184 protein-coding genes, 5 tRNA genes and 1 pseudogene (2 of these 190 only partly in view) are annotated in these 230,686 nt (G+C 72.5%); 117 read left to right on the top strand and 73 right to left on the bottom strand.

What is annotated here, in order from left to right; translation table 11 throughout:
* A protein-coding gene (locus OHS17_RS11510; protein WP_330312090.1) for a phosphatase crosses the window boundary here: on the top strand, window positions 1-518 show its 3' portion. Its footprint begins 265 nt before the window's first position; 518 of the gene's 783 nt are visible here — the last part of the coding sequence; its start codon lies beyond the left edge, outside the window; the stop codon is at window positions 516-518.
* A gap of 24 nt (window positions 519-542) precedes the next feature.
* Here the strand turns inward: OHS17_RS11510 and OHS17_RS11505 are convergent, their stop codons facing one another.
* Genes OHS17_RS11505 through OHS17_RS11495 form a run of 3 tightly spaced genes read right to left on the bottom strand, consistent with a single transcriptional unit; the run spans window position 543 to window position 3,618 of the window.
* Window positions 543-1,514: a cation diffusion facilitator family transporter gene (locus tag OHS17_RS11505; protein WP_330312089.1), complete on the bottom strand. Its 972-nt coding sequence runs from the start codon at window positions 1,512-1,514 to the stop codon at window positions 543-545.
* A 57-nt stretch (window positions 1,515-1,571) separates the two neighbouring features.
* The gene (locus OHS17_RS11500; protein ID WP_330312088.1) at window positions 1,572-2,444 is read right to left on the bottom strand and encodes an acyl-CoA thioesterase; all 873 of its coding nucleotides are present in this window, start codon (window positions 2,442-2,444) and stop codon (window positions 1,572-1,574) included.
* A 16-nt stretch (window positions 2,445-2,460) separates the two neighbouring features.
* On the bottom strand, window positions 2,461-3,618 hold the full coding sequence (locus OHS17_RS11495) for an acyl-CoA dehydrogenase family protein (RefSeq protein ID WP_330312087.1): 1,158 nt from the start codon (window positions 3,616-3,618) through the stop codon (window positions 2,461-2,463).
* A 209-nt stretch (window positions 3,619-3,827) separates the two neighbouring features.
* On the opposite strand from OHS17_RS11495, the gene OHS17_RS11490 reads away from it, so the two are divergent.
* Entirely contained in the window at window positions 3,828-4,781 is a 954-nt protein-coding gene (locus OHS17_RS11490; RefSeq protein ID WP_330312086.1) for an Imm49 family immunity protein, read from the top strand.
* An 11-nt stretch (window positions 4,782-4,792) separates the two neighbouring features.
* Here OHS17_RS11490 and OHS17_RS11485 read toward each other — a convergent pair whose 3' ends face one another.
* The 9 genes from OHS17_RS11485 to OHS17_RS11445 all read right to left on the bottom strand — a co-directional run bounded on the left by OHS17_RS11485 (window position 4,793) and on the right by OHS17_RS11445 (window position 16,617).
* Entirely contained in the window at window positions 4,793-5,656 is an 864-nt protein-coding gene (locus OHS17_RS11485) for an immunity 49 family protein (protein WP_330312085.1), read from the bottom strand.
* Complete coding sequence (locus OHS17_RS11480; RefSeq protein WP_330312084.1) at window positions 5,653-8,340, bottom strand: hypothetical protein; 2,688 nt, start codon at window positions 8,338-8,340, stop codon at window positions 5,653-5,655. Before OHS17_RS11480 ends, OHS17_RS11485 begins: the two co-directional genes overlap by 4 nt.
* A complete protein-coding gene (locus OHS17_RS11475; protein WP_161212596.1) occupies window positions 8,337-8,762 on the bottom strand; it encodes a DUF6507 family protein in 426 nt (141 codons plus the stop codon). The genes OHS17_RS11480 and OHS17_RS11475 overlap by 4 nt, the downstream gene beginning before the upstream one ends.
* A 27-nt stretch (window positions 8,763-8,789) precedes the next feature.
* Window positions 8,790-9,110, bottom strand: coding sequence for a pore-forming ESAT-6 family protein (locus OHS17_RS11470; protein WP_018105964.1), 321 nt, complete (start codon window positions 9,108-9,110; stop codon window positions 8,790-8,792).
* 60 nt (window positions 9,111-9,170) lie between these two features.
* Complete coding sequence (locus tag OHS17_RS11465) at window positions 9,171-9,503, bottom strand: hypothetical protein (protein WP_330312083.1); 333 nt, start codon at window positions 9,501-9,503, stop codon at window positions 9,171-9,173.
* 160 nt (window positions 9,504-9,663) lie between these two features.
* The gene (gene eccCa, locus OHS17_RS11460) at window positions 9,664-13,674 is read right to left on the bottom strand and encodes a type VII secretion protein EccCa (RefSeq protein WP_330312082.1); all 4,011 of its coding nucleotides are present in this window, start codon (window positions 13,672-13,674) and stop codon (window positions 9,664-9,666) included.
* Between the two features lie 52 nt (window positions 13,675-13,726).
* Window positions 13,727-14,869 carry a MinD/ParA family ATP-binding protein gene (locus OHS17_RS11455; protein ID WP_330312081.1) on the bottom strand — a complete coding sequence of 381 codons (1,143 nt, stop codon included), beginning with the start codon at window positions 14,867-14,869 and terminating at the stop codon, window positions 13,727-13,729.
* A gap of 64 nt (window positions 14,870-14,933) precedes the next feature.
* Window positions 14,934-16,274 carry a type VII secretion integral membrane protein EccD gene (gene eccD / locus OHS17_RS11450; RefSeq protein WP_330312080.1) on the bottom strand — a complete coding sequence of 447 codons (1,341 nt, stop codon included), beginning with the start codon at window positions 16,272-16,274 and terminating at the stop codon, window positions 14,934-14,936.
* 85 nt (window positions 16,275-16,359) lie between these two features.
* Window positions 16,360-16,617, bottom strand: coding sequence for a hypothetical protein (locus tag OHS17_RS11445; protein ID WP_330312079.1), 258 nt, complete (start codon window positions 16,615-16,617; stop codon window positions 16,360-16,362).
* 204 nt (window positions 16,618-16,821) lie between these two features.
* On the opposite strand from OHS17_RS11445, the gene speB reads away from it, so the two are divergent.
* From speB to OHS17_RS11420, 5 genes are all read left to right on the top strand, one after another.
* On the top strand, window positions 16,822-17,790 hold the full coding sequence (gene speB / locus OHS17_RS11440) for an agmatinase (protein ID WP_330312078.1): 969 nt from the start codon (window positions 16,822-16,824) through the stop codon (window positions 17,788-17,790).
* Window positions 17,787-19,472, top strand: a complete 1,686-nt coding sequence (locus tag OHS17_RS11435) for a thiamine pyrophosphate-binding protein (protein WP_330312077.1) — start codon at window positions 17,787-17,789, stop codon at window positions 19,470-19,472. Before speB ends, OHS17_RS11435 begins: the two co-directional genes overlap by 4 nt.
* A 170-nt stretch (window positions 19,473-19,642) precedes the next feature.
* Window positions 19,643-20,602, top strand: a complete 960-nt coding sequence (locus tag OHS17_RS11430; protein ID WP_330312076.1) for a serine hydrolase — start codon at window positions 19,643-19,645, stop codon at window positions 20,600-20,602.
* A 191-nt stretch (window positions 20,603-20,793) separates the two neighbouring features.
* On the top strand, window positions 20,794-22,245 hold the full coding sequence (locus OHS17_RS11425) for a serine/threonine-protein kinase (RefSeq protein WP_330312075.1): 1,452 nt from the start codon (window positions 20,794-20,796) through the stop codon (window positions 22,243-22,245).
* A gap of 121 nt (window positions 22,246-22,366) precedes the next feature.
* The gene (locus OHS17_RS11420) at window positions 22,367-26,107 is read left to right on the top strand and encodes an ABC transporter ATP-binding protein (RefSeq protein ID WP_330312074.1); all 3,741 of its coding nucleotides are present in this window, start codon (window positions 22,367-22,369) and stop codon (window positions 26,105-26,107) included.
* Between the two features lie 9 nt (window positions 26,108-26,116).
* Here OHS17_RS11420 and OHS17_RS11415 read toward each other — a convergent pair whose 3' ends face one another.
* Window positions 26,117-26,611, bottom strand: a complete 495-nt coding sequence (locus tag OHS17_RS11415) for a hypothetical protein (RefSeq protein ID WP_330312073.1) — start codon at window positions 26,609-26,611, stop codon at window positions 26,117-26,119.
* A gap of 185 nt (window positions 26,612-26,796) precedes the next feature.
* Between OHS17_RS11415 and OHS17_RS11410 the strand changes: the two genes are divergently transcribed.
* Window positions 26,797-27,213 carry a hypothetical protein gene (locus tag OHS17_RS11410; protein WP_330312072.1) on the top strand — a complete coding sequence of 139 codons (417 nt, stop codon included), beginning with the start codon at window positions 26,797-26,799 and terminating at the stop codon, window positions 27,211-27,213.
* Window positions 27,214-27,344: 131 nt separating this feature from the next.
* Entirely contained in the window at window positions 27,345-28,820 is a 1,476-nt protein-coding gene (locus OHS17_RS11405; RefSeq protein WP_330312071.1) for a S28 family serine protease, read from the top strand.
* Between the two features lie 44 nt (window positions 28,821-28,864).
* Here OHS17_RS11405 and OHS17_RS11400 read toward each other — a convergent pair whose 3' ends face one another.
* Window positions 28,865-30,721, bottom strand: coding sequence for a glycoside hydrolase family 3 protein (locus OHS17_RS11400; RefSeq protein ID WP_330312070.1), 1,857 nt, complete (start codon window positions 30,719-30,721; stop codon window positions 28,865-28,867).
* Window positions 30,722-30,847: 126 nt separating this feature from the next.
* Entirely contained in the window at window positions 30,848-31,756 is a 909-nt protein-coding gene (locus tag OHS17_RS11395) for a LysR family transcriptional regulator (RefSeq protein ID WP_330312069.1), read from the bottom strand.
* A gap of 101 nt (window positions 31,757-31,857) precedes the next feature.
* Between OHS17_RS11395 and OHS17_RS11390 the strand changes: the two genes are divergently transcribed.
* On the top strand, window positions 31,858-32,745 hold the full coding sequence (locus tag OHS17_RS11390; protein WP_330312068.1) for an EamA family transporter: 888 nt from the start codon (window positions 31,858-31,860) through the stop codon (window positions 32,743-32,745).
* A gap of 6 nt (window positions 32,746-32,751) precedes the next feature.
* On the opposite strand, the gene OHS17_RS11385 is transcribed toward OHS17_RS11390, so the two are convergent.
* Window positions 32,752-33,540 (bottom strand): sugar phosphate isomerase/epimerase family protein, encoded by a 789-nt coding sequence (locus tag OHS17_RS11385; protein WP_330312067.1) that lies wholly within the window; start codon window positions 33,538-33,540, stop codon window positions 32,752-32,754.
* An 83-nt stretch (window positions 33,541-33,623) separates the two neighbouring features.
* Window positions 33,624-34,688 (bottom strand): LacI family DNA-binding transcriptional regulator, encoded by a 1,065-nt coding sequence (locus OHS17_RS11380; RefSeq protein WP_330312066.1) that lies wholly within the window; start codon window positions 34,686-34,688, stop codon window positions 33,624-33,626.
* Between the two features lie 118 nt (window positions 34,689-34,806).
* Between OHS17_RS11380 and OHS17_RS11375 the strand changes: the two genes are divergently transcribed.
* From OHS17_RS11375 to OHS17_RS11365, 3 genes are read left to right on the top strand one after another with little or no spacing between them, the layout of a single operon-like run.
* Entirely contained in the window at window positions 34,807-35,958 is a 1,152-nt protein-coding gene (locus OHS17_RS11375; RefSeq protein WP_330312065.1) for a Gfo/Idh/MocA family protein, read from the top strand.
* Between the two features lie 37 nt (window positions 35,959-35,995).
* The gene (locus OHS17_RS11370) at window positions 35,996-37,141 is read left to right on the top strand and encodes a dihydrodipicolinate synthase family protein (RefSeq protein WP_330312064.1); all 1,146 of its coding nucleotides are present in this window, start codon (window positions 35,996-35,998) and stop codon (window positions 37,139-37,141) included.
* Window positions 37,138-37,965, top strand: a complete 828-nt coding sequence (locus OHS17_RS11365) for a sugar phosphate isomerase/epimerase family protein (protein WP_330312063.1) — start codon at window positions 37,138-37,140, stop codon at window positions 37,963-37,965. The genes OHS17_RS11370 and OHS17_RS11365 overlap by 4 nt, the downstream gene beginning before the upstream one ends.
* Window positions 37,966-38,046: 81 nt before the next feature.
* Here the strand turns inward: OHS17_RS11365 and OHS17_RS11360 are convergent, their stop codons facing one another.
* Both OHS17_RS11360 and OHS17_RS11355 read right to left on the bottom strand, forming a co-directional pair.
* Complete coding sequence (locus OHS17_RS11360) at window positions 38,047-38,517, bottom strand: hypothetical protein (protein ID WP_330312062.1); 471 nt, start codon at window positions 38,515-38,517, stop codon at window positions 38,047-38,049.
* A complete protein-coding gene (locus OHS17_RS11355) occupies window positions 38,514-38,813 on the bottom strand; it encodes a hypothetical protein (protein ID WP_330312061.1) in 300 nt (99 codons plus the stop codon). Before OHS17_RS11355 ends, OHS17_RS11360 begins: the two co-directional genes overlap by 4 nt.
* Window positions 38,814-38,890: 77 nt before the next feature.
* Between OHS17_RS11355 and recD2 the strand changes: the two genes are divergently transcribed.
* Window positions 38,891-41,209 (top strand): SF1B family DNA helicase RecD2, encoded by a 2,319-nt coding sequence (recD2, locus tag OHS17_RS11350; protein ID WP_330312060.1) that lies wholly within the window; start codon window positions 38,891-38,893, stop codon window positions 41,207-41,209.
* 129 nt (window positions 41,210-41,338) lie between these two features.
* Window positions 41,339-42,637 carry a citrate synthase gene (locus tag OHS17_RS11345; protein WP_018518088.1) on the top strand — a complete coding sequence of 433 codons (1,299 nt, stop codon included), beginning with the start codon at window positions 41,339-41,341 and terminating at the stop codon, window positions 42,635-42,637.
* A gap of 561 nt (window positions 42,638-43,198) precedes the next feature.
* Here OHS17_RS11345 and OHS17_RS11340 read toward each other — a convergent pair.
* From OHS17_RS11340 to OHS17_RS11330, 3 genes are all read right to left on the bottom strand, one after another.
* Window positions 43,199-45,658, bottom strand: a complete 2,460-nt coding sequence (locus tag OHS17_RS11340; RefSeq protein ID WP_330312059.1) for a heavy metal translocating P-type ATPase — start codon at window positions 45,656-45,658, stop codon at window positions 43,199-43,201.
* A gap of 103 nt (window positions 45,659-45,761) precedes the next feature.
* Window positions 45,762-46,070 (bottom strand): heavy-metal-associated domain-containing protein, encoded by a 309-nt coding sequence (locus OHS17_RS11335; RefSeq protein ID WP_330312058.1) that lies wholly within the window; start codon window positions 46,068-46,070, stop codon window positions 45,762-45,764.
* Window positions 46,071-46,148: 78 nt separating this feature from the next.
* Window positions 46,149-46,868, bottom strand: a complete 720-nt coding sequence (locus OHS17_RS11330) for a TetR/AcrR family transcriptional regulator (RefSeq protein WP_330312057.1) — start codon at window positions 46,866-46,868, stop codon at window positions 46,149-46,151.
* Window positions 46,869-47,051: 183 nt separating this feature from the next.
* Here OHS17_RS11330 and OHS17_RS11325 point away from each other — a divergent pair, with 183 nt between their 5' ends.
* Window positions 47,052-49,274, top strand: coding sequence for an MMPL family transporter (locus tag OHS17_RS11325; protein ID WP_330312056.1), 2,223 nt, complete (start codon window positions 47,052-47,054; stop codon window positions 49,272-49,274).
* A 91-nt stretch (window positions 49,275-49,365) separates the two neighbouring features.
* Here OHS17_RS11325 and OHS17_RS11320 read toward each other — a convergent pair whose 3' ends face one another.
* Together OHS17_RS11320 and OHS17_RS11315 are read right to left on the bottom strand one after the other, a co-directional pair.
* The gene (locus OHS17_RS11320) at window positions 49,366-49,776 is read right to left on the bottom strand and encodes a peptidoglycan-binding domain-containing protein (protein ID WP_330312055.1); all 411 of its coding nucleotides are present in this window, start codon (window positions 49,774-49,776) and stop codon (window positions 49,366-49,368) included.
* 144 nt (window positions 49,777-49,920) lie between these two features.
* Window positions 49,921-50,850 carry a sugar phosphate isomerase/epimerase family protein gene (locus tag OHS17_RS11315; RefSeq protein WP_164626851.1) on the bottom strand — a complete coding sequence of 310 codons (930 nt, stop codon included), beginning with the start codon at window positions 50,848-50,850 and terminating at the stop codon, window positions 49,921-49,923.
* Window positions 50,851-50,973: 123 nt separating this feature from the next.
* Here OHS17_RS11315 and iolC point away from each other — a divergent pair, with 123 nt between their 5' ends.
* The 4 genes from iolC to OHS17_RS11295 are packed head-to-tail and all read left to right on the top strand — an operon-like array spanning window position 50,974 to window position 56,260.
* A complete protein-coding gene (iolC, locus tag OHS17_RS11310) occupies window positions 50,974-51,963 on the top strand; it encodes a 5-dehydro-2-deoxygluconokinase (protein WP_330312054.1) in 990 nt (329 codons plus the stop codon).
* Window positions 51,960-52,841, top strand: a complete 882-nt coding sequence (iolB, locus tag OHS17_RS11305; protein ID WP_330312053.1) for a 5-deoxy-glucuronate isomerase — start codon at window positions 51,960-51,962, stop codon at window positions 52,839-52,841. The genes iolC and iolB overlap by 4 nt, the downstream gene beginning before the upstream one ends.
* Entirely contained in the window at window positions 52,838-54,748 is a 1,911-nt protein-coding gene (iolD, locus tag OHS17_RS11300; RefSeq protein ID WP_330312052.1) for a 3D-(3,5/4)-trihydroxycyclohexane-1,2-dione acylhydrolase (decyclizing), read from the top strand. Before iolB ends, iolD begins: the two co-directional genes overlap by 4 nt.
* A 12-nt stretch (window positions 54,749-54,760) precedes the next feature.
* On the top strand, window positions 54,761-56,260 hold the full coding sequence (locus OHS17_RS11295; RefSeq protein WP_330312051.1) for a CoA-acylating methylmalonate-semialdehyde dehydrogenase: 1,500 nt from the start codon (window positions 54,761-54,763) through the stop codon (window positions 56,258-56,260).
* Between the two features lie 48 nt (window positions 56,261-56,308).
* Here OHS17_RS11295 and OHS17_RS11290 read toward each other — a convergent pair whose 3' ends face one another.
* Together OHS17_RS11290 and OHS17_RS11285 are read right to left on the bottom strand one after the other, a co-directional pair.
* Window positions 56,309-56,779, bottom strand: a complete 471-nt coding sequence (locus OHS17_RS11290) for a GNAT family N-acetyltransferase (protein ID WP_330312050.1) — start codon at window positions 56,777-56,779, stop codon at window positions 56,309-56,311.
* 96 nt (window positions 56,780-56,875) lie between these two features.
* Window positions 56,876-57,592, bottom strand: a complete 717-nt coding sequence (locus OHS17_RS11285) for a VC0807 family protein (RefSeq protein ID WP_330312049.1) — start codon at window positions 57,590-57,592, stop codon at window positions 56,876-56,878.
* Between the two features lie 326 nt (window positions 57,593-57,918).
* On the opposite strand from OHS17_RS11285, the pseudogene OHS17_RS11280 reads away from it, so the two are divergent.
* A pseudogene (locus OHS17_RS11280) lies at window positions 57,919-58,122 on the top strand (hypothetical protein); the annotation flags it as partial.
* Between the two features lie 59 nt (window positions 58,123-58,181).
* Window positions 58,182-58,799, top strand: coding sequence for a DUF4291 domain-containing protein (locus OHS17_RS11275; RefSeq protein WP_330312048.1), 618 nt, complete (start codon window positions 58,182-58,184; stop codon window positions 58,797-58,799).
* Here OHS17_RS11275 and OHS17_RS11270 read toward each other — a convergent pair.
* Both OHS17_RS11270 and OHS17_RS11265 read right to left on the bottom strand, forming a co-directional pair.
* On the bottom strand, window positions 58,754-59,230 hold the full coding sequence (locus tag OHS17_RS11270; RefSeq protein WP_330312047.1) for a hypothetical protein: 477 nt from the start codon (window positions 59,228-59,230) through the stop codon (window positions 58,754-58,756). The genes OHS17_RS11275 and OHS17_RS11270 overlap by 46 nt on opposite strands.
* 41 nt (window positions 59,231-59,271) lie before the next feature.
* Window positions 59,272-59,856, bottom strand: coding sequence for an AAA family ATPase (locus tag OHS17_RS11265; protein WP_330312046.1), 585 nt, complete (start codon window positions 59,854-59,856; stop codon window positions 59,272-59,274).
* A gap of 176 nt (window positions 59,857-60,032) precedes the next feature.
* Between OHS17_RS11265 and OHS17_RS11260 the strand changes: the two genes are divergently transcribed.
* The 3 genes from OHS17_RS11260 to OHS17_RS11250 all read left to right on the top strand — a co-directional run bounded on the left by OHS17_RS11260 (window position 60,033) and on the right by OHS17_RS11250 (window position 65,272).
* Window positions 60,033-62,696 (top strand): alpha/beta fold hydrolase, encoded by a 2,664-nt coding sequence (locus OHS17_RS11260; protein ID WP_330312045.1) that lies wholly within the window; start codon window positions 60,033-60,035, stop codon window positions 62,694-62,696.
* Window positions 62,693-63,571, top strand: a complete 879-nt coding sequence (locus tag OHS17_RS11255) for an ABC transporter permease (protein ID WP_330312044.1) — start codon at window positions 62,693-62,695, stop codon at window positions 63,569-63,571. Before OHS17_RS11260 ends, OHS17_RS11255 begins: the two co-directional genes overlap by 4 nt.
* 132 nt (window positions 63,572-63,703) lie before the next feature.
* Window positions 63,704-65,272, top strand: a complete 1,569-nt coding sequence (locus tag OHS17_RS11250) for a vWA domain-containing protein (RefSeq protein ID WP_330312043.1) — start codon at window positions 63,704-63,706, stop codon at window positions 65,270-65,272.
* A 145-nt stretch (window positions 65,273-65,417) separates the two neighbouring features.
* Here the strand turns inward: OHS17_RS11250 and OHS17_RS11245 are convergent.
* Window positions 65,418-65,490: transfer RNA gene (locus tag OHS17_RS11245), tRNA-Arg, on the bottom strand.
* A gap of 317 nt (window positions 65,491-65,807) precedes the next feature.
* Here OHS17_RS11245 and OHS17_RS11240 point away from each other — a divergent pair.
* From OHS17_RS11240 to OHS17_RS11210, 7 genes are all read left to right on the top strand, one after another.
* On the top strand, window positions 65,808-67,460 hold the full coding sequence (locus OHS17_RS11240) for a dynamin family protein (RefSeq protein WP_330315223.1): 1,653 nt from the start codon (window positions 65,808-65,810) through the stop codon (window positions 67,458-67,460).
* On the top strand, window positions 67,457-69,388 hold the full coding sequence (locus OHS17_RS11235; protein ID WP_330312042.1) for a YfjP family GTPase: 1,932 nt from the start codon (window positions 67,457-67,459) through the stop codon (window positions 69,386-69,388). Before OHS17_RS11240 ends, OHS17_RS11235 begins: the two co-directional genes overlap by 4 nt.
* A 100-nt stretch (window positions 69,389-69,488) precedes the next feature.
* Window positions 69,489-70,103 (top strand): single-stranded DNA-binding protein, encoded by a 615-nt coding sequence (locus OHS17_RS11230; protein WP_330312041.1) that lies wholly within the window; start codon window positions 69,489-69,491, stop codon window positions 70,101-70,103.
* Window positions 70,104-70,314: 211 nt separating this feature from the next.
* Window positions 70,315-71,772 (top strand): LAETG motif-containing sortase-dependent surface protein, encoded by a 1,458-nt coding sequence (locus OHS17_RS11225; RefSeq protein WP_330312040.1) that lies wholly within the window; start codon window positions 70,315-70,317, stop codon window positions 71,770-71,772.
* 216 nt (window positions 71,773-71,988) lie between these two features.
* A complete protein-coding gene (gene ettA, locus OHS17_RS11220) occupies window positions 71,989-73,653 on the top strand; it encodes an energy-dependent translational throttle protein EttA (RefSeq protein ID WP_073863553.1) in 1,665 nt (554 codons plus the stop codon).
* Window positions 73,654-73,658: 5 nt separating this feature from the next.
* Window positions 73,659-74,081, top strand: coding sequence for an acyl-CoA thioesterase (locus tag OHS17_RS11215; RefSeq protein WP_330312039.1), 423 nt, complete (start codon window positions 73,659-73,661; stop codon window positions 74,079-74,081).
* Complete coding sequence (locus OHS17_RS11210) at window positions 74,078-74,764, top strand: hypothetical protein (RefSeq protein WP_330312038.1); 687 nt, start codon at window positions 74,078-74,080, stop codon at window positions 74,762-74,764. Before OHS17_RS11215 ends, OHS17_RS11210 begins: the two co-directional genes overlap by 4 nt.
* A gap of 29 nt (window positions 74,765-74,793) precedes the next feature.
* On the opposite strand, the gene OHS17_RS11205 is transcribed toward OHS17_RS11210, so the two are convergent.
* From OHS17_RS11205 to OHS17_RS11185, 5 genes are all read right to left on the bottom strand, one after another.
* A complete protein-coding gene (locus tag OHS17_RS11205) occupies window positions 74,794-75,843 on the bottom strand; it encodes a DUF2804 domain-containing protein (RefSeq protein WP_330312037.1) in 1,050 nt (349 codons plus the stop codon).
* A gap of 42 nt (window positions 75,844-75,885) precedes the next feature.
* The gene (locus tag OHS17_RS11200) at window positions 75,886-76,848 is read right to left on the bottom strand and encodes an ABC transporter ATP-binding protein (protein WP_161208317.1); all 963 of its coding nucleotides are present in this window, start codon (window positions 76,846-76,848) and stop codon (window positions 75,886-75,888) included.
* On the bottom strand, window positions 76,845-79,643 hold the full coding sequence (locus OHS17_RS11195; protein WP_330312036.1) for an FtsX-like permease family protein: 2,799 nt from the start codon (window positions 79,641-79,643) through the stop codon (window positions 76,845-76,847). The genes OHS17_RS11200 and OHS17_RS11195 overlap by 4 nt, the downstream gene beginning before the upstream one ends.
* 1 nt (window position 79,644) lies before the next feature.
* On the bottom strand, window positions 79,645-82,968 hold the full coding sequence (locus tag OHS17_RS11190) for an FtsX-like permease family protein (protein ID WP_330312035.1): 3,324 nt from the start codon (window positions 82,966-82,968) through the stop codon (window positions 79,645-79,647).
* A 172-nt stretch (window positions 82,969-83,140) separates the two neighbouring features.
* Window positions 83,141-83,545: a globin gene (locus OHS17_RS11185; protein ID WP_020207350.1), complete on the bottom strand. Its 405-nt coding sequence runs from the start codon at window positions 83,543-83,545 to the stop codon at window positions 83,141-83,143.
* A 150-nt stretch (window positions 83,546-83,695) separates the two neighbouring features.
* Here OHS17_RS11185 and OHS17_RS11180 point away from each other — a divergent pair, with 150 nt between their 5' ends.
* Window positions 83,696-84,805 carry an NAD(P)/FAD-dependent oxidoreductase gene (locus OHS17_RS11180; protein ID WP_330312034.1) on the top strand — a complete coding sequence of 370 codons (1,110 nt, stop codon included), beginning with the start codon at window positions 83,696-83,698 and terminating at the stop codon, window positions 84,803-84,805.
* A gap of 22 nt (window positions 84,806-84,827) precedes the next feature.
* Here OHS17_RS11180 and OHS17_RS11175 read toward each other — a convergent pair whose 3' ends face one another.
* From OHS17_RS11175 to OHS17_RS11155, 5 genes are all read right to left on the bottom strand, one after another.
* Window positions 84,828-85,289, bottom strand: coding sequence for a MarR family winged helix-turn-helix transcriptional regulator (locus OHS17_RS11175; RefSeq protein ID WP_018106023.1), 462 nt, complete (start codon window positions 85,287-85,289; stop codon window positions 84,828-84,830).
* Window positions 85,290-85,449: 160 nt separating this feature from the next.
* Window positions 85,450-86,874, bottom strand: a complete 1,425-nt coding sequence (locus OHS17_RS11170; RefSeq protein WP_330312033.1) for an FHA domain-containing protein — start codon at window positions 86,872-86,874, stop codon at window positions 85,450-85,452.
* A gap of 106 nt (window positions 86,875-86,980) precedes the next feature.
* Window positions 86,981-88,309 (bottom strand): vWA domain-containing protein, encoded by a 1,329-nt coding sequence (locus OHS17_RS11165; RefSeq protein WP_018106025.1) that lies wholly within the window; start codon window positions 88,307-88,309, stop codon window positions 86,981-86,983.
* 250 nt (window positions 88,310-88,559) lie between these two features.
* Entirely contained in the window at window positions 88,560-89,777 is a 1,218-nt protein-coding gene (locus OHS17_RS11160; protein WP_330312032.1) for a PP2C family protein-serine/threonine phosphatase, read from the bottom strand.
* A 2-nt stretch (window positions 89,778-89,779) separates the two neighbouring features.
* Window positions 89,780-92,209 (bottom strand): tetratricopeptide repeat protein, encoded by a 2,430-nt coding sequence (locus OHS17_RS11155; RefSeq protein ID WP_443053244.1) that lies wholly within the window; start codon window positions 92,207-92,209, stop codon window positions 89,780-89,782.
* Here OHS17_RS11155 and OHS17_RS33880 point away from each other — a divergent pair.
* On the top strand, window positions 92,193-92,489 hold the full coding sequence (locus OHS17_RS33880; protein WP_020207348.1) for a hypothetical protein: 297 nt from the start codon (window positions 92,193-92,195) through the stop codon (window positions 92,487-92,489). The two genes, OHS17_RS11155 and OHS17_RS33880, sit on opposite strands and share 17 nt — an antisense overlap.
* A 34-nt stretch (window positions 92,490-92,523) precedes the next feature.
* Here OHS17_RS33880 and OHS17_RS11150 read toward each other — a convergent pair whose 3' ends face one another.
* The 10 genes from OHS17_RS11150 to OHS17_RS11105 form a co-directional block, all read right to left on the bottom strand.
* The gene (locus OHS17_RS11150) at window positions 92,524-93,864 is read right to left on the bottom strand and encodes a hypothetical protein (RefSeq protein ID WP_330312030.1); all 1,341 of its coding nucleotides are present in this window, start codon (window positions 93,862-93,864) and stop codon (window positions 92,524-92,526) included.
* A gap of 75 nt (window positions 93,865-93,939) precedes the next feature.
* Window positions 93,940-94,911, bottom strand: a complete 972-nt coding sequence (locus OHS17_RS11145; RefSeq protein ID WP_330315222.1) for a glutamate ABC transporter substrate-binding protein — start codon at window positions 94,909-94,911, stop codon at window positions 93,940-93,942.
* A gap of 95 nt (window positions 94,912-95,006) precedes the next feature.
* The gene (locus tag OHS17_RS11140) at window positions 95,007-96,431 is read right to left on the bottom strand and encodes a hypothetical protein (RefSeq protein ID WP_383168134.1); all 1,425 of its coding nucleotides are present in this window, start codon (window positions 96,429-96,431) and stop codon (window positions 95,007-95,009) included.
* A 321-nt stretch (window positions 96,432-96,752) separates the two neighbouring features.
* Window positions 96,753-97,727 (bottom strand): N-acetylglucosamine kinase, encoded by a 975-nt coding sequence (locus OHS17_RS11135; RefSeq protein WP_330312029.1) that lies wholly within the window; start codon window positions 97,725-97,727, stop codon window positions 96,753-96,755.
* Window positions 97,718-98,983: a 6-phospho-beta-glucosidase gene (locus OHS17_RS11130; protein ID WP_330312028.1), complete on the bottom strand. Its 1,266-nt coding sequence runs from the start codon at window positions 98,981-98,983 to the stop codon at window positions 97,718-97,720. The genes OHS17_RS11135 and OHS17_RS11130 overlap by 10 nt, the downstream gene beginning before the upstream one ends.
* A gap of 3 nt (window positions 98,984-98,986) precedes the next feature.
* A complete protein-coding gene (locus OHS17_RS11125) occupies window positions 98,987-99,889 on the bottom strand; it encodes a carbohydrate ABC transporter permease (protein WP_073863541.1) in 903 nt (300 codons plus the stop codon).
* A gap of 1 nt (window position 99,890) precedes the next feature.
* Window positions 99,891-100,832, bottom strand: a complete 942-nt coding sequence (locus OHS17_RS11120) for a carbohydrate ABC transporter permease (RefSeq protein ID WP_330312027.1) — start codon at window positions 100,830-100,832, stop codon at window positions 99,891-99,893.
* A 10-nt stretch (window positions 100,833-100,842) separates the two neighbouring features.
* Window positions 100,843-102,180, bottom strand: a complete 1,338-nt coding sequence (locus OHS17_RS11115; RefSeq protein WP_330312026.1) for an ABC transporter substrate-binding protein — start codon at window positions 102,178-102,180, stop codon at window positions 100,843-100,845.
* A gap of 61 nt (window positions 102,181-102,241) precedes the next feature.
* On the bottom strand, window positions 102,242-103,459 hold the full coding sequence (locus OHS17_RS11110; protein WP_330312025.1) for an ROK family transcriptional regulator: 1,218 nt from the start codon (window positions 103,457-103,459) through the stop codon (window positions 102,242-102,244).
* 126 nt (window positions 103,460-103,585) lie between these two features.
* Window positions 103,586-104,641, bottom strand: a complete 1,056-nt coding sequence (locus OHS17_RS11105; protein WP_330312024.1) for a mechanosensitive ion channel family protein — start codon at window positions 104,639-104,641, stop codon at window positions 103,586-103,588.
* Window positions 104,642-104,834: 193 nt separating this feature from the next.
* On the opposite strand from OHS17_RS11105, the gene OHS17_RS11100 reads away from it, so the two are divergent.
* Window positions 104,835-105,371, top strand: coding sequence for an HNH endonuclease (locus tag OHS17_RS11100; protein WP_330312023.1), 537 nt, complete (start codon window positions 104,835-104,837; stop codon window positions 105,369-105,371).
* 66 nt (window positions 105,372-105,437) lie between these two features.
* On the opposite strand, the gene OHS17_RS11095 is transcribed toward OHS17_RS11100, so the two are convergent.
* The gene (locus OHS17_RS11095) at window positions 105,438-108,440 is read right to left on the bottom strand and encodes a beta-N-acetylglucosaminidase domain-containing protein (RefSeq protein WP_330312022.1); all 3,003 of its coding nucleotides are present in this window, start codon (window positions 108,438-108,440) and stop codon (window positions 105,438-105,440) included.
* Window positions 108,441-108,754: 314 nt separating this feature from the next.
* On the opposite strand from OHS17_RS11095, the gene OHS17_RS11090 reads away from it, so the two are divergent.
* The 11 genes from OHS17_RS11090 (at window position 108,755) to OHS17_RS11040 (ending at window position 120,266) form a co-directional block, all read left to right on the top strand.
* Window positions 108,755-109,021, top strand: coding sequence for a hypothetical protein (locus OHS17_RS11090; RefSeq protein ID WP_018106041.1), 267 nt, complete (start codon window positions 108,755-108,757; stop codon window positions 109,019-109,021).
* Entirely contained in the window at window positions 109,022-111,175 is a 2,154-nt protein-coding gene (gene malQ / locus OHS17_RS11085) for a 4-alpha-glucanotransferase (protein WP_330312021.1), read from the top strand. It begins immediately after the preceding gene.
* Between the two features lie 62 nt (window positions 111,176-111,237).
* Window positions 111,238-111,468 carry a hypothetical protein gene (locus tag OHS17_RS11080; RefSeq protein ID WP_026171913.1) on the top strand — a complete coding sequence of 77 codons (231 nt, stop codon included), beginning with the start codon at window positions 111,238-111,240 and terminating at the stop codon, window positions 111,466-111,468.
* 127 nt (window positions 111,469-111,595) lie between these two features.
* Window positions 111,596-112,534: a LysR family transcriptional regulator gene (locus OHS17_RS11075; RefSeq protein WP_330312020.1), complete on the top strand. Its 939-nt coding sequence runs from the start codon at window positions 111,596-111,598 to the stop codon at window positions 112,532-112,534.
* Window positions 112,535-112,593: 59 nt separating this feature from the next.
* Entirely contained in the window at window positions 112,594-113,733 is a 1,140-nt protein-coding gene (gene alc / locus OHS17_RS11070) for an allantoicase (RefSeq protein ID WP_330312019.1), read from the top strand.
* A 295-nt stretch (window positions 113,734-114,028) separates the two neighbouring features.
* Window positions 114,029-114,874: an STAS domain-containing protein gene (locus OHS17_RS11065; protein WP_330312018.1), complete on the top strand. Its 846-nt coding sequence runs from the start codon at window positions 114,029-114,031 to the stop codon at window positions 114,872-114,874.
* Window positions 114,871-115,248, top strand: coding sequence for an STAS domain-containing protein (locus OHS17_RS11060; protein WP_330312017.1), 378 nt, complete (start codon window positions 114,871-114,873; stop codon window positions 115,246-115,248). Before OHS17_RS11065 ends, OHS17_RS11060 begins: the two co-directional genes overlap by 4 nt.
* Window positions 115,245-115,670: an anti-sigma regulatory factor gene (locus OHS17_RS11055; RefSeq protein WP_330312016.1), complete on the top strand. Its 426-nt coding sequence runs from the start codon at window positions 115,245-115,247 to the stop codon at window positions 115,668-115,670. Before OHS17_RS11060 ends, OHS17_RS11055 begins: the two co-directional genes overlap by 4 nt.
* Window positions 115,658-116,857 (top strand): ATP-binding SpoIIE family protein phosphatase, encoded by a 1,200-nt coding sequence (locus OHS17_RS11050; protein ID WP_330312015.1) that lies wholly within the window; start codon window positions 115,658-115,660, stop codon window positions 116,855-116,857. The genes OHS17_RS11055 and OHS17_RS11050 overlap by 13 nt, the downstream gene beginning before the upstream one ends.
* On the top strand, window positions 116,854-118,638 hold the full coding sequence (locus OHS17_RS11045) for a sensor histidine kinase (RefSeq protein ID WP_330312014.1): 1,785 nt from the start codon (window positions 116,854-116,856) through the stop codon (window positions 118,636-118,638). Before OHS17_RS11050 ends, OHS17_RS11045 begins: the two co-directional genes overlap by 4 nt.
* Entirely contained in the window at window positions 118,635-120,266 is a 1,632-nt protein-coding gene (locus OHS17_RS11040; RefSeq protein ID WP_330312013.1) for a fused response regulator/phosphatase, read from the top strand. The genes OHS17_RS11045 and OHS17_RS11040 overlap by 4 nt, the downstream gene beginning before the upstream one ends.
* A 65-nt stretch (window positions 120,267-120,331) precedes the next feature.
* Here the strand turns inward: OHS17_RS11040 and pepN (OHS17_RS11035) are convergent, their stop codons facing one another.
* Window positions 120,332-122,908, bottom strand: a complete 2,577-nt coding sequence (gene pepN / locus OHS17_RS11035; RefSeq protein WP_330312012.1) for an aminopeptidase N — start codon at window positions 122,906-122,908, stop codon at window positions 120,332-120,334.
* Between the two features lie 114 nt (window positions 122,909-123,022).
* Here pepN (OHS17_RS11035) and OHS17_RS11030 point away from each other — a divergent pair, with 114 nt between their 5' ends.
* Window positions 123,023-123,538 carry a DUF1203 domain-containing protein gene (locus OHS17_RS11030; protein WP_330312011.1) on the top strand — a complete coding sequence of 172 codons (516 nt, stop codon included), beginning with the start codon at window positions 123,023-123,025 and terminating at the stop codon, window positions 123,536-123,538.
* A gap of 49 nt (window positions 123,539-123,587) precedes the next feature.
* Here the strand turns inward: OHS17_RS11030 and OHS17_RS11025 are convergent, their stop codons facing one another.
* The 4 genes from OHS17_RS11025 to pepN (OHS17_RS11010) all read right to left on the bottom strand — a co-directional run bounded on the left by OHS17_RS11025 (window position 123,588) and on the right by pepN (OHS17_RS11010) (window position 132,063).
* Window positions 123,588-124,616, bottom strand: coding sequence for an aspartate-semialdehyde dehydrogenase (locus OHS17_RS11025; RefSeq protein WP_330312010.1), 1,029 nt, complete (start codon window positions 124,614-124,616; stop codon window positions 123,588-123,590).
* Window positions 124,617-124,794: 178 nt separating this feature from the next.
* Complete coding sequence (locus OHS17_RS11020; protein ID WP_330312009.1) at window positions 124,795-128,103, bottom strand: S8 family serine peptidase; 3,309 nt, start codon at window positions 128,101-128,103, stop codon at window positions 124,795-124,797.
* 220 nt (window positions 128,104-128,323) lie between these two features.
* Window positions 128,324-129,367 carry a hypothetical protein gene (locus OHS17_RS11015; protein ID WP_330312008.1) on the bottom strand — a complete coding sequence of 348 codons (1,044 nt, stop codon included), beginning with the start codon at window positions 129,365-129,367 and terminating at the stop codon, window positions 128,324-128,326.
* Between the two features lie 104 nt (window positions 129,368-129,471).
* Window positions 129,472-132,063: an aminopeptidase N gene (gene pepN, locus OHS17_RS11010; protein ID WP_330312007.1), complete on the bottom strand. Its 2,592-nt coding sequence runs from the start codon at window positions 132,061-132,063 to the stop codon at window positions 129,472-129,474.
* Between the two features lie 144 nt (window positions 132,064-132,207).
* Between pepN (OHS17_RS11010) and OHS17_RS11005 the strand changes: the two genes are divergently transcribed.
* Together OHS17_RS11005 and OHS17_RS11000 are read left to right on the top strand one after the other, a co-directional pair.
* Window positions 132,208-132,858 carry a mycothiol-dependent nitroreductase Rv2466c family protein gene (locus OHS17_RS11005; protein WP_330312006.1) on the top strand — a complete coding sequence of 217 codons (651 nt, stop codon included), beginning with the start codon at window positions 132,208-132,210 and terminating at the stop codon, window positions 132,856-132,858.
* A 110-nt stretch (window positions 132,859-132,968) separates the two neighbouring features.
* Window positions 132,969-133,868, top strand: a complete 900-nt coding sequence (locus OHS17_RS11000) for a DUF4232 domain-containing protein (RefSeq protein WP_330312005.1) — start codon at window positions 132,969-132,971, stop codon at window positions 133,866-133,868.
* On the opposite strand, the gene OHS17_RS10995 is transcribed toward OHS17_RS11000, so the two are convergent.
* The 4 genes from OHS17_RS10995 to OHS17_RS10980 all read right to left on the bottom strand — a co-directional run bounded on the left by OHS17_RS10995 (window position 133,859) and on the right by OHS17_RS10980 (window position 138,117).
* On the bottom strand, window positions 133,859-134,824 hold the full coding sequence (locus OHS17_RS10995; protein ID WP_330315220.1) for an aldo/keto reductase: 966 nt from the start codon (window positions 134,822-134,824) through the stop codon (window positions 133,859-133,861). The two genes, OHS17_RS11000 and OHS17_RS10995, sit on opposite strands and share 10 nt — an antisense overlap.
* Before the next feature lie 92 nt (window positions 134,825-134,916).
* Window positions 134,917-135,756 carry an MOSC domain-containing protein gene (locus OHS17_RS10990; RefSeq protein WP_330312004.1) on the bottom strand — a complete coding sequence of 280 codons (840 nt, stop codon included), beginning with the start codon at window positions 135,754-135,756 and terminating at the stop codon, window positions 134,917-134,919.
* A gap of 167 nt (window positions 135,757-135,923) precedes the next feature.
* Complete coding sequence (locus OHS17_RS10985) at window positions 135,924-136,565, bottom strand: superoxide dismutase (RefSeq protein ID WP_018103172.1); 642 nt, start codon at window positions 136,563-136,565, stop codon at window positions 135,924-135,926.
* 139 nt (window positions 136,566-136,704) lie between these two features.
* On the bottom strand, window positions 136,705-138,117 hold the full coding sequence (locus OHS17_RS10980) for an amino acid permease (RefSeq protein ID WP_330312003.1): 1,413 nt from the start codon (window positions 138,115-138,117) through the stop codon (window positions 136,705-136,707).
* A 388-nt stretch (window positions 138,118-138,505) separates the two neighbouring features.
* Here OHS17_RS10980 and OHS17_RS10975 point away from each other — a divergent pair, with 388 nt between their 5' ends.
* The 4 genes from OHS17_RS10975 to OHS17_RS10960 all read left to right on the top strand — a co-directional run bounded on the left by OHS17_RS10975 (window position 138,506) and on the right by OHS17_RS10960 (window position 141,853).
* Window positions 138,506-139,099: a biotin transporter BioY gene (locus tag OHS17_RS10975; RefSeq protein ID WP_330312002.1), complete on the top strand. Its 594-nt coding sequence runs from the start codon at window positions 138,506-138,508 to the stop codon at window positions 139,097-139,099.
* A gap of 129 nt (window positions 139,100-139,228) precedes the next feature.
* The gene (locus tag OHS17_RS10970; RefSeq protein WP_018103175.1) at window positions 139,229-139,717 is read left to right on the top strand and encodes a ribose-5-phosphate isomerase; all 489 of its coding nucleotides are present in this window, start codon (window positions 139,229-139,231) and stop codon (window positions 139,715-139,717) included.
* Between the two features lie 75 nt (window positions 139,718-139,792).
* The gene (locus OHS17_RS10965) at window positions 139,793-140,602 is read left to right on the top strand and encodes an Fpg/Nei family DNA glycosylase (RefSeq protein WP_330312001.1); all 810 of its coding nucleotides are present in this window, start codon (window positions 139,793-139,795) and stop codon (window positions 140,600-140,602) included.
* Window positions 140,603-140,707: 105 nt separating this feature from the next.
* Window positions 140,708-141,853, top strand: coding sequence for a PP2C family protein-serine/threonine phosphatase (locus OHS17_RS10960; RefSeq protein ID WP_330312000.1), 1,146 nt, complete (start codon window positions 140,708-140,710; stop codon window positions 141,851-141,853).
* 28 nt (window positions 141,854-141,881) lie between these two features.
* On the opposite strand, the gene OHS17_RS10955 is transcribed toward OHS17_RS10960, so the two are convergent.
* Complete coding sequence (locus OHS17_RS10955) at window positions 141,882-143,063, bottom strand: cation:proton antiporter (RefSeq protein ID WP_330311999.1); 1,182 nt, start codon at window positions 143,061-143,063, stop codon at window positions 141,882-141,884.
* Window positions 143,064-143,208: 145 nt separating this feature from the next.
* Here OHS17_RS10955 and OHS17_RS10950 point away from each other — a divergent pair, with 145 nt between their 5' ends.
* On the top strand, window positions 143,209-143,694 hold the full coding sequence (locus OHS17_RS10950; RefSeq protein ID WP_330311998.1) for an HD domain-containing protein: 486 nt from the start codon (window positions 143,209-143,211) through the stop codon (window positions 143,692-143,694).
* A 107-nt stretch (window positions 143,695-143,801) separates the two neighbouring features.
* Here the strand turns inward: OHS17_RS10950 and OHS17_RS10945 are convergent, their stop codons facing one another.
* The gene (locus tag OHS17_RS10945; RefSeq protein WP_330311997.1) at window positions 143,802-144,953 is read right to left on the bottom strand and encodes an acyltransferase family protein; all 1,152 of its coding nucleotides are present in this window, start codon (window positions 144,951-144,953) and stop codon (window positions 143,802-143,804) included.
* 444 nt (window positions 144,954-145,397) lie between these two features.
* On the opposite strand from OHS17_RS10945, the gene OHS17_RS10940 reads away from it, so the two are divergent.
* Window positions 145,398-145,592 carry a hypothetical protein gene (locus OHS17_RS10940; RefSeq protein ID WP_018103181.1) on the top strand — a complete coding sequence of 65 codons (195 nt, stop codon included), beginning with the start codon at window positions 145,398-145,400 and terminating at the stop codon, window positions 145,590-145,592.
* A gap of 56 nt (window positions 145,593-145,648) precedes the next feature.
* On the opposite strand, the gene OHS17_RS10935 is transcribed toward OHS17_RS10940, so the two are convergent.
* Window positions 145,649-145,722 (bottom strand) — tRNA-Gly (locus tag OHS17_RS10935).
* Window positions 145,723-145,865: 143 nt separating this feature from the next.
* Here OHS17_RS10935 and OHS17_RS10930 point away from each other — a divergent pair.
* The 5 genes from OHS17_RS10930 to clpX all read left to right on the top strand — a co-directional run bounded on the left by OHS17_RS10930 (window position 145,866) and on the right by clpX (window position 150,582).
* Window positions 145,866-145,942, top strand: a tRNA-Pro gene (locus tag OHS17_RS10930).
* Between the two features lie 165 nt (window positions 145,943-146,107).
* Window positions 146,108-147,493, top strand: coding sequence for a trigger factor (gene tig / locus OHS17_RS10925; RefSeq protein WP_330311996.1), 1,386 nt, complete (start codon window positions 146,108-146,110; stop codon window positions 147,491-147,493).
* Between the two features lie 266 nt (window positions 147,494-147,759).
* A complete protein-coding gene (locus tag OHS17_RS10920) occupies window positions 147,760-148,365 on the top strand; it encodes an ATP-dependent Clp protease proteolytic subunit (RefSeq protein ID WP_018103183.1) in 606 nt (201 codons plus the stop codon).
* A gap of 78 nt (window positions 148,366-148,443) precedes the next feature.
* Window positions 148,444-149,127, top strand: a complete 684-nt coding sequence (locus tag OHS17_RS10915; RefSeq protein ID WP_018518168.1) for an ATP-dependent Clp protease proteolytic subunit — start codon at window positions 148,444-148,446, stop codon at window positions 149,125-149,127.
* A gap of 156 nt (window positions 149,128-149,283) precedes the next feature.
* Window positions 149,284-150,582: an ATP-dependent Clp protease ATP-binding subunit ClpX gene (gene clpX, locus OHS17_RS10910; RefSeq protein WP_018103185.1), complete on the top strand. Its 1,299-nt coding sequence runs from the start codon at window positions 149,284-149,286 to the stop codon at window positions 150,580-150,582.
* A 79-nt stretch (window positions 150,583-150,661) separates the two neighbouring features.
* Here the strand turns inward: clpX and OHS17_RS10905 are convergent, their stop codons facing one another.
* Window positions 150,662-151,657, bottom strand: coding sequence for a hypothetical protein (locus OHS17_RS10905; RefSeq protein WP_330311995.1), 996 nt, complete (start codon window positions 151,655-151,657; stop codon window positions 150,662-150,664).
* Between the two features lie 139 nt (window positions 151,658-151,796).
* On the opposite strand from OHS17_RS10905, the gene OHS17_RS10900 reads away from it, so the two are divergent.
* The 20 genes from OHS17_RS10900 to obgE all read left to right on the top strand — a co-directional run bounded on the left by OHS17_RS10900 (window position 151,797) and on the right by obgE (window position 178,840).
* Window positions 151,797-154,418 (top strand): valine--tRNA ligase, encoded by a 2,622-nt coding sequence (locus tag OHS17_RS10900; protein ID WP_330311994.1) that lies wholly within the window; start codon window positions 151,797-151,799, stop codon window positions 154,416-154,418.
* A gap of 121 nt (window positions 154,419-154,539) precedes the next feature.
* A complete protein-coding gene (gene folC, locus OHS17_RS10895; protein WP_330311993.1) occupies window positions 154,540-156,060 on the top strand; it encodes a bifunctional tetrahydrofolate synthase/dihydrofolate synthase in 1,521 nt (506 codons plus the stop codon).
* A gap of 2 nt (window positions 156,061-156,062) precedes the next feature.
* A complete protein-coding gene (locus OHS17_RS10890; RefSeq protein ID WP_018103189.1) occupies window positions 156,063-156,419 on the top strand; it encodes a DUF4233 domain-containing protein in 357 nt (118 codons plus the stop codon).
* A gap of 93 nt (window positions 156,420-156,512) precedes the next feature.
* Window positions 156,513-156,926, top strand: a complete 414-nt coding sequence (gene ndk, locus OHS17_RS10885; protein WP_330311992.1) for a nucleoside-diphosphate kinase — start codon at window positions 156,513-156,515, stop codon at window positions 156,924-156,926.
* Between the two features lie 292 nt (window positions 156,927-157,218).
* Complete coding sequence (locus tag OHS17_RS10880) at window positions 157,219-158,238, top strand: rod shape-determining protein (protein ID WP_018518174.1); 1,020 nt, start codon at window positions 157,219-157,221, stop codon at window positions 158,236-158,238.
* Window positions 158,239-158,337: 99 nt separating this feature from the next.
* Window positions 158,338-159,372 (top strand): rod shape-determining protein MreC, encoded by a 1,035-nt coding sequence (gene mreC / locus OHS17_RS10875; RefSeq protein ID WP_330311991.1) that lies wholly within the window; start codon window positions 158,338-158,340, stop codon window positions 159,370-159,372.
* Window positions 159,373-159,383: 11 nt separating this feature from the next.
* A complete protein-coding gene (mreD, locus tag OHS17_RS10870) occupies window positions 159,384-160,049 on the top strand; it encodes a rod shape-determining protein MreD (protein ID WP_018103193.1) in 666 nt (221 codons plus the stop codon).
* A 49-nt stretch (window positions 160,050-160,098) separates the two neighbouring features.
* On the top strand, window positions 160,099-162,264 hold the full coding sequence (gene mrdA / locus OHS17_RS10865; protein WP_330311990.1) for a penicillin-binding protein 2: 2,166 nt from the start codon (window positions 160,099-160,101) through the stop codon (window positions 162,262-162,264).
* Window positions 162,264-163,454 carry a rod shape-determining protein RodA gene (gene rodA, locus OHS17_RS10860; protein ID WP_161210155.1) on the top strand — a complete coding sequence of 397 codons (1,191 nt, stop codon included), beginning with the start codon at window positions 162,264-162,266 and terminating at the stop codon, window positions 163,452-163,454. The genes mrdA and rodA overlap by 1 nt, the downstream gene beginning before the upstream one ends.
* Window positions 163,455-163,486: 32 nt before the next feature.
* Window positions 163,487-165,001, top strand: coding sequence for a CYTH and CHAD domain-containing protein (locus tag OHS17_RS10855; RefSeq protein ID WP_330311989.1), 1,515 nt, complete (start codon window positions 163,487-163,489; stop codon window positions 164,999-165,001).
* A gap of 50 nt (window positions 165,002-165,051) precedes the next feature.
* Window positions 165,052-166,977, top strand: a complete 1,926-nt coding sequence (locus OHS17_RS10850) for a TIGR03960 family B12-binding radical SAM protein (RefSeq protein ID WP_330311988.1) — start codon at window positions 165,052-165,054, stop codon at window positions 166,975-166,977.
* An 87-nt stretch (window positions 166,978-167,064) separates the two neighbouring features.
* A complete protein-coding gene (locus OHS17_RS10845) occupies window positions 167,065-168,282 on the top strand; it encodes a hypothetical protein (RefSeq protein ID WP_330311987.1) in 1,218 nt (405 codons plus the stop codon).
* 121 nt (window positions 168,283-168,403) lie between these two features.
* On the top strand, window positions 168,404-169,186 hold the full coding sequence (locus OHS17_RS10840; RefSeq protein WP_161211647.1) for a TIGR03936 family radical SAM-associated protein: 783 nt from the start codon (window positions 168,404-168,406) through the stop codon (window positions 169,184-169,186).
* A 230-nt stretch (window positions 169,187-169,416) separates the two neighbouring features.
* A complete protein-coding gene (locus OHS17_RS10835; protein ID WP_330311986.1) occupies window positions 169,417-173,604 on the top strand; it encodes an Rne/Rng family ribonuclease in 4,188 nt (1,395 codons plus the stop codon).
* Window positions 173,605-173,703: 99 nt separating this feature from the next.
* On the top strand, window positions 173,704-174,594 hold the full coding sequence (galU, locus tag OHS17_RS10830; protein ID WP_330311985.1) for a UTP--glucose-1-phosphate uridylyltransferase GalU: 891 nt from the start codon (window positions 173,704-173,706) through the stop codon (window positions 174,592-174,594).
* A gap of 77 nt (window positions 174,595-174,671) precedes the next feature.
* Entirely contained in the window at window positions 174,672-175,424 is a 753-nt protein-coding gene (locus tag OHS17_RS10825) for a phosphocholine cytidylyltransferase family protein (protein ID WP_147972512.1), read from the top strand.
* Window positions 175,412-176,473, top strand: coding sequence for an iron-containing alcohol dehydrogenase family protein (locus OHS17_RS10820; protein ID WP_330311984.1), 1,062 nt, complete (start codon window positions 175,412-175,414; stop codon window positions 176,471-176,473). Before OHS17_RS10825 ends, OHS17_RS10820 begins: the two co-directional genes overlap by 13 nt.
* A 196-nt stretch (window positions 176,474-176,669) precedes the next feature.
* The gene (gene rplU, locus OHS17_RS10815) at window positions 176,670-176,990 is read left to right on the top strand and encodes a 50S ribosomal protein L21 (protein WP_014045903.1); all 321 of its coding nucleotides are present in this window, start codon (window positions 176,670-176,672) and stop codon (window positions 176,988-176,990) included.
* Window positions 176,991-177,004: 14 nt separating this feature from the next.
* Window positions 177,005-177,262, top strand: a complete 258-nt coding sequence (gene rpmA, locus OHS17_RS10810; RefSeq protein ID WP_018103204.1) for a 50S ribosomal protein L27 — start codon at window positions 177,005-177,007, stop codon at window positions 177,260-177,262.
* A gap of 138 nt (window positions 177,263-177,400) precedes the next feature.
* Entirely contained in the window at window positions 177,401-178,840 is a 1,440-nt protein-coding gene (obgE, locus tag OHS17_RS10805; RefSeq protein ID WP_330311983.1) for a GTPase ObgE, read from the top strand.
* Window positions 178,841-178,916: 76 nt separating this feature from the next.
* On the opposite strand, the gene OHS17_RS10800 is transcribed toward obgE, so the two are convergent.
* Complete coding sequence (locus OHS17_RS10800; RefSeq protein ID WP_330311982.1) at window positions 178,917-181,139, bottom strand: bifunctional glycosyltransferase/CDP-glycerol:glycerophosphate glycerophosphotransferase; 2,223 nt, start codon at window positions 181,137-181,139, stop codon at window positions 178,917-178,919.
* 191 nt (window positions 181,140-181,330) lie between these two features.
* Between OHS17_RS10800 and galE the strand changes: the two genes are divergently transcribed.
* The 4 genes from galE to rfbD all read left to right on the top strand — a co-directional run bounded on the left by galE (window position 181,331) and on the right by rfbD (window position 185,537).
* A complete protein-coding gene (gene galE / locus OHS17_RS10795; protein WP_161206799.1) occupies window positions 181,331-182,302 on the top strand; it encodes a UDP-glucose 4-epimerase GalE in 972 nt (323 codons plus the stop codon).
* Between the two features lie 216 nt (window positions 182,303-182,518).
* Window positions 182,519-183,589: a glucose-1-phosphate thymidylyltransferase gene (locus tag OHS17_RS10790; protein ID WP_018103209.1), complete on the top strand. Its 1,071-nt coding sequence runs from the start codon at window positions 182,519-182,521 to the stop codon at window positions 183,587-183,589.
* Window positions 183,586-184,575, top strand: coding sequence for a dTDP-glucose 4,6-dehydratase (rfbB, locus tag OHS17_RS10785; RefSeq protein WP_330311981.1), 990 nt, complete (start codon window positions 183,586-183,588; stop codon window positions 184,573-184,575). Before OHS17_RS10790 ends, rfbB begins: the two co-directional genes overlap by 4 nt.
* Entirely contained in the window at window positions 184,572-185,537 is a 966-nt protein-coding gene (rfbD, locus tag OHS17_RS10780; RefSeq protein ID WP_330311980.1) for a dTDP-4-dehydrorhamnose reductase, read from the top strand. Before rfbB ends, rfbD begins: the two co-directional genes overlap by 4 nt.
* On the opposite strand, the gene rfbC is transcribed toward rfbD, so the two are convergent.
* Window positions 185,456-186,109 (bottom strand): dTDP-4-dehydrorhamnose 3,5-epimerase, encoded by a 654-nt coding sequence (gene rfbC, locus OHS17_RS10775; RefSeq protein WP_330311979.1) that lies wholly within the window; start codon window positions 186,107-186,109, stop codon window positions 185,456-185,458. The genes rfbD and rfbC overlap by 82 nt on opposite strands.
* A gap of 224 nt (window positions 186,110-186,333) precedes the next feature.
* Between rfbC and proB the strand changes: the two genes are divergently transcribed.
* The 5 genes from proB to OHS17_RS10750 all read left to right on the top strand — a co-directional run bounded on the left by proB (window position 186,334) and on the right by OHS17_RS10750 (window position 191,376).
* On the top strand, window positions 186,334-187,440 hold the full coding sequence (gene proB / locus OHS17_RS10770) for a glutamate 5-kinase (RefSeq protein WP_026171529.1): 1,107 nt from the start codon (window positions 186,334-186,336) through the stop codon (window positions 187,438-187,440).
* Between the two features lie 141 nt (window positions 187,441-187,581).
* On the top strand, window positions 187,582-188,082 hold the full coding sequence (locus OHS17_RS10765; protein WP_073863506.1) for a hypothetical protein: 501 nt from the start codon (window positions 187,582-187,584) through the stop codon (window positions 188,080-188,082).
* A 71-nt stretch (window positions 188,083-188,153) separates the two neighbouring features.
* Window positions 188,154-189,437, top strand: a complete 1,284-nt coding sequence (locus OHS17_RS10760; protein ID WP_018103215.1) for a glutamate-5-semialdehyde dehydrogenase — start codon at window positions 188,154-188,156, stop codon at window positions 189,435-189,437.
* A 64-nt stretch (window positions 189,438-189,501) separates the two neighbouring features.
* On the top strand, window positions 189,502-190,095 hold the full coding sequence (locus tag OHS17_RS10755) for an SCO2584 family spore wall biosynthesis protein (RefSeq protein ID WP_330311978.1): 594 nt from the start codon (window positions 189,502-189,504) through the stop codon (window positions 190,093-190,095).
* A gap of 177 nt (window positions 190,096-190,272) precedes the next feature.
* A complete protein-coding gene (locus OHS17_RS10750) occupies window positions 190,273-191,376 on the top strand; it encodes an SCO2583 family membrane protein (RefSeq protein ID WP_330311977.1) in 1,104 nt (367 codons plus the stop codon).
* Here OHS17_RS10750 and OHS17_RS10745 read toward each other — a convergent pair.
* Entirely contained in the window at window positions 191,327-192,421 is a 1,095-nt protein-coding gene (locus tag OHS17_RS10745) for a M48 family metallopeptidase (RefSeq protein WP_330311976.1), read from the bottom strand. The genes OHS17_RS10750 and OHS17_RS10745 overlap by 50 nt on opposite strands.
* Before the next feature lie 113 nt (window positions 192,422-192,534).
* Between OHS17_RS10745 and OHS17_RS10740 the strand changes: the two genes are divergently transcribed.
* The 7 genes from OHS17_RS10740 (at window position 192,535) to OHS17_RS10710 (ending at window position 196,779) form a co-directional block, all read left to right on the top strand.
* Complete coding sequence (locus OHS17_RS10740) at window positions 192,535-192,687, top strand: hypothetical protein (protein WP_330311975.1); 153 nt, start codon at window positions 192,535-192,537, stop codon at window positions 192,685-192,687.
* An 83-nt stretch (window positions 192,688-192,770) separates the two neighbouring features.
* Window positions 192,771-192,935, top strand: a complete 165-nt coding sequence (locus tag OHS17_RS10735; protein ID WP_202540898.1) for a hypothetical protein — start codon at window positions 192,771-192,773, stop codon at window positions 192,933-192,935.
* Between the two features lie 38 nt (window positions 192,936-192,973).
* A complete protein-coding gene (gene nadD, locus OHS17_RS10730) occupies window positions 192,974-193,591 on the top strand; it encodes a nicotinate-nucleotide adenylyltransferase (protein ID WP_026171531.1) in 618 nt (205 codons plus the stop codon).
* Between the two features lie 19 nt (window positions 193,592-193,610).
* Window positions 193,611-195,359: an LCP family protein gene (locus tag OHS17_RS10725; protein ID WP_330311974.1), complete on the top strand. Its 1,749-nt coding sequence runs from the start codon at window positions 193,611-193,613 to the stop codon at window positions 195,357-195,359.
* A gap of 146 nt (window positions 195,360-195,505) precedes the next feature.
* Window positions 195,506-195,937 carry a ribosome silencing factor gene (gene rsfS / locus OHS17_RS10720; RefSeq protein ID WP_018103223.1) on the top strand — a complete coding sequence of 144 codons (432 nt, stop codon included), beginning with the start codon at window positions 195,506-195,508 and terminating at the stop codon, window positions 195,935-195,937.
* On the top strand, window positions 195,934-196,587 hold the full coding sequence (locus tag OHS17_RS10715) for a histidine phosphatase family protein (protein ID WP_026171532.1): 654 nt from the start codon (window positions 195,934-195,936) through the stop codon (window positions 196,585-196,587). Before rsfS ends, OHS17_RS10715 begins: the two co-directional genes overlap by 4 nt.
* 119 nt (window positions 196,588-196,706) lie before the next feature.
* A tRNA-Ala gene (locus tag OHS17_RS10710) sits at window positions 196,707-196,779 on the top strand.
* 50 nt (window positions 196,780-196,829) lie between these two features.
* On the opposite strand, the gene OHS17_RS10705 is transcribed toward OHS17_RS10710, so the two are convergent.
* Window positions 196,830-197,735, bottom strand: a complete 906-nt coding sequence (locus tag OHS17_RS10705) for a helix-turn-helix transcriptional regulator (protein ID WP_330311973.1) — start codon at window positions 197,733-197,735, stop codon at window positions 196,830-196,832.
* 189 nt (window positions 197,736-197,924) lie between these two features.
* On the opposite strand from OHS17_RS10705, the gene OHS17_RS10700 reads away from it, so the two are divergent.
* From OHS17_RS10700 to OHS17_RS10665, 8 genes are all read left to right on the top strand, one after another.
* Window positions 197,925-199,316: an MFS transporter gene (locus OHS17_RS10700; protein ID WP_330315219.1), complete on the top strand. Its 1,392-nt coding sequence runs from the start codon at window positions 197,925-197,927 to the stop codon at window positions 199,314-199,316.
* Window positions 199,317-199,449: 133 nt separating this feature from the next.
* Window positions 199,450-199,683, top strand: coding sequence for a hypothetical protein (locus OHS17_RS10695; protein WP_018103228.1), 234 nt, complete (start codon window positions 199,450-199,452; stop codon window positions 199,681-199,683).
* Between the two features lie 114 nt (window positions 199,684-199,797).
* Window positions 199,798-199,870, top strand: a tRNA-Ala gene (locus tag OHS17_RS10690).
* Window positions 199,871-200,161: 291 nt separating this feature from the next.
* Complete coding sequence (gene leuS, locus OHS17_RS10685) at window positions 200,162-203,035, top strand: leucine--tRNA ligase (protein ID WP_330311972.1); 2,874 nt, start codon at window positions 200,162-200,164, stop codon at window positions 203,033-203,035.
* A gap of 137 nt (window positions 203,036-203,172) precedes the next feature.
* Window positions 203,173-203,886: a hypothetical protein gene (locus tag OHS17_RS10680; protein ID WP_330311971.1), complete on the top strand. Its 714-nt coding sequence runs from the start codon at window positions 203,173-203,175 to the stop codon at window positions 203,884-203,886.
* Window positions 203,887-204,045: 159 nt separating this feature from the next.
* Window positions 204,046-204,891, top strand: coding sequence for a DegV family protein (locus tag OHS17_RS10675; RefSeq protein WP_018103231.1), 846 nt, complete (start codon window positions 204,046-204,048; stop codon window positions 204,889-204,891).
* Window positions 204,892-205,303: 412 nt separating this feature from the next.
* The gene (locus OHS17_RS10670) at window positions 205,304-206,071 is read left to right on the top strand and encodes a helix-hairpin-helix domain-containing protein (protein WP_443066129.1); all 768 of its coding nucleotides are present in this window, start codon (window positions 205,304-205,306) and stop codon (window positions 206,069-206,071) included.
* Window positions 206,068-208,923 (top strand): ComEC/Rec2 family competence protein, encoded by a 2,856-nt coding sequence (locus tag OHS17_RS10665; protein WP_443066128.1) that lies wholly within the window; start codon window positions 206,068-206,070, stop codon window positions 208,921-208,923. Before OHS17_RS10670 ends, OHS17_RS10665 begins: the two co-directional genes overlap by 4 nt.
* Window positions 208,924-209,075: 152 nt before the next feature.
* Here OHS17_RS10665 and OHS17_RS10660 read toward each other — a convergent pair whose 3' ends face one another.
* Entirely contained in the window at window positions 209,076-209,531 is a 456-nt protein-coding gene (locus tag OHS17_RS10660; RefSeq protein ID WP_330311969.1) for a pyridoxamine 5'-phosphate oxidase family protein, read from the bottom strand.
* Between the two features lie 101 nt (window positions 209,532-209,632).
* On the opposite strand from OHS17_RS10660, the gene OHS17_RS10655 reads away from it, so the two are divergent.
* Together OHS17_RS10655 and OHS17_RS10650 are read left to right on the top strand one after the other, a co-directional pair.
* Complete coding sequence (locus OHS17_RS10655; RefSeq protein ID WP_330311968.1) at window positions 209,633-210,442, top strand: arylamine N-acetyltransferase family protein; 810 nt, start codon at window positions 209,633-209,635, stop codon at window positions 210,440-210,442.
* A gap of 146 nt (window positions 210,443-210,588) precedes the next feature.
* Window positions 210,589-211,473, top strand: coding sequence for a YceI family protein (locus tag OHS17_RS10650; RefSeq protein WP_330311967.1), 885 nt, complete (start codon window positions 210,589-210,591; stop codon window positions 211,471-211,473).
* Between the two features lie 38 nt (window positions 211,474-211,511).
* On the opposite strand, the gene OHS17_RS10645 is transcribed toward OHS17_RS10650, so the two are convergent.
* Window positions 211,512-211,757: a hypothetical protein gene (locus OHS17_RS10645; protein WP_330311966.1), complete on the bottom strand. Its 246-nt coding sequence runs from the start codon at window positions 211,755-211,757 to the stop codon at window positions 211,512-211,514.
* A gap of 83 nt (window positions 211,758-211,840) precedes the next feature.
* Between OHS17_RS10645 and holA the strand changes: the two genes are divergently transcribed.
* Entirely contained in the window at window positions 211,841-212,836 is a 996-nt protein-coding gene (gene holA / locus OHS17_RS10640; RefSeq protein ID WP_330311965.1) for a DNA polymerase III subunit delta, read from the top strand.
* A 371-nt stretch (window positions 212,837-213,207) separates the two neighbouring features.
* On the opposite strand, the gene rpsT is transcribed toward holA, so the two are convergent.
* A complete protein-coding gene (gene rpsT, locus OHS17_RS10635; RefSeq protein ID WP_018103239.1) occupies window positions 213,208-213,474 on the bottom strand; it encodes a 30S ribosomal protein S20 in 267 nt (88 codons plus the stop codon).
* Window positions 213,475-213,688: 214 nt separating this feature from the next.
* Here rpsT and lepA point away from each other — a divergent pair, with 214 nt between their 5' ends.
* From lepA to hemW, 4 genes are all read left to right on the top strand, one after another.
* Window positions 213,689-215,563 (top strand): translation elongation factor 4, encoded by a 1,875-nt coding sequence (lepA, locus tag OHS17_RS10630; RefSeq protein ID WP_026242679.1) that lies wholly within the window; start codon window positions 213,689-213,691, stop codon window positions 215,561-215,563.
* 216 nt (window positions 215,564-215,779) lie between these two features.
* Window positions 215,780-217,669: an AMP-dependent synthetase/ligase gene (locus OHS17_RS10625; RefSeq protein WP_330311964.1), complete on the top strand. Its 1,890-nt coding sequence runs from the start codon at window positions 215,780-215,782 to the stop codon at window positions 217,667-217,669.
* Between the two features lie 221 nt (window positions 217,670-217,890).
* Window positions 217,891-219,783 (top strand): ATP-binding SpoIIE family protein phosphatase, encoded by a 1,893-nt coding sequence (locus tag OHS17_RS10620; protein WP_330315217.1) that lies wholly within the window; start codon window positions 217,891-217,893, stop codon window positions 219,781-219,783.
* Window positions 219,784-219,828: 45 nt separating this feature from the next.
* Window positions 219,829-221,070: a radical SAM family heme chaperone HemW gene (hemW, locus tag OHS17_RS10615; protein WP_330311963.1), complete on the top strand. Its 1,242-nt coding sequence runs from the start codon at window positions 219,829-219,831 to the stop codon at window positions 221,068-221,070.
* An 18-nt stretch (window positions 221,071-221,088) separates the two neighbouring features.
* Here the strand turns inward: hemW and OHS17_RS10610 are convergent, their stop codons facing one another.
* The 3 genes from OHS17_RS10610 to OHS17_RS10600 all read right to left on the bottom strand — a co-directional run bounded on the left by OHS17_RS10610 (window position 221,089) and on the right by OHS17_RS10600 (window position 225,646).
* The gene (locus tag OHS17_RS10610; protein WP_330311962.1) at window positions 221,089-223,962 is read right to left on the bottom strand and encodes a hypothetical protein; all 2,874 of its coding nucleotides are present in this window, start codon (window positions 223,960-223,962) and stop codon (window positions 221,089-221,091) included.
* A gap of 117 nt (window positions 223,963-224,079) precedes the next feature.
* Window positions 224,080-224,898, bottom strand: coding sequence for a DUF3097 domain-containing protein (locus tag OHS17_RS10605; RefSeq protein ID WP_330311961.1), 819 nt, complete (start codon window positions 224,896-224,898; stop codon window positions 224,080-224,082).
* A 25-nt stretch (window positions 224,899-224,923) separates the two neighbouring features.
* On the bottom strand, window positions 224,924-225,646 hold the full coding sequence (locus OHS17_RS10600) for an MBL fold metallo-hydrolase (RefSeq protein WP_330311960.1): 723 nt from the start codon (window positions 225,644-225,646) through the stop codon (window positions 224,924-224,926).
* A 185-nt stretch (window positions 225,647-225,831) separates the two neighbouring features.
* Between OHS17_RS10600 and hrcA the strand changes: the two genes are divergently transcribed.
* The 6 genes from hrcA to OHS17_RS10570 all read left to right on the top strand — a co-directional run.
* The gene (gene hrcA, locus OHS17_RS10595; RefSeq protein ID WP_018103247.1) at window positions 225,832-226,848 is read left to right on the top strand and encodes a heat-inducible transcriptional repressor HrcA; all 1,017 of its coding nucleotides are present in this window, start codon (window positions 225,832-225,834) and stop codon (window positions 226,846-226,848) included.
* A complete protein-coding gene (gene dnaJ, locus OHS17_RS10590) occupies window positions 226,849-227,985 on the top strand; it encodes a molecular chaperone DnaJ (protein ID WP_018103248.1) in 1,137 nt (378 codons plus the stop codon).
* 120 nt (window positions 227,986-228,105) lie between these two features.
* Window positions 228,106-229,179 (top strand): nitronate monooxygenase, encoded by a 1,074-nt coding sequence (locus tag OHS17_RS10585; protein ID WP_330311959.1) that lies wholly within the window; start codon window positions 228,106-228,108, stop codon window positions 229,177-229,179.
* Entirely contained in the window at window positions 229,176-229,922 is a 747-nt protein-coding gene (locus OHS17_RS10580; protein WP_330311958.1) for a 16S rRNA (uracil(1498)-N(3))-methyltransferase, read from the top strand. Before OHS17_RS10585 ends, OHS17_RS10580 begins: the two co-directional genes overlap by 4 nt.
* Window positions 229,923-230,114: 192 nt before the next feature.
* Window positions 230,115-230,522: a hypothetical protein gene (locus OHS17_RS10575; RefSeq protein ID WP_330315216.1), complete on the top strand. Its 408-nt coding sequence runs from the start codon at window positions 230,115-230,117 to the stop codon at window positions 230,520-230,522.
* Between the two features lie 123 nt (window positions 230,523-230,645).
* Window positions 230,646-230,686, top strand: partial view of a S41 family peptidase gene (locus OHS17_RS10570; protein WP_330311957.1) — the 5' portion only. It continues 3,178 nt past the right edge of the window; only the first 41 of its 3,219 coding nucleotides appear in the window; it begins with the start codon at window positions 230,646-230,648; its stop codon lies off the right edge, out of view.

Genomic DNA, 230,686 nt, shown 5'->3' with positions numbered 1-230,686 from the left:
ACGCCCTGGAACGGGCCGCCGCCCGGCTCCGCAAGGCCGTCGAGAGCGCCGAGCGGGTCCTCTTCGCCACCGGCCACCCCGGCGGCCTGCTCGACGTCCACCGCCAGACCGCGCAGGCGCTGCGGGCGGCCGGCTGCGAGATCGTCCGCATCCCGGGCGGGCTGATGGCCGACGAGGGCATGGTCTTCCAGTTCGCGGACGTCGCCGTCCAGGAGCGCGGCGCGACGCTCTGGCACACCCACTCCCCGGCCCCGATGGCCGCCATCCTCGACGGCCTGGAACGCGAGGGCCGCCCGCTGCCCGACCTCGTCGTCGCCGACCACGGCTGGGCCGGATGCGCCGCGCAGCGCGGCCTGGACGCCATCGGCTACGCGGACTGCAACGACCCCGCGCTGTTCCTCGGCGAGTCCGAGGGCACCCTCCAGGTCGCGATCCCGCTGGACGACCACGTCCTGGACCCGCGCTTCTACGACCCGATGACGGACTACCTGCTGGACGCGGCCGGGCTGCTCCGATGACCGGGCCTCAGGAGCCGCCGGGCTTCAGGAGCCCTCCCCCTCGGCCGCGCGGGCCCGGCGGCGCGCCTCGCGGCCCGACGTGGGGTCCAGGTAGACCCGCTTGATGGACGCGTACCGCTGCCGCAGCCGGCGCTCGGCCTCCTCGCAGGCCGTCTCGACCTGTTCGGCGGTGACGGTGTCCCGGAAGTCCACCTTCGCGGCGACCAGGATCTCGTCCGGCCCCTGGATGAGCGTGGTCAGCTCCAGTACGGAGATGAGGTGGTCGACGCCGAGCAGCTCCTCCCGGATGCCGTCGCGCATCGGCGCCGACACCGGCCGCCCGATCAGGAGCTGGATGTTGGACTTGCCGAGCACCCACGCCACGTACACCAGCAGCACACCGATCAGCAGTGAGGCGATGCCGTCCCAGACCCCGGACCCGGTCAGCTGGCCGCCGAGCAGGCCGCCCGCCGCGAGCAGCAGGCCGAGCAGGGCCGCCGAGTCCTCCATCACGACGGCCTTGACCGCGGTGTCCGGGGTGCGCCGGAAGTAGTGCCGGGCGGGCGCGCCCAGCTCCTCGGCCTCCTGGCGGACCTGCCTGAGCCCCGTTCGCAGCGAGAAGCCCTCAAGCAGGAAGGCGACGACGAGCACGAGGTACGAGATCAGCGGCGAACCCAGGTCCTCGCCCGCGAGCAGCGTGTGCACCCCGTCGTAGATCGAGAAGACCGCGCCGCCGACGAATGTCGCGACGGACGCCAGCAGCGCCCAGATGTACCGCTCGGGGCCGTACCCCAGCGGATGGTCCTCGTCGGCCGGCTTCTCGCTGCGCTTGAGCGCGGTGAGAAGCAGGACCTCGGTCACGGTGTCGGCGACGGAGTGGGCCGCCTCGGAGAGCATCGCGCTCGACCCGCTGATCAGCCCGGCGACCGCCTTCGCCACGGCGATGCCGAGATTGGCCAGCGCCGCGACGACGACGGTGAACGTGGACCCCCCGCCACTGCTTTTCGCGTCAGTCATGCCGGTGAGTATGTCCGCGCCCGGCCCGCTCATGTCCGACGCGCGGCCGGGGGCCGGTCACCGGGGGACCCGGACCACACCCTCCTGGATGACGGTGATCGCCAGGCGGCCGTCCTGGGTGTAGATGCGGGCCTGGCCGAGGCCGCGCCCGCCGGACGCGGACGGCGACTCCTGGTCGTACAGCAGCCACTCGTCGGCCCGGAACGGCCGGTGGAACCACATCGCGTGGTCGAGGCTGGCCCCGACGACGTCCCCGACCGCCCAGCCGCCGCGCCCGTGGGCGAGCAGCACGGAGTCGAGCAGCGTCATGTCGGAGACGTACGTGGCCATGCAGACGTGCAGCAGCGGGTCGTCGGCCAGCTTGCCGTTGGTACGGAACCACACCTGCGACCTGGGCTCGCGGGGTTCGCCCACCGTGCCGAACGGCGGCGCGTCCACGTACCGCAGGTCGACGGCTGCCCGCGCCTCGACCAGCCGGTCCACCATGCCCGGGTCGCTGAACCGGTCGGCGTGGCGCGGCAGCATCTCGGCGGCGGTGGGCAGCGTCTCCGGGTCGGGGGCGGGCGGCATGGCCGCCTGGTGCTCCAGCCCGTCCTCGTACGTCTGGAAGGACGCGGAGAGGTGGAAGATCGGCTGTCCGTGCTGGACGGCGACGACCCGGCGGGTGGCGAAGGAGCGGCCGTCGCGGATGCGGTCCACGGTGTAGACGATCGGCGCGCCCGGGTCGCCCATGCGCAGGAAGTACGCGTGCAGCGAGTGGGCGGACCGGTCGGCGGGGACGGTGCGGCCCGCGGCGACGAGCGCCTGGGCCGCGACCTGTCCGCCGAAGACCCGGGGCACGACCGCCGAGCGGCTGGTGCCCCGGAAGATGTCCTGCTCGATCCGCTCCAGGTCGAGCAGATCGAGCAGGGAATCGAGTGCGGTACTCATGGGAGTCGGGCGGTCCCTACAGGCCCATGGACTTGGCGATGATCGACTTCATGACCTCGCTGGTGCCGCCGTAGATGCGGTTGACGCGGTTGTCCGCGTACAGGCGGGCGATCGGGTACTCGTTCATGAAGCCGTAGCCGCCGTGCAGCTGGAGGCAGCGGTCGATCACGCGGTGCGCGACCTCGGTGCAGAACAGCTTCGCGGAGGCGGCCTCGGCGGCGGTCAGCTCACCGGCGTCCAGCGCCTCCAGCGCGCGGTCGGCGACGGCCTGGGCCGCGTCCACCTCGGCCTGGCAGGCGGCCAGCTCGAACTTGGTGTTCTGGAACGAGGCGACGGTCTTGCCGAAGACGGTGCGCTCCTGGACGTACTCCTTGGCGAACCGCACGGCGGCGGCGGCCTGGGCGTACGCGCCGAAGGCGATGCCCCAGCGCTCGGAGGCCAGGTTGGTGCCGAGGTAGCCGAAGCCCTTGTTCTCCTCGCCGAGCAGGTCCTCGGCGGGCACCTTGACGTCCACGAACGCCAGCTCGGCGGTGTCGGAGACCTTCAGGCCCAGCTTGTCGAGCTTGCGGCCGACGGAGTAGCCCTCGGACTTGGTGTCCACGGCGAACAGCGAGATGCCGAAGCGGCGGTCGTCCTCGCGCGGGGCGGAGGTGCGGGCGCAGACGATGACGCGGTCGGCGTGCACGCCACCGGTGATGAACGTCTTGGCGCCGTTGAGGACGTAGTGCGTGCCGTCCTCGGAGAGCTTCGCGGTGGTCTTCATGCCCGCGACGTCCGACCCGGTGCCCGGCTCGGTCATCGCGAGGGCCCACATCTGCTCGCCGGTGACGAACTTCGGCAGCCAGCGCTTCTTCTGCTCGTCGGTGGCGAGCATCTTGATGTACGGCAGGCCGAGCAGCGTGTGCACGCCGGAGCCGCCGAAGGAGACGCCGGCCCGGGCGGTCTCCTCGTAGATGATCGCCTCGTACTTGTGCGAGTCGATGCCCGCCCCGTCGTACTCCTCGTCCACGTTGATCCCGAAGACGCCCAGCTCGCCGAGCTGCTGGTAGAACTCCCGCGGCGCCTGCCCGGCGGCGAACCACTCGTCGTACACGGGCACGACCTCGGCCGCGATGAAGGCCCGGATGGTCTCCCGGAACGCCTCGTGGTCCTCGTTGAATACCGTACGGCGCACGGGGTGCCTCCCTGGTCGGCTACGTCTGCTGCGACTTCTGGTGCTACGTCTTCCGGAGCATGGCTAAGCGCTTGCTCAGTCATGGTTAAAAGTTACCCGGCGGTCACGGGGCTGTCCAGGGTGATGCTGAGCACGCGGGGACGGCCGGTCGGTAGGGTGATGCGCGACCTGCGCCCGGCCGGACACGAGCGAGACGAAACGGTGGAGCTGTGCACATCGAGCGGCATGTGATCGACGAGGCACGCGTCTCGGCTGCTCGGGACGGATTCGAGGGGCAGATCGGCGGGCTGGTGCGGACCATGTCCTCGGAGCGGATGACCGCCAACGACTGGTCCCTGCTGGCGGGGGAGTTCCTCGACCATCTGGGCGCGCTGTCCGTACGCCACCCCGCCCTCGACACCCCGCAGGCGGAAGCCGTCCTCCGCGCCGCGGAACAGGCGGCGACCGGCGCCGTAGCCTTCGCCGCGTACTTCCCGGGCCACCCCTTCACGGTCTCCCTGGACTACGTGAACTTCGGGGTGTCCTACGACGCGGGCGCGGACGGAAGCCCTGTTTCCCTTGGCGCGTCCGACTGGCTCGACGCCTTCTGCCTGGCGGTGCTCACGGATACGGTCGAGCGCCACCGCGAGGCGTTCTACCACGCGCGGCACCCTCGGGAGGAGGCCCGCTTCCCCGTGGACGCGCTCGCCGACGGCCTCATGGCGTACGTACTGGGGGACCTGGGCGACGACGAAGACGCGGACTACCCGCCCACGGAGGCGCAGGTGCTCGCGGCGATCGACGGCGGGCTCGCCCGGATCCGCGCGTTCGTCGCCGAACTGGGGAGCGATGTCGGGGGCCGCCCCGATTACCTCGCCCTTCTCGCGCTGCGCGGCCTCGCGGCCGGGGACGGGGAGGCATTCGACGCGGCGTTGGGCCGGCTACTGCTGACGTACAGGTCGTTCGGCGAGGTCAGCACCCACCCCCGCTCCCTCCTGCCGCTCACACCCCTGGCGCTCGCCGCCCTGGCCCACCGTCGCCGGGACTGGGCGCCCGCCGTGGACAGCGACTACCTTCCCCGCACCGTGATCACGGGCCGCAAGGCGAGCGGCCCCGCGAACCGGGCGGACATGGTCGCCGCGCTGCGTTCGGGAGCGGAACTCTTCGGACGCCCCGCCGAGTAGCGCGGTTGCCGTCAGGTGGGGAATTCCCCGATCCAGGTGCGCTGGAGGAGGTGGTGGGGGAGGTAGTCGGATTCGATGTCGAGGGGGAAGTCGGCGTCGTGGGCGAGGCAGGCGATGGCGAGGGGGCCGAGGGCGATGCTGCCGTTGATGTCTGTGGTCCGGTCCTCGGTGAGGGTCCAGTAGGCCTTGTGGAGTTTCAGCGCGTCGGCGAGGGCGGGAGAGAAGCCGTCTCGGTCTTGGCGGACGTAGTGGTAGAAGAGGTTGATGGGTGGGTAGAGGGTGCCATCCATCAGATCTCGGGGGGCGATCTGTGCGACGGCCGGGTCGGATGCCTCGATGGTGGCGATGAGCTTGTCGGCGAGGCCGGGGCCGCGGAGCCACCAGGTCTGGAGGGTGTCGACCCAGTGGTAGATGTATTCGTCGTACTGCCCCTGAGGTGACCGCAGCCGCTCCAGAGGAATCTCGCTGAGCTGCGTCATCCGTTCCTGGTCACGGCAGATGACGGCCAGCCAGAAGCCGGACAGCCAGTTGCCCGCGTCGGCCGTGGACAGTGGCCCGGCGGCGGGGATGGTGCGTAGCTTCCGGTTGATCCGGCACTCGACGGTTCCCTCGTTCACCGCGCTCGCGGCGAACAGGGCCGAAGTGACCTGCATGGCGTTGACCGTGGCTTCCCACGTCTCCACCTTGGAAGCTCGCGGATCGATGGCACAGCGGGCACGGAAGGCCAGAAGGGAGGACCTGCACGTGAGGTCGATCAGGGCTGTCGACGCCTCCAGTTTGTCGATGTCCCGGACCAGGCGCTCGCTCAGCCGGTTGGCCAGTGTCTCCGCTTCGGCTCCTCTCTGGAGGTCGTGGCGGGTAATAGCTACCGTCATGAAAGGGTCCCCTTGCTGATGTCGAACCGCCGATACCGGTAACCAGTGTACCGGCCCGAATTTTTCTCCCCCTTGACTACAACGTATTCTAGGTCGCCGCTCTCCAGCGCCCTTCTTATGGCGTCGGACGCTGCTGTTTCATTTCGCATGTCCATTTTCTCAAGGATGTCAAAGAAGTACTCCTTGCTTCCTTGGGAAACCTTCTTACCGTCCGGAAGGGTTCGCTGGCCGAGCTCTGTGCCGGTACTGCTCTTCGCCTCGATGACGACCACGCGGCCGTCCTCGTGTATCCACACCTGGTCGAACTGGTCGTTCCCATTCTTGGGGCCGCGCAGTTCCTGCCGTTCGAAGTCGGGATAGCGTTCCGCTATGAAGTGATGCTCGGCTGCCGCCTCCCCGAACGCTTCGGCTGCATCGCCCATGTCCGTGTGGGTTTGCTTGTAGGCGTCGGTCGTCTCTTTTAGGAGCTGGCCGGACTCGAAGTCGTCGTGGGTTTTGTGGAGGCTGCCGGCCTCCGCTTTCCACTTCTCCATGAGGTTGTCGAGCTGGATGGCGGCGAATCGTTTTTGGGCCGCGACATCAAGAATTCTGAGCCTGACGCGACTGGTGACCGTGTCCGCCCGCACGCGGATGTAGTCGGGGTCGAGGAAATGGGGTTTGGGCGGCGCGGGGGCGTCCTTGGCGCGGACCCACGGGCCGTTGTCCACCAGCTGTGTGAGCTGCGGAGGCGCGTATCCACTCGCGTCCAGGACATCGGTGTCCCTGCGGGTGCCATCCTTTCTGTAATAGTGCTCGCGGTACCCCGACTCCTCGTTCGCCCGATAGACCTGGATCTCCTCGATCTGCTCCCGGGTCAGCGAACCCCGTTTGCCGTACGGGTTCGGGCCGTCGGCCATGAATGCGGGACGGGGCACCCGGGGATGCGTCGGTCCCGAGGGCCCGCCGGAGCCGGAGCCCGAGCCGCCGCCCCCGTGGCCCGAGGGGAGCGCGCCGCCGGAACCCGGACCGGACGGATGGCGGGTCGGTCCGGGGACGCCGCTGTCGCCGGTATGTCCTCCCCCGCCGCCCGCATGGTGGGCCGCCTGGTCCGACGACCTTCCCGCCCCGGCCAGCGCCTCCTCCGGCGTGGCCGAAGCCCGTACCCCCGTCCCCTCCTGCCGGGCCGCCGAGTGGTGCTGGAGCAGGGTGCCGTCCTCCGCGAGGACGTTGCCCGGGCGGTCCAGGTAGACCGTGTTGCCGGCCTCGTCCGTGCCCTTGAGCACGTTCTCGGGCAGGGCCGTCGTGCCCTCGGGGAGTTTGAGGGATCCCTCGGGGATGCGGAGGGCGCCCTCAGGGGGGTGTACGCCCTCCGGGAGGCGGACCACGCCGTCGCCCAGGTCCAGGGCTCCCGGGGGGATCTCCGCGCCGGCCGGGAGCTTGAAGGAGTTGGCCGGGATCTCGAATGCGGCCTCCGGGACCGCCGCGCCCTCCGGCAGGTGCAGGGTGCCGTCCTGGAGCTTGAACGCGCCCTCCGGGAGGGTGATCGTGCCCTCGGGGAAGGTGGGTATCTCGAGCTGCCCCAGGCCCTTGAGCGCCGCCAGGCCGTCGCCGATCTTCGTCAGGCCCATGCCCGCGCCCTTGAAGACGTACGTCATCGGGTCCACGACCCGGCCCACCTTGCCCACTGTGGACAGGGCCTTCGCCGCGACGGCCGCCTTTCCGGCGCCGGAGGCCGCGCCGCCCGTGCCGCCGGTGAAGATCGTCGTGACGACGTTGAACGCCACCGCGCCCGTGGCCCGGGACGGGTTCTCGCTCCACTGGTCCCAGGCCAGCAGCGCCTTGCCGGTCTCCTTCATCGCGGTGCGGGACTCACGCAGGTAGGAGGGGAGTTTGTCGTCCGGCAGGGTCCAGTACAGGCCGGCCAGCGGCGTGCCGGAGATCGCCAGGCCCGTGGCGAGCTTCCCCAGGCCCGACCACGCCTGCTTGGCGGAGTCCCACCCGTCGGTGCCGACCAGGGTGCCCAGGCCCTTGATCGTGCCCCAGACGCCGTCGACGAAGAAGCCCTTGGCGAAGTCCCAGGCGTGTTCGTGGAGTTGCCACCAGGGCTTGGACTCCTGGACCGGGTCGCCCCAGGGCAGGCCCTCGGCGTGCTTGAGGGTCTCGGCGTCGTAGCCGTACGTGCCCTTCTTGCCGGAGCCGTCGTCGGTCTTCAGCGCGGGCCCGCCGACCAGGGCGACGATCTTGTCGTGGCAGGTCCGCTCCACGGCCTGGAACGCCGCCCACGTCTCGGCGATCTCGTCGTGGCGACGGTTGTTCTCCTCGACCAGGTCCCCGTCCTCGCGCCACTTGTCGTCGTCCTTGATCTGGACGACGAACGCCTCGGCCTCGCGCTTGAGCTCCTTCAGCTTCTCGACCAGCGGGTAGGCGTCGGACGCGTACGTGGACAGCGCGGCCGTGATCGTCTCCAGCTCCGACTTCAGGGAGGTCCCCCGGTCCGCGACCGGTTTCGTGGTCGCGAAGAGCTGGTCGGCCTCCGGCGCCTTGTAGAACGCCTGGAGGCCGCCGAAGGTGCTGTGGACGTCACCGGCGGCCGTGGCGGTCGACGCCGCGCTCTTCGTCAGCGTGGTCACGCTGGTGTCCAGCAGGGCGAGGTTGCCGGTGAAGACCGGTATGCCGGACGGGGTGACCGCCTCGTTCTTGCTCACTTGCCCGCCCGTATGTCCTTGAGCACGTCCAGGCGGACGGACTTGGCGGCGTCCTGGGCCCGCTTGGCCGTGTCGAGGTCGCCCTCCACGTACTCGCTCGTCGCCGTCGCGGCGCCCAGCACGGCGGCCTGGATGCGCTCCGCCATCGACTTCAGCTGCGGCTTGCGCTCCGTGATGTACGTGCCCAGCGCCGCGGCCACCGGCCCGAGGGTGGGGTGGGACAGGGGCTCCGCCCCCACCGCCACCGGCCCGGCGACCGGCAGCGACGCCGCCGAGCCCGGTACCGCCGTGCCCGCGTGCGTCGCCGCCTCCGACATCGCGGTGACCATGGAGTTCAGCGCCTTCTCCAGGTCACCGGCGTGCGTGCCGACCTTCTTCAGCTGCCCCTGTACGCCCTGCGGTTTGATGTCCCAAGCCGTCACCGGCCGCCCCCCCCGGAGTCGTGAACGTCAGCCGATGTTGTCGACGGCCGCCTTGGCGCGGGCCAGGGTCTGGTGCGCCGTGCCGTCGTTCTTCTCCAGCGTGGAGCGGAGGAGGTGGATGATGTTCTTGACCTCCTGCGAGGTCGCCTGCCAGCGGAGTTCCTTGCCGTGGTAGTCGTCCGCCACGCCGTCCGCCGTGAAGTCGGCCATCGCGGCCTTGACCTGGCCGTCCCGGGCCGTGATGACCAGTTCGAGCTGGGCGATCACCGTCTGGAGGCTGCCCTGCACCTCGGTCGATGCGCCGGTGTCGTACGACCGCCGGTCCGTGTTGCCGCCGTGTCCTGCCATGACTCTTGTCTCCCCGTCAGGAATGTGTACGGATGCGTCGAAGGTGCCGGTGGTGCCGGCTCAGCGGCCGCCGAAGCGGGCCGCGTCGAAGTTGGCCGAAGCCATCTGCGTACGGGCGTTCTCGCCCTGCTCCTGCTCGCCCGAGCCGAACGCCGCGTCCATGCCCTGCTGGCCGCCCAGGATGCCGGAGAGCGAGGCGTTCAGCGCCGCGGTGATCTCGTCGGAGCGGTTCTTGAAGTCGTCGAACGCGGCCTTGCCCGCGCCGTTGAACTTGCCCTCCAGCGGCTCCGCCGCGGCGATCAACTGCCGGATCAGCGTGGTCAGATCGGTGCTGGAGCCCTGCGAGTGCTTGAGCAGCGTCGTCAGGACCGTGGACCCCATGTCGAACTTCATCGGCTTCCCCCATGCGTCGGACCTCGAACGGATGTATCCGTCCCAGCGTCATGTCTATCAATCCGCGCGTCGCTACTGCAATCTGCAATCGGCCATATCGTCACGGTGACAGGGCGAGCCGACCGGTGACCCCGTCGGCCGCGCTTTGCGAAGTGGTACGTCAGTGCGGCACGTACACCGTCTGCGTCAGCCGGTTCGGGCGCCCCCGCTGGATGAACACCCCACGTCCCGCCGCCTGTTGGGTCGCGTACACGCCGGGGAAGAGCTGGCCCTCGCTGCGGTCGCCGGACATCACGAGCGCCGAGGCCCCCGACTCCCGCAGGCTCTGCACCACCGGCTCGTACATCCCGCGCGCCGCCCCCGCCACGCGCCGCGACAGCACGAAGTGCAGACCGATGTCCACGGCGGACGGGATGTACGGGAGGAACGCGGCCAGCGGCGACTGGCCCGCGGTCGTCAGCACGTCGTAGTCGTCCACCAGGACCACGATGCGCGGGCCCTGGCCCCAGCTGCCCGGCTCCAGGTCCTCCAGGCGGGCGTTCTCGTCCGGCAGCCGCTTCTCCAGCTCGGCGGAGATCGCGGCCGAAAGGCCCATGCAGAGCTTGGAGTTGTACGCGTAACCGCCGTTCAGCTCCTCCGGGACCACCCCGCGCAGCGAGCGCCGGGGGTCCATCACCGCGAAGACGAGGTCGTCCTCGCCGTAGCGGTCGGCGAGCCCCTGCGCGACCGCCCGCAGCAGGTTCGTCTTGCCGCACTCGCTGTCCCCGAGCACCAGCAGGTGCTGGTCGTGGCCGAACAGGTCGAGCAGCACGGGCGCCAGGGCCGACTGGTCGAGGCCCAGCGGCACCCGCTCCGGCTCCGCCGCCCGGCCGGGCAGCAGGTGCGGTTCGAGCAGGTGCGGCAGCACCCGTACCGGCTGGGCGACCTCGCCGTGCCAGGTGGCCCGGACCGTGCGCGTGGCGCGTTCCAGGACCGCGCCCAGCTCCGTCGTCTCCGCGACCCCGTCCGTGCGGGGCAGGGCGACCTGGGCGAAGAGCTTGCCGTCGGTGAGGACGCGGCCCGGCTCGTCGGGGGAGAGGGTCTCGGCCAGCTTGCGGTCGATGCTCGACTCGCCCGGGTCGTTGAGCCGCAGCTCCACGCGGGTGCCGAAGTTGGACTGGATCGCGATGCGCACGTCGTTCCAGCGGAGCATCCCGGCGACGACGTGGATGCCGTAGCCGCCGCCCCGCTTGAGGATGTCCGCGACCGCGTCGTCCAGCTCCTCGAAGTCGTCGCGCAGCGCGCCGAACCCGTCGATGACGAGGACGATCTCGGCGGACGCCAGCTCCGGCAGACGGCCCGCCGCGTGCAGGGTGCGCAGCTGCTCGACGGAGTCGATGCCGTGCTCGCGGAACAGCTCCTCGCGCAGCGCGAGCATCGCCCGCACCTCCTCGACCGTGCGCGCCGCCCGCTCCCGGTCGGCGCGGCCGGCGACGCCGCCGACGTGCGGCAGCTCGGCGAGGGCCTGGAGGCCGCCGCCGACGAGGTCGAGGCCGTAGACGCCGACCTCCTGCGGGGTGTGCGTGAGGGCCAGGGAGAGGACCAGGGTGCGCAGCAGCGTCGTCTTGCCGGACTGCGGGCCGCCGATGACGGCGGCGTGCCCGCCGGCCACCGTGAGGTCGAGCAGCCACTGCCCCTGCCACTGCTTGGCCGGGTCGTCCAGCAGCCCGAGCGGCACCAGGAGCGGGCCGCGCTGCCGGGTGCCCGGCCGCCCCGCGTCCGGGCGCACCCCGGCCAGCCGCATCCCGCGCGGCCCGGCGTCCAGCGGTCCGGCGACGGCGTCCAGGGTGATCGCCGGGGGCAGCGGGGGCAGCCAGATGCTGCGTACCCCGGGCGCCGCACCGGTCAGCTGGTCCACCATGACCGCGAGTTCGGTCGGCCCGGTCTCGCGGCGGCGGGCCGACGGCTCACGGTCCTGCGGGCCGCTCTCCGGCCCGGCGAGGGTGTTGTACGCGTCGTACGGGAGGGCGAGCGGCCCGGTCTCCTCCTCGTCGGCGCTCCGCACGGGCCCCCGGTACGCGCCGGAGACGTAACCCGCCTTGAAGCGGGTGTAGTGGCTGGTGTCCACCTTGAGGAAGCCGAAGCCGGGCAGCGGCGGCAGGTGGAAGGCGTCCGTGGTGTCCAGGACCATCCGCGACTCGTCGGCGGAAAAGGTGCGCAGGCCGAGGCGGTACGAGAGGTAGGTCTCCAGGCCCTTGAGCTTGCCGCTCTCGATGCGCTGGCTGGACAGCAGCAGATGCACCCCGATGGAGCGGCCGATCCGGCCGATGGACAGGAACAGGTCGATGAAGTCCGGCTTGGCGGTGAGGAGTTCGCCGAACTCGTCGATCACCACGAACAGGTGCGGCAGCGGTTCCAGGTCCGGCCGCTTCTGCGCGCGCAGCGCCGTGTAGTCCCCGATGTCCGCGACGTTGCCCGCGTCCTTCAGGGCCTGCTGGCGGCGCTTGACCTCACCGGCGAGCGAGGAGTGCACGCGCTCGACCAGGCCCGCCTGGTTCTCCAGGTTGGTGATGACCCCTGCCACGTGCGGCAGGTCCGCGAACGGGGCGAAGGTGGCGCCGCCCTTGTAGTCGACCAGGACGAGCGCCAGGTCCTCCGGCGGATGGGTGGCCGCCAGGCCGAGGACCAGGGTGCGCAGCAGCTCCGACTTGCCGGAGCCCGTCGCGCCCACGCACAGCCCGTGCGGGCCCATGCCCAGCTCGGAGGACTCCTTGAGGTCCAGGAGCACCGGCTCGTGCGCGTCGCTGATCCCGATCGGCACCCGCAGGAAGGCCCGTTCGCCGCGCGGCGCCCACAGCCGGTCCAGGTCCAGCGCCGCCACGTCCTGGATGCCGAGCATCGCGGCGAACTCGACGGGCCCGGCCAGCGGCGCGTCGGCCAGGGACTCGGCGGACAGCCGCAGCGGGGCGATCATCCGGGCCAGGCCCTCCGCGAAGGGCACCCCGACCTCGTCCACCGTGCCGTGCGACTCGACGGTCTCCGTCGCGCGCAGGTCCTCCACCACGACGTCGGTGCCGTCCACGGTGAGGCGGACATTGACGTGGTCCGGCTCCTGGACCCGCCGGTCGAGCAGGTGCACCACGGTCACGCCCATCTCGCGCAGCCCCACCGCGTCGTCGGGGCGCGGCAGGTCCACGGCGTCCTCGCCGTGCCCGTCGACCACCACGAGCAGCCGGGAGTTCATCGCGAGCGCGTCCCGCCCGGCCAGGCCCCGGCGCACCTCGGCCGCGTACGAGGCGCGGCGGCGCAGCTCGGGCCCGAGGAGCCGGGCCAGCTGTGCGGCGGAGGGGGCGATGCGGCGGGCGGCGACCGGGCCGTCGGACTGCTCGGGGTCGAGCAGGTGCGGCAGCCACTTGGCCCACTCCCAGTCGGCCATCCGCTCACCGGACGCGGCGACCGCGATCGCCACGTCGTCCGGCGCGTGCAGGGCGGCCGCCTGGACGAGCAGGGCGCGCACGACCCGCAGGCCGTCCTCGCGGGGGCCGATGACGCTGACGTTCCCGGCCCGGTCCAGCGGGACGGTCAGGGGGAGTTCGGTGCCGTTGCGGAACCGCTGCACCACGGCCGACGCCTCGTTGAGCATGAAGAGGTCGGGCGGGGTGAGGACGGACGAGCCCTGCTCGCCGATCCGGAGGTCCCGCAGCGGCATCTCGCCCGTGCCGCCGCGTATCCGCAGGAAGTCGTCGTCGCCCCTGCGCCGCTCCCAGAGCCGGGCCGGGTCGCGCACGATGTCGTACAGGGCGTACGGGGACGGGTTGAGGACGTCCGCCTGCTCGCGCCGGACCCGCTCCTCGGCCGACAGCTCCTCGCGCAGGTCCTCCACATAGGCGAGGTACGCCTCGCGCTGGGTGCGGCGGGTGCGCTGCGCCTTGCCGCGCTGGGAGAGCAGCAGCACCGCCGAGCCGATGACCGTGACGACGAGGATGATCGCGCCGAGCCCGGCGAACTGGCTGTTGCGGACCACCGTCATCATCACCACGGACGACATGACCCCGGCGACCGGGAGCAGCGACATCGCGATGTTCCCGGACTTGCCCTCGGGCAGGTTGGGCGGCGCCTCGATGGTGCGCGGCTCGGAGGGGGCCGCCGGGCGCGTGGTGCGGGCGGGGCGGTGGATCAGGCGGGTGCTCATCGGTTCCGTCCGGGGATCTCGGCCGGGTGGGCGTACGGGCTCGGCACCGGGATCACCGGCGCTTCTGGGACAGCTCGAAGACCTCGGCGGCGAGGCGGGTGGCGGCAAGCCGGGCCGGGCGGGCGAGCAGTTCGGTGCGCAGCGGTCCGCCGGCCGCGAGGTGCCGGTCGTACGGCAGAACGTGGACGCGGGCGCCGGCCGAGGCGAGGCGTTCGGCCGCCGCGTCGACGTCGATGCCGGGGCGCGGGGTCGTCACGGAGAGCGCGACGACGGTGCCCTCGATGACGTGCGCGGGGAGCGCCCGCAGCCACTGGAGCACGGAGTACGTGCTGGTCACGCCGTCGAGCGTGGCGGGCGCGGCGATCACCCGGGCCTGCGCGGCGGACAGGGCGACCCGGGCGACCTCGGCGGGCAGCGTCTCGCAGTCCACCACGGTCACCCCGAAGTAGCGGCGCAGGGCGACCATCACCCGTTCGTACGTGACGGTGTCGACCATGGCCCCGATCCGGCCCTGGCTGCCGGGCAGCAGCCAGGCGTTGTCCGGGAGCTGGACGAGATAGCCGGTGACGTCGAGCAGCGACATCTGCGGCACCGCGATGTCCGCCAGGTCGGCGGTGGTCCACCGCAGTGCCTCGGCGCCCAGCCGCAGCGGCAGCGAGCCCAGCGCCGGGTCGGCCTCCACGAGGAGGACGGGGTCCTGCCGGTAGTGCGCGTACGTGGTGCCGAGCAGCGCGGTCACCGTGGTCTTGCCGGCGCCGCCCCGGATGGACGTGACCGCGATCTGCCGCCCCGTCGTCACCGGCTGCTGGAGCACCTCGGCGGTACGGGTGAGCGCGGCGACCTCCCGGGCGGCGGACCCGGAGACGATACGGCGCACGGCGCGCGCGGCCCGTAGGGCGACGGCCTCACCGCGCACCGGCCGCCGCGCCACGGCGGCCATCGCCTTGTCGATCACCGGGAGCGAGTCGGGGGTGGGGGGAGGCGCGGGCGTCCCGGGCCAGGCGCGGGCTGCGGGGGCCTGGGCGTGGGCATGGGCGTGGGCCGCCTCGTGCGCGGCGGGGCCCTGCGCGGTGGGCTCGGGGCGCGCGGGCGGCACCGAGGGGCGCGGGTCCGCCGGGGTCCCGGCCCCGGCCGGCCCCGTGCTCTTCAGGTCGCGCAGGAGGTCGCCCTGCCAGTTGTGGTCCGCGTTCGGCATGTCTGCCCTTCTTCGCCGCTTCGATGCCCCGCCGGGAGCGCCCGCGTGTGTGGTCTCGGAGTCGTCAGAACTTGTTCAGCAGTTGCCCGTAGACGCCGAACACCCCGACGGCGAGCGGGAAGAGCCCCACGACGCCGATGGACTCGATCAGGTCCGCCGTCCGCCGCAGCCGCACCCGTACGTGCTCCGGCGGCTCCGCCACCAGCGCGAGCAGGGGCAGCAGCGCGGCCGCGCACAGGACCGCGACGGGCCCCCCGCCCCCGGAGTGGTCCAGCCACAGCATCACCAGCCGCACCCCGGTGAACGCGGCGGCGGCGAACAGCGCCACCACCTCCGCGACCAGCGGGAACGCCCGGGCCCGGGACAGCAGCACCACCGCGACCAGGCACGGCAGCAGCACCGTCCACACCGTCGGCCGGTCCGCCGTGGTGAGGAGGTGGCCCCCGGCGGCGGCCGACACCGCCGTGACGAGCGTCGCCAGGGCGAGGCCCCGGTGCGTGGCGGCCAGCGCGTTGCCCACGTCGTGGCGGCTGACCGAGGCGCCGCCCGAGCGGCGGTCGTCCAGCCCCGTGAGGCCCGACGCCATCAGCGCCAGCCGGGGGAGCAGGCCGAGCAGCACCACGGAGAACACGGCCATCACGGCGCCGAGCCGGGCCGGGTCCGACGTGACGGCCGCGACGACCTCCCAGACCCCCGTCATCACGGCCGTGGCCAGCCCGCCGATCAGCCCGCCCCGGCCCAGCGGCGAGAGCAGCCCGAGCAGCACCAGCGACAGGGCGACCGCCCCGGCCACGGCCGCCAGCCGCAGCGCACCGGACCAGTCGTGCGCGTCGGCGGCCGTCCACGCCGTGAGGACGCCGAGCCCGGCCGAGACGAGGAGCAGCGCGGTCGCCAGCGAGCGGTTGCCCCGGCCGAGCCGGGCGACCAGCGCACCGGCCACCACCAGCAGGACCGTGACGCCCGCCAGCGTCCCGGCCAGCGCGCCCAGCGGGAACTCGCGGCGGGCGAGCAGCGCGGCGATCACCGCGAAGACCACGGTCGCCGCGCCCGCGCCGACGCGGCGCGCGGCCGGACGCCAGCGCCAGGTCTGCAGGTCCAGGCTGTCCGCCACCTGGTCCGTGACGTCGTGGACCACCGGGGCCGGCGGGGCCGCGTGGATGCGGACCAGCCGGAGCACGGCACCGTCGCCGATGCCCGCCGAGGCCAGGGTGGCGTCGTGCGGCAGCGCCGAGCCGTCGGCGGTCAGCAGCTGCCGGGTCAGCGGGCGGGACGCGGCCCGGTCGTCCAGCAGCTGGAGTATGTCCGGAAGGAGCTGTCCGACCGGGGTGTCGGACGGCAGGACGAGATCCGCGCGGCGCCGCTCACCGACCAGGGTCACCCGGCTCATCTCCGCGCGGGAAGCCATTGCCGTACTCACTGACGAGAACCAATCATCGCGACGTCCAGGAATGTCGGGGGCAGCAGAGACAACAGGGCGTTCGGGCAGTCGTTCAGTGCGTGGACTGCTGGTACTGCCGCTGCTGCTTCTCCTGCTCGGCCTTCTGCTTGTCCAGGGTGTGCTGGAGGAAGGACCAGCCGACGCAGCCCGCGCACAGCACCGCGGTGATGGCGATGCCCGCGAACACCTTGCCCAGGCGCTCGTCGGCCGTCCGCCGCGCACGGCCGGTGCCGAACAGGAGCGCGTCGCGCATCCGCCGGCGGCGTACTCCCACCGACTCCAGCAGCTGACTGTCGTAATCCCGTGCCATGCGACCCCCCTTTGCCACTGCAACATAAGGCATGGGGTGACGACGGGGACACCTCGGGTGGCCGGATCAGGGGCGCGTGGGGCCGGGGCGTGGCGGTTTCATCCGTTCCGGTGGGTGAGTGGACGAAACGTACACTTCAGTCCGCCCCCGCGGCCGCCTAGCGTCGCCTCGGCACACGCATCCCAGGAAAGGGCACCCCCCGTCATGACCAGCAACGAGACGCCCCGCGGCCCCGTCGACTCCTCGCGCATCCCCCGGTACGCGGGCCCCGCGACGTTCGCCCGGCTGCCCCGCCTGGACGAGGTCGGCACGGCGGACGTGGCCGTCGTCGGGGTGCCGTTCGACTCGGGTGTCTCCTACCGGCCCGGCGCCCGCTTCGGCGGCAACGCGATCCGTGAGGCGTCGCGCCTGCTGCGCCCCTACAACCCGGCGCAGGACGCCTCGCCGTTCGCCCTGGCGCAGGTCGCCGACGCGGGGGACATCGCGGCCAACCCGTTCAACATCGAGGAGGCCGTGGAGACCGTCGAGGCGGCGGCCGACGAGCTGCTGTCCACGGGCGCCCGGCTGATGACGCTCGGCGGCGACCACACCATCGCGCTGCCGCTGCTGCGGTCCGTCGCCAAGAAGCACGGCCCGGTCGCGCTGCTCCACTTCGACGCCCACCTCGACACCTGGGACACCTACTTCGGCGCCGCCTACACCCACGGCACCCCGTTCCGCCGGGCCGTCGAGGAGGGCATCCTCGACACCTCGGCGCTCTCCCACGTCGGCACCCGCGGCCCGCTCTACGGCAAGCAGGACCTCACCGATGACGCCAAGATGGGCTTCGGGATCGTCACCTCCGCCGACGTGATGCGGCGCGGTGTGGACGAGATCGCGGACCAGCTGCGCCGGCGCATCGGCGACCGGCCGCTGTACATCTCCATCGACATCGACGTGCTGGACCCGGCGCACGCCCCCGGCACCGGCACCCCCGAGGCCGGCGGCCTCACCTCCCGCGAGCTCCTGGAGATCGTGCGCGGCCTGTCCTCCTGCCACCTGGTCTCCGCCGACCTGGTCGAGGTCGCCCCCGCGTACGATCACGCGGAGATCACCTCCGTCGCCGCCTCGCACACCGCGTACGAGCTGACGACGATCATGACCCGCCAGATCGCGGAGGCCCGCCAGCAGTGAGTCACGACCACCACGACGAGCGGCCCGAGCTCACCCCGGCGCAGATCGAGGCCGCGCTGAACCCCCCGCCCGGACGCACCGGCGGCGACCTCGTCGTCGAGACGCTGCGCGGGCTCGGCGCGACGACGGTCTTCGGGCTGCCCGGACAGCACGCGCTGGCGCTGTTCGACGCGCTGCGCCGCTCGTCGCTCCAGTATGTGGGGCTGCGCGTCGAGAACAACGCGGGCTTCGCGGCCGACGCCTACGGGCGGATCACCGGCGAGGTCGCCCCGCTGTTCCTGTCCACCGGGCCCGGCGCGCTGACCTCGCTCGCCGCGCTCCAGGAGGCGGCGGCCGCCTCCGCGCCGGTGCTCGCGGTCTCCAGCCAGATCCCGGTGCGCGGTCTGGGCGGCGGGCGCCACGGCCACCTCCACGAGCTGCGCGACCAGCAGGCGTCGTTCCGGGACGTGGTGAAGTCCGTCCACACCGTGCGCGCCGCCTCGCAGATCCCGTCGGCCATCGCCGCCGCCTGGGAGTCCGCGCTGACGGCCCCGCACGGCCCCGTCTGGGTCGAGATCCCGCAGGACGTCCTGGACGCGGCGACCGGGCTGCCCGTCGTCCTCGCCCCGGACGCCACCCCGCGCGAGCTCCACGCCCGCCCGGAGCTCATCGCGGTCGCCGCGCACCTGCTCGCGAACGCCGAGCGCCCGGCGATCGTCGCGGGCGGCGGGGTCGTACGGTCGGACGCGTCCGGGAAGCTGCGGGCGCTGGCCGAGAAGATCAAGGCCCCGGTGGTCACCACGTACGGCGGGAAGGGCGCCTTCCCCTGGCAGCACCCGCTCTCGCTCCAGTCCTGGGTGGAGGACCGGCACGTCACCGACTTCCTGGAGGACGCCGACGTCCTGCTCGTCGTCGGCTCCGGACTCGGCGAACTCTCCTCGAACTACTACACGTTCGCCCCGCGCGGCCGGGTGATCCAGATCGAGGCGGACGCCGGGAAGCTGGAGGCCAACCTTCCGGCGCTCGGCATCCACGCGGACGCCCGCGACGCGCTCGCCGACCTCATCGACGCGGTCGCCCCGCGCGAGGACCCGGCAGCGGCCGACCGGGCCGCCGGGGTGCTCGCCCGGGTCCGGGACCGGATCGTCGGCCAGGGCCGCGACCTGGAACAGGACCTGCTGACCGCGATCCGGACCGCCCTGCCCGACGCCTCGCCCAGCTTCTGGGACATGACGATCCTCGGCTACTGGGCCTGGGCCGCGTTCGACGCCCGCCGCCCGAACACCATGCACTCCGCCCAGGGCGCGGGCGGCCTCGGCTACGCCTTCCCGGCGGCGCTCGGCGCGGCGGTGGCCGACCCCACCCGGCCGGTCCTCGCGGTCTCCGGCGACGGCGGCGCGATGTACTCCGTCGCGGAACTGGCCACCGCCCGGCAGTACGACCTGCCGGTGACCTGGCTCATCGTGGACGACGGCGGCTACGGCATCCTGCGCGAGTACCTCACCGGTGCCTTCGGCGAGACCACCGGTACGGAGCTGGCCCGCCCGGACTTCGCCGCCCTCGCCGCGTCCTTCGGCGTCCCGGCCGTCCGCACGAGCCCCGAAACGCTCGCCGCGGACCTGGCGGAGGCGTTCGGACGGCGGGGCCCCTCGGTCGTCGTACTCCCGGCCCACCTGACGATGTTCGAGCCGACACACCTGTAAGCCGCGCACCCGCAAGCCACACCCGTAAGCCCGCACACCCGCAATTCGACGTACCTGTAACAGGCCCCCGACGGGACCTGTGGCGCGTACAACCTTCCCGCCGCCCGCGAGTCATCTCTTGCGGGCGTGCCGGGGGGCCGCCCGCAGGAATCGTTCAGGGGGAACACACCATGACCACGTCCCGTACCACCGGGCGCCGCCGCGCCGCGCTCTGTGCCGCCGTCGCCGCCGGGGTCCTCGCGCCCGTCGCGCTCGCCGCAGCGCCCGCGTCCGCCGCGACCACCTCGGTGAGCTGCACCTCCGGGCGGGCCGGGCTCGCCGCCCAGCTGACCAAGGACATCACCGCCGCGCTCAAGGGCCGCAAGTCCACCGTCGCGCTCGCGCTCTACGACCGGTCCACCAGCACCACGTGCACGCTGCGCGCGACGACCACGTACGACTCCGCGAGCGTCGTGAAGGCGACCGTGCTGGCCACGCTCCTGTGGGACAACTCCCAGCACAACCGCTACCTCACCCAGCGCGAGATCGACCTCAGCACCAAGATGATCACCAAGTCCGACAACGACGCGACCACCGCCCTGTGGAAGCAGCTCGGCACCACCAAGGTCAACGCCTTCCTCAAGGCGGCCGGGATGACCCACACCGTGCCCGGCTCCGGCGGCTACTGGGGCCTGACCCAGATAACCGCCCAGGACGAGCAGCGGCTGCTCACCCTGCTCACCTCGAAGAACTCCGTGCTCACCGACAGCGCCCGCTCCTACGAGCTGGGGCTGATGAAGAAGGTCGTCTCCTCGCAGCGCTGGGGCACCCCGGCCGGTGCCGTCACCGGGACCACCGTCCAGCTGAAGAACGGCTGGCTGCAGCGCTCCACCCACGGCTGGCGGGTCCACAGCATCGGCGCCTTCACGGGCAACGGCCACGACTACGGGCTGACCGTGCTCACCCAGGACAACAAAACGATGAACGACGGCATCAACACCATCCAGGCCGTCGCCCGGGTCGTCCACAAGGACCTCAACCCGCGCATCATGCACCGCAGGGTCTTCACCGCCCCCGTCGCCCCGCAGGAAGCCGTACCGCCGGTCCCGGAGGCGCCCGCCGGCCGCATGCTCACCGCCAACCCGCGGTAGGCGGCCCGGGGCCTCTCGCCCCGGCTCGGGCCCGTCTCCTACCGGGCCCGAGCCGGGGCGGAGGAGGGGCCGAGGCCGACGGACCGCGATCGGCAGGGCTGCGCGCCGCTCTTCCGGGTAGGCGGCGTCTCAAGGAGCGTCGGTTCCGCATCACCGACTGGCGTAAGCCCCCCAACGCAGTAGGAGAGGGAATGAGGCTTCGCGAATCTGCTCAGGCCACGGCTTCCCGGCTTCACGCCGAGGTGCTCAGCGGTCGGTACCGTCTTGACGAGACTCTCGGTTCGGGCGGTGCGGCGGACGTCTACCGGGGCTTCGACCTGACGATGAGACGACCGGTGGCCGTCAAGGTCTTCCGGCCCGACACCTCCCTCGACACCGAGGAGAGCTGGCGTGGCGAAGCACAGATCCTGGCCCGGCTGCACCACCCCGGACTGGTCACCGCCTTCGACGCCGGACACCACGACGGACGCGCCTTCCTGGTCATGCAGCTGGTCGAGGGCACCACGCTGAAGAACCGCATCGCCGAGAGGCCACTGTCCCTCGACGCCACCGCGGAACTCGGAGCGGACCTCGCCCACGCGCTGGCGCACGCCCACGAGGAGGGCATCGTCCACCGCGACGTCAAGCCGTCCAACATCCTCCTGGACTCCGCACACCGTCCGTACCTGGCCGACTTCGGCATATCCAGGCCCCTGGACGCAACGACCCGGACATCGACCGACACACTCGTGGGCACCGCGTCCTACCTGGCCCCCGAGCAGGTACTCGGCCGGTCCGTGGGACGACCCGCCGACGTCTACGCCCTCGGCCTGGTGCTCATCGAATGCCTCACCGGCAGGCTGGAGTACGGCGGTGGCCCCGTCGAAGCCGCGATCGCCCGCCTGCACCGCCCGCCCGCCGTGCCGCCCGACGTACCCGAGCAGTTCCGCGCCCTGCTCGGCCGGATGACGGCCCAGGACGCCGAGGCCCGCCCGACGGCCCGCGATTGCGCCCACGCCCTGACGGCGCCGGCCGGCACGGCGCACACGCTCCCCCTCCCTTCGCCCGGCGCCGTGCCCGGGCCGGCCGGGGCGGCAGAGCCCGGACACGCCGGTCCGCCGCGCGCCGGGGCCGACCACACCCGCCGCACCCGCGGACGCACCGCCATGGCCGGCGGAGGCGTCGCCCTCGCCGCCGTCGCAGCGGTCGTACTCGCCGTCACGGGAAGCTCCGCCCCGTCCGACGCCGGCCCGGACACGACCCGGGCCTCCACCGCCCCCACGGGAGGCGCTCACGCCCGTAACGACGGAGGCGAGCACGGGACGACGAGCACCCCGCCACCGGCCGCACGGTCCACCCGTCCGCACGCCGCGGTCGGCACCCGTACCGCGGAGACGCCATCACCCCGTACCTCCTCCGCCTCGTCCGTCACCTCCACTCCCGCCCCCGGCTCGGACACATCGACACCCCCGGCCACGCCCACGAGGAGCACGACGCCCGCCCCCTCGAAGACGTCTCCCACCGCGCCGGCCACACCAGGCGAGGGAACCCCGTCAGCGCCGGCGACACCGAGCGCCACGGAGACCGCGTCGCCTCGGCAGCCGCCCGGCCACCCGGAGAAGACAGCACCGGCCCGGGACGGGGAGGACGACCGAGACGGCTGAACGCGGCCCACTGGAACGCAGGGACCTACGTCTCAGGTCCCGTATTTGTTGCGGAGGGATGAAATCCGCGACGCCCCGCGTTGGTGCCTTCCGTCGGATCAGGTCGGACGGGAGGCACCGGGTGGCGGACGCACGGGAGACGGAACGCGGGCAGCGGGGCGGCTGGGCGCGGAGACTGAGCGGCTACGCCTGGCGCTACCGCCGCAACGTCCTGCTGGCGCTCGGCTCCTCGCTGGCCGGCATGGCCGTGATGGCCCTCGTCCCCCTGATCACCAAGGTGATCATCGATGACGTGGTCGTCGGCCACACCCGCCCCCTCGCCGTCTGGACCGGCCTGCTGATCGTGGCGGCCGCCCTCGTCTACGCCTCCACCTACATCCGCCGCTATTACGGCGGCCGGCTCGCCCTGGACGTCCAGCACGACCTGCGGACCGGCATGTACGGGACGATCACCCGGCTCGACGGCAAGCGCCAGGACGAGCTGTCCACCGGGCAGGTCGTCGGACGCGCGACCAGCGACCTCCAGCTCATCCAGAGCCTGCTCTTCATGCTCCCGATGACCATCGGCAACGTGCTGCTGTTCCTGATCTCCCTGGTCATCATGGCGTGGCTGTCGCCGCTGCTGACCCTCGTCGCCGTCGCCGTCGCCCCCGCCCTCTGGTACATCGCCCGCCGCTCCCGCGCCCGCCTCTTCCCCGCCACCTGGTACGCCCAGTCGCAGGCGGCCGCCGTCGCCGGAGTCGTGGACGGGGCCGTCTCCGGCGTCCGCGTCGTCAAGGGCTTCGGGCAGGAGGAGCAGGAGACCGGCAAGCTGCGCGAGGTCGGCCGCAAGCTGTTCGCGGGCCGGCTGCGCACCATCCGGCTGAACTCCCGCTACACCCCCGCCCTCCAGTCCGTGCCCGCCCTCGGCCAGGTCGCGATGCTGGCCCTCGGCGGCTGGCTGGCCACCCGGGGCGAGATCACCCTCGGCACGTTCGTCGCGTTCTCCACGTACCTCGCGCAGCTCGTCGGCCCGGTCCGGATGCTCGCCATGGTCCTCACCGTCGGCCAGCAGGCCCGCGCCGGAGTGGAACGCGTCCTGGAGCTCATCGACACCGAGCCCACCATGAAGGACGGCACCAAGGAGCTCCCCGCCGATGCCCCCGCCAGCGTCGAGTTCGAGGACGTGCGGTTCGGCTACGACGACAAGCGCCGCCCGGTCCTCGACGGCTTCTCGCTGACCATCGAGCCCGGCGAGACCGTCGCCGTCGTCGGCGCCTCCGGCAGCGGCAAGTCCACCGTCTCGCTGCTGCTGCCGCGCTTCTACGACGTGACGCACGGCGCGGTCCTCGTCGGCGGCCACGACGTGCGGGAGCTCACCCTCGACTCGCTGCGCGCCGCGATCGGCCTCGTCCCCGAGGACAGCTTCCTGTTCTCCGACACCGTCCGCGCCAACATCGCGTACGGCCTGCCCGGCGCCACCGACGAGCAGATCGAACAGGCCGCCCGCTCCGCCCAGGCCCACCGCTTCATCGCCGAGCTGCCGAACGGCTACGACACCAAAGTCGGCGAGCACGGCCTCACCCTCTCCGGCGGCCAGCGCCAGCGCATCGCCCTCGCCCGGGCCATCCTCACCGACCCCCGCCTGCTGCTCCTGGACGACGCCACCTCCGCCGTGGACGCCCGCGTCGAGCACGAGATCCACGAGGCCCTGCGCCAGGTGATGGCCGGCCGTACGACGCTGCTCATCGCCCACCGCCGCTCCACCCTGAACCTCGCGGACCGCATCGCCGTCCTCGACGACGGCCGCCTCGCCGACCTCGGCACCCACGAGGAGCTGGAGCGCCGCTGCGCCCTCTACCGGCGCCTGCTCACCGACCCCGACGAGCTCGGCAGCCCCTCACCCGGCCACCGCCAGGCCGCGGCCCCCGAGGACCCGGAGGGGGACCGCGCGCTCCAGGAGGAGATCGACGCCGCGTTCGACGCCGAGCGCGGCATCACGCCCGCGCTGTGGGTGCGCCGGGAGCAGGACCGGGGCGGCGACACGGCGGGTACGCCCGCCACGCCCGAACTGCTCGCCCAGGTGGACGCCCTGCCTCCGGCGACCGACACCCCGGACGTGGACGAGGCCCGCGCCGTGCGCCCCGAGGACTCCTACGGGCTGCGCAGACTGCTGCGCGGCTTCGGGCTGCCGCTCCTCGTGAGCCTCGGCCTGGTCGCGGTGGACGCCGGGGCCGGGCTGCTGCTCCCGGTCCTGATCCGCAACGGCATCGACGACGGGGTCACCCAGCTCGCGCTGGGCGCGGTCTGGACGGCGTCCGCCTTCGCCCTGGTCGTCGTCCTCGTGCAGTGGGCGGCCCAGATCGGCGAGACCCGGATGACCGGCCGTACCGGCGAGCGGGTGCTGTACGCGCTGCGGCTGAAGATCTTCGCCCAGCTCCAGCGCCTGGGGCTCGACTACTACGAGCGCGAGCTGACCGGGCGCATCATGACCCGGATGACGACGGACGTGGACGCGCTGTCCACGTTCCTCCAGACCGGCCTGGTCACCGCCTTCGTCTCCGTCGTCACCTTCCTCGGCATCATGGTCGCGCTGCTGGTCCTGGACGTGGAACTGGCCCTCGTGGTCTTCGCGACCCTGCCCGTGCTCGTCGTCGGGACCGTCTTCTTCCGGCGCAAGAGCGTCAAGGCGTACGAGCTGGCCCGTGAGCGGATCAGCGTCGTCAACGCCGACCTCCAGGAGTCCGTCGCCGGCCTCCGCATCGTGCAGGCGTTCCGGCGCGAGCGGGACGGGGCCGACGCGTTCGCCGCGCGCAGCGACGAATACCGCGAGGCCCGGGTGCGCGGGCAGTGGCTGATCTCCGTCTACTTCCCGTTCGTCCAGCTGCTGTCCTCGGTGGCCGCGGCGGCGGTGCTGATCGTCGGCGCCCACCGGGTGGACGACGCCACGCTCACCGCGGGCGCGCTGGTCGCCTACCTGCTCTACATCGACCTGTTCTTCGCGCCCGTCCAGCAGCTCTCCCAGGTCTTCGACGGCTACCAGCAGGCCGCCGTCTCCCTCGGCCGCATCCAGGAACTCCTGCGCGAGCCCGCCTCCACCACCGACCGCGACGACCCGCGCCACGTCCGCGAACTGCGCGGCGAGATCGCCTTCGAGGACGTGTCCTTCGCCTACGGGGACGAGGAGGCGGCCCTCCGGGGCGTCGACCTGCGCATCCCGGCCGGGCAGACCGTCGCGTTCGTCGGGGAGACCGGGGCCGGGAAGTCCACCCTGGTCAAGCTGGTCGCCCGGTACTACGACCCGACCGACGGCAGGATCACGGTGGACGGCGCCGACCTGCGCGCGCTCGGGCTCACCGCGTACCGGCGCAGGCTCGGAGTCGTACCGCAGGAGGCGTACCTCTTCCCCGGGACCGTGCGCGACGCCATCGCCTACGGGCGGCCGGACGCCACCGACGCGGAGGTGGAGGCGGCCGCCAGGGCGGTCGGGGCGCACGACATGATCGCGACGCTGGACGGCGGCTACCTCCACGAGGTCGCCGAGCGGGGCCGCAACCTCTCGGCCGGACAGCGTCAGCTGATCGCGCTCGCCCGCGCCGAGCTGGTCGACCCGGACATCCTGCTCCTGGACGAGGCGACCGCCTCGCTCGACCTGGCCAGCGAGGCGCAGGTGAACCAGGCGACCGACCGGCTCGCGGGCCGCCGCACCACGCTCGTCGTCGCCCACCGCCTGACCACGGCCGCCCGCGCGGACCGGGTCGTGGTGATGGACCACGGCCGGGTCGTGGAGGACGGCACCCACGACGAACTCCTGGCCCGCGACGGCCATTACGCGGTGCTGTGGCGCACGTTCATAGGGGAGGACGAGCCCGCGGGGGTGTGACGACAGGCCCTACGCGTCGTCGCGGATCGCCGAGATCTTCCCGGTCGCGAGGTCGGAGCGCACGGTCAGATAGGTGTACGTGGGGTCCTGGGGCGATCCCCAGGTGAGCCGGACCGTGGACCAGGTGTGCCCGGCGCCGCTGTGGCCCGGGGTGACCAGGTGGTCGGCGGGGACGTCCTGGGCGAGGAGCACGCCGTCCGCGTGGTTCGACGCCTCCCAGCCCGCGAGGCGTTCGCGCAGCTCGGGGGTGAGGTAGAACCCGCGCAGCGCGGTGGCGAGGTCCCCGCCGTCCTCGGCGGCCACCGCGTCGATGTACGCGCTGTAGAAGTCGTCCACCAGCCGGGACTCCTGGGTCGCGGTCTCGTCGGTGACCGTCGCCCCGGCGGCCGCCTCGCGCGGGGCGTCCGCGGCGGCGGTGGCGGGCACGGCGACGGCGGCGGCGAGGAGCGCGGAGGCGAGCAGCGTACGACCGGCGGTGCGCCGGGCTGAGCGGGTTCGGGTCATGACGGTTCCTGCCTTTCGTGGTGGTCTGTCCTGTCGGGCTCCATGGTGGGTCGCCCCGGCTCCCGCAGGTGCCGGGCCCGCCGGATGCAACCTCCGGATGGCCTCCCGCGTCGTACGCAGGTACAGGCATATGCGCCCAGGTGTCGGGTAGAGGCGCGGATGTTCGATGAAGCGATGGGGCTGCTGTGACCAGAGGGACCGAAGGACACGCCCGGGGCGCGCGGCGAGGGCTCCGCCGCCATGCCGTGGTCCTCGCCCTGGCCACCGCCCTCGCACTGGTGACCGGCGGGGCGGTCGCGGGGAGCGCGGACGCCGCCTCGGTCTGCGCGGGCCGCCCGAAGAAGACGGTGAAGTTCGCGACGGGCGAGCTCCGCGTCTACAAGTCCCGCGCCTACGCCTGTGTCACCGCGGTCGCCACCAAGCCCGGCAAGCGCCGCGCCATGTCCGTGACCATCCAGCCGCGCGGCGGCCTGCCCGTCACGGACAGCGGCCGCTTCACGCAGCTGGCGGGCCCGTTGACCGTCCACGCGCTGAACCGCTGCGTGCGGGTCTCCGGCACCGTCGACGGCAAGGGCGCCCGCACCGGCTGGATCCTGTGCTGACCGGGTGACGGTTCCCGGACCCGGGCAAGGGGGTCTGGTGGTGCGGGTGTTGCCCCGCTAGGTTCACCGCGTCAGCTGTGGACCAAGAGGCGTCTCGCGGGACTCCGGAGACGGCTCAGGGGAGGACACGCATGCGTAAGGCGCTCAGAGGAATCCTGTCGCTCGCGGTGCTCATCGGCACGGTGAGTGCGACGGGTGCCTCGGCCGGGGCGGCCACCGCCGCCGTACCGGCACCGCTCGGCACCGCCGTGAGCGACAGCGGAACGAGCACGGACATCAAGGACCGCATCCTGGCCATCCCGGGCATGAGTCTCATCGAGGAGAAGCCCTACGCGGGCTACCGCTACTTCGTCCTCAACTACACCCAGCCCGTCGACCACCGCCACCCGTCCAAGGGAACGTTCCAGCAGCGGATCACCCTGCTGCACAAGGACACCTCGCGACCCACGGTCTTCTTCACCGGCGGCTACAACGTCTCCACCAACCCCAGCCGCTCCGAGCCCACCCGGATCATCGACGGCAACCAGGTCTCGCTGGAGTACCGCTACTTCACCCCGTCGCGCCCGTCGCCCGCCGACTGGTCCAAGCTGGACATCTGGCAGGCGGCCAGCGACCAGCACCGCGTCTTCACCGCGCTCAAGCGGATCTACTCCAAGAACTGGCTGACCACCGGCGGCTCCAAGGGCGGCATGACCGCCACGTACTACGAGCGCTTCTACCCGAAGGACATGGACGGCGTCGTCGCCTACGTCGCGCCCAACGACGTGGTGAACAACGAGGACTCGGCGTACGACCGGTTCTTCGCGAAGGTCGGCACCAAGGAGTGCCGCGACAAGCTGAGCGGCGTCCAGCGCGAGGCCCTGATCCGCCGCGCGCCGCTGGAGGAGAAGTACGCGCGGTACGCGGCCGACAACGGCTACACCTTCGACACGGTCGGCTCGCTGGACAAGGCGTACGAGGCCGTCGTCATGGACTACGTGTGGGCGTTCTGGCAGTACAGCCTGCTCGCCGACTGCGACGGCCTCCCGGCCGACGCGAAGAAGGCGACCGACCAGGAGATCTGGGACTCGGTCGACGCGATCTCCGGCTTCTCCGCCTACGCCGATCAGGGCCTGGCCAACTACACCCCGTACTACTACCAGGCGGGCACCCAGCTCGGTTCGCCCGACATCAAGCAGCCCTGGCTCGGCAAGCTCAGCCGCTACGGCTACCAGCCGCCGCGCAACTTCGTGCCGCGCTCCATCCCGATGCGGTTCCAGCCTGGGGCGATGCGGGACGTCGACACCTGGGTGAAGCACCACGCCACGCACATGCTGTACGTCTACGGCGAGAACGACCCCTGGGGCGCGGAGCGCTTCCGGCTCGGGGCGGGCGCCCGTGACAGCTATGTGTTCACCCAGCCCGGCGGGAACCACGGCTCCAACGTCGCGGGTCTCGTGCCCTCGGAGAACGCCACGGCCACGGCCGCGATCCTGCGCTGGGCGGGCGTCGCCCCGGCCGCCGTCCAGCAGGACGAGTCCAAGGCGAAGCCGCTCGCGAAGTTCGACGCACGGCTCGACAACAAGGACCTGACGACGGACCACCGCCTCGGCGTCCGGCGCCCGTGAGGTGATCCTGCCCCGGTGGCCGCCGCCACCGGGGCAGGAGGTGCTCAGTACTTCAGTCCGTACCCCACCGGATACAGCACCCTCGACGGGTCGTCAGCCCGCTGCACCGGGACCGGAAGACGGCCCTCCGGGCGGGCCCGGCCCGCGATCACCCGGGCCGCCGCGCGCAGTTCGACGTCGGTCCAGGAGTACGCGGCCAGGTGCGCCTTGTGCCCGGTCCCCGCCAGCTGCGCGATGTCGTACGGATTGCGGATGGCGAGCGTGATCACCGGGACGCCCGTCGCGGCCAGTGCGCTGACCAGGGTGCGCTGCGAACTGGTCGCCGTGACGTTGTACGTCCCCACGACCACCGCGTCCTTGCCCCGCGCGGCCGCCACCGCCGCGTCGATGGACGCCTGGGTGGGCGCGGTCCCGGTGGACAGCGCGGTCGCGGCGAAGCCCAGCTCGTCGAACGCCTCGGCCAGCGTCGTCGTCGGCGGGCCCGTGGTGCCCGAGGGCGAGGCCGGGTCGGCGCCCACCACCAGCAGGTTCCGGTGCGAGCGGCGCGACAGCGGCAGCAGCCGGGCCTCGTTGGCCAGCAGGGTCGTCGTGTGCTCGGCGATCCGGTCGGCGGCGGCCAGATGCGCCCGGGTGCCGACCGTACGGTCCACCCCGCGCCCGGAGACGAACGGCTGCTCGAAGAGGCCCAGCTTCGTCTTCAGGCGCAGGATGCGCAGGATCGATTCGTCCAGCCGGGTCTCGCTGACCTCACCGCTCTTGACGGCTGCCAGCAGCGCGTTCCACGAGACCTCCAGGCTCGGCGGGTTCAGCAACTGGTCCACGCCGGCCTGGAGCGCGAGCACCGGCACCCGGTCGTCCCCGTACTTCGTGCGCACGCCCTCCATGCCCAGCGAGTCGGTGACCACGACCCCGTCGTAGCCCAGCTCCTCGCGCAGGATGCCGGTGAGGATCGGCTTCGACAGGGTCGCCGGGTCCTCGGCCGGGTCGAGCGCGGGCACCACGATGTGCGCGGTCATGATCGAGTCGATGCCCGCCGCGATGGCCGCCCGGAACGGAGGCGCGTCCAGCTCCGCCCACTGCTCCCGGGTGTGGCCGATGACCGGCAGGCCCGTGTGGCTGTCGGTGCTGGTGTCGCCGTGGCCCGGGAAGTGCTTGGCCGTGGAGGCGATCCCGGCGCTCTGATACCCCTTCACCTGCGCGGCGACCATGTCCGCCACGGACTGCGGGTCCGAGCCGAAGGAGCGGACGCCGATGACCGGGTTGGCCGGGTTCACGTTGACGTCGGCGTCCGGCGCGTAGTTCTGGTTGATGCCGATCGCCGCCAGCTCGGCGCCCGCGATCTGCCCGGCCCTGCGGGCGTCGGAGCGCGAACCGCCCGCGCCCAGCGCCATCGCGCCCGGCATCAGGGTGGCGGGCTCGCCGACGCGGCAGACGATACCGTGCTCCTGGTCGGTGGAGATCAGCAGCGGCACGCGGGACGGGCCCGCGAGGCCCGCGCGCTGGATGCCGTTGGAGAGCTCGGCGATCTGGTGCGGGTCGCGGGTGTTGTGCGCCCAGGCGAAGTAGATGATCCCGCCGACGTGGTACTTGGCGATCATCTCGGCGGCCGTACGCACCCCGATCTCGGCGAGGTTGGCGTCGATGTCGGCCTGGTCGGGGTCGGTGGCGGAGTGCCCGTAGACCCGCATGACGAAGAGCTGGCCGACCTTCTCCTCCAGGCTCATCCGGGAGATGAGCCGCTTCAGCCGCCGGGTCGTGGCGGCGGAGGTGTGGCTGCTGTGCGCGGAGCCGGGGCGCTGGGAGGCGGCGGCGCCCGGGGCGGTCGCCATGCCCGCCGCGGCGGCGACCGCGGTGGCCGCGGTGGCGGTGAGGAGGGTGCGTCTGGAGGTGCGGTGGTGCACGTGAGCTCCTTCGGCCGTTCTCGGTGACGAGGGGGTGAAAGAAACTTCCAAGGAGCACGGATATCCAGAAAATAACTTCCGGTCAAGGGTGCGGGCCGTTTTGAGCGCGTCTCAGGTGCCCCACGCCTACCGCAGACCCACCCGCGCCCCGTGCGTCTGGAGTGCCGCGACCGCCGCCGTGATCGCGGGCCGCCGGGCCGCCCCCGTCCGCCACAGCGCGTACAGCCGCCGCACCGGCACCGGGTCCATTCGCACCGCCACCACGCCCTCCGGCAGCGGCCCGCGCCCCAGCCGGGGGATCATCGCGACCCCGAGACCGGCGGCGAGCAGGGCGAGCTGGGTGTGGTTCTCCTCCGCCTGGTGCCGGATGTCCGGCGCGTACCCCGCCGCGCGCAGCGTCCGTACGAGCCAGTCGTGGCAGACCGTCCCCGGCGGCTGGCAGATCCACCGCTCCCGCGCCAGCTCCTCGCGCCGCACCCCGTCCCGCCCCGCCAGCCGGTGCCCCGCCGGGACCAGCAGGTCGCACAGGTCGTCCCCGATCACCGCCTGCTCCACGCCCTCCGGAGCGGGCAGCGGGGCGATGTCCCAGTCGTGCGCGACGGCCAGGTCGATCACCCCCTTCGCGACCAGGTCCACCGAGAGATGCGGGTCCACCTCGGTCATCCGGACGTCGAGCTCCGGGTGCTCGCGGTCCAGATCCGCCAGCGCTCCGGGCAGCAGCCCGCGCGCGGCCGAGGGGAACGCCCCCACCGAAAGCCGCCCCGTCGGCAGTCCCCGGCGCTCCTCCAGCGAGGTCTCCGCGCGCTCCACGATCGCCAGCAACTGCTGGGCGGCGGCCACCAGATGGACGGCTTCCTCGGTCAGCGCCACGCCCCGCCCGCGCCGTTCGAGCAGAGTCGTGCGGGTTTCCCGCTCCAGCTTGGTGATCTGCTGCGAGACCGCCGACGGGGTGTAGCCGAGGGCCGCCGCCGCACCCGCGACGGATCCGTGGACGGAGACCGCGTGCAGCGCGCGCAGCCGGGCGAGATCGAGCATCCGAGGCCTCCGGGGCGGGCTTCATTCGTTAGCGATGCTCAATTCCACCATGAAGAAACGCGCGCTGGTGCTACATGGTCGGGGCGGGTGATCCTCGGTCCATGCGTCCCCTTCACATCGCCCTGGCCGCCCTGGTGGCAGCCGTCTGGGGTGTCAACTTCGTCGTCATCGAGCTGGGCCTCGGCCACTTCCCGCCGCTCCTCTTCTCGGCCCTCCGCTTCCTGGTCGCCGCCCTGCCCGCCGTCTTCTTCGTGGGGCGCCCGAAGGTCGCCTGGAGATGGATCGTCGGGGTCGGACTGGCCCTCGGGGTCGCCAAGTTCGGGCTGCTCTTCATCGGCATGGACCGGGGCATGGGCGCCGGGCTCTCCTCGCTGGTCCTCCAGGTCCAAGCCGTGTTCACCGCGCTCTTCGCGGCCGTCGCGCTGGGCGAACGGCCCGGCCGCACCAAGCTCCTGGGCATGGCGGTGGCGCTCGCCGGGATCGGTGTCGCGGCGGTGGACGAGGGCGCGAGCGGGCCCGTGCTCGCCTTCGTCCTGGTGATCGCGGCGGCCGCCTGCTGGGGTGTGTCCAACGTGCTGACCCGCAAGGCCGCCCCGCCCGACCCGCTCAACTTCATGGTGTGGGTCTCGACCGTGCCCGTCCTGCCGCTGCTCGGGCTCTCGCTGCTCTTCGAGGGCTGGGACCGCGACCGCGCGGCGCTGGCCGGGCTCGACTGGAGCGGCGCCGGGGCCCTCGTCTTCGTCGCCTGGATCGCCACGGTCTTCGGCTTCGGCGCGTGGGGCTTCCTGCTCAGCCACTACCCGGCGTCCTCCGTCGCCCCCTTCACCCTGCTGGTGCCCGTCTTCGGGATGTCCTCGGCCGCGCTGGTGCTGGACGAGTCGGTGAGCCCGCTGCGGTGGTGCGCGGCGGCGCTCCTGGTCGGCGGGGTCGCGCTCACCTCGCTGACCGGGACGCGCCGCGCGCCCGCCCCGGAACCGGTACCCGCCTGAGACCGCTTACTGCTTCGGCGCGCCCAGCCGCAGCAGGTGCTCCCGCCCCGCGCCCAGCAGCCCCGGCAGCTCCGCCGCCTCCGGGTACCAGCGCTTCTCGTACTCCCAGCAGACCCAGCCGTCCGGGTCCAGCGTGTCCAGGCACGCCCGCAGCGGCAGCACCCCCGCACCCAGCGCCAGCGGCGTGGTGTCGTCCGCCGACGCGATGTCCTTCACCTGTACGTAGCCGAGGTGCGGGGCCAGCACCGCGTGACTGGCCACCGGCTCCTCGCCCGCCAGCCAGGTGTGCATGACGTCCCACAGCGCACCGATGTTCTTGTGCCCCACCGTCCCGGCCACCCTGGCCGCGTCGGCCCCCGCCCGGTGCGAGTCATGGGTCTCCAGGAGCAGGCGTACGCCCAGGTCGGCGGCGTACGGAGCGGCCGCCCCGAGCCTGCGCGCGGCGGCCGCGTCGGCCTCCTCCGGGTCCTGCTCGCCGCCCCCGGGGAACACCCGGACGTACGACGCGCCCAGGTCCCGGGCCAGCTCGGTCAGCGCGGCCAGCTCGTCCAGGACCGGCTGGTCGTACCCCTCGGCGGCGACCTTCGCGTACCCCGCCACACTCAGGATCTCGACCCCGCCGCGCTCGAACTCCGCGCGCACGGAGTCCCGTTCGGACTGCCCGAGGCCCAGGTGCACCGGCTCCTCGGGGTGGGCGCGCAGCTCGACCCCCTGGTAGCCGTGGTCGGCGGCCAGCCGGACGACCTCGGGCATGGGCAGCCCCGGCACCCCGAGGGTGGAGAAAGCGAGCTTCACGTGCGTGTTCCTTCCGTCGTTCCGTGGTGCCGCCGCACCTCACGAGAGGCGGGCGCCCTGACACGTACCCCGCCCCCCGGCGCTCACCCCCGGGGCGCCGCCGTCGAGCCGCGGACCATCAGCTCGGCCGGGATCAGCGCGATGCCGCCCGGCGGCGGGTCCTCCTTGCCCATGGCCAGCCGGCCCGCCCGCGCCCCCGCCTCGACCAGCGGCAGCCGCACCGTCGTGAGGGCCGGGACCACGTCCACCGAGAACGGCAGGTCGTCGAAGCCGGCCACCGAGATGTCCTCCGGGATGCGCAGCCCCCGGTCGCGGACCGCCGCCGCCGCGCCGAGCGCCACCGTGTCGTTCGCCGCGACCACCGCCGTGATCTCCGGTTCGCGGCGCAGGAGTTCGACCGTGGCGTCGTAGCCGGAGCCCCGGTCGTACGAGCCGTGCACGGTCAGCCGGTCCTCGTCCCCGGCCGCCCCCGCCGCGCGCATCGCCTCGCGGTGACCGGCCAGCCGGTGGCGGGTGGTGGTCCGTTCCAGCGGGCCCGCGACATAGCCGATGCGGCGGTGGCCCAGGGACAGCAGATGGGCGGTGAGGCGCCGGGCGCCGCCCTGGTTGTCGAAGGCCAGCGCCGCCACCACGGACGCCCCGTCCGGCAGCGGGGGCCGCCCGCAGAGCACGACCCGGGTCCCCGCCTCCGCGAGCTTCGCCAGCTTCGCGGCCATCGCCACCTGGTGCTCCGGATCCTCCACCGCGCCCCCGGTGAGGACGACGGCGGCGGCGCGCTGGCGCTGGAGCAGGGTGAGGTAGGTCAGCTCGCGGGCGGGGGAGCCGCCGGTGTTGCAGACGACCGCCAGTTTCTCGCCGCCCGCCCGGCCGGACCCGTCGCCGGGCCCGCCGATCTCGGTCTGCGCGGCGCCCGCCATGATCCCGAAGAACGGGTCGGCGATGTCGTTGACGAGGACGCCGACCAGGTCGGAGGTGGCCGCCGCCAGGGCGCTGGCCTGCCCGTTCAGTACGTAGTCCAGGTCGTCCACCGCGCGCAGCACCCGTTCCCGGGTGGACGCCGCCACCGGGTAATTGCCGTTCAGCACACGGGAGACGGTGGCCGGGGACACCCGGGCGCGGGCCGCCACGTCCGCCAGGGTGACTGTCATCGCGTTCCTCCGTGGCCTGTGACCGATTGACGGGCCCCCTCTTGTCCGGGCCGCTGTCGGCAGGCTAGCGTCATCCCGCATAGAAAGCGCTTGCTACGGCTGTACGGAGGGAACTTTCGTGACACGCAGGACAGTGCGCATCGCCATGAACGGCGTGACGGGACGCATGGGATACCGGCAGCACCTGGTGCGCTCGATCCTCGCGATCCGCGAGCAGGGCGGCCTCGACCTCGGTGACGGCGACGTGCTGTGGCCGGAACCGGTCCTCGTCGGCCGCCGCGCCCACGCCCTGGAGGAGCTGGCCGCCCGCCACGGCCTGACCGAGTGGTCGACCGACCTGGACGCGGTCCTCGCGGACGACACCATCGACATCTACTTCGACGCCCAGGTCACCCAGGCCCGGGTGGAGGCGATCAAGAAGGCCGTCGCCGCGGGCAAGCACATCTACACCGAGAAGCCCACCGCCACGGACGTCGAGGGCGCCCTCGACCTGGCCCGGCTGGCCCAGGACGCCGGCATCAAGCACGGCGTCGTCCAGGACAAGATCTTCCTGCCGGGCCTGCTGAAGCTGAAGCGCCTCATCGACGGCGGCTTCTTCGGCGAGATCCTGTCCGTGCGCGGCGAGTTCGGCTACTGGGTCTTCGAGGGCGACTGGCAGGAGGCGCAGCGCCCCTCCTGGAACTACCGCGCGGAGGACGGCGGCGGCATCGTCGTGGACATGTTCCCGCACTGGGAGTACGTGCTCCACGAGCTGTTCGGCCGGGTCACCACGGTCCAGGCGCACGTCCAGACCCACATCCCGGAGCGCCGGGACGAGCGCGGCGAGCCGTACGCGGCGACCGCCGACGACGCCGCCTACGGCATCTTCCAGCTGGAGGGCGGCGCGGTCGCCCAGATCAACTCCTCCTGGGCGGTCCGGGTCAACCGCGACGAGCTGGTCGAGTTCCAGGTGGACGGCACCCACGGCTCCGCCGTCGCGGGCCTGCGCAACTGCCGCGTCCAGCACCGCTCGGCCACCCCGAAGCCGGTCTGGAATCCGGACCTGCCGGTCACCGAGTCCTTCCGCGACCAGTGGCAGGAGGTCCCGGACAACGCCGTCTTCGACAACGGCTTCAAGGCCCAGTGGGAGCTGTTCCTCCGCCACATCGTGCTGGACGAGCCGTACGCCTGGGACCTGATGGCGGGCGCCCGCGGCGTGCAGCTCGCGGAGCTGGGCCTGAAGTCCCACGCGGAGGGCCGCCGCCTGGACGTCCCGGAGCTGTCCCTGTGACCCGCCGCCTCCCTCCCGTACCCCAGGAGCCGTCACCGTGACCATCCATCTCCCGCAGGGCCCGTACGAACCCCGGGCCACCCCGCTCGACCTCACCCCGACGGGCACGCCGCTGGCCTCCCGTACGGTCTTCTCCGCGGCGCACGTCGTCGCCGACCCGTACGCCGACGTCTCGCCGGACTCCCCGGCCGCCGTCGACTGGGACGCCACCCTCGCCTTCCGCCGCCACCTCTGGGCGCACGGCCTGGGCGTGGCCGAGGCGATGGACACCGCGCAGCGCGGCATGGGCCTGGACTGGGCGGGCGCCGAGGAGCTGATCCGCCGCTCGGCCGCCGAGGCCAGGTCGGTCGGCGGCCGCATCGCCTGCGGCGTCGGCACGGACCAGCTGCCGCCCGGTCCGACCACGCTCGCCGAGGTGCGCGCGGCGTACGAGGAACAGCTCGCCGTGGTCGAGGAGAGCGGCGCCCAGGCGATCCTGATGGCCTCCCGCGCCCTCGCCGCCGCCGCGCAGGGGCCCCAGGACTACCTGGACACGTACGCCCATCTGCTGCGCCAGGCCACCGAACCGGTCGTCCTGCACTGGCTGGGCCCGATGTTCGACCCGGCGCTCGAAGGCTACTGGGGCTCCACCGACCTGGACCTCGCCACCGACACCTTCCTCCAGGTCATCGCGGAGCACCCGGACAAGGTCGACGGCATCAAGATGTCGCTGCTCGACGCGGACCGCGAGATCGACGTGCGCCGCCGCCTGCCGAGCGGGGTCCGCTGCTACACCGGGGACGACTTCAACTACCCGGAGCTGATCGCGGGCGACGACCGGGGCTTCAGCCACGCGCTGCTCGGCATCTTCGACCCGCTGGGCCCGCTGGCCGCGCACGCGGTACGGGTCCTGGACACCGGTGACACGAAGGGCTTCCGCGAGCTGCTCGATCCGACGGTCGAGTTGTCCCGGCACCTCTTCCAGGCGCCGACCCGCTTCTACAAGACGGGCGTCGTCTTCCTCGCCTGGCTGGCGGGCCACCAGGACCACTTCACGATGGTGGGCGGCCTCCAGTCGGCCCGCTCGCTCCCGCACCTGGCGAAGGCGTACGAACTCGCCGACGGGCTCGGCCTGTTCCCGGACCCGGAACTGGCGGAGTCGAGGATGCGCGCACTGCTGACCGTGTGGGGAGGCACCCGATGAGCGACGGACGGCTCTCCATCAACCAGGAGACCATCAAGCAGTGGTCGCTCCCCGAGCTGGCCGAGGGCTGCGCGAAGGGGGGCATCGACAAGGTCGGCCTCTGGCGGGCCCCGGTGCAGTCGTACGGGGTCGAGGCGACGGCCCGGTTGCTGTCCGACCACGGCCTGACCGTCACCAGCCTGTGCCGGGGCGGCTTCCTCACCGCCCCGGACCCGGGCGAGCGCGCTCGCGCCCTGGACGACAACCGCGCCGCGCTGGACGAGGCGGCGGGCGTGGGCACGGACACCCTGGTCCTCGTCTCGGGCGGCCTTCCGGAGGGCAGCAAGGACCTGCACGGCGCCCGCGAACGCATCGCGGACGCTCTGGCCGAGCTGGCGCCGTACGCCGCCGAACGCGGGGTGCGTCTGGCCATCGAGCCCCTGCACCCCATGTTCGCCTCGGACCGGTGCGTGGTCTCGACGCTCTCCCAGGCCCTGGACCTCGCCGAGCGCTTCCCGGCCGAGCAGGTGGGCGTCGTCGTGGACACGTACCACCTCTGGTGGGACGACCAGGCGCCCGCCCAGATCGCGCGGGCCGGTGCGGCGGGCCGCATCCACTCCTTCCAGCTCGCGGACTGGATCACCCCTCTCCCGGCCGGCGTCCTGCTCGGCAGGGGCCAGCTCGGCGAGGGCAGTGTCGACTTCCGCTTCTTCCGCGAGGCGGTGGAGGCGACGGGCTTCGACGGCCCGGTCGAGGTGGAGATCTTCAACGAGGCGCTGTGGGCGCGCGACGGCGCGGAGGTCCTGGCGGAGGTGGCGGCCCGGTACGCCGAGCACGCCTGCTGAATCCGCCCCGCCCCGGGGCCCGCCTGTGCGGTGCGGGTCCCGGGGTGCCGGGGGACCATGACGGCCGGTGGGACCGCCAAGTCAGACGGCGACGGCCGAGACGTCGGCGGCCGGCAACGTGGCGGCGTATGCCGCGATGTCATGGGCGTCAGAGGTCAGCACGGCGCCTCCGCCATGGACTGCCGCGACGAAGACAGCCAGGGCGTCCACCGGGTCCGGGCGCTTCTTGGGAGGCAGGGCGGCCGCGCCGATCATGTCGCCGACTATTTTCCAGTGCTCGATGGTCATGCCGGCCGCGCAGGGCAGGCAGTGGGGCACGTCGTCCGCGGACAGCCGCGTCCGGGCCGCGGGGAAGACGAAGACGTCGGCGAGGAGGCGCTTCCACGCGTAGGCGGTCTTCGGGCTCGTCCGCCATGCCTGTGACAGGGCGGGACCGGGAACGATCGGCTGGTGGCCGCCCGCGACGACGAAGCCCTTGTGCAGAGCGTGTGCCCGTTGGTTCTGGCTCACCAGCGCCATCAGCATGCCGGTGTCGTAGACGACGACACTCACGCGGCGGTCTCACCCCGTGAAGGGCGGCCGAGGATGGCGTCGACCTCCGCTTGTTCCGCGTGGGTCAGCGCGATGTCGTCGCCCGCCCAGCTTCCGGTTCCTGCCTGCTCCTCGGCCGCCGCACGCGCTTCGTCGAACGGGGCGAAGACCTTCCTGACGCGGTCCTGCTGGTCCATCTGTGCCTGTGCGGCAATCGTCAGAAAGGTTGAGACGTCGAGTCCGGCGGCAGCGGCGTGCTGCTTGATCCGGTTGCGGACCTCGCCCGGCATGCTGACGGAAAAGCGTTCAGTGGCCATGCGGCAACGGTAACACCGAGTGTTACGGGCGTCCTGTGTGCGGCTGGTGTGTCAGCCGGCCCGGGTACCGTCTCCCCATGCCCACCACGCCCCACACCCCCAACCTGGCCGTCCTCGAAGGCGTGCTGGAGAGGATCACGTACGCCAACGAGGAGAACGGCTACACCGTCGCCCGCGTCGACACCGGGAGGGGGAGCAACGATCTGCTCACCGTCGTCGGGGCGTTGCTCGGGGCGCAGCCCGGGGAGTCCTTGCGGATGGAAGGGCGCTGGGGGTCCCACTCGCAGTACGGCAAGCAGTTCCACGTGGAGAACTACCGGACCGTCCTCCCCGCCACCATCCAGGGCATCCGGCGCTACCTCGGCTCCGGGCTGATCAAGGGCATCGGGCCGGTGATGGCCGACCGGATCACCACTCATTTCGGCGTGGACACGCTGGACATCATCGAGAGCGAGCCCAAGCGGCTCATCGAGGTCCCCGGCCTCGGGCCCAAGCGGACGAAGATGATCGCGGCCGCGTGGGAGGAGCAGAAGGCGATCAAGGAGGTCATGGTCTTCCTCCAGGGCGTCGGCGTCTCGACCTCCATCGCCGTGCGGATCTACAAGAAGTACGAGGACGCCTCGATCTCCGTCGTGAAGAACCAGCCCTACCGGCTGGCCGCCGACGTCTGGGGCATCGGCTTCCTGACCGCCGACAAGATCGCCCAGGCGGTCGGCATCCCGCACGACAGCCCGGAACGCGTGAAGGCCGGGCTGCAGTACGCGCTGTCGCAGTCCACCGACCAGGGCCACTGCTTCCTGCCCGAGGAACGGCTGATCGCGGACGCGGTGAAGCTGCTCCAGGTGGACACCGGGCTCGTCATCGAGTGCCTGGCGGAGCTGGCCGAGGAACCGGAGGGCGTCGTACGGGAGAAGGTGCCGTCGCCGGAGGGCGGCGAGCCGGTCACGGCGGTCTACCTGGTCCCGTTCCACCGGGCGGAGATCTCGCTCGCCGCCCAGGTGCGACGGCTGCTGCGGACGCCCGAGGAGCGGATGCCCGCCTTCGCGGACGTGGACTGGGACAAGGCGCTGAAGTGGCTCGCGGGCCGGACGGGCGCCAAGCTCGCGCCGGAGCAGGAGGCCGCCGTGCGGCTCGCGCTGAGCCGGAAGGTCGCCGTGCTGACCGGCGGCCCGGGCTGCGGCAAGTCGTTCACGGTCCGGTCCATCGTGGAGCTGGCCCGGGCCAAGAAGGCCAAGGTCGTGCTGGCCGCACCCACCGGCCGGGCCGCCAAGCGGCTCTCGGAGCTGACGGGGACCGAGGCGTCCACCGTGCACCGGCTGCTCGAACTGAAACCGGGCGGCGACGCGGCGTACGACAAGGACCGCCCGCTCGACGCCGACCTCGTCGTCGTGGACGAGGCGTCGATGCTCGATCTGCTGCTCGCCAACAAGCTGGTGAAGGCGGTGGCACCGGGTGCCCACCTGCTGCTCGTCGGTGATGTGGACCAACTGCCGTCGGTGGGGGCGGGGGAGGTGCTGCGGGACCTCCTCGCCGACGGCGGCCCGGTGCCCGCGGTCCGGCTGACCACGATTTTCCGCCAGGCCCAGCAGTCGGGCGTCGTCACCAACGCGCACCGCATCAATTCCGGCGTACCGCCCCTCACTCAGGGGCTCAATGACTTCTTCCTCTTCGTGGAGGACGAGACGGAGGACGCCGGGGTGCTCGCGGTGGACGTCGCGGCCCGTCGTATTCCGGCCAAGTTCGGGCTGAACCCGCGCCGGGACGTCCAGGTGCTCGCCCCCATGCACCGGGGCCCGGCCGGGGCCGGACATCTCAACGGGCTGCTCCAGCAGGCGATCACCCCGGGCCGGCCGGACGTGCCCGAGAAGCGGTTCGGCGGCCGGGTCTTCCGGGTGGGGGACAAGGTCACCCAGATCCGCAACAACTATGACAAGGGGGAGAACGGCGTCTTCAACGGCACGGTGGGCGTCGTCACCGGCCTCGACCTGGACGAACAGCGGCTGACGGTCCTCACCGACGAGGACGAGGAGGTCGGCTACGACTTCGACGAGCTGGACGAGCTCGCCCACGCGTACGCCATGACGATCCACCGTTCCCAGGGCAGCGAGTACCCGGCCGTCGTCATCCCCGTGACGAAGAGTGCCTGGATGATGCTCCAGCGCAACCTGCTCTACACCGCCGTGACCAGGGCCAAGAAGCTCGTCGTGCTGGTCGGCTCGCGGCAGGCGATCGGCCAGGCGGTCCGCACGGTTTCCGCAGGCAGACGCTGTACGGCGCTGGATCACCGGCTCCGCGGAGGCGGCGACGGAGGATCGTCGGTAAAAATGATCGATCAAATCGGTGGGAAACATCACGGAGGTCTTCCGGAACCGCAGTCAAGGGGGCAGGATGGCTAAGTTCGCGGCACTCAGTGCCGCGAGTAGGTCCAATGGACGACCCCGAGTGCACTCTCCTGAGCCAAATGGGGGAGGGTGGAGACAGTCAGGGAACCTCGAAGAAGAGGCACTACGTCGGTGAGGGATGACGTGAGCGAGCACACCAACAACGCTGTGGTACTGCGGTACGGCGATGGCGAGTACACCTACCCGGTGATCGACAGCACCGTCGGCGACAAGGGCTTCGACATCGGGAAGCTCCGGGCGAACACCGGCCTGGTGACGCTGGACAGCGGATACGGCAACACCGCTGCCTATAAATCGGCCATCACCTACCTCGACGGCGAGCAGGGCATCCTGCGCTACCGCGGCTACCCGATCGAGCAGCTCGCGGAGCGTTCGACCTTCCTCGAGGTCGCGTACACGCTGATCAACGGTGAGCTTCCCAAGGTCGACGAGCTGTCGACCTTCAAGAACGAGATCACCCAGCACACGCTGCTGCACGAGGACGTCAAGCGGTTCTTCGACGGCTTCCCGCGCGACGCCCACCCGATGGCCATGCTGTCCTCGGTCGTCAGCGCGCTGTCCACGTTCTACCAGGACAGCCACAACCCGTTCGACGAGGAGCAGCGCCACCTCTCGACCATCCGGCTGCTCGCCAAGCTCCCGACCATCGCCGCGTACGCGTACAAGAAGTCGATCGGTCACCCGTTCGTCTACCCGCGCAACGACCTGGGCTACGTCGAGAACTTCCTGCGCATGACCTTCTCGGTCCCCGCCCAGGAGTACGAGCTGGACCCGGTCGTCGTCTCGGCGCTCGACAAGCTGCTCATCCTGCACGCGGACCACGAGCAGAACTGTTCGACCTCCACCGTGCGCCTGGTCGGCTCCTCGCAGGCGAACATGTTCGCCTCGATCTCCGCCGGCATCTCGGCGCTCTGGGGCCCCCTGCACGGCGGCGCCAACCAGTCCGTCCTGGAGATGCTGGAAGGCATCCAGGCCAACGGCGGCGACGTCGACTCCTTCATCCGCAAGGTGAAGAACAAGGAGGACGGCGTCCGCCTGATGGGCTTCGGCCACCGGGTGTACAAGTCCTTCGACCCGCGCGCCAAGATCATCAAGGCCGCCGCGCACGACGTGCTGTCCGCCCTCGGCAAGTCCGACGAGCTGCTGGACATCGCGCTCAAGCTGGAGGAGCACGCGCTCTCCGACGAGTACTTCGTCTCGCGCAACCTCTACCCGAACGTGGACTTCTACACGGGCCTCATCTACCGCGCGATGGGCTTCCCGACCGAGATGTTCACCGTGCTCTTCGCGCTCGGCCGGCTCCCCGGCTGGATCGCCCAGTGGCACGAGATGATCAAGGAGCCCGGCTCCCGCATCGGCCGCCCGCGCCAGATCTACACCGGCGAGGTCCTGCGCGACTTCGTCCCGGTCGAGGGCCGCTGAACGCCCCCTCCCGCATCACCCGGCCCTGACTGACGCCGGACCCGCCGCCCCCGCCTGCCGCGCCCTCGCCCCGAGCGACGCGGCGGTCGGGGGCGTCGGGCGTTTCCGGGGGCGTGCGGTCGGGCGTCTTCCGGGGGTGTACGGGGTGCGCCACACGCGCGTGCGCCGGGGTGCGCGCCGTCCGGGAGTGCGCTCCCGCGCAAAAGAGAGAAGCGCCTCGCCATCGATCCCCCCACGGGCCGACGGCGAGGCGCTTCCCATGTCCCGGAGCGGATTCCCCCCACGGGATCCGGCCGGGCGTTCAGTGGGAGCCGTAGCTCCTGGGCTGTGCCTCGGTACTGCTTGTCCTGCTCCTGCGCTGTGGTCTGCCGGGGTACGTACCGACGGGAGGGCCGCTCAAAGCTCCCCGGTGTACGTGCCCCGGCCCACTCTTGCCCGGAGCATCCCCCAAGATGCTCCGTCGGACGTCCCCCAAGACATCCTTGGCATCGCACTCTAAGACTTACGAACCCATCGAATGGTTACCCTGAAACCGATGTGATCTGAATCTCATTGTGGAAATTAGGTGAAGGACCGCAGGCGCAGGCTGTTCGTCACGACGAAGACCGATGAGAACGCCATCGCCGCTCCGGCAATCATAGGGTTGAGCAGCCCAAATGCCGCAAGGGGTAGGGCGGCCACGTTGTAGCCGAATGCCCAGAGAAGGTTGCCCCTGATGGTGGTGAGGGTGCGCCGGGAGAGGCGGATGGCGTCTGCTGTCACCTTGAGATCTCCACGAACCAGGGTGAGGTCGCTCGCCTCGATCGCGGCATCCGTGCCCGTGCCCATCGCCAGACCGAGGTCGGCAGTGGCCAGCGCGGCGGCGTCGTTGACCCCGTCGCCGACCATGGCGACGACCCGTCCCTGGTCCTGGAGACCCCGGATGACGTGCGCCTTCTCCTCCGGCAGCACCTCGGCGCGGACCTCGTCGATCCCGGCCTCGCGGGCCACGGACTCCGCCACGGCGCGGTGGTCACCGGTCAGCAGGATCGGCGTGAGGCCGAGATCCCGGAGCGCGGCGACGGCCTCCGCACTGGTGTCCTTGATCGCGTCGGCGACTTCCAGGACCGCGCGCGCCTCACCGTCCCAGCCGACCGCGACGGCCGTACGCCCTTGAGCGGCGGCGTCCGTGACGGCGGCGGCCAGGAGGTCGGGGAGGGTGATCCCGGCCTCGGTGAGCAGCCGGGAGCGCCCGACGAGGACGGTGTGGCCCTCGACGGTGCCCCGGACGCCGAGTCCGGGCACGTTGGTGAAGCCCTCGGGGGAGGGGAGGGGCACGCCGGTGCGTTCCGCGGCCGAGGAGGCGACGGCCTGGGCGATGGGGTGTTCGGAGGCGTGTTCCAGGGCTCCGGCGAGGCGGAGGGCGTCGGCCTCGGTGGTTCCGGGGGCCGTGTGGACGGCCTGGAGGGTCATCCGGCCCGTGGTGACGGTGCCGGTCTTGTCCAGGACGATCGTGTCGACCCGGCGGGTGGATTCCAGGACCTCGGGGCCTTTGATCAGGATGCCGAGCTGGGCGCCGCGCCCCGTACCGACCATGAGCGCGGTCGGCGTGGCGAGGCCGAGGGCGCAGGGGCAGGCGATGATCAGGACCGCGACCGCCGCCGTGAACGCCGCCGTCACGTCGTCGGTGGCCAGCAGCCAGCCGATGAGCGTGGCGAGGGAGAGCAGCAGGACGACCGGGACGAACACCGCCGAGATCCGGTCCGCGAGGCGCTGCACCTCGGCCTTGCCGTTCTGCGCGTCCTCGACCAGCTTCGCCATCCGGGCCAGCCGGGTGTCCGTGCCGACCCGGGTCGCCTCCACGACGAGGCGGCCGGAGACGTTGAGCGTCGCGCCGGTCACCGCGTCGCCGGCGCCCACGTCCACGGGGACGGACTCGCCGGTGAGCATGGACGCGTCCACGGCCGAGGAGCCCTCGACCACGGTGCCGTCCGTGGCGACCTTCTCGCCGGGGCGGACGGTGAAGCGGTCGCCCACGACGAGCCGGGCGACGGGCACCCGGACCTCGGCGCCGTCACGCAGGACGGTCACGTCCTTGGCGCCGAGGTGCATCAGGGCGCGCAGCGCGGACCCGGCCCTCCGCTTGGACTTCGCTTCCAGATAGCGGCCCAGCAGGATGAAGGTGACGACGCCCGCCGCGACCTCCAGGTAGAGGGTGGACGAGGCGTCGGCCCGGGAGGCCGTCAGATCGAAGCCGTGCCGCATGCCGGGCATTCCGGCGTCGCCGAGGAACAGCGCCCACAGCGACCAGCCGAAGGCGGCGAGCGTCCCGACGGACACGAGGGTGTCCATGGTCGCCGCGCCGTGCCTCAGGTTGGTCCAGGTGGCCCGGTGGAAGGGCAGCCCGCCCCAGACCACGACCGGCGCGGCGAGGGTGAGCGAGAGCCACTGCCAGAAGTCGAACTGGAGGGCGGGGATCATCGCCAGGGCGACCACGGGGGCGGCGAGCGCGGCGGAGACGATGAGCCGCTGCCGGAGGGCGGCGAGGGCGGGGTCGGGGGTGTCGTCGGGGTCGGCTCCGGGGTCGGCTTCGGAGTGCGGCGGGGCTTCCGCTTCCGGTTCCGGCCGGGGCGTGCGGGGGGTGGGCTGCGGGGCTTGTGGGGCGTGCGGGGCTTCGGCGGTGGCGGGCCGCGGGGCCTGCTCGGCCTGCGGGGCTTCCGCGGCTTCAGGGGCTTCCGAGGTGGCGGCGGGCTCGGGGGCCCGTGCGGCGGTCCCGGGCAGCGGCTTCGCCGTATAGCCGGTCCTCTCCACCGTAGCCACAAGATCGCCTACGGAGACGGCGGCGGCGTCATAGCTGACGCGAGCCTTCTCCGTGGCGTAGTTCACGGTGGCCGTGACGCCGTCCATCCGGTTGAGCTTCTTCTCGACACGGGCCGCGCATGAGGCGCAGGTCATGCCGCCGATCGTGAAGTCGGCCCGGGAGAGCTCCGCCTCCGGGGCGCCGGCCTCCGTCGCGCTGTGGGTGTCCGATGCGCTGTGCATGTCCGAGCTCCTGGAACGCCGACCGGGCCGTACCCCACCAGTATCGGCTGGTCGGTGCGGCCCGGTCGGGACGGGGTGTCGCGGGTGGGTGGTCCCGGGGCGGTCAGGCGCGCCCGGTGAGCTCGTAGCCCGCCTCGTCCACGGCGGCGCGCACGGCCTCGTCGTCCAGGGGGCCCTCCGAGACCACCGTCACCTGCCCGGTGGAGGCCACGGCCTTCACGGAGGTGACACCCTCGATGGCGGAGACCTCCTCGGTGACGGCGCCCTCGCAGTGGCCGCAGGTCATGCCGGTCACCTGGTAGACGGTGGTCACGCCGGACTGCCCGGCGTCGGCGCCCGCGCTGTCGTGGCAGGAACCGCTGGGCGAGCAGCAGGAGCCGGTCGCCTGGGGGAGCTGGGTCTCGGCGGTCATGGTGTTCTCCTCTTCGACGGGCACACGGGGGCGGAGGGCCGCACACCGGTGCGCCTCCCCGCTTCCCACTTTATACCCCTAGGGGGTATGACGCGAGCGAGGCCCGGCCGTCGTGTCGTCGGGGATCATGGGTTCGAGGTACCGGTGGAGGACCGTCTTCACCTCCCGGATGTACGCCTCCCGTTCGTCGCCCTCGTGCGCCATGATCACGTCCAGCCCGGACTTGAAGATGTTGAAGATCATCGTGGCGATCCGGGTGACCTCGGCGGGCGGTCGGTCCGGCAGGTATCCGGCGAGGATCGTTTCGACGCGGCTGAGCATCGTGATGTGTACCGCGTCGTGGTCCTTGGAGGGCATGCCCGGGATCTCGGGGCCGTGCATCAGGACCGTGAAGGCCGGGTTCGCGCAGTTGAACTCGATCAGCGGGTCGAGGGTGGCGTCGAGCATCCGGTCCAGCGGGAGTTCCAGGTGGTCGGCGAGGAAGGCGGCCCCGTAGGTCTCCCGCCAGCGGGCCAGGAGCTGGTCGCCGAGTTCGACCGCGATGGCCTCCTTGTTGGGGAAGAACTGGTAGAGCGTGCCGGGGGAGACCCCGGCCTCGCGCGCGATGGCGTTGGTGCTCGCCGCGGTGTAGCCGGTCGTGCAGAACACGTCGGCGGCGGCCTTGAGCAGCTGCGCGATACGGGCCTCGCCCCGGGCCTGCCGCCTGCGCGGCCGGGCGGGGGCGTCGGCCCTGCCGGTGGTCCCGGCGCCTTCGGCGGCCCCGGCGTCTTCGGAGCCCGCCGCTCTGGACTGCGACACGGTGAATCCCCAGCTTTCGTGCACGGTTGACAAACACGAGTGGTCGCTCGCATTCTAAAGAAACGCGAGCGATGACTCGTGTTTGCCGGTGTATGTGGCAATGACTGATCCATGCTGCCCTGTGCGGCTGCCTCGTGCTGCCGCCCCGCGCGCCCGGATCCGGGGAAAAGGGGACCTCGCACCATGCCTGAAGTCAACGGCCCGCAGCGACTGGGGGGCTGGACGCGCTTCGTCACCGCGCGTCCCCGGCTCTCGCTGCTGGCGGCTCTGGTGATCACCGCGCTCGCGGTCCTCGCGGGCAGCGGGGTCGCCGACCGGATGGGCAGCGGCGGCTGGCAGGCCCCGGACGCCGAGTCGACCTACGCCACGAAGGCCCTGGAGCGCGAGTTCCCCGCCTCCCAGCCGAATCTGCTGCTGCTGGTCGACAGCGGCGGCGCCTCCGTGGACGACCCGGCCGTGGCCGCCGAGGCGGCGCGCCTGGCCGAGCGGCTGGCGGGTGAGGCGGATGTCGTGGGCGTCCGCTCCTACTGGCAGGACAAGGCGCCCGCGCTGCGCGCCGAGGACGGCAAGGAGGCGCTGATCGCCGCCCGGATCGAGGGCGACGACAAGGCGTCGGGCGAGGTGCTGGACCGGATAGCCCCGCACTACCGGGGCGAGCACGGGCCGGTGCGCGTCTCGCTCGGCGGGCCCGTGGCCGTCCAGCACGAGATGCAGACGCTCATCGAGGAGGACCTGCTGCGGGCCGAGATGATCGCCCTGCCGGTGACGCTGGTGCTGCTCGTCATGGTCTTCGGCAGCGCGATCGCCGCCCTGCTGCCCCTGGGTGTGGGCATCGTCGCCATCCTGGGGACCAACGCGGTGCTGCGCGGCATCACCGAGTTCACCGACGTCTCCGTCTTCGCCCAGAACCTCACCACGGCACTCGGACTCGGACTCGCCATCGACTACGCCCTGTTCATCGTGCGCCGCTTCCGCGAGGAGCTGGCGGCCGGCGCACCGACCCGGACGGCCATCGGGACGACGCTGCGCACGGCGGGCCGGACCGTGCTGTTCTCCGCGCTGACCGTCGCGGTGTCGCTCGCCGCGATGCTGGTCTTCCCGCAGTACTTCCTGCGCTCCTTCGCGTACGCCGGGATCGCCGTGGTGCTCCTCGCCGCCGCGGCCGCGCTGATCCTCCTGCCGGCCGCGCTGATGCTCCTCGGCCCCCGGGTCAACTCGCTGGACCTCCGGAAGCTGCTGCGGCGGGGCCGCGCGAAGCCGCAGGCGGAGGCCGGTGCGGGGTGGGCCCGGTTCACGGCCCTGGTGATGCGCAGGGCCCCGGTCTTCGCGGTGGTCACGAGCGTCGGGCTCATCCTCCTCGGACTGCCCTTCCTGGGTGTCAGGTTCGGTACGGCGGACGACCGGCAGCTGCCCGCCTCCTCCGAGCCCCATGTGGTGCAGCAGCATCTGCGGGACGGCTTCCCCGGCAGCCCCGGCGGGAGCCTGGACATCCTGGCGGAGGGCGGGGCGACACCCGCCCAGTACGCCGAGTACCGCGGCAGACTCGCCGCGCTGCCTGGGGTGCTCCGGGTGGACGGGCCGGTCACGGAGGGGCGGAACGCCTACTTCAGCGTGCTGGGCAAGGGCGAGCCGGTGGGCGAGGAGACCCAGCGCCTGGTGAAGGATCTGCGCGCCGAGTCCGCCCCCTTCGACACCTCGGTGACGGGCACGGCGGCGGTCCTGGTGGACTCCAAGGCCGCCATCGGTGACCGGTTGCCGTGGGCGGTGGGCATCATCGCGGTGGTGACGCTGCTGCTGGTGTTCCTGCTGACCGGGAGCGTCCTGATCCCCGTCCAGGCCGTCGTGCTCAACGCCCTGAGCCTCACCGCGATGTTCGGGGCCGTCGTCTGGGTCTTCCAGGACGGCCATCTGTCCGGGCTGCTCGCCTTCACCAGTACCGGCGACATAGAGACGACACTGCCGGTGCTCATGTTCTGCGTCGCCTTCGGACTCTCCATGGATTACGGGGTGTTCCTGCTCTCCCGGATCAAGGAGGAGTACGACCGCACCGGTGACCACGAGCGGGCGGTCTCCTTCGGACTGCGGCGCACCGGCGGGCTGATCACCGCGGCGGCCGTGATCCTGGCGGTCGTGATGGTCGCCATCGGCACCTCGCGGGTGACCAACACCAAGATGCTCGGCCTCGGCATCGCGCTCGCCGTGCTCGTGGACGCGATGGTGGTCCGCAGCCTGCTCGTCCCGACGGTCATGAAGCTGATGGGCCGGGCGAGCTGGTGGGCGCCCGCACCGCTGCGGAGGTTCCACCAGCGGTTCGGCCTGAGCGAGGGCGAGCCGGGTCGGCCGGAGGCCCCGGAGTCCATACCGGAGCAGGACGCCGAACCGGAGCGGGTGCCCAGCGGGGCGTGAGCCGGGCGGGGGCGGGCGGGTGGAGGGGCGCGGTACGGGGGCCCTCCGTCCGGTCGGCCTCCGGCGGTCCGGGACCGGCGCCCCGCCGCCGTCACGCCCCCGCGTCGGCCGGAGCGTCCCCCCGCCACAGCGCGGCCCAGGTGTCCGTGTCGACCAGGCCGGTGCTGAGCAGGGGCGGGTGGTCGGCCTGGAAGCGCCGGACGGCGTCCAGGGTGCGCAGGCCGAACGTCCCGTCCACCGCGTCCCACGGCAGGTAGCGCCGGTTGGCCAGCATGCACTGCACCTGGAAGGCGCGGTCGCCCTGGTCGCCGACGACGGTCATGCCGTCCCCGTCGTAGAAGGCGCACACGGGGCTGGACCCGGCCGGGGGCACGTTCTCGGCGTCGGCGGCGGCCCCCGGGGCCACGGCCAGGGCGGCGGCCAGCGCGGCGGCGGCCAGGAGCCCGGTGGTCAGGGCGGAGGCGCCGGCGGACCGGCGCGGGGACAGGGGGGTGCGGGACATGGCGGTCGCTCCTCGGTGAGTGAGGGGGGGCGGGCCCGGGGGCCCGGTCTCACCGAGGACAACAGCCCGCACCGCCCCCACGTCACTGCCGGAGACCGCCGAACCGCACGGACCACCCGTAAGCGTCACGGCGTCACGGCCGCGTCAGGCCGTCCCGGGCGGCCGCCCGCAGGAGCGGAGGTAGTCGCGGGTGCGGCGGGCGATCGGGAACGGCCGGTCCGGCGGGCAGGGGTACATGTCCTGCTCGACGATGGCGAACAGGTCGACGTCCAGTCGGCGGGCGGCGGCCAGCACGGGCTCCAGGGCCGGGACCCCGCCCGGCGGTTCGCACATCACGCCGCGCGCCACGGCGGGACCGAAGGGCACCTCGTCCGCCACCACCTCGGCGAGGACCGCCGGGTCCACCTGCTTGAGGTGGAGGTAGCCGATGCGCTCCCCGTACGTCTCGATCAGCTCGACGCTGTCGCCCCCGCAGTACGCGTAGTGCCCGGTGTCCAGGCAGAGCGACACCAGGTCCGGGTCGGTGGCGTCGAGGAACCGGGCGACGTTCTCCTCGGTGTCGATGTGGGTGTCCGCGTGGGGGTGGACGACGACGCGCAGCCCGTACCGGTCCCGGACCTCGCGCGCCAGCCGTTCGGTCTGCGTGGTCAGGTGGCGCCACTGCTCGGCCGTGAGGACCCGGTCCTCCAGCACCTCGCCCGTCTTGTCGTCGCGCCAGAAGGAGGGGATGACCACGAGGTGCCCGGCGCCCATCGCCCGGGTGAGTGCCGCGATGCCGGCGACATGCTCCCAGGTCCGGTCCCAGACGTCCGGCCCGTGGTGCAATCCGGTGAAGACGGTGCCCGCCGAGACGGAGAGCCCCCGGCTGCCCGTCTCCTCCGCGAGGCGGGCCGGATCGGTCGGGAGGTAGCCGTACGGACCCAGCTCGATCCACTCGTAGCCCGCGGCGGAGACCTCGTCCAGGAAGCGCCGCCACGGCACCTGCCGGGGATCGTCGGGGAACCACACCCCCCAGGAGTCGGGCGCGGAGCCGATGCGGATGCAGGGCGATGCCGAGGACGGGGAGGACGTCATGCGCCAAGCCTCACCACGGGGGCGGACCGGTGTCAAGGATACGTCCGTATGTCCGTACAAATGATTGACGATGATCGAAGCGGAGATGATCCAGGTACAGGCGCCCAGCCGAAGGGACGTTGCATGCCTGAGCAGCCGTACGACGTGATCACGATGGGGCGGATCGGGGTGGACCTCTACCCCCTGCGGACGGGTGTGCCGCTGGCCCGGGTCGACACCTTCGGGAAGTTCCTCGGCGGCTCCCCGTCCAATGTGGCGGTCGCCGCCGCCCGCCTCGGCCGGCGCACCGCCGTGGTGACCCGCACCGGCGAGGACCCCTTCGGAGACTATCTGCGGGAGCAGTTGAGGGAGTTCGGGGTCGACGCCCGGTGGGTGACGCCCGTCGCCGCCTACCCGACCCCGGTCACCTTCTGCGAGGTCTTCCCGCCCGACGACTTCCCGCTGTACTTCTACCGGCAGCCCAAGGCCCCCGACCTGGAGATCCACGCCTCGGAGCTGGACCTCGAAGCGGTGCGGGCCGCCCGGGTGTTCTGGATGACCGGCACCGGCCTGTGCGCCGAGCCGAGCCGTACGGCGACCCTCGCCGCGCTGCGCGCCCGCGACCGCTCCGGCGTCACTGTCTTCGACCTCGACTGGCGCCCGATGTTCTGGCCGCCGGGCGAGGCGAACGAAGCCTGTGCGCCCGCCCGGTACCGCGAGGCCCTGGCGTACGCGACGGTCGCCGTCGGCAATCTGGACGAGTGCGAGATCGCCACCGGCGAGCGCGAACCGCACGCGGCCGCCCGCGCCCTCATCGAGGCCGGTGCCGAGCTGGCCGTCGTCAAGCAGGGCCCCGCGGGCGTCCTCGCCGTCCACCGGGACGGGACCGTCGCCGCCGTGCCGCCGCTCCCCGTCGACGTGGTCAACGGCCTCGGCGCGGGCGACGCGTTCGGCGGCGCGCTCTGCCACGGGTTGCTGAGCGGCTGGGACATCGCGCGCACCATGCGGTACGCCAACGCGGCGGGCGCCATCGTCGCCGCCCGGCTCGCCTGCTCCTCCGCGATGCCGTTCCCGCACGAGGTCGAGGCCGCCCTCGCCGAAGGCGCGGTCACCGCACACGGAGAAGGGGCATGAGCATGCGAGGCGAACCGGCGTACCACCTGCCCGCGGGCTCCACCGCGCACGGCCCCTACGCCCTGGACATCGGCCCCGAACAGGCCGGCTGGGACCGGTCCGGCCTCCGCGTACTGGAGCTGGAACCGGGAGGAGTTCACACACTTGTCACCGGAGAGAGCGAGTGGATCGTACTGCCGTTGACCGGCAGCTGTACGGTGCACATCTCAGATGAGATCTTTGAACTGCTGGGCCGGAGGAGCGTGTTCAGCGGCGTTTCCGACTTCGCCTATGTACCGCGCGACGCCCACGCACAGATCGCCTCCGGCGCAGGCGGCCGCTTCGCCCTGGCAGGAGCGAAGTGCGAGCGACGACTCCCCGCTCGCTACGGCCCCGCGCCGGAGGTACGCGTGGAACTGCGCGGCGCCGGCACCTGCTCCCGCCAGGTCCACAACTTCGCCGCCGCCGACGCCTTCGACTGCGACCGCCTCATCGCCGTGGAAGTCCTCACGCCCGGCGGCAACTGGTCCTCCTATCCGCCGCACAAACACGACGAGCACCACCCCGGCGAGGAATCCGTCCTGGAGGAGATCTACTACTTCGAGGTCGAGGACGGCGGCCTCGGCTACCACCGTGTCTCCCCGTCCCACCCCGGCGGTACGGACGTGCTGGCCGAGGTCCGCAGCGGCGACGCGGTCCTCATCCCGGACGGCTGGCACGGCCCGTCCATCGCCCAGCCCGGCCGCACCCTGTACTACCTCAACGTCATGGCGGGCCCCGGCGAGAAGCGGGAGTGGCTGATCCGCGACCACCCCGACCACCAGTGGGTGCGCGACACCTGGCCGTCCCAGCCGGTCGACCCCCGGCTGCCGCTCCCCGGACCGGAGGACCACGCATGACCGCACCGCCCGGCACGCCCTCCCCGGCCGGGGAGGCCACCCGCCGCCTCACCACCGCCCAGGCGCTGATCGCCTTCCTCGCCCGCCAGTACGCCGAGCGCGACGGCGAACGCCACCGGCTGATCGCCGCCACCTGGGGCATCTTCGGCCACGGCAACGTCGCCGGAATCGGCCAGGCGCTCCGGGAGACCGGCCCCGCGATGCCCTACCTCCAGGGCCGCAACGAACAGGCCATGGTGCACGCGGCCGTGGGCCACGCCCGCCAGTCCGGCCGGCTGTCCGCCCATGCCGTCACCACGTCCATCGGTCCCGGCGCCACCAACCTCGTCACCGGCGCCGCCCTCGCCACCGTCAACCACCTCCCCGTCCTGCTGCTGCCCGGCGACACCTTCGCGACCCGCCCCGCCGACCCCGTACTCCAGCAGCTGGAGGTGGCGTACGCGGGCGACGTCTCCGTCAACGACTGCCTGCGCCCGGTCTCCCGCTTCTTCGACCGGATCACCCGCCCCGAGGCCCTGATCCCGGCCGCGCTGCACGCCATGCGGGTCCTGACCGACCCGGCGGAGACCGGCGCGGTCACCCTCGCGCTGCCGCAGGACGTCCAGGCCGAGGCGCACGACTGGCCGGCGGAGTTCTTCGCTGAGCGCGTCTGGCACGTACGCCGTCCCGCCCCCGACCCGTACGAACTCGGCGCGGCCGCACGGGCGGTGCGCGCCGCCCGCCGCCCCCTGGTCGTCGTCGGCGGCGGCGTCCACCACAGCGCCGCCGAGGACGCCCTCGCCGCGTTCGCCGAGGCCACCGGCATCCCCGTCGCGTCCACTCAGGCGGGCAAGGGCTCGCTGCGCCACGACCACCCCGCCGACGTCGGCGGCATCGGCCACACCGGCACCGCCACCGCCGACGACCTCGCCCGCACCGCCGACCTCGTCATCGGAATCGGCACCCGGTACACCGACTTCACCACCGCGTCCGCGACCCTCTTCCAGCACCCCGGGGCCCGCTTCCTCAACGTCAACGTGACCGGCTTCGACGCCCACAAGCTCGCCGCGCTCCCGCTCGTCGCCGACGCCCGCACCGCCCTCGACGCGCTCACCGAGGCCCTGGCCGGACACCGCGCGGACCCCGCGTACGTCACCGAGTACACCGGGGCCAAGGCCCGCTGGGAGCGGCGCGTCGATGCCGCGTACGCCACGCCCGATCCGCGCGCCCGCCCCACCCAGACCCAGGTCCTCGGCCTCCTGGACGAGCTCGTCACCGACGAGGACATCCTCATCAACGCGGCCGGTTCGCTCCCCGGCGACCTGCACAAGCTCTGGCGGACCCGCTCCCCGCGCCAGTACCACGTGGAGTACGGCTACTCCTGCATGGGCTACGAGATCCCGGCCGCGATCGGCGTGTGCCTGGCCGCCCCGGACCGCCCCGTCTGGGCGCTCGTCGGCGACGGCACGTACCTCATGAACCCCACCGAGATCGTCACCGCCGTCCAGGAGAACCTGCCGGTCAAGCTGGTCGTCCTGCAGAACCACGGCTACGCCTCGATCGGCGGCCTGTCCGGGGCGACCGGCGGCGAGCGCTTCGGCACGGACTACCGCCACCGGTCGGCGGACGGGGACTTCACCGGCCCCCCGCTCCCGGTGGACCTCGCCGCCAACGCGGCCTCGCTCGGCATGCGGGTGCTCCGCGCCGGGACGGTGGCCGAGCTGCGGACGGCCCTCGCCGAGGCCCGGGCGGCGGACCGGCCCGTCTGCGTCCACGTGGAGACCGAAACACCCGGCGCCGGACAGGGGCCTCCGGAGGCACAGGCGTGGTGGGATGTTCCCGTGGCCGGGACGGCCACCCGCCCCGCGGCGGTCGAAGCACGGAAAGAGTACGAACGACACAGCGCCGGCCGACGCCGTCACCTCTGAAGGAGCCACAGCATGAAGACCGTGAACCACTGGATCGGTGGCAAGACCGTCGAGGGCACCTCGGGCAACTACGGCGAGGTCACCGACCCCGCCACCGGCGCCGTCACCACCCGGGTCGCGTTCGCCTCGCCCGACGAGGTGGACACGGCGGTGGCGGCCGCGAAGGACGCGTACCGGACGTGGCGCGACTCCTCGCTGTCCGCCCGTACGGCGGTCCTGTTCCGCTACCACGCCCTGCTGGACGCCCACCGGGACGAGATCGCCGCGCTGATCACCGCCGAGCACGGCAAGGTGCACTCCGACGCGCTGGGCGAGGTGGCGCGCGGCCTGGAGATCGTGGAGCTGGCCTGCGGGATCACCACGCAGCTCAAGGGCGAGCTGTCCACCCAGGTCTCGAACCGGGTCGACGTCTCCTCGATCCGCCAGCCGCTGGGCGTCGTCGCGGGCATCACCCCGTTCAACTTCCCTGCCATGGTGCCGATGTGGATGTTCCCGCTGGCCATCGCCTGCGGCAACACCTTCGTGCTGAAGCCCAGCGAGAAGGACCCGTCCGCCGCCAGCCTCCTGGCCGAGCTGGCCGCGGAGGCCGGGCTGCCGGACGGCGTGCTCAACGTGCTGCACGGGGACCGGGTCGCCGTGGACGCGCTGCTCAACCACCCGGACGTCGCCGCCGTCTCCTTCGTCGGCTCGACGCCCATCGCCCGCCATATCCACGCCACCGCCTCGGCCAACGGCAAGCGCGTGCAGGCCCTGGGCGGCGCGAAGAACCACATGCTGGTGCTGCCCGACGCGGATCTGGACGCCGCCGCCGACGCCGCGGTCTCCGCCGCGTACGGCTCGGCGGGGGAGCGCTGCATGGCGATCTCCGCCGTCGTCGCCGTGGGCGCGATCGGCGACGAGCTGGTGGCCCGGATCAAGGAGCGGGCCACCCGGATCACGATCGGCCCCGGCACGGACCCCGCGTCCGAGATGGGCCCGCTGATCACCGCCGCCCACCGCGACAAGGTCGCCTCCTACGTCACCGGCGCCGCCGCCCAGGGCGCCGAAGTGGTCCTCGACGGCACCGGATTCACCGTCGACGGCTTCGAGGAGGGCCACTGGATCGGCCTCTCGCTGCTCGACCACGTCTCGACCGACTCCGACGCGTACAAGGACGAGATCTTCGGCCCGGTGCTGTGCGTGCTGCGCGTGGAGACGTACGAGGAGGGCGTCGCCCTCATGAACGCCTCGCCGTACGGCAACGGCACCGCGATCTTCACCCGCGACGGCGGCGCGGCCCGCCGCTTCCAGCTGGAGATCGAGGCCGGCATGGTCGGCGTCAACGTGCCGATCCCGGTCCCCGTCGGCTACCACTCCTTCGGCGGCTGGAAGGACTCCCTCTTCGGCGACCACCACATCTACGGCAACGACGGCGTCCACTTCTACACGCGCGGCAAGGTCACCACGACCCGCTGGCCCGACCCGGCGGACGCCCCGGCGGGCGTGGACCTGGGCTTCCCCAGGAACCACTGACCCGGTGGACGCCCCGAGTACGGGCCGGGCCCCCGCCCCGGCCCGTACTCAGCCCAGCTCCAGCACCCCGACCGTCTGGTCCCCGCTCGTCTCGCCCGTGGGCCGGAACCCGAGCCCCAGGTAGAACCCCTCGGGGCCGTCGTCGCCCGGATGCCAGGTGACGTACATCCGTGTGCCGCCGCGCCGCCGGATCTCGTCGGCCACGCACCCGACCGCGAACCGCCCGTAACCGCGCCCCTGTTCGCCCGCCGCGATGTTGAGGCGCCACAGCCCGGAGCGGATGTCCCGCCCGGTGCCGTCGCCCGCGAAGTCGATGTCCAGGAAGGCCATGAGGAACCCGACGAGCCGTTCCCCGTCGAACACGAGCCGCGGCCAGGCGACCTCCCCGTGCCCGTACGCCTCGGCCAGCGACTTCACCACCGGCGCCACCAGATGCTCCTGATCGGCCCGCACCCGCAGCCCGATCGCCGCATCGACATTCCCGGCGGTGACCTCGGCCAGCCTCAGTGAAGTAGTCATACGAAAACGGTAAACGCCGAGGTCAACCGGATTTCGGGGCCCGAATGACCGCAGGGCCACTCCCCCGGAGTGGCCCTGCGGCGTTCTGGTGGCCGGTCAGTGGTTCTTGGCGGTGGTGGTCTCGGCGGCGATCATGCGCTCCATCGGGGCGACCGCGATGCGGCCCGAGACGAGGAAGGCCAGGAACATCGAGGCGACCATGAGCACCGTCCCGGCCCACACCATCGTCTCGACCGGCACGGTGTACGCGCCCACGGCCCGCACCGCGCACTCGGTGAGCAGCGCGCAGCCCCACACCGCCGAGAACCGGATCTCGGCCCGGTGGAAGGCGGGCGAACCGGCGGAGAGCCGTTCCCAGGCGGCCGTCTTGGCGGCCTCGCCCCGGGTCAGCCACGGCCGCAGGCCCGCCGACAGCATTGGGCGGCCGCGCACCGCCGTCACCAGGAACGTCAGGCCGATGACGCTGCTCACCGCGCTGTCCTTGAGGAGCATCAGCCGGGGGTCACCGGACACCAGGCCCAGCAGCAGCGAGACCGCGTTGACCGACACCATCAGCGCCGCGAGGCCGTTGAGCCGGCGCTCGCGCACCGCGCCCCATACCGTGCGGACCGCCGGGACCACGCTGCTCCAGGCCAGTGCGCCGAACGTGCCGAGCCCCGCCGCCTTCAGCGCGTAGTACGCGGCGAGCGGCAGTGCGACGTCCACCAGGAGCGGCTTCATGCTGTCCACGAGGGCCTTGCGGGGCTCGATCGGGGTGGTGGGGGCGTCGAGGGCGGGGGAGGGGGTGGTGAGTGTGGCGGCCGGGCTGCTCATGTCGGTTCCTCCCGTTGCGGCGGCGCCTTCGTGGCTCCCGCTCTCGACACGTTCAAGACTGCCGATCCGGGCCCCCTCCCCGGCAGAGCCGCGTGTACTGACCTCCGCATGACGAATGTCATGGCCTTCGCCATGCGCTTGTACGGCTCCGAGCGCGTGCCCCGATCGTTGCCGTACGGCGTACAACCGCGCACGGCCCAGGGCGGTCCCAAAGACGGTCCGGTTTCCAAGGGGAGGGCGGGTTCGCACCTACGGCGAAGAAGTTGTGGAACGCGGTGGTGGCCGGGGGCGCGGCGGCCGTGTTCACCGCGATGGCGGCGGCGCCGACCGACAAGACGGTCAAGAAGGTGACGTCCAGTTCGACGGGGGCGCTCAAGACCACCGTGAAGGCCACCGATTCCGGCACCTGGCGGTGGAACTACTACGGGAACTCCACGGCCGGAGCGAAGGCGTCGGCTGGTGACCACGTGGCCGTGTCGTCCGGCGTTCGCGTGATGCACGGACCGCGCGTGATGCACGCGGCCCGCTAGGCCCTGGCCGGCCGGAAACTCGTTCGCCGTCAGCCCGCCGCCGGTGCTGGGATGGCTGCATGACCGCATCCGCATCCGCAGCCATCCCGCCCCAGCACCAGATCCGCGCGCTCCACACCGCCGAAACCGTGACCGTCTATCAGGCGTACACCCCGTCGCTCGGGCTGCCCGCCGCCCGCGACGGGCGCTTCCCGGCCGCCTGGAAGCGCGACCGCATGACGTGGATCAAGCCGAGCTTCCTGTGGATGATGTACCGCTGCGGCTGGGGGACGAAGGAGGGCCAGGAGACCGTCCTCGCCGTCGAGATCACCCGCGAGGGCTTCGACTGGGCCCTCGCCCACGCCGAACTCTCCCACTACGAACGGGACGTGCACCCCGACCACGCCACCTGGCAGCGCGAGCTGCGCCGGGCCCCCGCCCGCGTCCAGTGGGACCCCGAGCGCGACCTGCACCTGAACCGGCTCCCGTACCGCTCGCTCCAGCTCGGCCTGGCCGGGGAGGCGTCACGGCGTTACGCGGACGAGTGGACGGTCTCGATCCGCGACGTCACCCCGCTCGCCCGGGAGATCCACGCGCTGGCCCGGGCGGGCGAGACGGAGGCCGCGACCGCGCTGCTCCCGGACGAACGGGTCTACCCGGCGCCGGCGGCGGTCCCGGGGGTGTCTTCACCGTCGTAGGCGGCCAGCGCGGCCTGGCGGCATTCCAGCAGGTCGCCGAGGTTCTCGTGGGACACGTGCTCGCGGGCGAGCGCCACCATGGCCCTGGCCTCGACCGACGCCCACGCGTGGCGCGCACGTTTGTTGGCGCGGCGTCTGGCGTCGCTGCGCAGGAAGCTCGCTCCCGCAGCGAACCCGGCGGAGGCGAGGGCGGCGAGGGCGGCGGCCACCCGCACATCCGCCGAGGCCAGCCCCGCCGCTCCGGCCGTGCCCGCCAGCAGGGCCGCGGGGAAACCGAGGGCGATGTCCGTCCTGGCCCAGAACTCGGCCCGACGGTGCGCGATCTTCCTCTGCCGCGTCGCCTCGTCCCGCATCCGGACGATCTCGGCACGCAGGCGCTGTACGGGAGCGTCCGGACCCAGGTGCGTGATTCCGTCAGTGGAATTGACCATAGGGGCATTCCAACACGCTTGTCCTGAAAGGGATTTGGCGATCACGGACAGCCTTCGGGCGGGTGGGGCGTGAGCTTCCCACAAGGCTGTCGGGCCCCGGTCCACCCCGTCAGCTCCACGATCTCCCGCGCGATGTCCGGTACCGTCCGCCCGTCGGTCGCCAACCGCGTGGTGTCCGCCGGGACCCGGGCGTCGAGCATCCGGGCCTTGCGGTGGCTGCTGAGCAGCTCGTGCTCCAGCTCGGAGCCGATCTCGCGGCCGGTGAGCCGCTGCTCGGCCGTCGCGTCGGACGCGGTCAGCAGCACCCGTACGCACCGCACCCCGCCCCCCATCGCGCGCTCGAACATGGGCGCGGTCTCGGGCAGCACGCACACCGTGTTGGTGTAGACGAGACGGCGCACGCCCAGGGCCGCGTAGTTGGCCCAGACCGCCGCCAGATTGCGTTCGGTGATCAGGGACCGGCGCGGGTCGTCGTCCGGCGCGGGGTGCACGGCGCACATGAAGTCCCCGTCGATCACCGCGTGCACGGCCCCCGCCTCGCGCAGCCGCGCCGACACCTCCCAGGCCACCGTGGTCTTCCCGACGCCCGCGCGGCCGCCGATGAGCAGTACTTCCGGCAGTTCCATGGCGGCAGCGTTCCAGAGCGCGGGGCCGTCGCGCGACGCAATTGGCGGGCCGGACCGCCGTACCCCGGCATACCGCGTCCGGAGTACGAGGCCCGCTTCCGTACGCCTTGAGGATGCCCGGGAGTTCCGCCCGGCGGCAGGTGGGACGGGGTGGCGGGCCGCATAGGGTCGGACGCATGGACTCCCCTGTTGCGCGTACGTCCCGGTGGCGGCGCCTGCTGCCCCGCACCCGAGGCCGGTGGGCGGCGGCCGGTGCCGCGCTCCTCGTGCTCGCCGGTGCGGGCACCTGGACGGCGGTGGCCGACGACAGCGGCCCGGCCGTGCACCGCCAGGACCGGATGATGCGCGTCGACGGGGTCTCCCTCGACACCTCGTACTTCACGGCCGGGGGCGACGGGCGCCGGCCCGCCGTGCTCATCGGCCACGGATTCGGCGGCAGCAAGGCGGAGACCCGGGCGCAGGCCGAACAGCTGGCCCGCGACGGATACGCCGTCCTCACCTGGTCCGCCCGCGGCTTCGGCAAGTCGGGCGGCAGGATCGGGCTGAACGCGCCGGACCGCGAGGTCAAGGACGTGTCCCGGCTGATCGACTGGCTCGCCGGCCGCCCCGAGGTCCGGCTCGACGCGAAGGGCGACCCGCGCGTCGGCGTCACCGGGGCGTCCTACGGCGGCGCGGTCTCGCTGCTCGCCGCCGGGTACGACCACCGCGTCGACGCCATCGCCCCGCAGATCACCTACTGGAACCTCGCCGACGCGCTCTTCCCGGACGGGGTGTTCAAGAAACTCTGGACCGGGATCTTCGTCAACTCCGGCGGCGGCTGCGCCAACTTCGAGAAGGAGCTGTGCGACCTGTACGAACGGGTCGCCGTCAACGGCAAGCCGGACGCCGCCGCCCGCGACCTGCTCACGAAGCGCTCCCCGAGCGCCGTGGCCGACCGCATCAAGGCCCCCGCGCTCATCGTGCAGGGCCAGACCGACTCCCTGTTCCCGCTCGGCCAGGCCGACGCCATGGCGAAGGCCATCGCCGCCAACGGCGCCCCCGTCTCCGTCGACTGGGCGGCCGGCGGGCACGACGGGGGCGACATGGAGACCGGCCGGGTGGAGAAGAGGATCGGCTCCTGGTTCGACCGGTACCTGAAGGGGGACCAGGGCGCCGACACCGGACCCGCCTTCCGCGTCACCCGGACCGGCGGCATCGACTCCACGGACGGCGCCGCCCTCACCAGGGGCGCGAGCAGCGACACGTACCCGGGCCTGCACAGCGGCCCCCGGACCGTCGCATTGCACGGGCGCACCCAGAAGATCAGCAACCCCGCGGGGGCCAACCCGCCCTCGATCTCCGCCGTCCCCGGCGTCGGCGGCTCGCTCGCCCAGCTCTCCACCCTCGGCGTCGGCGGCCTCGCCCTCGACTTCCCCGGCCAGTACGCCCGCTTCGACTCCGCCCCGCTGCCCGTCGCCCGCCGCATCACCGGCGCCCCCACGGTCCGGGTGACCGTGCAGGCCGACCACGGCGACGCGGTGCTGTTCGGCAAGGTGTACGACGTGTCGCCGGACGGGAAGCGGCAGGTGCTGCCCGCCCAGCTCGTCGCGCCGTACCGGATCACCCCCGCACAGCAGGGCAGGCCGATCCAGCTGACCCTGCCCGCCGTCGACCACGAACTCGACGCGGGCCACCGCCTCCGCCTCGTCCTCGCCGCGACCGACCTCGGCTACGCGTCCCCGGCCGAGCCCGCCACGTACACCGTCTCCCTCGACGGGCCCCTCACGCTTCCCACCGCGCCCGGCCTGAAGACCGCCTCGGCCGCACTGCCCTGGTGGACCTGGGGGCTGCCGGCCGCCGCCCTGGTGATCGCCGCCGCCCTGCTGCTCACCGCCCGGCGCCGTACCGCGACGCCCGCACCCGACCCCGCGCTCACCGACGTACCGCTCCAGATCACCGGCCTGTCCAAGAAGTACGCCAAGTCCGCCGACCGGTACGCGGTCCGCGACCTCTCCTTCCGCGTCGAGAAGGGGCAGGTGCTCGGCCTGCTGGGCCCCAACGGGGCCGGGAAGACCACCACCCTGCGGATGCTCATGGGGCTCATCACCCCCGACGACGGCGAGATCCGGGTCTTCGGGCGGGCCATCCGCCCCGGCGCGCCCGTGCTGTCCCGGGTCGGCTGCTTCGTGGAGGGCGCGGGCTTCCTGCCGCACCTGTCCGGGCGCGCCAACCTGGAGCTGTACTGGAAGGCCACCGGCCGCCCCGACGAGGACGCGCGCATCGAGGAGGCCCTGGAGATCGCCGGGCTCGGTGACGCCCTGGCCCGCGCCGTGCGCACGTACTCGCAGGGCATGCGGCAGCGGCTCGCCATCGCCCAGGCCATGCTCGGCATGCCGGACCTGCTCATCCTGGACGAACCGACCAACGGGCTCGACCCGCCGCAGATCCGGGAGATGCGGGACGTGATGATCCGGTACGCGGCCGGCGGCCGCACCGTGATCGTCTCCAGCCACCTCCTGTCCGAGGTGGAGCAGTCCTGCACGCATCTGGTCGTCATGGACCGGGGCAGGCTCGTCCAGGCCGGCCCCGTCGCCGAGATCACCGGCTCCGGCGACATGCTCCTGGTCACCGCCGCCGACCCGCTCACCGAACCCCTCGTGGAGAAGGTCGCCGCCCTCCCGGGCATCGGCTCCGCCGTCCGCACCGACGACGGGCACGGGCTCCTCGTCCGGCTCGACGGGGCGACCTCGCCCGAGCTGATCGCCGAGCTGGTCCGCCTCGACGTGCCGCTGACGGGCGTCGGCCCGCACCGCCGCCTGGAGGACGCCTTCCTCACCCTGATCTCCGGAGGCTCCGCATGAGCACCGCAGCCGGCCTCACCGAGGCCCCCGAGGCGCCGGGCTACCGCGCCCGCCACACCCTCCCGCTGCGCGTCGAGGCGGTCCGGCAGTTGCGCCGGCGCCGGACCCTGCTGATGGGCGGGGTGCTGGCCGCGCTGCCGTTCATCCTGATCATCGCGTTCGCGATCGGCGGCACCCCGGACGGCGGGCGCGGCGGCGCGGACCGGATCACGCTGATGGACACGGCGACCGCGTCCGCCGCGAACTTCGCCGCGACCTGCCTGTTCGTCTCGGCGGGCTTCCTGCTGGTCGTCCCGGTCGCGCTGTTCTGCGGCGACACCGTGGCCTCCGAGGCGAGCTGGTCCTCCCTGCGCTATCTGCTGGCCGCGCCCGTGCCCCGGGCCCGGCTGCTGTGGAGCAAGCTCGTCGTCGCGCTGGGCTTCAGCCTCGCCGCGATGGTCCTGCTGCCGCTCGTCGCGCTCGCGGCGGGGGCGGCGGCCTACGGCTGGGGGCCGCTCCAGCTGCCGACCGGGGGAGCGCTGTCGGCCGGGGACGCGGTGCCGCGCCTCGCGCTCGTGGTCGCGTTCGTCTTCGTGTCCCAACTGGTGACCGCGGGCCTCGCGTTCTGGCTGTCGACGAAGACCGACGCCCCGCTCGGCGCGGTGGGCGGGGCCGTCGGGCTGACCATCGTCGGCAATGTGCTCGACGCCGTCACCGCGCTCGGCTCCTGGCGGGACTTCCTGCCCGCCCACTGGCAGTTCGCCTGGGCGGACGCGCTCCAGCCCACCATCGAGTGGGGCGGCATGGCGAAGGGCGCGGCCGTATCAGTGACGTATGCCCTGATCCTGTTCGCTTTCGCGTTCCGTGGGTTCAGCCGTAAGGACATCGTGTCCTGACCTTGACATTCCGCCGGTTCCGCGCTCGCCGTTGCCGCATCGAGATCGTTCCGCAACCCTTTCGTCCGGTCCGGGCCGCCCGTCCGCACGTCACATTCACAAGTGCTGACGTGACGACACAGGGGGTACGGGATGGAACACCGCACACGGAAGTACCGGGGCGCGGTCGGGCTGTTGCTCGCGACGGGCGTCCTGCTCACCGGCTGCTCGGGGACGGACAGCGGCGGCAAGGCGACGTCCGACCAGCGGCGCGCGGGGGCGCCCGCGCCCGCCTACACACGGGGTGACACGGACGAGCAGAAGAACGACGACGGCGGCGCTGACCGGCTGAAGGAGAGCGCCCCGCCCGACTACCTCTCCACCTTCGCGCTGGACGTCGACACCGCCTCGTACGGCTACGCCCGCCGCACCCTCGCCGACGGCCGGCTGCCCGGACCGGAGACCGTGCGGCCCGAGGAGTTCGTCAACAGCTTCCGGCAGGGCTACCACCGCCCCGAGGGCAACGGCTTCTCGGTCTCCGTCGACGGGGCCAGGGCCGCCGAGGAGGACGGCGACTGGTCGCTGGTCCGGGTCGGCCTGGCCACCAAGGCCGCGCCCAGCACGGCCGAACGCCCCCCGGCCTCCCTCACCTTCGTGGTGGACGTCTCGGGCTCGATGAACTCGCCCGACCGGCTCGGCCTGGTCAAGACCTCGCTGGGCATCCTCACGGACGAGCTGCGCGACGACGACTCGATCAGCCTGGTCACCTTCAGCGACGACGCGGAGACCGTCCTGCCGATGACCCGGCTGAAGGGCCACCGGGGCAAGATCCACGACGCGGTCGACTCGCTGGAACCCGGCGCCTCCACCAACGTCGGGGCGGGCATCGAGCGCGGTTACGAGGAAGCGGTGGAGGGCCGCCGCAAGGGCGGCAACAACCGTGTCGTCCTGCTCTCCGACGCGCTGGCCAACACCGGCGACACCGAGGCGGACGACATCCTCGAACGCATCGACTCGGCTCGCCGCGAGTACGGCATCACCCTCTTCGGCGTGGGCGTCGGCAGCGACTACGGCGACGACTTCATGGAACAGCTGACCAACAAGGGCGACGGCCACACCACGTACATCGCCGACGAGGAACAGGCCCGCAAGGTGTTCGTGGACCAGCTCCCCGCCCACCTCGAACTGACCGCCCGGGACGCCAAGGCGCAGGTCGCCTTCGACCGGAAGACCGTCGAGAAGTTCAAGCTGATCGGCTACGAGGACCGCAAGGTCGCCGACGAGGACTTCCGCGACGACAGCGTGGACGGCGGCGAGGTCGGCCCCGGCCACACCGTCACCGCCCTGTACGCCGTGCGGCTGCGCGACGGCGCCTCCGGCCATGTCGCCACCGCGACCGTGCGCTGGCTGGACCCGAAGACCCGCAAGCCGCACGAGGAGACCGGTTCCGTGACGGCCGGGGCGATCACCGGCAAGCTCTGGGGCGGCCGGAGCACCCGCCTCCAGGTGACGGCGGTGGCCGCCTACTTCGCGGAGAACCTGCGCGGCACCGGCCTGCCCGGCGCCCCGGGCCTGGGCGAACTCGCCGACCGGGCCGAGAAGCTGGCTACGACGACCGAGGACGCCTCGGTGACGAAGCTGGCCGACGCGATCACCCGCGCGGAGCGGCTGAAGGGCGGCGGGGACATGGTGGAGGACAAGGGAGAGGGCGAGATGGACTGACGGGAGGGGCCGGGGGAGCGGCGCGCTCCCCCGGGGCCCCGGGGATGTTTACGCCGTCACTACACGGACCGCGCTAGCGTGCTGTGCTCCGCGAGAAGTGGGACCTCCCTCGGGGGGAGGTCCGACGCGGGCGGCTGGGCCTGTGCGCCCCCGGCAGGACTCGAACCTGCGGCCAAGTGCTTAGAAGGCACCTGCTCTATCCACTGAGCTACGGGGGCCGGGTGGTGGCTGCGGTGGTCAGGAGCCCCGGGACCGGGCGGTCCGTGACCTTGCCGGATCAAGGATAGGGCTCCGATTGGCTCGACCTCGTTGCTTCACCTGCGTGGCACGATGTGGAGGTTCGGTGAAGCGAGACGATAATCGCAGGTAGGCCCGGATCACGCACCGCTTTTGGCGCTTCACGCCACGGGTGTTGTGCACTCGTTATGCCTGCGCCCCACTCATCCCCTCTGTCCGGACGGAGGAACCGGCGCGCAGAGGTGGCTATACGCTTCAAAAAGGCTCCAAAATTGGGCATTCTTCGCATGTGGTGACCTTGGACGTACGGCCTCAGCTCATCGACGCACTCTCCGCCCTGCGCGACCGTGTCGCCGCCGTGCGTCTCCCACTCCCGCTCCCGGGCGCCGCCCGCGCCCGGCAGACCAGGACCGAGCTGCTCGCCCAGCTGGACGACTACCTGCTGCCCCGGCTCAAGGATCCCGAGGCGCCCCTGCTCGCCGTCATCGGCGGATCGACCGGCGCCGGCAAGTCGACGCTCGTCAATTCGCTGGTGGGGCGCCGGGTCAGCGAGGCCGGGGTGCTGCGGCCCACCACCCGCACACCCGTCCTGGTCTGCCACCCGGACGACCAGCACTGGTTCACGGGCGTACGGGTGCTGCCGCAGCTCACCCGGGTCTGGCTGCCGCCCGAGGAGTACGCCGAGCCCGGCCAGTGCGACGACCTCGACGGACCCGACGGCCACGCGGCCGAGGAGGGCACCGCGCTGCGCGTCGAGACCGCACCCGGACTGCCGCGCGGGCTCGCCCTCCTGGACGCCCCCGACATCGACTCCCTCGTCGTCCGCAACCGGGTCCTGGCCGCCGAACTCATCTGCGCCGCCGACATCTGGGTCATGGTCACGACGGCCTCCCGGTACGCCGACGCCGTGCCCTGGCATCTGCTGCGTACCGCCAAGGAGTACAACGCCTCGCTCGTCACCGTTCTCGACCGCGTCCCGCACCAGGTGATCGCCGAGGTCTCCCGCCAGTACGGGGCCCTGCTCACCAAGGCCGGGCTCGGCGAGGTGCCCCGGTTCACCATCCCCGAACTGCCCGAATCGGCGGGCGGCGGCAGGGGGCTCCTGCCCACCACCGCCGTCGCCCCGCTCCGCGCCTGGCTCGCGCACCGCGCCCAGGACCCGGCCGCCCGTCAGCAGGCCGTCGGCCGGACCGCCGCCGGGGTCGTCGACTCCCTGAACGTCCGGATGCCCGCGCTCGCCGGAGCCGTCGCCGCGCAGTACGCCGCCGCCGTACGGCTCACGGGTGTGGTCGAGGAGGCGTACGGGAAGGAGGGCGCCCGGCTCCGGCGCCGGCTGAAGAACGGCGGCGCGCTCGCCGGCGACGCCCGGACCAGGTGGCGCGGCTACCCCACGTACAGCAGCTCCGACGAAGTGCTCGACGCGCTGGTCGAGAGCCTGGCCGCGCTCCTGGAATGCGGCGTCGCCGCCGCCGACGAGCAGATCCGCGCCGTCTGGCGCAAGGAACCCGCCGCCGCGGCCTTCGCCTTCGAGGCGGCGGGCCGCGAGGAAGGCGGCTGGGGACCGGCCGAGGACATCCGGGGCCGGATCGACATGGCCGTACGCAGATGGCGCCGGATCCTGGAAGAACTCGCCGAGGAGGAGCTGCGCCTGATGGAGCGCAACACCGCCCCGGACCCCGAGACCGTCGCCGCCCTGCTGGCCGCCTCCCTGCTCGGCGGACGCCGCGCCCGCACCGCCGGTGAACAACTCGCCGAACGGATGGGGGCGCAGGGCGCGCTGCGGCTGCGCGACAAGGGCGGCGCGCTGCTCACCAACTGCCTCGACCACGTGCTGAACGGCGAACGCGACCGGCGGCTCGCCCCCCTGGACGCCCTCGACGTGGCCCCCGAGCCACAGGCCGAACTCATTGCCGCGCTGTCCCTACTGCAGAAGGAGAGGTGGCAGCGATGACTGCCGTCACTGACGAGAATCCGGGGCAGGGCGGAACCGGGGAACAGCTGTCCGACACCTCCGGCTCCGATACCACTACCTCCCGCACCTCCCGTTCCGGCACCGGCTGGGACGACGGGCTGATCGCCCGGCGCGCGCAGGCCGGCCGGAAGGAGGCCGAACAGACCCCGGACGAGGCCCCCGAGGAAGAGGAGGACGACGGGCGGCCGCAGGTCGAGGCGTACGTGGACTCCGGCAGCCCGCTCCGGCCGCGCCTGGACGCCCTGCGCGAACTCGTCGGCCTCTCCCGGGCCCGCCTGGACCGGGCCGCGCTCGCCGAGGCGGGCCGGGTGCTGGACGAGGCGGCGGCCCGGCAGCGGCTCTCCTCCCGGCACACCGTCGTCGCCATCGCCGGGGCGAGCGGCAGCGGGAAGTCCGCCCTCTTCAACGCGCTCGCGGGCGCCCAGCTCTCCGAGACCGGCCTGCGCCGCCCCACCACCTCCTCCCCGCTCGCCTGCTCCTGGACCGACGGGGCCGCCGGACTGCTGGACCGCCTCGCCGTGCCCGGCAGACTGCGGCGGAGGCCGGCGCCGGGCGCGGCGGCCGACGAGGCGCTCCAGGGCCTCGTCCTGGTCGACCTGCCCGACCACGACTCGGCGGCGAAGGGCCACCGCGACCAGGTGGACCGGGTGCTCGCGCTGGTCGACGCGGTGATCTGGGTGGTGGACCCGGAGAAGTACGCGGACGCCGCCCTGCACGAGCGCTACCTGCGCCCCCTCGCCGGCCACGCCGAGGTCACCTTCGTCGTGCTCAACCAGATCGACCGGCTCCCGGGCGAGGCCGCCGACCAGGTGCTGGACGACCTGCGCCGGCTGCTGGACGAGGACGGCATGGCGCTCGGCGAGCACGGCGAGCCCGGAGCGACCGTCCTGCCGCTGTCCGCCCTCACCGGCGAGGGCGTAGGTGAACTGCGCGAGCTGCTGGGCCGGTTCGTCCAGGACCGCACGGCCGCCACCCGTCGCCTGTCCGCCGATGTGGACGCGGCGGCGGCCAGGCTCCGCCCGGTGTACGTCGCCGAGGGGCGGCCGGGTCTGGGGGAGCGGGCCCGGGAGGAGTTCACGGACCGGCTCGCGGAGGCCGTGGGCGCCGCGGCGGCGGGCCAGGCGGCCGAACGCGAGTGGCGCCGCAACGCCGGACGGGCCTGCGGCACGCCGTGGCTCCGGCTGTGGCGCTGGTACGAGGCCACGCGGCAGCCCGGCAGCCGGGACCGGGTCCCGCTCGCCGCCCCGCCCGAGGAACGGCTCACCGCGCGCCAGCGCGTCGAGCAGGCCGTGCGCACGGTCGCGGACGATGCCGCGGCCGGACTGCCCGGACCCTGGGCGCAGGCGGTGCGGGAGGCCGCGGTGCACGGGGCGAAGGGGCTGCCGGACGCGCTGGACGAACTGGCGGGGCGCGTGACGGGCGGCGAGGCGGCCGCGCGGGGCGCGGGCGGCGGTGCGGTGTGCGCGACGGCGTCGGAGCCCGCGGGCGGCACGGCGAACAGGGGCGCGGGTGAGGGCCGGGGCGGGCGCGCCGCCGGGAGGCCGCCGCGGCCCGCGTGGTGGCCGGCGGCGGTGCTGGCGCAGGTCGCGATGACGCTGCTGCAGATCTTCGGCGGCCTGTGGCTGGCCGGCCAGATCATCGGGGTGCTGGAGCCGGGGCTGCTGACGCCCGCCCTGGTGATGCTCGGCGGCGTCGTGGGCGGCCCGCTCGTCGAGTGGTCGTGCGCGGCGGCGGCCCGGGGACCCGCCCGGCGGTACGGGCAGGAGGCCGAACGGCGGTTGCGCGAGGCGGCGGCAGCCTGCGGGCGGGCCCGGGTGCTCGACCCGGTGGCGGCGGAGCTGATGCGCTACCGCGAAGTGCGGGAACGCTATGTGGCGGTGACGGAGTTTTCCACAACGGGCCGTTAGTCCACAGCCCCCGGCAGGATTTCCGCCTCCCCTCCAGCATGGGACCGGTGACCGCGCGCACGGCGCGGCCACGGGATCCGGGCGAAGGGGAGGCGGAGTCATGAACGAGACCCTGGTGACGCTGGTGGGCAACGCGGCGACGGCGGTGGAGTTCCGGGAGACGGCGAGCGGGGGTATGGCCCGCTTCAGGTTCGCGGTGACGCCCCGGCGCTGGGACCGGGCGAAGGAGGTCTGGGCCGACGGGCACACGAGCTTCTACACCGTGTGGGCGTGGCGCACGCTGGCCGCGAATCTGACGGGCTCGGTCGCGGTGGGGGAGCCACTGGTGGTGCACGGCCGGCTGAAGGTGCGCGAGGAGGAGTTGGAGGGGCAGCGCCGGACCTTCGTGGACATCGAGGCGGTGGCGGTGGGCCACGATCTGACCCGGGGCACCGCGGCCTTTCGCCGGGTGGTCAGGGGCGAGCCGGGGCTGACTTCGAGGTACGGGCCGGCGCCGGTCGCGGCGGGGGCCGATCCGTGGGCGGTGCGGGAGGCGCCGGAACGGGAGGCGCCGGAACGGCCGGTCGAGGAGCCGGTGGACGGTGGTGGACCGGCGGGCGGCGCGGAGCCGTCGGGGGAGGCGCCGGTGCGGGAGCGGCCGGTGCGGCGGCGGACGGTGCGTCAGAAGGAGGGTGCGGCGGCCCGGAAGCCCGACTCCGATCTGGTGAGCGCGTGACGACCAAGCGTGCCGGGGCCGGTGGCCGCAACGGGGCGCGAGGTGCCCGGGATAACGATTGCGATTCGGAATGGTTGTCGGATGGTATGACGGGGGACTGTTCATGGCTTGCTCCATAGGATCTCCCCGTACTCACAAGGCACTTGAGTAGCAGGCGGGACAATCCCCACACGCGTACCGGGCGCGAGGGTCTCGCCCGGAGGGGAAATAAGTGTTTTCTGCTTCTTCAGCGACCGCTTCGTCATCCAAGGCGACGGCCCCGACCGCACGGCGCGGGCGCATAGCCCGGCTGACCGCTTCCGCGATGGCGTCCGGCCTCGTGGTGGCCGGAGCCCTCGTCGGCGCGGGCACCGCGACGGCCGACGAGGTGCCCGCGCACCAGGGCGGGGCCACCGCCGTACTGGACGGCCTCAAGACCTATGACACCGCGCTCCTGCACGACGGGGGCAAGACGCGCAAGGTGTCCGCGGGGCTGTTCGAGATGAACGTGGACGGCGGCGGCACGCTCAAGACGTACTGCATCGATATCCACAACCCGACCCAGGACCGGGCGAAGTACCTGGAGACCCCCTGGGACCAGACCTCGCTCGGCGGCAACAACGACGCCGGCAAGATCCTCTGGATCCTCCAGCACTCCTACCCGCAGGTGAACGACCTCGCGAAGCTCGCGGAGGCCGCCAAGACCGGGCCGCTCACCGAGGAGACCGCTGCGGCCGGCACCCAGGTCGCGATCTGGCGGTTCTCCGACCACGCCGACGTGACCGCCCAGGACGAGCAGGCGGAGAAGCTCGCGGACTGGCTGGAGAAGTCCGCCACCGTCACCGCCGAGCCCAAGGCCTCCCTGGCGCTCGGCCCGGTCGCGGTCTCCGGCCGCTCCGGTGAGCGCCTCGGCCCGGTCACCGTCCACACCAACGCCGGCCAGGCCACGGTGACCCCGCCGGCGGACCTCGCCAGCGGCGTGAAGGTCACCGACAAGGCGGGCAAGCCTGTCACCACGGCGTCCGACGGCGACCAGCTCTACTTCGACGTGCCCGCCGGCTCCGACGAGGGCAACGCCTCGCTGACCGTCCAGGCCGCCACCTCCGTCCCGGTCGGCCGCGCCTTCGCCGGGGTCACCAAGAGCCAGACCCAGATCCTGGCCGGCTCCAGCGAGTCGACGGTCTCCGCGACCGCCACCGCCACCTGGGCCAAGCAGGGCCCGATCCCGACGGCCACCGCCGAGAAGAACTGCGCCAAGGGCGGCGTCGACATCACCGTCGGCAACAAGGGCGACGAGGCGTTCACCTTCGAGCTCGACGGCAAGGAGAACACCGTCGAGGCGGGCAAGACCGTCACCGTCACCGTGCCCGTCGCCGAGGACCAGGCGTACGACATCACGGTCACCGGCCCGAACGGCTTCTCCAAGACCTTCAAGGGCGTCCTGGACTGCAAGACCACGGGTAGCACCACCGGCGGCGGCAGCACCGGTGGCACCGACACCCAGACCGGTGGCGACAAGCCCACCACGGCCACGGCCGGCGGCAGCACGGGCGGCGACGACACCAACCTCGCCGAGACCGGCAGCTCCAGCGCCACCCCGATGATCGCGGGCATCGCCATCGCCCTGGTCGTCGTCGGCGGCGGCGCGGTCGTGCTCCTTCGCCGCAAGGGCCGCACCGCAAGTGAGTGACCAGCGGTAGCACACCGCCACACGCACTGATCAAGGCCCCGGCAGGCACCAGCCCGCCGGGGCCTTCGCGTACCCCCGCCCCACCACCCCACCCGGCTCACACGTACCGAGACCCGGGACCGTGCGTATCGCGCACCGGACCGGTTTCCGTCAAGGGGCGGCAGTCAGGCAAGATGGGGTGTATCTGCCCACTCATCGATTGCCGGACGGTTTCTCTTGGCTGAGTACATCTACACGATGCGCAAGACACGCAAGGCGCACGGCGACAAGGTCATCCTTGACGACGTGACGCTGAGCTTCCTGCCCGGCGCGAAGATCGGTGTGGTGGGTCCCAACGGTGCCGGTAAGTCCACGGTGCTGAAGATCATGGCGGGCCTGGAGCAGCCGTCCAACGGTGACGCGTTCCTGTCGCCCGGGTTCAGCGTCGGCATCCTCATGCAGGAGCCCCACCTCGACGAGGCCAAGACGGTTCTGGAGAACGTCCAGGACGGTGCCGCCGAGATCATGGGCAAGCTCAAGCGCTTCAACGAGGTCGCCGAGCTCATGGCGACCGACTACTCCGACGCGCTCATGGACGAGATGGGCAAGCTCCAGGAGGACCTGGACCACGCCAACGCGTGGGACCTGGACGCCCAGCTGGAGCAGGCCATGGACGCCCTGGGCTGCCCGCCCGGCGACTGGCCCGTCGTCAACCTCTCCGGCGGCGAGAAGCGCCGCGTCGCGCTCTGCAAGCTGCTCATCGAGGCGCCCGACCTGCTGCTCCTCGACGAGCCCACCAACCACCTCGACGCCGAGTCGGTGAACTGGCTGGAGCAGCACCTCTCCAAGTACGCGGGCGCCGTGGTCGCCGTCACCCACGACCGCTACTTCCTCAACAACGTCGCCGAGTGGATCCTCGAACTCGACCGCGGCCGGGCCATCCCCTACGAGGGCAACTACTCCACGTACCTGGAGAAGAAGGCCACCCGCCTCAAGGTCGAGGGCCGCAAGGACGAGAAGCGCCAGAAGCGGCTCAAGGAAGAGCTGGAGTGGGTGCGGTCCAACGCCAAGGGGCGCCAGACCAAGTCCAAGGCCCGTCTCGCCCGGTACGAGGAGATGGCCGCCGAGGCGGACAAGATGCGGAAGCTGGACTTCGAGGAGATCCAGATCCCGCCGGGGCCGCGCCTCGGTTCCATCGTGGTCGAGGTCGAGAACCTGTCGAAGGCGTTCGGCGACAAGGTCCTCGTCGAGGACCTGTCGTTCACGCTGCCGCGCAACGGCATCGTCGGCATCATCGGCCCGAACGGCGCCGGCAAGACCACGCTGTTCAAGATGATCCAGGGCCTGGAGACGCCGGACAGCGGCTCCATCAAGGTCGGCGACACGGTCAAGATCAGCTACGTCGACCAGTCCCGCGCCAACATCGACCCGAAGAAGACCCTCTGGGCCGTCGTCTCGGACGAGCTGGACTACATCAACGTCGGCCAGGTCGAGATGCCCTCGCGGGCGTACGTCTCCGCGTTCGGCTTCAAGGGCCCGGACCAGCAGAAGCCGGCCGGGGTCCTCTCCGGTGGTGAGCGCAACCGCCTCAACCTGGCGCTGACGCTCAAGGAGGGCGGCAACCTGCTGCTCCTCGACGAGCCCACCAACGACCTCGACGTCGAGACCCTGTCCTCCCTGGAGAACGCCCTCCTGGAGTTCCCCGGTGCGGCCGTGGTCATCTCCCACGACCGCTGGTTCCTGGACCGCGTCGCCACGCACATCCTGGCGTACGAGGGCGACTCCAAGTGGTACTGGTTCGAGGGCAACTTCGAGTCGTACGAGAAGAACAAGATCGACCGCCTCGGTCCGGACGCGGCCCGTCCGCACCGCGCCACGTACAAGAAGCTCACGCGAGGCTGATCGTCTTGGCTCGTCACATCTACAGCTGCCCGCTGCGCTGGTCGGACATGGACGCCTTCGGCCACGTCAACAACGTGGTCTTCCTCCGCTATCTGGAGGAGGCGCGGATCGACTTCATGTTCCGGCTGGCGCCGGGGGACGGCTCGCCGTCCTTCGCGGGCGGCTCCGTCGTGGCGCGGCACGAGATCGACTACGTGCGGCCCCTGGTCCACCGGCACCGTCCGGTGACCGTCGAGTCATGGGTCACGAAGATAGGCGCCGCGTCCCTGACGATCGCCTACGAGATCAAGGACCCGGACCAGGTCTACGTACGCGCCTCGACCGTCGTCGTGCCGTACGACCTGGCCGCCGAGCGCCCCCGGCGCATCTCCCCGGAGGAGAAGCGGTTCCTCCAGGAGTACCTGGTCGAGGAGCCCGCCGCGGTATGACCGTGTCCGTACAGTCGCTGCGGTTCGCCGACGCGAGGGAGGCCGCCGATCTCGGCGCCTTCCTCGGGCGGCTGCTCCACTACGACCGTGCCGCCGCCGTACGCCTCCAGGCGGGCGGCGGCGCGCTCGCCGTGTTCGGCAGGCCCCCGTCCTTCGACGTGCTGGCCATCCGCACGGCCCGGCTCGCCGACCCGCACGACTTCGACGTCACCGTGTCGGCCGGGGACCTCCTGGAGGCCCTGCCCGGTGAGGGGCCGGAAGCCGCCGTCCTGCCCGCGCCGGTCACCGGACCGCCCTGGGCCGGTGTCCTCCCGCCGCGCGGCGGCTGGCGGGAGCGGTCCGGGCTGCCCGGACCCGTTGCCCTGCGCGCCGCGCTCACCGCCGCCGTCACCGAATTCCGGGTCCGCGACGAGGCCCTGCCCGAGGACCGGCGCACCCGCGCCGAGCGGGACCGCATCGGCCACGACATCTGGTCGCGCACCCTCGCGAGCACCGAGCTCCCGCTGCGCGCGGTGCACGCCGCCCAGTCCCTCGGCTTCCTGCGCGCCGACCCCGCCTTCCCGGTCGCCCTCCTGGCGGCCGGCAGTTGGCTCCGCCTGCGCACCCCGTACGGCTCCGTCGCCGTGCGCCGGGCCGGGGCGGCGGGCGGCCTGGGGAACCTCGCGGTCTCCGTGAACGGCTGAGCAGCGCGCCTTACGTCGTAGAGCCCCGCTCACCACCGCATCCGGACGTCCTCCGCCCACCCCAGCAGCCGCTCCACCGCGATCCGCGTCCCGTCGTCCGCGCGCACCGTGCCGTCGTAGTGGCCGAACAGCTGGTCCGTGCGATTGGCCAGCACCCCCGCCTCGGTGCGGACGCGGCGGTTGTGGAACGGGGTGAACGTCAGGTCGACCTGCCCGGTCAGCGGGGTGCGGACCGTCCACGGACGCAGCGGTTCCGCGGTGGACCAGCGCCAGTCCAGCTCCTCGCCGATCTTGCTGAGCCGCCCGTCCACGCAGAGCGCGTTCTCCGTGGACCCGGTGCCCAGCGTCCACTGCCCGCCGAGCTGGACGCCCAGGGTGTGCCCGTCGGTGCGGCCGGACGCGGCGCCCCAGTTCCAGCGCACCGTACGCGGCCAGCGGCCCCGGCCGTGGTCCAGGACGGCCCAGGTGTCGTCCCCGTCGAATTCCAGGAACTCGCCGCCCACCCTGACCCGGCCGGACGCGGGCAGCGCGGTCTGCTTGGAGGTGTACTGGAAGCGGCGGCTGTCCCACGGCACGACCACGGAGAGTGATTCGTGGCTCGCCGGCCGGGCGACCAGGAGGTCCACCTCCACCGGCACCCGCTCCGGGGTCAGACAGCGGGCCCGCAGCCGGGTGCCGCCGGGCTCGTCGCGGATCTCCACGCGCACCCTGCCGCCCGTCGGGCGCGCCGGGCCCGTCACCACGTCGGGGGCGCCGGGGGAGCCGGCCACCGTGTCGGGCAGGCGGGCGCCGAGACCGGCGGGGAGGATCGCCGTACGTTCGAACTCAAGGCCGCCGGGCGCGTACTCCAGCAGGTAGACGCTGTTCAGGGCGAGGAAGTCCAGATCGCTGACGGTCAGCGCGACCAGGTGGGTGGGCGTCGTCACGCACCAGTACTCCCAGCGCTTCGTCCGGCCCCAGCCGCGCAGGTTGGCGCGGTGCAGCGGGGTCCGCGACCAGCCGACCGCCGCCGGGTCGAGGCGGCCGTCGGGCAGGCACAGGTCGGCCGGCGCGGTGATCTCGCGTTCGAACGTCGTCATGGCCGGATCCTAACGGCCGGTCACACGGTGTTCCGGGGCCGGTCACCCGCCCTTCGGGCCGTCCGGCCACACCCCGATGTGGTCCTGCTCCAGCTCCAGCATCACCCGGTGCTCCATGCCCAGCGCCTCGGTGTAGTCGGCGGGGAGTTGCAGCCGCCCGGCGCGGTCGAGCATCGCGTACTCGCGGGCGACCTGGGACTCCTGGCCGGTCGCCGCGTCGACCTCGGTGCGGCGCAGCACCTCGAAGGACGTGCGGCCGTCGCGGATCGCGACCGTACGCCGCACCTCACTGGCGACCGCCTGGTCGTGGGTGACGATCACGATCGTCGTCCCCAGCTCCTCGTTGGCGCGGCGGAACGCGGCGAAGACCTGCTCGCCGGTGGCCGAGTCGAGTTCGCCGGTCGGCTCGTCGGCGAGCAGCACCGAGGGGGAGTTGGCGAGCGAGACGGCGATGGCCACCCGCTGCTGCTGGCCGCCCGACATCTGCTGCGGACGCCGGTCGCGGCAGTCCTCGACCTCCAGCATCTTCAGCAACGCCTCGGCGCGCGCGGCCCGTTCGCGGCTCCGGCCCCGGCCGCGCAGCTGCATGGGCAGGGTGACGTTCTGGATCGCGGTGAGATACGGCAGCAGGTTGCGGCCGGTCTGCTGCCAGACGAAGCCGACCACGTCCCGGCGGTAGCGGAGGCGTTCCTTCGGCCCCATGGACAGCAGGTCGCAGCCCGCCACCTTCGCCGCCCCGGCCGTCGGCTCGTCCAGGCCCGCCAGGATGTTCATCAGCGTCGACTTGCCGCTGCCGGACGCGCCGACCAGCGCCAGCAACTCACCCTCCTCCACCAGCAGATCGAGGCCCTGGAGGGCCTGCACCTCCACCCCGTCCGTGGTGAAGATGCGCACCAGCCGGTCGCAGGCGATCAGCGCGTCATGGCCGTAGGAGGGCCGGTCGCGCCGGGCGGTGGCCCGCTGTTCGAGCTCCGCCAGCGTGGAATCGGTCGACGGCGTCGTCATCGGGAGTCTCCTGCCCTGAGTTCGGTGATCGATCCGCGGCGGCCGGCCCACCACGCCTGCACACCGGCCACGGCCCCGGTCAGCACGATGACGCCGAGCGCCGGGAGGACCAGCGACCAGGGATCGGTGCGCAGCGGTGCGGTGGCCAGCGGGCCGGTACCGGGGCCGGACGAGAGTGCCAGGCGTACGAGGTCGATGCCCGGGGCCAGCAGAGCGATGGTCGCCCAGCCGACCAGGAGCCCGCCGCCCGCCGCGAGCAGCGCCTGCGGCAGGGCCTCGAAGCCCAGGAGCCGCCCGCCCTGCCGGGAGGTGAGGCCCATGGTGCGCAGCCGGGCCAGCAGCGTGGTGCGCTCGGGCGCGGTCTGGAGCAGTGAGAGCAGGACGGCGAGCAGGGCGTATCCGGCTCCGGCGATGATCGCCGCCAGATAGATCCGCTCCGCCCCGGACTGCATCGGGGTGTCGACGTAGGTGGCCCGCTCCTCGGAGCGCAGCTGTACGGCGGCCTTCTCGCCCGAGTGCCGGGCCGCCGCGCGCAGTTCCTTCGCGTCCAGGCCGTCCCCGGTCAGCAGCAGCGCCGTGGTCTGCCGGTGGGTGAACGCGGCGGCGTCCACGACGATGAAGGAGCTGCCGTCCACGGCGGGCGTCCGCGTGACCGTGGCGACGGCCTTCACCTTGAAGTTCCCGGCCAGTGCGCGCAGGCCGAGCGGCCGGTCGCCCAGGCGTTCCGCGACGGACGGCGAGACCAGGGCCGGTACGACCCGGTCCTCGTCCGGCCGCGTCCCCTCGCGGACCGCCGCGCCCTTCGCCCGCAGCCCGTCGGCGGAGAACGGGCCGAGCCCGGTGGAGCGGGCCAGCGCGGCGTACGTGGCGGGGTCGACGCCGATCAGGGTCGCGCCCCTGGCGTCCTGCGTGCCGTTGTCCGCGGCCGGCAGGGCCACCCCGAACTCGACCTGGACCCGGGCCGATCCGCGTACCCCTTCGGCCTGCTCCATCGCGCGGACCAGACCGGCCGACAGCGGTACGGAGTCGGCCGCGCCGGTGACCCGGGCGTCCGCGCCGGTGGCCAGGACGGCGGCGTCGTCGCGGGCGTCCGCGACCCCCGCGAGGACCGAACCGCCGAACGCGGCCGTGGTCAGCGCGACCAGCAGCGCCAGCAGCGGCAGGGTGCCGGAGGCCGAGGTGCGGCCGGCCCGGGCGAGCGACAGGAAGCCGATCGCGCCGCGCAGCCGGGACACCGAGCGCAGCGCCAGGCGCAGCGGCAGCGGGTAGAGCCGGACCAGCACCACCGCCGCGATCAGCCCGACGAGCACCGGCGCGGCGCTGACCAGCAGGTCGGTGCCGCCCTCCGCGTCCGTGCCGCGTCGGCGCAGGGCGAAGACCGCGCCCACGGCCAGGACGAGGAGGGTGAGTTCGGCGACAGTGCGCCGCCGGGACGGGCGGGCCGTCGCCAGGTCGTCCCGGCCGATGTGGGTCTGCGGGGTGCGGTGCTGGAGGGCGGCGCGCAGCGGGAGCGCGGCGCAGACCAGCGCGACGACCGCTCCGGCGCCGACCGCCGCGGGCCACAGCCGGGCCTCGCCCACGGCGAGCACGGCGAGCAGCAGGCCCAGCGCCCCGGCGGGCACCGCGGTGACCGCGGTCTCGGCGAGGAGCCGGCCGCCGATGCCCCGCAGGGAGCCGCCCCGGGCCCGCAGCAGGGCGAGTTCGGCGTGCCTGCGGCCGGCCAGGAGCCCGCCCGTCATCAGCAGGACGACGGCGGCGACCGCGCCGATGCCGACGGCGGCGACGGTGACGACCGGCTGGATCGCGGTCCGCATCCCGTCGTACCCGGTCAGGATCTCGTCCAGGTCCGTCGTCGTGTTCACCGTGGCACCGGCCACGTCGCGCATGGCCAGCAGCCCCGGGCCGCCCTCCAGCGAGGCCACCGAGGTCCGCAGTCGCGGCACGTCCAGCGCGGTGAGGTGCGAGACGTCCGGCGCGATCCGCCAGTACAGCTCGGGCTGGCCCGGGGTGGAGAGCAGGGCGGGCGCGGCGTCCGGCGGCAGCAGCAGCGCGGCGATCCAGTAGTAGCGGGGCGTGTCCTTGGTGGGCTTGGCCACCAGCGAGGGCGTCCGCAGCAGCGGCTCGGCCGACCAGTAGGAGCCCGCCGGGTTCTTCGGGGCGACGATGCCGGTGATCCGTACGGTCAGGGTGTCGTCGCCCCGGGTGGGGACGGCGATCGTCGCACCGGTCTTGATGCGCAGCGCCTTCGCGGTCTCCTCGGTGACGGCGGCCTCGACCTCCCCGGTGGTCATCGACACCGTGCCGCGCGTGGCCGGCCAGCTGCCGGTGCGCAGGGTGGCGTGGGAGGACAGCCCGGACTGGGTGACGTACGTCAGGGTCGGGTCCAGGCCGAACGGGCGCGGGAACCACGGCTCCTGGGCCGCGATCGGCGTCGAGGTGCGCACCCCGTACGCCGACTCGGCGGTGTCGGCGCGCAGCGGGGCGGGCAGCCGCTTCAGGACCTGCGCGTCGACGGAGGCCATGGTGTCCTCGCGCACCGCGACCTCGCGTGCCGCCGGGCGCAGTTCGAGGCCGGGCTGGGGGCGCTTGAACTCCACCACGCTGTGCGGCGGGGTCGCCGTACCGAGGTCGTGGCGCAGCCCCTTCGTCTCGTACGCGTCGACGGAGCGCGGGAAGGCGGCGGCGAGGAACGCGGTCACCAGCACCAGCAGCGCGAACGCGCAGGCGGCGCCGGGTGCCGTGCGCAGCCGGGTGCGCACCCAGGGGGCGCAGGCGGTGGCGGGGCGGGCACGCATGTCAGTTGTCCCCCTGGGTGCGCAGCGAGATCGCGGGGTCGGCGCGGCGCAGGGTGAGAGCGGCGACGATGAGCAGGGGCAGCGCGGCGACTCCGGCCAGCAGTGCGGCGACCTGGCCGGGCGGCAGCTGGACCAGGACCGGCGGCACCGGCTGGGCCGCCTGCCCGGTCAGCACGATCAACGGCACGACCGCCCGGGTCAGCAGGGCCCCGAGCAGGGCCCCGACGAGCAGCGCGATCGCGATCAGGACGCCCTGCTCGGCGGCGGTCATCCGGGCCAGCTGGCGGCGCGGGGTGCCCAGCGCGCGGAGCACGGCGAACTCGGCGGAACGTTCCCGCTGCGAGCCGACCGCGGCCACCGCGAAGCCGACCGCGGCCAGCGCGGCGGCGATCACCGCGACGGCGAGCAGCGCGGACTGCGGGCCCGCCCCCAGCGGGTCGGTGACCAGCTCGTCGGCGGTCTCGTCGCGCACCTGGACCTGGACGGGGTCGGTGTCGGGCAGCGCGCGCAGCGCGGCGGCCACCTCCGCGGTCCGGCCGGATTCGGTGCTCATCCACCACTCCGTGGCGGTCAGCCGCGCGGTCGGGCGGGCGGCGAAGACCTCGCCGAGGGCGCGCAGGTCCAGCAGGAGCGCCCCGCCGTCCCGGGCCCGCTGGGAATCGGCGGACGCGCTGGAGGAGCCCGAGCCGGGGCCGGTGGTGGGCAGCCGGTGCACGGTCCGGGTGATCGTCACCCGGACCGTCTCCCCGGCCAGGGTCACATCGGTCTGCCGGCCGGGCTTGGCACCGGTCGCCTTGAGGTACGCGTCCGTGGCCACGGCGTTCAGCGCCGGGGCCTCGGGCCGGGCCGCGGTGAGCCGCACGCCGATGGTGGGAATCGAGTACGCCGCGTCCTCGGCGGTGACCGATCCGGTGGAGTAGCCGACGGCGAGGGGGGTGGCGGCCGACGCGGCGGGGGAGAGCGGCACGCCCGGCTTCGGCTCCTCCAGGAGGGAGTCCTCGGTCTTCTCGCCCTGCCAGCGGAACCCGTCGGGGACCGGGACGGGGTGCTCGGTGCCGTCGGCGGCGGTGGTCCGCAGCGCGCTCACGGCCAGCCGCTGCGCCTCCGCGTGCTCGACGGGCTGCTTGCCGCTCACCTCGATCCCGGTGACGGCGAACCCGCCGGCGGGCGCCACGGCGACGGAGAGCGGGTGCGCCTTCCCGTCGGCCGGGACGGACCCGGCGACGACCTGGTAGGGCAGCCCGTAGCGGTCCTCCAGGAGGACGGAGACCCGGGCGGTCATGCCGGACGGCGAGGCCTTGCGGGGGGCGTCCTCGGCGGATATCCGTACGTCGAAGTGGAGCCGGGTGCTGCGCTCCGGCAGCGGCAGCCCGACGCGGGCGGCCTTCGGCGGGGTCAGGGTGTCGAAGAGCCCCGCCACCGGGCCGTTCCCGAGGTCGTCGCGCATCAGCATCCGCTCGTCGGCGTGCGCGGTGTCCAGGGCGAGGATCTCGGCGGTGCGCTCGCCGGAGAGGCCCACCGTCGTGCGGTAGGCGGGCGCCGCCTCGCGCACCCCCGGCAGCTGTCCGTACGCGGGTGCCTTCGCCGGGTCCGCGTTGACGCCGGCGGTCATGCGCACCGAGGCTCCGGACCTGAAGTCGGCCTGGTCGCTCTGCGAGCGGTTCCACGACGCGCTCTGCCCGATCGCCAGCATGCCCATCGCCACCGCGAGGACCAGCAGCAGCACCGGCCCGGCGCCCCGCAGCGGCCGGCGGCTGAACTGCCAGCCCGCCAGCGCGGTCGCCAGCCCCCGTCCGCCGGAAGCGCGCCGCTCCGCGAGCCTGGCGGCGGGCGGCAGCAGACGCAGCGTCAGTACGGTCCCGGCGAGCAGGGCCAGCGCGGGCGCGGCCACCAGCAGCGGGTCGATCCCGAACCCGCCGGCCCGGTCCCCGCTGAGCGCACCGCTCCCCGAGCCCTTCGTCTGCCGGTCCAGCTGCCAGTACGCCACCGCCGCGACGAGCAGCAGCGCGAGGTCGGCGCCCGCCCGCACCGGGCCCGGCAGCGCGGCGGACCGGGTGGTGCGCCGTCCCCCGCCGCCCGCGGCGAGGGCGGGCGCCACGACGGCGAGCGCGCAGGCCAGCGCGGTGACGGCGGCCACCAGCCACACCTGTCCGGTGACGCCGGTGTCCAGCCGGAGCCCGATCCGGGACAGCTCGCTGCGGTCCGCGAGGAGCCGGGTCAGCGGGCCGGAGAGCAGGGGCGCGACGAGGGCGGCGGGCAGCGCGAGGAGCAGTGCCTCGACGGACGCGAGCCAGGTGATCCGGGCCCGCGAGCCGCCGCGCGCCCGCAGCAGCTCGGTCTCGCCCGCGCGCTCGCTGCTGAGCAGCCGGGCCACGAGGAGCAGGGCGTATCCGGCGAGCAGGACCAGTTGCACGGCCACGATGGTGAGCGTCGAGCGGGAGACGAGCAGGGCCCGGTCGATCTGTTCGAGGACGGTGGGCAGCGAGGTCCGCGCGGTGCCCCCGTCCTGGAACTCCGGGGCGGCCAGCAGCTTCTTCGGACCGGCGGTCGCCGCCTCGCGCAGTGCCGCCGTCCGGTCCGTGGTGACCGAGCGGAAGTCGGCGGAGGCCAGCCAGGACACCTCGCCCGAGGTGGTCCGGCCGGAGCCGAGCACGGCGGGGTCCGTGAGCAGGGGGCCGTACGTGGTGAAGACGACCTTGCGGACGCCGCGCCCGCCGAGCTCGTCCAGCTGCCAGTACGGGTCGGCCTGGTCGGCGGCCTTGTAGAGCCCGGTGATCACGACGTCGGCCGGCTTGCCGCCCAGCCGGTCGGTGAGCCTCAGCCGGGCGCCGGGCTTCAGCGACAGCGCCTCGGCGGCGGTCGCGGGCAGGGCCACCTCGACGGGGGCGCCGCTCTTCCCGGCTCCGGCGGCGGGCATGCGTCCGGCGGTGAGGCGGACGCGGCTGCGGTCCAGCGAGGCGAAGTGCGTGAGGTCGGGGTCACCGCGCCGGGCGGCCGGGTCCTGGAGGCTGCGCGGCAGCGCGTACGGGCCGGACGCCTCCAGCTTCCGTACGGTCACCGGCAGCCCGTCGAAGGTCTCCCGGGCGGCCTTGCGCGCCGCCGCGTCGGCCGGCTGCCGCTCCTCCGGATCCAGCTGCGCGGAGACCACCAGCGAGGCGGGGACGGCGGAGCGGTGGGTGAGCGTGTGGCGCAGCGCGGCGTCGCCGACGGAACCGGAGAACGCGGTGAGCGCGGCCAGGACCGAGGTGGTCAGGAGCACGGCCAGCACGGCCGCCGCGAGGAGGAGCCGGTGCGCCCTCACCCGCAGAAAGACGAACCCCGTCACTTGCCCCCCAGTCACCACTCACCGCACGCGCGCCCCCCGGCGTTGTCTGGATGCTGTCAGACGGTCCGTGCCCGTGGAAACCGCTTACGGGTACAACTTGATGCATTCGTGACCGCTATCCGGTCGCGGAGTACCGAATTCCGGCCGGATGTGGGCGGTCGGTGACCAGCGGTCAGCCGTCGGTGTTCACCATCGAGGCGGCCGCGTAGGTGAGGTAGTCCCAGAGCTGGCGCTCGTGCTCCGGGGCGAGACCCAGCTCGTCCAGCGCGACGCGCATGTGGTGCAGCCAGGCGTCGTGCGCGGCGCGGTCCACCCGGAAGGGCGCGTGCCGCATCCGCAGGCGGGGGTGCCCGCGCCGGTCGCTGTAGGTGCGCGGTCCGCCCCAGTACTGCATGAGGAACAGCGCGAACCGTTCCTCGGCAGGACCGAGGTCCTCCTCCGGGTACATCGGCCGCAGCAGCGGGTCCTCGGCGACGCCCTGGTAGAAGCGGTGGACCAGGCGCCTGAAGGTCTCCTCGCCGCCGACCTGCTCGTAGAAGGTCAGCTCCTGCACCGTGTCGCGCGGAATCTCAGTCACGCGTCCATGGTCGCAGACGCGCGCCGCGACGGGCCGGGCTCGGGGGATCCTCTCTGCTTCCGGCCCCTTTCCGTCTTGTCAGTTCGTTATGCGAACTACTATGGTTCGTGTAACGAACGAAATGGTCTCCCTTCAATGGCTGGGGTCGGCATGGCAAACGGAACAGGTAAGCGCACCGTCGTCGTCATCGGCGGCGGATACGGCGGCTCGGCCGTCGCGAAGGCGCTCGACGAGGAAACCGATGTGGTGCTGGTCGACCCGAAGGACGCATTCGTCCACGCGGCGGGCTCCCTGCGGGCACTGGTCAGGCCGGACTGGGCGGAGAACATCTTCTTTCCGTACGACACCCTGCTGAAGCGAGGCACGGTCCGCCGCGAGCGGGCCGTCGCCGTGGACCCCGGCGGGGTCACCCTGGCCGGCGGCGAGCGCGTCGACGCGGACTACCTGGTGCTCGCCTCCGGGTCCGACTACCCCTTCCCGGCCAAGGCCGACACCGACCTGGCGGGCGAGGCGCTGGCCCGGATCAGGGAGGCGCACCAGGAGCTGGCCGGGGCCGGGCGGGTCCTGATCACCGGCGCCGGACCGGTCGGCCTCGAACTCTCCGGCGAGATCAAGGCGGTCTGGCCCGAGAAGCACGTGGTCATCACGGACCCGGCCGATGAGCTGCTGCCGGGCTTCCTGCCCGAGGTCCGTGAGGAGCTGCTGCGCCAGCTGGACGCGCTCGGCGTGGAGCTGCGGCTCTCCACCGCGCTCACCGGCGAACCGGCGGCCGTCCCCGGGCGGCTCGACCCGTTCGCGGTGGCCACCGACGGCGGCGAGCGCATCGAGGCCGACATCTGGTTCCGCTGCTACGGAGTGCGCTCCAACGGGGACTACCTCGCCGACGGCCGGGTCGCCGAGCGCGACGCGCAGGGCCGGGTCCCGGTGGACGAACGGCTCAACGTCACCGGTCACCAGCACATATACGCACTCGGCGACCTCACCGACCTGGCCGAGGCCAAGATGGCCGGGTACGCGATGAAGCACGCCGAGGTGGTCGCGGCCAACATCCTCGCCCAGGTGCGCGGCGAGGAGCGGGCGGCCGTCTACCTGCCGTCCCCGGTGCCGTCCGCGCTGCTCCCGCTCGGGCCCGGCGGCGGGGTGGGCCAGGTCCCCTCGCCGGGCGGGCCGGTGCTGCTGTCGGCGGAGGAGGTCAGCGCGTACAAGGGCAAGGACCTGTTCACCGGGCGCTTCGCGGAGCTCTTCGGCATCGTGCGCTGACGGCCCGGCGGCGGGGCGGTCCTCAGCAGCCGGGGGTGGCCGCCGGGGCGTTCTCGCAGGACTCGCGGAAGACCATGGGCACCTTGTTCTCCAGCACCAGACGGCCCAGGAGTGCGGTCAGCTGCTCGCGGTCGGCCGCGTCGAGCCCTTCCGCCAGGGCCTCGACGCGCCGGCAGGTCTCCGCGTAGAACACCTCGGCGAGCTCGCTCCCGGCCTCGGTCGGGGCGACCCGCACCGCGCGCCCGTCCTCCGGGTCGGCCTCCCGGCGCACCAGGCCGCGCTGCACGCACCGGTCCACGAGGCCGGTGAGGCTGGACTTCGCCAGACCCAGTACGGCGCCCAGCTCGCGCATGCCGTACGGCTTCACCATCAGCACGCAGAGCAGCTGGCCCTGCTGGGCGGTGATGCCGTGTTCGCGGCCGGAATCGGCGTACACGGCATTCACCAGGAATGCGGAGCGCACCAATGCGGTGGCGATCCCCATCTGCCCTTCGTCGGCCTTTCGCATGTGAACAGAATATGGCAGGCGTGAGCGGTACGGACCCGCCCGGACCGGACATTCGTGGTACGAACTACCGCACACGGAAGAGCGGCCGGTGAAGGGGCATCCCCCTTCACCGGCCGCTCTTCCGTGGTTCGGTCGGTCAGTCCCGGCGGACCGTGATCGTCGTCCACGCCCCGACGTGCACCTGGTCGCCGTCCTGGAGCGGCACGGGGACGTAGGGCTGGATCGGCTCCTCGGAGCCGTTGACCGTCGTGCCGTTGGTGGAGTTCTGGTCCACCACGGCCCAGCTGCCGTCCGGCTGCTGCACCAGCACGGCGTGCTGGTGCGAGACGCCCGGGTCCTCCGGCGGCACCGACAGGTCGATGTCCGGGGACTCGCCCGTGCTGTGCCGGCGCCGGCCGATCGTGATCTGCCCGCCGGTGAGCGCGAGCTGCTGCTCCGGGGAGTACGCGGGCAGATTCAGCCCGGTCGCCTCGGGGCCGCTGCGCTGCATCATCGCCAGGAAGTACTCACGGTCGGGCGCGATGAACGCGGTCCAGTTGTTGGACAGCGGCCGGCCGGGCCCGGGACCGTGCTGCGGACCGGGGTCTCCGTGCTGTCCGGGACCGGGACCGCCGTGCTGTCCGGGACCGCCGTGCTGTCCGGGACCGCCGTGCTGCGGGCCCGGGCCGTGCTGTCCGGGACCCTGCGGACCAGGCCCCTGCGGACCGGGACCCTGCTGCCCCGGGAACGACGGCTGCGGGCCCGGGCCCGGCGGGGGTGCGGGCCGCGAGGGCGGGGACAGCAGCCAGTCGTCGCCGTCGGTGCGCGGCGGGGCCGGCGGGGGTGCCGTCTGCTGCTGGAAGGCGGGCGGCGCGCCCTGCTGCTGGAACGGCGGCGGCGAGCTCTGCGGGCCGCCCTGCGGACCCTGCTGGTACGGGGGCGGGGGCGGCGGCCCCTGCGGACCGGGGCCGGGACCCTGCGGGCCGGGACCCTGCGGGCCGGGGCCCTGAGGACCTGGCCCCTGCTGACCGGGGCCGCCCTGGCCGAACGGCGGCGGGCCGCCCTGCGGACCCTGGCCGAAGGGCGGCTGCCCCTGGCCCTGGCCGCCCTGGCCCTGATGGCCGGACTGGCCCGGGCCCGTGGACAGGGGCTCGGCGGACCGGTTCACCTGCGAGGGGCGGGAGCTCTGGTAGTCGAAGGGGTCGCGCGACTGCGGCGGACCGGGCGGCTGCTGCGCCGGGAAGCCCTGCGGCCGGTTGCCGCCGGGGCCGGGGTCGCCCGGGAGGTTGTGCCGGGGAGCCAGCGGGGTGTAGGACGTCGCCGTGTTCGTGAGGAAGTTCCAGCGGCACTCCTCGCAGTACGGCGCCATCGCCTCGCGCGGCGTGCGGCACTGCGGACACAGCTCGGCCTGGGCGGTCGCGTCCGGGTCGTGCGGCCGGGGATATCCGTAACCGTGTGCGGGCGGCGGAGGAGGCGGCGGGGGGACCGCACCCGCAGGCGCGCCCGCCCCGGTCATGCGGTGGCCGCAGACCTCGCACCAGTCCTCGGAACCCGACTGGTGTCCGTTCGGGCAGGTCGGCATGTCGGCGCTTCCCCCTTTCCTTCTCCGGCCCGCAGGCCGTCATGTGGCGTGCTCCGCCGCCCGGCGGACCTGAACCGGCGGGCGGCTGATCGTTGCGGATATGTGGTTATTTCTTGACGCGGACCGTCTTCGTGGAGCGTGTCTCGAGAGTCATCTCGTCCGCTTCCGCGACCTTCGCCTTCAGTCGCACAGTACCCGTCGCCGCATCGACCACGTCTACCACCTTCGAAAGCAGTTTCGCAGTGTCCTCGTTCCCGGACGCCGATGCCAACTGCACCGCTCGGCCCAGTTTGGCCGTGGCACCGTCGAAGTCTCCCGACTTGCGGGCATCGAGCCCCTGCTGGATGACTTGTGCCAGTTCGGCCTGGCCCGTGTAGTGCGCCACCTGCGGGTTGATGGAGGTCGACGCCACCATGTCGTCCGTCCACACGGCCCGTACCAGCCCCTGCGAGAGCGTCTGCGGCGCCCCGCCCGACGGGTCCGGAAGGATCAGCGAGACCCGGGCGGCGAGCATCTCCTGCCCGATGCCGGCCTCCGGCACCCGGACGCACACGTGGTAGTCGCGGGACTCGTCGCCCCAGGAACCGGTCGGGTAGTCCCCGGCGCGGGGGCCCGCCTCGGTGCGCCGGGCGGTCAGGTCGGCGACCGTCGGCGCCACCTGCTTCACGAACTGGATCTCCACGCCGACCGGGGTCCACAGCCGCAGCGCCACGTCCGCGACCTCCTTGCCCATGGCGTTCTCCATCATCTGCGTGAAGTCCGCCGCGAGCCCGGCCGGGTCGGCGACGATGTCGGCGGTGCCGAGGAGCGCCGAGGCGATCCCTGTGACCTCTTTCACCTCCCAGTCGGTGCCGACCCCGCGGGCGTCACAGGTGAACCGGCCCGCGCAGGCGTCCAGCGCCGCGCGCAGGTCCTCGGGCGACTCGTGCTCGTTGCGCCCGTCGGTGAGCAGGATGCCGTGCCGGATGTCCACGTCCGCCGCGCCGAGCAGCCGGTCCGCCAGCCGCAGCCAGGTCCCGATCGCCGTACCGCCGCCCGCGCTCAGCCGGCGCAGGGCCTGCCTGGCCTCGGCCCGGGTCCGCGGGTCGGCGACCGCGAGCCGGCCGTTGCCCGGGTAGACCTCCTTGGCCACGTGCGTCCCGGCGACCACGGCGAACGAGGTGCCGTCGCGCAGGGTGTCCACGGCCGCCGCCGTCGCGTCGCGGGCGTTGCGCATCTTGGTCGGCGGGTAGTCCATCGAACCCGAGCAGTCCACCATGATCACCACGGCGGCCCCGGTGGCACGCCCCGGCAGCGGTACGCCCCCGGTGGTGCCGCCCCCGGTCGAGGTGACCGTGATGATGCCGTTGACCTCGCGGCCGCCCTCGGGCAGGTACTCGTTCTGGTACACCTCGACGGAGAACTGCGGCACGTTCGACTTGGAGAAGTTGGCCATCTGATCGGCTCCTTGAGGCTCCACGTCTCGGATGAAGCCAGAGGTACGGACAAGGCGTAGCGGGGGTGAATGACCCGTTATCAGGCGGAGCTTGCCCCTAGGGGGTGCCTGACAAATCCCCGTGGCGTCGCGGCGTCTGGCACGCACGCTCGCGGCGTTGCCGAAAAGCCCTAGTAGCTCCGCTACGAGGACTTCCCGGCGCCTTGCGATCGCACGCACCAGACGCCGCTCCTTCTTCCACGGGCATTTGTCAGGCACCCCCTTGCGGTGACACGGCGAACGGCAGCAGCGCCACTGTTACGTTGTCGTGGCCGCCGCCGTCCAGGGCGTGGCCGACCAGGACCTGGGCGCCGTGCAGCGGGCGGGCGTACGCGTCCTCGGGCACCGCGGCGGCCATCTCGGCGGCGGACTCCGCGTAGTTCCACAGGCCGTCCGTGCAGACCACCACCAGGCCAGGACGGTCCGGTTTGAACGAGGCGGTGTGCGGCTCCAGTTCGTACGCGTCCGCGCCGAGCCAGCCCGTGATGGCGTGGGCGCGCTCGTCCGCGTACGCCTCCGCCTCGTTCATCAGGCCCGTCGCCACCATCTGCGCGGCCCACGAGTCGTCCTCGGTGAGCCGGGCGGGCGCGGTGGAGCGGTCCTCGGGCACCCAGTACACGCGGCTGTCGCCGACCCAGCCGACGACGAGCAGCCCGGCCGCCACGACCGCGCCGACCAGGGTGCACGCCGGGGCGTTCTGGTGGCGGTGCTGCTCGCGCTCCTGACCGGCCTGCTCGGCCAGCCGGTTGACCGACTCCGCCGCCGCCACGATCGCCTCGTGCATCGCCTGCTGCGGATGCGTGCCGCGCGGCAGCGACGCCAGCAGGGACTCGTTGGCCGTGCTCGCCGCCGCCGCCGACGCCTCGTCGGGCCGGCTGGCCGAGGACACCCCGTCGCAGACGATCGCCACGACGGCCGGGGAGCCGTCCGGCAGGGCCGTCGTGGACACCGCGAACGAGTCCTCGTTGCGGTGGTGGCGCAGCCCCCGGTCGCTCACCGCGGCGACCGCGCCGAGCTCCCGCTCCATGTGGTCGCGCTCGCGCGGCTGGGCGTGGCCGCAGTTCTCGCAGTAGCCGTCGCCGTCGACCCGCCCGGCCCGGCAGGCCACGCACACCTTGCCGCCGGCCGCCGGGGCCGGGGCGGGCGCGGGAGCCTGCGCGGGCTCCGGGACCGCACGGGGATCGGGCGCCGCGCCCGGGGCGGCCAGCTCGAAGTCGCCGGAGGCGCCCGGCCCGTCGTAACGGGCCCCGGACGCCGGGTCCGCGGCCGCCGCCGGGGTGGCGATGGCGACCGTCGGGCGGTCGAGGGGCGGCTCGGGCACGGCCGACAGGTCGTACCCGCAGGCGCCGCAGAACAGGTCGCCCTGCTCCAGCGGCTCCTCGCAGCCGGGGCACCTCGGCAAGACGGTCTCCTGGTGGTTCTGCGACATGTTCACACCCACGTTCGGGGGCGGAAGCGGTTGGCCCGCTCCACCAGTTCGATCCTCTCGGCCCCGGGCTCCGCGAGCCGGGCGAGCATCCGGTACGCACGCTCCAGGCCGAACCGCAGTCCGCGCTCGTCCAGCTCGCTGCCGAGCAGCGTCCCCGGGCCGTGCGGCCCGGCGGGCTGCGGGCCCGAAGGGCTACCGGAGAGTACCCAGTCCAGCGCCGTACCGAGCACCTCCGTCGAGAGGCGTTCCCGCCGGACCGCGTCGAGCCCCAGCCCCGAGAGGGCCGACACCTGGGCCGAGGCGGCCGTCAGGTCCGCCATCAGCGGCTCGTCCGGGGCCCGTTCACGCAACCGGGCCCGGACGGCGGCGATCCGGGCCGCCGTGTAGTGGATCGACGCCTCCGGCACCGACTCCAGCGTCCGGACGGCCGAACTCCGGTCACCGGCCGCGATCTGCACCCGGGCCAGACCGAAGGCCGCGCTCACGAAGCTCGGGTCGGTCAGCCACACCAGCCGGTAGTACTCGGCGGCGTTGTCCAGCTGCCCCAGGACCTCCGCGCAGATGCCGAGGGCCAGCTTCGGCGCGGGCTCCCCGGGGAAGGCGTCGTACACCGCGTCGAACGACAGCGCGGCGTTCTCCTTGTCACCGGCCACCAGCGAGGTGAGGCCCCGGTACCAGACGACGCGCCAGTCGTCGGCGTGCTGCCCCTCCAGCTCGGCCAGGGTCTGCGCGGCGGCGGCGAGGTCGCCCATCTCCAGGCGGGCGCGCAGCTCGCGCAGCCGGGTCTCCAGCGACGCGGCCGGCACCGCCTGCAACGCGGCGATCAGCTCGGCGGGCGCCGAGGCCATCACCCCCGCCAGGAACCCCGCGTTCGGGTCGCTCGCGTCCACCCGGGGCACGGGCAGCGCGAGCGAGGTCCCGCGCACGTCGAGCCCGGCCAGCCGGGGCGCCCCGGAGCCCGCCGGCACCGGAGCGGCACCGGGGGAGGGGACCGGGCTGCGCGGAGCGGGGACGCTCGCGGCGGGCGCGTACGGCAGGGGGCCCGGGCCGGTGCCCGCCCCGCCCGGCGTACGGACATGGGTGGCGGCCGAGGGCACCGGTGCCGCGCCTGTCGGCGAGGCGGGAGGCGGCCCGGCGGGCAGCGCCCCCGGTATCCCACCGGGCGGGGTGGCGGCGGCGGGCGCCGGGGCGGCCGCACCGCCGCGGCGGCGGCCGGAGCGGCCCCCGGACGCGGCGTCGGTCCGCGCGCCCAGGCGCGACACCTCGCCCGTCCCGTCCGCGAACAGCTCCGTGTCGGTGACCCGCAGCTCCGCCCCGAACAGCGTGGACAGCGCCGGGCGCGGGCGCCCCGACTGGAGCGAGACCACCTCGCGCAGCACGCCCGTCAGCTGCTCGGCCATCTCCGCCGCCGAGGCGAACCGGCGGGCCGGGTCGGGGTCGGTGGCGCGGACCAGGAGCCGGTAGAACGACTCGTAGCTCCGGAACACCTCGATGTTGTCCGGGTCCGGCAGCGAGTCCACGAAGACGTTCGTGTACCCCTGGAAGTCGAAGGTGAGCACCGCGAGCGTGCGCGCCACCGTGTACAGGTCGGAGGCGACCGACGGGCCCACCTCCGCGACCTCGGGCGCCTGGTAGCCGACGGTCCCGTAGATCGCCGACTCCTCGTCGTCCATCCGGCGGACCGCGCCCATGTCGATCAGCTTCAGCTGGTCCTCGGTCTGGATCGCGTTGTCGACCTTGAAGTCGCAGTACAGCAGATTGCGGCTGTGCAGGTGACCCAGCGCCTCCAGGGCCTCGATGCCGAACGCGCACGCCTGCTCGACCGGCAGCGGATCGCGCTTCCCGGCCGGTGTGCGGCGCTCGTTGGCGATCTCCTTGAGCGACTTGCCGCCGACGTACTCCATGACGATGTAGCCGTCGAGCGAACCGGTCCGCTGGTCCAGGTGCTCCACGAAGTTGTAGATCCGGACGATGTTGGAGTGCTCGATCTCCGCGAGGAACCGCCGCTCCGAGATCGCCGCCGCCATCGCGTCCTGGTCACCCGTGTCGAGCAGGCCCTTGAGCACCACCCAGCGGTCCGAGACCGCCTTGTCCACCGCGAGGTAGACCCAGCCGAGCCCGCCGTGCGCCAGACAGCCCGCGACCTCGTACTGCCCGTGGACGACGTCGCCCGCCTCCAGCTTCGGCACGAAGGAGTACGGGTGGCCGCACTTGGTGCAGAACCCCTCGGTGCGGCCCGGCCGGTCGCCCCGGGACCGGCCCACCGGCGCCCCGCAGTCGGAGCGCGAGCAGAACCGCTTGCGCTCGGGCACCTCCGGGTTCTCCATCACGGCCGTACGCGGATCGGGCCGCGGTACGTCCGGCACCTGCACCAGACCCGCGCCCAGCCGGTTGCGGCCCGAGGCGTTGGTCGACTTGGCGGAGGAGCGCACCGACACCGACTGCGCGCCGGTCCGGCCGGACAGCGACAGCGACCGCGAGAGCCGCCCCGACACCGAACGCCGCGACGTCGAGGAACGCGACGAGGAGCGCGAGGACGCCCGCGAGGAGGACTGCGAACTGCTCCGCGCCGACGTGCTGTTGGACCCCCGGCTGCCCCGGCCGCCGCCCGCGACCCCGGTGGGCGGCGAACTCACCATGCCGTTCGGCGAGACGACCGGCGCCAGACCGCAGGTGTCGCAGTACAGCTCACCGCCGCCCATGTCCTCGTAACTGCCCTCGCACGCGGGGCGCTGGCACTGCGTACTCATGTCCGTTCCCCCTCTTCGCCCCGCCGCCACGACGGATTGTCACCTCTGCTCAGCAGGTCCAGCGCCGCGTCCTGATAGCGCTGCACCGCCTGCGCCGCCACCCGCAGATCGCACGGGGCGCTCCACAGCATCCGGCGCGCCGCGTCGTACCGCTCGATCAGGACCGGGTCCTCCGCCAGGCCGTGGCGGGCCACCTTCGCCTTGTACGCGTCGAGCCGACCACGCAGCTCGGCCCGGACAGCCAGCGGCGCGGTCACCGCCGTCAGCTGCTCGCGGGCCCTCAGCAACTCCTCCTCGGCCTCCCGCTCCAGGGTCTCCAGGAGCGGCGAGAGCCGGTGCCAGCGGGCGTGCCTGCGGTACTCCGACGCGGCGGCCAGGCGCTCCTGGAGGACGGTCGGCGGTCCGTTGACCACGGGCACCTCCGACGCGGCGATCTTGGCCAGCACCTCGCCGCGCGCCACCCGGGCCTCGGCCAGCGTGCGGTCGGCCCGGGACAGCACGTCGCGCAGGTGCACCAGCCGTTGTTCGGCGTCCTGCCGTACGGCGAGCACCGCCTCGACCTCGCGCCGCACCTCTTCCAGCGCCCGGGCCGCCCGGTCGTAACGCGTCGTGTCGGGGCGCCCGCCGCCGGGCGCCGCGCTCCCGGGCCCCGGCAGCCAGAAGGCCAGCGGGTCCGCGATCACCTGCTCCCGCAGCGTGGCCAGCTCCGCGGTGATCGCGTCCAGGTCGTCGCCCGCCGGGTGCTCACCGGGCCGGACGCCCACCGAGTGCGCCAGCGAGTGGGTGCGGCGCAGCTCGGCGGCGAGGAGGTCTATGCGGGCGGGCATCGCCGACCACACGGCGTCCGAGGCCACCACCATGTCCAGGGCGCTCGCGTACAGGCCGTTCATCCGGGAGACCAGCTCCTCCAGCGTGAACCGCTCGGAGAGGCGGGCCGGGCCGGAGACGGACGGGTCGTGCCCGGCGGCGCCGTGCGCCACGGTGACGCCCTGGCCGCGCAGCAGCTCGGTCAGGGCCGTCAGGTCCTCGCGGTTGGGGTGGCGGCGCCGGGCCCGCACCTCGCGGGCCCGCTCCAGCACCCCCGTGTACGCGTCGAAGTAGCTCCACAGCAGCGTGACCGACCGCTCGGTGACGGCCCATCGCTCCCTGGTGACACCGGACAGCTCGGCGCCCTCCAGGAGCCTGCGGCCCGCGTGGTCCTGGAGGGCGAGGAGCGAGGTCTCGATCGCCTCGTGCTCCGCGCCGAGCCGGGACAGCGCACGGTCGGCCTCGTCCCGGTCCATGACCGGACCGGGGGGCCGGGCCGCGTAGCTGGGGAAGGGGCCAGCGACGCCCATCGATCACCTCTCCGCTCTCCCCGCCGGGCCTGGGCCCCGCGGGATCAGTGCCGCCGCCCGCCGGGCGGGGCCGCGCTAGTCCCGGTACTTCGGCTCCGGCGGGGCCTGGACCCCCGGCAGGCCGTCCTGGAGCCAGGCGCGGTACGACTTCATCCAGAGGCTGTCCGCGCCGCCGGCCCGGTAGTCGACCAGGACCTTGTTGACCCGGGACACCAGGTCGTCCGCGCCCTTCTTCGTGGCCACGCCGTAGTACTCGGTGGTGAACGGGTCACCCTTGAGCTCGACCGCCGGGTCCTGCGCGGCCTGGCCCGCGGCCAGCGCGTTGTCCGTGACGACCGCGTCGACCTCGCCCAGCTGGAGCCGTACCAGGCAGTCCAGCTGGTTGGGGACGGTCAGCCGGTCCTCGTCGGCCGGGGTGCCGTCGTGCTCGTCCTTGAAGACCGAGCCGAACGACTCCTTCTCCAGCGCCTCGTACGCCGTCGAACCCTCGGCGGTGCAGATGCGCTTGCCGGCCAGCGTGGAGTTGAAACCGGTGATGGAGTGGTCCTCCTTCGCGGCGAGGACCTGCTGTCCGGCCTGGAAGTAGGCCGTGGAGAACGAGACCTGCTTCAGCCGGGCGCAGTTGACCGTCATCGTCCGCACGACCACGTCGACCTTGTCGTTCTCCAGCGCGGCGATGCGCTGGTTGGTCGGGATGGCCCGGAAGATCACCTTGTCGCCGTCACCGAGGATGTCCTTGGCTAGGGCCCGGACCAGGTCGATGTCGAAGCCTTCGAGGTCCCCGGTCTCCGGATTGCGGAAGCCCCACTGGAAGCTGTTCTGGTCGACGCCCGCGATGAGCTTGCCGCGCTCCTTGATCTTGCGGACCGCGTCCCCGTCCGCCTTGCCCGGCCGGAGGCTCGCCTCCGGGTCCGTGCAGCCGTCGGCCTTCGCCTGGAGGGCGTGCGCCGCGCCGGGCCCCGTCACCTGGGGGCCGAACACGTCGTCGCCCGGGTGGGAGAGGGGCAGCAGGGTCAGCGCCGCGGTCAGCGCGCAGGCGGCGGCCATCGCGGTCACCCCGCCCCAGCCGCGCAGCCGGTGCAGTGGACGTCCGTGTCCGGAAAGGCCCGTCCTCGGGTCCTTCGCTGTCATCGCTCCCCCTGTCACCGGAACTCCGAGAGCCTGCGGTTGACGCCGACGATCCCCGCGACCGCGCCCAGCACGGCCAGGATCACCGCGCCGGCCGGCAGGCCGCCCAGGGCGCCGCGGCCGTCCCGCGCGGCCCGGGTGAAGTCGTCCTGCTCGTGCGCCAGGGCGTCGCGCAGCGCGTCGTCCACCTTCTTGAAGGACTCGCCGGTCGAGTTCTCCTGGCCGATGATCTGCTCCAGGGCCGATTCGTAGTCCCCGGCGTCGTCGGTCGTGCGGGCCGTACGGTGGCGGCCCTGCCACTCCTTGACCGCCTCGGCCGCCGCGGCGACGGGCTTGCCGCCCTCGCCGTCGCCGGTGTCGTCGGCCAGCTTCGCCGCCGCGGCCAGCTCGCCGCCGAGCGCCTTCATGCCCGCCGTGTAGTCGGTCTCGTACTTGTCGTTCTTGCCGTCCGCGGTGAGCACCGCGCCCCGGGCGACCACCGTCAGGTTCTCGTCGGCGCGCGCCTTCAGCGAGTCGATGCGCGCCCGGTTGAGCACGTCCATGGGCCGCTGCCCGTGCGAATCGGCCTCGGCCAGGCCGGACCTGGCCACCGTGTGCCCGACCGCGAGCCACAGCAGCAGCACCACCGTCGCGGCCGTCGCGGCCAGCAGACCGTGGTTGAACACCCGGTTCGTCCGGCGGTAGTTGCGGCGCTGCGCCCAGACCAGCACGGCCAGCGCGACGACCCCGGCGACGAGCGAGAAGAGCGGCCGGCTCCGGGCCGAGCTCTGGTCCTCGCCGAGCCGGCCGGTCTCCGCCGCGTACAGCCGCTCGGCGGCCGGCAGCAGCTCGCCGGACATGGCCTGGTTCGCGTACCGCAGATAGGCGCCGCCCAGCGGAAGCCCCTGGCGGTTGTTGGCGCGGGCGCGCTCGATCAGGCCCGTGTAGCGGGGGAGTCCTTCGTTGAGCGTGGTGATCTCGCGGCCGGACGCGGTGGCCGCGTCGGTGTTCGCCGCGGCCTTCACCAGCAGCCGGGACGCCTCCTCGATGTCTTTCACGTACTGGTCGTGCACCGCGCGCGGCTCCTGCGGCCCGGCCAGGAAGCCGCTCGCCGCCGCCGCGTCCGCGTCCGCGAGCGAGCGGTAGATGCCCGCCGCGTCCGCGCTGAGCGGCTGGCTGCGCTCCACCACGTCGTCGGCGGAGGCGGCCCGGTCGTTGATCTCGACCGCCGTCACCGCCCCGAACACGAGGACCAGGAACGCCAGGACGGCCCCGATGATGCGCAGCCGGCCCGGTTCGGTGGTCGCGGCGGCACGCAGCCGCCCCACGACGGCGGCCCGGGTGCTCGGCTGCTGCGGAACGGGCGCGGGCGCCGGCACGGGCGCGGGCGCGGCCTCCGGCGCAGGCGGCTGTCCCAGCGCGCGTTGCAGCGCCTCACGCGCACTCGGCGGGTGTGTCACTCGACCTCCCCCTCGGTCACTGACGGCGGCCCGCCCCCGGCCGATCGGGGGACTGGTGCCCGGCCAGAAGTATGGCCTCAGGGACCGGTACCCACATCCAGAACGCCTGGATCGGGCACCGGACCACGCGGCGGCCGGCGGTGACCGGCCGCGGTCAACCGCATTCGATCAAGACCGGCGCCGTTGATCAAGGCGAACGGCACGATCCCCCTCCGGACCGTCCTCCCCATCAACAACACGACTGGGACGCGCGATCGGTTCCCTCACGCGAAAGGCGCCCCGCAACCCGCAGGCTACGGGACGCCCCTGACGGCCCGGTGGTCAGGCGTACTGCGCCCGCAGCCGCGCGTACACCCCGGGCGCCGCTCCCGTGTGGTCCAGGCCCAGGAGCCCGGCGCCGAGGACCGGCGACTCCTGCACCACGCGCACCACGGCCTTCGGGGCCCGCGCCGCGAGGAGTTCGCGGACGCGGTCGTCCAGCTGCGGATGGCGCGCCGCCAGAACGCTGCCGCCGAGCAGCACCGGCGCCTCCTCGTCCAGCAGCCCGAGGCGGGTCAGCGCGACCGAGGCCAGCGCCACGACCTCCTCGGCCAGCCGGTCCACCAGGGCCCGCGCCACCGGGTCGCCGGCGGCGCCCGTCGCGAAGAGCACCGGGGCCAGCTCGTGGCGGCGCTCCGGTGCGATGCGGCCCAGGTGCAGCGCCTCGATCAGCGCGTACATCGAGTCGAGCCCGAAGTGCGCGGGGAGCGTCCGGGCCAGCTCGGTCGGCTCGCCCCGGCCGTCCTCGGCGCGCGCGGCGAACCACAGCGCCTCCTCGGACAGGCCCGAACCGCCGCCCCAGTCACCGGAGATCCGCCCGATCGCCGGGAAGCGGGCGGTGCGGCCGTCCGGGACCATGCCGACGCAGTTGATGCCCGCGCCGCAGACCACGGCCACGCCGAGCGGCTCGTCCACCCCGGCCCGCAGGATCGCGAAGGTGTCGTTGCGCACCTCGACGGTCCGGCCCCAGCCGCGCGCGGCCAGCGCCACCGTCAGCTGCTCCTCCTCGACCGGCAGGTCCGCGTTGGCGAGGCAGGCGGACACGTGGGCGACCTGCCCGGCGTCCGCCCCGGCCTCGGTGAACGCCCGCTCCACCGCCGCGCCGAGCACGTCGACGGCCGTCTCCACTCCGGCCAGCGGCGGCTGGAACCCGCCGCCCCTGGCCGTGGACAGCACCGTGCCGTCCGCACCGATGAGGGCCACATCGGTCTTGCTGTTCCCCGCGTCGATCGCGAGGACGTAACCGTTCACGCCCACGCGAGGTGCTCCCGGTTGTGCGCGATCAGCTTGTCGGTCAGCGCCTCGGCGTACGCGAACTGGCCGATCAGGGGGTGCGCGAGCAGCGCCTTGAACACCCGGTCCCGGCCGCCGTGCAGCGCGGCCTCCAGGGCGAGGTCCTCGTACGCCGTGACGTTGGCGATGAGCCCCGCGTACAGCGGGTCCAGGGCGGGCACGGCGAGCGGCGTGGCGCCCGAGCCGTCGACCTTCGCCTGGACCTCGATCACCGCGTCGTCCGGGAGGAACGGCAGGGTGCCGTTGTTGTACGTGTTGACCACCTGGTGCGCCGAGCCGCCGCCGCCCAGGAGGGCCGCCGCCAGGTCCACGGCCGCCTCCGAGTAGAAGGCGCCGCCGCGCTTGGCGAGCAGCGCGGGCTTCTCGTCGAGCGCCGGGTCGCCGTACATCGCCAGGAGCTCCTTCTCCATGGCGGCGACCTCGGCGGCCCGGGAGGGCTTGGTGCCGAGCTCGCGGACGACCTCGTCGTGCGCGTAGAAGTACCGCAGGTAGTACGAGGGGACGACGCCGAGCCGGTCCACGATCGCGCGCGGCATGTGCAGGTCGTCCGCGATGGCGTCGCCGTGCTCGGCGATCAGCCGGGGCAGCACGTCCTCGCCCTGCGGGCCGCCGAGGCGGACCCCGGTCTCCCAGGTGAGGTGGTTCAGCCCGACGTGGTCGAGGTGCACCTCGCCGGGGGCCACGTCGAGCAGCCGGGCGAACTTGCGCTGGAAGCCGATGGCCACGTTGCACAGGCCGACCGCCTTGTGCCCGGCCTGGAGGAGGGCGCGGGTGACGATGCCGACCGGGTTGGTGAAGTCGATGATCCAGGCGTCCGGGTTGGTGCGCCGGACCCGTTCGGCGATGTCCAGGACGACCGGGACGGTGCGCAGGGCCTTGGCGAGGCCGCCGGCCCCGGTGGTCTCCTGGCCGATGCAGCCGCACTCCAGGGGCCAGGTCTCGTCCTGGTTGCGGGCGGCCTGGCCGCCGACGCGCAGCTGGAGCAGGACGGCGTCCGCTCCGGCGACGCCCGCGTCGACGTCCGAGGTGGTGACGATGCGGCCCGGGTGGCCCTGTTTGGCGAAGATCCGCCGGGCGAGGCCGCCCACGAGGTCGAGCCGGTCGGCGGCCGGGTCGACGAGGACCAGCTCTTCGACCGGCAGCGTGTCACGCAGCCGGGCGAATCCGTCGATCAGTTCGGGGGTGTAGGTGGACCCGCCACCCACTACAGCGAGCTTCATGGTTCAGCCCTTTACTCCGGTCAGTGTGACGCCCTCGACAAAAGCCTTCTGTGCGAAGAAGAAGACGACGATCACAGGGGCCATGACCAGAACGGTCGCGGCCATGGTCAGGTTCCAGTCGGTGTGGTGTGCGCCCTTGAAGGACTCCAGTCCGTAACTCAGCGTCCAGGCACCCGGGTTCTCGGAGGCGTAGATCTGCGGGCCGAAGTAGTCGTTCCAGGCGTAGAAGAACTGGAAGAGGGCGACGGCGGCGATCCCCGGCTTGGCCATCGGCACCACCACGCGCAGCAGGGCGCGCAGTTCGCCGCAGCCGTCGACCTTCGCCGCGTCGAGGTACTCGTCGGGGATGGTCAGCAGGAACTGCCGCAGCAGGAAGATGGAGAACGCGTCGCCGAAGGCCATCGGGATGATCAGCGGCCAGAGCGTGCCGGACAGGTCCAGCTGCTTGGCCCAGAACAGGTACATCGGGATGACCACGACCTGCGGCGGCAGCATCATCATCGAGATGACGAGCATCAGCGACAGATGCCGGCCGCGGAAGCGGAACTTGGCGAGCGCGTACGCCACGGGCAGCGAGGACACCACCGTGAGGACGGTGCCGGCTCCCGCGTACAGCAGGGTGTTCCGCCACCAGGTCAGGAAGCCCGGAGTGTCGAACACCCGCTTGTAGTTGGCCCACTCGAAGGGGTGCGGCCACAGGTCCCGGGTGAGGGTCTGCTGGTCGCTCATCAGCGAGGTGAGCACGAGGAAGACGAACGGCAGCACGAAGAAGAGCGCCGCCGCCACGCCGAGCGCGTGCACGGCGATCCAGTTCAGCAGCGCCTTGCGGCGCGCGACGCGCTGGGCCGGGGTGACGGGGTCACTCACCGGTCCGGCGGCCTTCGGGTGGTCGAGAACCTGCGCCATGTCACTCACCTGCCTGGATCAGTCCGCTGCGGCGCCGCATCAGCAGTGCGGTGAACGCCATGGCGAGGACGAAGAGAACGAGCGCGACCACACAGGCGGAGCCGTAGTCGAAGCGCTGGAAGCCGAGGTTGTAGACCAGCTGCGGAAGCGTCAGTGTCGACTTGTCGGGATAGCCGGGTTCGAACTGCTGGCCCGAACCGCCCATGACCCCGGACGCGACCTTCCCGGCCACCAGCGGCTGGGTGTAGTACTGCATCGTCTGGATGATGCCGGTGACCACGGCGAACATGATGATCGGCGAGATGTTCGGCAGCGTGACGTACCGGAACCGGTGGTACGCGGTCGCCCCGTCCAGCTCCGCCGCCTCGTACTGCTCCTTCGGTACGTCGAGCAGCGCGGCCATGAAGATCACCATCAGGTCGCCCACCCCCCACACCGCGAGCGCGGTCAGCGCGGGCTTGGACCAGGTGGCGTCGGTGAACCAGCCGGGCGTGCCCATCCCCAGGTCGCCGAGGATTGAGTTGACCGGTCCGGTGCCGGGGTTGAGCAGGAAGACGAAGCCCAGCGTGGCGGCGACCGGCGGCGCCAGATAGGGCAGGTAGAACAGCGTCCGGAAGACGCCCGCCCCCGTCTTGATCTTGGTGATCAGCATCCCGACACCGAGTCCGAAGACCACCCGGCAGGCCACCATGACGATGACCAGCCACAGGGTGTTGCGCAGCGCCGGCCAGAACAGCGGGTAGTCGGTGAAGACGTACGACCAGTTCTTGAAGCCGCTGAACTCGGGGGCGGAGAAGCCGTCGTAGCTGGTGAAGGAGAAGTAGACCGTGGAGATCAGCGGGTAGGCGAAGAAGACGCAGAACCCGATCAGCCAGGGCGACATGAAGGCCGCCGTCCGAAGCGCCGACCTGCGGCGCTTCGAACGGAGTGTGTACGTGCTCATCGCGTCGGCTCTACTTCGCCTGGGCGATCGCCGCGTCGATTTCCTTCGCGGTCTTCTCCAGCCCCGCCCGGACGTCCTTCTGCTTGCCCTTCTCGACGTCGAAGCCGAGGTTCTGCAGGGAGGTCAGGTACGCGCCGCCGTTCACCGAGGGCGGGGTGGTGGTCGACTTCGGGTTGGCCGCGATGTCCAGGAAGACCTTGAAGCGCGGGTCGTACTTCAGCTTCGGCGACTTCAGCGCCTCCAGCGTGGAGGGCACGTTGTGGATGGCGTTGGCGAAGTTCACCACCGCGTCGGTGTCGGTCGTCATGAACTTGACCAATTCCCAGGCCGCGTTCTGCTTGCTGGACGTGGCGGCGATGCCCGCGATGGTGCCGGTCAGATAGCCCTTGCCGTACGTGTCGGCCTCGTCGTCCGCGACGGGCATCGGGGCCACCCCGATCTCGAAGCCCGGCTTGGTGTCCTCGGCCATGCCGAGCCGCCACTCGCCGTCCAGCTGCATGGCGACCTGGCCGGTGTGGAACGGGTGCTTGGCGCCCCACTCGTCTCCGAAGCCGGTACGGAACTTCTCCAGTTTCGCGTAGCCGCCGAGCGAGTCGACCAGCTTCTTCTGGTTGGTGAGCAGCGCGGCGAACGCCGGGTCCTTCGCGATGTTGGACTTGCCGTCCGCGTCGAAGTAGGTGGGGTTCCAGGCGCCGAGGTAGTGCTCGGTGGTCGACTCGTAGCCGTGGTAGTTCGGCATGAAGCCCAGCTGCTCGTACGAGTCGCCCTTGGTCTTCGTCAGCTTCTTGGCGTCGGCCGCGAACTCGGACCAGGTCTTCGGCGGGTTCGCGATCCCGGCCTTCTTGAACGCGTCCTTGTTGTAGTAGAGCCCGTACGCGTCACCCAGCAGCGGGACCGTGCAGCGCACCCCGTCGTACTGGGTGTACTCGTTCATCGCCTTCGGGAAGGTGGACTCGGGGTCGATGCCGTCCTTCTTCAGGAACGGGTTGAGGTCCACGAACGCCTTCGAGGAGCAGAACTTGCCCACGTTGTTCGTGGTGAACGAGGAGACCACGTCCGGCGCCTTCGACCCGCCGGCGCGCAGCGCCTGGTTGATCTTGTCGTCGGTCATGTTGCCGACGACCTTCACGTGGATGTTGGGGTGGGCCTTCTCGAAGGCGGCGATCGTGGCCTCGATGCCCTTCACCTCGCCCGGCGCGCTCCAGCCGTGCCAGAACGTGATGGTCGTCTCCTTGGACGCGTCATCGTTGGCCCCGGAGCTGCTCTGCCCGGTACAGGCGGAGGCGAACAGGGCTATCGCGGCGGTCGCGGCGAGCGCGACGGCCGGCTTCCGGCGGTTTCCGGACATGGTGGTGTCTCCCGGTGAAGCGGTGGGCAGCAAGGGACGGACGGAAGGAAGGTGAGAGAGGTCAGCGTGAGGTGTCGAACACTTCGTCGCGGGTGGTGGCCAGCGCGCTCTCCAGCGCGCCGCGCAGAACGGGCCGTCGGGTGACGTCCCCGGCGAGCAGCCGGGGCCTGGACGCGGCGAGCTCGGCCAGCTCGGCCGCGACCCGGGCGCGCAGCTGCTCCCCGCCGCGCGCGAACAGCTCGCCGGAGAGCACGACGATCTCGGGGTCGAGGACGGCGACCAGGGAGGCCAGGCCGGTCGCGAGGCCGGTGGCGAACCGGTCGAGCAGCGCGGTGTACGGCCCCGCCTCGCCCCGCTCCGCGGCCTCGGCGGCCCGGCCCACCAGCTCGGCGCCGACCTCGTGATGGGTGCCGGAGCCCGGCGCGTCCTCGATGCCCAGCTCCCGGGCCAGCCGCGCCAGCACCTGGGCGCCCGCCAGCTCCTGGAAGCCGCCCGCGTTGGCCTTGGTGACCTGGCGGACCAGCGGCGCCCCCGGCACCGGCAGGAAGCCGACCTCGCCGGCGCCCCCGGTGAAGCCCCGGTGCAGCCGGCCGTTGATGACGAGGGCGGCGCCCAGGCCCTCCTCGTTCCACAGGAGCACGAAGTCGTCGTGGCCCCGGGCCGCCCCGCTCCGCTGCTCGGCCACCGCGACGAGGTTGACGTCGTTCTCGTACTCGACGGGCATCGGCAGCACCGCCGCCAGCTCGTCGAGCAGCGTGGTGGAGTGCCAGCCCGGCAGGTGCGAGGCGTACCGCAGCCGGCCCGTGTTCGGGTCGAAGGCGCCCGGGGTGCCGATGACCACCCGGTGCACGGCGGCCCGGGTCAGCCCGGCGGCCGCGACCGCGCCGTCCAGCGCCTCGGTCACCTCGCGCACCACGCTGTCGGCGCGCCGCCCGGGGGTCCGCAGCTCGAACTCCCCGACCGTCTCGCCGGTCACATCGGCGACGGCGGCGACGATCCGGTGGGCGTTCACATCGAGCCCGGCGACATGGGCGGCCGAGGCGTTGACCGCGTACAGCTGGGCGTTGGGGCCGGGGCGCCCGGCGGCGGTGCCGGTGGCGACGACGAGCCCGGCGGCTTCGAGGCGGGCCAGCAGCTGGGAGGCGGTGGGCTTGGAGAGCCCGGTGAGCTTCCCGATCCGGGTCCGCGACAGGGGACCGTGCTCCAGGAGCAGATCCAGAGCGGCACGGTCGTTCATGGCGCGCAGGACGCTGGGTGTGCCCGGCGTGTTTCCGGCCATGAGCGTGGCACCTGCCCCTCTGTTAGGAAAGTTTCCTATTCGGTGAGAGGAAGGTAGGGCCCGGGCCACCGGGGCGTCAATGACCTGACCCCCGGTGGCAACCAAAGCGTTACCGGGCCGGGCGGGCTACTTCGTGGTGCTCGGCGGGATCGGGGTCGTGGCGAGCGACTGCGGGGAGGTCGCCGAGGCGTACGCGGACGGGGCGGCCATCCCGGCCGTGGGGTCGGCGCCCTCCGCGGCCTCCTCCGGGGTGCCGGTCACCATGCTGATGCCCGCCGTGTCCAGGGCCACCTTGATGCGCCAGCGCAGCTCGCGCTCCACACCGGCCGCCTCGCCCGGCATGGTCTTCGCGCTCACCCGGACCGTCATCGAGTCCAGCAGCACCGTGTCCAGGCCCAGGATCTCCACCGGGCCCCACAGCCGCTCGGTCCAGGGATCCTCCTTGGCCATCTCCTGGGCGGCCTCGGTGATCACCGCGCGGATCTTCTCCAGGTCCTCCGTCGGGCGGACCTGGACGTCGACGCCCGCCGTGGACCAGCCCTGGCTGAGGTTGCCGATCCGCTTGACCTCGCCGTTGCGGACGTACCAGATCGCGCCGTTCTCACCGCGCAGCTTGGTGACGCGCAGGCCCACCTCGATGACCTCGCCGGAGGCGACGCCCGCGTCGATCTGGTCGCCGACCCCGTACTGGTCCTCCAGGATCATGAAGACCCCGGACAGGAAGTCGGTGACCAGGTTGCGGGCGCCGAAGCCGAGCGCGACGCCGGCGACCCCGGCGGAGGCGAGCAACGGGGCCAGATTGATCTGGAACGCGCCCAGGATCATCAGCGCCGCGGTGCCCAGAATCAGGAACGAGGCGACCGAACGGAGCACCGAGCCGATCGCCTCCGACCGCTGGCGGCGGCGCTCCGCGTTGACCAGGAGACTGCCCAGCGCGGTGCCCTGGACGGCCTGCGCGCTGCGGTTCATCCGTTCGATGAACTTGCTCAGGGCGCGGCGGACCAGATGGCGCAGAACGATCGCGACGGCCGCGATGAGGACGATCCGCAGCCCCGTGTTCAGCCAGGTGGACCAGTTCTCCTCCACCCAGCCCGCGGCGTCTCCCGCCTGCTTCGCGGCTTCGTCCAGCGAGCCGCCCGGCTCGGGTGACGGGGCTGCGGCCAACAGGGCGGACAGGGACACGGCGAGACCTCCAGGGGGCGGGCGCTGAGCGGAAGAGCGCTGAACAACCACACTAACGGGGGACCCGTGCGGGAAAAATTCCTTCCGGCCCGTTACCCGTACGTGGTGGCGCTCCGACCAGGCGTGAGGGGAGACTGGGAGCGGAGATCGTCCCGGCGCGAGCCACGCGCCGCCGGCGTACAAGGAGGCATACGTGCCGCATGTCCTGGTTCTCAACGCGTCGTACGAGCCGCTCGGCGTCGTACCGCTCCGCCGCGCACTCGTCCTCGTCCTCGAGAACAAGGCCATCTGTCTTGAGGAGTCCGGCGCCCTCATGCACAGCGAAACCCGGGTCGTCCCGGCCCCCAGCGTCGTCCGGCTCAAGCGGTTCGTCCGCGTCCCCTACCGGGGTCCGGTGCCGCTGACCCGGCGGGCCCTGTTCGCCAGGGACGGCGGGCGCTGCATGTACTGCGGGGCCGCCGCGACCAGCGTCGACCACGTCATCCCGCGCAGCCGTGGCGGCCAACACGCCTGGGACAACGTGGTGGCGGCCTGCCGCCGCTGCAACCACGTCAAGGCCGACCGCCATCTGCCCGAGCTCGGCTGGCGGCTGCACCAGCAGCCCGCCCCGCCGACCGGACTGGCCTGGCGGATCATCGGCACGGGGCACCGCGACCCGCGCTGGCTGCCCTATCTGCAACCGTTCGGCGCGGACGACGCGATGGCCCGGATCGACGGCATCTCAGCCTGAGACCGGGCCTGTCTGTTTCCGGGGCGGTCCGCCGCACCGGGATCCAGGCGCGCCCGGCCCCGCCCCTCAGCCGTCCTCCGCCACCGCGTACGCCGCGGCCGACCAGAGCGAGATCCCGTACTTCGTGGCCCGCTCGTCGCCCACCACGCGCACGAACCGGGTGTCCTTCGCGTCCATCCGCACCGACTCGCGGCCGCCCTCGCCCTCGCGGACGGTCGCGGCGGTGCGCCAGGTGCGGCCGTCCGAGGAGACCTGGACGCGGTAGCGCGAGGCGTACGCGTCCTGCCAGCGCAGCTCCAGCTTGCCGAGGCGGACCGGGGCGGGCAGTTCCGCCTGCCACCACGACCCGTCCTCCGCCGGGGAGGACCATCGGGTCTCCGGATCGCCGTCGGACGCGGCGGCCGCCGGGAAGTCGGCGGTCTCGTCGCCCGACGAGGAGGCGGTGGCCCCGCGCAGCAGGTCGGGCCCGGCGGTGCGCGGGTAGGCCCGCACGGTCAGCGTGGTCCGCTCGTCCCCGAAGGTGAACGGCACCTCGTACTCGCCGGCCGGGGTGTCCTCGGGGACCGTGATCTCCACCGGGACCTCGGTCCGCGTCCCGCGCGGCACGGTCGTACGCTTCGGCACCCGGACCTCGATGCCCGCGGGGGCCTTCGCGGTCAGCCGGCCGCGCACCTCGGCCGGGCGGCGGCCGGACAGCCGGGCCCGGACCTCCTGCGGCCCGCCGCCGATGACCGCGTCCGTCTCGCCGCGCGCCAGGTCCAGCCGGGCGGCCGGCTCGTCGCCGAACCAGGGCACCAGGGAGCGCACATCCGGGGCGGTCCCCGCGCGGACGGACGCCCCGGCCAGCGGCGGGATGATCAGGGGCGGGGCCCCGGCCGCCAGCGGGGTCGCGGCCGGCCAGCTGATCCGGACCGCGTCGGCCCGCACCCCCTCGCCCGCCGCCTGGGTCCACCCGCCCGCCGACAGCGGGCCGAGCGCGCGCCACCCCTCGCCGGGCACATGCGCCTGGACCGTCGCGCCCACCGCCGCCCCGTCGTCCGGCACGGTCGTCGCGGTGACCGCCTCCAGCGGGCGGGCCCGGTCGAGCCGCACCGTATAGCTGCCCGGCGCCTTCGACACCTTGCCGCCCGGCCGGTCCCTGCCGGTCCAGGAGCGGGCCTCCTCGCGGACCCCGTCGAGGAACGGGTCGAGCACGCCCTCGCCGACCTTCGCGCCGCCTGCCGCGATGTCCTTCCGGACCTGGTCCAGCGCCAGGGACGCCCGCCAGGCGGCGGCCCCGTCGCCCCGGGCCTGAGCGCACAGCAGGTCCACGGCCAGCTCGCCCGCGTGGCCGTAGCGGGACAGCTGCGCGCTCCACGGGCGGACCTCGGCCCCGAGCCGGCCCCCGGCGACGCCCGCGAGCCGCGCCGGGGCCGCCCGCATCTCGCCGAACGCGTCCCGCAGCCGGTCCGCCGCCGCGTCGAGCGCCCTGCCGTCGCCGTCCGCGTACGCCTCGCGGAACGCGGCGATCAGCGGCCGCAGATACGCGGACTCGGTGGAGCCGAGCACGGAGCCCGCGCTGTTGCCCGCGAGCGCCCGCAGCGCACCGCCGCTCCGGCCGTCGCCGCCCGCGAGGTCGTCGATCGCGGCCTCCCAGGACTTCGCGGAGTCGTAGCCCCTCGGGTTCCACGCGAAGTCGGCGGCCGTGAAGAGCGGGATGCGGGAGGCGGCGGGCTGCTCCATCGCGTTGGCCAGCAGCGCCGCCGAACCGGACGCCACCGCCGGGTCCCGGCCGGTGTACGGGCCGAGGAAGATCCGGTCCTGCGCGTAGTCGTTGACCGGGTAGTTGTCCATGGTCACCAGCGGGTGCCGGAACGCGGCGCGCGCCCCGGCCAGTTCCCCGCCGGTGATGGTCCTCGGCACGACGCCGACGCCCGTCCAGGCGACCTCGACCCCGTCCGCCAGCTCCCGGGCCAGCGCCGTGCGGTACGCCGTCGTGCCGTCCTGGTAGTACTCGGTCGGCATCACCGACAGCGGCAGGGCGTCCGGGTGGCGCTGGGCCAGGTGCCGGGCCACGCCGTTCACGACGCGGGCCTGCGCGCGGGCCGCCGCCGCGGGGCCGCTGCCGAAGGTGTCCGCGTCGGCGGCGCAGTGCCACTCGCTGTAGCTGACGTCCTGGAACTGCACCTGGAAGACCCGCACCCCCAGGTCCCACATCGCGTCGATCTTGCGGTTCAGCGCCTTGAGGTCGCGGTCCGACGACAGGCACATGGCCTGACCCGGCGCCACCGCCCAGCCGAGCGTCACGTGCTCGGCTCCGGCCCGCTCCGCCAGCGCCCGGAAGTCCGCCTTGCGCGCCGCCGGGTACGGGTCGCGCCAGCGGGCCTGGCGGTACGGGTCGTCGCCCGCCGCGTACAGATAGCGGTTCTGCTTGGTGCGTCCCAGGAAGCCGAGCTGCGCGAGCCGGTCCTCCTGGCTCCACGGCTGCCCGTAGAACCCCTCGGTCAGTCCGCGTACGGCGGTGGCCGGCCAGTCCCGGACGGTGACCCCGGCGACCTTCCCGCCCCGGACCAGCCGGCGCAGCGTCTGCACCGCGTGGAACAGCCCGTCCTCGCCGACGCCCTCGACCGCCACCGTGTCCCGCTTCGCGACCCGCCCGGCCGCCAGCCGGTAACCGCCCGCCGGGAGATCCGCGCGGTCCGGGGCGCCCAGGCCGCGCAGCGCGTCCGCCGCCCCGTCGCCGCCCAGCCGCAGGACCGGACCGGCGCCCGGCAGCGCCTCGTGGACCGTGCGCACCCCGGCGTCCGCCAGGACCGCGCGCAGCGCCTTCACGGCGTACGGATCGGCCGCCGGGTCCGCGATCAGGGTGACCTCGCGGCCCAGGGCGACGGCCGGCCCGGCCGCCGCCATGCTCTGCGGGCGCGGCCACACGGCGGGGAGCGCGGAGTCCGCCGCACGGCTCCGGTCCGCCGCTGACCTGGACGCCGGGTCCGGGGGAGCGGCGAGCGCGGCCGGGGCCCCGGTGGCGAGCAGCCCGCCGAGCACGGCCACGGCGACGGCCGTCGCCCGCGTCCTCCCACTGAGCCGCATCCCTGTCTCTCCCCTCGCCCCGGCCGATGGCCTCCGAGCCCACCACCCCGCGCGCGAGGGTGTCAATGCGCGAGGCGTTCGGTACGGAAATGCCCTGATGTGACCGATGTGATGAACGGGGCGCGTGCGGCGGGGCGATACGCGAAAGACAGCGCCGAATGGCCGAAAAAGGCGAACGTCTTGCGGGCAACCGGCTCTCCGGGAACGGAATGTGACCCGGAGCACGTTGAACTCGTTGTCGTAACGCCTACGTCTGCGGCGGCGTCCGCTGGGTAGGCCGTCACTGTCCTGTTCTCCACGGCCAGGAGGCCACCATGCCCGCCATCGCGCAGCGCCCGCTCTCCGCCCTCTCCAAACAGGCATCCGGTCCCGCCCCGCTGATCAGCGCCTGCCCCGCCACCGTGCCCGGCCCGCTCACGAGCGAAGCACCGCTCGCCGACGCCATACCCCTGACCAGCGAGCCCCCGCTCGCCGAGGCCACCCCCCTGACCAGCGAGCCGCCGCTCGCCGTCCTCGCCCCGCTGACCAGCGAACCGGCCGCGTCCGGCTGCGCATGGGGCACGGAGTCCCCAGGAGTCTGAATGGGCTTGTCCCGGCTCGCCGCACTGCACGGCGTCGCCACCTCCTTCTCCCCGTCCGCCGGCGTCACCGGGCCCGTCCCCGAGGCCACGGTCGTCGCCGTGCTCGGCGCGCTCGGCGTGGACGCCACGACGCCCGAGGCGGTACGCGACGCCCTCGCCGCCGCCGAGTCGGCCGCCCGCACCCGGCTGTTCCCGGACACGCTGGTGGTGTGGTCCGGTGAACCGCTGCCGCCCGCGCTGACCGGACTGCCGCCCGGCACGGAGCTGACCGTCCGGCTGGAGGAGGGCGCCGAGGAGGCGGAGCCGGCCCGGATGCGGGTGCCCTCCGGGGGGCCTGATCCGGCCGGACCGGGCAGCGCCTGGTGGGCCGAACCCCCGCTCGGGGTGCACCGGCTCACCGCCCGCGCCCCGGGCCGCGAGCCGCAGGACTGCACGCTCGTCGTCGCCCCGGCCCGGGTGCCGCAGCCGCCCGCCCGCACCCACGGCTTCCTCGTCCAGCTCTACTCCCTGCTCTCCGCCCGCTCCTGGGGCATGGGCGACCTCGGTGACCTCGCCGACCTCGCGTCCTGGTCCGGCCGCCGCCTCGGCGCCGGGTTCGTCCAGGTCAACCCGCTGCACGCGGCGGTGCCCGGCGACCCCACCGACCCCTCGCCCTACCGCCCGTCCTCCCGGCGCTTCCCCGACCCCGTGCACCTGCGCGTCGAGTCCGTCCCGGAGTACGGGCAGGTGACCGACCCGGTCGCGCTGGACGCGCTCCGCCGCAAGGGCGCCGAGCTGCGGGAAGCCGTCCTGGACAAGGGCGCCCTCATCGACCGGGACGCCGTCTGGGCCCTCAAGCGGCAGGCCCTCGACCTGGTCCTCGCGGTCCCCCTCACCCCCGGCCGGCACGCCGAGTACTGCGACTTCCTCGCCGACCGGGGCCGCGCCCTGGAGGACCACGCCCTGTGGTGCGCGCTCGCCGAGGTGCACGGCCCCGACTGGCACGGCTGGCCCGAGGAGCTGCGCGACCCCCGCTCCGACGCCACCGCCCGCGCCCGGGCCGAGCTGCTGGACCGGGTCGACCACCACTGCCGGCTCGCCTGGCTGACCGCCACCCAGCTCGCCGACGCCCAGCGCGCCGCCCGGGAGGCCGGGATGCCCGTCGGCGTCGTCCACGACCTCGCGGTCGGCGTGCACCCCGGCGGTGCCGACACCTGGGCCCAGCAGGACGCCTTCGCCCACGGCATGTCCGTCGGCGCGCCCCCGGACGCGTTCAACGCGCGCGGCCAGGACTGGGGCCTGCCGCCCTGGCGCCCGGACGCCCTCGCCGCCTCCGGCTACGCCCCGTTCCGCGGCCTGCTGCGCGGCCTCCTCGCCCACGCGGGCGCCCTGCGCATCGACCACGTGATGGGGCTCTTCCGGCTCTGGTGGGTGCCCGAGGGCCGCCCGCCCACCGAGGGCACCTACGTCGCGCACGACGCGGAGGCGATGCTCGCCGTCCTGGTCCTGGAGGCGCACCGGGCCGGCACCGTCGTCGTGGGCGAGGACCTGGGCACGGTCGAGCCCGGCGTCCGCGAGGCGCTGGCCCGGCGCGGCGTCCTCGGCACCTCGGTGCTCTGGTTCGAGCGGGACTGGCCGGGCGACGGGCGCCCCCTGGCCCCCGAGCGGTGGCGCCGGGACTGCCTGGCCACCGCGACCACCCACGACCTGCCCTCCACGGCTGCCCGGCTGACCGGCGACCATGTGACGCTCCGCCACCGCCTCGGCCTGCTCACCCGCCCCCTGGACGAGGAGCTGAGGGAGGACGGCGCGGACACGGCCGAGTGGCTGGCCCTGCTCACCCGGCTCGGGCTGCTCCCCGAGGGCGCCGCGCTCCCCGCGGCCGGAGCGCTCCCCGGCGGCGGGGACGAGGAGGCGGCCGTCCAGGCCGTCCACCGCTTCCTGCTGCGCACCCCCGCCCGGATGACCGGGATCTGGCTGCCCGACACCGTCGGCGACCGCCGCCCGCAGAACCTCCCGGGCACCTGGGACCAGTACCCCAACTGGCGGCTGCCCGTCGCCGACGCGGAGGGCGTCCCGGTCACCCTGGAGCAACTGGCCGCCTCGCCCCGGCTGCACCGCCTGATGGACGTTCTGCGCGCCCCGCAGGAGCCCCTGGAGGGCCGCCTGCCGTGAGCCGGACCCCGTACGGCACCCCCGGGCGCGCGGCCCGCGCGGGCGTTCGCTACGTTTGCACCGTGGACAAGAAGAACGCTATGCGCGCCGGCGCCGTCGCCGCCGGAACGACGCTGATGATGCTGCTGATGTCGTCCCCCGCGCTCGCGCTCACCCGCGACGACGGCGACGACCCGGGTACCGGCCTGAGCGTGATCGACACGCTCGGTCTGTTCGTCCTGGCGCCCCTCGTGCTCTTCGGCGTCATCGCGGGCCTGGTCATGGTGCTCGACAAGTCCAAGAAGCAGGTCTGACCCACCTGCCCGGCGACCGGGGCCCCGCCCCGGTCCCGCCCCGCACGGCACGGGTGCGTCGCACGGTAGCCACTACCGCGCGGCGCACACGCATGTCCGGACCCGGGCGCACCGGTAGGTTGCGCCCATGACCGAGTGGGACGTCAAGAAGCTCCGCATCCTGCGCACCCTGCGCGACCGGGGCACGGTCACCGCGACCGCCGACGCCCTGCTGATGACCCCCTCGGCGGTCTCGCAGCAGCTCTCCAACCTGGCCAAGCAGCTCGGCGTGCCCCTCCTGGAGGCCCAGGGCCGGCGCGTCCGCCTCACCGACGCCGCCCATCTCGTCCTGCGCCACGCCGAGGCGGTCTTCGCCCAACTCGAGCGCGCCGACGCCGAACTGACCGGCTATCTGCGCGGCGAGGCGGGCGAGGTCCGGGTCGCCGCGTTCGCCACCGCCGTGCCCGCCCTCGTCGTCCCGGCCGTGCAGCGGCTGCGCGCCGACCCGCGCCCCGGCCCCGAGGTCCGGGTGCGCGAGGCGGAGGCCGCCCAGGCGTACGAACTGCTCGCCGCCGCCGAGGTCGACCTCGCCCTGTCGCTGGCCGCCGAGGCCCCGACGGCCCGCGACCCCCGGTTCGCCGTCCTGCCGCTGCTCGCCGACCCGCTCGACGTGGCGCTCCCGGCCGGCCACCGCCTCGCGGACGCGCCCGGGCTGCGCCTCGCCGACCTGTCCGCCGAGCCCTGGATCTACGGCGGTTCGGGCCCCTGGTCGGAGATCACCGTCTCCGCGTGCCGGGCGGCGGGCTTCGTACCCGAGCAGGCGCACAGCGCGTCGGGCTGGACCGCGATCCTCGCCATGGTCGCCGCCGGTCTGGGGGTCGCCCTGGTCCCGCGCATGGCCTCGGCGGAACGGCACGGGCGGGAGGGCGTGGTGATGCGGGTGCTCGACGCGGACCGGCCGCGCCGCCATGTGGTCGCCGCCGTCCGGCGCGGGGGAGAGGAGGCCCCGGCGGTGGCCCGGGTTCTCGCGGCGCTCCGCGAGGCGGCGGAACCGTACGGGGACAGCGCGACCGTTCAGCAAAGCTGAACGATCCATGCGGAAACTTTCGATGGACCTACCGGCTTCCGGCATACGACAGTGAACGCATGACCACCGAACAGAATGAGATCCGGAACGACGACCCCCACGCCAACGACGCGGCCCCGTACGGCGGCGGTGACCCCTACGCCGACTACCGCGCAGCCGACCTCCCCTTCACCGACCTCGTGGACCTCGCCGACCGGCGGCTCGGCGCGGGCGTGATCGCCGCCAACGACGAGTTCTTCGCCCAGCGCGAGAACCTGCTCGTCCGGGAGCGCGCGGTCTTCGACCCCGAGCACTTCGGTCACAAGGGCAAGATCATGGACGGCTGGGAGACCCGCCGCCGCCGCGGCGCCGACGCGGAGCACCCCTTCCCGGCCCCCGACGAGCACGACTGGGCGCTGATCCGGCTCGGCGCCCCCGGCATCATCCGCGGCATCGTCGTGGACACCGCCCACTTCCGCGGCAACTACCCGCAGCGCGTCTCCGTCCAGGCCACCTGTGTCGAGGGCGCGCCCGGCCCGGAACAACTGCTCGCCGACGACGTGAAGTGGGAGGAGATCGTCCCCCCGACGCCCGTGCGCGGCCACGCCGCCAACGGCTTCGAGATCACCGGCGGACGCCGCTGCACCCACATCCGCCTCTGCCAGCACCCCGACGGCGGCATCGCCCGCCTTCGCGTGCACGGCGAGGTCGTCCCCGACCCGTCCTGGCTGGCCACGCTCGATACGTTCGACCTGATCTCGGTCCTGAACGGCGGCAGTTACGAGGACGCCTCGGACCGGTTCTACTCCTCGCCGACGCAGATCATCCTGCCCGGCACCTCGCGCAAGATGGACGACGGCTGGGAGAACCGCCGCCGCCGGGTCCGCGACACCAACGACTGGGTGCGCTTCCGGCTGCCCGCCCAGGGCGCCGTCCGCGCGGTCGAGATCGACACCGCCTACCTCAAGGGCAACGCGGCCGGCTGGATCGCCCTGCAGGGCCGGGACGGCGAGAGCGGCGAGTGGTTCGAGATCATCCCGCGCACCCGCCTCCAGCCCGACACCCTGCACCGCTTCCCGCTGCCGGACGAGGCCGTCGTCACCCACGTACGGCTCGACGCCTTCCCCGACGGCGGCGTCGCGAGGATGCGCCTGCACGGCTCCCTGACGGAGTCCGGCGCGGCGGACCTCAGGGCCCGTTACGAGGCGTCCGCCTCGTAACCCCCCGCCCCGCCCGGCGGACGGCTGCGCTTCAGCGCCTGTCCGCCGGGCGGTTTCCATGTGCCCCGCTCCCGCCGACGCCCGGCGGAGAATTTCTGGGTGTGAAGGCCCGGTGAACGGGCAGAGGGGTGTTCGTGCCTTCGTCTACCTGTCTCCCCGGCCCCTTTCGCCCGGCCCGGACCGCCTCCCGGGCCGGTGCTGTTCGCCACTTCCGTGCGGCACCAGAAGTGTTCGAGTGATGGCATACGCTGCGAGGGATCACAGCCAAGGGCCTGAGGCAGAGGGAGCCAAGTCGGTGACGAAACAGGAAATATCGGCCAGGTTGGCCGAACTGCTCTCGACGCAGCAGGAATCGCTCGGCGGAGCCTGGGTGGAGACGGTCGCCCGCACGCTGCGCGGGCGCATCTCGCTCGCCGAACTGGAGCGGGAGCTGCGCGACCTCTACGCGGCCCTGGTCCAGGGCCTGCGCGGAGACGGCCTCGACTGGCGGGGCGACGCCTACGGGGAGCTGCGCGCGCTGCTCGCCGAGCTCTCCCGGGCGCGTGCCCGCCAGGGATTCACCCCGACCGAGACCGCCACCAGCGTCCTCGCCGCCAAGGACGTCCTCGCGCCCACCGAGGACACCCCGGCCGACGACGTCCGGTCCTACCTCCAGCTCAGCAAGCTGATCGACGCCCTCGGACTCTTCACTCTCGAGGTGTACGCGAAGACCCGCGAAGAGGTCATCAGCGCGCAGGCCGAGCAGCTCATGGAGCTGTCCACTCCTGTGGTGAAGCTGTGGGAGGGCGTGGTCGCCGTACCGCTGGTCGGCACCCTCGACTCGGCCCGCACCCAGGTGGTGATGGAGAAGCTTCTCCAGGCCCTCGTCGACACCGGCTCCGACCAGGCCATCATCGACATCACCGGCGTTCCCGCCGTGGACACCGAGGTGGCCCAGCACCTGCTCAAGACGGTGGTGGCCGCCCGGCTGATGGGCGCCGACTGCATCATCTCCGGCATCCGCCCCCAGATCGCCCAGACGATCGTCGCGCTCGGCATCCAGTTCGGGGACATCGTGACCAAGTCGACGTTGGCCGACGCGCTCAAGCACGCGCTGCGCCGGACCGGCACGGACCTCGGCAAGACCGGCGGCCCGGCGTGAGCGAGCGCGTACCCGTACTGAAGATCGGAGACGTCCTCCTCGTCTCCATCCAGGTCGAGCTGGAGGACCAGGTCGTCCTTCAGCTCCAGGACGACCTCGCGGCCCGGATCGTGGAGTCCGGCGCCACCGGTGTGGTCATCGACATCACCGCCGTGGAGATCGTCGACTCCTTCGTGGGCCGCATGCTCGCGACCACGGCCTCCATCTCCCGACTGCTTGACGCGCAGACCGTCGTCGTCGGCATGCGGCCCGCCGTCGCCATCACCCTGGTGGAACTGGGCCTCTCCCTCGGCGGCGTGCGCACGGCCCTCACCCTGGAGAAGGGACTGGAGATCCTGGCCCGGCGCGGCGATGCCAGTCCGGCCGGACGATGAATACCTCCCCGGTCGTCCCCGACGCCGAGCACGAGACCGTGCCGATATCCAGCAACGACGACGTGGTCCGGGCCCGGCAGCTGGTGCGCACGCTCGCCCAGCGCTGCAAGCTCTCCCTGGTCGACCAGACCAAGCTCGTCACCGCCGCGAGCGAACTGGCCCGCAACACCCTGGTGTACGGCGGCGGCGGGGTCATGCGCGCGGGCCTGGTGCGCCGCGACGGCAGGACCGGGGTGACCGCGGTCTTCGAGGACTCCGGTCCCGGCATCCCCGACATCGAGCAGGCCCTGACCGACGGCTGGACGTCCGGCGGCGGGCTCGGCCTCGGGCTGAGCGGGGCGCGCCGGCTGGTCGACGACTTCGTGCTGGACACGGAGCCGGGCAGCGGGACCCAGGTCGCGGTGACCAAATGGGCACGCTGACCCATCCCGTTCTGGATGCCGAAGACGTGGTCTGGCTCCGGGACCAGGAAGCACTGCCCGCGGCGGCCCGGGTCGCCGCCCTGGCGCTCGGCCGGCGCATCGGCCTCGACGAGCAGCGCTGCGCAGAGGTCGCCCTCGCGGTCAGCGAGGCGGCCACCAACCTGCGCAGGCACGCCGTGGAGGGCTCCTTCCTGCTGCGCGCCGTACGGACGCCCAGCGACGCGGGGCTCGAATTCGTCACCCTGGACGAGGGGCCCGGCATGGCGGACATCGCACACGCCCTCTCCGACGGCACCTCCACCGCCGGCACCCTCGGGATCGGCCTCGGCACCATCTCCCGCCTCGCCGACTCCTTCGACCTGCACTCCCTGCCCGGCCGGGGCACCGTGCTGACCGCCCGGTTCTGGCAGCGGGAGGCGGCTGGCCGGATGGCCGCCCTGGGCCGCCCCGTGGTCGAGGGCCTGACCAGGACGATCACCGGGGAAGAGATCTGCGGGGACGCCTGGGCCGCCCGCCGCGTCCCCGGCAACCACCTCGCGGAGCAGGCGTCCGCGCCGCGCCCGGCCCGGGACACCCGCCCCGCGAGGGACGAGACCCTCGGCTGGGCGCAGCTGACCGGCTACCGGCAGCCGGGGACCGCCGGCCCCGTACCCGGCCGGGGGGAAGCCGGGCCCGGCGGGCAGGCCCTCCTGGTACTCCTCTGCGACGGCCTGGGCCACGGGCCCCTCGCCGGGCGCGCGGCCCAGGCCGCGGTGGCCGCGTTCCGCGAGACCCGGGCCGAGCAGCCCGAAGCGATCATGAAGCACATCCACCAGGCCCTGCGCGGCGGCCGGGGCGGTGCCGTCGCCGTCGTCCGCGTCGAGCCGAGCACCGGCACCCTGGCCTTCTGCGGAGTCGGCAATGTGAGCACCTTCGTGGTCGATCCCGCGACCGGCACCCGCCGCTCCCTGCCGTCGGCGCCCGGCATCGTGGGCCACCAGCTGCCGACCCTGCGGACCGTACGACAGGAACTGCCCGGGAACAGCGCGGTGATCATGCACTCCGACGGCCTCACGGAACGCTGGCGGGCGGAGTCGATGCCCGGTTTCCTCGAACGAACCCCCCTCGTCGCCGCCGCCCAGCTGCTGCGCGAAGCGGGCGTGCGCCGGGACGACGCCGGCGTCGTGGTGGCGAAAGGATGCTGGTGAACAGCTTCACGGCGCTCGGCGCAGACCCGCTCGTGTCCTTCCCCCTCACCACGGAGCAGGATGTCTTCCTGCTGCGCCGCAGCGGCAAGTCGGCCGCCGAGGCGCTCGGGGTGGAGAAGCAGGACCAGATCCGGCTCGCCACCGCGCTGAGCGAGCTGGGCCGGGATCTCCTGGGCTCCGACGGGCTGACCGTCGCCTTCGGGGTGACCCGCCGCCCGCTGCCGCTCCTGCTCGTCGGCATGGACTGGACGGAGGACCGGGACCTCGGTGGCGAGGCCGTCCAGGCCGCCTCCCGGCTCGTGGCCGTGCACTACACCCCGTCCGAGCACACGGTGACCGTCGAGCAGCCGCTCACCTCGGACGGCAGGGCGGCCGAGGCGATCGAGCAGGTGCGCGAAGCCGTCCTGGCCCACACGGAGGCCGGGGTGCCCGACGACAGCCGGGCGCAGACCAGCGACCTGATCGCCGCGCTCGTCGAGTCCCGGGCCCAGCGCGAGGAGCTGCGCCGCCTGAACGACGAGCTGGAGGAGACCAACCGGGGCGTCGTGGCGCTCTACTCCGAGCTGTCCGAGGAACTGGAGGAGACCAACCGGGGCGTCGTGGCCCTCTACGCGGAGCTGGAGGAAAAGTCCCGCCTGCTGCGCGAGGCCAGCGAGGCCAAGACCAGGTTCTGGGCCAACGTCAGCCACGAGCTGCGCACCCCGGTCAACTCGGTCGTCGGCCTGGCCCGCCTGCTGCTCGAATTCGACGGGGAGCGGCTGGACGAGGAGCAGCGCCGGCAGATCGGCCTCATCTCGGCGTCGGGCGCCACCCTGCTCGCCCTGGTCGACGAACTCCTCGACGTCGCCAAGGCCGAGTCCGGCCGCCTGGAACCTCACTGGGCGCCGGTGGACCTGCGCGCCGCTCTCGGTCAGCTGCGCGGCACCCTGCGCGGATTCGAGTCCCCGGGCGCCGCCGAACTGATCGTGGCCGAGTCCGGTCTGAGCATCGTCAGCGACGAGGTCATGCTCATCCGTGTCCTGCGCAACCTCCTGTCGAACGCCTTGAAGTTCACGCCCTCGGGGACCGTGCGCCTCGACGTGGCGGCGGACCGGGCGGACGGACGCGACCGGGTCGTCTTCACCGTGTCGGACACCGGGATCGGCATCCCGGAGGAGGAACAGCAGCAGATCTTCGAGGAGTTCTACCAGGTACGCGGCCTCCACCAGCGCGGACGCAGCGGCACCGGCCTCGGCCTGCCCTACGCCCGCCGCCTCACCGAACTCCTGGGCGGCAGACTCGAACTGACCAGTGAGCCCGGTTCCGGCACCGTGGTCACCGTGATGCTGCCGGCCGACGGGCGGCCCGCCGCCCAGGCCGGCCCGGACGAGCCGACGACGCCCGTCGTGGCCGTCCTGGTCACCGTGGACGACGACGACTCCTTCCGGGCATCGATCCGGCCACTGCTCGACCGGCTGGCCGGGAGGGTCGTCGAGGTGGCCGAGGGCGGACGGGCGAGCGAAACGGTGCGCCGCGAACGCCCGGACGCCGTCCTCCTCGACCTGCACCTGCCCGACCTCGACGGGTACGGCGTACTGGCGGAACTCGCCGCCGACCCGGCGCTCGCCGCCGTACCGGTCGTCGTGCTCACCTCGACGCCCCCCGGCGACCTCGACCGGGACCGGCTCACCCACGCGCGGGCGGTCCTGGACAAGGGGACGCTGAGTCTTCCCGAGCTGGCCGCCGCACTCGCGGGCTCCTCCGACGCCGAGCCTGCCCGCCGGGAGGAGGGCCCCGCATGACCACGCAACAACACCGGGACGGTGCCGCGGCGACGGTGCTCGTGCTGGACGACAACGAGACGAACCGCTACATCGTCGGCAGCTGGCTGCGCCGGGCGGGCCACACCGTCGTGGAGGCCGCCGACGGCACGGAGGGGCTGGCCCTGCTCGCCGCCGCTCCCGACGGCGAGCTGCCCGAACTCGCCGTCGTGGACGTCAAGCTGCCCGACATGAGCGGCTTCGAGGTGTGCGAGCAGATCAAGGCCGACCCGCGCACCGCCTCGCTGCCCGTCATCCACGTCTCGGCGACCGCGATCGAGCTGAGCGACCGGACGCAGGGCCTCCACCGGGGCGCCGACGCCTATCTCACCGAACCGATCGCCCCGGACGAGCTGCTGGCCACCGTCACCGCCGCGCTGCGCTACGCCCGCGCCCGCCGCCGTGCCGAGCGCCTCGCCATCCGCGTCGCCGCCCTCAACCGAAGCACCCTGGCCGTCTACGCGGCGAAGGACGGGGAGGCGTTCACCTCCGCCGCGGCGGCCGGGGCCGCGACGCTGATGGAGTCGCCCGCCGTCGCCATCGGCCTCAGCCCCGACAACCGCGTGCTGCACCTGGCCGCCGCGCCCGATCCCAGCGGCGCCCGGACCGGCACGGCCCAGCCGGACGAGCGGCTGCTGGACCTCCTCACCGAGAAGGCCCTCGGCGACCGGACCGGGACGGAGCCCGCCGTCCTGACCGGCGCCGAGTGGCGGGCCCTCACCTGCCGCGAGGACGACTGCGCGGACGTCTTCCCCGGAGACGTCGCCCTCGTGCTCGCCCGCACCAAGCGGGGCCGGCCGCCCGTCGCCTTCGCCGTCGGGGCCGAGGCGCTCACCGGTGCCGACGACCGCGAACTGCTCTCGCAGCTGGCCCAGGCGGGTGCGCTGGCCCTCGAAGCGCTGCGCATCCGCAGCGAGGAGCACGCGCTCGTGCTCACCCTCCAGCGCACCTTCCTGCCCGATCGGCTGCCCGAGGTGCCCGGGGTGGACCTGGCCGTGCGCTACGAACCGGCCGCCGACGACGCCGAGATCGGCGGCGATTTCTACGAGGCCATCCGCACCCCGGACGGCCTGCTGCTCGCCATCGGGGACGTGGCGGGACACTCGCTCAAGGCCGCCATGATCATGGGTGAGGTGCGGCACGCCCTGCGCGCGTACGCCATCGAGGGCCACGACCCGCAGTCCCTGCTGAAGAACCTCGACGCGCTGCTGGTGCGCCTGCGCCCGTCCATGACGGTCACGGTCTGCCTCGTCCTCGTCGAACCCGGGGGGCGCCGCATCCAGGTGGCCAACGCCGGCCACATCCCGCCCCTGCTCCGGCACCCGGACGGGACCACCCGCTACCTGACCGAGCACGGTCCCCTCCTGGGGCTCAACCTCCCGCACCCGCCACCCGTCACCCACGACGTGCCGGAGGGCTCCACGCTGCTGCTGGTCACGGACGGCCTGATCGAGGTGGTCGGCGAGGACCTGGACACGAGCCTGCGGAAGCTGAGCGACACCCTCTCCCGGGCGCCGTCCGGGATCGAGGAGCTGTGCGACCGGCTGCTGGCCTCCTTCGGCCAGGGCAAGACGGACGACATCGCCCTCCTCGCCGCCCGCCTCGACTGAACCCGGCCGGGTGGCGTCACCGAGGGGGCGCCCCGCCGTGGGACGCCCCCTCGGTGCCGTTCACGTCACGCGGTCGCGGCCGCCGCGTCCGCCGTACGGGCCCGCAGGGCGCGCTCCACGCCCGAGCGGGACTCCGACATCAGCCGGCGCAGACCCGCGCCCGGCTCGGCCGAGGCCAGCCAGGCGTCCGTGGCGTCCAGGGTCTCCTGCGAGACCTGGAGCGCCGGGTACAGGCCGATCGCGACCTGCTGGGCCATCTCGTGGCTCCGAGAGTCCCAGACGCCCTTCACCGAGGCGAAGAACTTCTCCGTGTACGGGGCCAGCAGCTCGCGCTGGTCCGTCTGCACGAAGCCGGCGATGACCGCCTCCTGGAGCGAGTTCGGCAGCTTGTCGGACTCCACGACCGACGCCCACGCCTCGGCCTTCGCCTCCTCGCTGGGCCGCGCCGCACGGGCGGAGGCCGCGTGGCGCTCGCCCGCCGCCGTCCGGTCCCGCGCGTACTCGGCGTCGATCTCCTCCTCGTCGATGAGCCCGGTGGCGGCGAGCCGCTGGACGAACGCCCAGCGCAGCTCGGTGTCCACGGCCAAACCCTCGATCGCCTCGGCGCCGTCGAGCAGCGAGCGGAGCAGGTCCAGCTGCTGCGGGGTGCGCGCGGTGGCCGCGAAGGCGCGCGCCCAGGCCAGCTGGTGGTCGCTGCCCGGCTGCGCCGCGCGCAGGTGCGCGAGCGTCGCGTCGGTCCACTGCGTCAGGCCCGCCTCGCGCCACTGCGGCGTCGCGTACAGGTCGATCGCGGTCTTGACCTGGCGGTGCAGCGACTGCACGACGCCGATGTCCGACTCCTTGCCGATCCCCGAGAGGACCAGGGAGAGGTAGTCGCGGGTGGCCAGCTCGCCGTCGCGGGTCATGTCCCAGGCGGACGCCCAGCACAGGGCGCGCGGCAGCGACTCGGTGAAGTCGCCCAGGTGCTCGGTGACGACCCGCAGCGACTCCTCGTCCAGGCGGACCTTCGCGTACGACAGGTCGTCGTCGTTGAGCAGGATGACGGCCGGGCGCGCGGTTCCGGCCGGGAACGGCACGGTGGTGCGCTCGCCGTCGACGTCCAGCTCGATCCGGTCCGTGCGCACCAGCTTGCCCTCGGCGTCGAGGTCGTAGCAGCCGATGGCGATCCGGTGCGGGCGCAGCGTCGGCTCGCCCTTGGCGCCGGCGGGCAGCGCGGGCGCCTCCTGGAGCACGGTGAACGAGGTGACGTGACCGTTCTCGTCGGTCTCGATCTCCGGGCGCAGGATGTTGATCCCGGCCGTCTCCAGCCACGCCTTCGACCAGGTCTTCAGGTCGCGGCCGGAGGTCTCCTCCAGCGCGCCCAGCAGGTCGGCCAGGCGCGTGTTGCCGAAGGCGTGCGCCTTGAAGTACGCCTGGACGCCCTTGAAGAACTCGTCCATGCCGACGTACGCCACCAGCTGCTTCAGGACCGAGGCGCCCTTGGCGTACGTGATGCCGTCGAAGTTGACCAGGACGTCGTCCAGGTCGCGGATGTCGGCCATGATCGGGTGGGTCGACGGCAGCTGGTCCTGCCGGTAGGCCCACGTCTTCATGGAGTTGGCGAACGTGGTCCAGGAGTGCGGCCACCCCGAGCCCTCGGCGTACGCCAGGCAGGCGATCGAGGTGTACGTGGCGAACGACTCGTTCAGCCAGAGGTCGTTCCACCACTCCATCGTGACGAGGTCGCCGAACCACATGTGGGCCAGCTCGTGCAGGATGGTCTCGGCGCGCGTCTCGTACGCCGCGTCCGTCACCTTCGACCGGAAGACGTACTGGTCGCGGATGGTGACCGCGCCGGCGTTCTCCATCGCGCCCGCGTTGAACTCCGGGACGAAGAGCTGGTCGTACTTGGCGAACGGGTAGGCGTAGTCGAACTTCTCCTGGAACCAGTCGAAGCCCAGCCGGGTCACGTCGAAGATCGCGTCCGCGTCCAGGTACTCGGCGAGCGAGGGCCGGCAGTAGATGCCCAGCGGGACGGTCCGGCCGTCCTTCTCGTAGCTGCTGTGCACCGAGTGGTACGGGCCGACGATCAGCGCGGTGATGTACGAGGAGATACGCGGCGTCGGCTCGAACGACCAGACGTCGTCCTTCGGCTCCGGCGTCGGCGAGTTGGAGATCACGGTCCAGCCGGACGGGGCCTTCACGGTGAACCGGAAGGTCGCCTTCAGGTCGGGCTGCTCGAAGCTCGCGAAGACGCGGCGCGCGTCCGGCACCTCGAACTGGGTGTAGAGGTACGCCTGCTGGTCGACCGGGTCGACGAAGCGGTGCAGGCCCTCGCCGGTGTTGGTGTACGCGCAGTCCGCGACGACCTTCAGCTCGTTGGCCCCGGCCTGCAGGTGCGGCAGCGTGATGCGCGAGTCGCGGAACACCGCCGCGACGTCCAGCGCCCTGCCGTTCAGCTCGACCTCGTGCACCGCGGGGGCGACCAGGTCGATGAAGGTCTCCGCACCGGCTTCGGCGGAGTCGAAACGCACGACGGTGACGGACCGGTAGGTCCCGCCCTCCTGCGCTCCGGAGAGGTCGAGATCGATCTCGTACGCGTCCACGGTCAGCAGGCGCGCCCGCTCCTGTGCCTCTTCGCGGGTCAGATTCGTGCCAGGCACGCGGTCATCTCCTTGCTCTGTGATGTTTCCCGCCATACTTCCACGGGACCCACACTCAGGGCGATGTCCGTTTTCCGCCGGACCGGCACGTTCCGGCGCGGCACGCTCGGGACCATGACCACTTACGAGGCACGCGCGATCGAACCGGACGCGCTGAAGGAACTCCGGGAGACCGACGACGCCGGCCGCCCCTGCGTCCCGTACACCGCCACCGAGGCCGGCGACCCGCTCCGGTGCTGCCTGCGCGGCAGCGAACCGGGGGAGCGCATCGCCCTCGTCTCCTACGCCCCGCTGCGCCGCTGGGCCTCGGCGACCTGGGCCCGCCCGGGGGCGTACGACGAGCAGGGTCCGGTCTTCATCCACGCCGAGGAGTGCGAGGGGCCGGAGCCCGGCCGGACGGGCTACCCGTTCTCCCGCGCGGGCGCCCTGCGCACCGTGCGCCGCTACGACGCGGACGGCCACATCGTGGGCGGCCGCCTCCTGGAGATCCCCGAGGACGAGGAGCGCGGGTACGACGAGGCGTTCACGGAGGCCTTCGCGGACCCGGCGGTGGCACTGGTGCACGTACGCGCGGTGGAGTACGGCTGCTGGCACTTCGAGGTGCGTGGATCAAGCCCCTCCGGCGATTGAGGAGCGGGGGTCCGGGGGCAGCGCCCCCGAACCCCACGGCACCCCGGCTTCAGCCGGCAAGCTCCGCTGCGACGAGCTCCGCGATCTGGACCGCGTTCAGCGCCGCGCCCTTGCGCAGGTTGTCGTTGGAGACGAACAGCGCGAGACCGTTCTCCGCGGTCTCGTCGTTGCGGATGCGCCCCACGTACGACGCGTCCTTGCCCGCGGCCTGCAGCGGCGTCGGGATCTCGGACAGCTCGACGCCCGGCGCGTCCTTCAGCAGCTCGTACGCGCGCTCCACCGACACCGGCCGGGCGAAGCGGGCGTTGACCTGGAGCGAGTGGCCGGAGAAGACCGGGACGCGGACACAGGTGCCGGAGACCTTCAGCTCCGGGATCTCCAGGATCTTCCGGGACTCGTTGCGGAGCTTCTGCTCCTCGTCCGTCTCGAAGGAGCCGTCGTCCACGATGGACCCGGCCAGCGGCAGCACGTTGAAGGCGATGGGGCGCTTGTAGACACCCGGCTCCGGGAAGTCCACGGCCGAGCCGTCGTGCGTGAGCTTGTCCGCGTCGGCGACGACCTTGGACGCCTGGCCGTGCAGCTCGGCGACCCCGGCGAGACCGGAGCCGGAGACCGCCTGGTACGTGGCGACGGTCAGCGCTTCGAGCCCCGCCTCCTCGTGCAGCGGGCGCAGCACGGGCATCGCGGCCATCGTGGTGCAGTTCGGGTTGGCGATGATGCCCTTGGGGCGGTCCGCGATCGCGTGCGGGTTGACCTCGGAGACGACCAGCGGGACCTGGGGGTCCTTGCGCCAGGCGGAGGAGTTGTCGATCACGACGGCGCCCTGCGAGGCGACCTTCTCGGCGAGCGCCTTCGAGGTCGCGCCACCGGCCGAGAACAGCACGATGTCCAGGCCCGTGTAGTCGGCCGTGGAGGCGTCCTCGACGGTGATCCCGCGTCCCTGCCACTCGATGACGGAGCCCGCCGAGCGCGCGGAGGCGAACAGCCGCAGCTCGTCGGCCGGGAACTTCCGCTCGGCCAGGATGCTGCGCATGACTGTGCCGACCTGACCGGTGGCGCCGACGATTCCGACCTTCACAGGAACTCCCTCAGACGTACGAACGGGCACGGTTGCCGCTCCATGATGCGTATGTCCACGGCCGCCTTGTCCAATCCATTGTCCGACCTGCGGACGAGTGGCGCGCAGCACAGTGGGGCGGGTGCCCGGTGAGCACCCGCCCCACTGCCGTTCGGATCACATGTTCAGCACCGTGTGGCTACGGCGTGACCTTCTCGATCACGACGCTGCCGGTGCCCGCCGCGGTGCCCCGGGCGTTCACGAGGCTGACCTCGCCGAAGAACTGCCGCCCCTCGGGAGCCGCACCGGCCACCTTCACCTCGGCGCCGACCTGGGCGGACGCGCCGGCGGCCAGGTTCACGGCCTTCGACTCGTCCACGGAGATCGTGCCGAGCGACGCGGAGTAGTACACGTCGCGGTAGTCGTACTCGGTGGTCCCGGACGGGACGTCGTACCCGTCGATGACGACGGTGTACGTGCCGGCGGCCGGCTTCACCAGGCTGACGGACTCCTCGGAACCGGCCGTGGTGGAGGAGCCGACCTCGGCGCTCCCCTTGTACAGGTACAGGTCGAGGTCGGCGTTGGCGTCGCTCGTACCGCCGATGGCGACGTCCAGCTTCTCGACGCCCTCACCGATGGTGACCTCCTTGGTGTACGTGCCACCGGTGGAGATCGACGGGCGCTCGACGGCGGCCGAGCCCAGCGAGCCGCCCTTGAGCTTGCCCTCCAGGGGACCCGCGTTGTTGGTGACCTTCCAGTCGACCGACGCAGGGGTGCCGATCTTCGCCTCGGCGATGGTCTGCACCGCCGGGTCGAAGGTCGCGCCGAGCAGCGCCACGTCCAGCTTGTACGGGTTGTCCAGCAGCGGCGACGTGCGCCGGGCCTCGACCTCGATCTCCCAGACGCCGGGCTGCGGGTCCGGGTAGGAGCGCGCGTCCGGGCGGCAGGTGTTGGCCGGGTTCTCGTAGTTCGGGTAGCAGAACGGCGTACCGCTGTCGTCCACCGGCACCCCGTACGGGTGGATGGCGATGAAGCGGGTCTGGCTGCCCGAGCGCAGGGCGCTCATCGCGACCTCAAGGGTCTTGGCGCCCTCCGGCACGGTCACGAAGTACGACGTGGTGCCGTTGCGCTGCACCGAGCCGGACGCCTTGAACGCGTAGGACGGCTTCGCCAGCGCCTTGGAGACGACGACCGTCGTCAGGATCTGCTGGTCGGTGCCGGCGGTCTTCTTGTCGTCCAGCTGGAGGATCGCGCTGTGCACGCCCGCGCTGCCCGGCTTCGCCTGGACCTTGACCGTGACCGGCTTGCCCAGCGGGAGCGCGACCTTCTTGGGGCCGACCAGCGAGAAGGTGCCGTCGTCGTACTTCCAGGAGAGCTTGTGCTCGACCTTCTTGTCCGGGCCCGTGGTGCGGGTGACCGTGACGTCGTAGGTCTTCTTCTGGCCGGCCTGGAGGCCGCCCTCGCGGTCGTACAGGCCGGTGCCGAAGCCCGGGGTCTTCAGCGCGAAGTCGATCGCGGTGTCGACGGGGGCCTTGACCGTGTACTCGTGCGCCGGGGCGCCCTGCTTCGCGATCAGCTTCCAGGCGTCCACGATGTTGATCAGACCGGCGCCCTGGGCGTGCGCGGGCACGTCCTTGATCTTGGTCGCGGTGCTGGTCAGCGCGGTGCGCAGGTCGGCCGGGGGCAGCTCGATGTGCTTCTGCTTCGCGGCGGACAGCAGCAGCGCGGTGGCGCCGGCGGCCTGCGGGGAGGCCATCGACGTGCCCTGGAGCATGGAGTAGCCGGCCGGGAGCGAGTAGCCCGCTTCGGCGACCGGCGAACCGGGCAGCCAGGTCTGCGTCGAGTTGATCGACGCGCCGGGCGCCGTCAGGGTCGGCGTGAAGCCGCCGTCCTCACGCGGGCCGCGCGAGGAGAAGGGCAGCATGTCGTACTTCTTGGTGACGTTGGAGCCGTAGTTGGCGGCCCAGGTCTCCTTGGAGATGGACGCGCCGACCGAGATGACGTGGTCGGCGAGGCCGGGGTCACCGATGGTGTTGACGCCGGGGCCGTCGTTGCCGGCCGAGATGACCAGCTGGACGCCGTAGATGTCGACCAGCCGCTTGTACAGCTCGGAGCGGGCGTTGTTGCCGTCGTTCAGCGGCGGCAGGCCGCCGATCGACATGTTGACGACGTCGACGCCGCGGTTCACGACGAGGTCGATCATGCCCTCGGTGAGCGCGATGTTGGTGCAGCCGCCGGACCAGGTGCAGGCGCGCGAGGAGACGATCTTCGCGCCGGGCGCGGCACCGTTCATCTGGCCGCCGAACAGGCCGTTGGCGGCGGTGATGCCGGCGACGTGCGTCCCGTGCTCGGACTCGATGACCCCGATGGAGACGTAGTCGGAGGTGTCGCCGGCCGCGTCGTAGACAACGTCCTTGCGGTTCTCCACGACGAACGGGATGCGCTCCACGACGTCCGTGCGCGGGTTGTCCTTGCCGAAGTAGGAGACCTGGTGCTTCTCCTTGTACGGCTTGAGGGCGGTGTCGTCGCGGAAGTCGCCGTTGTTGTTCAGGTCGACCCGGGAGGCGCCGGTGACCGGGTCGTAGAGCACGGCCCAGGTGTCGGTGGTGTCGCCGTCGCGGTTCAGGTCGCCCGCCATGTCGCCGCCCTTGGTGGCGGCCTCGGCGAACAGGCTGATCCTGTACGAGCCCTTGGGCGCGTTGTACGTACGCCCCTTGTACGTGAACACCGGGCCGGAGACGGCGTCCGTCATCCGTAGCCAGGTGCCGTCGCCGTCGCTCACCGGGTCGGTGGCGGTCACCCAGTCGGTGATCTTGCGCTCACCGGTGGTGGTCTTCTGGAGCGCGGGGTGCGCGATGTCGACGCCCGCGTCCAGGACGCCGATGGTGATCCCGCGGCCGTCGGCCTTCGGGTGCTGCTTCACGAAGTCGACCGCGCCCGTCTCGAAGGACGGGTTGTACGGGTTCTTCGCCGGCGTCTTCTTCCCGGGGGCCGGGTAGCTGCCGGTGGACTTGGCCTTGCTCTTGGCGCCGGTCGCCCGGTCGGCCGCGGGCGTCGGGTCGTCCAGCACGATCTCCTGCTTGAGATCGATGCCGTGGACGGAGCTGAGCTTCGAAGCCGCCTTGATGGTGGCCTCGGCGGTCGCGGTCGGCACGGTCGCGCGTACGTAGCCCAGCTTGTCGTAGGCGCGCCCCAGCACGGAGCCCTTGACGGCGTCCAGCTGCTTGGTGACCTGCTCGGTCGCGCCGGGGGCGGTCGCGACCATCATCGTGACGTTCTTCTCGCCCTTGGCCTTGGCCTTGGTCAGGACCTCGGCGTCGGCGGTGCCCAGCTTGTCCGCCGGAGCGGTGCCGGCGGCCTTGACGGGGGAGGAGGCCGGATCGTCGGCGGCGAAGACGGGGGCGACACCGGTGGCGGCCAGCGCGGCCACCAGACCGGCGGCGGCCGCCACCCGGGCCGCGCGTCTCGCTCCGGATATGGAACCGGGGGATTCGGAGGTCATCAGCATCCCTGTATGTGAAAGAGAGAGTCCGGAAATCGGTACCGGATGACCGCTCACCCTTTCGTAAATGACAGGGGTTTGTGGAGAGTTGTGGGGGGCTTGTTGGGTACATGGCGGGATTCCGCCACCGGTACGGGAGCGTCAGCAGGGACGAACGGGCCGATACGGGACGCGAATTCAGCCATGTGGCGTGAGGGGGACGAGGCGTGAGGTGTGGGGCCCCGGTTCAGCGGGGAAGGATCATCACGTACGCCGCCGGCTCCCGGTCCGCCGCGGCCATCAGCGCTGTCCGGACCACGGCCGCCTGCTGCCCGAGCGCGTCCCGCAGCTTCTTCGGCGTGAGGTGCACGACGGTGACGCCGAGCCGCTCCAGGTGCTCGCGCCGCGCCGCGTACGCCGACCACTCGGCCTCGTGCTTCTCGTCCTGGCGGCTGTGGCGCGGGGCCCTGGCGTCCAGCTCCACCGCGACCGCCTCCTCGGGCCAGTAGGCGTCCACGCGGCCCAGATGCGGGCCGCCGGGCAGCCTCAGGTCCACGTTCCACAGCGGCTCATCGAGCCCGTGCGTGCGCACCATGGCGTACAGCCGCTCCTCCGCCATCGCCCGGCCCTCGGCGAGCAGCGAGTCGATCGCGCCGACCACCTGCGGCCGGCCGAGCACCTTGGCCCGGTTCAGCTCGCCCACCAGCACGGCCGGTTCGCAGTGACCGCCGCGCACCGCCTCGGTGAGCAGCCGGCGCACCGTGACCGCGTCCCCGAGCCCAGCCACCGCGTCCGCCAGCGCCCGTGCCACCGGGGCCACCGGCAGCCCGTCCACCCACTCCGGGCCCGGCGGTTCGGCTGTCCGCAGCAGCCGGGCGTATCCGGCCGAGCGCAGCCGCCGCACCCGGGGCACCAGCACGTCGACCCGCTCCACGGAGGCGGCGGGCGGCGCGGCGGCGAAGCCGTACAGCGAGAGCGCGGCGAGCCCGGTGAGCACCGCGTCGCCGTACGCCGGGTCCGCGGTACGCCCGGGGGCGGGGCGACGTCCGGAGGCCGGCGGGCGGCCCGCGTACAGCAGGGCGGACCGCAGCCGCTCCGGGCCGCTGAGCTCCCCGGGGTGCAGGACGAAGACGCCGGGCAGCGGCTGCTGCCACGGACCGCCGTCCCCGCACCGCTCCACCGCCCGCCCGACGGGCACGCCCATCGCCTTCAACTGGGCGGCGGAGAAGACGCGTTGATGCCCACGGGAGGGGACGGGGCGGCCGGACTGGAGCGGGGTGTTCTGGGTCATGCTCCGGTGTATCCCGCCAACGGCCCGGTCTTTAACCGTTGTTACAGGCCCGTCGACATACCCGGACAAGAACACCGTTCTGCATCGCCATCCGGCCGGGCGCCCTACGCCACCGAGTCCGCCGCCTGCGCCCGCAGGCCCCGCGCCAGGTCGTCCCGGGCCTCCAGCACCAGCCGCCGCAGCGCGGGCGCCGCGTCGGGCCGGGCCGCCAGCCACGCGTCGGTCGCCTCCAGCGTCGCCGGGTCGTCCTGCAGGGACGGGAACAGCCCCCGGACCACGGCCATCCCGATCTGGATCGACCGCTCGGCCCAGACCCGCTCGATCGCCTCGAAGTACCGCGCGGCGTACGGCGCCAGCAGCTCCCGCTGGGAGGACTGCGCGAAGCCCGCGATCGTCGCCTCCACCAGGGCGTTGGACAGCGCGTCCGACTCCACGACGTCCGCCCACGCCCGGGCCTTCACCTCGGCGGACGGCCGCGAGGCCAGGCACCGTACGTGGTGCCGCTTGCCGGAGGCCGTGTCGTCGCGGGCCAGCTCCGCGTCGACCGCCGCCTCACCGGCCGCGCTGTGGGCGACCAGCGGGGACAGGAACGCCCAGCGCAGCTCCTGGTCGACGTCGAGCCCGTCGATCCGGGCGGTGCCGTCGAGCAGCCCGGACAGCAGCTGGAAGTCGGAGTCCGACGCGGCGACCGACGCGAAGAACCGGGCCCAGGCGAGCTGGTGCTCGCTGCCCGGCTCGGCGAGCCGCAGTTCGCCGAGCGCGCCCTCGGCCAGCGCCCGGCCGCCCTCCTCGCGCCACGCGGGAGCCGCGTAGTTCACGAGCGCGCCGCGCGTCCAGGCGTGCAGCATCTGAAGGACACCGATGTCCGTCTCGCGCCCGGCGAAGGCCAGGACCAGCGAGACGAAGTCGCGGGCGGGCATCAGCCCGTCGCGGGTGAGGTTCCACAGCGCCGACCAGCACAGCGCCCGGGCCAGCGGGTCCGTGATGTCGCCCAGGTGCGCGCGCAGCGTGGCGAGCGACACCTCGTCGAAGCGGACCTTGCAGTACGTCAGGTCGTCGTCGTTGACGAGGATCAGCTCGGGCCGCTCGGCCCCGGCCAGCTCCCCGATCACGGTGCGCGGACCCGACACATCCGCCTCGGCACGCGCGTAACGCACCAGCGCGCCCTCGGTGTCGCGGCGGTACAGGCCGACGGCGACCCGGTGCGGCCGCAGCTCCGGGTGGGACTCGGCGGCCTCCTGGAGGACGGCCAGCTCGGTGATCCGGCCGGCCGCGTCGTACGTCGCCACCGGGGTCATCGAGTTGACGCCCGCGGTCTGCAGCCAGGAGCGCGACCACGCGGTCATGTCCCGGCCGGACGTCTCGGACAGCACCGACAGCAGGTCCCCGAGCCGGGTGTTCCCGTACGCGTGCTTCTTGAAGTAGCGCCGCGCGCCCTCCAGGAACGCCTCCCGGCCCACGTACGCCACGAGCTGCTTGAGGACGGAGGCGCCCTTCGCGTACGTGATGCCGTCGAAGTTCAGCTTGGCGTCCTCCAGGTCACGGATGTCGGCCGTGATCGGGTGGGTGGACGGCAGCTGGTCGGCGCGGTACGCCCAGGACTTGCGGTTGTTGGCGAAGGTGATCCAGCCGTCCTCGAAGCGGGTCGCGCCGGTCATCGCGAAGACGCCCATGAAGTCCGCGAAGGACTCCTTCAGCCACAGGTCGTCCCACCACTGCATGGTGACGAGGTCCCCGAACCACATGTGCGCCATCTCGTGCAGGATGACGTTGGCCCGGCCCTCGTACGCCGCCCGCGTCACCTTGCCGCGGAAGATGTACTCCTCGCGGAACGTGACACAGCCCGGGTTCTCCATCGCGCCGAGGTTGTACTCCGGCACGAACGCCTGGTCGTACTTCCCGAACGGGTACGGGTAGTCGAAGTTCTCGTGGAAGAAGTCCAGGCCCTGCTTGGTGATCAGGAAGATGTCGTCGGAGTCGAAGTACTTGGCGAGCCCCTTGCGGCACATCGCGCCGAGCGGGATCTCCAGCGTCGTGCCGTCCTCGAAGCTCCGGCTGTAGGAGTCGGTGACGTAGTGGTACGGACCGGCGACGACCGCCGTGATGTACGTCGAGATCGGCTCGGTCTCCGCGAACCGCCACACGCCGCCCTCGCGGGACTCCTCCGCGCCGTTGCTCCACACCGTCCACTCGGCGGGCGCCGTCACCCGGAAGCGGTACGGGGCCTTGAGGTCGGGCTGTTCGAAGTTGGCGAAGACGCGGCGGGCGTCCGCCGGCTCGTACTGGGTGTAGAGGTAGACCTCGCCGTCCTCCGGGTCCACGAAGCGGTGCATGCCCTCGCCGGTCCGGCTGTACGCGCACTGCGCGTCGACCACCAGGACGTGTTCGCCCTCCGCCAGGTCCGCCAGCGCGATCCGCGCCCCGTCGAACACGGCCGCCGGGTCCAGCGCGGTGCCGTCCAGCGTCACCGCGCTGACCGAGGGGGCGATGAGGTCCGCGAAGGTGGACGCGCCGCCGCGCGCCGCGCGGAACCGGATCGTCGTCACCGAGCGGAAGGTCAGCGGACCGCCCGCCGGGTCGTCCCCGCCGGGGCCGCCGGTCGCGGAGCGGACGTCGAGTTCGACGTCGTAACCGTCGACGGTCAGCAGCTCGGCCCGCTCACGGGCCTCGTCTCGGGACAGGTTCTCGCCGGGCACGGCACACTCCTTTGTGTCACGTTCGAATAGTTTGATCCTCCCATGCCGCCCTCCCGACCCGCGGGCGGGAATGGCCGGAGCGTGCTGCGGTGTTCTCGGGCACAGACTTTCGCACCGACGCGATCCGTCCGTTCGAGGAGAGAGATGTCTGACAACAGCACGGCGACCGGCAGGACCCCCGTCGACTTCTGGTTCGACCCGCTCTGCCCCTGGGCCTGGATGACCTCCCGCTGGATGCTGGAGGTGGAGAAGGTCCGCGACGTCGAGGTCCGCTGGCACGTCATGAGCCTGGCCGTACTCAACGAGGACCGGCTCGACGAGCTGCCCGCCGAGTACCGCGACATGCTGGAGAACAAGGCGTGGGGCCCGGTCCGCGTCGTGATCGCCGCCCAGCAGCTGCACGGCGACGAGGTCGTCGGCCCGCTCTACACCGCGCTCGGCACCCGCTTCCACAACCGCGGCGAGGGCCCGACCCGCGAGGCCGTCGAGAACGCCCTCAAGGACGTCGGCCTCCCCGTCGAGCTCGCCGCCCACGCGGACTCCGACACCTACGACACCGAGCTGCGCGCCTCCCACAAGGAGGGCATCGAGAAGGTGGGCCAGGAGGTCGGCACCCCGGTCATCGCCGTCCCCGGCGCCGACGGCGAGCAGATCGCCTTCTTCGGCCCGGTCGTCACCCCGGCCCCCAAGGGCGAGGAGGCCGCGAAGCTCTGGGACGGCACCCTGATGGTCGCCTCGATCCCCGGCTTCTACGAGATCAAGCGCACCCGCACCCAGGGCCCGATCTTCGACTGACCGTCCGACGGCGGCGGGGAGCACTCCCCGCCGCCGTCTGTGACGCCACCGTGACGCAATATGTGACCTGGCACACAGCCCGCCCCGGCGCTCTTTGATCTTCTGGGCGGATGCGCCCAGCCTCCGCCCTCATCCTGTGTGCCGCCCTCGCGAGCACCGCGCTGCTCGCCGGATGCGGGAAGGAGACCGCCGGGGCCTCCGCCTCGCCCGGCGCGACCTGCGCCTCCCTCGCGCCGCTCCCCGACCCCGCCGGGCGGACCTGGGACAACGTCCGGGTGATCAGCGGCAAGTGCGGTCCCTCCGGCGCCCCGTCCACCGGGTTCGAGGTCACCAACACCGAGAAGGAACCGCTCACCTTCACCCTCACGTTCACCCTGGTCAACGGGTTGGGCGAGGCCATGGACAACATCACCCGCACCGTGGAGGCGGTGAAGCCCGGCCAGACCGTGCGGCGGCCCCTGGACGCGGCGGACGGACCGGGCTCGGCGCGCTCGTACCGGGCCCGGCTCATGAGGGTGCGGGCCGTCCCGGCGGACGGGGCGGGCGGCGACTGTCCCTCCTCCGGGGTCCGCATCACCAACGACCGGGGCGACGCCGCGATGGGGCTGCGCGTCGTGGGCATCAACCTCATCAACTGCTCCACCACCGACTACGAGCTGAACGGCTACCCGGCGCTCCGGCTCCTCGGCGAGGACCGCAAGCCGGTCAGCGGGGTCAAGATCCTGCACGGCACCACCGCGATCTCCACCGGCATCGGCGGCAACGCCGAACCCCGCCCCGTCACGCTGCGCCCCGGCGAGAGCGCGCGCGCCACCCTCGCCTGGCGCAACACCACCACGGAGGGCGACCCGGTGAACGCCCCCTACACCGAGGTCACCGCGAAGCCCGGCGCCGCGCCCGTGACGGTCACCCCGGAGCTGGACCTCGGCACCACGGGCCGGCTCGGCGTCGGCCCGTGGACGAAGACCCCGGCGGCGGCGCGGACCGGTGAACTTCCCGGTCAGGAGTAGAAGTTGCGCGGCCAGCGGTGCTTGGCCAGGACCGCCAGCTGTTCCTCGGTGAGCGGCTGTCCGTCGCTGAGCGCGGTGTTGCGCTCCACGTTACGGACGCTGCGCATCCCCGGGATCACGGTGGAGACCGCCGGGTGGCTCAGGACGAACCGCAGCGCGTGCTCCGCGATCGCGTCCGGCTCGACGCCCAGGTCCGCCACGATCGCCGCGACGCGCCGTTCGACCTGGGCCGGGCGGTCGTCGCGGAAGTAGCGGTTGCGGAAGTCGCCCTCGGGGAACGTCGTGTCCGCGGTGATCCGGCCGGTCAGCCCGCCCTCGTCCAGGGCGACCCGGACGATCACGCCGACCCCGTGCTCCGCGCAGGCCGGCAGCAGCTCCTCGGCGGGGGCCTGGTCGAACACGTTGTAGATGACCTGCACGCTGTCCACGGCCCCGCTGCGCACGAGCGCGACCGCGCTCTCCGGGGAGTGGTCGTTGACCGAGACCCCGAACAGGCGGATCTTCCCCTCCTGCTTCAGCGCCGCGACGGTCTCCAGCCAGTCCCCGCGCCCCAGCCACTCGTCGTTCCAGACGTGGAACTGGAGCACGTCGAAGTGGTCCAGGCCGGAAGCGGCGAGGCTGGTCTCCAGGCTGCTGCGGATGTGCGCGCCGGGGAACGTGTCCGCCGGGTCCAGGCCGTCCGCCGCCGGCCACTCACCGTTCTTCGGCGGCACCTTGGTCGCCACCAGTACCTCGTCACCGGCCCGTTCGCGGACCAGCTGCCCGACGATGCGCTCGCTCTCGCCGTAGCCGCGTGCGGTGTCGATGAGGTTCACGCCGAGGTCGACGGCCCGGTGCAGGGCGCGCAGCGACTCGTCCCGCGTCGCCCCCACCCAGCTGGACTCGCCGATGCCCCAGGCCCCGTAGCCGATCTCGGACACCGAAAGTCCGCTGCGTCCCAGCTCGCGGTAGCGCACAGTCATCCTCCACGTCGTCGTCCCGTTCCGGGCAAATCAGCACGACGATAGGGGAGTTGCGGGAGGCGGGCAGCTGGTTTTACGGGGGGTGCTCAGCCGGCCGCCGGGCTGTGCACGGAGACCGGGTCGCCGACCCGCACCACGCCCTCCCGGACCACCGCGTTCTTCGCGCCGAAGCTGAGCTTGTTGCCGAACTCCGGCTCCCTGCGGTATGTGGCCAGGGTGCGCACCGGCTCCGGGCCGGCACGGCGCCCGGTCCGCTGGTCGATGAGCGGGACGTTGCAGCGGATCGCCTTGACCGAGTGGGCGAGTTCGGCGGTGCCCACGGTCATCCGCGCCACCCGGTCCTCGAAGTGCGGCTCGTCGTCACCGGTCAGCACGATGTTGGCCCGGAAGCGGTCCATGGGCACGGGCGCGGCGTCGCCCCGGGCCGCGATGCGGGCGTTGAGCCCGGCGAGCGAGGCGGTCGAGGTGACCAGGACCGCGTGCGCGTCGCCGAAGTTGACCTTGCCGGGGGTCTCGCCCCAGCCGTCGCGGTCGAAGCCGGGGCGCACCCGGACGAGGCGGCACGCGGCCCCGAGCGCGTCGGAGAACCACCGCGCGGCCTCGTCGCCCTGGTCGACGGCTTCGCCGAGGTCCCGGCCGAACATGCTGACCTCGCGGCGCGGCCCGTCCGGCGCCACCTCCAGGCGCAGCGGCCCGACGGCCTCGGCGGACAGGTCGAGGGCCGCCCCGGCGTCGAGGACGCGGACCCCGATCGCCGCCATCGCGGGGTGGGTGCGCTGGCTGCGGAACGCGCCGTCGGCCGCGTCGACCACCATGAACATCCGGTCGTGCTCCAGGCCGGTGACGGTGACCCGCGCGGAGTCGACCCGGGTCCCGGCGCAGCCCTTGACCGGGTAGTACACCAGCTCGTGGACGGTGATCGTCATGACGTGCTCCTCATGCCGGACATCATGGCAGCCGGGCCCGGGCCACAGAGAGGCCCCCGCCTGTCACGTCCAGGCGGGGGCCTCCCCTTCATCCGCCTGCCGGTGAAGGTTGAGAAGACGATCACGAGGCAGGACGTCCGGTGTGTCCCGCGCGCGGGGACGTCGGCTCAGGGGGCGAGCAGCAGCACGTCCGCGCGCTCCTTGGCGGCGGCGTAGCGCTTCGCCACGTCCTGCCAGTTGACGACGGCCCACATCGCCTCGATGAAGTCGACCTTCTGGTTCTTGTACTGGAGGTAGAAGGCGTGCTCCCAGGCGTCGAAGACCAGGACCGGGACGGAGCCCTGGCCCACGTTGCCCTGGTGGTCGTAGACCTGCTCCACGATCAGCTTGCCGCTGACCGGCTCGTACGCGAGGACGCCCCAGCCGGAGCCCTGCGTGGTGGCCGCGGCCTTCGTCAGCTGGGACTTGAAACCGGCGAAGGAGCCGAACGACTCGGTGATCGCGTCCGCGAGGTCGCCGACCCCGTCCGCGGCCAGCGGCTCGCCGCCGCCGTCACCGGTCATGTTGTGCCAGTAGATCGAGTGCAGGATGTGGCCGGACAGGTGGAAGGCGAGGTTCTTCTGGAGGCCGTTGATCGCTCCCCAGGCCTCCTTGTCCCGCGCCTCTTCCAGCTGCTCCAGGGTGTCGTTGGCGCCCTTCACGTAAGCGGCGTGGTGCTTGTCGTGGTGGAGCTCGATGATCTGCGGATTGATGACCGGTTCGAGCGCGGCGTAGTCGTACGGGAGTTCCGGGAGCGTGTACGTGGCCATTGGTTTCGAACCCTCCAACTGCTGACAAGTTGTTATTGCAATCCCTATGCAACAGCAGGCTAACAGCAGCAAAGCGAAACACCGGGTCAGCCCTTCGGCTTAGGACCCGGTGTTTCGTACGGTTTTACGGGGTTACGGCTCAGACTCCGGCGCGCCGCCGCTGGCGTACGGCCCCGATCGCGGCCAGGGCCACCGTCAGCGCGCCCGACGCCAGGAGCTGGTCACGGGTCGAGGGCTGGCGGAGCATCAGGACGAAGATCCCGGCCATGGCGAGCAGCGCCACCACCGTCAGCCCCGGGAACAGCCACATCCGCACCACCAGCTTCTCGGGCGCCTCGCGCTCCAGGCGGGCCCGCAGGATCAGCTGGGAGACGGCGATGAAGATCCAGACGACCAGGATCACCGCACCGGTCATGTTCAGCAGCCAGGGGAAGACGTCGTCCGGCCGCCAGTAGCTCAGCAGCACGCACAGGAAGCCGAAGACGGACGAGACCAGGACCGCCGTGCGCGGCACCCCGCCGGAGACCCGGCCCAGCCGCTTCGGGCCCTGGCCGCGCGCCACCAGCGAGCAGGCCATGCGCGAGGCGCCGTAGATGTTGGCGTTCATCGCGGAGAGCAGGGCGACCAGGATGACGACGTTCATGATCTGCGCGGCCTGGCCGATGCCGAGGTGGTCGAGCGCCGCGTAGAACGGCCCCACCTCCACCACCTTCGGGTCGTCCCAGGGCACCAGTGTCACGACGACCGCCATCGAGCCCACGTAGAACAGCGCGATCCGCCACATCGCCGTCCGCACGGCCGTCGCGACGCCGCGCACCGGGTTCTCCGACTCCGCGGCGGCGATGGTGACCGTCTCCAGACCGCCGTACGCGAAGACGGAGGCGAGGAGTCCGATGACCAGGCCGTCCGAGCCGTTCGGCAGGAAGCCGCCCTCGCCGCTGAGGTTGGCGGTGCCCGGCGCGTCCGTGCCCGGCAGCACGCCCAGGACCGCCAGCACGCCGAGGACCAGGAACAGCGTGATCGCGGTGACCTTGAGCGCGGCGAACCAGAACTCGAACTCGCCGAACTTCGTCACCGAGGCCAGGTTCGTCCCCAGGAACACCACCATGAACAGCGCCACCCAGGCCCATTCGGGGGTCCCCGGCAGCCAGCCCGTCACGATCTTGGCCGCGCCGATCCCCTCCAGGCCGACGGCCGTGCAGAGCAGCACCCAGAACGCCCAGCCCGCCGTGAACCCGGCCCACGGCCCGATCGCCCGCTCGGCGTGCACCGAGAACGAGCCGGACGCCGGGTTGGCCGCCGACATCTCGCCGAGCATCCGCATCACGAGCATCACCAGCAGCCCCGAGACGGCGTACGCGATGACGATCGAGGGGCCCGCGGCGGCGATGCCCGCGCCGGAGCCGACGAAGAGCCCGGCGCCGATGACGCCGCCCAGGGCGATCATCGAGAGATGGCGCTGCTTCAGCCCCTGCGACAGGGGCGATTCGGGGCCGGTGTCCGGCGCGGTGGCCGGGGAGCCGGTGGGGGAGGGCGCGGAGGTCCGGGACATGGACGGGCTCTGTTCGGTCGGTGAGACGGGGGACGTCCGCCCAGTCTGGCCACGTGATCCGCAGGCCGGTAACCACCGTCCGCTATACGGTCACCGGGTCCACACCGGGCGCGCACGCGGCGGCGGACGGTGGGCCACCGTCACGTACCGCGCTTTTAGAGGGAGTTCACAGTCCCGCTTCCGCGCGCCTTCCCGGGCCGCCTCGGGCGCATCCCCGCTCACCTCCGTGACAAGCATCACGCTCGGCGATGATTGCGCCGCCGTCCTTGTGCGAACCCCACCAACGCCCCGATCGCCGCTTTGTGGGCCGCTGACGGTGATCGGGCCCGGCCCGGTCGGATAGCGTCACGGTCAGTCCCTCTCCACCCTCACCCCCGCGGAGTCCCCGATGAGCACTGCTGCCGCCCCCGCCCGCACCGGAGTGGTCCTCGCCGACCTGCTGCCCGCCGCCCGGCACCGCTACGCCGTGGACACCGCCCTGGTGCTCGGCGGCGCCGCGCTCACCGGCATAGCCGCCCAGATCGCCGTGCCCATCCCGCACTCCCCGGTCCCGGTCACCGGCCAGACGTTCGCCGCCCTCCTCGTCGGCACCGCGCTCGGCGCTCGCCGCGGCTTCCTCTCCCTCGCCGTGTACGCCCTCATCGGCATGGCCGGAATGCCGTGGTTCGCGGGCGGCACCTCCGGCGCGGGCGGCGCCTCCTTCGGCTACGTCCTCGGCATGCTGCTCGCCGCCACCGTCGTCGGCGGCCTGGCCCGGCGCGGCGGCGACCGCTCGGTGCTGCGCACGGCCGGGACGATGGTCCTCGGCTCGGCGATCATCTACGCGGTCGGCGTGCCGTACCTGGCGCTGTCCACCGGCATGTCGGCGAGCGCCGCGATCGCCGCGGGCCTGACGCCGTTCCTGCTCGGCGACGCGCTGAAGGCGGCGCTGGCCATGGGCGCGCTGCCCGCCTCCTGGAAGCTCCTGGGCCGCAGGGGCTGACCCCGCAGACCTCTCGGGAGGCCCGCCGGACCGCACCGCGGACCGGCGGGCCTCCGCGCGTCCGCCCGGCACCGGGCACACCGCACCCCTTCGTCGGCGCCCCGCCCGCGCACGTGCCACACTCCTCCCATGCGCGTGTACCTCGGATCCGACCATGCCGGTTACGAACTCAAGAACCACCTCGTCGAGTGGCTCAAGGCCCAGGGCCACGAGGCCGTCGACTGCGGTCCCCACATCTACGACGCCCAGGACGACTACCCGCCGTTCTGCCTCCGCGCCGCCGAGAAGACGGCCGCCGACCCGGACAGCCTCGGCATCGTGATCGGCGGCTCCGGCAACGGCGAGCAGATCGCCGCCAACAAGGTCAAGGGCGTCCGCGCCGCACTCGCCTGGAGCGAGCAGACCGCCGCGCTCGGCCGCGAGCACAACGACGCCAACGTGATCTCCATCGGCGGCCGGATGCACACGGTCGAGGAGTCCACCAAGTTCGTGGAGATCTTCCTCTCCACCCCGTACTCCGGCGAGGAGCGGCACACCCGCCGCATCGACATGCTCACGGCGTACGAGAACACCGGCGAGCTCCCCCCGATCCCGGCCCACCACCCGCAGCAGGGCTGACCAGCTTCCTGTGCCGCCGGTCCGTCCGGCGGCACAGTCATGTCCGCCCCCGCACCGCCCAGGAGACCCGCCACCGTGCCCGAGGGACACACGATCCACCGCCTCGCCGCGGACCACCGCGAGCGCTTCGGCGGCCGGCCGGTGCGGACGAGCAGCCCGCAGGGCAAGTTCTCCGACAGCGCCGCCCTGCTCGACGGCCACGTCCTGGACACGGCCGACGCCCACGGCAAGCACCTCTTCCTCGGCTTCGGCGACACCGGCTGGGTCCACATCCACCTCGGCCTCTTCGGCAAGCTGGGCTTCGGTACGGTGCCGGCCCCGCCGCCCACCGACACCGTCCGGCTGCGCCTGGTCAACGACGCGCACCACGCGGACCTGCGCGGCCCGACCACCTGCGCCCTGATCACGGACGCCGAGAAGCGCGCGATACACGACCGGCTCGGCCCCGACCCGCTGCGCGCGGGCGAGGACGGCGAACGCGCCTGGCAGCGGATCTCCCGCAGCCGGATCACCGTCGCCGCCCTGCTGATGGACCAGAAGGTCATCGCGGGCGTCGGCAACGTCTACCGCGCGGAGGTGCTGTTCCGGCACGGCATCGACCCGTACCGGGCGGGCAAGGACCTCACCCGGCGCGAGTGGGACGCGATCTGGGCGGACCTGCGGGAGCTGATGCGCGAGGGCGTACGGCACAACCGGATCGACACCGTCCGCCCCGAGCACCTGCCCGAGGCGATGGGCCGCCCGCCCCGCGTGGACGACCACGGCGGCGAGGTCTACGTCTACCGGCGCGCCCGCCAGGGCTGCCACATCTGCGGCACCGAGATCCGCACCGCCGACCTGGCCGCCCGCAACCTCTTCTGGTGCCCCGGCTGCCAGTCCGCGTAATCCGCACGCCTTACCCGCCGGTACGGCACCGAGCGCGCCGATTTCGAACACATTGTCACGGGGTCCCCCTGCACCGGAGGCCGCCGGGTGGATAAGGTCCCCGCAATGGCCCGACGCGCAGGAGCAACGACGTACCCGGCCCGATGGCGGAAATCGGCGCACCGGGTCTACACCACGCTGCGCCGGTCCGGGGTCGACTACTTCCGCGGCGACGGCTCCGACTGGATCGCCCTGGCCGGCCTCTTCCTGGTCATCCCGGTCATCACCTGCCTCACCCTGGTCGACCCGGTCTGGTGCGCGCCCACCATGCTCGTCCTGCCGATCGTCGCGGGCGGCCTGCTGCTGCGCCCGGCCAGCCTCCTCGGCCTGTACGCGGGGGTCGCCGTCGCCCTCATCGTGGAGTCCGTCCGGCTCGGCCCCTACGAGGACGGCCCGGCCGGGGTCACCCCCGGCACCGTGCTCACGGTCGCCGCCTGCGGGTTCTTCGGGCTGGTCCTCGCCCAGTTCCGCGCCCGGGTCGGGGTGCCCTGGCGGCGCGGCGGCACCATGCTCTTCGACCTGCGCGAACGCATCCGCGTCCAGAGCTCGCTGCCCCGCCTCCCGCAGGGCTGGCACCGCGAGATGGCGCTGCGCCCGGCCGGCGGGCAGTCCTTCTCCGGGGACTTCGTCGTCGCGGCCCGCACCCACGGCGGCCGGACCCTGGAAGCCGTCCTGACCGACGTCTCCGGCAAGGGCATGGACGCCGGCTCCCGCGCCCTGCTGCTGTCCGGCGCCTTCGGCGGGCTGCTCGGCTCGCTGCCCCCGCACGGATTCCTGCCCGCCGCCAACGGCTATCTGCTGCGCCAGGACTGGGACGAGGGCTTCGCGACCTCGATCCACCTGGTCCTCGACCTGGAGACCGGCGACTACGAACTCCTCTCGGCGGGCCACCCGCCGGCCCTCCAGCTCCACGCCGGCAGCGGCCAGTGGGAGGAGAAGGCGGCGGAGGGCCCGCTGCTCGGGGTGTACGACGGGGCCGAGTTCGACGCGGTCAAGGGCCATCTCGCCCCCGGTGACGTGCTGATGCTGTTCACCGACGGACTGGTGGAGGCGTCCGACCGGGACATCGCGGAGGGCATCGACCGGCTCACCGGCGAGGCCGACCGCTACGTCAGCACCGGCTTCGAGGGCGCGGCCTGGCACCTCATCGAGGCGTGCGCCAAGGACGTCAACGACGACCGGGCCCTGCTGCTCCTGTCACGGAAGTCCTGAACTCACGGGAGTTCTGAACTCACGGAAGTCATGAACCGGCGCCGACCGGATCGGGCTCGCGGAGCGCCGGTTCCGGCTTGCCCGGCAGGAGGCGGGCCAGCCAGTGCGAGCGTCCGGCCGCCAGCGGCGCGAGGACCGCGAGGACCAGTACGTAGCCCGCGATGAACGGGGAGAGCCGTTCGTCGAGGCCGGCGCCCGCCGCCATCGTGGCGAGGATCAGGGCGAACTCCCCGCGCGCCACCAGGGTGGTGGAGATGTTCGCGGTGGCCTGCGGGCCGAAGTCGTACACCTTGGCGGCGGCGATTCCGGCGCACACGTTCATCGCGAGGGTGACCGCGACGGCGGCCAGCACCGGCCAGAGCACGGTGGGCAGGTCGCCCGGGTCGATGGAGAGCCCGAAGGCGAAGAAGAAGATCGCGCCGAACGCGTCGCGCAGCGGGTGCACCAGCTTGAGGATGCGCTCGCCCGACGACGTACTGCCGAGCATCAGCCCGACCATGAAGGCACCGATCGCGTCCGCGACGCCGAACCACTCCGAGATCCCGGCCACCAGGACGGCGGCGCCGAGGAACGAGATCACCAGGAGCTCGTCGTCCCTGGTCCCGATCAGCTTGCCGACGACCCGGGTGCCGAAGCGGGCGGCCAGGGCGAGCAGCAGCAGGAAGCCGAACGCCTTGCCGCCGTCGGTCACCGCCGCGGCGAGACTGTCGGCGCCGGACAGGATGGGCTGGAGGGCCGCCAGATACAGGGCGAGGAAGACGTCCTCCACGACGATGATGCCGAGGATGGGCCGGGTCTCCGGATTGCCGATCCGGCCGAGGTCCACGAGCACTTTGGTGACGATGGCCGACGAGGAGATCCCGAGCACCCCGGCGAGCACCAGCGCCTCGGAGGTGCCCCAGCCGAGCGCGAAGCCGAAGCCGAGCCCGGCGCCGACGTTCAGGGCGAGATAGGTGCCCCCGGCGACGGCCATCTTGCGGCCGCCCGCCTTGAGGTCGTCCAGGTGGAATTCCAGGCCCAGGTAGAAGAGGAGCAGCACCAGGCCGAGCGCGGAGAGCATCTCCAGGTCGTGCGGGTCGGCGACGAGGACGATGCCGGGGGTGTGCGGGCCGAGGAGGATTCCGGCCAGGATGAACAGAGGGATGGTGGGCAGTCCGATGCGGCGGCCTGCGCGGGCGAGGACCGCGGCGGCGAGGAAGGCGCCGCCCATGGCGATGAGCGTGTCTGCGTGTCCGATGAGCCTGGCCCTTCGAAGAGTCAAGAGATCGTCAAGAAATGGTCATCGGTTAGTTTACCGAACGATTGACATTGCAACTCTCGGGACCGGTGTACGGGGTGCGCCTAGAGTCCTTGCCATGACCGCATCACACGCTCGGCTGACGCTCGCCGAGGTCGAAGCCCTGGCCCGTGAGGCCCACGCCGCCCAGCGGGACAAGGCCGGCCGCCCTTACGTGGAACACCTCGCGGCCGTCGCGGAGGGTGTACGGAGCAGGGGCGGCAGCGACGAGCAGATCGCCGCGGCCTGGCTGCACGACGCGGTGGAGGACGACGCGCTGTCGGCCGAGTGGCTGGCCGGGGCCGCGCTGCCGCAGGCGGTCAAGGACATGGTGCTCGCCGTCACCAAGCGGGCGGGCGAGGAGCCGGAGGCGTACACCCGGCGCATCCTGGCCACCCCCGGCGCCCTGCTGGTCAAGGAGGCGGACCTCGCCCACAACGCCGACCCGGCCCGCCTCGCGGTGCTGGAGCCGGCCACCCGTACCCGGCTGACCGCGAAGTATGCGCGGGTACGGGAGCTGCTGGGGCTCACCGTGCCGAACCCGCCCTCGGAGCGTCGGGATTGAGCCAACACCGACCGCTGACACCGTCCGTCGCGCCGCGCGCCCGCACCGCCCGCTGACACGACGAAGCCCGGCCACCTGGGCCGGGCTTCGCGGGGTGCGCGGGGCGGTCAGATCCTGGCGGCGTCCCGGCGGAACGCCCAGTTCATGTCCGGCTCGGTGACGCAGCGCAGGACGCGCCGCACCGGCGGCGTGCACAGCAGCGTGACGGCGGCGGAGGCGACCACGGTCACGATCACCAGGCCCGCCGGACCGACCAGCCAGTCGTGGTCGTCGAAGATCCCCGCGTAGTCGGCGCCCTTCACCAGGAAGCCGTGCAGCAGGTAGCCGCAGATGGTGCCGGCGCCGAGCACCGTGAACCACATGTGGCGGCGCGGGACCAGCGCGAGGAACCCGGCCGTCAGCAGCACCGCGCAGCCGAACATCGCCAGGGTCATCACCGCGCCCGACCACCACGGCGCCCCCATGTCCTGGGCGCTGGAGTCCCGCAGGAACCAGCCCAGCTGCATCCGGGGCGCCGCCCAGTACGCGAAGACCAGCGCACCGGCGAAGAGCGGCAGCGCGAACAGCCGGGCCTCGCGGCGGCGGACCAGCTCGAAGTGCTCGGGCTTCAGCTGGAGTCCGAGCACGAAGAAGGGCAGGAACTGCAGCACGCGCGGCAGGTCGAGGTCGTCACCGATGCTGGGCGCGAGCGAGGCGAGAACGGCGATCACGAGCGAAACGGCCAGCGGATGGCGGAGGTTGCGCCAGATCGGCGTGGTGAGCCGCCAGATGAACAGGGCGGCCAGGAACCAGGTCAGGTACCAGGGCTCCAGCAGGCTGACGGCCGCGTCCGGCTGGTCGTTCGCGTACCGGCGGAACAGCGAGTACGCCGTCTCGAACACCACGTACGGCACGGCGACACCGGTGACGAGCCGCTTCACCTTGGCGGGGGTCAGGTCGAACGACCGTGAGAAATAACCCGAGATGAGGATGAAGGCGGGCATGTGGAACGTGTACACGACCATGTACAGCGCCCGGGCCGTCCGGCTCCCGTCCATGACCGGAACCCACGAGTGCGCCACCGCGACGAGCACGATGGCGAGGTACTTGGCGTTGTCGAAGAAGGCGTCACGCTTCTTGGCACCGCCGCTCCGGGTGGGCCGTTCCGCCGCTGGTGAGGGGGCCTGCGGGGCCGCCGTCGGCGCAGCGTGTCTGGGCTCCGCCTCCTCGGTCGCCGGGGGAAGCGCGGCCCTCTGCATTGCGTTCGGAGCGTGGAACATCTCAGGCACCCTAGACGTCTCGATTGCCATTCGTAAAACCGCCGTTGAATAGCGCGTCTTCCCTGCATATCAAATGGCAAACCAGCGGAACATGCCCGTTATGACCTGTTTAATCCGCGTCAAATGGGGCAATCCATCAGTCAGTTGACCGAAGTGAATTACCTCGCGTTCGGCGTCGAATTCGCCTGTGAATGAAGTGTGTGGGTACGGAAACGATCACCGTTGCATATTCCCGGAACGCGCGTGGCCACGCCCCGGCCCCTGCCTGGCCCCCGGCCCGGCGCGCAGGGGGCGCAAGGGGCGCAGGATGGCGCGATATCGACAGGTCGATACGCCACCCGGCAACACCCCGGCGGGAGTTGGTGGCACGATGGAGTCGACGGAGGGTGCAGGGCCGCACATCTCCGGGCCGGCAAGGCGGACCGACCGAGGGTGTGAGCAGTCGTGGCCATTTCGCTGTCTGTGGTGCTTCTGTTGGGGATCGTCCTGGTCGTCATGATCCGGAGCGGTTCCATAAAGGCGGGCCCCGCGATCGTCGCGGCGCTCTTCGGCTTCTTCCTGGCGCCGACGGGCATGGGGCCGTCGATCAACCGCTTCATGCACTCGATCATCGACTCGGTGGGCCAGATCAACTTCTGAGCCGCCCGGACACGACGCCGAAGGGCCCGGTCCACTGGACCGGGCCCTTCGGCGGTTGGAGCGGGCGACGGGAATCGAACCCGCGTAGCTAGTTTGGAAGACTAGGGCTCTACCATTGAGCTACGCCCGCAAGCGCGGCACCGCAGGTCACACGGACCGCGGCACGAGAAGCATCGTAGCGGGTCGCGGGCGCTGCCCGCACACCCCTTGACGCCGCCCGCCGAAACCGGCGGGCGCGGTGCCTCACTGCATGTACCCTACGTGTCGCACCGACGGGGTGTGGCGCAGCTTGGTAGCGCGTCCGCTTTGGGAGCGGAAGGTCGTCGGTTCGAATCCGGCCACCCCGACCATCGGCAAGATCGCGTGGACAAGATCGCGTTGCGGGAGTTCTCCCCCTTGCCGTTACTATGCAAAATGCGTGCCCGTGTGTCTGATGTACCGGGCTCGGTCCGCGAAGCCGCCCCCCGTGCGGCGGAGCAGAACCCCAAGAAGTCAGCCACCAAGGAGACCGAACCGTGAAGAGCGCCGTGGAGACCCTGAACCCGACCCGGGTTCGGCTCAGCATCGAGGTGCCCTTCGAGGAGCTCAAGGACAGCCTCGACGCGGCGTACAAGAAGATCAACCAGCAGGTCACGGTGAAGGGGTTCCGCAAGGGCAAGATCCCCAGCCGGGTCATCGACCAGCGGTTCGGCCGTGGTGCTGTGCTGGAGGAGGCCGTCAACGACGCGCTCCCGAAGTTCTACACCGAGGCCGTCAACGAGGGTGAGCTGAACGTCCTCGGCCAGCCCGAGGTCGACATCACGGAGCTGAAGGACGGCGAGCTGCTGGCCTTCACCGCCGAGGTGGACGTGCGCCCCGAGATCGAGATCCCGGACTACTCCGGCATCGAGGTCACCGTCGACGCCATCGAGGTCACCGACGAGGAGGTCGAGAAGGCCGTCGAGCAGCTGCGCGGCCGCTTCGCCTCCACCAACCCGGTCGAGCGCGCCGCCGCCGACGGCGACGTCGTCACGATCGACCTCGAGGCCAAGGTCGACGGCGAGGTCCTGGAGGACGGCGTGGCCGAGGGTGTCTCGTACACCATCGGTTCCGGTGAACTCCTCGAGGGCATCGACGAGGCCGTGACCGGTCTGGAGGCCGGTGGCGAGGCCACCTTCACCTCGCAGCTGAAGGGCGGCTCCGCCGAGGGCAAGGACGCCGAGGTCACCGTCAAGGTCAGCGCCGTCGCCGCCCGCGAGCTCCCCGAGCTGGACGACGACTTCGCCCAGATGGCCAGCGAGTTCGACACGCTGGACGAGCTGAAGGCCGACAGCCGCAAGCGCCTCGAGAACACCAAGCAGTACGACCAGGCCACCCAGGCCCAGGAGCGCGTCCTGGAGGAGCTGCTGAAGCTCGCCGAGGTCCCGATCCCGGAGAAGCTGCTCGCGGACGAGGTCCAGACCCGCAAGCACAACCTGGAGCACCACCAGCTCGGTCAGATGGGTCTCACCCTCGACAAGTACCTGGAGATCCAGGGCAAGACCGCCGAGGAGTTCGAGGCCGAGACCTCCGAGCAGGCCGTCAAGGGCATCAAGACCCAGTTCATCCTGGACGAGCTCGTCAACAAGGAGAAGCTGAACGTCAACCAGGAGGAGCTCACCGAGCACCTCATGCGGCGCGCTGCCTCCTCCGGCATGAGCCCGGACCAGTTCGCCCAGGCGGTCGTCGAGGGCGGCCAGGTGCCGATGCTCGTCGGCGAGGTCGCCCGCGGCAAGGCGCTCGCCGTCGTGGTCGAGGCCGCCAAGGTCGTCGACACCAACGGTGAGGTCGTCGAGCTGGAGGACGACGAGGACGCGGCGGAGGAGACCACGGAGGCCGCTGAGGCCACCGAGGCCGCCGCCGAGGAGAAGACCGAGGCCTGAGCCTCGCGCTGACCCCGTACGACGGGCTCCGGACGCCACCGCGTCCGGGGCCCGTCGTCGTACCGGCGGACGTTTCGCCACAACCCTTGTGCCAACTGCGGACCTTGCGCTCCCAGCGAACAGTCGCGGAAGCGGGATGGCGTTGTTCCACCTGCGCGTTAGGGTCCATGAAGAGGAAGGGTCGGGTAGTCCCGGCCCACCCGGTACGAAGACGCTGAGACGGCCGGAGCCGTCAGAGACGAGCAGGTGGATACGTGACGAATCTGATGCCCTACGCCGCCGGAGAGCCGTCCCTCGGTGGTGGCCTCGGTGACCAGGTCTACAGCCGGCTGCTCGGCGAGCGCATCATCTTCCTCGGCCAGCAGGTGGACGATGACATCGCCAACAAGATCACCGCACAGCTGCTCCTCCTTGCCGCAGAGCCGGACAAGGACATCTACCTCTACATCAACAGCCCCGGCGGTTCGGTGACGGCCGGCATGGCGGTCTACGACACCATGCAGTACATCCCGAACGACGTCGTCACCATCGGTATGGGCATGGCGGCCTCGATGGGCCAGTTCCTGCTCACCGGCGGCACCGCCGGCAAGCGCTTCGCGCTCCCGAACACCGACATCCTCATGCACCAGGGATCGGCCGGCATCGGCGGTACGGCCTCGGACATCAAGATCCAGGCCCAGTACCTGCTGCGCACCAAGCAGCGCATGGCGGAGATCACCGCCCGCCACTCCGGCCAGACCGTGGAGACGATCATCCGCGACGGCGACCGCGACCGCTGGTACACCGCGGAGGAGGCCAAGGAGTACGGCCTCATTGACGAGATCATCTCGATCGCGTCGGGCGTTCCGGGCGGCGGCGGCACCGGCGCCTGATCCGGCCCCCCGGACAGCGACGTACCGCCCCGCGCATCTCTCGTACGCCGAGACACCCAGCCACAGAACGCCACCAGGATGGTGAACACCCACATGAACAACTTCCCCGGCGCCTCCGCGAGCGGCCTCTACACGGGCCCGCAGGTGGACAACCGCTACATCGTGCCGCGCTTCGTGGAGCGCACCTCGCAGGGCGTGCGTGAGTACGACCCGTACGCGAAGCTCTTCGAGGAGCGCGTGATCTTCCTCGGCGTGCAGATCGACGACGCGTCCGCCAACGACGTCATGGCGCAGCTGCTCTGCCTGGAGTCGATGGACCCGGACCGGGACATCTCCATCTACATCAACAGCCCCGGCGGCTCGTTCACCGCGCTCACCGCGATCTACGACACGATGCAGTTCGTGAAGCCGGACATCCAGACGGTCTGCATGGGCCAGGCGGCCTCCGCCGCCGCGGTCCTGCTCGCCGCCGGCACCCCGGGCAAGCGCATGGCGCTGCCGAACGCCCGTGTGCTGATCCACCAGCCGTCCTCGCAGACCGGCCGTGAGCAGCTCTCCGACCTGGAGATCGCGGCCAACGAGATCCTGCGCATGCGGACCCAGCTGGAGGAGCTGCTGGCGAAGCACTCGACCACGCCGATCGAGAAGATCCGCGACGACATCGAGCGCGACAAGATCCTCACCGCCGAGGACTCCCTGGCCTACGGCCTCGTCGACCAGATCGTGTCGACCCGCAAGAGCGCGGCCGGCGCGCTCGCCTGACCTGCGCCCGAACCCCTTGGCACGGTTGCGGCACCCGGCTCCGGCCGTGTGAACCGTGCCAAGGGGGGCCCGAATGGGGGGCCGGGCAAGGTACCGTCGGATAGAGGCACAGGAGCCGCTGAACCAGGCGTCTCCCAGGCGAAGGGGAAGCACCTCGTGGCACGCATCGGTGATGGCGGCGACCTGCTCAAGTGCTCGTTCTGCGGAAAGAGCCAGAAGCAGGTGAAGAAGCTCATCGCGGGTCCCGGTGTGTACATCTGCGACGAGTGCATCGATCTCTGCAACGAGATCATCGAGGAGGAGCTCGCCGAGACGAGCGAGGTCCGCTGGGAAGAGCTTCCCAAGCCCCGCGAGATCTACGAGTTCCTCGAGGGGTACGTCGTCGGGCAGGAGCCCGCGAAGAAGGCCCTCTCGGTCGCTGTGTACAACCACTACAAGCGGGTCCAGGCCGGCGAGAACGGCGGCGGCGCGGGCCGCGACGACGCGATCGAGCTCGCCAAGTCCAACATCCTGCTGCTGGGCCCCACGGGCTCCGGCAAGACGCTGCTCGCGCAGACGCTGGCCCGCATGCTCAACGTCCCGTTCGCCATCGCGGACGCGACGGCGCTGACGGAGGCCGGCTATGTCGGCGAGGACGTCGAGAACATCCTGCTGAAGCTGATCCAGGCCGCCGACTACGACGTCAAGAAGGCCGAGACCGGGATCATCTACATCGACGAGATCGACAAGGTCGCCCGCAAGAGCGAGAACCCGTCGATCACCCGTGACGTCTCCGGCGAGGGCGTCCAGCAGGCCCTGCTGAAGATCCTGGAGGGCACCACCGCCTCCGTGCCGCCGCAGGGCGGCCGCAAGCACCCGCACCAGGAGTTCATCCAGATCGACACGACGAACGTGCTGTTCATCGTGGGCGGCGCGTTCTCCGGCCTGGAGAAGATCATCGAGTCCCGGGCCGGCGCCAAGGGCATCGGCTTCGGCGCCACGATCCGCTCCAAGCGGGAGATCCAGGCCAGCGACCAGTTCCAGGAGGTCATGCCGGAGGACCTGGTGAAGTTCGGGATGATCCCCGAGTTCATCGGCCGCCTCCCCGTCCTGACCTCGGTCCACAACCTGGACCGCGAGGCTCTGCTCCAGATCCTCATCGAGCCGCGCAACGCTCTGGTCAAGCAGTACCAGCGCCTCTTCGAACTCGACGGCGTGGAGCTGGACTTCGAGCGCGAGGCGCTGGAGGCCATCGCCGACCAGGCGATCCTGCGCCAGACCGGCGCGCGCGGCCTGCGCGCGATCATGGAGGAGGTCCTCCAGTCGGTGATGTACGAGGTCCCGTCCCGCAAGGACGTCGCCCGCGTGGTCATCACCGCCGACGTGGTCCGCAACAACGTCAACCCGACCCTGGTCCCGCGCGAACCGCGCACGATCGGCAAGGGCGACGAGGGCCGCCACGAGAAGTCCGCGTAACGCGGTGCGGTAGTTCGTACGTACGCGAAGGGGCGCCCGGCCGGAGGAACCGGCGGGGCGCCCCTTCGTGGTGCCGCGGTCAGAGCTTGGTGCGGGAGCTGTTGTAGAGCTGGGCAGCCAGGTCGGCGACATCGTCGATCGGCATGCTCTTGTTGGTCATGGCCGCACCGAGGTCGACGGCGAAGACCATGCCGAGGGTGCTGTAGTCCGTCCAGATGCAGACCGGGGTGTTGAACTCCTTCGGGCCCTGCTGCACCGAGCCGTCGGACTTCTTGTTGACCGACTTGACGACCTGGCACTTCATCAGCGCGCCGTCGAAGCCCTTGGGGGAGACGCTCTCGGGAGAGCCGACGAGGGAGGTCTCGCTGTCGTCCTCGCCCTGGTCCTTGCTCATCTCCTCCTTGGCACCCGCGAAGGCCGCGTCCAGCGTCTTCGCCGGATCGTCCACCTGACCCCAGACGCCCTTCAGCATGAGCATCTTCGTGGTGAGCGGGTTCTTGTCGATGTCCCCGCTGCCGTAGACCGCGCTGGCCTCGACGGGCGACTTGACGCCCATCGCCTCGGTCTCGGTCTTCTCCTTGCCGGTCAGCGGACCGGTCTTGTTGTCCGAGTCGCCCTTGTCCTGCTTGTACTCGCCCACCGACGCAGGCGGCGTCAGCTTGTAGCCCTTGGTGGAGTCCGCGACATCGCTGTTGCCGCCGCCCGAGGTCAGGAAATAGACCCCGCCGCCGATGACCGCCAAGGCCACGATGACCGCGCCCACGATCAGGCCCGTCTTCTTCTTCTGCGGGGCCGGCGGGGGGAAGCCCGGCTGCTGGCCGTAGGCGGGCTGGCCGCCGTACGGCGGGGTGGGCGGCTGCTGGCCGTACGGGCCGGGCTGCTGCGCCTGCGGGTAGCCGTAACCCGGCTGGGGCTGCTGCTGGGGCGGGACGCCCTGGGGGGCCTGCTGCGGGTAGCCGTAGCCGGGCTGGCCCTGCGGCGGCTGACCGCCGTACGGGCCCGGCTGCTGGCCGTACGGTCCGGGCTGGCCCTGCGGCGGCTGGCCACCGTACGGCCCCGGCTGGTTGTAGCTCATCTGCGGTGTCCCCTGTTCGTGATACTTACGCGTTGCGAACATCCTGACGGAAGGCTGGCGCGTGCGGACCACCGGGAGGCACACCGTTACGGAACAAACCGGTTTCAGTGCACTCCTGTGACGGCTCTAAACTGTCCGCGTGACCGAGAACCCAGCGCAGCAGCCAGCCAGCAACCCCGAACTGCCGACCCAGTACACGCCGGCCGAGGTAGAGGGGAAGCTGTACGAGCGCTGGGTAGAACGCGGGTACTTCGAGGCGGACGCCAAGAGCGACAAGCCGCCGTTCACGATCGTCATCCCGCCGCCGAACGTCACGGGCTCCCTGCACCTGGGCCACGCCTTCGAGCACACGCTGATCGACGCCCTCGTCCGCCGCAAGCGCATGCAGGGCTTCGAGGCGCTGTACCAGCCGGGCATGGACCACGCGGGCATCGCCACCCAGAACGTTGTCGAACGCGAACTCGGCAAGGAGGGCAAGTCCCGCCACGACCTGGGCCGCGAGGCGTTCGTCGAGCGCGTCTGGCAGTGGAAGAACGAGTCCGGCGGCCAGATCTCCGGTCAGATGCGCCGCCTCGGCGAGGGCGTCGACTGGACCCGCGAGCGGTTCACGATGGACGAGGGCCTGTCCAAGGCCGTCCAGACCATCTTCAAGCGGATGTACGACGACGAGCTCATCTACCGCCGTGAGCGCATCGTCAACTGGTGCCCCCGGTGCCTCACCGCGATCTCGGACATCGAGGTCGAGTACCAGGAGGACGACGGCGAGCTCGTCTCCATGACGTACGGCGAGGGCGAGGAGACCATCGTCGTCGCCACCACCCGCGCCGAGACGATGCTCGGTGACACCGCCGTCGCCGTCCACCCCGACGACGAGCGGTACAGGCACCTGGTCGGCAAGCAGATCAAGCTGCCTCTGACCGACCGCACCATCCCGGTCGTCGCCGACCACCACGTCGACCCGTCGTTCGGCACCGGTGCCGTCAAGGTCACCCCCGCCCACGACCCGAACGACTTCGAGATCGGGCAGCGCCACGACCTGCCCTTCCTCACCGTCCTGGACGAGCGCGCCGTCATCACCGTCCCCGGTCCCTTCGAGGGCCTGGACCGGCTGGAGGCCCGCTCCGCGATCGTCGCCGCCCTGCGCGCCGAGGGCCGGATCGTCGCCGAGAAGCGGCCGTACGTCCACTCCGTCGGCCACTGCTCGCGCTGCAAGACCACCGTCGAGCCCCGGCTGTCCATGCAGTGGTGGGTCAAGGTCGCCCCGCTCGCCAAGGCGGCCGGTGACGCCGTCCGCGACGGCAAGGTCCAGATCCACCCCCAGGAGATGGAGAAGCGCTACTTCGACTGGGTCGACAACCTCCACGACTGGTGCATCTCGCGCCAGCTCTGGTGGGGCCACCGCATCCCCGTCTGGCACGGCCCCGACGGCGAGATGGTCTGCGTCGGACCGGACGACGAGCCGCCCACCGGGGAGGGCTGGACCCAGGACAGCGACGTCCTGGACACCTGGTTCTCCTCCGGCCTGTGGCCGTTCTCCACGCTCGGCTGGCCCGAACAGACCAACAGCCTCGCGAAGTTCTACCCGAACTCCGTCCTGGTCACCGGCTACGACATCCTCTTCTTCTGGGTCGCCCGGATGATGATGTTCGGCCTGTACATCAACAAGGACGTCCCGCCGTTCGAGAAGATCGTCCTGCACGGCATGGTCCGCGACGAGCACGGCAAGAAGATGTCGAAGTCCTTCGGCAACGTCGTCAACCCGCTGGACTGGATGGACAAGTACGGCTCCGACGCGCTCCGCTTCACGCTCGCGCGCGGCGCCAACCCGGGCACCGACGTCCCGATCGGCGAGGACTGGGTCCAGGGCTCCGCGAAGTTCTCCAACAAGATCTGGAACGCGACCCGGTTCGCCCTGATGAACGGGGCGACGATCGAGGGCGAGCTGCCGTCCGCCGACGAGATGTCGGTGACCGACCGCTGGATCCTCTCCCGCCTGAACAAGACGGTCGCCGAAGTCGACGCGTACTACGAGGACTTCCAGTTCTCCAAGCTCAGCGAGTCGCTGCGGCACTTCGCCTGGGACGAGGTCTTCGACTGGTACGTCGAGCTGTCCAAGACCACGTTCTTCGGCGGCGGCCGCCCGGCCGAGGTCTCCGGCCGGGTCCTGGGCGAGGTCCTCGACGTGATGCTGCGCCTGCTGCACCCCGTCGTCCCCTTCGTCACCGAGACCCTGTGGACCGCGCTCACCGGCCGCGAGTCCGTCGTCATCGCGGACTGGCCGAAGGACTCCGGCTTCCGCGACGACGCCGCCGAGCGGGAGATCGAGCTCGTCCAGCAGGTCGTCACCGAGGTCCGCCGCTTCCGCAACGACCAGGGCCTCCAGCCCGGCCAGAAGGTCCCGGCCGAGCTCACCCTGACCGGGACCGCGCTCGCTCCGCACGAGGCGGCCATCCGCCAGCTCGCGCGGCTCCAGCCGGCCGGGGACGGCTTCCACGCCACCGCCTCGCTGCCCGTCGCCGGGGCGACCGTCGCCCTGGACCTGTCGGGCACGATCGACGTCGACGCCGAGCGCAAGCGGCTGACGAAGGACCTGGAGGCGGCCCGCAAGGAGAAGGCCCAGGCCGAGGGCAAGCTCGGCAACGAGGCGTTCCTGGCCAAGGCCCCGGACAACGTGGTCGACAAGATCCGCGGCCGGCTCACCAAGGCCGAGGCCGACATCGAGCGCATCGCCGGCCAGCTGGCGGCCCTGCCGCAGAGCTGAGCGGTCACCCGGAGCGGCCCGGGGCCCCCGCACCCCTCACCCGAGGGGCGCGGGGGCTCCGGTGTGTCCGGCCCCCGGGCGGCTGCGCGCGATGTCCGCGGCCATCCGTAGACTGGGGCCCGTGAGTGAGCCCCGCCCCGACCGGCCCGACGCGTCCGACTCCGACGACACCTTCGCGGAGATCGTCGACGAAGAGACCCAGCGCGACCCCGACCTGGCGGTGATCGAGGCCGGCAGCCGCACCCTGCGCGCCGCCTCGGGGCCGCCCCGGGCCGAGGAGCTGCCCGCCCGTCCCGCCGACCCGGAGGTCGACAAGGCACTGCGCGCGGTGGAGCAGGAGCTCGCCGGCCGCTGGGGCGAGACCAAGCTGGAGCCGTCCGTCACGCGCATCGCCGCCCTGATGGACGTGCTCGGCGAGCCGCAGCGCGCGTACCCCTCGATCCACATCACCGGCACCAACGGCAAGACGAGCACCGCCCGCATGATCGAGGCCCTGCTCGGCGCCTTCGACCTGCGCACCGGCCGCTACACCTCGCCGCACGTCCAGTCGATCACCGAGCGGATCAGCCTGGACGGCGCCCCGGTGGACCCGGAGCGGTTCATCTCCACGTACGAGGACATCAAGCCGTACATCGAGATGGTCGACGCCCAGCAGCCCTACCGGCTGTCCTTCTTCGAGGTGCTGACCGGCATGGCGTACGCGGCCTTCGCCGACGCGCCGGTCGACGTCGCCGTGGTCGAGGTCGGCATGGGCGGCACCTGGGACGCGACCAACGTCATCGACGCCTCGGTCGCCGTCGTCACCCCGATCTCGCTGGACCACACCGACCGCCTGGGCAACACGCCGGGCGAGATCGCGACCGAGAAGTCCGGGATCATCAAGCAGGGCGCCACGGTCATCCTGGCCCAGCAGCCCGTCGACGCCGCCCAGGTCATGCTGAAGAAGGCCGTCGAGGCCGACGCCACCGTGGCCCGCGAGGGCATGGAGTTCGGCGTGGTCTCCCGCGAGATCGCGGTCGGCGGCCAGCTGCTGACCCTGCGCGGCCTCGGCGGCGAGTACGACAACGTGTTCCTGCCGCTGTACGGCGCCCACCAGGCGCACAACGCGGTGGTGGCGCTCTGCGCGGTCGAGGCGTTCTTCGGCGTCGGCGCCGAGCAGCCCGGCGCGCTGGACGCCGACATCGTGCGCGCCGCGTTCGCCTCGGTGATCTCGCCCGGCCGCCTCGAAGTCGTCCGCTCCAGCCCCACCGTCGTCCTGGACGCCGCGCACAACCCGGCAGGCGCCCGCGCCACGGCCGAGGGGCTGTCCGAGGCGTTCGGCTTCTCCCGGCTGATCGGGGTGGTCGGCGCCAGCGGCGACAAGGACGTGCGGGGGCTCCTCGAAGCCTTCGAGCCGATCTTCGCCGAGATCGTCGTCACCCAGAACTCCACCGAGCGCGCCATGGACGCCGACGCCCTCGCGGCCGTCGCCGTCGAGGTCTTCGGCCACGACCGGGTGCAGGTCGAACCCCGGCTGGACGACGCGCTGGAGGCGGCGATCACCCTCGCCGAGGAAGAGGACGAGTACGCGGGCGCCGGCGTCCTGGTGACCGGTTCCGTGATCACGGTCGGCGAGGCCCGGCTGCTCCTGGGAAGGCGCTGACCATGCGCATGCTCTGTGCGTCCACATTGATCGGCGAGTTCTTCGTGATCGGGTTCGCCGGACTCGTCGCGATGAAGTCGGACGACCTGTCGCACGCCACGGTCTGGACGGTGTGCGGCATCGGGATGCTCCTCTCCGTGCTGCTCTGCGGCATGCTCACCCGGCCCGGCGGCGTCCAGCTCGGCTGGGCCCTCCAGGTCGCGCTGGTCGCGAGCGGCTTCGTGATCCCGGTGATGTTCATCCTGGGCGTCGCCTTCGGCGCGCTGTGGTGGGCCTCGGTGCACTACGGCCGCCGGATCGACGAGGTGAAGGCCCGCTGGGCGGCCCAGGCCGAGGCGGAGTCGCCCGCCGCCGGCTGACCGGCGCCCACCACGGCAAACCCGGCGGCGGGCCCGTCGCCGGGCCCCTGTAATGTCGCCTCACCGCACCCGTATGCCTGCAAGGAGCCGCACATGACCCAGCGCACCCTCGTTCTTCTCAAGCCCGACGCCGTCCGTCGCGGTCTGGTCGGCGAGATCGTCGGCCGCATCGAGCGCAAGGCCGGCTGGAAGATCACCGCGCTGGAGCTGCGTACCCTGGACCGCGCCACGCTGGAGCAGCACTACGCCGAGCACGTGGGCCGACCCTTCTACGAGCCGCTGGTCGAGTTCATGCAGTCGGGTCCGATCGTCGCCCTGGTGGCCGAGGGCGAGCGGGTCATCGACGGCGTCCGCGCCCTGGCCGGCCCCACCGACCCGATCGCCGCCGCGCCCGGGTCGATCCGCGGCGACTTCGGCACGATCACCCGGGAGAACCTCATCCACGCCTCGGACTCCGAGGAGTCCGCGGAGCGGGAGATGAAGCTGTTCTTCCCCGGACTTTCCTGAACCGGGATCAGCCGAACAGCGCTCGCGACCTGGGGCGACCGAATTAATTCGGTCGCCCTTCGGCATAGGGTGTCCGGTCGCGGGAACGCATCCCCCCGACGTAACGTCACCATGAGTGGAACGGCCACCCGTTCTGCCCAGCAAGGCGGCGTACCCTCGCGCTGTGCCGGCACATCCGGCACTACGATGGAACCTTCCACGCCCGCAGCGCCCATCCTGCCTACCAAATCAAGCCATCACGGCTTTTACCTGGGAGGCCCGACGCATCCTCATGGGGAACAAGGGGAACTCAATGTCGTTCATCGGCCGTGACATGGCTATCGACCTCGGGACTGCCAACACGCTGGTGTACGTCAGGGGGCGCGGCATCGTTCTGAACGAGCCGTCCGTCGTGGCCATCAACACCAACACCGGCGGAATTCTGGCGGTCGGCGCCGAGGCCAAGAAGATGATCGGCCGTACGCCCGGCAACATCGTCGCCGTACGGCCCCTGAAGGACGGCGTCATCGCCGACTTCGAGATCACGGAGCGGATGCTCCGCTACTTCATCCTGAAGATCCACAAGCGCCGCTACCTGGCCCGCCCGCGGGTCGTCGTCTGCGTGCCCTCCGGCATCACCGGGGTCGAGCGACGCGCCGTGATCGAGGCGTCGACGCAGGCCGGCGCCCGCCAGGTGCACATCATCGAGGAGCCCATGGCGGCGGCCATCGGCTCGGGCCTTCCGGTCCACGAGGCCACCGGCAACATGGTGGTCGACATCGGCGGCGGCACCACCGAGGTCGCGGTGATCTCGCTCGGCGGGATCGTCACCGCCCAGTCCATCCGGGTCGCCGGGGACGAGCTGGACAACGCGATCATCCAGCACATCAAGAAGGAGTACTCGCTCCTCCTGGGTGAGCGCACCGCCGAACAGATCAAGATCACCATCGGCTCGGCGTTCGACCTGGAGAAGGACGAGCACACCGAGATCCGCGGCCGCGACCTGGTCTCGGGCCTGCCCAAGACCGTCGTCATCTCGGCCGGCGAGGTCCGCAAGGCCATCGAGGAGCCGGTCAACGCGATCGTGGACGCGGTCAAGACGACGCTCGACAAGTGCCCGCCGGAGCTGTCCGGCGACGTCATGGACCGCGGCATCGTCCTCACCGGCGGCGGCGCGCTGCTGCGGGGCCTGGACGAGCGGCTGCGCAACGAGACGGGCATGCCGATCCACATCGCCGAGGACCCGCTGGACTCGGTGGCGCTCGGCTCCGGCAAGTGCGTCGAGGAGTTCGAGGCGCTCCAGCAGGTCCTGGACGCCCAGCCCCGACGGTAGTACCCCACGGCCCTCCGCGCGGACGCTGCCGCTCCGCGCGGGGGACCGCGTGACATACAGGCACGATCATTCCTACGAGGAAGGCACGGCCGCCGCACTGTGAGGGACACACGAGAGAGCCGGCTGCTCCTGGTGCTGCTGATCGCCATCGCGTTCGCGTTGATCACGGTGGACATCCGCGGCGGTGAGGCGTCACCGGTGGACGGCGCCCGGCAGGCCGCCGCCACGGTCTTCGGACCCGTGGAGAACGGCGTGGCGTCGGCGGTCGACCCGGTGGGCAACGCCATAGGGGCGGTCCGCGCCTCCGGCGCCCGTCACGACAAGATCGCCGCGCTGGAGAAGCAGAACGCCGAGCTGAAGGCCAAGCTCGGCAGCGACGACCGCAACCGCAGCCGGGTCCGCCAGCTGGACGACATGCTGAAGAAGTCGGCCACCGGCCAGTACGGCATCGCGGCCGCCGAGGTCATCGCCATAGGAGCGGCCCAGGGCTTCTCCTGGACGGTCACCATCGACGCGGGCTCCAAGGACGGCGTCAAGCGCGACATGACCGTCATCAACGGGGACGGGCTGGTCGGCCGCGTCACCACCGTCGGCCCGGACACCGCGACGGTGCTCCTCGCCAACGACCCCGACTTCACCGTCGGCACCCGGATGGAGTCCACCGACGAGCTGGGCTTCGCCACCGGCCAGGGCTCCCGCCCGCTGGCGGTGCAGTTCCTGAACGGCAAGGCCAAGGTCAAGAAGGGCGACCGGCTCGTCACCTTCGGCTCCAGCAAGGACAAGCCGTTCGTGCCCGGCGTCCCGGTCGGCGAGGTCGTCCGCGTCGACCCCTCGGGCGGCGACCTCACCCGGACCGTCTACGTCCGCCCGTACGTCTCCTTCACCAAGCTGGACATCGTCGGCATCGTCGTCCAGGCCCCGCGCCAGGACCCCCGCGACTCGGTCCTGCCGAAGAAGCCGAAGGCGCCCGCCAAGCCGAAGCCCACCCCGACCGTCACGGTCACCATCTCGCCCAACGGCGACATCGTGGACACCGAGGGCAACGTGGTCGGCAACATCCACGAGAGCCCCAGCCCGGACCCCAGCGGGAACGCCACTCCGAACGCCGACAACGCGGTCAACGAACAGAGGTAGAGCTGATCCCCATGCACGTCAACCGGACCCTGCTCTCCATCGTTCTGGTCGTCTTCGCCCTCGTCGTCCAGGTCTCCGTGCTCGCCCGCCTCCAGCTCCCCGGCGCCGTGCCCGACCTGCTGCTCATGGTCGTCCTCGGCCTGGCCTTCGTGTACGGGCACGTCAGCGGCGCCCTCATCGGCTTCGGCGCCGGGCTCCTCGCGGACCTGGCGCCCCCGGCCGACCACGCCGCCGGGCGCTACGCCCTGGTCCTCTGCGTCATCGGCTACCTCGCGGGCCTGGCCCGGCCGGAGAACGGGCAGCTGAAGTCCGCGTTCCTGCCGATGGCCGTGGTCGTCGCGGCGGCGATCGGGTCGACCCTGCTGTACGCGGGCGTCGGCGCCCTCGTCGGCGACACCGCGGCCCGCCACGTGGGCCTCGGCAGCCTGCTGTTCACCGCGGCGGTGTACGACCTCCTCCTGGCGCCGTTCACCGTGCCGCTGATCATGGCGCTCGCCAGACGCACCGTGAACGACCCCGTCACCGAGTCCTCCTCGGGGCGCGGCGACGTGGCGGCCGGGTGGCTGGCGGCCGGGACCGGGCTGCGGATCGGCAGCCAGCGCGGCGGACTGCGCGTGAAGGCGGCCCGCAACCGGGCGGCACGCGCCGGACGGATCAAGGGAGTCAAGCGACTGTGAGGCAGCACCACGCCGGGCCCCGCCCCCGCACCACCACCGGGGGCGCCCCGTGAGCAACATCCCCGAGACGGGCCGCACCCAGCGCGTCCAGATCCGGCTGATCGTCATCCAGGTCCTCGTCTTCTCGCTGCTCCTCACCCTCGGCGGCCGCCTCTGGTACCTCCAGATCCGCAATGGCCAGGAGTACTCGGACGAGGCGAAGAACAACCACGTCCAGCAGGTCGTCCAGCCCGCCGCCCGCGGCTCCATCCTCGACGCGCGCGGCGTCCCGCTCGCCGACAACGAGACCCGCCTCGTGGTCTCCGCCAGCCGCACCGAGCTGCTGAAGATGGCCGACGACGGCAAGGCCGTGCTGACCCGGCTCGCCGACGTCCTCGACATGAAGCCGAAGGACGTCTTCGACAAGGTCCGGCTCTGCGACGCCAAGACCCCGCAGCCCTGCTGGAACGGTTCGCCCTACCAGCCGATCCCGGTCACCGACGAGGCCACCACCCAGCAGGCCCTGACGATCCGCGAGCGCGCCGAGGACTTCCCCGGCATCACCGCGGAGCCCACCGCCGTACGCCGCTACCCGGCGCCCGGCAAGGCCAACACCGCCCAGGTCCTCGGCTACCTCTCGCCCGTCACGGACGAGGAGATCACCAAGGCCCAGGACAGCGACTCGCCGTACCTGCGCTCCGACATGGTCGGCCGCTCCGGCCTGGAGCGCACGTACGACAAGGAGCTGCGCGGCAAGGCGGGCGTCACCCGTTACGAGGTCGACAACCTGGGCCGGGTCATCGGCCAGGCCAAGAACGACGAGGCGGAGGCCGGCGCCAGCGTCGTCACCTCGATCGACGCCCGCGTCCAGGCCGTCGCCGAGTACGAGCTCAACGAGGCCATGAAGGCGGCCCGCAAGGAGTTCGACACCAACACCGGCGAGAACTACAAGGCGGACTCCGGGGCCGTCGTCGTCATGGAGGCCAAGACCGGCCGGGTCGTCTCCATGGCCTCCCTGCCCAACTACGACCCGAACTCCTGGGTCGGCGGCATCTCCGCCAAGGACTACGCCAAGCTCACCGGCAAGAGCAGCAACTTCCCGCTGCTGAACCGGGCCATCCAGGGCCAGGCCGCCCCCGGCTCGATCTTCAAGGTCATCTCCTCGACCGCCGCGGTCAACGCCGGGTACCCCTTCGACGGCCACTACCCCTGCCCCAGCTCGTACTCCATCGGCGGGCAGACCTTCAAGAACTTCGAGTCCCAGGGCTACGGCGACATCACCATCGGCCGCGCCCTGGAGGTCTCCTGCGACACCGTGTACTACGGCATCGCGCACAAGGAGTGGGCGAAGGACGGCGGCAACAACCCGAAGAAGCACCCCAACGACTGGTTCTACAAGACCGCCCACCAGTTCGGCCTGGGCAAGGAGACCGGCATCGACCTCCCCAACGAGGTCAGCGGCCGCGTCCCGGACCGCGAGTGGAAGAAGAACTTCGCCAAGGCCAACCACGACGCCTGGTGCAAGCAGGGCAAGAAGGACGGCACGTACGTCGAGAAGATCGCCTTTGAGAACTGCCTCGAAGGCGACAAGATGCGCGCCGGTGACTCCGTCAACTACTCGATCGGCCAGGGCGACACGCTCGTCACCCCGATCCAGATGGCCACCATCTACGCGGCCATCTCCAACGGCGGCACGCTCTACGACCCCACCATCGGCAAGGCGATCGTCAGCGGCGACGGCAAGACCGTCCAGACGATCGCGCCCAAGTCGCACGGCAAGCTGCCCTTCACCAAGAAGACGCGCAACCAGATAGACGAAGCCCTCGCGGGTGTCGCGACCCGCGGTTCGGCCGCCTGGCGATTCGGCGGCTGGCCGCAGGACAAGATCCCGATGCACGCCAAGACGGGTACCGCCGAGGTCTACGGCAAGCAGACGACCTCGTGGTTCGCCACGTACACCAAGGACTACTCGATCGTCATGACGATCTCCCAGGGCGGTACGGGTTCCGGCGCGTCCGGGCCCGCCGTCCGCAACATCTACAACGCGCTCTACGGGCTCGACGCCACCGGCAAGCAGGACCTCAAGAAGGCCCTCCTGCCGACGCCGCAGAAGGGGCTGCCGAAGATCCAGACGGACGGCACCATCGACGCCCCGACGATCAAGCCGTACGACCCCGCCTCGGAGAAGCCCGCCACCGAGCAGACGCTCGCCGCGGTGCTGGGGAGGCGCGACTGATGGCCGGATTCTCCGTCCCGCGCTACGGCCCCGAGCGGTCCGGCTGGGGCCGCCTCATGGCCCGCGACTCCGTCGTGCGCCGGCTCGACTGGCCGCTCCTCGGCGCGGCGGTCGCGCTCTCCTTCATCGGCTCGCTGCTGGTCTGGTCGGCGACCCGGGGACGCGACTCGCTGACCCACGGCGACCCGTACTACTTCCTCTTCCGGCACGCGCTCAACACCGGCATCGGCATGGCGCTGATGATCGGCACGATCTGGCTCGGCCACCGCACGCTGCGCGGCGCGGTGCCCGTCCTGTACGGCCTGTCCGTGCTCCTCGTGCTGGCGGTCCTCACCCCGCTGGGCGCCACCGTCAACGGCGCCCACGCCTGGATCCTGCTGCCCGGCGGCTTCTCCATCCAGCCCTCCGAGTTCACCAAGATCACCATCATCCTGGGCATGGCGATGATCCTCGCCGCCCGGGTGGACGCCGGGGACCAGGTCCACCCCGACCACCGGAGCGTCGCCAAGGCCCTCGGCCTCGCGGCGCTCCCCATGATCATCGTCATGGGGATGCCGGACCTCGGCTCCGTCATGGTCATGGTCATCATCGTGCTCGGTGTGCTGCTGGCCTCCGGCGCGTCCAACCGCTGGGTCTTCGGGCTCCTCGGCGCGGGCGTGGCCGGGGCGGTCGCCATCTGGCAGCTCGGCCTGCTGGACGACTACCAGATCGCCCGCTTCGCCGCCTTCGCCAACCCGGCGCTCGACCCGGCGGGCGTCGGCTACAACACCAACCAGGCCCGCATCGCGATCGGCTCCGGCGGCCTGCATGGCACCGGGCTCTTCCAGGGCACCCAGACCACCGGGCAGTTCGTCCCCGAGCAGCAGACCGACTTCGTCTTCACGGTCGCCGGCGAGGAGCTGGGCTTCCTCGGCGCCGGGCTCATCCTGGTGCTGCTCGGCGTCGTCCTGTGGCGCGCCTGCCGCATCGCCCGCGAGACCACCGAGCTGTACGGCACGGTCGTCGCCGCCGGGATCATCGCCTGGTTCGCCTTCCAGTCCTTCGAGAACATCGGCATGACGCTCGGCATCATGCCGGTCGCCGGACTGCCGCTGCCGTTCGTCTCCTACGGCGGCTCCTCGATGTTCGCCGTCTGGGTGGCCATCGGCCTGCTCCAGTCGATCCGGGTGCAACGGCCGATAACGGCCTGAGCGATTTCCCGGGGGAGCGTTACGTTCGATACATGGCGGACTCCAAGCGCGAGATCGAGCGGAAGTACGAAGCCACCGACGCCACCCGGCTGCCCGACCTGGGCCGGGTGGCAGGCGTCGGGTCCGTCGCGCACGAGGGCGTCATGGAGCTGGACGCCGTCTACTACGACACCGAGGACCTGCGCCTCGCCGCCGGAAACGTCACCCTGCGCCGCCGCACCGGGGGCTCCGACGCCGGCTGGCACCTGAAGCTCCCCGTCGCCGACGGCGTCCGCGACGAGATCCGGGCCCCGCTCTCCGGCCACGTCCCGGCCCGCCTCACCGCCCTGATCCGCTCCCGGGTCCTCGACGCCCCCGTCGTCCCCGTCGTCCGGCTGGTCTCCGTCCGCGACGTCCACGTACTCCTGGGCGACGACGGCGCCCCGCTGGCCGAGCTCAGCGTGGACGAGGTCCGCGCGGAGCGGCTGCCCGGCGGCGACCGCACCGCCGCCTGGACCGAGATCGAGGCCGAGCTCGCCGACGACGGCGACCCCGCCTTCCTCGACACCGTCGGCCGCGCGCTGGAGGAGGCCGGCATCCGGCCCGCCACCGCCCCCTCCAAGCTGGCCCGCGCGCTGGAGGAGACAGCGTCCGGAACCACGCGCCGCCGGGAGGACGAACCGCGCGCCGCAGGGGACCACGTCCTTGTCCACGTACGCCGTCAGGCCGAGGCGATCGTGGCGCTCGACCCGGCCGTGCGGCGGGGGCTGCCCGACTCCGTGCACCGGATGCGCGTCGCCACCCGGCGGCTGCGCAGCGCCCTGCGCACGTACCGCCGCGTCCTGGACCGCGAGGCCACCCGCCCCCTGGGCACCGAGCTGAAGTGGCTCGCGGGGGAGCTGGGGGTCGACCGGGACCAGGAGGTCCTGGACGCCCGGCTGCGCGCCCGGCTCGGCGAGCTGCCCCGCCCCCTGGTCATCGGGCCGGTCAGGGCGCGGCTGCGGCTCTGGTCGGCGGCGGGGCGCAGCGGTTCGCGCCGGCGCACGACCGCCGTCCTGGACTCCGCGCGCTATCTGGACCTGCTGCGGGCCCTGGAGGCCCTGGTCGCCGCCCCGCCGCTGCTGCCCGGGGCCGCCGCCGCGCCGGGCGACGAGCTGGCCCGCGCGGTCCGCAAGGACCACAAGCGCCTCGCCGGACGGGTGGCGCACGCCCTGGAGTTGCCGCCGGGGCCGGACCGGGACGCCGCGCTGCACAGCGCCCGCAAGGCCGCGAAACGGGCGCGGTACGCGGCGGAGGCCGCCCGCCCGGCCCTCCGTAAGCCCGCGAAGAAGGCGGCCAAGCGGCTCAAGGCCGTCCAGAGCCTCCTGGGCGACCACCAGGACGGTGTCGTCGCCCGCCAGACCCTGCGCGCCCTCGCCGTACAGGCGCACGCGGCGGGGGAGCCGTCGTTCACGTGGGGACTGGTGTACGGACGGGAGGAGGCTGCCGCCGCCGCGACCGAGCGCGAGCTGCCCGGGGTGTGGCACCGGGCGCACAAGGCCCGTATCCGGCGGGCACGGGGACACTGAGCAGCGAGGTACGCTGGATGGTCACCCCTGCCGGCTCTCGAAAGTTCGCGATGTCTGTCGATTCGGTCTTCCCACAGCTCGAAGCTCTGCTCCCGCATGTGCAGAAGCCCATCCAGTACGTCGGCGGTGAGCTGAACTCCACCGTCAAGCCGTGGGACGAGTGCGACGTCCGCTGGGCACTGATGTACCCGGACGCGTACGAGGTCGGGCTGCCCAACCAGGGCGTCATGATCCTGTACGAGGTACTCAACGAGCGCCAGGGCGTCCTCGCCGAGCGCACCTACAGCGTCTGGCCGGACCTCGAAGCGCTGATGCGCGAGCACCAGGTGCCGCAGTTCACCGTGGACAGCCACCGCCCGGTCAAGGCGTTCGACGTCTTCGGGCTCAGCTTCTCCACCGAGCTGGGCTACACCAACATGCTCACCGCCCTGGACCTGGCCGGCATCCCGCTGGCCGCCAAGGACCGGGACATCGACGACCCGATCGTGCTCGCGGGTGGCCACGCCGCGTTCAACCCGGAGCCGATCGCGGAGTTCATCGACTGCGCGGTCATCGGCGACGGCGAGCAGGCGGTCCTGGAGATCACCGAGATCGTCCGCGCCTGGAAGGCCGAGGGCCGCCCCGGGGGCCGCGAGGAGGTCCTGTTCCGCCTCGCGAGGACCGGCGGCGTGTACGTCCCCGGCTTCTACGACGTGGAGTACCTCCCGGACGGCCGCATCGGCCGCGTCGTACCGAACAAGTCGGGCGTGCCGTGGCGGGTGTCCAAGCACACCGTCATGGACCTGGACGAGTGGCCGTACCCCAAGCAGCCCCTGGTCCCGCTCGCCGAGACCGTCCACGAGCGGATGTCCGTGGAGATCTTCCGCGGCTGCACCCGCGGCTGCCGTTTCTGCCAGGCCGGCATGATCACGCGCCCCGTGCGGGAGCGAAGCATCACCGGCATCGGCGAGATGGTGGAGAAGGGTCTCAAGGCGACCGGCTTCGAGGAGGTCGGCCTGCTCTCGCTGTCCTCCGCCGACCACACCGAGATCGGTGAGATCGCCAAGGGCCTCGCGGACCGCTACACCGAGGACAAGATCGGCCTCTCGCTGCCGTCCACCCGCGTGGACGCGTTCAACGTGGACCTGGCCAACGAGCTGACCCGCAACGGTCGCCGTTCCGGTCTCACCTTCGCCCCCGAGGGCGGCTCCGAGCGCATGCGCAAGGTCATCAACAAGATGGTCTCGGAGGAGGACCTGATCCGCACGGTCGCCACCGCGTACGGCAACGGCTGGCGCCAGGTGAAGCTGTACTTCATGTGCGGCCTGCCCACCGAGACCGACGAGGACGTCCTCCAGATCGGCGACATGGCGGTCAACGTCATCGCCAAGGGCCGCGAGGTCTCCGGCCAGAACGACATCCGCTGCACGGTCTCCATCGGCGGCTTCGTGCCCAAGCCGCACACCCCGTTCCAGTGGGCGCCGCAGCTCAGCGCCGAGGAGACGGACGCCCGCCTCGGCAAGCTCCGGGACAAGATCCGCGGCGACAAGAAGTACGGCCGCTCGATCGGCTTCCGCTACCACGACGGCAAGCCCGGCATCGTGGAGGGCCTGCTCTCGCGCGGCGACCGCCGGGTCGGCTCCGTCATCCGCGCGGTCTATGAGGCCGGCGGCCGGTTCGACGGCTGGCGCGAGTACTTCAGCTACGACCTGTGGATGAAGAGCGCCGAGGCGACCCTGCCGGAGTTCGGCGTCGACGTCGACTGGTACACCACCCGCGAGCGGACCTACGAGGAGGTCCTGCCCTGGGACCACCTGGACTCGGGCCTCGACAAGGACTGGCTCTGGGAGGACTGGCAGGACTCGCTGGACGAGACCGAGGTCGAGGACTGCCGCTGGACCCCGTGCTTCGACTGCGGGGTGTGCCCCCAGATGGACACCAGCATCCAGATCGGCCCGACCGGCAAGAAGCTCCTGCCGCTGACCGTCGTGAAGTGAGCCGCGAAGCGGTCGCGAGCGTGTGACAGCTCGGTGACGAGGCCCGGTCCGGGAAACCCCGGACCGGGCCTTCGCGTCATGGGGTGCATGGAACAGGGAAAGCACCGGAAGCCGCCTGAGTACGGCGCCCACCAGGCGCCCGCGCACTACGAGGGCGGCGACGGCTGCCTCACCGCGGTGATCCGGATCCCGGTCCGGATCGTGGTGCTCCTCGTCGTCCTGCCGGTACGGATGGTGTGGGACGCCCTCGTCGTCACCGCCCGGGCCGCCGAACGGGTGCTGTTCCGCCCGCTCGGACGCGCCCTGGCCTGGCTCTTCGACGTGCTGGTGGTCATCCCGGCGGGCCGGCTGTGGCGGCACGTGTGCGTCCCGCTGGGACACGCCCTGTTCTGGCTGGCCCGCGCGGTGTTCGTCCGGCCGTGGGTCGCCCTCTGGCGCTACGTCGTGGTGCCCGTGGTGCGGTACGGGATCGTGCTGCCGCTCCAATGGGCGTACGCGCATCTGCTCACCCCGCTCGGAAACGGGCTGCGGTGGCTGTACCGCGAGGCGCTGGTCCCGGCCCTGCGGGGGCTGGGCTCCGCCCTGAAGTGGCTGCTCACCGTTCTGCTCGTCCTGCCGGTGGTGCTGCTGTGGCGGTACGTCCTGGTGCCCGTCGGGCTCGCCGTCGCCTGGCTGGTCCGGTACCTCGTGGTGATCCCGCTCGTCTGGGCGTACCGCACCGTCCTTACCCCGCTGGGCCACGGCATCGCGTGGGCGCTGGAGCTGGTGATCCGGGGGATCGAGGCGTTCTTCCGGGGCATCGGGATCGCGCTGCGGTGGTTGGTCGTGGTGCTTCTCGTCACGCCCGTCGTCTGGGTGTACCGGCGCGTCCTGACCCCGGTCGGCCGGGAGACCGCCGCCGCGCTCGGCATCGCCTGGCGGGTCGCCGGATACCTCTCCCGGGCGGTCGGCCGGGCGCTCGCCTGGCTCGCCCGGAACCTGATCGCCGCGCCGGTGCGCTGGGCGTACCGCACGGTGTGCGTCCCGGTCGGGCACTTCGTGCGCGACGCCTTCCTGGCACCCGCCGGGCGGGCCCTGCGCGCGGTGGGCCGCACGGCCCGCCAGACGCTGCGCACGGCCCGGGAAACGGTGCGCCGGGCCAGGCGCGACGCCTGGCGCGCCCTGGTCGGCGCGCCCGCCGAACCCGAGCCCGGGGAACCCGGAAGCCCCCTTGCGCGTACTCTGGGTAGTGCAACGACCGTGCCCAGCGCGGCGCCAGGACCAGAGTTCTCCCCGCTTCCGGAGAAATCCGCACAGCAGGGGTGAGCCGGACCGGGCCCCCGGGCCACCCGTATTTCGAGGGCGTCGCGCCACCGCGCCCGCCCCGCACCGAGGAGAAGAACCACTGGGCAAGCGACAGCCCGAAGGCCCGCCGCCCGCACCGGCGGTGCAGCGCATCCGACTGCGCTACACCAAGCGCGGCCGCCTCCGGTTCACCAGCCACCGCGACTTCCAGCGTGCCTTCGAGCGGGCGCTGCGCCGCTCCCAGGTGCCCATGGCCTATTCGGCGGGCTTCACCCCCCACCCCAAGGTGTCGTACGCCAACGCCGCCCCCACCGGTACGGGCAGCGAGGCCGAGTTCCTGGAGATCGCCCTCACCGAGCCCCGCGACCCGGGTGTCCTGCGTGAGCTGCTCAACGACTCCATGCCGGACGGCCTGGACATCACGGACGCCGTCGAGGCCCGCACCTCGGGCCTCGCCGACCGGCTGACCGCCTCCGTCTGGGAGATCCGCCTCGACGGGGTGACCCGGGAGGACGCGGAGAAGGCCGTGTCCGCCTTCAACGCGGCGGAGACCGTCGAGGTCGAGCGCCGTACGAAGAACGGCATGCGGACCTTCGACGCCCGTTCCGCCGTGGTCGACCTCCAGACCCTTGATCTTCCGGCTGATAGGTCCGGTGACAGGGCCTGTGCGATACTGCGGCTGGTTGTTCGGCACGTGACACCTGCCGTACGGCCTGACGACGTCCTGTCCGGTCTCCGCGTTGTGGCCGACCTGGCGCCGCCGGTCCCCGCAGCGGTGACCAGGCTGGCGCAGGGGCTCTTCGACGAGGAGTCCGGCACGGTGACCGACCCGCTCGCGCCCGACCGCGAGGCAGCCCCGGCCGCATCAACCACGGCCACCGGGACCGCCGTCGCGACGGCGCCGGAAGGTGCAGGTTCCGCGTAAGGCGGTCGTTGTAGCGCAGCCCTCGCGCTCGGGAGCCACCTGGGCCGGGCCGCGCACTGACCCATAAGACTTTCGCCAGGCCGTCCGCACATCGCGTACGGAACCGGCGAGCCAAGATTCAGCTCCCGTGCGGCGCCCGCGCCCCGGACGGCGGTGCCGCGGCCACCCGCGGACCGAGCCGGACCGGAATCAGGTGCGGCGCCCGGGAGCGCGACGGGAGAAACGCCCGCATGCCCCAGCCGAACGAACCCGGCACCGCCGGGAACGCCGAAGACAACAACACCCCCGGGGACAAGCTCCCCCCGCGCCGCAGGCGCCGCGCCGCCTCCCGCCCCGCCGGTCCGCCGTCGGGCGGGGCGCAGGCCACCGCCGACGCGTCGGCCATACCGGCCGTTGACGCCGCAGAGTCCCCGAGCACGGAAGCGGCCGCCGAGGCCGCCCCCGCCCGCCCCCGCCGCCGTGCGGTCCGCAAGGCCACGTCCCCGGCCGGCGCGCCGAAGGCGGCCGAGCAGGCCGGGACGGCGGAGCCCGTGACCGCCGAGCCGGCCGCCGCCGAGCCCGTCGTGGAGGCGGCCGCCGAGCCCGCCGCCGAGGCTCCCCGCCGCCGCCGTGCCGTTCGCAAGGCCACGTCCCCGAGCGGTGCGCCCAAGGCCGCCGAGCCGGCCGAGATCGTTGAGGAGGCCCCCGTCGTGGAGAGCCCCGAGCCCGCCGCCGAGAGCGCCGCTCCGGCGCGCCCGCGCCGCCGCGCCGTCCGCAAGGCCACGTCGCCCGCCGGTGCGCCGAAGGCCGCCGAGCAGGCCGAGTCCGCCGAGATCGTCGAGGAGACCCCCGTGGCGGAGCCCGTCGCGGAGCCGGCTGCCGAGCCCGCCGCCGAGGCTCCCCGCCGCCGCCGTGCCGTCCGCAAGGCCACGTCGCCCGCCGGTGCGCCCAAGGCCGCCGAGGTCGTGGCGGAGGCCGAGGAGACCCCGGCGCCTGCCGCCGAGCCGGTCGCCGAGGCCGCTCCCGAGCCCGCCGAGGCCCCCCGTGGCCGGACCCGACGCAGGGCCTCCGCCCCGGCCGGTGCCCCGCAGGCCGCCCCGGTGGAGACCGCCGCCGAGACCGAAGAGGCCGAGGAGACCGACGAGGTCACCGAGGCGGCCCAGGCCCCCGAGCCCGTCGCCGAGGCCCCCCGCGGCCGCCGCCGCGCGACCCGCCGTGCCTCGTCCCCGGCCGGTGCGCCGAAGGCCGCCGCCGAGCAGCCCGCAGAGGCCGCCCAGACCGGTGAGAGCCTGCCCGAGGCCGCCGTGGAGGAGCTGGCCGCCGAGCCCGTCGAGGTCGAGGAGGCCGCCCCGCGCGGCCGTCAGCGCCGCCGGGCCACCGCCGCCGCCGGCCGCCCCGAGTTCACCGCAGAGCCGGAGGAGCCCGCGCGCCGGGGCCGTCGGGCCGCCCGCCCGGCCGTCGCCGTCTTCCAGGCGCCGGTCTTCGCCGAGCCGATGTTCCAGACCCCGGAGACCGCGGCAGCCGCCGCGGCCGCCTCCTCGCACGAGGAGCCCGAGGACGAGGCCGCCCCGGTCCGAGAGGAGGCGCCCGCGCCCGTCGAGACCGCGTCGCAGGGCGGTTCGCGCCGCCGTCGCCGCCGTCGCGGTGAGGCCGCCGAGGCCGACACCACCGAGACCGTGACCGCCGCCCCGGCGCGGGAGCAGGCCGAGGACGAGCAGGAGCCGGAGGCCGCGGCCGAGGCCGAGCAGGACGGCGAGGACACCGACGAGTACGGCGACCGCCCGTCGCGCCGCCGTCGCCGGGGCGGCCGTCGCCGCCGCCGGGGCGAGGCCGCCGAGGACGAGGGCGCCGAGCAGCAGACGGACGACGAGCACGCCGACCGGGCCGAGGACGAGCCCGAGGCCGCGCAGGACTCCGCCGACGAGGCGGACGACGAGGACGACGAGCGCGAGTCCGGCGCCTCCGGATCGAGCAGCAGCCGCCGTCGCCGTCGCCGCCGTCGTCGCAGCGGTGACGCGGTGGCCGAGGGCGAGAACGGCTCGGACGACCCGGAGCGCACGGTCGTCAAGGTCCGCGAGCCCCGCAAGAAGGAGGAGCGGGAGCCCGGTACCGGCTTCGACGAGGTCCAGTCCATCAAGGGCTCGACCCGCATGGAGGCCAAGAAGCAGCGCCGCCGCGAGGGCCGCGAGCAGGGCCGCCGCCGGGTGCCGATCATCACCGAGGCCGAGTTCCTGGCGCGCCGCGAGGCCGTCGAGCGCGTCATGGTCGTCCGCCAGAGCGGCGAGCGCACCCAGATCGGCGTTCTTGAGGACAACGTGCTCGTGGAGCACTACGTCAACAAGGAGCAGGCCACCAGCTACGTCGGCAACGTCTACCTGGGCAAGGTCCAGAACGTGCTGCCGTCCATGGAGGCCGCCTTCGTGGACATCGGCAAGGGCCGCAACGCCGTCCTGTACGCCGGTGAGGTCAACTTCGAGGCGCTCGGCATGGCCCACGGGCCCCGCCGTATCGAGACCGCGCTCAAGTCCGGCCAGTCCGTCCTGGTGCAGGTCACCAAGGACCCGATCGGCCACAAGGGCGCCCGCCTGACCAGCCAGGTCTCGCTGCCCGGCCGCTACCTGGTCTACGTGCCCGAGGGCTCGATGACCGGGATCAGCCGCAAGCTGCCCGACACCGAGCGCGCCCGGCTCAAGACCATCCTCAAGAAGATCGTCCCCGAGGACGCGGGCGTCATCGTGCGCACCGCCGCCGAGGGCGCGAGCGAGGACGAGCTGCGCCGTGACGTCGAGCGCCTCCAGCAGCAGTGGGAGGACATCCAGAAGAAGGCGAAGAGCACCGGCAGCTCCAACGCGCCGACGCTCCTCTACGGCGAGCCGGACATGACCGTCCGGGTCGTCCGGGACATCTTCAACGAGGACTTCTCCAAGGTCATCGTCAGCGGCGACGACGCGTGGGAGACCATCCACGGCTACGTCTCGCACGTGGCGCCCGACCTGGCGGACCGGCTGTCGCGGTGGACCTCCGAGGTCGACATCTTCGCGACGTACCGGATCGACGAGCAGCTGATGAAGGCGCTGGACCGCAAGGTCTACCTGCCGAGCGGCGGCTCGCTGGTGATCGACAAGACCGAGGCGATGGTCGTGGTCGATGTCAACACCGGCAAGTTCACCGGCCAGGGCGGCAACCTGGAGGAGACGGTCACCAAGAACAACCTGGAGGCGGCCGAGGAGATCGTGCGCCAGCTGCGGCTGCGCGACCTCGGCGGCATCGTGGTGGTCGACTTCATCGACATGGTGCTGGAGTCCAACCGGGACCTGGTGCTGCGGCGCCTGCTGGAGTGCCTGGGCCGCGACCGTACGAAGCACCAGGTCGCCGAGGTCACCTCGCTGGGCCTGGTCCAGATGACCCGCAAGCGGGTCGGCCAGGGGCTGCTGGAGTCCTTCTCCGAGACCTGCGTCCACTGCAACGGCCGCGGTGTCATCGTCCACATGGAGCAGCCCGCGTCTGCGGGCGGCGGTGGCGGCGGCAAGCGCTCGAAGAAGAAGCGCGGCGGAGGCCAGGACCACGACCACGGCCACGAGCACGACCACGCCCAGGAGCACACCGAGGCCGAGACCGAGGCCGAGGTCGCCGCGGAGGTCGCCGCACCGGTGGCCCTGCCCGAGCCCGAGTTCGTCCCGGACGAGGAGCTGTACAGCAGCGCCGCCGAGGCCGAGGCCGCCGTCGCACGCGGCCGCGGCCGCCGCCGGGCGACCCGCAAGGCATCGGCCCCGGCCGGCGCCCCGAAGTCCTCCGCCGTCCCGGTGGAGGAGATCGTGGCCGAGCCGGTCGCGGAGCCCGTCGCGGCCCCGGAGCCGGTGGCCGAGGAAGCTCCCGCCGAGGCCCCGCAGGGCCGGACGCGCCGCCGGGCCACCCGGAAGGCGACCGCCCCGGCGGGCTCCCCGGCCCCGGCCGAGGCGACCGTGACCGAGGCGGCCCCGGCGGAACCGGCCGAGCCCGCGCCGGCCGCCGAGCCCGTCGCGGCCCCCGACCCGGTGGCCGCCGAGGACCCGGTGGTCGAGGCGGCGCACGCCGAGGCCCCGGCCGAGGAGCAGGCCGCGCCGCCGCGTGTCCGGCGCCGCGCCACCCGTAAGGTCAGCGCGCCCGCCGGTTCCCCCGCGGGGGCCGAGGACGCCGCGGTCGTCGTGGTGGAGACCCCGGAGGCCCCCGAGGTCACCGAGGCCCCCGAGGCGTCGGCGGAGCCCGAGGCTGCCCCGGCCAAGAAGGCGGCCCGCAAGACCGCCAAGAAGGCCACGGCCAAGAAGGCGGCGGTCAAGAAGACCGCGGCCAAGAAGACGGCCGCGAAGAAGACGACGGCCAAGAAGGCGGCGGCGAAGAAGACGGTGGCGGCGGAGCAGCAGACCGCCCCGGCCGTCACGGCCACGGCCGACGAGGACTGATCCGCCTCACGTGACACGGTCCGGCCGGTCCCCCTCCCGGGACCGGCCGGGCCGCGTCCCGGCGCCGGGCCCTCCCGCCCCCGACACGAAAGCCCCCACATGCGCAAGATCCAGAAGGCCGTCATACCGGCCGCCGGGCTCGGTACCCGGTTCCTGCCGGCGACGAAGGCGACTCCCAAGGAGATGCTGCCGGTCGTGGACAAGCCCGCGATCCAGTACGTCGTGGAGGAGGCCGCCGCCGCGGGGCTGAACGACGTCCTGATGATCACCGGGCGCAACAAGCGCGCGCTGGAGGACCACTTCGACCGGAACTACGAGCTGGAGTCGGCGCTGACCCGCAAGGGCGACGCCGAGCGGCTGGTCCGGGTCCAGGAGTCGAGCGACCTCGCGACCATGCACTACGTCCGCCAGGGCGACCCGCGCGGCCTCGGCCACGCCGTCCTGTGCGCGGAGCCCCATGTGGGCGACGAGCCCTTCGCGGTGCTCCTCGGCGACGACCTGATCGACCCGCGCGACCCGCTGCTGACCCGGATGACCGAGGTCCGGGAGCGTGAGGGCGGCAGCGTCGTCGCGCTGATGGAGGTGGCGCCCGAACAGAGCCACCTCTACGGCTGCGCGGCGGTGGAGCCCACCGCCGAGGACGGCATCGTCCGGGTCACCGGGCTGGTCGAGAAGCCGGAGCCGGGCGACGCCCCCAGCAACCTCGCGGTCATCGGCCGCTATGTCCTGGACCCCGCCGTCTTCGCCGTGCTGCGCGAGACCGAGCCGGGCCGGGGCGGCGAGATCCAGCTGACCGACGCGCTCCAGCAGCTCGCCGCCGACGAGAAGCTCGGCGGCCCGGTGCACGGCGTGGTCTTCCGGGGCCGTCGCTACGACACCGGCGACCGCGGCGACTATCTGCGGGCCATCGTCCGTCTCGCCTGCGAGCGCGAGGACCTGGGGCCGGACTTCCGCAGCTGGCTGCGCGCCTACGTGGCCGCGGAGCTCTGACCCGCCCGCCGGGCCCCGTAACCCCGATCCCAGACACCCGTACCACTGCACCGCAACACCGCACCGAGGAGAACCCCATGATCGGCATGATTCTGGCCGCCGGCGCCGGCCGTCGTCTGCGCCCCTACACCGACACGCTGCCCAAGGCGCTCGTGCCCGTCGGCCCCGAGGGCGACGAGGAGAGCCTGACCGTGGTCGACCTGACGCTCGGCAACTTCGCCGAGGTCGGCCTGACCGAGGTCGCGATCATCGTGGGCTACCGCAAGGAGGCCCTGTACGAGCGCAAGGCGGCGCTGGAGGCCAAGTACGGCGTCAGCATCACGCTGATCGACAACGACAAGGCCGAGGAGTGGAACAACGCCTACTCCCTGTGGTGCGGCCGGGACGCCCTCAAGGACGGCGTCATCCTCGCCAACGGCGACACCGTGCACCCGGTCTCCGTCGAGAAGACCCTGCTGGCCGCGCGCGGCGACGGCAAGAAGATCATCCTCGCCCTCGACACGGTGAAGTCCCTCGCCGACGAGGAGATGAAGGTTGTCGTCGAGGACGGCAAGGGCGTGCGGCGGATCACCAAGCTGATGGACCCGGCCGAGGCCACCGGTGAGTACATCGGCGTCACCCTCATCGAGGGCGAGGCGGCCGAGGAGCTGGCCGACGCGCTGAAGACCACCTTCGAGCGCGACCCGGACCTCTACTACGAGGACGGCTACCAGGAGCTCGTCAACCGCGGCTTCAAGGTCGACGTGGAGCCGATCGGCGACGTCAAGTGGGTCGAGATCGACAACCACGAAGACCTCGCCAAGGGCAGGAAGATCGCGTGCCAGTACTGACCCGGCTGATACCCGCGCCGGTCGTCGTGGACATCCGGGCCGGGGCTCTGGCCGATCTGGCGGGCGTGCTCGCCGATCAGCGGATCTCCGGCTCGGGGAAGCTGGCGGTCGCGATCAGCGGGGGTTCCGGCCGGGCCCTGCGGGAACGGCTCACGGACAGCCTGCCGGGCGCCTCCTGGTTCGAGGTGGGCGGCGGCACGCTGAACGACGCCGTGAAGCTCGCCGAGGCCATGAAGTCCGGGCGGTACGACGCCGTGGTCGGCCTCGGCGGCGGCAAGATCATCGACTGCGCCAAGTTCGCCGCGGCGCGCGTCGGGCTGCCCCTGGTTGCCGTGGCGACGAACCTGTCCCACGACGGGCTGTGCTCCCCGGTCGCGACGCTGGACAACGACGCGGGCCGGGGCTCGTACGGCGTGCCGAACCCGATCGCCGTGGTCATCGACCTCGACGTCATCCGTGAGGCCCCCGTGCGCTTCGTGCGGTCCGGGATCGGGGACGCGCTGTCCAACATCTCGGCCGTGGCCGACTGGGAGCTGGCCCACCGGGTCAACGGCGAGGACATCGACGGCCTGGCCGCCGCGATGGCCCGGCAGGCCGGCGAGGCCGTGCTGCGCCACCCGGGCGGCCTGGGCGACGACGCGTTCCTCGGGGTGCTGGCGGAGGGCCTGGTGCTCACCGGGATCTCGATGTCGGTGGCCGGTGACAGCCGCCCGGCCTCCGGCGCCTGCCACGAGATCAACCACGCCTTCGACCTGCTCTTCCCGCAACGGGCCGCCAGCCACGGCGAACAGTGCGGGCTCGGCGCGGCGTTCGCCATGCATCTGCGCGGCGCCGTCCAGGAGTCCGTACGCATGGCCCAGGTGCTGCGGCGCCACGGGCTGCCGGTCACCGCCGAGGACATGGGTTTCGACGTGGACGAGTTCGTCCAGGTGGTCGCGTTCGCGCCGAAGACCCGGCCGGGCCGCTACACGATCCTGGAACACCTGAACCTGTCCGAGGACGGCATCAGGGACGCGTACGCCGAGTACGTCAGAACCACCGCGGTCTGAGGGGCAGGGCCCGGTTTGACCGGCTGTGCCGGGCCCCGTAACCTTGACCGTCGGCGTTTGTTCGCCACACCTCTGAGCACCGACCTCCCGCTCGTACGGGAGAGGCCGCTCGTCCACTCCGGATCATCATGGGTCTCCGGACCCGTGTGAGCGGCTGGCATCAGGGGTTTCCGCTTCGAGTGAGAGTGAGATCCGCGTGTACGCCATCGTGCGCAGCGGTGGCCGCCAGCACAAGGTTGCTGTCGGCGACATCGTTGAGGTTGACAAGATTTCCACCGCCAAGGTTGGCGACACGGTAGAGCTCTCTACCCTGCTCGTTGTCGACGGCGACGCCGTGACCAGCGACCCGTGGGTGCTCGACGGCATCAAGGTCCAGGCCGAGGTCGTGGACCACCACAAGGGCGCGAAGATCGACATCCTTCGCTACAAGAACAAGACCGGCTACCGCCGTCGCCAGGGTCACCGCCAGCAGTACACGGCGATCAAGGTCACCGGTATTCCCGCGGCTGCGAAGTAAGGGACTGAGAACACATGGCACACAAGAAGGGCGCATCGTCCACCCGGAACGGGCGCGATTCCAATGCTCAGCGGCTCGGCGTGAAGCGCTTCGGCGGCCAGGCCGTCAACGCCGGTGAGATCCTGGTCCGCCAGCGCGGCACCCACTTCCACCCGGGCACGGGCGTCGGCCGTGGCGGCGACGACACGCTGTTCGCCCTCGCCGCCGGTGCGGTCGAGTTCGGCACGCACCGTGGCCGCAAGGTCGTGAACATCGTTCCGATCGCCGGCTGAATTCCCGGCGCTCGTAGAGCGGTATGACGTGGAGGCGGACCTCACTTCCCGAGAAGGGAAGTGGGTCCGCCTTTCGCGTGTTGCCCTTACGGGGGCGAGCGAAGTTTTTCCGCAGGTATGCAACTGGAGGTTCCATCCATGACCACCTTCGTGGACCGCGTCGAACTGCATGTCGCCGCGGGTAACGGAGGCCACGGCTGTGCCTCCGTTCACCGTGAGAAGTTCAAGCCGCTCGGCGGTCCGGACGGCGGCAACGGCGGCCGCGGCGGCGATGTGACCCTGGTCGTGGACCAGTCCGTCACCACGCTCCTCGACTACCACCACCACCCCCACCGCAAGGCCACCAACGGCCAGCCCGGCGGCGGCGACCACCGCACCGGCAAGGAGGGCCAGGACCTGGTCCTGCCCGTCCCGGACGGCACCGTCGTCCTCGACCGCCAGGGCAATGTGCTCGCCGACCTCGTCGGCCAGGGCACCACCTTCGTCGCGGGCCAGGGCGGCCGCGGCGGCCTCGGCAACGCCGCACTGGCCTCCGCCCGCCGCAAGGCCCCCGGCTTCGCGCTGCTCGGCGAGCCCGGCGAGGCCCGCGACATCGTCCTGGAGCTCAAGACCGTCGCCGACGTGGCCCTCGTGGGCTACCCGAGCGCCGGCAAGTCCTCGCTGATCTCGGTCCTCTCGGCCGCGAAGCCGAAGATCGCGGACTACCCCTTCACCACCCTCGTCCCGAACCTGGGCGTGGTCACCGCCGGCGAGACCGTCTACACCATCGCGGACGTCCCCGGCCTGATCCCGGGCGCCAGCCAGGGCAAGGGCCTCGGCCTGGAGTTCCTGCGCCACGTCGAGCGCTGCTCGGTGCTCGTCCACGTCCTGGACACGGCGACGCTGGAGTCCGACCGCGACCCGGTCTCCGACCTCGACATGATCGAGGAGGAGCTGAAGCTGTACGGCGGTCTCGAGGACCGGCCCCGCATCGTCGTCCTCAACAAGATCGACATCCCGGACGGCCAGGACCTGGCGGACATGATCCGCCCCGACCTGGAGGCGCGCGGCTACCGCGTCTTCGAGGCGTCCGCCGTCGCCAGGACCGGGCTCAAGGAGCTCTCGTTCGCCCTCGCCGGCATCATCGCCGAGGCGCGTGCCGCCAAGCCGGTCGAGGAGGCCACCCGCATCGTCATCCGGCCCAAGGCCGTGGACGACGCCGGGTTCACCGTCACCCTGGAGGAGGACGGCATCTACCGGGTGCGCGGCGAGAAGCCGGAGCGCTGGGTGCGCCAGACCGACTTCAACAACGACGAGGCCGTCGGCTACCTCGCGGACCGGCTCGCCCGGCTCGGTGTCGAGGACCAGCTGCGCAAGGCCGGGGCCCGGGCGGGCGACGGCGTGGCGATCGGTGCCGAGGACAACGCGGTCGTCTTCGACTGGGAGCCGACCGTGACCGCCGGTGCGGAGATGCTGGGCCGCCGCGGCGAGGACCACCGCCTGGAGGAGCCGCGTCCGGCCGCCCAGCGCCGCCGTGACCGCGACGCGGAGCGCGACGAGGTCGCCGAGGAGTACCGGGACTTCGACCCGTTCTCTTAAGCACGAAGAACGACCGCGGGCCCGGTCCCTTCCGAACGGTGGAAGGGGTCGGGCCCGCGGTCGTTTTCGGGGAACCTCAGACCTGGGCCAGGGCCTCGGCGGGGGAGGGGACCGGGGTGCGCTCCGCGAGCGGGACCACCGGCAGCGGGGTCTCCTCGCCCAGGAACACCCGGCGCACCACGCGCTCGGCGGCCCGCCCGTCGTCGTAGTCGCAGTACCGCTCCCGGAACGCCGCGCGCAGTGCCGCCGCCTTCTCGTCGCGCCACTCCTCGGAGCCCAGGATCGCGGTCAGCCGCTCCTGGTCCGTCGCGACGGCGCCCGGGGGCTCGGCCATCAGGTCGAAGTAGGTGCCGCGCACGACCCGGTAGGTGTCCCAGTCGTCCGCGTGGATGACGATCGGCCGGTCCAGGTTGGCGTAGTCGAACATCGCCGAGGAGTAGTCGGTGATCAGGGCGTCGGAGGCGAGGTAGAGCTGTTCGACGTTGCCGTGGGCGGAGACGTCGATGATCCGGCCGCCGGCCTGGAGCTCCGCGAGCCGGCCGGTGGGCTTGTAGAAGTAGTGCCCGCGCACCAGCAGGGTGACGTCCGGGCCCAGGTCCTCGGCCAGCTTCGACAGGTCGATCCGGGGCGCGAACGCCTTCTCGTACTCGCGGTGGGTCGGCATGTACAGGAAGGCAGTCGTGCCGTCCGCGAGGCCGAGCTCCCGCCGGGCCGCGACGACGTCCGCGGCGGTGGCGTTGACCAGCACGTCGTTGCGCGGGTAGCCGGTCTCCAGGGTGGTGTACCGGCAGGGGTAGACCCGCTCCCAGACGGTGGTGGTGAACCGGTTGGAGGACAGGCTGAAGTCCCAGCGGTCGCAGCGCCGGAGCAGCTTCTCCATGTCCATGTCGGTGGACGCCGGGTACTGCGCCTGGTCGAGGCCCATCGTCTTCAGCGGGGTGCCGTGGTGGGTCTGGAGGTGGATCTGCCCGTCGCGCTTGACGATGGTGTCGCCGAAGTTGACGTTGTTCGTCAGGTACTTGGCGCGGGCCATGACCGCCCAGTACTCGCGCGAGCCGACGATCACCTTCTCGACGCCCTTGGGCACCCGGTCGCGGTGCTCGGCGCGCACCGCCCAGACCCGGCGCGTCTGCGGCGCGAGCCGGCCGAGCTCGGCCTCGATGGCCGCCGGGTTGCAGGAGTAGCCGCGGCCCCAGTACGCGGAGAACACGGCCAGGTTCTCGTCCACCGGCAGCCGCAGCTGGGACCGGTAGAACATGCCGAGCGCCGCCCGCTTGGCCCGGCCGATACGGGCCCTGCCGCCCAGCCGGGCGCGGTGGCGGACGCTGTTGGCGCGGGTCAGACCGAAGAACGCGGAGGCCGAGTCGGCGCCGAGCAGCGCGTACTTGTAGCCGCGTCCGCCCGCCGGCCGCTCGAAGCCCTCCGGGAGCCGCGCGCGGTAGTCCTTCGCGGCCCGGTGGAAGAACTCGGCGCGCGCGTCGCGCGGCAGCCGGCCCGGCCGCTCCAGCACGGTCAGGTACTGGTCGACCATCTTCCGGAACAGCACCGGGCGCCAGCGGTCGAGGTCCGGCCGCCCGTCCAGGAACGCGAACACCCGGTCGTACTGGTCGAAGACGTCGAAGTGCTTCCGGCTGACCGTGGCCAGGATGTTGCCGCCCTCACGCCGCTGCCGGTACAGCACGCAGGAGCGGTCGAGCACCGCGATGCGCTCCGCCGCGATGAGCGAGCTGTACGTCCACGGGGCGTCCTCGTAATAGCCGGGCGGGAACTGGAAGCCGTGCCGGGTGACAAAGTCGCGGCGGTACGCCTTGTTCCACACGATCTGGAGCAGGTCCAGGAGCTGCGGGCGCTCGGCGAGCGAGAAGACGTCCGGGCCCTCCTCGCTCATCAGGTCGGTGCGCTTGTTGCGGAGCAGCCGCCCGTCCCAGTAGGTCCGGGTGTAGTCGTAGACCAGGATGTCCGGGTCGCCCGTCGCGTCGAGCCGGGCCGCGATGGCCGACAGCGAGCCCGGTGCCAGGGTGTCGTCGCTGTCCAGGAAGAGGACGTAATCACCGGTCGCCCGTTCGAGCCCGGCGTTGCGCGCACGGCCGAGGCCGACGTTCTCCGTGAGGTGCAGCACACGCAGGCGGTCGTCGCGGGCCGCGTATGTGTCGAGGATCGCACCGGAACCGTCCGGGGAGCAGTCGTCCACCCCGATGATCTCGAAGTCGGCGAAGTCCTGCCCGAGCACGGAGTCCAGACACTCCCCGATGTACCCCTGCACGTTGTACGCAGGCACGATGAGTGTCATTCGAGGCATCGTCCACCAGTTCCAGAGGGCTGTCCGCAGGGGTTCTACGAGGGGCGCGGTCGGACCGTGCGACAGTGGTCGGCGTCCGGCACCCGGACAGCGTAATTGATCGCCCCGGTCGCACCCGGGGGGTGCCTCGGGCCCTTCCACGTAGGGTGGAACGCCGACGGGGGCACAGCAGCTGACAGGAGACGCACGACATGACCTGGATGGTTACGGGTGGGGCGGGGTTCATCGGTGCGCACGTGGTGCGCGCGATGCTCGCCGGTGGTCAGCGGGTGGTCGTGTTCGACGACCTGTCGACGGGCAGCGCCGACAAGGTGCCCGCGGGCGTCCCCCTGGTGACCGGCACGGTTCTCGACCGCGAGGCCCTGGACGCGGCGATCCGCGAGCACGGGGTGACCGGTGTGGTGCACGTCGCGGGCAAGAAGCAGGTCGGCGAGTCCGTCGAGCGGCCCCTGTACTACTACAAGGAGAACGTCACCGGCCTGGAGGTCCTGCTGGAGAGCATGGTCGCCGCGGGCGTCGACCGGCTGGTGTTCTCCTCGTCGGCCGCCGTCTACGGCATGCCCGACGTCGACCTCGTCACCGAGACGACCCCGTGCGCGCCGATGAGCCCGTACGGCGAGACCAAGCTGGTCGGCGAGTGGCTGATCCACGCCGCCGCCAGGGCCCACGGGCTGCGCGCCGCCTCGATGCGCTACTTCAACGTGGCGGGCGCCGCCTCGCCGGAGCTGGCCGACGAGGGTGTCTTCAACCTCGTCCCGATGGTCTTCGAGCGCCTGGAGGCCGGCGAGGCCCCGCGCATCTTCGGCGACGACTACGACACGCCCGACGGCACCTGCATCCGCGACTACATCCACGTCGAGGACATCGCCTCCGCCCACCTCGCCGCCGCCCGCCGGCTGGAGGAGGCCGAGCCCGGCACGGACCTCACGCTGAACATCGGCCGCGGCGAGGGCAGCTCGGTGCGCGAGATGGTCGACCGCATCCTCAAGGTCACGGGCAACGAGGACGCCACCGCGGAGGTCTCCGCCCGCCGCCCCGGCGACCCGGCCCGCGTGGTCGCCTCCGCCGAGCGCATCAGCGCGGAGCTGGGCTGGTCGGCGCGGTACGGGGTGGACGAGATGATCGAGTCCGCCTGGCAGGGCTGGCGTCTGCGCCACCCGTAGGCACGGCACGTACGCAGGGCCCGGCACCGCTCCCCGAGGGCGGCGGCCGGGCCCTTCGCGTACGGCGGGCGGTCCGGGTTACGGGAGACCGTCACTTTTCCACCGGATGTAGCGTCAGTGGCCGTTTTGTCGCGGAAGATCCGAGGGAAGCTCAGTAAGGTCCCCTGGGTAGCGGCCCTGCGGCCGCCGTCACATCTCATCGTGGGGGCAGGAACTTTGAAGGCTCTCGTACTTTCCGGTGGGGCCGGCACCCGGCTTCGTCCCATCACCCATACCTCGGCGAAACAGCTGGTCCCGGTGGCGAACAAGCCGGTGCTGTTCTACGGCCTGGAAGCCATCGCGGAGGCCGGCATCACCGAGGTCGGCATCATCGTGGGCGACACCGAGGAGGAGATCCGCGCGGCGGTCGGCGACGGTTCGCGCTTCGGCATCGATGTCACCTACATCCCGCAGGCCGAACCCCTCGGCCTCGCCCACGCGGTCCTGGTCGCCCAGCGCTTCCTGGGGAACGACGACTTCGTCATGTACCTGGGGGACAACTTCATCGTCGGCGGGATCGCGGACCTGGTCGAGGAGTTCCGCGCGGACCGGCCCGACGCGCAGATCCTGCTGACCCGGGTGCCCGACCCGACCTCGTTCGGCGTCGCGGAGCTGGACGGGGACGGCAGGGTGGTGGCCCTGGAGGAGAAGCCGGAGCACCCGAAGAGCGACCTCGCGCTCGTCGGCGTCTACCTCTTCACCCCGGCCGTCCACGAGGCCGTCCGCTCGATCCGCCCCTCCTGGCGCGGCGAGCTGGAGATCACCCACGCCCTCCAGTGGCTCATCGACCGCGAACGCGACGTGCGCTCCACCATCATCCGCGGCTACTGGAAGGACACCGGCAACGTCACCGACATGCTGGAGGTCAACCGGACCGTCCTGGAGAGCGTCGAGCCGTGCACCGACGGCGCCTACGTCGACGGCGAGAGCGAGATCATCGGCCGCGTGCTGATCGAACCGGGCGCCCGGGTCACCCGCAGCCGGATCGTCGGGCCCGCCGTGATCGGGACCGGGTCGGTGATCAGCGACGCCTACGTCGGCCCCTTCACCTCGGTCGCCCAGAACTGCCGCATCGAGGACAGCGAGATCGAGTACTCCATCGTCCTCGGGGGCGCCTCCATCGACGGGGTGCGGCGCGTCGAGGCCTCGCTGATCGGCCACGACGTCGAGGTGACGCCCGCGCCCCGCAGCCCCTCCGCCCACCGACTCGTCCTCGGCGACCACAGCAAGGTGCAGATCTCCTCATGACCGGTACGCGCATCCTCGTCACCGGAGGCGCCGGCTTCATCGGCTCCCACTACGTCCGTACGCTCCTCCGCCCGGACGGCCCCGGCGACGTCTCCGTCACCGTGCTCGACGCCCTCACCTACGCGGGCAACCCGGCCAACCTGGACGAGGTCCGGGGCCACCCGGGCTTCGCCTTCGTGCACGGCGACATCTGCGACCCGGAGCTGGCCGGGCGGCTCATGGCCGGACACGACCAGGTGGTCCACTTCGCCGCCGAGTCCCACGTGGACCGCTCCATCGACGGCGGCGCCGCCTTCGTCCGTACGAACGTCGTGGGCACCCACACCCTGGTCCACGCCGCGCACGAGGCGGGCGTCCGCACCTTCGTGCACGTCTCGACCGACGAGGTCTACGGCTCCATCGACGAGGGCTCCTGGACCGAGGACGAGCCCCTCGCGCCCAACTCCCCGTACTCCGCCTCCAAGGCGTCGAGCGACCTCATCGCCCTGGCGTACCACCGCACCCACGGCCTCGACGTCCGCGTCACCCGCTGCTCCAACAACTACGGGCACCACCACTTCCCCGAGAAGGTCATCCCGCTCTTCGTCACCAACCTCCTGGAGGGGCTGCCCGTCCCGCTGTACGGCGACGGCGCCCATGTCCGCGACTGGCTGCACATCGACGACCACGTCCAGGGCATCGAGCTCGTCCGCACCCAGGGCCGCCCCGGCGAGGTCTACAACATCGGCGGCGGCACCGAACTCTCCAACAAGGAGCTCACCCGGCTGCTCCTGGAGGCGTGCGACGCCGACTGGGACACCGACGTGGTCCACGTCGAGGACCGCAAGGGCCACGACCGGCGCTACTCCGTCGACTGCACGAAGATCCGCGAGGAGCTAGGTTACGCGCCCCGCAAGGACTTCGCGGCCGGGCTCGCCGAGACCGTCCGCTGGTACCGCGAGAACCGCTCCTGGTGGGAACCGCTCAAGGAGAGGGCCGCCCTGTGAGGCCGCGCTGGCTGGTCACCGGGGCCGGCGGCATGCTCGGCCGGGACCTGACGACCGCGCTGGCCCGCGAGGGCGCCACCGTCGTCGCGGCGGACCGCGCGGCCCTGGACATCGCCGACCCGGCGCAGGTCCGTGCCGTCTTCGACGCCCAGCGGCCCGCCGTCGTCGTGAACTGCGCCGCCTGGACCGCCGTGGACGACGCGGAGAGCCGGGAGGCCGAGGCGCTGCGCGTCAACGGCACCGGACCCGCCGTCCTCGCCGGTGCCTGCCGCGCCCACGGCAGCGTCCTGCTGCACGTCTCCACCGACTACGTGTTCGCGGGCGACGCGGACCGGCCGTACCCGGAGGACGCCCCGACCGCCCCGCGCAGCGCGTACGGCCGCACCAAACTGGCCGGGGAGCGCGCGGTCCTGGAGACCCTGCCGGACACGGGCCACGTCGTGCGGACGGCCTGGCTCTACGGCGCGGGCGGCGCCAACTTCGTCCGTACGATGATCAAACTGGAAGCCGTCAAGGACACCCTCGACGTGGTGGACGACCAGCGCGGACAGCCCACCTGGACCGTCGATCTCGCCTCCCGGCTGGTCCTGCTGGGCCGCGCCGCGCTCGACGGCACCGCCCCGGCGGGCGTCTACCACGGCACCAGCGGCGGCGCGACGACCTGGTACGGCCTGGCCCGCGAGGTGTTCCGGCTGCTGGGCGCCGACCCGGACCGCGTCCGGCCGGTCGGCAGCGCCGCCTTCGCCAGGCCCGGGCCCCGGCCCGCGTACAGCGTGCTCGCGCACGACCGCTTCCGGGCCGCCGGCATCGACCCGGTCCGCGACTGGCGCGCGGCGCTGCACGCGGCCTTCCCCGCGCTCCTCGCCGCCGAACGCCCCGGTCAGCGACCGGCCGGGCTGAACGACGGCTCGCCCGCCCGGACCCCCGGCACCGCCGGACCGTCCGCCCGCAGCCGCGCGTAGTACGCCTCGCACTCCGCGTAGGAGGGCAGCAGCCCGCGCTCCCCGGCCTCGGCGAGTTTCGGGGCCGAGGCGTCCTTCGGGGAGAGCAGCGGCGCGATGTCCGCCGGCCACTCGATGCCGAGGTCCGGGTCGAGCGGGTCGACGCCGCGCTCCCGCTCCGGCGCGTAGCCCTCGGAGCAGAGGTACAGCACGCAGGCGTCATCGGTCAGCGCCATGAACCCGTGGCCCAGTCCCTCCGCGAGGTAGACCGCCCGGTGGTCGGTGTCGTCCAGCCGGACCGCCTCCCACCGCTTGTACGTGGGCGAGCCGGTGCGTACGTCCACGATCACGTCCAGCACCGCGCCCCGCACGCACTTCACGTACTTCGCCTGGCCCGGCGGCACGTCCGCGAAGTGGATCCCGCGCAGCGTGCCCCGCCGCGAGCGGGAGAAGTTGGCCTGCGCGAGCCCCAGCGTGTGCCCGGCCGCGGCCCCCAGGTCCGCCGCCCGGAACCACTCGTGGAAGCTGCCGCGGTCGTCCGGGAAGACCGTGGGCTCGTGCACCCAGGCCCCGGGAACGGAGAGCCGGCGCATGCGATCACATCCTGTTCGCACTCCGCGGGGCCTCCAGCCGGCCCCGGTGTCTCTGCCCAACGAGTCCAAGGACCGAACGGACACGGAACGGGACATAAGGCAACGAAAAGGTTGCCTGGTGTTTCCACGGTGCGGAACGCGAAGGCGCCGGATTCCGCTCTCGCGTAGATTGCGGGGTCCAGCGAGCGAATGCGGGGGACCGGGTGTCAGGGGCAAGGCAGGGCGTGACGGAAGCCCGCAGGATCGTGGTCAAGGTCGGTTCCTCCTCCCTCACCACCGCCGCCGGCGGCCTCGACGCCGACCGCGTCGACGCCCTGGTCGACGTCCTGGCCAAGGTCCGCGACGGCGGCGAACGCGAGGTCGTCCTCGTCTCCTCCGGTGCCATCGCGGCCGGACTCGCCCCGCTCGGACTGCACCGCAGGCCCAAGGACCTGGCCCGCCAGCAGGCCGCCGCGAGCGTCGGGCAGGGCCTCCTCGTCGCCCGCTACACCGCCTCCTTCGCCCGCTACGGCGTCCGCGTCGGCCAGGTCCTGCTCACCAGCAACGACACCAGCCGCCGCGCCCACTACCGCAACGCCTACCGCACCCTGGACCAGCTCCTGGACATGGGCGCGCTGCCCGTCGTCAACGAGAACGACACCGTCGCCACGGACGAGATCCGGTTCGGCGACAACGACCGGCTCGCCGCCCTCGTCGCCCACCTGGTCCGCGCCGACCTGCTGGTCCTCCTCTCCGACGTGGACGGCCTCTACGACGGCGACCCGAGCATCCCCGGCACCAGCCGCATCGCCGAGGTCACCGGCCCCGCCGACCTGGCCGGGGTCAGCATCGGCAGCGCGGGCAAGGCGGGCGTCGGCACCGGCGGCATGGTCACCAAGGTCGAGGCCGCCCGGATCGCCACCGCCGCGGGCATCCCCGTCGTCCTCACCTCCGCGAGCCACGCCGCCGACGCCCTCGCCGGCCGCGACACCGGCACCTACTTCCACCGCACCGGCCGCCGCTCCGCCGACCGGCTCCTCTGGCTCGCCCACGCCTCGACCCCGCGCGGCTCGCTGACCCTGGACGACGGGGCGGTGCAGGCGGTCGTGGAGCGCCACAGCTCGCTGCTGCCGGCCGGGATCGCGGCGGTCGAGGGCGAGTTCACCGCGGGCGACCCGGTGGAGCTGCGCGATCTGCGGGGGCGGCCCGTGGCGCGCGGGCTCGTCAACTTCGACGCCAAGGAGATGCCGCAGTTGCTCGGCCGCTCCACCCGCGACCTCGCCAGGGACCTCGGCCCCGCCTACGAACGCGAGGTCGTACACAGGGACGATCTCGTCCTCCTGCACGGCTGACGCCCCCCGAAACGGCTGAAAGTCCAGCCATCGGACCGAGACCTTCACGAAAACCGCCCCACACCGGGCCGCGGGCTGGTCCACTTTGTAGCAAGGAAACTGCGGGGTACAGCAAAAGCAACACATCACAGGAGGCCGCCGGTGAGACGAGCGCGCCCGGGGGCGCCGCCCCGAGGAACGGGTGGCCGCACCCTGACCAGTGTGGGAGCGGGGGCCGGCTTCGACGGGAGCGGACCCGCGGACCGGAGGGACGAGCGCCCCGCCCGGCCGGAGCCGAGACCGGCCGGCCAGGAGCACGCCCCGTCGAAGCTGTGGCACGTCACCCTCTGCGTCTCCGGGAACGAGTTCCCGCTGAAGGAGGTCAGGCGCGGTCTCGAACAGCTCGCGCACGACCACCCGTTCCTGCTGACCAGCCGCTACGCCAACGACCACGCGGAGATCCGCTACTGGGAGGAGGCCCGCGACCTGCACGACGCGGCGGCCGTCGCCCTGCGGCTGTGGGGCGAGCACCGTTCCACCGCCGGTCTGCCGCCCTGGGCGATCGTCGGCCTCGAAGTCATCGACCGCGAGACCTACCACCAGCGCGTCGCCGAGGGCTACGGGCCGCCGCCGGCCGCCCCGGTCGGCGTCCACCCATACTGACCGGTGAAACGGCCGTCTCGCATCACGGGATGCGTGCCGAATGCCCGCAGGGCGCGCACTACTCTGCGGGCATGACCACGCTCTCGCCGTACGACAACCTGTCTCCCGTGGCCCAGGCCGCCTACCGGGCCCGCTCCGCCGCCGCCGACATCGCGCCACTTCCGCGCGCGGCCAAGGACGACGCGCTCCTGGCGATCGCCGACGCGCTGGAAGTACGGACGAGCGACATCCTCGCGGCCAACGCCGAGGACGTGGCGCGCGCCCGTGAGGCGGGGACCAGCGAATCCGTCGTGGACCGGCTGACCCTCACCCCGGAGCGCATCCGCGCCATCGCCGCCGACGTCCGGGACGTCGCCGCCCTGCCCGACCCGGTCGGCGAGGTCGTCCGCGGCTCGACCCTGCCCAACGGCATCGACCTGCGCCAGGTCCGGGTGCCGCTCGGCGTCGTCGGGATCATCTACGAGGCCCGGCCCAACGTGACCGTGGACGCCGCCGCCCTCTGCCTGAAGTCGGGCAACGCCGTCCTGCTGCGCGGCTCGTCCTCCGCCTTCGCGTCGAACACCGCCCTGGTGCGGGTGCTGCGCGACGCCGTGGGCGGCTCCGGCCTGCCGGCCGACGCGGTGCAGCTGGTCCCGGGCGAGAGCCGCGACTCGGTGCGCGAGCTGATGCGCGCCCGGGGCCTCGTGGACGTGCTCATCCCGCGCGGCGGCGCCTCGCTGATCCGCACGGTGGTCGAGGAGTCCACCGTCCCCGTCATCGAGACCGGCACCGGCAACTGCCACGTGTACGTCGACGCGCAGACCGACCTGGACATGGCCGTGGAGATCCTGGTCAACTCCAAGGCCCAGCGCCCCAGCGTCTGCAACGCCGCCGAGACCCTGCTCGTCCACAAGGACATCGCCGACGCCTTCCTGCCGCGCGCCCTGGACGCCCTGGCCGAGGCCGGCGTGACCGTGCACGGCGACGAGCGGGTGCTGGAGTACGCCGAGGGCTCCAAGGCCACGGTGGTCGCTGCGACCCCGGAGGACTGGGAGACCGAATACCTCTCGTACGACATCGCGGCGGCCGTCGTGGAGTCGCTGGACGCGGCCGTGGCGCACATCCGGCTCTGGTCCTCCGGTCACACCGAGGCCATCGTGACCACCTCGCAGGCCGCCGCCCGCCGCTTCACCCAGCTGGTGGACTCCACGACGGTGGCCGTCAACGCCTCGACACGGTTCACCGACGGAGGCCAGTTCGGTTTCGGCGCCGAGATCGGCATCTCCACGCAGAAGCTGCACGCCAGGGGCCCCATGGGCCTGCCGGAACTGACGTCGACCAAGTACATCGTCACCGGCGACGGCCATGTGAGGTGACCCGGTGACAGGCGAATGCGCCGTCTCCCTGCCCAAAGCGGTCCGCCGGGGCTAGTCTGAAACCGTGGCGGACGACGTGGGGGGCAGGCCGTATCCGAACGGCTGGGAGCCCGACGACGACCGCGGGGGCGCGGACGAGGACTTCGCCTCCGTGGTGTTCGACGAGGACTTCGTACGGGCCGCCGAGTTCCACGAACCGACCGCCGTCGAGCGGCTGTTGGCCGCTGCGGAGGCGCGCGCGGAGGCCGACGCCCGGCGCGCCGGAGCCCGCGGCGGCCCCTTCGAGGACGACCTGTACGGCGAGGGCTACGGTCCGGGCGGCTACGGCGGCCCGGACGGCTACGACCCGCTGGACGCGGACGACTTCCACGAGCACGGTCCCTACGGGCGCCACGGCGGCGCGCTCCGCCCGTACCGGGGGGCGGCCCGCTGGCACCGGCCGGTCGCCTGGCTGCTGGCCGTCCTGATGGGCGTCGGCATGGTCGCCCTCGCCTTCAGCGCCGTCTACCGCAACAGCTCGGGGGACCGGCAGGACCAGGTCCCGCCGCCCGCCTCCACCGGTGTGGACAGCGCGCCCGGGCCCGGCCCCGGCTCCGCCCCCTCGGACGCGGACGACTACTCCCGCCCGATGGTCTCCGCCGTCCCGCGCACCCCCTGACCTCCCGCGCCCCGGCCGGACCCGTCCCGCCTCCGGGTCCCCCGTCCGGCGGTCCGGTGGAACTCCCCGGTGGTTGCCGGGCGTCACCGCGTTTACCGTCGTCGTGATCGACCCACCCTGAAGGTATGACCCCTCCTCCGCCCGAAGAGGGGACTTCTCACGGAGTCGGGAGAAGTCATGGCACATCGCGGAGATCCACCCGACGGCCCGGCGGAGAACGGCGCGCACGGTCCGGACGACGAGTACGGCTCACTCGTCTTCGACGAGTCCTTCGTGCGGGCCGCCCGGCTGCAGGAATTCTCCGCCCAGGAGCGGATGGGGGAGCACGCCCGCGCCGTCCGCAGCCTGCCCGGGCGGGCCTACCGCAACGGCTCCCGGATCGCCCTGGCCCTGATGATCCTGATCGCCCTGGCCTTCGGCACGGCCGTCGTCATGGGCCTGAGCCACCCCTACGAGACCCCGGCCGCGGCCCGGAAGCCCGAACCGCTGCGGATGACCCTCGTCCCGCTCGCCCCGCGCGGCGCCGTCCCCGCGGGCACCCCCGCCGCCCTCTTCGCGGGCAGCCCCGCCGCGCACTACCCGGAGGGCCGGGACGGCATCAGCCCGCCGCCCGCCCGGCACACCGCCGACTTCTCGGAGAGCGAGGTGAGCGCCGCCCTGGCCACGGTGAAGGACTATCTGGCCGCCTCCTCGCTCGACCCCGACGTGCTCAGCGGGAACGCCGTGCGCCCGGTGGAAGCGCTGCTCGACCCGGACCAGATGGAGCAGTTCGACCGCAGCGTCAACGAGCCCTACGACGACGGGCAGCACGCCGCGACCGGCTGGCTCGTCCGCTTCGACCCGGTCCGGGTCACCCCGGACCCCGAGGTCAGGGTCCGGGGCACCCTGCGCTACGTCCAGACGGGCTCCGACGCCCTGGAAGTCGTCTCGGACCACACCTTCACGTACGCCCTGCGCCCCGCCGTGTCGGGCCCCCAGCCGAAGGGCGGCGCCTCCCTCTTCACCGTGCGGCGGGAGATGCGCTTCCGGTTCGACCGGGAGGACCTGCGGCTGCACCGGCTGGAGGTGCAGACCAGCTACCTCCAGGCGGGCCCGCAGTCCTGCCCGGCCGACGCCTCGGGGGCCCTGCGGCCGCTGCTCGCGGGCGAGCGGGCGGTCTCGCGTGGACCGGCGGGCACCGACCCGTACGCCACGGGCCGACCGGTCGCCGCGCTCTGCGGGACGCTGGAGGTCAGCTCCCTTCCGCCGACGGCCCCTGCGAGTCCTCAGGGTTCTCCGTAGCACCGCCCTTGGCGCCGCCCGTGCCGGTGAACTTGTCCCGCAGCTTGCCGCCGAGGTCCCCGGCGCCGCCCGCTATGTCGCCGACGAGCTTCATCAGCGGATCCTTGCTGTTGCGCACCGAGTCGGCGTAGTGCGAGGCGGACTCCTTGAACGAGTCCGTCACCGAGGTGTCCTTGTCCTCGTCCCGGCGCGGGTAGTGGCCGTCCATGATCCGCTGGTACTCGCGGGTCTCCGACCACTTCTTGAGCTCGGCGGCGCGGACCGTGGTGAACGGGTGCGAGCGGGGCAGCACGTTGAGGATCTTGAGCACCGAGTCGCGCAGGTCGCCGGACTTCTCGTACTCGTCGGCCTGGGCGAGGAACGCGTCCACGTTCATCTCGTGGAGGTGGTTGCCGCCGGCGATCTTCATCAGGCCGCGCATCGACGCCTGTATGTCCTGGCCTGCCAGCAGCCCGGCCCGGTCCGCCGACAGCTCCGACTTGCGGAACCACTCGCGCAGCGCCGTCACGATCGCCATGATCGCGACGTTGCCCAGCGGGATCCAGGCGACCTTGAGCGCAAGATTGGTGAGGAAGAGGAGGATCGTGCGGTACACCGCGTGACCCGACAGAGCGTGTCCGACCTCGTGGCCGATGACCGCCCGCATCTCCTCCTCGTCCAGCAGCTCCACCAGGCCCGTGGTCACCACGATGATCGGCTCGTCCAGCCCGATGCACATGGCGTTGGGCCGGGGGTCCTGGTTGACGTACATCGGCGGGACCTTCTCCAGGTCCAGGATGTAACAGGCGTCCCGGAGCATGTCGTTGAGGTGCGCGAACTGGGCGTCGCTCACCCGGACGGAGTCCGACAGGAAGAGGAGTCGCAGGCTGCGCTCCGGCAGCAGCCCGCTCAGCGCCTTGAAGACGGTGTCGAAGCCGCTCAGCTTGCGCAACGCGACCAGTGCGGAGCGGTCCGCGGGGTGCTCGTAGGCCCGGGAGGAGATCCCCGGGAAACGCTTGCGCTGCCTGCTCGGTACGCGGTCCTGGCTCTCGTGGCTGCTGGTCATGACATGGGCCCCCTGTGTTCGTACGAGACGTCGCTCGCCCCCTGACGCCGCCCAGCCTAGGTGCTGGGGCTACGGTGTGCGGGGGGCTGTGGATAACTGAGGAGACGCCCGACATGCCGCACACCGTTGCTCTGTTCGCCGCCGCATCCGAGGATGAGGGGCCGGGCAACACGATCCGCATCGTGCTGGTCGTCTCCCTGCTGGGAGCCGCCCTGCTGGCCTGGTTCCTGCTCCGCGGATACCGCAACGACGACAACAACGACTGAGTCGGCGTGAGCGTGCCCGGGGCGCCCGCATACGATGTCCGCGACGTCTTCCCCCGACTCCCGATCGATAGGTCCTGCCGAAGATGAGCCTCACGAGCACCGCACACCAGCTGGTCACCGTCGCCGCCGAGGGCGCGGAGCACGGTGGTAACCACAACAGCCTCGAGCCGATCATCACCGGTGGCGGGGCGTTTGTCGCGCTTCTCCTCCTTCTCTGGATCACCACGCGCTTCAACCGCGACCGCTGAGGCCGAGGCGTACAGCTGTGCCAGTAGGCTCTGCACGCATGGGAGAGCAGGAAGTGCCTACCGGCCGCGGAAAACGCCGACTCGGCGTGATGGGCGGGACGTTTGACCCGATTCATCATGGACACCTGGTGGCGGCCAGTGAAGTGGCCGCCCAGTTCCACCTCGACGAGGTGATCTTCGTACCGACCGGGCAGCCGTGGCAGAAGAGCCACAAGCAGGTGTCCCCGGCGGAGGACCGTTATCTGATGACGGTCATCGCGACGGCGTCCAACCCGCAGTTCTCGGTCAGCCGCAGCGACATCGACCGCAAGGGCCCCACGTACACGATCGACACCCTGCGGGACCTGCGCGAGGCCCACGGCGAGGCGGACCTCTTCTTCATCACCGGTGCCGACGCGCTCGCCCAGATCCTCACCTGGCGGGACGCCGACGAGCTGTTCTCGCTCTCCCACTTCATCGGCGTGACCCGGCCGGGCCATGTGCTCACGGACGACGGGCTGCCGAAGGGGGGCGTCTCCCTGGTGGAGGTCCCCGCGCTCGCGATCTCCTCGACGGACTGCCGTGCGAGGGTCGCCCAGGGCGAACCGGTCTGGTACCTCGTGCCCGACGGCGTGGTCCGCTACATCGACAAGCGCCAGCTGTACCGCGGCGAGTGAGCCACGGAAAGGGGCACCGGTGAACGACCGACAGAACCCGTACGACCCGTACTACCAGCAGCCGCAGATCATCGGCTACGACGAGTACGGGCAGCCGGTGTACCAGCAGCAGCCGGGGCAGCAGCAGTACGACCCGTACGCGCAGCAGCCGCAGCAGCAGCCCGACCCGTACGGCGGCCAGGCACCCCGGGGCGGCGGGCAGGGCTACGGCTACGACCCGTACGCCCAGCAGCAGCCCCCCGCGCCGCCGCAGCCGTACGACCCCTACGCGACCCAGCCCCAGCAGGCCCCGCAGCAGGACTACGGCTACGACCGGAACGGATACGACACCGGGCAGCAGCAGCCCGTCCACGACACCGGGCAGCAGCCCGCCGCGGTCGACACGACCCAGCAGTGGAACATCCCGCAGCAGGCCGCGACCCCCGCCCCGGCCCCCGCGCCCGCCCCGCCCCGTGAGCCCGCGGCGCGTCCGGGACCGGACGCGGCCGTGCCCGGGCAGCGCCGTGGCGGTGACGACTACCGCACCGAGCAGTTCGCCTTCATCGAGGAGCCCGACGAGGACTCCGAGGACGTCATCGACTGGCTCAAGTTCACCGAGAGCCGCAGCGAGCGCCGCGAGGAGGCGCGCCGCCGGGGCCGCAACCGGATCGTCGCGCTGCTCGTCGTCGGGGTCCTGGCCGTGCTCGGCGGCGTCGGGTACCTGTGGTCGGCGGACAAGATCCCCGGACTGTCCGACGGGGAGAAGGAGAACACCGCGACGACCGGTCCGCAGCGCCGGGACGTCATCGTGGTCCACCTCCACAACACCAAGTCCGGCGGCACGTCCACCGCGCTGCTGGTCGACAACGTCACCACCAAGCAGGGCACCACGGTCCTGCTCCCCAACTCCCTCGCCGTCTCCGACGAGGACGGCACCACCACCACGCTCGGCAAGTCGGTCGACGACGACGGCACGTCCGGGACCCGGGACTCCCTGGACACCCTGCTCGGCACCGACATCAGCGGGACCTGGCGGCTCGACACCCCGTACCTGGAGAACCTGGTCGACCTCGTCGGCAACATCGAGGTCGACACCGACACCGCGGTGCCGGGCGCCAAGAAGGGCTCCGGCGACCTGGTGAAGAAGGGCGAGGCGCAGACCCTCAGCGGCCAGATGGCCGTCGCGTACGCCACGTACCGGGGGCCCGGCGAGGCCGAGGCCAAGCAGCTGATGCGGTTCGGGCAGGTCATGCGCGGGGTGCTGCGCAAGATGTCCGACGACCCGCAGGCCGCCACGGTCACCGTCCAGACGCTGGCCCAGATCCTGGACCCGTCGCTGCCCGAGAAGGACCTCGGCGCCTCGCTGGCGAAGCTGGCGGAACACGCCAAGATCGGCGACTACAAGACGGCGCTGCTGCCCGTGCAGGACGACGGCACCCTCACCGACGCGGCCACCGAGAGCGTGGTCAAGGACATCCTCGGCGGCACGGTCAAGGCGCCGTCGGCGGACGGCGTGGTCCGGGTCGGGATCAAGAACGCCACCGGCGAGGCCGGCTCCACCGAGTCCGCCCGGGGCAAGCTGGTCAACGGCGGTTTCGCCTTCGTCAACAGCGGCAAGGCCGACGCGGTCTCCTCCTCGCAGGTGGTCTACGCCGAGGCGGCCGACAAGGAGAAGGCGACCCAGGTCGCCAAGACCCTCGGACTGCCGACGAGCGCCGTCAAGAAGGGCAAGCCGGCCGGGAACGCGGACGTGTCCGTCCTCCTCGGCCAGGACTACAAGCCCGAGTAGCCGCGGAGCGGTCGCGGGAGGTCCGGAGCCGGGTGGCCCGGGCCTCCCCGGGCGGCCCGCGGGCGGGCCGCGGAATACGGCTGCGTGGGCGGGCGGTTCCCCGTGAGACCCTAGAGGTCTATCCGACCGACGACGAAAGCCTGCTTGTGACCGCCACTGACCGCTCCATCGAGCTCATCAACGCCGCCGCTCAGGCGGCCGCCGACCGGCTCGCGCACGACATCATCGCCTACGACGTCAGCGACGTGCTGTCGATCACCGACGCCTTCCTGCTGGCCTCGGCCCCCAATGACCGCCAGGTCAAGTCGATCGTCGACGAGATCGAGGAGCGGCTCCAGAAGGAGCTCGGCGCCAAGCCGGTCCGCCGCGAGGGCGACCGCGACGCCCGGTGGATCCTCCTCGACTACGTCGACATCGTCATCCACGTCCAGCACAGCGAGGAGCGGGTCTTCTACGCGCTGGAGCGCCTGTGGAAGGACTGCCCCGAGCTCGACCTGCCCGAGGACGCGGTGAAGACCCGCGGCAAGGCCGCCGAGCACGCGCAGCTCAACGGCGGTACGGAAGGTGAGCAGAGCTGAACGGCAGCAGGAGCGGCAGGGGCCGCAGGATCGTCCTCTGGCGCCACGGCCAGACGGCATGGAATCTGGAGCGCCGCTTCCAGGGCTCCACGGACATCGAGCTGACCGAGACCGGTGTGGCGCAGGCCGCCCGGGCCGCCCGGCTCCTCGCCTCGCTGAAGCCGGACGCGATCGTGGCCTCCGACCTGCGGCGGGCCGCGGCCACGGCCGCCGAGCTCGCCGCGATCACCGGGCTCGACGTGGTCCACGACGCGGGTCTGCGTGAGACCTACGCGGGCGCCTGGCAGGGCCTGACCCACGAGGAGATCGTGGAGCGGTACGGCGAGCAGTACGCCGCCTGGAAGCGCGGCGAGCCCGTGCGGCGGGGTGGCGGCGAGCTGGAGACCGAGGTCGCCGACCGGGCCGCGCCGGTGGTCCTCGGGCACGCCGGAAAGCTGCCCGACGACGGCACGCTGGTCGTCGTCAGCCACGGCGGCACCATCCGGACCACCATCGGCCGGCTGCTGGGCCTGGAGGCGCACCACTGGGAAGGGCTCGGCGGGCTGACCAACTGCTGCTGGTCCGTGCTCGGCGAGGGCGCCCGCGGCTGGCGGCTCCTGGAGCACAACGCCGGCACCCTGCCCGAACCGGTGCTCGGCGACGACACCTGATCCGGTCGTCGCCGGCCGCCCCTCGGGGCGGCAGGGGCCGGATTTCACTTTCCGGCTGGTCACAGGCTAAAGTTCTTCTTGTTCGCAGCGCGGGAGCGCAGGGAAACACGGCGGACAGCGGGGCTATAGCTCAGTTGGTAGAGCGCTTGCATGGCATGCAAGAGGTCAGGAGTTCAATTCTCCTTAGCTCCACGATCGGAAATCCCGTCCCCACCAGGGGGCGGGATTTTCCGCGTGTGCGGTCAACGGTCCTCGTCGCCCCGGCGGTGCTTCCGCAGCGCGGCGAGCAGCTCCCTGCTCTCCTCGTCGGCCGGGGTGTACGTGACGATCCGGCACTCGGGCAGCCCGTTGATCGTCAGCGACACCGAGGTCATCCGTATCTCACCGGACACCGCCCAGTGCCGGAAGGTCTTCACGCGCCGTCCCGGCGGGACGACGTCCCCGCTGCGCCACAGCTGCGCGAAGTAGGGGCTGGCCTCGGACAGCGCGGCGATGAACGACTCCCACGCGGGCTCGCCCACATGGCGCCCGTAGCCGCTGCGCAGGGTCGCCGCCATCAGGGGCAGTTCCTGGGTGCGGTGCACGACCGGACAGTCCTTCTCGCACGCCGTGAACAGCGACCACAGCGCGTTGCGGACGTTGGTGCCCCGCATGGCGGGGATGCCGAAGAGGTCCTGGTAGCCCGGATTGGTCGCCAGCACGTCGTAGCGCGCGTTGTAGACGACGGCGGGGAGCGGGTCGAGCGCGTCGATGATCCCCTGGATCTCCTCGCCGACCTCGAGGGCGTCGGACTCCCGCCCCGGCAGGAAGGCGACGCCCGCCAGCTCGTACAGGTGCTCGCGCTCCGGCGGGTCCAGCCGCAGTGTCCTCGCCACCGCGTCCAGGACCTGCGGGGAGGCGTTGATCGGGCGGCCCTGCTCCAGCCAGGTGTACCAGGTCACACCGACGCCGGAGAGCTGGGCGACCTCCTCGCGCCGCAGGCCGGGGGTGCGCCGCCGTAAGCCCGGGGCCATGCCCACGTCGGCCGGGGTCACCCGGGCCCGGCGGCCTCGGAGGAAGGCGGCGAGCTCCGGACGCCTGCCCGTCGCCGGTCCGCTCCGCCGCGTCTGCTGTCGTGCCGTCGCCGTCTGCCGTGTCGTCACCGTCACGCCCCCATCGTCCGTGCTACGCCCGGCTGTTGCCAGGTGCTGCCAGTACCAGCATCAGCGGGCTCTCGTTACCCGTATGCGTCCGGCACCAGCCTGGAACCCATGACCGCGACATCCGAAACGACGGCCTCACGCTCCGTCACCAGTAAAACCCCCACCACTGACAAGACCCCCGCCCGGCTGCTCGCCGTGGTGCTCACGGCCCAGTTCATGGCGATGCTCGACATCTTCATCGTGAACGTCGCCGCCCCGACGATCCGTACCGAACTCGGCGCCTCCGGAGCCCAGTTGCAGCTGGTGGTGGCCGGATACACCCTCTCGTACGCCGTCCTCCTCGTCGCCGGTGCCCGGCTCGGCGGCGTGTTCGGCCAGGGCCGCGCACATCTGGCCGGACTCGCCGTCTTCACCGCCGCCTCGCTCGCCTGCGGACTGGCCGCGGACTCGGGCCAGTTGATCGCCTTCCGGGTGATCCAGGGGGCGGGGGCGGCGGTGATGATCCCGCAGGTGCTCAGCCTGATCCAGCAGCACTTCACCGGGGCGGCGCGGGTGCGCGCGATCGGTGCCTACAGCGCGGTGCTGGCCACGGGGGCCGCGGCGGGCCAGGTCGTGGGCGGGGTGCTGGTGAGCGTCGACCTGTTCGGGGCGGGCTGGCGCCCGGTCTTCCTGGTCAACGTGCCGATCGGGCTCGTTCTGCTGCTGCTCGGCGCGCGGGTGCTGCCGGGCGAACCGCGCACCGGCGAGGCCCGGCGGGAGGCGCGGGCGCGCGGTTTCGACCCGGTGGGCCTGGTCCTCCTCGCGGTGGCCGTCACGCTGCTGACCGTGCCGCTGGTGCTCGGCCAGGAGCTGGGCTGGCCGGACTGGACGTGGGCCTGCCTGCTCGCCTGCGTGGCGGCCCTCGCCGGCTTCGTCGCGTACGAGACACGGCTCGCCGCGCGCGGGGGTGCGCCCCTGATCGCGCCCCGTGTGCTCCGGTTGCCCGGAATCGCCGTGGCGGCAGTACGCATCATGCTCGTGATGGCGGCCAACGCGGGCTTCCTCTTCACGCTGACCCTGCACCTCCAGGGCGGCCTCGGGTACTCGGCGCTGCACGCGGGGCTGATGTGCGCGCCGACCGCGGTGGCCTTCGGCGCGGCCGGGCTGACCTGGCGGCGGTGGCCGGGGGGGCTCCATCGGTACCTGGTGCCCGGCGGGTTCGCGGTGCTGGCCGCGGGTGTGACGGTGACCGGTCTCGTGCTGCGGGACGGGGACGGCGGGAGCGTCGCGCTGTACACGGGTTTCGTGCTGATCGGCGCGGGTATGGCTCTCGCGTTCAGCCCCAACCTCGCGGGCGCCCTGGCGGACGTACGGCCCCAGGACGCCGCCGACGCCAGCGGTGTGCTGGTGACCGTGACCCAGCTCGGGCAGGTCATCGGCGTCGCCGCCGTCGGCACCCTCTACCTCAACCGCCTCGGCACACCGGGGCCGCAGGGGTCGGGGCACGCACTGTGGGTCTGCGAGCTGGCCCTGGCCGCGGTGGCGTGCGCGGGGGCCGTGGCGGGGCTCGTACGACGGCGGCGGCGGGCGGGAACGGCGGTCGGCTGACCCCCTTGCGGGGTCATGGCAGAATCGGACCGCCGGAGGGGGCGACGGACCGAACGGGAGGGTGTGCGCGATGCCTGGGAGCCGCCACGAGGTCCCGCAGTCGCCTTTCTTCCGCCGGGGCCGGAGCTGATCCATGGGTGCTCACAGGCGGAAGTGCGACTGGTGCGGCAGCGGTACGCCCATCGTCAGGGACATGGACCCGGTCAACGCGGACTATCAGTACTGGTGCGAGGAATGCGCACGCGCGCTGATCATAAAAGGCGACCCCATCGAGACCTACCGGGAGCTCGAAGGGGAGCCGATCTACGGCCGGCTCCTCGAGGAGCACTGCACCCTCAAACGCTTCTACTCCTTCGCCACGGCCTGACCGCTTCGCCCTCTCCGGCGGGGGAAAACCGGACGGACCGGAAACGATTTGGTGGACGGCCCGGATGACCGGTACTGTTCTCGATGTCGCCAGGGAGACCGGGCGGCACGACGAGGGGCTATAGCTCAGTTGGTAGAGCGCTTGCATGGCATGCAAGAGGTCAGGAGTTCAATTCTCCTTAGCTCCACAGTGAAGAAGGAACGGCGGGCCATCCGAATCGGATGGCCCGCCGTTCTGCGTGCGGGGGCCGGACAGTGGCTATTGCCCGGAGGGCGACCGGCTCGGTGCGGTACCCTGACGCCATGCGTGCCGTAGCCCTTCTGCTTAGCGAGCCGCGCTGATCAGTCCCGACCGGTGAGAACGCCTGGTCGGCATCAGCGCGGCGTCCCCTCCTGTGCGAGGGGATTTTTCGTTTCCAAGGACGTGTGTCCGTAGACGTGGATGCCGGCAGATGACGATCGATGGAGCTTTGAGGATCATGAGCGAGACGAATACCGCAGCGGACGCCGCTGCGCCGCACCGCTACACGGCAGCGATGGCCGCCGACATCGAGGCACGCTGGCAGGACTTCTGGGACGCCGAGGGCACGTACGAGGCGCCCAACCCGACCGGCGACCTGGCGGGCGACCCGGAGCTGGCCGCCAGGCCCAAGAAGTTCATCATGGACATGTTCCCGTACCCCTCGGGCGCCGGGCTGCACGTCGGCCACCCGCTGGGCTACATCGCCACGGACGTCTTCGCCCGCCACCAGCGGATGACCGGGCACAACGTCCTGCACACCCTGGGCTTCGACGCCTTCGGCCTGCCCGCCGAGCAGTACGCCGTGCAGACCGGCACGCACCCGCGGGTCTCCACCGAGGCCAACATCGAGAACATGACGGCGCAGCTGCGCCGGCTGGGCCTGGGCCACGACAAGCGCCGCTCGTTCGCCACGATCGAGTCCGAGTACTACAAGTGGACCCAGTGGATCTTCCTGCAGATCTTCAACTCCTGGTACGACACCGAGGCGGACCGCGCCCGGCCCATCGCCGAGCTGGTGGCCCAGTTCGAGAGCGGCGAGCGCGCCACCCCCGACGGCCGTGACTGGTCCGCGCTGAGCGCCGCCGAACGCGCCGACGTCCTGGGCGAGTACCGGCTGGCCTACGCGTCCGACGCGCCGGTCAACTGGTCGCCCGGCCTGGGCACCGTCCTGGCCAACGAGGAGGTCACCGCCGACGGCCGCTCCGAGCGCGGGAACTTCCCGGTCTTCAAGGCGAAGCTGCGCCAGTGGAACATGCGCATCACCGCCTACGCGGACCGGCTGCTGAACGACCTGGACGGGCTGGACTGGCCCGAGGCGATCAAGCTGCAGCAGCGCAACTGGATCGGCCGCTCCGAGGGCGCGCGGGTCGACTTCCCGGTCGACGGCGCGGGCAGCGTGACCGTCTTCACCACCCGCCAGGACACCCTGTTCGGCGCCACCTACATGGTGCTGGCGCCGGAGCACGAGCTGGTCGAGCGGATCATTCCCGCCGCCTGGCCCGAGGGCACCCACCCGGTCTGGACGGGCGGCCACGCCTCCCCGGCCGAGGCGGTCACCGCGTACCGCAAGCAGGCCGCCGCCAAGTCGGACGTCGAGCGTCAGGCCGAGGCCAAGGACAAGACGGGTGTCTTCACCGGCGCGTACGCCACCAACCCCGTCAGCGGCGAGCAGATCCCGGTCTTCATCGCCGACTACGTCCTGATGGGCTACGGCACCGGCGCGATCATGGCTGTACCGGCGCACGACGCGCGCGACTTCGCGTTCGCGCGCGCCTTCGAGCTGCCGATGCGCTGCGTGGTCGAGCCGTCGGACGACCGCGGCACCGACGCCTCGACGTGGGAGGACGCCTTCGCCTCGTACGACGCGAAGCTGGTCAACTCCGCCAACGACGAGATCTCGCTGAACGGTCTGGGCGTCGCCGACGCCAAGGCCCGCATCACCGAGTGGCTGAAGGAGCACGGCGTCGGCGAGGGCACCGTCAACTTCCGGCTGCGCGACTGGCTGTTCAGCCGCCAGCGCTACTGGGGCGAGCCCTTCCCGATCGTGTACGACGAGGAGGGCATCGCCCACCCGCTGCCCGAGTCGATGCTGCCGCTGGAACTGCCCGAGGTGGACGACTACTCGCCGCGCACCTTCGACCCGGACGACGCCGACACCCAGCCCGAGACCCCGCTGTCGCGCAACGCCGAGTGGGTCAACGTCACGCTGGACCTGGGCGACGGGTCCGGCCCGCGAAAGTACCGCCGCGAGACCAACACCATGCCCAACTGGGCCGGTTCCTGCTGGTACGAGCTGCGCTACCTGGACCCGAACAACTCCGAGAAGCTGGTCGACCCGGCCATCGAGGAGTACTGGATGGGCCCGCGCGAGGGGCAGCCGACCGGCGGCGTCGACCTGTACGTGGGCGGTGCCGAGCACGCCGTACTGCACCTGCTGTACGCGCGCTTCTGGTCCAAGGTGCTGCACGACCTGGGCCACGTCTCCTCCGCCGAGCCGTTCCACAAGCTGTACAACCAGGGCATGATCCAGGCGTTCGTCTACCGGGACAGCCGCGGCATCGCGGTCCCGGCGGCCGAGGTCGAGGAGCGCGACGGGGCGTTCTACTACCAGGGCGAGAAGGTCTCTCGCGTCCTGGGCAAGATGGGCAAGTCCCTGAAGAACGCCGTCACGCCCGACGACGTCTGCGCCGAGTTCGGCGCGGACACGCTGCGCCTGTACGAGATGGCCATGGGCCCCCTGGACGTGTCGCGTCCCTGGGACACGCGTGCGGTCGTCGGCCAGTACCGGCTGCTGCAGCGGCTGTGGCGCAACATCGTCGACGAGGAGACCGGCGAGGTCACCGTGGTCGACGCCGAGCCCGGCGAGGACACGCTGCGCGCGCTGCACAAGGCCATCGACGGCGTCGGCGGCGACATGGCGGGCATGCGCTTCAACACCGCGATCGCCAAGGTCACCGAGCTGAACAACCACCTGACCAAGGCGGGCGGCCCGCTGCCCCGCCCGGTCGCCGAGGCCCTGGTACTGCTGGTGGCGCCGCTGGCCCCCCACATCGCCGAGGAGCTGTGGCACCGGCTGGGCCACACGGAGTCGGTCGTGCACCAGGACTTCCCGGTGGCCAACCCGGCGTACGTCGTGGACGAGACCGTGACCTGCGTCGTGCAGGTGAAGGGCAAGGTCAAGGCGCGTCTGGAGATCTCCCCGTCGATCACGGACGAGGAGCTGGAGGCCCTGGCCCTGGCCGACCCGGCCGTCGTCGCCGCGCTGGGCGGCGCGGGCATCCGCAAGGTGATCGTCCGCGCGCCGAAGCTGGTGAACATCGTTCCCGCGTAGTCGCGGAGGCGGGTGGGGGCTTTCCCCTACGGGCAGGTTGGGGGTTCCACTGGAACCCCCAACCTGCCTGTTCCGTTTACGGTGGAGAGGACCGGTGTACGTGTACCGGAGGCCGTCACACCATCCGAGGGGCGCTCATGGAAGCCGTGATCCTGATTCTGGGGCTGCTCGTCGTCGCCTTCATGGCCCTGGGCGTCTACGCGACGGTCAAGGTGGTCGGGGCGGCCAGGCGCGGCGTGGACCGCACGATCACACAGGCGCGCCGCACCGTCGAGGACACCACCCTGCGGGCCAAGAGCTACGGGCAGCTGGGCGTCGGCGGTGAGCTGGCACAGCTGCGCCTCTCGCTGCGCACGTCGATGCGCGCCACCCAGGACGCCCTGCGCGCGGGTGTGGCCGAGGACGCGTCGCTGTCGGAGTCCCTGGGCCTGTTCGACCGGCTCAGCGTGCACGGGCTCGAACTGGACGCGGAGCTGAAGTCGCTGGAGCGCGAGCCCGACAAGGCGACGGTGTCCTCGCGGCTGCCGGGCCTGAAGCAGCGCACCGCGGAGATCACCCGGTCCGCCGACTCGCTGCGCTGGGCCGCCCGGGACCGGGCCCGCAAGTTCGCCGACGACGAGCTGTCGGCGCTGAACGCGCAGATCGACGTGGAGGCCGGGGCGCTGCGGCACTGGACCACGGCGGATGCGGCGCCGGGTCCGGCGCCGGAGTGGGACGGCGGGACGGAGGCGCCGGCCTCCGACGGTCCGGGCGAGGACCGCCGGACGCCGCCCGAGGCCATCACCGCCCGGGATCCCCGGAGCACCTCCTACCCGTGGCAGAAGGCGGCCCGGCCCGAGACCACCAACTGAGCGGTGTCCGCCCGGCCCGGTGGGCCGGGCGGGCCGCGCCGGGGGAGGCGCGACCGCCCGTGACCGAGGGTGGCAGGATGCGATGCGAAGCGACCGCGACTGATCACTCGTGCGGGGTCGGACTGCCTACCCCGGGCGCCTGCGGGTAACCTCCGGGGCATGTCCCGCCATGTCGCGATCGTCACCGATTCAACGGCCTACCTGCCGCCCGACGCGATGCGGCGGCACGGCATCACGGCGGTGCCGCTGACCGTGGTGCTGGGCGATCAGGCCCTGGAGGAGGGCACCGAGATCTCGGCCCGTTCGCTGGCCCTGGCCCTCCAGAAACGCCGTTCCGTGACGACGTCCCGGCCCAGCCCCGAGGTCTTCGCCGCCACCTACCGGGCCGTCGCGGAGGCCGGTGCGAGCGGCATCGTCTCGCTCCATCTGTCGTCGGAATTCTCCGGTACGTACGACGCTGCGGTGCTCGCGGCGAAGGACGCCCCGGTGCCGGTGCGCGTGGTCGACACCGGCATGGTCGCGATGGCCCTCGGCTTCTGCGCCCTGTCCGCCGCCGAGACGGCCGAGGCGGGCGGCGGCCTGGACGAAGCGGTGGCGGCGGCCGAGAAGCGCGCCTCGGGAACCGCCGCGTACTTCTACGTCGACACCCTGGACTACCTGCGCCGGGGCGGCCGGATCGGCGCCGCGCAGGCCCTGCTGGGCTCGGCCCTCGCGGTCAAGCCCCTCCTCCAGCTCGACGGCGGCCGGATCGAGCTGCTGGAGAAGGTACGGACGGCCTCGAAGGCCATCGCCCGGCTGGAGGAGATCGTCGCCGAACGGGCGGGCAGCGGACCTGTCGACATCGCGGTGCACCACCTCGCGGCGTCCGAGCGGGCGGAGCGGCTGGCCGAGCGGCTGCGGGAACGCGTGCCCGGCCTCGCGGACCTGCACGTCAGCGAGGTCGGTGCGGTGATCGGCGCGCACACCGGGCCGGGACTGCTGGGCGCGGTGGTCTCGCCGCGCTGAGGTGCCTTCCGGCTGGCGAATGCGTCACTCTCCCGACCGGTGAATACGTCACTCTCCGGAGTGGTCGAGTTATGCACAATGGGCCCGTTGTCCACGGAAATCGCCTGTGCTCAGCGGGATTTGGCGGGACTGCCTAGCGTCCTGGTCCATGGCTTCCCGATCACATCGTGCAACCAGTGGACCCGGCGGACCGGGTGCAGGCCCCGGCCGCGCCCCGGACTCCGACGGGCGCCTGCGACGAGCGGCGCGCCCCGGACCGGGTCGCCGACGCCGGACCACGGCCCGTGCGGAGGCGGTCGCGGCGGCGCGCAGCAGGGCCGACGCGCTGATGGCGGGTGGGTCCGGGGGCCGCGTCGCGCGGTGGGGTGTCGGGGTGCCGGTTGTGGCGCCGCCTGTTGAGGGGGCCCGTGCCGTGGACGGTGGCGGGGAGGCGCCCTCGGGTGCGGTGGGCGGGGCGCCCGTGGGGCGGTGGGCGGCGGCCGTGTTCGCGGTGCGGGAGCGGTTGCCGATGTGGGTGCAGCTCCGATGCGGCCTGGAGCCGAGGACCCTTGCGGCGCTCGCCGTGGTCCTGGTCGCGGCCGCCGTGTTCGCCGGGATGCACTTCTGGTCCGCCCGGCCGGAGGGCATCCGGGCCCCGGACATGGTGGGTGAGGCGGTGCACGCGCCTGCGCTCGCGCCGGACGAGGACGCGAAGGCGGAGCCCGGGGGCGGCGGCCGGCCCGAGCCGTCTCCGGGGCCCGCTGCCGGTCCGGGCGGGCAGATCGTGGTGGACGTCAGCGGGAAGGTGCGGGACCCGGGGCTGCGCCGGCTGCCCGCCGGATCGCGGGTGGACGACGCGCTGACGGCGGCGGGCGGGGCGCGGCCCGGGACGGACCTGGCGGGGCTCAACCGGGCCCGGGTGCTGATGGACGGCGAGCAGATCGTGGTGGGCGCCCCGCAGGCCCCGGCCCCGGGGCCCGGAGGGGCTGGTTCCGCCGCTGAGGGGGGCGGGCCGGTGAGCCTGAACTCCGCGACGGCGGAGCAGCTGGAGACGCTGCCGGGCGTCGGCCCCGTGCTGGCCCAGCACATCGTGGACTACCGCACGCAGCACGGGGGCTTCCGGTCCGTGGACGAACTCCGCGAGGTCAACGGGATCGGCGCCCGCCGGTTCGCGGATCTGCAGCCCCGGGTGCGGCCGTGAACGCGGGGGACACGGGGGACGCCCTCGGGGCGTCGGGGCTGCACGCGGCGCCCGATGTCCACGCGGCGTCGGGCAAGCGGTTGGGGCTCTCCGACCCCCGGCAGGAGGGCCCGGCCGACCTCCGGCTCCTCGCCCCGGCAGCGGCGGCCTGGGCGGGCGCCGGACTCGCGGTGGGCGCTCCGGGGCGCTGGGCGGCGATGGGTGTGGTGCTGTGCCTGGGGACGGCGATGGTGCTGCTCGCGGTGGGGCTGCGGCGGTGTCGTGCGGGGGGTGACGGCGGGGGTGCCGGGGTGCGGGGTGTGGGCGGTGATGTCGGGCCGCAGGGTGAGGTCGGTGGCGCCGGGGCGCGAGCTGGAGGCGGTGAGGGTGACGGCGTCGGGGCGCGGTGCGGGGGCGGGGAAGTTCGTGATGCCGGAGCGCGGGGTGTGGGCGGTGAGGGGGGTCGCGTCAGGGCGAGGGGCGTCGGCGGCGAAGTCGGTGGTGCCGGGGCGCAGGGTGAGGTCGGCGGCGTTCGGGCGCGGGGTGCGGCTGAGGCCGCCACCGCGTCCGGTGACCGGCGGGCGCGCCGGCGGTTGCGGGGGACCGCTGTCGCGGCGGTGCTGCTCTGCGCGGCGGCCGGGGCGGCGTCCGCCGCACTGCACGGTGCCGATGCGCGCCGGGGCCCCGTGCCCGGACTGGCCCGGCAGTACGCGCGCGTCCAGGCGGACATCACCCTCACCTCCGATGCCCGGCGCACGTTCCCCCGGGTGCGCGGCGACCACAGCACGCCCGTCTCCCTCCTCCTGGACGCGGAGGTCACCCGGCTGACGAGGTCCGACGGCACCGCCGTACGGCTGCGGACGCCGGTCCTGGTCATCGTCCCGCCGGGCGGCGCGGCGGCGGCCTGGCAGCGGCTGCTGCCCTCCACCAGCCTGCGGATCACCGGGCGGCTGGCGCCCCCGCTGCACAAGGGCGAACGGCTCGCCGCCGTGCTGCGGCCGGACGGCAAGGCCCCGCCCAGGGTGACCGGGCCGCCCAGTCTCCTCCCGCGCACGGCGGGCCGGCTGCGCGCCGGGCTGCGCGAGGCCACCGACGGACTGGGCCCCGACGCGCGGGCGTTGCTGCCGGGCCTGGTCGTCGGCGACACGTCACGGGTCACCCCCGAACTGCATGACGCGTTCCGTGCGACCGACCTCACGCACTTGATGGCCGTATCCGGGTCAAACCTGGGCATTCTTCTCGTTCTGCTCATCGGGCCGCCCGGCCGGGCGCTACGCGTCGAACGCGGGGGACTGGCGCCCAGGCTCGGGATCTCCCTGCGGATGACCGCACTGCTCGGCGGTGGGCTCACGCTCGCCTTCGTCCTGGTCTGCCGGCCCGAACCGAGTGTGCTGCGGGCCGCCGCGTGCGGGCTGATCACGCTCCTCGCCATCGGAACGGGGCGCCGCCGCACACTGATCCCCGCGCTGTGCGCCGCCGTGCTGCTGCTGGTGCTCTACGACCCGTGGCTGGCGCGCAGTTACGGCTTCGTGCTGTCGGTGCTGGCCACCGGCGCCCTGCTGACCCTCGCCCCGCGCTGGGCCGACGCGCTGCGCAGGCGCCGGGTGCCGCCCCGGCTGGCGGAGGCGCTGGCCGCCGCGGCTGCTGCGCAGGCGGTGTGCTCGCCCGTGGTGGTGCTGCTCGCCTCCCGGGTGAGTCTGGTGGCGGTCCCGTGCAATCTGCTGGCGGAGTTCGCCGTGGCACCCGCCACGGTCCTCGGGTTCGCCGCGCTGACCGTGGCACCGGCGGCGATGCCGGCGGCCGGGCTGCTCGCCAGGGTGGCGGGGTGGCCGACCGCGTGGATCGCCGCGGTGGCCAGGACCGGAGCGGCGTTCCCCGGAGCGGAGACCGACTGGCCCGACGGCCTGTCAGGGGCCGCGCTGCTGGCCGCCGTGATCCTGGTCCTGGTACCGGCCGCGCGCTGGGCCGGGCGGCGGCCCTGGGTCTGCTCGGCCGCCGCGCTTCTGCTGGTCCTCGCGGTGCTCCGGCCGGCGCCGCTGACGCGGGTGCTGACCGGGTGGCCGCCGCCCGGCTGGGCGTTCGCCATGTGCGACGTCGGACAGGGCGACGCCCTGGTGCTCGCGGCCGGGCCCGGCTCCGGCGTGGTCGTGGACGCCGGTCCCGATCCCCGGCTCGCCGACCGATGCCTGCGCGAACTGGGCGTCAGCCGCGTCCCGTTGCTCCTGCTCACCCACTTCCACGCCGACCATGTGCGAGGGCTCCCCGGGGTGCTGCGCGGCAGGGCGGTGGGCGCGATCCAGACGACGAGCCTGGACGAGCCGCCGGAGCAGGCCGCGTTCGTCCGGAGAACGGCGGCGGGGGCCGGTGTGCCCGTCCTGCGGGCCGCCCCCGGCGAACGGCGGCGAATCGGCAAGCTGGACTGGCAGGTGCTGTGGCCTCCGGGCGAGGCGGGTGGGGTGTCGGCGGGCGCGGTCCCGGCTGCCCGTCCCGTCCCGTACGGCGTTCCGCAGGACCCGAACGACGCCAGCGTCACCCTGTTCGTGCGGGCCGGCGGGCTCACCCTGCTGCTGCCCGGCGATCTGGAACCGCCCGCCCAGCAGGCGCTGCTGCTGAGCCATCCGGAGCTGCCCCGGGTGGACGTGCTCAAGGTGGCCCACCACGGTTCCGCGCATCAGGACAGCGCCCTGCTGCGGGCCGTCCGGCCCAGGTTCGCGCTGGTGAGCGTGGGCCGGGACAACCCGTACGGGCACCCGGCGCCCCGGACCGTCGACGCGCTCGCGGCGGAGGGGGCGGTGGTGCTGCGCACCGACCGGGACGGGGCGATCGCGGTGACCGGCGCGGGAAGCGGGCTGCGGGCGGTGGGGCGGTCATGACGGGATACGACGCGAGGCGGCGGGCGGCGCGCCTGGCCCCGGACCGGGTGGCAGCCATGGGACCCACGGCAGCCACGGCAGCCACGACAGCCACGGGACCCACGGGACCCACGGGACCCACGGGACCCACGATGGCCCCCGGGGCCCCGGCCTCAGACCAGCCAGTGTCCGTCCGTCATCAGGTCGCGGCCGGGCTGCTCGTTGGACTCCCGCCAGGCCCGGACCGCGTACGGGGTGAAGCGGAGGTACACCCAGGCGGGCCGCCCCCGCAGGTCCCAGGAGAACTTCGCGGCGAACGCGTCGCCCGACGCCGACGGAAGGTCGGTGCCCTCCACCACCTCGCCCGTCGCCTCGATCATGACCACGTCGCGGGTGTGGCCCAGGGCGATGTGGGCCCGGCCGTCCGGCGTCAGGTTGACCGCCGTCGGATTGGTGCGCCGGGTCGCCATCAGCAAGGTCTCCCCGTCCCACACGAACCACAGCGGCACCAGGGTCGGCGCCCCGTCGGCGGAAGCCGTCGACACCCAGGCGTCCGTGTCCTTCTCCAGGCGTTCGAGTACGTCCTGCTTGCGCTGTTCACAGCTGCGCGCCGGTTCCGAGAAGGCCATGCCGCGCACGCTAACCGGTGCCCCGGCCACGTAACACCGTCGTCGGACCTAGGACCAGTGGCGCATGGCGCGCGGCCGGGGCGGCGGCACAGACTGGCTCCATGGACCCGCAGCTGCCGCAGACCATCGACGCCTACCTGGACCGCATCGGCGCGGTCAGGCCCGCCCGTCCCGACGCCTCGGCGCTGCGTGAACTGCAACTGCGCCACCTCGTCGCCGTGCCCTTCGAGAACCTTTCCATCCACCTCGGCGAGGACATCGTGCTGGAGGACGGACCGCTCCTGGACAAGATCGTGGCCCGCGAGCGCGGCGGCTTCTGCTACGAACTCAACGGCGCGTTCGCCGTCCTGCTGCGGGCGCTCGGTTTCCGCGTCACTCTTCTCCAGGCCCGGGTCCACGGCGACGGGGGACGGCTCGGCATCCCGTACGACCATCTGGCGCTGCGGGTCGGGACGGAGGACGGCACCGGGCCGTGGCTCGCCGACGTCGGCTTCGGCGACCACGCCAGGCACCCGCTCGCGTTCGACGACCGCGCCGACCAGGAGGACCCGGCCGGTGTCTTCCGGATCGCCCCGGCCGAGGCGGGCGGCGAGGGGTCCGGGGACCTCGACGTCCTCCGCGACGGCAAGCCCCAGCTCCGGCTGGAGCGGCGGCCCAGGGAGCTGGCCGACTTCCGGGCCGGCGCCTGGTACCACCGCACCTCGCCCGACTCCCACTTCACCCGGGCCCCGGTCTGCTCGCGCAGCACGGACGAGGGCCGGATCACCCTCAGCGGCCGCAGGCTCCTCACGACGGTGGGCGGCGAGCGGCACGAGACCCCGCTGGGCAGCGACGACGAGGTGCTGGCGGCCTATCGGGACCACTTCGGACTGCGCCTGGACCGGCTGCCCGGAAAATCGGACCTTCGGTAACACCTGCGCCCAAGCCGCCGCGACCCGCTCTGTTTGCCTCGAACGCCTCAATGGTGGTCGAATCAATGCTCGTCGGCGGGCCGCTGCTCCGACAACGACGTCTGCCCTCCGGCCCGAGGTGAGCGAGTGCCCGGGAGTGTGTGGAGATGTTCGGCCGTTGGTTCGGAAACAAAGGTGCGACGGGTGCCGCTCGGGGTGGCGCCCTGGCCGGACTGGTGGTGCCGGACTCGGCGGGTGTCCTCAGCTGCCGGGTGCTCGACCCGGTCAACGAGCCCGTGACACAGGCGGAGTTCGTGCTGACGGACCGGGCGGGGCGCAAGGTGGTCGGCGGCGAGACCGACCCGTACGGCAGTGTCATGGCCACGGTTCCGGCGGGGGAGTACCGGCTGGCCGTCACGGCGGAGGGGTTCACCCCCTTCCACGGTTCGGCGACGGTCACCGAGGGCGGCCATGCGAGCCTCGGCGATGTGACGCTCCAGGTCGCCGCGCCGCCGCAGCTGCCGGAGCCGGGCGACTGGGAGATCGAACCGATGCACTCCCAGATCGGTTTCACCGCCCGGCACATCGGGATGGCCCGCATCCACGGCCGGTTCAACACCTTCGCGGGGGCGGTGCGGATCGGCGACCGCATGGAGGACTCGGCGATGCACGTGGTCATCGACGCCGCGTCGATCGACACGAACGTGCAGATGCGCGACGACCACCTGCGCTCCAGCGACTTCCTGGACGTCGGCCGCTACCCGACGCTGGAGTTCTACAGCGACCGCTTCGTGCACCGGGGCGGGACCCGCTGGGGTGTGAGCGGTGCGCTCACGCTGCACGGGGTGAGCCGTACGGTGACCCTCGACACCCAGTACCTCGGGCTGGGCAATGGTATGGAGGGCGAGTCCCGGGCCGCCTGCCGCGCCACCACGCAGCTGCACCGCGAGGACTTCACGCTCACCTGGCAGACGATGCTGGCGCGCGGTATCGCGGTCGTCGGCCCCAGCATCTCCATCGAGATGGACGTCCAGATCGTCCCGAAGGGCTGAGTCCCCGCCCCGTGGGGCCGGCCCCGGGGGCGCCGGTCCTACGGCGCCTCCAGCCACCCCTCGTGCTCCGCGGCGAACGCGTCGAGCGCCGCCGGGTCGAGACGGTGGTCCGGGTCCTCCACGACGACCAGCCACTGGGCGTCCTCGGCGTCGTCCTCGCCGGCCAGCGCGTCCCGTACGAGCTGCGGTTCGTCGGTGACGCCGAAGCGGTCGGCGAGCTCCTCCGCCGCGTCCTCGGCGGCGTCGCGGTCGGGCAGCACCAGCACGTGTCTCTCATCGCTCACGTGCTCATTCTCGGATACGGGGGAGGGTGCGGCGGACCCGGCCGGAACCGGGCTGTCAGTGGCCCGTGGGATGCTGGACGGCGATGGCCACCAGAAGGAATTCCACCGACGACCCGCTCGCCCCGCTCACGCTCGCCGTGGGGCAGGAGGACCTGCTCCTCGACCGCGCCGTGCGGCAGGTGGTGGCGGCCGCGCGGGCCGCCGACGCCGACACGGACGTCCGGGACCTCACCCCCGACCAGCTTCAGCCGGGCACGCTGGCCGAGCTGACCAGTCCGTCGCTGTTCGCCGAGCGCAAGGTCGTGGTCGTGCGCAACGCGCAGGATCTGAGCGCGGACACGATCAAGGACGTCAAGAAGTATCTGGACGACCCGGTCGAGGAGATCACCCTCGTCCTGCTCCACGCGGGCGGCGCCAAGGGCAAGGGCCTGCTCGACGCGGCCCGCAAGGCGGGGGCCCGCGAGGTGGCGTGCCCGAAGACGACGAAGCCGGCCGAGCGGCTGTCCTTCGTGCGGGGTGAGTTCCGTGCGCTGGGGCGGTCCGCGACGCCCGAGGCGTGCCAGGCGCTGGTCGACTCCATCGGGAGCGACCTGCGGGAGCTGGCGAGCGCGGTGTCGCAGCTCGTCGCGGACATCGAGGGCACGATCGACGAGGCGGTCGTCGGGCGCTACTACACGGGGCGGGCCGAGGCGTCCAGCTTCACGGTCGCCGACCGGGCGGTCGAGGGCCGGGCGGCGGAGGCCCTGGAGGCGCTGCGCTGGTCGCTGTCCACGGGCGTGGCTCCCGTTCTGATCACCAGCGCGCTGGCGCAGGGTGTCAGGGCGATCGGCAAGCTCTCCTCAGCACGCGGGGGGCGGCCGGCGGACCTCGCGCGTGAGCTGGGCATGCCGCCGTGGAAGATCGACCGGGTGCGGCAGCAGATGCGGGGGTGGACGCCGGACGGGGTCGCCGTGGCGCTGCGGGCGGTCGCGGAGGCGGACGCGGGGGTGAAGGGGGGCGGGGACGACCCCGAGTACGCGTTGGAGAAGGCGGTGGTGGCCGTGGCGGGGGCCGCGCGGGGCGGGCGTAGCCCGCGGTAGTTGCGGTGCGGTGGGGGCCGCGCGCCGCGGTTGTCCTCAAGCGCCGGACGGGCTTGAACTTGCCGTTCGGGCGTCCTCAAGCGCCGGACCGGCTCGGTTTGCCGCGCGGGCCGTGGGCGTGCGGGTTCGGGCGTCCTCAAGCGCCGGACGGGCTGGGTTTTGTCGGCCTGGGCCGGGTTTGCCTGCCTGCGTGCAGGGCTGAAAGCCCACGCCGAAGGCCCCGCTCCCTGGGGAAAGGGTGGCGGGGCCTCGGGTTCAGATGGGTGCGTCGCACCCGCGTGGCGAACGCAGGTTCGGTGTGCGGCGCGGGGGCCGGGCAGGAGCGGGGTAGAGGGCCCGCTTGATCCGTTCCGGCGGTGGGATCAGATCGCTCAGCCCTGGAGGGTGGCAGCCTTGGAGGCCAGCGCCGACTTCTTGTTGGCGGCGGCGTTCTTGTGGATGACACCCTTCGAGACGGCCTTGTCCAGCTGACGGGACGCGGCGCGCACGGCGACGGTGGCCTTCTCGACGTCGCCGGCGGCGACGGCCTCGCGGGCCTTGCGAATCGCGGTCTTGAGCGACGACTTGACGGCCTTGTTGCGCAGGCGCGCCTTCTCGTTCGTCTTGTTCCGCTTGATCTGGGACTTGATGTTCGCCACGAAAGAGCCTTTTCAGGTTCGTTGGATCTTCGATGTGTGTCCATGCGGCCCGAGAGCCACATGGCACAGCTGTCCACGGTAGCAGGAGCGGTCCGACCGGCCCAAACCGGTCGCCGCCCCGCAGGCGTGGGACGATGGAGGCTACGTACAGATCCGCCCCGACCCGAACCGACCCGAGACACGGCGTCCGGCGTCTCAAGAATCAGGACCCTGCGTGCCCGCGACTCCTCTCCACGTGCCCGAGCCGAGCCGTACCGACCCGGCGCTGATCCGCAATTTCTGCATCATCGCGCACATCGACCACGGCAAGTCGACCCTTGCCGACCGGATGCTCCAGCTCACCGGGGTGGTCGACCAGCGGCAGATGCGCGCTCAGTACCTCGACCGGATGGACATCGAGCGCGAGCGCGGCATCACCATCAAGTCCCAGGCGGTCCGCCTGCCCTGGGCGCCGACCACCGGTGAGGGCCAGGGCAGCACCCATGTCCTCAACATGATCGACACGCCGGGCCACGTCGACTTCACGTACGAGGTCTCCCGGTCGCTGGCCGCCTGCGAGGGCACGATCCTGCTGGTCGACGCCGCGCAGGGCATCGAGGCCCAGACCCTGGCCAACCTCTACCTGGCGATGGAGAACGACCTCACCATCGTCCCGGTGCTCAACAAGATCGACCTTCCGGCCGCCCAGCCCGAGAAGTTCTCCGAGGAGCTGGCCCACCTCATCGGCTGCCAGCCGGAGGACGTGCTCAAGGTCTCCGCGAAGACCGGCATGGGCGTGGACGCGCTGCTCGACCGCGTCGTCCGGGACGTCCCGGCACCCGTCGGGAACGCCGACGCGCCCGCCCGCGCGATGATCTTCGACTCGGTCTACGACTCGTACCGGGGCGTCGTCACGTACGTCCGTGTCGTGGACGGCTCGCTCAACAAGCGCGAGCGGATCCGGATGATGTCGACCGGCGCCACCCACGAGCTGCTGGAGATCGGTGTCTCCTCGCCGGAGATGACGCCCTCCGACGGCATCGGCGTCGGCGAGGTCGGCTACATCATCACCGGCGTGAAGGACGTCCGGCAGTCCAAGGTCGGTGACACGATCACCTCGCTGAACAACGGCGCGACCGAGGCCCTGGGCGGCTACAAGGACCCCAAGCCGATGGTGTTCTCCGGGCTCTACCCGCTGGACGGCTCGGACTACCCGGACCTGCGCGAGGCCCTGGACAAGCTCCAGCTCAACGACGCCGCCCTGGTGTACGAGCCGGAGACCTCCGCGGCGCTCGGCTTCGGCTTCCGCGTCGGCTTCCTCGGCCTGCTCCACCTGGACGTGGTCCGCGAGCGGCTGGAGCGCGAGTTCGGCCTCGACCTCATCGCCACCGCGCCCAACGTGGTCTACCGGGTCGAGATGGAGGACGGCAGCGAGCACGTCGTCACCAACCCGAGTGAATTCCCCGAGGGCAAGATCGACAAGGTGCACGAGCCGGTCGTCCGGGCCACGGTCCTGGCGCCCAGCGAGTTCATCGGCGCGATCATGGAGCTGTGCCAGCAGCGCCGCGGCACCCTCCTCGGTATGGACTACCTCTCCGAGGACCGCGTCGAGATCCGCTACACGCTGCCGCTCGCGGAGATCGTCTTCGACTTCTTCGACCAGCTGAAGTCCAAGACCCGGGGTTACGCCTCCCTCGACTACGAGCCCACCGGCGAGCAGTCGGCCCAGCTCGTCAAGGTCGACATCCTGCTGCACGGCGACAAGGTCGACGCGTTCTCCGCGGTCACGCACAAGGACAAGGCGTACGCGTACGGTGTACGCCTCGTCGCCAAGCTGCAGAAGCTCATCCCCCGGCAGAACTTCGAGGTGCCGATCCAGGCGGCCATCGGCTCCCGGGTCATCGCCCGTGAGACCGTCCGCGCCATCCGCAAGGACGTCCTCGCCAAGTGCTACGGCGGCGACATCTCCCGTAAGCGCAAGCTGCTGGAGAAGCAGAAGGAAGGCAAGAAGCGGATGAAGATGGTCGGCAACGTGGAGGTGCCGCAGGACGCGTTCATCTCCGTGCTGTCGACCGACGAGTCCGCCGGTGAGGGCAAGGCCAAGAAGTAGTCCGGGCAGGACAGGACAGGCGGCCCCCGTATCGCAGCACGCTGCGGTGCGGGGGCCCGTTCGTTATCAAGCGGCGTCCGATTGCCCCTTACGCGGGGCGCGCGGGCGCTCTACCCTGATCACGACTTCTTAGTTACTCGCCAGTTAAGCAAGCGGGATCGCAGCACGTAGACGCAGACAGCAGCAAGCACCATCGCCGCAGGCCCGGAGGATGTCGTGAGCGACACACAGACCATGATCGATAACCGTCCGCCCTCCGTGGCGACCCTCTTCATCGACCGGGTGGCGGCCACCCCGGACGGGGAGGCGTACCGCTACCCGGTGCCCGCGGCCGGCGGCGAGGGCCCCGACGAGTGGAAGTCGCTGAGCTGGGCGCAGGCCGCCGAGCGGGTGTACGCCGTCGCCGCCGGGCTCATCGCGCTCGGCGTGAACCCGGAGGAGCGCGTCGCGCTCGCCTCCTCCACCCGGGTCGAGTGGATCCTCGTCGACCTCGGCGTCATGTGCGCGGGCGCCGCGACCACCACGGTCTACCCCTCCACCAACGCCGAGGAGTCGGCGTTCATCCTCGCCGACTCCGAGAGCCGGGTCCTGATCGCCGAGGACGCCGTCCAGCTGGCCAAGGCCCGCGAGCGCCGCGCCGAGCTTCCGAACCTCGCCCATGTCGTGGTCATCGACGCGGAGGGCGCAGGACCGGCCGAGGGCGACCCCGAGGGCTGGGTGCTCACCCTGGCCGAGCTGGAGGCCCTGGGCACCGAGCACCTGGCGAAGAACCCGGAGGCGGTCCGCGAGCGCGTCGACGCCATCACCTCCGAGCAGCTGGCGACCCTCATCTACACCTCGGGCACCACCGGCCGCCCCAAGGGCGTACGGCTGCCGCACGACAACTGGTCGTACATGGCCAAGGCCACCGTCTCCACCGGCCTGATCACCAAGGACGACGTCCAGTACCTCTGGCTGCCGCTCGCCCACGTCTTCGGCAAGGTCCTCACCTCCGGGCAGATCGAGGTCGGCCACGTCACCGCGGTCGATGGCCGCGTCGACAAGATCATCGAGAATCTGCCGGTCGTCCAGCCGACCTACATGGCCGCCGTGCCGCGCATCTTCGAGAAGGTCTACAACGGGGTCGCGGCCAAGGCGCGCGCGGGCGGCGGGGCCAAGTACAAGATCTTCCAGTGGGCGGCCGGCGTCGCCCGCGAGTACGCCAAGGTCTCCCAGGACAACTTCCGGCGCACCGGCAAGGCGTCCGTGCCCTTCGCGCTCGGCAGCAAGCACAAGGTCGCCGACGCGCTGGTCTTCGCCAAGATCCGCGAGGCGTTCGGCGGCCGGCTCCGCGCCTGCGTCTCCGGCTCCGCCGCGCTCGCCCCCGACATCGGGCTCTTCTTCTCCGGCGCCGGCATCCACATCCTGGAGGGCTACGGCCTCACCGAGTCCAGCGCCGCCTCCTTCGTCAACCCCGGCGAGAGCTACCGCACCGGCACGGTCGGCAAGCCGCTCCCCGGCACCGAGGTGCGGATCGCCGACGACGGCGAGATCCTGCTGCGCGGCCCCGGCATCATGCAGGGCTACCAGGGGCTGCCGGACAAGACCGCCGAGGTGCTGGAGGCCGACGGCTGGTTCCACACCGGCGACATCGGCGAGCTCTCCGTGGACGGCTACCTCCGGATCACCGACCGCAAGAAGGACCTGATCAAGACCTCCGGCGGCAAGTACATCGCGCCCGCCGAGGTCGAGGGCCAGTTCAAGGCCGTGTGCCCGTTCGTCTCCAACATCCTGGTGCACGGCGCGGACCGGAACTTCTGCACCGCGCTGATCGCCCTGGACGAGCCCACCCTCCTCGGCTGGGCCGCCGAGAACGGAATGGAGGGCAAGTCGTACGCGGACGTCGTGGCCTCCCCGAAGACCGTCGAGCTGATCGACGGCTACGTGAAGCGGCTCAACGAGGGCCTTCAGCGCTGGCAGACCATCAAGAAGTTCCGGCTGCTCCCGCGCGACCTCGACATCGAGCACGGCGAGGTCACGCCCAGCCTCAAGCTGAAGCGGCCGGTCGTGGAGCGCACCTACAAGGACCTGATCGAGGAGATGTACGCGGGCTCCCGCGAGGCCTGACGGGCGCCCGCGGCACCTCCGTACGCCCCCCGAAAGCCCCCCGCGCACACCGGCGCGGGGGGCCGGCGTGTTCTCACCGCAACGTCTTGACCACCCACTTCGGTAACTCGGCGCGTATGTGAAGGGCCGATCTGTCACTCTGTCCGTGTCGTCAGCGGCGCACCACGGAGAAACAGGCAGAGCGAGAACAGGTCAGGAGCCGCCCTGTGGGGTCCATTCCCTTGCAGCGGGACATCGTGCAGCGTCCCGGAACCACCGCCGCCACAGGCTCACAGCCGGTCGCCCGGACCAGCCTGCCCGGCAACCTCCTCGCGCCCGCGGCGGCCCGGAGGTTCGTCACTGCCGCGCTGGACGAGTGGACCGGGCTGGGGCTGCCCGCCGCGGTCGGGTTCAGCGAGCGGCTGTCCGATGACGCCGCGATGATCGTCAGCGAGCTGGTGACCAACGCCGTCGTCCACGCGGGCACCGCGGTCGAACTCCTCTTCCGGCTGGAGGAGGCCACCGAGGACGAGCAGTCCGCCCTGGTCCTGGAGGTCTCCGACCACCACCCCGGCCGCACGGTCCGCGGCGACCATGCGCACAGCTCCGAGGGCGTGGGCGAGCCCGCCGACTACGGGCGCGGGCTGGACATCGTCGCCGCCCTCGCCGAGCGCTGGGGCATCACCTACCGCACCGGCACGAAGACCGTCTGGGCCCGGCTCCCCGTGGACGACTGGAACCCGTTCCCCGAGGGGCGCGGCGAGACCGGGCTCGACCGCGGCCTGCGCGCCGCCGAGCTGCTCGCCCCCTCCGCCCGGCGCACCGGCCGCGACGACGGGGACTGGGCCGGGCGCGGCGCGCTGTCCTTCCTCGCCGAGGCGTCCGACCTGCTGGCCGGGCAGCTGGACGAGGACATCGTGGCGGCCCTCGCCGGGCAGTTACTCGTCCCCCGCCTCGCCGACTGGTGCGCGATCTGGCTGGAGCCCGAGAGCGGCGGCCCCGCGGCCGTCCCCCGCCTCGCCAAGGTCTGGCACGTGGACGAGGAGCACATCGGGACGCTGCGCGCCCTGCTGGAGGGCGACCCGCTCCGGCTCCCCGAGCGCGTCGGCACCGGCGCCGTCACCATGCCGTGGCCCGGCAGCGCGGAGGACGGCGAGCCGCCGGACGAGCAGGAGGGCGTCGCCTTCGCCTACCGGATCACCTCGGGCGGCCGCACCCTCGGAGCCGTACTCCTGGGCCGCGAGTCCACCGACCGGCTGCCCGACGAGCTGACGGCCCTCATCGAGGACTTCGTGCGCCGCGTCGGCCTCGCCGTGGGCGCCGCCCGCGCCTACACCCGGCAGGCCACCATCAGCCGCATCCTCCAGCGCGGGCTGCTGCCCAGCAAGGTCGCCCAAATACCGGGGGTGGCCAGCTCCCTCGTCTACGAACCGAGCGACGACGGCGTCGTGGGCGGTGACTTCTACGACATCTTCCCCTGCCCCGGCGACCGCTGGTGCTTCGTCCTCGGCGACGTCCAGGGCAGCGGCCCCGAGGCCGCCGTCGTCACCGGCCTGGCGCGCCCCTGGCTGCGGCTGCTGGCCCGCGAGGGCTTCCAGGCCGACGAGGTCCTGGTCCGGCTCAACCGGCTGCTCCTGGACGACGCCATGGAGGCCGCCGAGGCCGCCGCGCTCATGGTCGCCGCCGCCGGGGGCCAGCACTCCGCGGACAACGGCGGGCAGTCCCGCTTCCTGTCCCTGCTGTACGGGGAGCTGGTGCCGCTGCCCGGTGGCGGCGCCCGCTGCACCCTGGCCAGTGCCGGGCACCCGCTGCCGCTGCTGCTGCGCCCGGACGGCACCGTGCGCCCCGCCGCCGAGCCGCAGCTGCTGCTCGGGCTGATGGACGACGCCGTCTACGAGACCCAGAGCTTCGACCTGGCGCCCGGCGACAGCCTGCTCTGCGTCACCGACGGGGTCACGGAGCGGCGCTCGGGCGGCCTGATGTTCGACGACGGGGACGGGCTGGCGCAGGCGCTGTCGGGGTGCGCGGGGCTGAGTGCGGAGGAGATCGCGGAGCGCATCAAGCACGCCGTGCACGACTTCGCCGAGCGGCCGCCGGACGACGACCTGGCGCTGCTGGTGCTCCAGGCCGAGTAGCGCCGGTCCGGGGCATGGCGTCCGTTTGCCGGGCGGCGCGCGACAATGGGCGGTATGCCTTCCGTACTGCCCGATGGTGAACCCGTGCCCGACGACGGGGCGCTGCCCCGCCATGCCCTGGAAGGCGCAGCCGGCCGCCCGCTCGGCTTCTACCTGCACGTGCCGTACTGCGCGACCCGCTGCGGCTACTGCGACTTCAACACCTACACGGCGACCGAGCTGCGCGGCTCCGGCGGTGCGCTGGCCTCCCGCGACAACTACGCGTCCCACCTGATCGGCGAGGTCCGCCAGGCCCGCAAGGTCCTCGGCGACGACCCCCGCCCGGTCCGCACGGTCTTCGTCGGCGGCGGCACCCCGACCCTGCTCGCCGCGGCCGACCTGGTCCGGATGCTGGCGGCGGTCCGCGACGAGTTCGGGCTCGCCGACGACGCCGAGATCACCACCGAGGCCAATCCGGAGTCCGTGGGCCCGGCCTACCTGGCGGAGCTGCGCGCGGGCGGCTTCAACCGGATCTCCTTCGGCATGCAGAGCGCCCGGCAGCACGTCCTGAAGATCCTCGACCGCACCCACACCCCGGGCCGGCCCGAGGCCTGCGTGGCCGAGGCGCGGGCGGCCGGCTTCGAGCACATCAACCTGGACCTGATCTACGGCACCCCCGGCGAGTCCGACGACGACTGGCGCGCGTCCCTGGACGCGGCGATCGGCGCCGGGCCCGACCACGTCTCCGCGTACGCGCTGATCGTGGAGGAGGGCACCGGCCTCGCCCGCCGCATCAAGCGCGGCGAGATCCCGATGACCGACGACGACGCGCACGCCGACCGCTACCTCATGGCGGACGAGGCGATGGCCGCCGCCGGCTACTCCTGGTACGAGGTGTCGAACTGGGCCCGCACGCCCGAGGGCCGCTGCCTGCACAACGAGCTGTACTGGCGGGGCGCCGACTGGTGGGGCGCCGGACCGGGGGCGCACAGCCACGTAGGGGGCGTGCGCTGGTGGAACGTGAAGCACCCGGGGGCGTACGCGCAGGCGCTCGCCGAGGGGCGCTCGCCGGGGGCCGGGCGCGAGATCCTGTCCGCCGAGGACCGCCGCGTCGAGCGCATCCTGCTGGAACTGCGGCTCGTGGACGGCTGCCCGCTCTCCCTGCTCGCCCCGGCCGGCCTCGCGGCGGCCCGCCGGGCGGTGGACGACGGCCTCCTGGAACCGGGACCGTTCGCCGACGGACGGGCCGTGCTGACGCTGCGCGGGCGGCTGCTGGCCGACGCGGTGGTACGCGACCTGGTCGACTGAGCGGGCGTCGGCCCCCGCTCACTTCAGCGGGCACTCCGGCGGCTCCAGCGCCACCTTCCCCGCCGCCCGGCCGCAGATGACCCGGGCGTGGCTCCGGCCGTCCGGGTAGGTGATCTGCACGACGTCCAGACCGTGGCCCGCCTGCGCCTCGTACGGGATGAAGCCGCGGAAGGTGATCGTCCCCGTGGGCATCGTCCGCAGGTTCACCGCGTACAGGTTCGCCCAGGTCTCCGCCGCGCTGTTCACCGCGTCGCCGTGGCTCGCCGCGTCGTACAGCGCGGCCGTGGCGCTGTACGACATCACCGACTGGCCGCTCGCGAAGAGCGGGTCCTCGTACGGTTTCGACACCGGGAGGCGGGGAAGCGTCCCGCCCTCGGGCAGCAGTTTGGCCAGGGCCCGGTGCGACTCCTCGTAGAAGCCGTCCGCGCGGCCGCGGCCCATCGGGGCGAGGGCCGTGTGGTAGAGCGTGACGTTCTTCGTGGTGTCCGTGCTCGCGTCGAGCCGGGTCTTGGTCAGGTCGTCGCCCGTGAAGACGGTGATGGGGCGGCGCGAACAGCTGCGAGCGAGGCGGCTCATCAGGTTGGAGACGTCCTCGACCCGGCCCGCGAAGTACAGCGCGTCCGGCGCCGGGTCCGCCGCGCAGATCTGCTGCACGGGGCGGTCCAGATCGGCGCTGCTGCGGCGGCCGAGGTCGTACTCCACCGGCTCCGACAGCGCGAAGCCCGACTTGGCGAGCATCGCGCTGCCCACCTTGCGCTGCTCCACCGTGTAGCGGTCCTTGTCGTTGTTGACGAGCTTGCGCGACAGGACCAGGGCCCGGGGCTTGTGCGTGCCCGGCGCCCCCGCCGCCACCTGCTTCGCGACGAGGCCGAGGGCGTCCGCCTGCTCCTGGTCGGTGGCCGCCAGGCCGAAGTAGTTGGAGTAGTCCGTCGCCAGATAACCCCCGGAGTTGGTGGTGTCCACCACGGGCAGGCCCGCCTGCTGAAGGAGCGCGGTGGCCTCCGGGCTGTCGGTGGTGTCCCGGCCGAGCCCGACCACGCCGACGACCGACGCATCTCTTTCGGCCACCTCGATGATCTTCCGCACCGCGGGTATCTGCTGGAGCATGTCCTGCCCGCCGTTGGCGGTCAGCACCCGAAGCTTCACGGAGAAGCCCAGCGTGTTGGTGTGGTGCTGGTAGAGGTAGACGCCGGTCAGCTCCTCCAGGGCCTTGCGGGTGGGCTCCGCGGTCGGGGCGGTGAACGGACCCGCGTAGATCAGCGTGACGTACTTGTCGCCCGGCTCGATCGAGGCGTTCTCCTCGGCCACCGCCCGCTCGATCCGGTCGAAGGCGACCCCGGCCCCGGCCCCGTCCAGCTCCAGGCCGTTGCCCTCCGCGAAGCGCACCCGGGTGGACGTCGCCACGCCGATGCACTCCTTGTCGCCGCCGCCCGGCCGGGCCAGCCGAACCGAGTCCGTGTCGACATCCGTGAGCGGACCGTGGCAGTAACGGTTCGCCAGGTGGTTGCTCAGCAGCATCGTGCCCAGCAGCGCGCCGGCCATCAGACCGGCGAGCGTCGTCCGCGACATCACCCACCACACCCACGTCCTGCGCACCCGCTGCGTGGAGAGCTGCGCGTGCGCGTGCTCATGGGTCAGCTGGTCCGTCGACAGCGGCAGCCGCAGCACCCAGGCGGGCGTGGCCGTGCCCGAGGGCGCCTGCCCCACGCTGAGATGGCCGACCCAGTCCTCGTACCGGGCCCGCGCCGCACCCGTGTGCACGGGCGGCGGGTCGGGCGGCAGCGGCGGGGTGTGCCGCAGGATCTCGGCCGCCGGCAGCGAGGCCAGGAGCAGCAGCGGATCGACCTCGCTGCGCCGGGAGCGGACGTTGTTGAGGGCGTTGATCAGCTGCACGCCGCCGTTGCTCTGGACGGCCCTCGGCAGGAAGACCACCGGCGGCACGGTCCGCTTGCCGCGCCGCCAGTCCGGCGCGTGCGGCCGGTAGTTGTTGCGCAGGTCCTCCAGCAGCGCCTGGACCCTCAGCTCCAGGTGGAACTGGCGGGACCGCTCGTCGCCCGCCGCCGCGTCGGCCACCCGCCCCGCGACCACCGCCGCCCGTGCCCGGATCACCCGCCACGAACCGCTGGGCGAGAGACGGGACCAGCCGTCCGACGGATAGCCGGTACTGGCGGCGGCCAGCGACGAGGTGGTGGCGAACCACCGGCTGGCCCGGCGCAGCCACAGCAGCGGCGGCGCCGACGTCGTCATCAGCCGGATCACCGCGAGCCCGAGGACCGCGCCCACGGCCACCAGCATGGTCGGCAGCCAGCCGATCTCGCCGAGCAGCACGCCCAGGACCGCGATGACCACGGCCCCCACGAAGGTCTCCGGCCGCACCGACTCGCGCAGCGCGGTCCACCAGGTGCCCCGGCCGCGCCGCCCGGCCCGCCAGCGCAGCGCGCTCAGCTCCTCCAGGATCCGCTCGTCGCGCTGGTCCCGGGTGCAGCCCGGGTCCGGGTCCCGCAGCACGGCCTCGGTGGCCTGCTCGATGGCGCCGAGCAGCCGGGAACGGGGGAACGCGAACGGCTTGTACTGCGAACCGCCCCGGGTCTCCCACGGCTTCTCGGTCAGCGTGCGGACCATGTCGAGCGCCGCGTCGTACGGGGAGTCGCCGTGCCCGTCGAGCAGGCGCAGGGGGACGCGGCGCGGCTGGTTGGCCCGGTGGACCTGGCGCACGATCTGCTCGACCCGGGCGTCCACCTCGGGCGGTACGTCGGCGTCGGCGGCCTGGAGGACCACCAGCGGCATCACGGGCCGGTTGTGGCGGTAGCCGTCGATGAGCTGCTGCACGAAATGGAAGACGGCGGAGGCCGCCTCGTTCTCCGCCGTGTCCCGCCAGACCTCGCGTGCCATCGCCCCCGTGCCTTCCCTCGCGAAAAGAGCCTGGCCCCACTCAATAACCGATGATGTGTGCGAGGCGCAGCTATTCATCCGGATTGGTGCCGGATCGAGGGGAAGGCCGGCCGGACATCAGTCCGGAAGGGTGACGAAATCAATCAATTCCTCGACGCGGCCCAGGAGTTCGGGCTGTAGGTCCCGGTAGGAGCGGACCGAGGACAGGATGCGCTGCCAGGCCGCCCCGGTGTTCTCCGGCCAGCCCAGAGCCCGGCACACGCCCGTTTTCCAGTCCTGCCCGCGCGGCACCACCGGCCACGCCGCGATCCCCACCGACGAGGGCTTCACGGCCTCCCACACGTCGATGTACGGGTGCCCCACCACCAGCACGTTGCCGTCCGACACCTGGGCCGCGATCCTGGACTCCTTGGAGCCGGGCACCAGATGGTCGACCAGCACGCCGAGGCGGGCGTCCGGCGCGGGCGCGAACTCCCGCACGATCGAGGGCAGGTCGTCGATGCCCTCCAGGTACTCCACGACCACGCCCTCGATGCGCAGGTCGTCGCCCCAGACCCGCTCGACCAGCTCCGCGTCGTGCCGCCCCTCCACATAGATCCGCCCGGCCCGCGCCACCCTCGCCCGAGCCCCGGGCACCGCCACCGAACCGGAGGCCGTACGCGTGGGCCGCGCCGGCCCCCCGGCCGACGGGCGCACCAGCGTGACGACCCGGCCCTCCAGAAGGAAGCCGCGCGGCGCCATCGGGAAGACCCGGTGCTTGCCGAACCGGTCCTCCAGGGTCACCGTCGGCCCCTCGGCGGTCTTCTCGCACCGGATCACCGCGCCGCAGAAACCGGTGACCGCCTCCTCCACGACCAGATCGGTCTCGGCGGGCACCTCCGGGGCGGGGGCGGACTTCTTCCACGGCGGGGTCAGATCGGGCTGGTAGCTGCGCATCGCACGACGATAAGCGGGGGACGACCTACGACACGCCGAACCGCCCAGCCAGTGCGGCCCGCTGGGCCCGGACGAACGCCGCGTCCACCACCGCCCCGTGCCCCGGTACGTACAACGCGCCGTCCCCGCCCAGCTCCAGCAGCCGGTCCAGCGCGGCCGGCCAGCGCGCGGGGCTGGCGTCCGGACCGGCCTGGGGCTCGCCCGACTCCTCGACCAGGTCCCCGCAGAACACCAGCGCGGGGGAGCCCGGGACCAGCACTGCCAGGTCGTGGCCGCTGTGCGCCGCGCCCACGTTCACCAGGACCACCTCCCGGCCGCCGCCCAGGTCCACCGTCAGCTCCCCGCGCACCTCGTGGCGCGGGGCCACCAGCACATCGGCGGACTCGGCCGCGTCCGCCTCGGGCAGGCCTTGGGCCACCGCGTCCGCGTACAGCTCACCGGCCCCGTGACGCAGCAGTTCCGCCGTGCCCTCGGAGCCGTACACCCGGGCCCCGGCGAACGCGGCCGTGCCCAGCACATGGTCGAAGTGGGGGTGACTGAGTGCGATGTGCGTCACCCTCCGGCCGAGCAGCGCCTCGGCCTGGGTGCGCAGTTCCACGCCCTCGCGCAGTGACGCACCGGTGTCACAGAGCAGCACCCCGTCCGGACCGGCCACCAGCAGGGCCGTCGCGTCCCAGACCGGAAGGCGCCGGCGGCCCGTTCCGTGACCCAGCCGCTCCCATCCGAAGTCTTCCCAAGAGGCATCCATACGGCGACGCTATCGGCAGCGACCTGCGCGGCAGCGAGGTAGCGTGGCCGGTCGCCCTTGCTAGGGCACCACCCCGTCGCCGTACACTGGCCGGGGATCGCTGGCACTCGTACGCACCGAGTGCCAGGAGGAATCCCGGGAACGGCCCGGGAACACCGACGTGGACAGCTGGAGGTGTGCGCGCGATGCTCAGCGAACGCAGACTCGAAGTGCTGCGCGCGATCGTCCAGGACTACGTCGGGACCGAGGAGCCCGTCGGCTCCAAGGCGCTCACGGAGCGGCACAAGCTGGGGGTCTCCCCGGCGACCGTCCGCAACGACATGGCGGTGCTGGAGGAGGAGGGCTTCATCGCCCAGCCCCACACCAGCGCCGGGCGCATCCCGACGGACAAGGGCTACCGGCTCTTCGTGGACAAGCTGGCGGGCGTCAAGCCCCTCTCCTCGCCCGAGCGCCGCGCCATTCAGAACTTCCTCGACGGCGCGGTCGACCTGGACGACGTCGTGGGCCGCACCGTACGGCTGCTCGCGCAGCTGACCCGGCAGGTCGCCGTCGTGCAGTACCCCTCGCTGACCCGTTCGACGGTGCGGCACGTGGAGCTGCTGTCCCTGGCCCCGGCGCGGCTGATGCTCGTGCTGATCACGGACACCGGACGGGTCGAACAGCGGCTGGTGGACTGCCCGGCGCCGTTCGGCGAGACCTCGCTCGCCGATCTGCGGGCCCGGCTCAACAGCCGGGTGGTGGGGCGCCGGTTCGCCGACGTCCCGCAGCTGGTGCAGGACCTGCCGGAATCCTTCGAGAGCGAGGACCGGGGAACCGTGTCCACCGTCCTCTCGATCCTGCTCGAAACGCTTGTCGAGGAGACGGAGGAGCGGCTGATGATCGGCGGCACCTCCAACCTCACCCGCTTCGGACACGACTTCCCTGTGATGATCCGGCCGGTGCTCGAAGCACTGGAGGAACAGGTCGTGCTGCTGAAGCTGCTCGGCGAGGCCAAGGACTCGGGCATGACCGTACGCATCGGGCACGAGAACGCCCACGAGGGCCTCAACTCCACGTCCGTCGTCGCGGTCGGCTACGGTTCGGGCGACGAGGCAGTCGCCAAACTCGGCGTGGTCGGACCGACCCGCATGGACTACCCCGGAACGATGGGAGCGGTACGCGCAGTGGCACGTTACGTCGGACAGATCCTGGCGGAGTCGTAAGTGGCCACGGACTACTACGCCGTACTCGGCGTGCGCCGCGACGCTTCCCAGGACGAGATCAAGAAGGCATTCCGGAGGCTCGCCCGCGAGCTGCACCCGGACGTCAACCCCGATCCGAAGACCCAGGAGCGGTTCAAGGAGATCAACGCCGCTTACGAGGTCCTGTCGGACGCGCAGAAGAAGCAGGTCTACGACCTCGGCGGAGACCCGCTCTCGCAGTCCGGCGGCGCCGGTGCGGGCGGCTTCGGCCAGGGCGGCTTCGGCAACTTCTCCGACATCATGGACGCGTTCTTCGGCACGTCGTCGCAGCGCGGGCCCCGCTCGCGCACCCGGCGCGGCCAGGACGCCATGATCCGGCTGGAGATCGACCTCGCCGAGGCGGCCTTCGGCACCACCAAGGACATCCAGGTCGACACCGCCGTCGTCTGCACCACGTGCAGCGGCGAGGGCGCGGCCCCGGGCACCTCGGCGCAGACCTGCGACATGTGCCGCGGCCGCGGTGAGGTCTCCCAGGTCACCCGGTCCTTCCTCGGCCAGGTCATGACCTCCCGCCCCTGCCCCCAGTGCCAGGGCTTCGGTACGGTCGTGCCGACCCCGTGCCCGGAGTGCGCCGGTGACGGCCGCATCCGCTCGCGGCGCACGCTGACCGTGAAGATCCCCGCCGGTGTCGACAACGGCACCCGCATCCAGCTCGCGGGCGAGGGCGAGGTCGGCCCCGGCGGCGGCCCCGCCGGAGACCTCTACGTCGAGATCCACGAGCTGCCGCACGCGGTGTTCCAGCGCCGCGGCGACGACCTGCACTGCACGGTCACCATCCCCATGACGGCGGCGGCCCTCGGCACCAAGGTGCCGCTGGAGACGCTGGACGGCCTGGAGGAGGTCGACATCCGGCCGGGCACCCAGTCCGGCCAGTCGGTCCCGCTGCACGGGCGCGGCATCACCCACCTGCGGGGCGGCGGACGCGGCGACCTGATCGTGCACGTCGAGGTGACCACTCCGGTCAAGCTCGACCCCGAGCAGGAACGCCTGCTGCGCGAACTGTCCAAGCTGCGTGGCGAGGAGCGGCCCACCGGTCAGTTCCAGCCGGGCCAGCAGGGCCTGTTCTCCCGCCTGAAGGACGCCTTCAACGGCCGCTGACGGCTTGCGGCGCGACGGTACGGGCCCGGCCTCCGGGCCCGTACCGTCGCACCGCGACCGGCCAAAACGCTGCCGTGGGGCGGGCATCACGGGACAGGAAGGACATGACACGATGCGGTCATGCCCTCCGCGCTGACCGCTCTCTGCCGGTATCCCCTCGTGCAGGCCCCCATGGCCGGCGGTCCGTCCTGCCCGCAGCTCGCCGCCGCCGTCTCCGAGGCCGGTGCGCTGGGCTTCCTGGCCGCCGGATACAAGACGGCGGACGCCCTGCGCGACGAGATCCAGCAGGTGCGCGCCCTGACCGGGCAGCCCTTCGGCGTCAACCTCTTCATGCCGCAGTGCGAACCGGCGGACCCCGCCGCGCTGGAGGACTACCGCCACCGGCTCGCGGACGAGGTGGGCCGTTACGAGACCGGGCTCGGCGACCCGGACGTCCCCGGCGACGACGGTTACGAGGACAAGCTCGCCGTCCTCCTCGAAGCCCCGGTCCCGGTCGTCTCCTTCACCTTCGGCTGCCCCTCGCGCGACACGCTCGACGCGTTCGCGGCCGCCGGTACGTACACCGTCGTCACGGTCACCTCGCCGGAGGAGGCCCAGGCCGCCGAGTGGGCCGGGGCCGACGCCGTCTGCGCCCAGGGCACCGAGGCGGGCGGCCACCGCTCCACGTTCCACGACGACCCGGCGACCGAGGACGGCGGCACCGGGCTGCTGAGCCTGGTCGCCCAGGTCCGCGAGACCGTGCAGATACCGGTCGTCGCCGCGGGCGGCCTGATGCGCGGCGCCCAGATCGCCGCCGTCCTCGCGGCGGGCGCCGACGCCGCCCAGCTCGGCACCGCCTTCCTGGCCTGCCCGGAGTCCGGCGCCCACGTCCTGCACAAACAGGCCCTGACCAACCCGCTGTTCGTCCGGACCACCCTGACCAGGGCCTTCTCCGGGCGCCCGGCACGCGGCCTGGTCAACCGCTTCGTGCGCGAGCACGGCCCGTACGCCCCCGCCGCCTACCCCCAGGTCCACCACATGACCTCCGTGCTGCGCAAGGCCGCCGCCCGCGTCGGGGACGCCCAGGGCATGGCGCTGTGGGCCGGGCAGGGCCACCGCATGGCCCGCGAGCTGCCCGCCGGACGGCTGGTCCGGCTGCTCGCCGAGGAACTGGACGCCGCACGGACGGCAGTGAGCACAAGGAGCGCACAGTGACGGCACCCGTCTTCGTCGTCGGACACCTGCCGGACGCACCCGAGTTCGTCCTCGACGGACCCGAGGGACGCCACGCCGTCTCCGTGAAGCGCCTGCGCACCGGCGAGGAGGTCGTCCTCACGGACGGCCGCGGCCGGTGGGCCCAGGGCGTCGTGCGCGCCGCCGAGGGCAAGGACCGGCTGGTCGTCGGCGACCTGGCCCCGGTCCACGAGGAGCCGCGCCCCGCGCTGCGGATCACCGTCGTCCAGGCTCTGCCCAAGGGGGACCGGGGCGAGGTCGCCGTGGAGACGATGACGGAGACCGGTGTCGACGCGGTCGTCCCCTGGCAGGCGGCGCGCTGCATCACCCAGTGGAAGGGCGACCGCGGCCTCAAGTCCCTGGCCAAATGGCGCGCCACGGCCCGGGAGGCCGGAAAGCAGTCGCGCCGGGTGCTCTTCCCGGACGTGGCGGACCTGGCCACCACCAAGCAGGTCGCGGGCCTCCTCGCCGGGGCGGACTTCGCGGCCGTCCTGCACGAGGACCGCGACCACCCGAGCGAAGCGCTGGCCACCGTCGCCCTGCCCGACGAGGGCGAGATCGTGCTGGTCGTCGGCCCCGAGGGCGGTGTGTCGCCGGACGAGCTGACCGCGTTCGCCGCCGCGGGCGCCCACACCTGCCGCCTCGGCCCCTCGGTCCTGCGCACCTCGACGGCGGGCACCGCGGCGACGGCGCTGCTCCTGGGGCGCACGGGGCGCTGGTCGTAAGCCGTCCCCGATGGAGTGGTTGTGCCCGGAAGCGGTCTACCGTGCCCTCGGACGGGGTGGGAAGCTGCCCGTATGGGGACATCAAGGGCAGGGGGCCGTCGTGCGGCCCGTCGTTTTCCGGCCGCGCTCTGCCTCGCCGCGGCCGCCGTCGCCGGGCTCACCGCCTGTGAACCGGGCGACGCCACCGGCGCGTTGAACACCGCGTCCGTCGCCTTCACCACGGACCGGACCGCCACCCGCGCCCTGGAGCACGAAGGCGTCCAGGTGCGCTGGCTGACCTGCACCGCCTCGGTCGACGGGGGTGAGGCCCGCTCCGCGGCGCCCTCCGCCACCCGCCGGGCGGCCGAGGTCCACTGCGACGGCAAGACGAAGTCCGGCGGGGACATCGCGCTGGACGGGCAGGTGACCTACGCGGTCGAAGGCCGGTGCGTACGCGGCGACATGACCGCGAAGACCGGTGGGCGCGCCGTCTTCCGGGCCACCCTGCTCGGCGACTGCACCGCCCCGGCCACGACCGCCCCGCCCGCCGGAGCCCCGGGCCCGGGCAGCGGCCCGACGGCCACCGTGACGGTGACGGTCACCGCGTACCCCGGCAAGTAGCGGTGTGACCGCGGCGGTTGGCCGATGACCCGGTCCGCGTGTACCCGCGGCACGGGCGGCGGCGTGCGACGTACTCCGGCCAACCCCGTGCCACCAGGCATACCCGCGGCCTAGGGTGATCGTGTGACACAGCCTTCCTACCTCCGGTACCCCCATGTCCAGGG

The sequence above is a fragment of the Streptomyces sp. NBC_00523 genome (genome assembly GCF_036346615.1).
Lineage (GTDB): Bacteria > Actinomycetota > Actinomycetes > Streptomycetales > Streptomycetaceae > Streptomyces.
This window is presented reverse-complemented; position numbering and strand designations above follow the sequence as displayed.

Bases quoted from the DNA above. Each gene is read 5' to 3' on its own strand.
- OHS17_RS11505 (WP_330312089.1), bottom strand. From the start codon at position 1,514: ATGACTGACGCGAAAAGCAGTGGCGGGGGGTCCACGTTCACCGTCGTC.
- OHS17_RS11500 (WP_330312088.1), bottom strand. From the start codon at position 2,444: ATGAGTACCGCACTCGATTCCCTGCTCGATCTGCTCGACCTGGAGCGG.
- OHS17_RS11485 (WP_330312085.1), bottom strand. From the start codon at position 5,656: ATGACGGTAGCTATTACCCGCCACGACCTCCAGAGAGGAGCCGAAGCG.
- OHS17_RS11470 (WP_018105964.1), bottom strand. From the start codon at position 9,110: ATGGCAGGACACGGCGGCAACACGGACCGGCGGTCGTACGACACCGGC.
- OHS17_RS11465 (WP_330312083.1), bottom strand. From the start codon at position 9,503: ATGAAGTTCGACATGGGGTCCACGGTCCTGACGACGCTGCTCAAGCAC.
- eccCa (WP_330312082.1), bottom strand. From the start codon at position 13,674: ATGAGCACCCGCCTGATCCACCGCCCCGCCCGCACCACGCGCCCGGCG.
- OHS17_RS11455 (WP_330312081.1), bottom strand. From the start codon at position 14,869: ATGCCGAACGCGGACCACAACTGGCAGGGCGACCTCCTGCGCGACCTG.
- eccD (WP_330312080.1), bottom strand. From the start codon at position 16,274: ATGGCTTCCCGCGCGGAGATGAGCCGGGTGACCCTGGTCGGTGAGCGG.
- OHS17_RS11445 (WP_330312079.1), bottom strand. From the start codon at position 16,617: ATGGCACGGGATTACGACAGTCAGCTGCTGGAGTCGGTGGGAGTACGC.
- speB (WP_330312078.1), top strand. From the start codon at position 16,822: ATGACCAGCAACGAGACGCCCCGCGGCCCCGTCGACTCCTCGCGCATC.
- OHS17_RS11430 (WP_330312076.1), top strand. From the start codon at position 19,643: ATGACCACGTCCCGTACCACCGGGCGCCGCCGCGCCGCGCTCTGTGCC.
- OHS17_RS11425 (WP_330312075.1), top strand. From the start codon at position 20,794: ATGAGGCTTCGCGAATCTGCTCAGGCCACGGCTTCCCGGCTTCACGCC.
- OHS17_RS11415 (WP_330312073.1), bottom strand. From the start codon at position 26,611: ATGACCCGAACCCGCTCAGCCCGGCGCACCGCCGGTCGTACGCTGCTC.
- OHS17_RS11405 (WP_330312071.1), top strand. From the start codon at position 27,345: ATGCGTAAGGCGCTCAGAGGAATCCTGTCGCTCGCGGTGCTCATCGGC.
- OHS17_RS11395 (WP_330312069.1), bottom strand. From the start codon at position 31,756: ATGCTCGATCTCGCCCGGCTGCGCGCGCTGCACGCGGTCTCCGTCCAC.
- OHS17_RS11390 (WP_330312068.1), top strand. From the start codon at position 31,858: ATGCGTCCCCTTCACATCGCCCTGGCCGCCCTGGTGGCAGCCGTCTGG.
- OHS17_RS11380 (WP_330312066.1), bottom strand. From the start codon at position 34,688: ATGACAGTCACCCTGGCGGACGTGGCGGCCCGCGCCCGGGTGTCCCCG.
- OHS17_RS11365 (WP_330312063.1), top strand. From the start codon at position 37,138: ATGAGCGACGGACGGCTCTCCATCAACCAGGAGACCATCAAGCAGTGG.
- OHS17_RS11355 (WP_330312061.1), bottom strand. From the start codon at position 38,813: ATGGCCACTGAACGCTTTTCCGTCAGCATGCCGGGCGAGGTCCGCAAC.
- recD2 (WP_330312060.1), top strand. From the start codon at position 38,891: ATGCCCACCACGCCCCACACCCCCAACCTGGCCGTCCTCGAAGGCGTG.
- OHS17_RS11340 (WP_330312059.1), bottom strand. From the start codon at position 45,658: ATGCACAGCGCATCGGACACCCACAGCGCGACGGAGGCCGGCGCCCCG.
- OHS17_RS11335 (WP_330312058.1), bottom strand. From the start codon at position 46,070: ATGACCGCCGAGACCCAGCTCCCCCAGGCGACCGGCTCCTGCTGCTCG.
- OHS17_RS11325 (WP_330312056.1), top strand. From the start codon at position 47,052: ATGCCTGAAGTCAACGGCCCGCAGCGACTGGGGGGCTGGACGCGCTTC.
- OHS17_RS11320 (WP_330312055.1), bottom strand. From the start codon at position 49,776: ATGTCCCGCACCCCCCTGTCCCCGCGCCGGTCCGCCGGCGCCTCCGCC.
- OHS17_RS11315 (WP_164626851.1), bottom strand. From the start codon at position 50,850: ATGACGTCCTCCCCGTCCTCGGCATCGCCCTGCATCCGCATCGGCTCC.
- iolC (WP_330312054.1), top strand. From the start codon at position 50,974: ATGCCTGAGCAGCCGTACGACGTGATCACGATGGGGCGGATCGGGGTG.
- iolB (WP_330312053.1), top strand. From the start codon at position 51,960: ATGAGCATGCGAGGCGAACCGGCGTACCACCTGCCCGCGGGCTCCACC.
- iolD (WP_330312052.1), top strand. From the start codon at position 52,838: ATGACCGCACCGCCCGGCACGCCCTCCCCGGCCGGGGAGGCCACCCGC.
- OHS17_RS11295 (WP_330312051.1), top strand. From the start codon at position 54,761: ATGAAGACCGTGAACCACTGGATCGGTGGCAAGACCGTCGAGGGCACC.
- OHS17_RS11290 (WP_330312050.1), bottom strand. From the start codon at position 56,779: ATGACTACTTCACTGAGGCTGGCCGAGGTCACCGCCGGGAATGTCGAT.
- OHS17_RS11285 (WP_330312049.1), bottom strand. From the start codon at position 57,592: ATGAGCAGCCCGGCCGCCACACTCACCACCCCCTCCCCCGCCCTCGAC.
- OHS17_RS11275 (WP_330312048.1), top strand. From the start codon at position 58,182: ATGACCGCATCCGCATCCGCAGCCATCCCGCCCCAGCACCAGATCCGC.
- OHS17_RS11270 (WP_330312047.1), bottom strand. From the start codon at position 59,230: ATGGTCAATTCCACTGACGGAATCACGCACCTGGGTCCGGACGCTCCC.
- OHS17_RS11265 (WP_330312046.1), bottom strand. From the start codon at position 59,856: ATGGAACTGCCGGAAGTACTGCTCATCGGCGGCCGCGCGGGCGTCGGG.
- OHS17_RS11260 (WP_330312045.1), top strand. From the start codon at position 60,033: ATGGACTCCCCTGTTGCGCGTACGTCCCGGTGGCGGCGCCTGCTGCCC.
- OHS17_RS11255 (WP_330312044.1), top strand. From the start codon at position 62,693: ATGAGCACCGCAGCCGGCCTCACCGAGGCCCCCGAGGCGCCGGGCTAC.
- OHS17_RS11250 (WP_330312043.1), top strand. From the start codon at position 63,704: ATGGAACACCGCACACGGAAGTACCGGGGCGCGGTCGGGCTGTTGCTC.
- OHS17_RS11235 (WP_330312042.1), top strand. From the start codon at position 67,457: ATGACTGCCGTCACTGACGAGAATCCGGGGCAGGGCGGAACCGGGGAA.
- OHS17_RS11230 (WP_330312041.1), top strand. From the start codon at position 69,489: ATGAACGAGACCCTGGTGACGCTGGTGGGCAACGCGGCGACGGCGGTG.
- OHS17_RS11210 (WP_330312038.1), top strand. From the start codon at position 74,078: ATGACCGTGTCCGTACAGTCGCTGCGGTTCGCCGACGCGAGGGAGGCC.
- OHS17_RS11205 (WP_330312037.1), bottom strand. From the start codon at position 75,843: ATGACGACGTTCGAACGCGAGATCACCGCGCCGGCCGACCTGTGCCTG.
- OHS17_RS11200 (WP_161208317.1), bottom strand. From the start codon at position 76,848: ATGACGACGCCGTCGACCGATTCCACGCTGGCGGAGCTCGAACAGCGG.
- OHS17_RS11195 (WP_330312036.1), bottom strand. From the start codon at position 79,643: ATGCGTGCCCGCCCCGCCACCGCCTGCGCCCCCTGGGTGCGCACCCGG.
- OHS17_RS11180 (WP_330312034.1), top strand. From the start codon at position 83,696: ATGGCAAACGGAACAGGTAAGCGCACCGTCGTCGTCATCGGCGGCGGA.
- OHS17_RS11175 (WP_018106023.1), bottom strand. From the start codon at position 85,289: ATGGGGATCGCCACCGCATTGGTGCGCTCCGCATTCCTGGTGAATGCC.
- OHS17_RS11170 (WP_330312033.1), bottom strand. From the start codon at position 86,874: ATGCCGACCTGCCCGAACGGACACCAGTCGGGTTCCGAGGACTGGTGC.
- OHS17_RS11165 (WP_018106025.1), bottom strand. From the start codon at position 88,309: ATGGCCAACTTCTCCAAGTCGAACGTGCCGCAGTTCTCCGTCGAGGTG.
- OHS17_RS11160 (WP_330312032.1), bottom strand. From the start codon at position 89,777: ATGTCGCAGAACCACCAGGAGACCGTCTTGCCGAGGTGCCCCGGCTGC.
- OHS17_RS11150 (WP_330312030.1), bottom strand. From the start codon at position 93,864: ATGGGCGTCGCTGGCCCCTTCCCCAGCTACGCGGCCCGGCCCCCCGGT.
- OHS17_RS11145 (WP_330315222.1), bottom strand. From the start codon at position 94,911: ATGGCCGCCGCCTGCGCGCTGACCGCGGCGCTGACCCTGCTGCCCCTC.
- OHS17_RS11130 (WP_330312028.1), bottom strand. From the start codon at position 98,983: ATGAAGCTCGCTGTAGTGGGTGGCGGGTCCACCTACACCCCCGAACTG.
- OHS17_RS11125 (WP_073863541.1), bottom strand. From the start codon at position 99,889: ATGGCGCAGGTTCTCGACCACCCGAAGGCCGCCGGACCGGTGAGTGAC.
- OHS17_RS11120 (WP_330312027.1), bottom strand. From the start codon at position 100,832: ATGAGCACGTACACACTCCGTTCGAAGCGCCGCAGGTCGGCGCTTCGG.
- OHS17_RS11115 (WP_330312026.1), bottom strand. From the start codon at position 102,180: ATGTCCGGAAACCGCCGGAAGCCGGCCGTCGCGCTCGCCGCGACCGCC.
- OHS17_RS11110 (WP_330312025.1), bottom strand. From the start codon at position 103,459: ATGGCCGGAAACACGCCGGGCACACCCAGCGTCCTGCGCGCCATGAAC.
- OHS17_RS11095 (WP_330312022.1), bottom strand. From the start codon at position 108,440: ATGCGGCTCAGTGGGAGGACGCGGGCGACGGCCGTCGCCGTGGCCGTG.
- OHS17_RS11090 (WP_018106041.1), top strand. From the start codon at position 108,755: ATGCCCGCCATCGCGCAGCGCCCGCTCTCCGCCCTCTCCAAACAGGCA.
- malQ (WP_330312021.1), top strand. From the start codon at position 109,022: ATGGGCTTGTCCCGGCTCGCCGCACTGCACGGCGTCGCCACCTCCTTC.
- OHS17_RS11075 (WP_330312020.1), top strand. From the start codon at position 111,596: ATGACCGAGTGGGACGTCAAGAAGCTCCGCATCCTGCGCACCCTGCGC.
- alc (WP_330312019.1), top strand. From the start codon at position 112,594: ATGACCACCGAACAGAATGAGATCCGGAACGACGACCCCCACGCCAAC.
- OHS17_RS11055 (WP_330312016.1), top strand. From the start codon at position 115,245: ATGAATACCTCCCCGGTCGTCCCCGACGCCGAGCACGAGACCGTGCCG.
- OHS17_RS11050 (WP_330312015.1), top strand. From the start codon at position 115,658: ATGGGCACGCTGACCCATCCCGTTCTGGATGCCGAAGACGTGGTCTGG.
- OHS17_RS11040 (WP_330312013.1), top strand. From the start codon at position 118,635: ATGACCACGCAACAACACCGGGACGGTGCCGCGGCGACGGTGCTCGTG.
- OHS17_RS11030 (WP_330312011.1), top strand. From the start codon at position 123,023: ATGACCACTTACGAGGCACGCGCGATCGAACCGGACGCGCTGAAGGAA.
- OHS17_RS11020 (WP_330312009.1), bottom strand. From the start codon at position 128,103: ATGCTGATGACCTCCGAATCCCCCGGTTCCATATCCGGAGCGAGACGC.
- OHS17_RS11015 (WP_330312008.1), bottom strand. From the start codon at position 129,367: ATGACCCAGAACACCCCGCTCCAGTCCGGCCGCCCCGTCCCCTCCCGT.
- OHS17_RS11005 (WP_330312006.1), top strand. From the start codon at position 132,208: ATGTCTGACAACAGCACGGCGACCGGCAGGACCCCCGTCGACTTCTGG.
- OHS17_RS11000 (WP_330312005.1), top strand. From the start codon at position 132,969: ATGCGCCCAGCCTCCGCCCTCATCCTGTGTGCCGCCCTCGCGAGCACC.
- OHS17_RS10990 (WP_330312004.1), bottom strand. From the start codon at position 135,756: ATGACGATCACCGTCCACGAGCTGGTGTACTACCCGGTCAAGGGCTGC.
- OHS17_RS10985 (WP_018103172.1), bottom strand. From the start codon at position 136,565: ATGGCCACGTACACGCTCCCGGAACTCCCGTACGACTACGCCGCGCTC.
- OHS17_RS10980 (WP_330312003.1), bottom strand. From the start codon at position 138,117: ATGTCCCGGACCTCCGCGCCCTCCCCCACCGGCTCCCCGGCCACCGCG.
- OHS17_RS10975 (WP_330312002.1), top strand. From the start codon at position 138,506: ATGAGCACTGCTGCCGCCCCCGCCCGCACCGGAGTGGTCCTCGCCGAC.
- OHS17_RS10970 (WP_018103175.1), top strand. From the start codon at position 139,229: ATGCGCGTGTACCTCGGATCCGACCATGCCGGTTACGAACTCAAGAAC.
- OHS17_RS10960 (WP_330312000.1), top strand. From the start codon at position 140,708: ATGGCCCGACGCGCAGGAGCAACGACGTACCCGGCCCGATGGCGGAAA.
- OHS17_RS10955 (WP_330311999.1), bottom strand. From the start codon at position 143,063: ATGGGCGGCGCCTTCCTCGCCGCCGCGGTCCTCGCCCGCGCAGGCCGC.
- OHS17_RS10950 (WP_330311998.1), top strand. From the start codon at position 143,209: ATGACCGCATCACACGCTCGGCTGACGCTCGCCGAGGTCGAAGCCCTG.
- OHS17_RS10945 (WP_330311997.1), bottom strand. From the start codon at position 144,953: ATGTTCCACGCTCCGAACGCAATGCAGAGGGCCGCGCTTCCCCCGGCG.
- OHS17_RS10920 (WP_018103183.1), top strand. From the start codon at position 147,760: ATGCCCTACGCCGCCGGAGAGCCGTCCCTCGGTGGTGGCCTCGGTGAC.
- OHS17_RS10915 (WP_018518168.1), top strand. From the start codon at position 148,444: ATGGTGAACACCCACATGAACAACTTCCCCGGCGCCTCCGCGAGCGGC.
- OHS17_RS10905 (WP_330311995.1), bottom strand. From the start codon at position 151,657: ATGAGCTACAACCAGCCGGGGCCGTACGGTGGCCAGCCGCCGCAGGGC.
- OHS17_RS10890 (WP_018103189.1), top strand. From the start codon at position 156,063: ATGCGCATGCTCTGTGCGTCCACATTGATCGGCGAGTTCTTCGTGATC.
- ndk (WP_330311992.1), top strand. From the start codon at position 156,513: ATGACCCAGCGCACCCTCGTTCTTCTCAAGCCCGACGCCGTCCGTCGC.
- OHS17_RS10880 (WP_018518174.1), top strand. From the start codon at position 157,219: ATGTCGTTCATCGGCCGTGACATGGCTATCGACCTCGGGACTGCCAAC.
- mreD (WP_018103193.1), top strand. From the start codon at position 159,384: ATGCACGTCAACCGGACCCTGCTCTCCATCGTTCTGGTCGTCTTCGCC.
- rodA (WP_161210155.1), top strand. From the start codon at position 162,264: ATGGCCGGATTCTCCGTCCCGCGCTACGGCCCCGAGCGGTCCGGCTGG.
- OHS17_RS10855 (WP_330311989.1), top strand. From the start codon at position 163,487: ATGGCGGACTCCAAGCGCGAGATCGAGCGGAAGTACGAAGCCACCGAC.
- OHS17_RS10850 (WP_330311988.1), top strand. From the start codon at position 165,052: ATGTCTGTCGATTCGGTCTTCCCACAGCTCGAAGCTCTGCTCCCGCAT.
- OHS17_RS10845 (WP_330311987.1), top strand. From the start codon at position 167,065: ATGGAACAGGGAAAGCACCGGAAGCCGCCTGAGTACGGCGCCCACCAG.
- OHS17_RS10835 (WP_330311986.1), top strand. From the start codon at position 169,417: ATGCCCCAGCCGAACGAACCCGGCACCGCCGGGAACGCCGAAGACAAC.
- galU (WP_330311985.1), top strand. From the start codon at position 173,704: ATGCGCAAGATCCAGAAGGCCGTCATACCGGCCGCCGGGCTCGGTACC.
- OHS17_RS10825 (WP_147972512.1), top strand. From the start codon at position 174,672: ATGATCGGCATGATTCTGGCCGCCGGCGCCGGCCGTCGTCTGCGCCCC.
- rpmA (WP_018103204.1), top strand. From the start codon at position 177,005: ATGGCACACAAGAAGGGCGCATCGTCCACCCGGAACGGGCGCGATTCC.
- obgE (WP_330311983.1), top strand. From the start codon at position 177,401: ATGACCACCTTCGTGGACCGCGTCGAACTGCATGTCGCCGCGGGTAAC.
- OHS17_RS10800 (WP_330311982.1), bottom strand. From the start codon at position 181,139: ATGCCTCGAATGACACTCATCGTGCCTGCGTACAACGTGCAGGGGTAC.
- galE (WP_161206799.1), top strand. From the start codon at position 181,331: ATGACCTGGATGGTTACGGGTGGGGCGGGGTTCATCGGTGCGCACGTG.
- rfbB (WP_330311981.1), top strand. From the start codon at position 183,586: ATGACCGGTACGCGCATCCTCGTCACCGGAGGCGCCGGCTTCATCGGC.
- rfbC (WP_330311979.1), bottom strand. From the start codon at position 186,109: ATGCGCCGGCTCTCCGTTCCCGGGGCCTGGGTGCACGAGCCCACGGTC.
- OHS17_RS10760 (WP_018103215.1), top strand. From the start codon at position 188,154: ATGACCACGCTCTCGCCGTACGACAACCTGTCTCCCGTGGCCCAGGCC.
- OHS17_RS10750 (WP_330311977.1), top strand. From the start codon at position 190,273: ATGGCACATCGCGGAGATCCACCCGACGGCCCGGCGGAGAACGGCGCG.
- OHS17_RS10745 (WP_330311976.1), bottom strand. From the start codon at position 192,421: ATGACCAGCAGCCACGAGAGCCAGGACCGCGTACCGAGCAGGCAGCGC.
- OHS17_RS10740 (WP_330311975.1), top strand. From the start codon at position 192,535: ATGCCGCACACCGTTGCTCTGTTCGCCGCCGCATCCGAGGATGAGGGG.
- OHS17_RS10735 (WP_202540898.1), top strand. From the start codon at position 192,771: ATGAGCCTCACGAGCACCGCACACCAGCTGGTCACCGTCGCCGCCGAG.
- nadD (WP_026171531.1), top strand. From the start codon at position 192,974: ATGGGAGAGCAGGAAGTGCCTACCGGCCGCGGAAAACGCCGACTCGGC.
- OHS17_RS10695 (WP_018103228.1), top strand. From the start codon at position 199,450: ATGGGTGCTCACAGGCGGAAGTGCGACTGGTGCGGCAGCGGTACGCCC.
- leuS (WP_330311972.1), top strand. From the start codon at position 200,162: ATGAGCGAGACGAATACCGCAGCGGACGCCGCTGCGCCGCACCGCTAC.
- OHS17_RS10680 (WP_330311971.1), top strand. From the start codon at position 203,173: ATGGAAGCCGTGATCCTGATTCTGGGGCTGCTCGTCGTCGCCTTCATG.
- OHS17_RS10675 (WP_018103231.1), top strand. From the start codon at position 204,046: ATGTCCCGCCATGTCGCGATCGTCACCGATTCAACGGCCTACCTGCCG.
- OHS17_RS10660 (WP_330311969.1), bottom strand. From the start codon at position 209,531: ATGGCCTTCTCGGAACCGGCGCGCAGCTGTGAACAGCGCAAGCAGGAC.
- OHS17_RS10655 (WP_330311968.1), top strand. From the start codon at position 209,633: ATGGACCCGCAGCTGCCGCAGACCATCGACGCCTACCTGGACCGCATC.
- OHS17_RS10650 (WP_330311967.1), top strand. From the start codon at position 210,589: ATGTTCGGCCGTTGGTTCGGAAACAAAGGTGCGACGGGTGCCGCTCGG.
- holA (WP_330311965.1), top strand. From the start codon at position 211,841: ATGGCCACCAGAAGGAATTCCACCGACGACCCGCTCGCCCCGCTCACG.
- hemW (WP_330311963.1), top strand. From the start codon at position 219,829: ATGGGCGGTATGCCTTCCGTACTGCCCGATGGTGAACCCGTGCCCGAC.
- OHS17_RS10610 (WP_330311962.1), bottom strand. From the start codon at position 223,962: ATGGCACGCGAGGTCTGGCGGGACACGGCGGAGAACGAGGCGGCCTCC.
- OHS17_RS10605 (WP_330311961.1), bottom strand. From the start codon at position 224,898: ATGCGCAGCTACCAGCCCGATCTGACCCCGCCGTGGAAGAAGTCCGCC.
- OHS17_RS10600 (WP_330311960.1), bottom strand. From the start codon at position 225,646: ATGGATGCCTCTTGGGAAGACTTCGGATGGGAGCGGCTGGGTCACGGA.
- hrcA (WP_018103247.1), top strand. From the start codon at position 225,832: ATGCTCAGCGAACGCAGACTCGAAGTGCTGCGCGCGATCGTCCAGGAC.
- OHS17_RS10585 (WP_330311959.1), top strand. From the start codon at position 228,106: ATGCCCTCCGCGCTGACCGCTCTCTGCCGGTATCCCCTCGTGCAGGCC.